The organism is Flagellimonas algicola (genome assembly GCF_005937185.1).
Taxonomy (GTDB): Bacteria; Bacteroidota; Bacteroidia; order Flavobacteriales; family Flavobacteriaceae; genus Flagellimonas; species Flagellimonas algicola.
In genome coordinates this window covers 1,095,389-1,326,074 of sequence record NZ_VCNI01000001.1, presented here as the reverse complement: position 1 = coordinate 1,326,074, position 230,686 = coordinate 1,095,389, and the positions used below count along the sequence as shown (strand labels likewise).

Below are 230,686 nucleotides of genomic sequence, written 5' to 3'. Positions count from 1 at the left end.
TGGTTTATGCTATATGGACGCTGGTACTTATAAAACAGCATCGCAAAAAAATCCAGGATAATTTTTCCAATACAGATAAAAAGGAACTGCAATGGTTGAAATATCTTTCCATTGGTTTTGTAATTATCTGGTTACTGACCATTTTCTTTGATAACATTATCATCTTTTCTGCCGTAGTAGTGTTAGTATTGTTCATTGGGTTTTTTGGCATCAATCAATTGAATATTTTCTATCGTCATGCGGTTACTGGGCCCAAGTTGGGTTCAAACGAAAATACCGATAAGGGGTCCAAAAAGAGAAAGGTTAAGGATACCCCGGTTTCCAAGCGGTATGCCAAGTCCGGTCTAACGGAAGAAATAGCAGTTCATATTAGCCAAAAACTTCATGATTTAATGGCCAAGGATGATGTTTACAAAAACGAGGAACTCACATTAACAGAACTGGCAAGACTTGTAGATGCACATCCCAATCATTTGTCACAAGTTATAAATGAACAAGAAGGAAAGAATTTCTACAATTATATTAATTCACTTCGCATAAAAGAATTCATAAAGCTTGCGTCCCTGCCTGAAAACGAGAAATACACCAAAATTTCTTTGGCTTACGACTGTGGTTTTAGCTCTAAATCCACATTTAACAAACACTTTAAAACTTGCACAGGTAAAACACCTACTGAATTCTTCCACAAATAAGTGTAAGGAAACCATATTTCTCCTTTTGCCTGAGTACTCGTACGTTTTTTCGAAATTTTTAGAAATATTGTAAATTATTGATAATCAAATAATTGACTGTACTTCCCTATAAGCTCGAACGTTCCGTTTGATTGTGCCTATAAGCTAAGTCTTTGCGATGGAAATAGCTCCCCATCTTTGTCCAAGAATTCAGTGATACAACCATCATGGTTAATCACAAAGACAAAGTAAAAATGAAAACAGAAGACGATAAAGTGGCCATTTCACATCCTCAATTTGTACTAGGATTCGGTTGGAGCTGTGGAGGGCGACCATCAATTTACAGAAACAAAAGGTATAAAACCAAATTGAATCAATGCCCTACAAAACTTAAATAGTACCGGGGCACGCAATAACACGAGTTTATTTATCAATCATAACAATCATAATTACAAAAATTAAAATCATGAGAAAAATGCAATTAAGAATTTCGGAAATGTTCACTGTGGTAAGCGTTTTACTGTTATCCATCAGTATGAGCGGCCAAGTAAACGGTTGGAACCCAAAATTGGAAAGTGATTCCGAGAAAGCCATGCGCTTTGTTTTGAAGAAGGCACCCAAATTGGAAACTTTTAAAGATGAGGCCTATGGCTATGTCGTCTTTCCAAAGGTAACCAAAGCCGCAATTGGAGTAGGCGGTGCAGCTGGGAATGGAATCGTCTATAAGCTGAATAAGGTTGTTGGCAAGGCCCATTTAAAGCAGGCAACTGTTGGAATTCAGTTCGGAGGCCAACAATATGTTGAGGTAATCTTTTTTGAGGATAGAGCAACATTTGTGAAGTTCACCAATGGAAAATTGAAGTTTGATGCACAGGCATCAGCGGTAGCGCTTAAATCTGGAACCTCTATTGATGCTGCCTATCAAAATGGAGTAGCGGTGTTCACTTTGACCAAGGGAGGGGTAATGTATGAAGCGTCTCTTGGCGGACAACACTTCAAATACACACCCAAAACAGATGAAATCCCATTCTAAATAAATAATTATTCCCAAAACTTAAGTAAACAGCATGAACAATATCCAGTTCCATACGGCCACGGAAATAACCCAGCTCATCAAAACGGGAAAAATTTCCAGCGAAACAGTTGTACGTCATTTTTTGAAACAGATAAAAGAGCATAATCCAAAAATTAATGCCATATCTGACCTAAGAGATTTTGACGCACTAATTAAGGAGGCAAAGGAAAAGGATAAACTTCGTGATAAGGGAAAGATATTGGGGCCTTTGCATGGACTGCCTGTGACCGTAAAGGATAGTTTTCAGGTATTGGGACTTATATCATCCAATGGGAACCCCAAACTTTGTAATAATGTGGCCGATGAGGATGCAGAACTGGTAAAGCGCTTAAAAAACGCTGGCGCCATAGTTCTTGGCAAGACCAATATGGCACTATATGCCATGGATTGGCAATCCAGTAACCCATGCTTTGGACAAACAAACAATCCCTATGAACTTAACCATGTAGCCGGGGGTAGCTCGGGAGGTTCTGCAGCAGCATTAGCTTCCGGGTTTACTGCCTTAGAGTTGGGAACGGATGCAGGTGGTTCCGTTCGCGTACCATCCCATTTCTGTGGAGTATGTGGTATTCGCACTACTGAAATGGCATTGTCCAATAATGGGAATATGGCCACACCCGGCTTACCTAGACTTGGACGCCATATAATTAGTAACGGTCCTATGGCACGATCTGTTGAAGATTTAATACTTGCGATGGAGGTGTTATGGCAACCTCAAACGGGACATTTTATAAATCCCCCTGTTCCCTTAAAGCAGTTTAAATATATTGGAAACAAGTTGCGGATAGCTTATAGTCTTACCCTTGATGGAATTACGTTGGATGATGAATACAAAAGACTATATCAAACTTTTTTGAATAGAGTTGCCGACTGTGATCATGAAATGATTCAATCCAAACCTCGTTACAGTACCAATGCCTTGGTGCGGCTGTGGGGAAAAATCGCTGGTTTTGACTTTGGCGCTGCAATGAAACGAATACCTTTTAAAAGGTGTATCGCATATGTATTCATCAAACTGCGATATAAGGACTCACAATGGGCTCGAGGCATGGGGTATGGCGCAGCAAGCTCGCCCTATCAATATGCTAGGTCATTGCATCTCAAGGATGAGGTTTCGCAAACGTTTAGTAACTTTTTTGAAACATATGACATTTGGATAACACCTGTTTCAGCAACACCTGCATTTACACATCAAAAACCAGGAGTGCCATTGGAGGTGAACGGATGGCAAATACCCTATACAAAAGCCTTTATCCCATTCAATTTTCCATCGAGTATTCCAGGTCACCCCATTGTGGTTATTCCTATCGGTTTGACTAAAAAAGGCCTTCCAGTTGGGATACAGATCCATGGTCCCAAATGGCAGGACTACAAATTACTCCAAATTGCTAGGGAGTTGGAAAAGCTAACTCCTGGATTTCAAATTCCGAAAATGTTGGATCAAAACACATACGCATCAAGGGAATAAACAACTAATACTCTATACCAGTGCATCCCGCATTGGTTCGAGAGATGGTATATCACCCAAAATTATTTCCAGGAACTGGGGTTTTTATTCTCAAAATCATTTATTGAAGTACTATCGAGGACATTACGAGTAGGGGGCGTCTTGGTTTCCGCTCCCAATTCCTTTAAAGGTATCCCCATAGATTGCATGCCATGGAATAAATATTTTCCTGGTTTTCCTAGAGTTAAAACATTAAACAAAATTGTTATACTGCTAACCGTATCTTCTGTTTTAGACCATGATTTTCTGTATAAATAACAGATTGAGGTTTAAAAGCAAATACAACTGCCTAGATTGTTTTTTGTTTAAGTGTTTGATAATATGGGTATTGGTTCATATAGTAATGAAACAACTCTTAAAATCATGTTAAAATATTTATCCATAATTTATTACCTTAAACCAAATGCATTTTTGTGGAAATCTGTTCAACCTTTGATTTACTGGTTTTTACACGATCAGCATCTTAAGTTTTTGAACAAAACGACATTCGGAAATCATGGCTCGCTATGATTGATTTAAATTTCACAAAAAAACCTTTGGGAAGCTTCTTAAAGAAAAGACGGGAATTAACCTCAACAAATATGAAACAAAGATTGTCCATCGTAATGCTCTTCTTGTCTTTGGCCGCATTTGCCCAAACCGGCCAGACTTACCAGATAGGTATTCTTATTGACCAGCTGAATCCTGAAATGTCTCCCTTGCTGGAAAAATTAAAATCTGAAGTCGTGGCCGTGGTGGGAGAGGACGCGAACATTCAGTTTCCTGAAGAAAACATTCTTGTCAACGGTTTCGATATAGCCAAGGCCCGGCAGAACTACAATCAGCTCTTAAACAACAGCACAGATATTATCCTGGCCTTTGGGATAGTCAATAATCAAATCATAAGCCCCTTGGAGTCACATCAAAAACCTACGATTCTCTTCGGGGCGGTGAATCGTGACCTCCATGAACTCGACTTGACCAATGCATCTTCAGGAATAGAGAATTTCACCTATTTAGTAGAATCTGAGTCCTATGAAGAGGATTTTAAGAAATTCATCGAGCTTACCAATTTCGAGAATGTTGGGATTTTGGTTGATGCTCCATTTGTGGACATTTTGCCCCTCAAGGAAACTTTTGATAGGGAAATTACGGCGCTTGGTGCTTCGTATACATTGATTCCTTTTACTACTGTTCAAGACATTACCTCTAATCTGGATGGAATTGATGCTGTTTATATGGCCGGTGGATTTTTTCTGAGCAGGGAAGAGAAGAAACAATTGGTGGATGCCTTCTTGCAGGCCAAACTTCCTTCGTTTACGGTTAATGGTACCGAAGATGTAAAAGGTGGTATAATGGCGACCTACCAGTCCGATGATAACCTTGATCAGTTTTTTAGACGCATTGCTTTGACTATCGAGGCCTATGTTTCTGGCACCCCATTGTCAGAACTTCCCGTTTATATTGATTATACACCTAGATTGACCATTAATTATAATACTGCTGAAGCCATAGGTGTACCCATTAAATATAGTTTGGTGGGTCAAACCGATTTTGTAGGGGAGTTTAAAAATGTTATTTCCGAGAAGGATTATGATCTCTTGACAGCAATTAATGATGCCCTTGAGAATAACCTATCCCTTGGTTCCAACCAAAAGGATGTTCAATTGGCTCAGCAAGATGTAAAATCGGCCAACAGCAACTATCTGCCTAGTTTGACTGCCGCTGGAACGGCCACCTATATTGATCCAGACGCCGCTGAGGCCAGTGCAGGACAAAATCCAGAATTCTCTACGGGCGGAAACATTACCTTAAGCCAGACTTTGTTCTCAGAAGCAGCCAATGCCAATATTTCCATACAAAAAAGTCTTCAGAAAGCCCAAGAGGCAAATTTCAATGCTGCGGAATTGGATTTGATTTTTGATGTATCCAATGCGTACTTCAATGCCCTTATCTTAAAAGTGAATGCACAGATTCAGGCTAGAAACGTTGACTTAACTAAGCGAAATCTGGAGATTGCCGAGCTAAATTTTGAAGCAGGCCAATCCGGCAAGTCCGATATGCTACGTTTTCGAAGTGAAATGGCGCAAAACACCCAATCCATGGTGGAGGCTGTAAATCAAAGGGAACAAGGGTTTTTGGTGCTCAACCAATTACTGAACAATCCAGTGAACCTGGAAATTGACGTGGAGGATGTGCAGTTCAACGAGGGTATTTTTGAACAGTACAATTATGAAGAGTTCTTCGAACTCTTGGACAATCCCACACTACGGGAACCCTTTATTGATTTTCTAATAGATGAGGCCTACAAAAATGCCCCGGAACTAAAATCATTGGACTACAATCTTCTTGCCACGGAACGGAATATAAGGCTGAATGGATATGGTAGACTCCTGCCCACTTTGGCATTGCAGGGCCAGTACAGTTCCACTTTCAGTCGATCAGGTGCGGGCAGTACAGCTCCGCTTGGCGTGTCATTGCTTGATAATACCTACAATGCAGGGCTCAATTTGTCCATTCCCATCGTAAACCAGAATTTATCAAATATCAATCGTCAAACCGCCATCATTCAAAAGGAACAGTTGGAAATTAATAAAAGCAATGTTGAATTGGGAATTGCGGTGAATATTCGAACTTCAATACTGAACCTTGTCAATCAGGTCTCCAATATTCAGCTTTCCAAGATATCGGAAGAAACCGCTCAAGAAGCCTTGGAGCTTACACAGGCCTCATATTCCAGTGGCGCGGTTAATATTGTACAATTGTTGGATGCCCAGAACAACTATTTGAATGCTCAATTGGCCCGTGCCAATGCCACCTATAATTATCTAATTAATTCACTACAGGTAGAACGCTTTTTGGGCTATTATTTTCTATTGAATTCTGAAGATAAGAACAACGAGTTTAGACAAAGGTTCTTTGAGCATCTAAACACCAGAAACTAACGAACAAAAAAACGAAGGGATGAAATTCATATTAAAATTAAGTTTGTTCAGTATCCTGTCAGGGTTGCTGTTATCCTGTGGAGGCGAACAAAAAAAGGAAGAAAAGTTCTTGCGGCCTGTCAAGTTTCAGGAAGTGGGATTCCTGGGTGGGGAGCGGGTAAGAACCTTTAGCGGAACCGCCCGCACGGACAAAATCATCAATTTAAGCTTTAGAAGCGCTGGGATCATAACCCAATTTGATATGAAGCTTGGGCAAAAAGTGAAGAAAGGGCAATTGTTGGGTAAGCTGGACAATGTGCAATCAAGATTGGCTTATGAGCAATCCATCACCCAACTGAACAGCGCTGCATCCCAAATGAACACTAGTAAGCTGAACCTAAACAGAATCCGTTCGCTATACGAAAAAGGAAGCACTTCCTTAAGTGATTTTGAAGCTGCAAAGAACTCCTTTAAAAATGCGGAAGAAAGCTATAAGTCCGCCAAACGGGGAGTGGAAATTCAGCAAGACCAAATAAACTATGGATATATCTATGCACCTGAAGATGGGATTATAGCCTCTATTTCGGCGGAAGTTGATGAAAATATTCAGGCAGGGTCATCTGTTGCTATTCTCAATTCAGGAACCGATATGGAAATTTCCTTGGGTTTGCCTGAAAGTGTTATTAATGGAGTTCAGGAAGGAATGGAGGTTGCCGTGGATTTTACCTCAATACCCGATCAAACCTTTAAAGCCAAAGTTACCGAAGTAGCTCCAGCAGTGGATGCCAATACGGCTACCTATCCGGTTAGGGTAACGGTGGTTAACCCAAGTGATGCCATTAAAAGTGGCATGGCGGCCAATGTGGCTTTTGATTTTGGCAACCATGAAATTGATGAAAACCGTTTAGTGGTTCCAGCCCACGCAGTAGGAGAAGATAGCAATGGAAGATTCGTGTTTTTGATAGAAGAAGACGGAGCAACCACCAAAGTGCGAAAACAAGAAGTTGTAATCGGCAGTCTTGCTTCGGATGGTTTCGAAATAACATCTGGTTTGTCCAAAGGACAAAAAATTGCCACAGCTGGACTTCAGACCCTTTTGGACGGGCAAGAAGTAAGATTACAATGAATTGAATTGGCTGCATTAAAACCAACCTATGAATTTAGCTAAGTTTTCCATTGAAAAGAACAGGATAACCTTTATGGTTCTGGCAACCGTTATTTTGCTGGGTATCTCCATGTATTTTGGACTTTCAAGGGACAGTATGCCGCCATACACGGTTCGTGTGGCCACCGTTGTCTCTTCTTTTCCAGGGGCCAGCCCCGAACGTGTTGAACAACTCGTAACGGATAAAATTGAAAAAGTTGCTCAAGAACTTCCCGAGCTTGATGAGGTAAACAGTACCTCAAGAACAGGACTTTCCATTGTTAGCGTAACCCTTAAAGACGAAGTATCCAAGGAAAAAATGCAGTCTGTTTGGGATAGATTACGAAGAAAACTCAATGCCATTCAAGGACTCCCAAGTGGTGTGAATCCCAATTTGAATGATGATGGAGTGGGGGATGTTTACGGTATTGTTGTAGGCTTGACTTCGGATGGGTATTCGTACGCTGAAATGAAGGAGTACGCCGATGATATCAAAGATGAATTGATCAAGCTCCCCGATGCTGCAAAAGTAGAATTGGGAGGGGTACAGGAAGAACGGGTTTTTGTTGAATTTGACAATACTCGACTAAAGGAATATGGACTTTCGGCATCTAAACTGCAACAGAGTATTTCCGCTACCAACATACTTAATTCCGGGGGACAGGTCAATGTAGGTGATGAGCGGATTATTTTGGAACCCACCGGAAACTTTGATTCCGTTGAAGCCATTCGAGATATGCTGATAGCTGTAGGAGATGGTACACAACTGGTTAAATTGGGAGATATAACCACAGTTTCCAAAGGTTATATTGATCCACCCAATCAAATTGTGAGCATCAATGGTAGGGAAGCCATCTCCTTACACGTCAACCTAAAGGAAAACAAGAATATTGTGGCGCTGGGGGAGGCCGTAAACCAAGTAGTAAACACCTGGAAAAAGAAACTGCCAATTGGCTTGGAACTGACCAGGGTTTCATCTCTGGACACTTACATTGATGTAAAAGTAGGCGACTTTATCATTAATCTATTGCAATCCATTAGCATTGTTTTGTTGGTTATGCTTGTTTTTCTAGGATTCCGAACAGGATTCGTTATTGCAAGCCTTATCCCCATTGTAACCATCATGACATTAATGATTATGGGGCTTATTAATGTGGGGTTAAATCAAGTGACCCTTGCCGCTTTGATCATGGCATTGGGCATGCTGGTGGATAACGCCATCGTGGTCGCAGAGACCATTATGGTAAAATTGGAACAGGGTGTTGCAAAGAAGCAAGCAACCGAAGAAGCTTTTTCCGAACTCTGGATGCCACTATTGATTTCGACCTTGACCACATCCGCTGCCTTTTTGGCCTTCTTTTTATCCCCTACCACCATGGGGGATATTGTTGGACCAATTTTCGTGGTGATTACCATTGCTTTGATGTCTTCATGGATCATAGCACTTACGGTAATAACCATGTTCTGTTATCTTTTCCTAAAGGTAGCTCCCAAGGGAGAGAAGAAACCAAGTTTGGTCGATAGGATTATTAACGCCTGCAAGAGCTATTATAAAAATTTGATTCTGATGGCATTGGCGAACAAATACAAGGTGATTATCGCAATATTCCTTGCCTTTTTTGTTTCGCTATATGGCTTCACCAAAATTCCTTTTATTTTCTTTCCTGATAGTGACCGAAATATGATTACTATCGACATCAACTTACCTGAAGGGAATAAGATTGAGCGAACCACCGAAGTGGTTCAAAAGATTGAACAATTTATGACCGATTCGCTCAAGACCAATCCAAATAGAAGTTTGGGCATTGTGGATTGGTCTTCCTATGTTGGCGAGGGGCCAGAATCCTATGATCTTGGGTATTCTCCCGATGAAGCCAATTCCAACTACGCACATATTTTGGTGAACACCACCTCCTTCAATGAAAATGTGGCGATGATTACCAAATTGGACAGGTTTACGTTTAATAATTTCCCAAATGCAGATATTAAGGTGGGTGCCTTGGGTTCAGGTGGCGCCGGAACCCCAATTGAAATAAAAGTTTCGGGAAATAATCCTGACGAGCTGTCCCAGATTTCGGAGCGAATCAAGTTGAGGCTTGCCAGTATTGTGGGAACCAAAAATGTGAAAGATGATTGGGGCCCTAAGAGTAAAAAATTTTTGATTGAAATAGACCAGAATAGGGCCCAAACGGCTGGGGTGACCAGTCAGGATATCGCCACTTCTTTACAAACCGTACTGGATGGATTTCAGACCGGGGAATATCGAGAGGATGATAAATCCATACCCATTATCATGCGAAGTGATGCTTCCCAACAACAATCATTGGCATCCTTGGAAACCTTAAATGTCTACTCACAAAACTCAGGAAAAACAGTCCCCTTATTGCAGGTCGCTGCCATTGTTCCCGCTTGGCAATATTCTAAAATTAAGCGCTTGGATTTGCGGCGTACCATAAACATAAGTAGCGAGCTACGTGAAGGAGCCAATGCCTCGGCCATAACGGCTGAGATTACGCCTTGGTTGGAACAAGAATCACAAAACTGGTCGGATAGCTATAGCTATAAGTTTGGTGGGGATGCGGAGAGTACAGCTGAAAGTATGGGGTCGGTGATTGGGTTCTTGCCCATTTCTGCATTTATCATTGTTTTGCTTTTGATCATTCAATTTAATTCGTTCAGAAAGATGACCATGGTGGTGCTAACCATTCCTTTGGCGGTAATAGGTGTGGTAATTGGTTTACTGGTATTTAGGGAGGCATTTGGTTTCATGCCGTTTTTAGGGGTTATATCCTTGGCGGGGATTGTGATCAACAACGCCATTGTGCTCATAGACAGAATGGAAATTGAACAGAAAGATTTGGGTCGCTCGGTACAGGACGCTGTAATTGGTGCCTGTTTGCAGCGTTTCAGACCTATTTTGTTGGCTACTTTCACTACGGTTTTGGGATTGATTCCGCTGTATTTGAGCGGAGGTGAGATGTGGGAAGGTATGGCTGTGAGCATTATGGTTGGACTACTGTTCGGAACCATTATTACCCTTTTGTTCATCCCCGCGCTATACAGTGCGCTGTTCCGGGTAAACTATAAAAATTACCAATTCAATGAAGAACTGCTGGATGCGTAGGAGGAATTCAGTAGAAATCATTTACGATGGCATTGGACTGCTTATTTTAAAGTAAAGCAGCTTGGCGGCATGCTATAAATTGATTTTGTGTATTTTAAACCTACGGATAAAAGGATATCCCAAGCGTATTGGAAATTGAGAATGACTAATCATTTGATTCCCAGCTATTGACGATTTATCACTAACGCTTAATAAAAATTTGTGATCCAACTTAGGTATTTTGTTTTGCTTGCGATGCTAACCTTACCCGGTTGGGGCATATCGCAAGAACTCCCCCCAATTCAGAACTTTACCCCAGCTGACTATAGCTCTGAAAGTCAAAATTGGGCCATTTCACAATCTACGGATAAAATCATATACGTTGCCAATAACAATGGCCTTCTCGAATTTGATGGAGCAAGATGGACTTTGTACCCATCTCCCAATGAATCCATCATTAGAGCTGTGAAAGTGGTGGGAAACAGAATCTACACGGGAAATTATATGGATTTTGGCTATTGGGAAAAAGATCGCTTTGGCATTTTAAGGTACACTAGTTTAGCTGCCCAGATGAATGATGCACTTGTTGAGGATGAAGAATTTTGGGGAATTCTGAATCTTGGGGAATTCATGGTATTTCAATCTCACAGCCGAATATACAGTTACAATTTGGGAAACAATTCAGTCAGCATCATCAATTCTGATTCCTTTTTGCCTAAGATATTTAAGGTTGGGCAAACTGTTTATTTCCAGAAAATGAACCACGGACTTTTCCGGATTGAAAACGGGCAGGAAGTTCTTGTGTATGACCAAGAACCACTGAAGTCGGATGAGGTAATCAGCATTGTTCCGGATGATCGGGAATTGCTCATTCTTACACGCAATAGTGGTTTTTATAAAAGTCAAGCCAATGCATTGGAAAAATGGAACGTGGCTATTGATTCCCTTCTAAACGATATCAGTCTTTATAGTGGATTGCAGATGCAAGAAGGAAGTTTCGCCTTGGGAACCATTTCCCATGGCCTGATCCTAATGGATAAGGACGGGCAATTGATTAGGCATATTGACCAGATCAGTGGATTACAGAATAATACGGTCTTGTCCCTCTACGAAGATGAGGACGCAAATGTCTGGTTGGGACTTGATGTTGGGATTAGCTATATCAATTTTGGGTCGCCCTTTCAGGTATATCCTGATAGTAGGGGATTGGTTGGGAGTGTTTATGCTTCGGCAGTTCAAGACGATTACCTGTATTTGGGAACCAATCAAGGCCTTTTTTATAAAAATGGGAATCAATCCGATTTCCAATTTGTAGAAGGTACCCATGGGCAGGTGTGGTCTCTTGACGTGGTGGATGGCACCCTGTTTTGTGGGCATCACTCGGGTACTTATGTTATTTCAGAAGGGAAAGCCCAAAAAATCTCAAATATTCAGGGAACCTGGAAAGTTGGAGATTTATCCGGTAAGCCCAATTTTGCATTGCAAGGTAACTATGATGGGCTATATGTTTTGGAAAAGACGGATGGTAACTGGCAGCTTCGGAATAAAGTGGAGGGGTTTGACAATTCCGCACGCTACTTTGAGATTTTCGGAGATCAAATATTTGTCAATCACGAATACAAGGGAGTATTTAAAGTAAAAGTGGATGAGGATTTTTCACATTCCACCCATGTGCGGATTGATACGGTAATAAGGGGTTCCAATTCGGGCTTGATTAAATACAAGGGTAAATTGCTCTATGCCTTTAAAAATGGAATTTTCTCCTATGAAAAGCAGCAAGATAAATTTGTCAAGGATACCGTTCTAAGCCAGTTGTACTCTCCTAGCGAATATACTTCGGGGAAAATGGTAGTGGATCCCAAGAATGGTTATCTGTGGACCTTTTCCAATGCAAGCATTGGCTATGTATCTGAAAGTAGTTTGGCAAGTACCCTTAGTATAAGCAAGGTTCCGCTAACAGAAAATATCAGAAATGGAATTATTGGCTATGAGAGTGCCACCGCCATCGAAAAGGAAGGGGTTTATCTTTTTGGTGCCCGTTCTGGCTATTTTACTTTGGATGTCAAAAATTTTCAGGAGAATCCAATCGACATTAATATCGGCACCGTGCAAATAGGCGGGAAGAATAGGGTGACCACTGAGAAAAATCTTTGGGACCCTAACATTACCGGGGATTTTGAAAGTGAGGAAAATAGTCTTCAAATTTCTTATTATGTTCCCCACTATAACAAATATCTCAAGCCACAATATCAATACCAGTTGCGCGATATTTATCCAACTTGGAGCAACTGGTCAAGTGAAGCCTCTGTCCTATTTGAAAATTTACCCCCAGGAAACTACACTTTTAATGTACGGGCCAAAATCGGGGAAAAAGTTTCAGAAAGCATGGAATCCTTCACCTTTAAAATAGCTCGACCTTGGTATCTGTCCAATTTAATGTGGATGGTTTACATTGTTGGCGCCATCCTAGGTTCCATTCTAATACATTCCTTGTACCGAAGGTACTATAACAGGCGTCAGCAAAAATTGATAGAAGAGAATAAGCGGGAAATGGAGTTGGCCAAGGCCCAAAATGAAAAGGAAATCATCAAACTTAAGAACAAGCAATTGCAGGAGGAATTTAGAAGTAAAAGCAATGAATTGGCGGCATCAACCATGAGCATCATCAAAAAGAATGAGCTATTGGCCAAAGTTAAGGAGCAATTGGCAGCAAATGCGGATGACAAGGATACTATCAAGCCGATAATTCATGTAATCGATAAAAGCCTAAATCGAAATGATGATTGGGAATTGTTCAAAGAAGCATTTAACAATGCTGATCGCAAGTTTTTAAAGAAACTTAAAAAGGCACACGCCAATCTATCACCAAATGATATTCGATTGTGTGCCTATTTGCGCCTCAATTTGTCCTCCAAGGAAATCGCCCCCATGTTCAATATTTCACCCAGAAGCGTGGAAATAAAAAGGTACAGACTGCGCAAAAAAATGAATCTGGAGCACGATGATAACCTAGTTGATTACATCTTAAAACTTTAACCACGCTACAGATCGGGTTTTCTACCTCAACATTACCTATACAAGTCTTGATTAACCATCCTTCCCGAACATAGGGAATCATCCCTGAGCTCCTATAAAAACTGATGTTTTGCCATATTCATAAAAAACACACATTTTTTTTGTGATGTATATTTTTTGTTGAGGTAAACTTTAAGGACTTGCTATTTTTTTAAGATAAGTTTAACCGTCCGCAAAAATGAAGGATGGTTCGGTTTCGGCTCCGGTCAACATTCGACTTCACCTTCTTTTCTGCGCAGACTTCAAACTAAAACTAAACATTACTATGAAAAACAATTTAATGAGATTACTCCTCATATTGTTTGCTTCGGGATTGTATGCCCAGGTCGATCAGGTATCGGTGGTAAGCAATGAGGAAGGAATGAAATTGGTTGTCAACGGTGAAGATTTTATGATCAATGGTATGAATTGGGATTATATTCCCATTGGAACCAACACCGTAAATGCCAATTTCTGGAAAAAGTCTGATGATGTGATCAAGGCAGGACTTGATCATGAAATGGCCCTGCTCAAAAACATGGGTGTGAATGTCATTCGCCAGTACACCGGAGTCCCTGCAAAATGGATTAAGTACATCTACGAAAACTACGGCATTTACACCATGCTCAACCATTCGTTTGGGCGCTATGGTTTAACGCTGAATGGCGTATGGACTCCTGTTACCATCTACGACGATGAGACCACCGTAAACTTTTTGATGTCCGAAATGGAGGAGTTGGTCAATGGGTACAAGGATACCCCTGGCTTATTACTTTATCTATTAGGTAACGAAAACAACTACGGCCTGTTCTGGGCAGGAGCGGAAACTGAAGATTTCCCGGATGATGAAGGAAGAATCCAATTCATTGGTGAGAGTAGGGGCAGACCCATGTATCGCTTGATGAATGAGGCCGCCAAAAAAATGAAGGCCATGGACCCTTCCCACCCAGTGGCCATCTGTAATGGAGATGTATTGTTCATTGATATTGTTGCTGAGGAGTGCAAAGATGTTGATATCTACGGTACCAACACCTACAGAGGTGTTTCTTTCGGGGACATGTTTCAAGTGGTGAAAGACAAGCTCAACAAACCTGTAATGTTCACAGAGTTTGGAGCCGATGCCTTCAACGCAGTTGAGAATAAAGAAGACCAGTATTCCCAAGCCTATTACATGGTCGGAAACTGGAAAGAGATTTATGAAAATGCTGCAGGATTAGGTAAGGTTGAAAATTCCATAGGTGGATTCACCTTTCAATTCAGTGATGGGTGGTGGAAGTTTGGTTTTGATGATAGAAAAAATGCCGACGTTCATGATAACAACGCTTCATGGTCCAATGGAGGGTATGCGAGAGATTTAGCGGCCCCCGGAGCCAATAACATGAATGAAGAGTGGTTTGGGATATGCGCCAAAGGGGCAACAAACCCGCGCGGGCTTTATGAGCTTTATCCAAGAGCCGCATATTATGCATTAAAAGAGGCACATCAACTAAACCCATATGAGGAAGGCATGGACCTGGCCTTTCTAGAAAATTATTTTGACAATATTGAGCTAATGGAGGCTGTGCTTAAAGCACGTGGCGATAAAGCCGCACTACGAGGAGAACAAAGTAATTTGCTACGAATTAGCAATCTTCAGGCAAAGTTCTCCACCTTCAGCACAGGAGGGAGTTTAATCACTACACCTGATAATGCCGATCCAGATGACCCCAATACCTTTCCCAACCAACTAGGATTTGATCATATGCAGTCCTATTTTGTCGGGATTGAAGGTAACCCTGCTCCCAATATGCGGGCAGAGGTGAACTTCAACATTCTTGGAAATGTCGCCCAAAATCCAATCAACGAAATTTTTTATGAAAATCGGGCAAGGCCTATCACCGTAAGTTCGCCCGAAGGCGATGTTGTGCTTAATGACAACAATAGATTGGCCGTATACCAAGCCGAATTTGAGTGGAAGGCAAAGGAATTTGACCTTCGAGGGTTTTATAGGACCGGTCACTACCAATGGGGTTACGAAGGTGACTTCTTCGGATTGTATCCAGAAGCCAACTATGGACCCAACCTTGATATCTATAACGGTGAGATTCTTGGAGTCGAAGTCGACGGCAAAGGCCCTTTAAAAGGATTAAAGGCAGCCATTGGGCCACAATTGTGGTGGGGAGCCAACCCTACAATGCTCTTTAAATACAAAAAGCACATTGGAAAGTTCGACATTACAGGTATTTACCATAGGGATTTTAAAACAGAAATCGTCTTTGACGAAAGCGGACGACGGGTCTTGGATGCAAACCAGGTACGAAGTGGTGTAATCCCCTTTTGGCCAACCGAAAGAGCTACATTGGCTATTGAAAGGGAGTTCGGCAAGTTTGGAGTTCATCTTGGTGGCATTTGGGCTGGAAACCCCTTGAATGGAAGTACGTTCCAAGACGTAAGAGGTACTCCTGGCAACTACATTGTTTATGAAGATGTTATTAATTCAGATGACAATTGGGGTGGTAAAGTAAAGCTGACGTATGAAGGTGGTAAATTCAATTGGTACGGTCAAGGGGCAGTTATGGGACTTGTCGCCAATGGCGGCGCAGACCAGACCTTGACATTTACAGGGTGGAAATTAAAGGATACTGGAAGCGGAAATCAAGCCAATTTCTTGACTGGATTTACAGTTGCAGCTGGAAATTTTCAGATTGCACCCAACTTTCTGTATCAAAAACCATTGGTGGATCCTATGCCCGGCGATGTAAATGCACCTGGACGCCTAAGGAATAATCTTGATGATCCCTTTTCTGTTCGAAGCAACAGAGAGACCACTGCAGGTGAGATACTCTTGACTTTCGACCCTACCCCGGGTACTTGGATGTACGAGTGGGATAACGATAGATCGGAGGATGCCAAATTCGCTATGAATCTTGGATTTGTATATCGTCACCTTCCTACAACACTTGATTCACATATTGGCTTCAACGCCGACAGGACTTTCTTTGCTTTCCCAAATTCAGCTCCAGCTGAAGACTTATGGGAAGTCCATTCCAGAATGGTGTCCAAGATTAATTCCGACATAGGAATTATTGGAAACTTCTACTATGGCAACGGACAGGCCAACGGTGATAGTGATAGGTTGATCAAACGTTTCGGTGGAGATGTTCGAATGATCTACAACAAATTGAAAATCCAGTATACCCAAAAGATTAATGATTGGGGACCTTTTGATTATCATCGTGATTTTAACTTAACGTACCCAGTGCAATTAATGCTGGATATATCTACCACACTTGGAAAACCGGATTGGTTTATTCTGCCGAGCACGCAAGTGGGAATAAGGGGCACATGGCGTTCCTTGGATGAATTTTCGCCTAGATACCTTCCCAACCAAGCACTTGAATTTGCTGACTCCCCAATTATAAGCCCAGTAGGATTCGGCGATGGTAGCGAGTGGGAAATCATGACTTATATACATATCAACATCGGCAAATAAAAAGACTTAAAAATGAAAAATAAGAATTATATCAGCTTACAATCTATACTTTTTCTCTGCCTGGGTATTGTAGTTTTTTCCAGTTGTGAAAGAGAGTTTTCGGATGAGGTGCAATTCGCCACCTTCCCTCCGAACGGAGATGTATTTATTGATGCCTTTTCCGCAGGCTTGGATTATTTTCCCTTTGTGGATGCAGGTGCAGACCCCGAAGCATTTTCTGTAGAAACAAATGATGTTTTTGATGGTGATGCCGCAATGAGGTTTGATGTTCCTGCATTTGGAAACGGCTTCGTGGGCGCTGCGTTCAACACTACGGTTACGAGAGACCTTTCTGGTTTCGATGCGCTTACCTTTTATGCCAAAGCGTCCCAAGCAGCATCCATCAATGCTATTGGATTTGGTATTTCAGCGGAGACCGCCAATAAGTTTCAGGTAACGGCCAATAATTTGGGTGTAAGCACTCGATGGGAAAAATATGTGATTCCTATTCCAGATGCTTCCAAACTGACCGAGGAAACCGGACTGTTCTGGTTGGCGGAAGGTGCATCCTTTGAGGGTGATGAAGGCGGCTATGTTTTATGGTTTGATGAAATCAAGTTTGAAAAATTGGGTACAGTTGCCCAACCTAGACCAACCATTTTTGATGGACAGGAATTGGTAGAACAGGCCTTTACAGGTTCCAGCATTCCAATTACAGGGCTTACCCAGACCTTCAATTTGGATAATGGGGTAAACCAAACAGTTATTGCTGCACCTTCCTATTACGATTTTTCATCTTCAGATGTTGGCGTGGCCGTGGTGAGCGAGTTGGGTGAAATCTCCATAGTGGGAGCAGGAACATCCACCATTTCGGCCCTGTTGGCCAATGTTAGGGCGGCAGGTTCCTTGGAAGTAACATCAAGTGGTAGCCTACAGGCTTCCCCGGATCCCATTCATCCGGCTGCCAATGTAAAGTCCATCTTCAGTGATGCCTATGCCGATGATACCAGCAGTAATTTTTCACCAGGATTTGGTGGCTCTACCACCGAAACCAAGGTTACATCCACGGATAATGGAGATGTATTGGTGTACAACAATAACAACTTCACGGGAATAATATTTGATAATACCGTGGACGCCTCAGGCCTCACTTTCTTGCATATTGATGTCTATGTGCAAGCCCCAGGTTTAGAGGTGGGAGTCCAAATTAGGGACAGTGGTGCCAATCAAATGATAGAGACGGATGTCAACACTGGACTACCCATTGGAGACGATCGGGACCGTAGGTTTGATCTGACCGGATTGACCGTAGGTCAATGGACATCGTTTAACATTGCGCTTGACGGTGACATTGCCAATCAGAAGAACAATTTGGCAGCGCTCATACTTACTGGAGGACCAAATTTCATATTTGATAATGTATACTTCTTCACCGAATAAAAAGGTGTTCAATCAATAGAAAAAATAGGGTTATGAATATAAAGTTTAGAAACATAAAAACCATAAAATCAAGTTTTCCAAAATTTTTGGTGGTACTTCTGGCGTGCTGCTTATCAGGATGTACAACAGATGATACCCAAACGGTGGTAACATTTACCAACTTGGTGATGGAGGACAATTTTGATACAGAAGGAGCTCCCAATCCGCAAATTTGGGGCTATGATATAGGAACGGGGGTCAATGGCTGGGGAAATCAAGAGCTTCAGTACTACACCAACCGTTCTGAAAACGTGAAAGTAGACAACGGGCTCCTGCTTATAACAGCACGTCAAGAGTCTTTTGAAAACTCACAATATACGTCTGCCAGATTGTTGACCAAGGACCTTTTTGAACAACAATATGGTCGATTTGAAGCGCGGATTCGCCTGCCTTATGGCCAAGGAATTTGGCCAGCTTTCTGGATGCTTGGAGCGGATATTGATGATAATCCTTGGCCCGCGGCCGGAGAGATTGACATCATGGAATATCGTGGCCAAAATCCATCTGTACTTATTGGTAGTGTTCATGGGCCTGGTTATTCGGCCGGGGAGGCCATTTCCAAGGAATATATTTTGGAAAATGACCGATTTGACACTGGCTTCCATGTCTTTGGAATAGAGTGGGGGCCAGGGTACATCAACTTTTATGTGGACGACGTACTCTACAATCAAATTACTCCGGAGGATGTTACCGGGACTTGGGTGTTCAACAAGCCTTTTTACATCCTAATGAATCTTGCCGTGGGAGGAACCTTTGTGGGCAGCCCCAATGCAGAAACTGTATTCCCTCAAACCATGTTGGTGGATTATGTAAGGGTATACGAAGGAATAGAAGCTAACTAAACTAATTTATACTAAAATGAAACAATTGCTAAACAAGGCTAAAGTTTTATGCTTGATGATTTTGGCCGTATCCTATTTAGGGTGTGAAGAAGACGATGAAGGAAATGTACTGCCGGAAGTTTTGGCTGGCTTTACCCAATTGACGACGGAAGGAACGGGGACAGTTTCCTTTATCAATACCTCTGAAAATGCAGATAATTACGAATGGGATTTTGGAGATGGAACAACCTCTACGGAAATAGACCCAATCAAAACATACGGAACGGGTACGTATACGGTAAGCCTAACGGCGTCGAACGCTGCTGGAGGTTCAGATATCTTTGAAGATGAACTGGTCATTGTAGTACCGGAAGCTGTGGCTTTGCCCATAACCTTTGATGGGGCTAATGTGGTTTATGATGCTTCTACGTTCAACGGGGCTGCATTTGAAGTGCTGGATAATCCTGCGCCAGGGGGCAGCAACAATACCGCATCCAAAGTTGGGGCCATAACCAACAGCGGAGCAGCGTTTGAAGGGTTCTTCTTTGATTTGGGAGCACCTATCGACTTAAGTGCAGATAAGACCATCCAAATGAACTTTTGGGCTGAAGCGGCCATCGACGTTCTTCTTAAACTTGAGGAAGGAACAGGGGCGGCCACAGAGGTGACTGCCAGTCATGGAGGCAGTGGTTGGGAAATGTTGTCTTTCGACTTTACATCCGAAGATAGTTTCTCAAGATTTACAATGTTTGTGGACGGTCCTGGAACGACCGCAGGTACTTTTTACATTGACGACATAATACAAGTTGAAACCATGTCTGGAGGTGGTGGCAATGCGCCAACTACCTCTGCGCCAGCACCACCTGCTCGTGATGCCGCGGATGTCATCTCAATATACGGCGGCACCTACACGAACATTGACGGAATCAACTACAATCCAGATTGGGGACAATCAGGTTTGGCGTTCGTGAATACCGAGTATGATCCTGGTGATGGGAATTTTGCCTTGGCCTATCCAACGTTCAATTTCCAAGGAACGGATTTCTCCGGGAACGCGCAAGACGCTTCGGCGATGGAATTCCTTCATGTTGATATTTGGGTGCCGGAAGGTACAGATAGACAAGTGAAGATAAGCCCAATTAATGGAGGCGGAGGAACTGGTGTGGGTGAATTTTTGGTAGAAGTACCTTTGACTCCTGGGTCATGGAACAGCGTGGATCTTCCTATTGGCGATTTCACGGGAATGATCTGGGACGATGTGATCCAAATGAAGTTTGATGGCCAGTTCAACGGTGATGGTAGTGCCAATACGGACCCACACGATATTTACCTGGATAACATTTATTTCTATAGGGAAGCCAGTGGAGGAAGCAGTGCACCAACTACTTCCGCACCTGTTCCCCCAGCTAGAGATGCCGCAGATGTAATCTCCATTTATGGAGGAACATATACTAATGTTACCGGCATTGATTACGACCCAAACTGGGGCCAGTCCGGATTTGGTTTGGTGAACCCTGCCTATGATCCTGGTGACGGGAATTTGGCCTTGGCTTACCCAACCTTCAACTATCAAGGAACCGACTTTTCTGGGAATGCACAGGATGCCTCCGCGATGGAATTCATTCACGTGGATATCTGGGTTCCCAGTGGAACTGACAGGCAGGTGAAGATAAGCCCCATCAACAGTGGTACTGGGGCTGGCGAAGTACTTGTTGTGGTGCCAGTGACACCAGGCTCATGGAACAGCGTGGACCTGCCTATTGGGGATTTCACGGGAATGACCTGGGATAGCGTGATCCAAATGAAGTTTGATGGTCAGTTCAATGGCGATGGCAGTGCCAATACCGATCCGCACGATATCTATCTGGATAACATCTATTTTTATAGGGAAGCCAGTGGTGGAAGCAGTGTGCCGATCACTTCGGCCCCCGTTCCCCCAGCCAGAGATGCAGCCGATGTCATTTCCATTTATGGAGGAACATACACCAACATAACGGGAATCGATTATGATCCCAACTGGGGGCAATCCGGATTTGGATTGGTGAACCCTGCCTATGATCCAGGGGACGGAAATTTGGCCTTGGCCTATCCAACCTTCAACTTTCAGGGAACCGACTTTTCAGGGAATGCACAGGATGCTTCAGCCATGGAGTTTGTTCATGTGGATATCTGGGTGCCCAGTGGAACTGACAGGCAGGTGAAGATAAGCCCCATCAACAGTGGTACTGGGGCTGGCGAAGTACTTGTTGTGGTGCCAGTGACACCGGGCTCATGGAACAGCGTGGACCTGCCTATTGGGGATTTCACGGGAATGACCTGGGCTAGCGTGATCCAAATGAAGTTTGATGGTCAGTTCAATGGCGATGGCAGTGCCAATACCGATCCACACGATATCTATTTGGACAATATCTATTTCTATAGATCCGCTGGCGGTGGTGGAGGCGGATGCCCGGCACCTCCAAGTGGTGAATTGTTGTCAAATGGTGGATTTGAGGCCAATTCGGGTGATGCAGCATGCTGGCAATTGAATGACGGTGGCGGTGCAGTGGCGGTTATCGATACCGACGCAAATACGGGTACTTACTCAGCTAGACTAACTTCAGGCCCAGCCCAAGTGCCAAACATCAAACAAGAGCGATTTGCTTCTAGCATAGCTGGGAATCAAGGTGTTCAAGTAGAATTTAGATATAAGATTACCACCAGTTTTGTGGATGGTGCCATACTACAAGTACTGGCGTTCTCTGAATTTACGACTGATCCTGCGGTAGCGCATGATTTAGGTAACGCCATGGATGTAACTACGGTTGATGTTTGGCAAACCTACACTGGAACGTTCACAACGGATTCCAATATCGAAGAAGGCATCTCACTGCTTATCCAAGCTACCTGCGGTGGAGCCGGTACTTGCGCTGGTGAAGTTATTATAGATGATGTGGTAGTAACCGAAATCTAGTAGTTGAAAGAAATTGTTCTTGATTTCAGGAATGATCGTGTGAATTAGAGAATTGATTGTTAATGAATGGGTCGGACTGGCTGTTCGGCCTATTCAATTCTTAAAATTAAGCACCCAATAAGCAACCTATAACCAAAAGGATATATGTCACAGCATGAACAAGTAGTTAAAATGAACAAATCCTATACGGTGCTCATTAGTCTGATAGTGGCTCTTGGAGGATTTCTATTAGGCTTTGATAGCGCGGTAATATCTGGTGCGATTAAAGGCATTACCACCTATTTTGAAATGACAGATGCCATGCTTGGATTTGCCGTGGGCTGTGTCATTTTTGGTGCCATGGCCGGAAATTTGATGGCTGGACCCCTCGCGGATAGATTTGGGAGAAAAAAGGTGCTTATTGTAGTTGCTGCGCTGTTTGCAGTTTCAGCTACATGGTCGGCATTGGCTACTGGCTATACCGAGTTCATTATTGCTCGAATTATTGGAGGAGTTGGTATTGGTGGAGCTATTTTGATAGCACCCATCTACATTGCGGAAATTGCACCTCCCAGGCTAAGGGGCAGTTTGGTTTCTTTTAACCAACTAAACATAGTCATTGGTATATCGGTGGCCTACTTTTCCAATTACTTTTTAGTGAATTATGGGGATGAAAGTTGGAGATGGATGCTAGGAGTAGAGGCTATTCCAGCAACTATATACTTCCTATCCTTGTTTACTGTACCGCAAAGTCCTCGATGGTTGATCTTAAAATTGAACAAAGTCAAGTTGGCCCGCAAAATTCTACAAAAAATAGGAGGGGAGGAATATGCGGAAGTAACCGTGCTGGAAATTCAAAGAGGACTGGAGAAAAAGGAGAAAAAAGGACGTTTGGCAGATTTGTTCAAAAGCAAATATGCTACCATCATGATCATTGCTCTTGGTGTAGCATTCTTCCAGCAAATTACGGGAATCAATGCCATTTTTTACTATGCCCCCACCATTTTTGAACAAGCGGGTGGCAGTACAGATTCCTCCTTTTTACAGGCTATCGTGGTAGGTCTCACCAACTTGGTTTTTACACTAGTGGCCATTTGGCTAATTGACAAGTTGGGAAGAAAACCACTACTTTTAATAGGTTCTGGGGTGATGACCATAGCATTACTAATGGCTACTATGGCCTTTAACAATGCCAGCTATGAGTTTAAAGAGTCCTCTTTGAGGAAGGTGGATGACTACCAGATTTACGTTGCATTGACAGAATTGGAGGGCAAGAGTTATGATAGTCAAAAAGCCTTGTTTGAAGAAATACGGGAAAAACTCACCTCTCAACAATTTTTGGATTTTAAGCGGAACCAAGTCACCAATTTCATCGACATCAATGCCACATGGGTTCTAATAGCCATTTTACTGTATGTGGCAGCATTTGCTATTTCATTAGGGCCGGTGATGTGGACCTTGATATCGGAGATTTTTCCAAATAAAATTAAGGGCATTGCCATTTCTGTGGTGGGCTTTTTCAATTCCTTGGTTAGCTTTTCGGTGACCCAAATTTTTCCTTGGGAGCTGACCAACCTTGGCCCTACATGGACATTTGCCATTTACGCAATATTTTCTGCCATAGCATTCCTTTTTGTTCACCGTTTTGTGATAGAAACAAAAGGTAAAACATTGGAGGAGGTGGAAGATTTGCTGATAAGGACATAACATATTGAATTCGAAAATGATAAGTGAACTACCACCAATAACAAAAACCAAAGCAGTTAATACCAAGAAAATGGAACAGGTTCAAATAGGTAATGAAGGCTTTTTTAAGATTTCAGATAGCGATAAATTAAGACCGTTCTTTATGAGCATCGTTAGTGATTCAGATCATTGGATGTTTATCTCAAGCAATGGGGGACTTTCTGCAGGACGAAAGAATACCGAATATTCGCTGTTTCCGTATTACACGGACGATAAGATTACTGAATCCGCTGAGATTACCGGAAGCAAAACCATTATTGTTGTGCATGCACCCGATGCTCCTGAAATTTGGGAACCTTTTTCAAATCGGAATAGAGAGAAATTTCATGTTACCAGGAACTTATACAAGAGTGTTTATGGTAACAAGATTCTGTTTGAAGAGATTAACCACGACTTGGAATTGAAATTTAGTTATCAATGGAATTCCAGTGACACCTATGGGTTTGTTCGGAAATCATCCTTGGTCAGTATGAGCGATAGAGAAATTAAGGTTTCTGTGCTGGATGGAGTCCAGAACCTAATTCCTTATGGGGTGAGTAGCGATCTTCAGAACAGACAAAGCAATTTGGTGGATGCGTACAAACGCAGTGAATTAATTGAAAAACAAGGAATTGGGATTTATGCCTTAAGCGCAATTATAGTGGATAGGGCTGAACCTAGTGAAGCTTTAAAGGCGAATATCGCTTGGTCTATAGGTTTGGATGACCCAAAGTATCTGCTATCATCCCTTCAACTTAATGACTTTAGAACAAAACATACAGTATATCAAGAAACGGATGTTAAAGCGGAAAAGGGAGCGTATTTTCTAAATTTCAATCTGTTGTTGACGCCAAAATCCAATAAAGACTGGATGATTGTTTTGAATGTAAACCAAAACCATGCATCCATTGCCAACATTATGGCTTCACTTGGGAATCCGGCTTCCCTTGTCAATAAAGTAAATGCAGATATTGAGAACGGTACAAAACAACTTATTGGGTTAACAGCAGCTTCAGACGGGCTACAACACACTTCTGATAGCTTACGGGATACCCGTCATTTTTCCAATACCCTCTTTAACATTATGAGAGGCGGTATTTTCGATGATGGCTATCAGATTGAGAAATGGGATTTCATGGATTACCTATCCAAGGCCAATAAAGAAGTCTACAAAAATGCTGCAAATACGCTTGCGGAATTGCCTGAAACATTTACCCTAAGCTCGCTTAAGAAAATAACCGAGCAAAGTGCAGATAATGATTTTGTACGTCTTTGTTTGGAATATATGCCCCTGAAGTTTAGTAGAAGGCATGGAGACCCCAGTAGGCCTTGGAACAGATTCTCCATTAATACAAGAAATGAAGTGGACGGTTCCAAAATTCTGGATTACGAAGGAAACTGGCGTGACATTTTCCAAAATTGGGAGGCTCTGGCCCATTCGTATCCTGAATTTATTGAGAACATGATCCATAAATTCCTGAACGCTACCACTTTTGACGGATACAATCCATACCGAATAACCAAAGGAGGCTTTGATTGGGAAATAGTGGAGCCGGATGATCCATGGTCATATATTGGGTATTGGGGGGATCATCAAATCATTTATTTGCTGAAATTCTTGGAGTTTGTTCAAGATCATTATCCGGGTAAATTAGAGCGTTATTTTGATAAGGATCTCTTTGTATATGCCAATGTGCCTTACAAAATCAAGAGTTTTGAAGATATTGTAAAGAATCCAAAGGATACTATTGAGTTTGATGACGAGCTGGATAAGAGCATTCGCAACAGAAGAGCCAAACTGGGGGCGGATGGAGCTTTGCTGACGACCGGCAACCTTACCATACATCGAGCCAATTTCTTGGAAAAAATATTGGCAACGGTACTGTCCAAATTGTCCAACCTAGTACCAGAAGGTGGGATATGGATGAATACCCAACGCCCTGAATGGAATGATGCGAACAACGCCCTTGTCGGCAACGGGGTGTCCATGGTTACCTTGTATTATTTGAGGAGGTTTCTAAAGTTCTTCGAAGAATTGCTTGACGGGTCTGAAGTCAAGGAAATCCTTATTTCGAATGAGGTAGGCGAGTTTTTTGTAAATATTGCCAAATGCCTGGATGATTTTCGCCATTTACTTTCAGAAAGTATAGAAGACAAGGAGCGATACCTAATTGTAGCACAATTGGGTCAGGCTGGAAGCTTGTTCCGATCAAACATTTACGAAAATTCATTTTCGGGACAAAAATCCGTGCTCTCGTTGAATGACCTAAAACATACTGTATCGGTTGCCTTGGAATTTTTGGAACATTCCATCATTGCCAATAAACGACAGGATGGCATGTACCATGCCTATAACTTGATGACAATAAATGAAAATGATACCGCTTCCATTTCCTATTTGAGCGAAATGCTGGAAGGACAGGTTGCAGTGTTAAGTTCTGGTTACCTAACACCAGAACAATACTTGGAGGTATTGGATGGACTAAAAAAGAGCAAACTGTTCAGACCGGACCAGTATAGTTATTTACTGTATCCGAACAAAGATTTGCCTTCATTCATGGATAAAAACACCATTCCAGATGGGCAGGTCAAAACCTCAGAATTGCTGTCAGCATTGGTACATGACGACAATCTAAAAATTATTGAAAAAGATATCAATGGGGCCTATCATTTTAATGGAGATTTTAAAAATGCTGCAGACTTGGAAGAAGCGTTACAGACTTTGTCGGATACGACTTATGCCAAACTCGCGGAAAAAGATTCTGAACTACTGCACCAAATTTTTGAAGAGGTATTTAACCACAAGGCATTCACCGGAAGATCTGGTACATTTTACGGATACGAGGGCCTAGGCTCCATTTATTGGCATATGGTGTCCAAATTACTGTTGGCCGTCATGGAATGTTCAGTGGAAGCCATAAAACAAAGTGCCAACGATATTGTTGTTGGTAAATTACTGGAACATTTTTATGAAATCAATGAAGGAATCGGGGTACACAAATCCCCAGAGCTGTATGGTGCATTTCCCACCGATCCGTATTCCCATACTCCTGCGGGCAAAGGAGCTCAGCAACCAGGAATGACAGGGCAGGTAAAGGAGGATATTTTGAGCAGGTTTGGCGAATTGGGAGTTTTTGTAGATGGAGGGAAACTCAAATTTGACCCGGTATTGCTTAGAAAGAGCGAGTTTTTGGAATCACCCGCTAGCTTCCGTTTTGTGGATGTGAATGCCCAGCTAAGGGAAATACAGATAGAAAAGGATGCCCTATGCTTTACGTATTGCCAGGTTCCTATCATTTATAATATTTCGGATGAAGAAACCGTGGTTGTACTGGATAAAAACAACAGCAAAACTAGTTTTGATTCACTAAGTCTTGACTTAAAGCATAGTAAGGAGCTGTTTAACAGATGCGATGAGATCAGGTGCATCATTGTTAACCTTAAACAGGATCGATTAAGATGAATGAAAAAATCGTATTATGAAGTCAGCAATAAAATTGTTTCTTGTATTTCTGGTCATCTTGGTGACCCACGCTTGCAAGGAGAAAAAAAATAGTACAGAAGATCATCAATCCCAAACACCTCAAGAAGTGACAGCGAAAGATATTTTAGGCAATCCAGAATTTACGGCCATATCCTACGGCGGATACAGGGCAATTTCCAGAGATGTTCAACCAACCTTGGAGGAACTTAAGGAAGACATGCGATTGTTATCGGCCATGGGCATTAAAATTGTGCGTACCTATAACGTGCAGTTACAACAGGCTTCCAACTTATTGAAGGCCATTCGGGAAATGAAGGAGGAGGATTCCAGCTTTGAAATGTATGTGATGCTGGGAGCATGGATAGACTGTAAAAATGCATGGACGGACAAGGAGCCGGATCACCTTGTGGAAAGTGAGCAGAACGAAGCAGAAATTGGCAGGGCGGTGGCATTGGCCAATGCATACCCGGACATTGTAAAAATAGTTGCAGTGGGCAATGAGGCCATGGTGAAATGGGCCACAAGTTATTATGTGCAGCCGAGTGTTATACTAAAATGGGTGAACCATTTGCAAGCGCTTAAGAAAGAAGGAAAGCTTCCTAAAAATTTATGGATTACCAGCTCGGATGATTTTGCTTCTTGGGGTGGGGGAGACCCGGAGTACCATACCAAGGATTTGGAAGAACTGATCAAGGCGGTGGACTATATTTCCATGCACACATATGCGTATCACAATACGCACTATAATCCGGCATTCTGGGGCGTTCCTGAAGATGAGGAAAAGCTAGTTGATATAGCCAAAATTGAAGGCGCGATGCTAAGGGCAAAATCATTTGCAATGTCTCAGTACGAAGCTGTGACCAAGCACATGAAAAGTTTGGGTGTTGATAAACCGGTTCACATTGGTGAAACAGGATGGGCCACAGTTTCCAACGGACAATATGGACCCAAGGGTTCCAAGGCCACTGATGAGTTTAAAGAGGCTTTGTATCATAAACATATGCGCGAATGGACCAATAAGGCTGGAATTTCCTGTTTCTATTTTGAAGCATTCAATGAAAAATGGAAAGATGCCCATAACAAACAAGGCTCAGAAAACCATTTTGGTCTCTTTACCCTGGAAGGTCAAGCCAAATATGCCCTTTGGGATTTAGTGGATCAAGGGGTATTTGATGGGTTGACCCGCAACGGAAATCCAATAACCAAGACGTATAATGGAAATTTGGAAGCCCTTATGACGGATGTACTTGTTCCCCCGCTGAAACGAGAACAGACGGTAGCCCAATAGACTTGAACAAAGAAACTTGACGCAATGAGGCTATTTGGTAAAATTTTAATGTTAACCATAGTATTGGTAATGGCAATATCATGTAATACAAAACACTTGGAGGTGGAGATTTATGAGACTTCTGAAGAAGGTCATAAATTGTCTCCAGTCCTACCAATTAATAAAGTTGGGGATGGTACCAAAATCATACTTTTACCAGATAATCAATACCAAACAATTACCGGTTTTGGGGGTTCATTTACTGAATCTTCAGCTTCTTTGCTTAATCAAATGGGTGAGGAAAATCGAAGAAAAATCATTGACGCTTACTTTGGACCCGATGGAGCGCAATATTCGCTGACCCGGACTCATATGAATTCCTGCGATTTTTCTTTGAGTAACTATTCCTACGCACCGGTGGAAGGAGATGTGCAACTCGAACATTTTACCATCGAAGCGGACAAGGACGATATTATCCCCATGATCAAAAAAGCCATGATGGCGTCTAAGGATGGATTTAAAATATTGTCCTCCCCTTGGACTGCTCCGCCATGGATGAAAGACAATAAAGATTGGCGGGGAGGCAAGCTTTTGCCAGATTATTACGATACCTGGGCGCTCTTTTTTTCCAAATATGTGGATGCATACAAAGCTGAAGGTATCGATATCTGGGGTTTTACCGTGGAGAATGAACCTTTGGGCAACGATAATAATTGGGAAAGTATGCACTTTTCGCCTGCTGAAATGACTCATTTTGTACAGCACTTTTTAGGCCCAAAATTAGAGGCAGAGGGCAAGAGCCACATCAAAATACTGGGATACGACCAAAACCGGGAACATTTGAAGGATTGGGTGGATGAAATGTTCCAATCTGAGGAAAGTTCCAAGTACTATGACGGTACTGCCATTCATTGGTACGCCAGTACTTTTGAAGTATTCCCAGATGCCTTGCGGTATGCCCATAACAAAGCTCCAAACAAGCACCTAATTCAATCGGAGGCCTGCGTGGATGCTCAGATACCCAAGTGGAAGGATGATACCTGGTATTGGTCCAAAGAAGCAACGGATTGGGGATGGGACTGGGCACCGGAGAAAGACAAGCACATGCATCCCAAATATGTGCCGGTCTTCAGATATGCCCGGGATATTATTGGATGTTTGAACAACTGGGTGGACGGCTGGATTGATTGGAACATGGTTTTGGACAGGCAGGGCGGCCCCAATTGGTTCAAAAATTGGTGTGTAGCGCCAGTTATAGTTGATCCAACCAAGGACGAGGTTTATTTTACCCCCTTGTATTATACAATGATCCACTTCAGTAGGTATATACGCCCCGGCGCCATACGGATTGGATTTGAAAATTCAAATCGTGATTTACAGGTCACTGCGGTAAAGAATCCTGATGGCAACATTGCAGTCATTATTTTAAACGAACATTCGGAAGCTAAAATTTTTTCATTGGTTTTGGATGAAAATACAATACCAATCAAGATACATGGTAAATCCTTGCAAACTATCGTTATTCCTAACGAATCTGATAAAGGTTAAACCAGCTAATACTAACTAAAACAACAATTATGTCAAACGTAAAGACCATCAAAACAGATAGGGTCCCCTTGGGACAAAAAGCCGCTTTTGGAGCAGGGCATTTGGTTTTGAACTTATATCCCGGTGCTTTGGGATTCTTTATGTTCTTTCTATTGACTGCATTTGGCATGGATCCATTTTTGGCAGGACTTTTAGGGGGATTACCTCGATTTTTTGATGCCATCACCGATCCAATTATGGGGTTTATTTCAGACAACACAAGCTCAAAATGGGGTAGAAGGAGACCTTATATCTTTGTTGGGGGGATTCTAAGTGCCATTACATTTGTGTTGCTTTGGCAACTTGATGAAGGCAATTCCTCAGACTATAATTTTTGGTACTTCCTTATCATGTCGATGGTTTTTCTAATTGGAAATACCATGTTTGCCACCCCATTGGTAGGTTTGGGTTACGAAATGACTTCTGATTATAACGAGCGGACACGTTTAATGGCATTTTCGCAAACCGTGGGGTTATTGGCCTGGGTTATTGTTCCTTGGTTTTGGGTAATCATTGCAGACCCTGATGTTTTTAGTAATCAAGCTGAAGGGGTACGAACAATGGCCATATATGTAGGGGCGGCATGTTTGCTACTTGGACTATTGCCGGCCATTTTTTGTAGGGGTATGGATGCATCCCATATGGGAAACAGGAAAAAGCTAACCTTTACCTCCATATTTAGTAATTTAAAAGACTTGTTTGTCAGCATAAAAGAAGCTGTAAAGAATAGGCCCTTTATGAAATTGTGTGGCGCTACTTTTTTAGTATTCAATGGGTATCAAATTGTGGCATCCTTTAGTTTTTTCATCTTCGTTTTTTACATTTTTAATGGAAGCTACGAAGCCACTGCCACATGGCCAGCTTGGTTTAGCTCCATCGGTGCATTGGTATCGGCATTTTTAGTGATTCCGATTGTATCTGCAATGGCAACCAAATGGGGTAAAAAGAAGGCTTTTATTATTTCAACGGCCTTGTCCATTGTTGGATATCTCATGAAATGGTGGGCATTCACCCCAGATAACATTTGGCTATCTTTCATTCCTATTCCATTGATGTCATTTGGTTTGGGAAGTTTGTTTACATTAATGATGAGTATGACGGCTGACGTGTGTGATTTGGACGAACTTAGAAATGGCATGCCTCGAAAAGAAGGGACGTTTGGCGCATTGTATTGGTGGGTTGTGAAACTCGGTCAGGGCTTGGCGCTGGTTTTGGGAGGTTTGGTTTTAAAGGTTATTGGGTTTGATGGGAACGCGGCCACCCAAACGGTAGAAACCTTGACCAAATTAAGAATAGCAGATATTATTATTCCTGTAGTTACCGCCGGTTTGGCTATCTGGGTGATGTGGAAATACAGCTTGTCTGAAGAAAGAGCAAAAGATATTAAAGCACAATTGGAAGAAAGAAGAGGAGTTTTATAAGGTTTTGGAAGATTGATTAATAGAAAAAAACAATAAGATGTCAACGAAATTAATAATTATATCAGTAGGGATTTTGCTTGTGGTCATTGCCATTCTTGGCAATAGAACAGGAAGCTCGGATAAGGGATTTCTCGGGAGCAAGCTGGTAATGTTCTTCGGAATCATTGGAGTTTTGATGGTTATGTACGGTAGTTATTCGTCGGAACTTGTAAACTTTAATACGCAAATGGAGCAAGTTTCCATTGGTAATAAATTAAAGGTAAGCGGTCCCGTTGATGTGGTAAAGGTGGTGTCGCCAATCGCGCAAGATTCTGTGGATTGTCGCATTTTGACCATGGGTGTCTACCCCAAGGGTCATACCAAAGATATTTGGGTCGTCATCAGACCCACCGATGACCGGTATTATCCACAATCCGATCACACCAATACATCATACAAAAGAGATGGGGAATGGCAGGTTGTTACCCGATTTGGAGGGGACAAGGGAGAAGCGTATGATTTGATCATATATGAAGCAAATGCTGCGGCTTCCTCATTTTTCAGTACCACCATAGCCAATTGGAAGGAAAAGGATGAATACCCCGGCTTACAATTGGAAGAAATGCCGGCTGGAGCGAAAGAACTGGAGCGTCTTGTGATTTACACCAGTAAAAACTGTAGAGGTGTTTTTTAATTACTGTTTAATTACGGTTAGAATGGGATCCGAAGGAAAAAGGATGAGCCCATCAGTTAAAAGGAAGCAAAACTAACTAAGGAATACGAAACAAAATCGAAGACCACTATGTCGTATAAAGCAGAACGATTTCTTAATCTAGCTTCATTGGATTATGCTGGGAAAAGTGAAAAGGAACTAAAGCTACTGTGTAGGGAAATTTTAAAAGAAGGTATGCATGGTCTTTGTTTTAGTCCGTATTTGGAAAATCAGCAACCTGGAGATCAGATTTCTGAAGAGCAGATCCATCGTCGCATGAAAATTATTAAGCCGTATACCAAGTGGATTAGGTCTTTCTCTTGTACAGACGGCAATGAGGCAATACCAAGAATTGCAAAAGAATATGGTATAAAGACTATGGTAGGTGCATGGTTGGGCGATAACCCAGAAATCAACGAAAAGGAAATCGCAGGGCTCATCAAATTGGCCAACGAAGGTTATGTTGATATTGCTGCGGTTGGAAATGAAGTGATGTACCGGGGAGACTTAACGGAAGAGCAATTATTAGATTTTATTTATCTGGTTAAAGATGCCATTCCAAATGTGACCGTTGGCTATGTGGATGCCTATTATGAATTTACAGATCACCCTAGAATTACAGATGCGTGTGACGTGATATTGGCCAATTGTTACCCATTTTGGGAAGGGTGCGATCTGGATTATTCCCTGTTGTACATGAAGGATATGTATCAGCGAGCACTAAGGGCAGGAAATGGTAAAAAAGTGATTATATCAGAAACAGGTTGGCCTAGTCAGGGCACCAATCTGGAAGGAGCTTTTCCGTCCTACGAGAATGCCCTAAAGTACTTTATGAACACTCAAAAATGGTCCATGGAAGAAGATATTGAAATATTCTATTTTTCGTCTTTTGACGAGTCATGGAAGGTAGGGGCCGAGGGAGATGTTGGCGCCTATTGGGGCTTGTGGGACAAAGATGAAAAATTAAAATTCTAGTCGCTGCAGGTATGGACAAAGTAAGTTAAGTTTCATTTACAATTGTAGGACGTATAGCCAACGGTCCTGAATATTGGATTTTTCTTACTTTTTCTATCAGCCCCAAAATTCCTTTTTTGGAACTGAAGCTAGTTGAATTAGGGTCTTGAAGCCACTTTACCTAGGACTCTGATACTGTTTAACATGTAATTTGTGTTAACGTACACATTTTTTCTTATATTGCATACAAACCTTGACTTTTGGGCATGAATTTTTGCACTAAATCAACCAAGAAAAGAAACGTATTCCAGAAGTTAATTGATGGAAATTGGGAACAACAATAGCTCCACAGTTGTTATTGATGTCCCCATTAGTGCCTTCGGTCTAATTATTTCCGTCTTCTTTTATCAATTATTTAAATTTTAAATGGAAATAGGAAATATGGGTTATAGAATCCTCTTGTTTATAGCGGCAATTTCGGTAACCTTACCGCTTTCTGCACAAACCAAGACCAATGCTTCAAAAACTGTCAAAGTGCTTTCGTTCAACGTCTTTGGCGGGAGAACCACAAAAGGGGATTTGAATTTTGAAGTTGTGGCCAAGGTAATTCGGGACGTGAATCCAGATTTGGTGGCCTTACAGGAGGTGGATTATAATGTTAACCGATCTAGAAAAGTGGATTTGGCTACCGAGTTGGGCTGGCGAACCAAGCTTATACCCATCTTTGCTCGGGCCATGTATTATGATGGAGGAGAGTATGGAGAGGGCGTATTGTCAAGATATTCGTTTTTGACAACTCGAAGCGTTCCGCTTCCAAATATTGAAGGACAGGAGCCTCGCACAGCATTGGAAGTGGTTGTTGAGCTGCCATCAAGGGATACCATAGCCTTTGTGGGCACTCATTTTGCACATGAAGGACCGGCCGGAAGGGAGCTTCAGGCCAAGGCGTTAAATGAAATTTTTACTAAAAATAAATACCCGACCATTTTGGCCGGTGATCTAAATGCAAGACCAGGAAGCAAAACCATTACAACTTTGGAGGAGTTTTGGGAACCGACCTATAACAGGGAGAATCCAGAACCTACGTCCCCTTCACATGATCCCAAATCAAAAATTGATTATATCATGTTTTACCCTAAAAATAAATGGAGGGTAGTGGACAAAGAAATTATTGTGGACACCTATGCTTCCGACCACTGTGCATATTTAGTGACCTTGGAGCTTTTAGATTGATTTGACCAAGACTGTAGGTTGGTATTGGTAGAAATAGACTAAAGAGAACAAAACGAGAAAATGATAATAAAATCCATCAAAATAACAATATGTCTTACGGCATTGTTGGTCGGGTGCAAATCGGACCAAAAAACAATGGCCAAAAGGACGAATGTTGTGTTTATTTTGGTGGATGATTTAGGGTGGAAAGATTTGGGCTGTTATGGCAGCACATTTTACGAGACTCCCAACATTGACAAACTAGCCCAAAAAAGTGCCGTTTTTACAAACGCCTATGCCGCAAGTCCGGTTTGTTCCCCAACTCGGGCCGCAATTTTGACAGGTAAACATCCTACGCGAGTTGGAATAACGGATTGGATTCCAGGATTTGACCCTAAAGACCGGACGCTTTTGGGACCCAATGATTTGCATCAATTACCCTTGGAAGAAACAACTTGGGCCGAGGCCCTGAAGCAAAAAGGATACCAGACCTTTTTTGCCGGGAAGTGGCATTTGGGGGATGAAGGGTTTTTTCCGGAAGACCAGGGATTTGATATAAACAAAGGAGGGCACCATATGGGGCAACCTCCGGGAGGCTATTACTCACCCTATAAAAATCCAAGACTTTCAGATGGTCCGGAAGGGGAGTACTTAACGGATAGATTGGTGGGCGAATCCTTAGAATTCATGGAAGCCAATCAAGAGAACCCGTTTCTATTGTACTTATCCTTTTATACCGTCCACACTCCAATTCAAGCCAGTAAAAGGCATTTGGAAAAGTTCAGGATAAAACGACAAACGCTTGCCGATTCCATTCCACACATTGCCAGTGAAGGACAGGGCTACACCACACAAGGTCAAACCAATGCGGAATATGCTTCCATGGTTTATGCCATGGACGAAAATGTTGGAAGGATATTGGACCGATTGCAAGAACTGGATTTGATGGACAACACGCTACTGGTTTTTACCTCGGACAACGGAGGCTTGTCAACCGTGGCCAATGCAAATAGGGTAGCACCCACGGATGTTCTGCCCTTGCGTGCCGGTAAAGGATGGGCCTATGAAGGAGGCATTCGAATCCCGTTGATCATCAAAAAGCCTGGTGCCGACAAGGGATTGGTTATAGAAGCTCCGGTAAATAGTATGGATCTGTACCCCACAGTCCTTAATACATTGAAGTTGGAGGCAAGACCGGAACAGCATCAGGACGGAGTGGACCTTAGTGGGTTATGGGAGAATGGGGTAGAAGAGGTTCATGATGTGCTTTTTTGGGATTTCCCACACTATCATGGTAGTGCATGGACTCCTGGATGTGCCCTTAGAAAAGGAGATTGGAAAGTGATTCAATTCTATGAGGGGAATAAAGCAGAACTGTACAACCTAAAAGAGGATATCGGGGAGCAGAACGACTTGGCAGAAGCACATCCTGAAAAGCTTGGAGAGCTAATGAAAGAAATGGAAAAAGTGAAAGCAAAATTGGGTGCAAAAGCCCCAACAGAAAACATAAATAATAAAACTAATAGCAAAATTGATCTTTGATGACCTTTTTTTTGAGTACCTTATATGTGTACAATTCAGGTCGTCAATAAAGTATCCCATAAAAAATAGAGGAAGACTTTAGGCAACAAACTGAACAACTACAACTAACTAACTAACTTAACATGGCTTCACCTAACTTTAGTGCAGCTGCAAAAATTCATCGGATAACCGGCAATTCGAAAGTAAAATCGGATACCTGTAACTTTGATGCGACCAAGGAATGGAAATTGTTTTGTGACGGTAGCGAAGCTGCATTCGTAAAAATCTACAATCACTATTTCCATATGCTCTACAATCTAGGTAGACAATTCTCTGGAGATACTGAATTATTGAAGGATGTACTGCAGGAAACGTTTATCACGATCAGGGAAAAAAGGAGCAAACTTCATAAAGTGGTTTCTGCAAAGGCATTTCTGATCAAATGCTATAGGAACAACATTCTATCCGAACAGAAGAAGCGGAAAAAGAATATGACCTTGAATTTTTCAGCAACACCCTACGCGTTCCATTTGACCCCGTCACATGAAAGTGTCCTGATCAATAGGCGCTTTGAGGCAGATCAAATCAAATTGATTCAAGATTCCCTGAACAAACTAACCCGACGGCAAAGAGAGGCGATATATTACCTTTATTATAATGGGCTCACATATTCCCAAATAAAGGATGTAATGGGTTTTTCCAGTGTAAGGGCGGCCCGAAACTTAATTTATAGATCCTTGACAGAGTTAAAAAAACAGGTTGAAATTTTGGGGGAACCTAAAAAAATAGGGTAAAGCGCTGTTCAGTGCTGTTTAATTCAAATTTCTAGCAACTTTTTTTATTTCCCATAAAAAATCGTAGTTGCTTAATAATCAATAGTTAACATTAAGGAAACATATAAAATGACAACATAAATCTTAAATTTTTGCAAAAAAGGCAATTTTTTTTGATGTCATTTAACCTTTTCTTAAGTCTTTATAATACAGGAGAACACCAAATGGACTATCACGAGTATGAACTTGAGGATTTTTTAGCTAATTCCGAATTTAGGGATTGGGTAATTAAACCAAATAGATCTTCGCATTTTTTCTGGAAAAACTGGTTGGCTGCAAACCCTTCAAAAAGGGAAATAGTTTTGGCAGCCAAGGAGATTCTTCTTTCCCTTAGCTTTCATCTGGACAATGATTTGGATGACAAGGCAAGGGAAGAACTTTTGACGTCCATTTTGGGCAAAAGAAATCTCATTCCAAAAAACAATGGGAATAACCTAATGGCCTTCATACTTCCTTTGGTAGCATGTGGATTGTTGTTCTTCGGCTTAGTCATAGGAATGCGGATGTCCGCAACAACTGAGCTGATGCCGACCACCCAGTCCATTTCCTATTTGGAAAAGGAAAACCTAAGGGGAAAAAAGTCCAGAATTACTCTGCCCGATGGTACAACCGTATACCTTAATAATAATAGTAGGATTAAATATGCCTCCAGATTTGTCAATGAAAGACAAGTTTATTTGGAGGGCGAGGCCTACTTTGAGGTGGAAAAGGATCCTGCCAAACCTTTTTTGGTTAAATCCAACGGATTGGTGACCAGGGCTTTGGGTACAGCTTTTAATGTTAAAGCGCATAAGGGAAAGAAAGTGGAAGTTGGATTGGTGGAAGGTAAAATCTCAGTAGCCCCTGTACTTGAAGACAAGAAAGTTGGAATCATTGACAGCCCAGGAGGGAAGGCCACTTTTACCTCAGATGATGGGGAATTGAATTTTTCGGCCTATGCCGACATGGACTTTTATAAATGGACCAAGCGAACTCTGGTCTTTAAAGCTGCTGGTTTTGATGAAATTGAGGAGACCTTGGAAAACTGGTACGACGTTGACATTACAGTACGCAATCTGAACAGACGTGTCACCTATACTGGTGAATTTCCCAGCGAAAGTTTGGAAAACGTGTTGGAGAGAATCGCTTTCGTTGAAAAATTTTCATTTAGGATAAATGAGGAAAATGAAAGAGAGATAACGATCTATTTTAAATAGTGAAAATTAGAACTTAAACAATTTGAAATAATAACCACTAAAACTTAAACGTATGAAAATGAAATGCTACCCGTAAAAAATAAGTTTGCTCCAAAGAAAATGGCACTTTCGATGGAGACAAACTTATCATCAAAAGTTCAATTAAAGTATATCAACTAAACCGATGTAAAAGTATGAAATTTAAACTATCTAAAACAGTCGCTATGCTCTCTAGGATATTTATTTTGCAAATGGTGTTCTGCTATTTTGCAATGGCCAATGAGGGGTATACGCAAAGTATGAAAGACACCTACCTTGAGTGGAACTCAGACCGACAGGTGAAGGTATTGGATGTCTTTGAGGAAATCGAGAACCAATCTGCTTTCAAATTCAATTATGATGAGAATGACGTGAACAGGAGGACCAAGTTCCAAATTGCCCTGGGAACACATTCAGTTTATGATTTATTGGAGCAGATAAGTAAAGAAGCATCTTTGAATTTTAGAAGGATGAACAGCACCATTGCTGTGACGCCAAGACTCGAAGAAGCAACTCCCGAAATTATTGAAAAAGTTGTTCAACAAACCGTGACAGGAAATGTTACGGATGACGCGGGATCACCTTTACCCGGGGTAAACGTTGTAGAAAAGGGAACTTCAAACGGTACATCTACCGATTTTGATGGAAACTATACCATTTCGGTTTCAAGTGGTGCAGTACTAGTGTTTACTTCTTTAGGTTTCACAGCTCAAGAAGTTGCTGTAGGCGGGCAATCAACCATTAATGTATCAATGGGTGAGGACGCAGAGCAATTAGGAGAAGTGGTGGTAACCGCTTTGGGTATCAAAAGGGAAGAAAAAACCCTGACCTATGCCCAACAAACTGTAAGCGCCGATGAAATTACAAAAACAAGAGACGTTAACTTCCTTAATAGTATCAACGGTAAAACCGCTGGTGTGGAAATCAAGAAAAGTAGCTCAGGTGCAGGTGGATCCACCAAAATTGTACTGAGAGGTAACAAATCACTTGAAGGTGATAGTACTCCTTTATTCGTAATCGATGGTATTCCATTGGCCAACAACCGGGGCAATCAGCCAGGAATGTGGGGTGGAACTGATTCCGGGGACGGGATATCAGCTTTAAACCCAGATGATATTGCAAGTATCAGTATCCTAAGAGGTGCCAACGCGGCCCTACTTTACGGAAGTGCTGGTGCTAATGGGGTTGTATTGATTACCACTAAAGAAGGACAGGCTGGAAAAACTACGGTATCCCTTAACTCTGGTGTTACTTTTGAAAGTGTTATTGAGACACCAGATTTACAATTTAAGTATGGAGCAGTTGATGGAGCCAAAGAAAGCTGGAGCACCACGCCCGGTAATTATGCCAGTAACTATGTGGATGATTTCTTTTCCACCGGTGCCAACTTTATTAATTCACTTTCCATAAGTGGTGGAAACGACAAGACTACGGCTTATTTCTCGTATTCCAACACCACGGCCACTGGAATTACTCCTGATAATACGTATTCTAGAAACAACATGTCCTTTAAGCAGTCTACCAAACTATTGGATGATAAATTGACTGTAAGTTCAAATATCATCTTGTCCATAGAGAATTCGGAGAATAGATTGCCTTCAGGATATTACCTAAATCCGTTGACTGGACTTTATTTCTTTCCTCGTGAACGTGATTTTGAGGATACCCGAGTTAATTATCAAATATTTGATGTTGGACGAAATCTTTACACAATGAATTGGTTTGTTGAAGATCACCACCAATCCAATCCCTATTGGATTATTAACAACCAACCCAGGGAACAGAACAATAGAAGGGTAATTGCTAATTTGACATTGAACTATCAAATTATGGATGCACTTAATCTTCAGGTTAGGGGTAATTACGATTATGCCAATGTTAGACGTGAGCAACGCCATGCAGCTACTTCCAACACTACTAATGTAAATAGAAATGGTACTTGGGATTACCATAAATACGAAGATCGTTTGATCTATACCGATGCTATTTTAACCTATGATTCCGACCTGTCGGAAGACTTTAGTCTAACGGCACTTGTGGGAGGTAGTTACACGGAAACGGATTATGGCGATGGAGTACGAGTTACCCCAAGTAGTGGTAATGGTCTCATTTATCCAAATGAGTTCAATTTTCAGAATTTAGAGTTGACACAAAGACCAGTTGAATCCGTTACCAATGGGGTCATTAAAAAGCAGGGATTGTTTGCCAATGCTACTTTGGGTTATAAAGAAATGCTGTTCTTGGATTTGGGTGGAAGAAACGATTGGGCCTCTACCTTGGCCCTTACAGGAAATGATTCCTACTTCTATCCATCCGTAGGTTTAACTGCTATTGTTAGTGAAATGTTTGAAATGCCAGAGGCTATTAGTTTTGCCAAGTTTAGAGTTTCCAGAACCCAGGTAGCCAATGAGGTACCTTTCAACCGAATCAGTCCACGCAGCAGCATTGTAGATGCTAATGGAACTTTACAACGAAATACGGACAAGCCTTTTCTCGATGCCAAACCTGAAATCATTACCAGTACTGAAATTGGAGCTGACTGGCGCTTTTTTAGCAACAGATTGGGAATTGACTTTACCTATTACCATATCAAGAGTACAGATCAATTTGTTCCTGTTCCATTGGATGCTTCAGACCCAGAATCAGAAGGTAGATATACAAGAAAGTTCATTAATGCTGGTGAAATTGTAAACAAAGGTGTTGAGATTTCCCTGAATGGGTCGCCCATACGCAATGACAACTTGGAGTGGAATACGGCATTTAACTTTACAAGAAATAGAAGTGAGATTGTGGATATTGGACCAGATGATTCAAGGGTGGTGAATCTTGGATCATCTGAAGGCTATAGTTCTCGATTAGTTGAGGGAGGGCGATTCAATGATATTTATGTCTTGAAATTCCGTAGGGACGATCAAGGAAGAATACTTTTTGATGATGATGTAACAGACCCCGAACCTTTAAGAACCCAGGATCAGGAACTTATTGGTAATTTGGATCCAGACTTTACCTTGGGTTGGAACAATACGGTATCCTTTGGAAGATGGAATGCCAGCGCCTTGATTAACGGAGTGTTTGGAGGCAAAGTATTTAGCCAGACCGAATCCATGCTGGACGGAGCAGGGGTTTCCCAGCGTACAGCAGACGCCCGTGATGCAGGAAGTGTGGCGGTAAATGGAGTACGTGAATCTTCAGGAGAACCAGTCACCAGTGTGAATCCAGAGTCCTGGTTCCGTTTCCTTGGTGATCGTAATGGTGTTGGTGAAGCATATGTGTACGACAGGACCAATATTAGATTGGCACAGATGTCTTTGGGGTATGATATTGATTTGAAAAAACTGAATATGCCCTTCATACAATCAGCCTCCATATCCTTTATTGGCAATAACTTGTTCTTCTTGAAGAAGGAAGCACCCTTTGATCCAGAATTGGCCATGAGTACCAATAGAAATTCTGTAGGCCTCGATAACTTCAATCTACCTTCCACAAGGAATTATGGACTGAACCTTAAAGTAACTTTTTAAAAAATGGATATGAAGAAGTATATATATATATTATCAATGGTAGTGGCACTAGGTGCCTGTACCAGTGACTTTGAAGAGACCAATACCAATCCATACCAAATTTCCGACGAGTCATTGACGCAGGATTTTAACAGTATTGGTGCCTTCTTCCCGAGCTTGCTGTCAAATCTTTATGGTATTCAGATAGACCATAATTTGACCAATGATTCCTATGCCAGGCATTTGGCAACGCCTACCCCTTTCGTTGGTGGAGTAAACAATACCACCTATTATTTACGTTGGAATAGGTACTGGACCGTACAATACAACAACGTAATGGCCCCTGCCAACCAGGTAATCGATATTGCCAATCAAGGGGAAGGCAATGAAGTGTTTGTTGAATTGGCCAATTTGATCAAAATTCTTTCTATGCACCGTTTGACAGTATATCAAGGACCAATTATCTATACGGAATTTGGTTTGGGAAAAACTGGGGAGTATGACAGCGAGCAGGTACTTTATAATGCCTTCTTTTCGGATTTGGATCGCATCATAGGGGTGCTGAAAGCCAATCCCGAGTTTGGAGGTTTTGCTTCCTTTGATGCCAGTTATGGCGGTAGTACTGAACTGTGGGCCAAATTGGCAAACTCTTTAAGACTTCGCCTGGCCATCAGGATTTCCAAAGTAGATCCAGCCAAGGCACAAGCTGAGGGAGAAAAAGCTTTGGCAGATTCTGCAGGGCTTATTATGACCAATGCGGAAAACTTTAATATCTCCAACTATGGAAGAAAGTACCACCCAGCGGTTATCTGCTTCGAGTGGAACGATACCCGTATGAGTGCAAGTATGGAATCCATTTTAGGTGGATACGCAGACCCGAGGGTTTCTGCCTTCTTTGATGAGGCAACCGATCCCGCTGTTGTGGCGGATCACCCAGATTTCCCATACAAGGGAATCCGCAATGGAGCTAGCCTGGTGGCCAAGGATGACCGCTTGAGTTATTCCACCATTGATCTTTCATTTAATGATCCCGGAGATGTAACTGAACGTAAAATGTTTAGCGCTGATGAAGTATATTTCCTAATGGCAGAAGCTGCATTACGTGGTTGGGCTGGGGCTGGAGATGCCGGGACAAATTATGAAATGGGAGTCCGTACCTCATTTGATCTTTGGGGCGTTGGTGGAGTTGATGACTATCTGGCTGATAATACCAACATTCCATGGGACTATACGGACCCCAAAGCAGATGCAGGTGTTAATGCCTTTACGAATAGAATAACCAATACGATAGCTTGGGATGAAGCTGCTGATAATGAAACTAAATTGGAGAAAATCATTACTCAAAAGTGGATTGCTGCTTATACAGACTCCATGGAACCTTGGGTAGATCATCGTAGAACCGATTATCCTAAACTTCCGTTTAACTATCAGAACGATAGTAACTCGGATTGGGGGGTTATCGCAGACGATGATTTCTTAAGAAGAATGACATTTATCAACAGCGAGCGGGAAAACAATCCCGAAGGTGTTGCTGATGCAACTGCTAAGTTAGGTGGCCCCGATGAAATAGGAACGCGACTCTGGTGGGATACCGGAGGACCTAATTTCTAAAAAGGGGAGAAAAAAAACCTGTGGCGACCCCACAGGTTTTTTATTGTACTATCTTAAAAGACGCAAACCAATCCAAAATCTATGAGTTCCTATTACAAAGCGTTACTGCTGCTATTCTCTATTCTTGTTTCATGCAAAAAAATAGATTCCAGCAAGTTGTTTTCAAAAATGCCTTCCAGCCATACAGGCATTAAATTTAAAAATCTGGTCAACGAAACTGATGAGTTCAACATTCTTACCTACGGCAATATTTACAATGGGGGAGGAGTGGCCGTTGGCGATATCAACAATGATGGGTTACAAGACCTATACTTTACAGGAAGTATGGTTGGCAGCCGTCTTTATCTGAACAAAGGAGATTTTAAGTTTGAGGAAATTGCCCAAAAAGCAGGCGTATTTGCAGAAGGGCTTTGGAATACCGGAACTTCAATGGCAGATGTGAATGGGGATGGTCTTTTGGATATTTATGTCTGTCGATCGGCAGCTAAAGACAAGGAAAAAAGGCGAAACCTGCTCTTTATTAACAATGGGGATTTAACCTTTACAGAAAAGTCAGCAGAATATGGCTTGGATGACTTTGGATATTCCACACAGGGAAATTTTTTCGATTATGACAGGGACGGAGACATGGATGTTTTTGTACTTAATCATTCGGTTCAACCGTATTCAAGTCTTAAAAATGCCTCCAAGAACCTAAGAAAAAAATCGTTCCCGGATTATGCGGATCGTTTGTACCGAAATGACAATGGAAAATTTGTGGATGTCAGCCAAGAAGCCGGAATCATGTCCAGTGTATTGGGATTTGGATTAAGTGTTTCCATCAGTGATATCAATGATGATGCTTGGCCGGATATTTATATCTCCAATGATTTTCACGAACACGACTTTTTGTACCTGAACAATGGTGATGGCACTTTCACCGAAAGTCTAAAGGATTTTATTGGGCACACCTCCCATTTTTCCATGGGATCGGACATTTCAGATATCAACAATGATGGCAGGCCGGATATTGTAACCTTGGATATGCTCCCGGAAGGGAACTTTAGACAAAAAATGATCTCTGGCCCGGATAACTATGACAAGCACCAATTTCTTGTGGATTCTGATTTTCATCATCAGTACATGCGAAACATGCTGCATTTGAATCAAGGGAATTCCTTTGCGGAAATTGGACAATTGGCAGGAATACATGCTACCGATTGGAGCTGGGCACCGCTCTTTGCCGATTTTGACAACGACGGTTACAAGGATTTATTTGTGACCAACGGTGTTAAGCGGGACTATACCAATATGGATTTCATGAATTTTGCGGTTCAAAAGCGCTTGGAAGAAATGGATTCCGGAGTGGAAACCGCGATCAAGGATTTATTGGAAAATATTCCTTCCACCATTGAAGAAAATTACGCGTATCGGAACAAAGGGGATCTAACTTTTGGAAAAGTAACTGCAGATTGGGGCCTTGATGGGAAATCCCTTTCCAATGGCGCTGCCTACGTGGATCTAGACAATGATGGGGATTATGATTTGGTGGTCAACAATACGGACGACGAGGCTTTTATTTACCGCAACAACAGTGAGTTACTGGGGAACAACAACTATTTAAAGATACAGCTACAAGGCAAGGAAGGGAATACCTTGGCGGTGGGAGCCAAAGTGATTCTTAAATCAGATACCTTGCTGCTGCACCAGGAGTTGTATCCTGCAAGGGGATTTCAATCGTCCGTTGACCCTTCTCTTATTTTTGGTTTGGGGACCTTACAGAGTGTCGATAACCTAGAGGTGATATGGCCTGATGGGACGGTCTCTACAAAGAATAACATTGAGGCCAACCAAACATTAAGGTTCACACAGGCCGAAGCGACAATAGCGGATGTAGCTGAAAGTATACCACAGCAGCAATACTTTTCGGATATTACTTCCGATAGTTTATTGGTTTACAACCATATTGAAAATATGTTTGTGGACTTCAAGAGGGAATCGCTAATTCCTCACCAACTTTCCACCCAGGGGCCAAAAATGGCCAAATCGGACGTCAACAATGATGGCTTAGAGGATATTTTTATTGGTGGGGCAAAAGGTACTGCTGGAAAAATTTTGGTACAGCGAAGAACTGGGAATTTTGCTGAAGCTAACATCGTTTCATTCAAAGAGGATGAACAATCCGAAGATGTTGGCGCATTGTTTTTTGATGCGGACAACGATCAGGATATGGATCTCTATATAGTTAGTGGAAGCCACGAATTTGAAGAGGAAGCTCCTGAACTTCAGGACAGACTGTACATAAACAACAACGGAAACTTTACCAAAAAAGCATCTGCCTTACCCAAGATGCTGACCAATGGATCCTGTGTAAGAGCATACGATTACGACCAAGACGGTGATCAAGATTTGTTTGTGGGTGGCAGATCAGTGCCTGGCCAATATCCCAGGGCTGCCAGAAGTTATATTTTGAAGAACGATGGGAATGGTAACTTTAAGGATAGTACCAATGAGCTTAACAAGGATATATCCCAGATCGGTATGGTAACCGATGCCTTATGGACTGATTTTAATGGAGATGGGCTTAAAGATTTGATTTTGGTGGGCGAATTTATGTCCATTCGCTTTTTTAGGAATGAGAAAAGCAAATTAATAGAGGAAAACAATGCCGTCGATACTCAAAAATCCAAAGGCTGGTGGAACCGGATTGTTGAAGGCGATTTTGATAATGATGGAGATCAAGATTACGTGATTGGCAATTTTGGTTGGAATTCACAATTAAAGGCTTCCTCCGATGAACCAGTTCAATTGTATGCCAAGGATTTTGATGATAATGGAGCAATTGACCCTATTTTATGTTCCTACCTCATGGGTGAGAGCTATCCGGTATTCTCAAAAGACGATTTGGTGGAACAATTGAACGGGCTTAAAGCCAGATACGTCAACTATTCAGACTATGCCACCCAAAAAATAACAGATATTTTTTCACCAGAAGAGTTGGAGGGAGCCTATCTTTTGGAAGCCAATAATTTTTCTACGAGCTATATGGAAAACCTTGGTGATGGCACGTTCAACCTGACCCCCCTTCCTATCCAAACACAATTTTCACCCGTCTATGCAATTCTAGCAAAGGACATTAACAAAGATGGAAATCTGGATTTGGTTTTGGCCGGGAATTTCTACGGAACTAGGGTTAAATATGGCCGTTATGATGCCAACAATGGACTTTTGTTGTTGGGTAATGGCCAAGGAGACTTTCAAACTGTTGCAGATTTGGAAAGCGGTCTTAATGTAGATGGTGAAGTCCGTGATTTGGTAATAATCAATGGCAATTCAGAAGCTCCTCTACTACTATTTGCAAGAAACAATCAACCTGTGCAGGTGTACAGTTTAACCGCTGAAGACTAGCACTAAAACTAGAGTTTTGAAAAAAATAACTGCACTTTTATGGATTGTCTCTCTGAGCACAATGGCACAAAACGCCAAGATAAGTGAAGAGGTAAGACAATTGGATACCTACGGATTTGGAGCACCAAACCCAGTGCCCATTTTGACCGAAAACCCTAAAATATTCCCCTATTTTAAGTTTGAGGAGTATGATCATACATCGCAAAAAAAGGGATGGAAAGTGGTCAAACTCGAAAACGAATATATAGAGGTCTATGTGTTACCGGAAATAGGGGGCAAAGTATGGGGAGCTATTGAAAAGAGTACGGGCAATGAGTTTTTATATCGGAACGAGGTGGTCAAGTTCCGGAACATTGCCATGAGGGGCCCTTGGACCTCTGGCGGAATTGAGTTTAATTTTGGGATTATAGGACATCATCCTGGTACAGCAACTGCTGTGGATTATAAAACAGCAACCAACGAAGACGGAAGTGTAAGTTGTTTTGTTGGAAATATGGACTTGCCATCAGGAACGTATTGGCAGGTGGAAATTAAACTGGACAAAGACAAAGCTTATTTTGAGACCAATGCCTCTTGGTACAATGGAACCCCATTAAATCAATCCTATTATAACTGGATGACTGGGGCGGCGCCTGCGACCAATGATTTGGAATTCTTTATTCCAGGCAATGGATATCTGGAGCATGATGGCACCTGGAGAAAATGGCCTATTGATGATAAGGACAGGAATCTGGCCATGTACAAAAACAACAATTTTGGTCCATCCAAGTCCTATCATATTGTAGGGGATTATAAAAATTATTTTGGAGGCTATTATCATGATCGAAATGTTGGTTTTGGTCACTTATCTCCCTATGAGGAAATGCCCGGACAAAAACTATGGTTATGGGCACTATCAAGATCAGGCGGTATTTGGGAAGACCTTTTGACGGATACTGATGGCCAGTATATTGAATTTCAGGCAGGTAGATTGTTCAATCAGTACTTTCCAGGAGCTGAAAACCCGGTTTCCCAAGCCAACTTTGACCCCTATGTCATGGATTCTTGGCAGGAACTCTGGTTTCCAATCAAGGAGATAGGAGGGATGGAGGCCGCTTCAGAATATGGCGTATTAAACGTGGAACGGAGTGGAGAGACAGCTACTTTAGGAATTAATGCGCTTCAAGGATTTAAGGAACCTCTTCAAATTTTTGTCAACAAGAAGGAGGTTTTTAGAGAGTCTCTAGAGATGCAACCCATGCAGATTTTTACCAAAACCTTCCCATGCAAGGATACAGATACCCTGGACATTTCTGTTGGGGCCGATAAATTGGAATACACATCGGTCAGCAAAACTTTGCTTAAAAGAGATTTTGTTTACAAGCCAGAAATAAAGCCTTCCAGGGTAGAGCAGTTATATCATGAAGCTTCAGAAGCGATGAAGTACCGGGAATACGCATTGGCGGACGAAAAATTGACCGAATTGTTTGCGCTGGATGCAACCCACCACAATGCTCTGATTTTGGCAGCAGAGGCAGAATATAGAAAAACCAGATATGACAAAGCCTTGGAACTTGCCAATACAGCCTTACAGTTGGACACCTACAATCCTGAAGCCAATTACCTGGCAGGAATTGCCTATTGGGCCCAAAAAGATGCACTTAACGCTTTGGAATCTTTTGGTTGGGCGGCAAGATCCATACAATTTCGCTCGGTATCCTTTGCCCTAATGGCAGAAATACATCTGTACAGGAACGAATTGGATAAAGCGGAACGTTATGCTAAAAAAGCCTTGGCATTCAACGCCTATAACCTAAATGCTAGACAGGTTTTATTGGTGGTGTATCGAAAGTACATCAATGCCGACGCGTTTAAAAAACAGCTCAAAAAAGTATTTAAAATCAGCCCAATAAACCATTTTGCGGCTTTTGAAGAAATTCTTTTCCAAAAGGAGGCTTCAGCTTCTATCATAGAGAGTATACAGAATGAATTCCGCAACGAGACCTTATTGGAACTTGCGTTGGAATACCTGAATTTGGGACAGGGTAAGATGGCAGAACATTTATTGAACTTAAATTCCAAAGATTTAAAGTCCAACCTTTATTTGGCCTATGCTTCCAAAAATTCAGAAAAGGGGAAGGAGTTGCTTTCGGGATTGGCTAGCAGTTCTCCTGATTTTGTCTTTCCATATAGACGGGAGATGATTCCGGTACTGGAATGGGCAGTTTCCACCCATGATCATTGGAAGTTTAAATATTATTTGGCACAAAACTATTTGGCAGTAGGACTAAATGATAAGGCCATTGATTTATTGAAGCAATGCAAGGATGTACCAGACAACGATACCTTTTACAGCTTCAGGGCCAAGATTATGGACGACGATGCTCCTTACGGAGATACCCATAAAGATTTTGAAACTTCCCTTGCCTTGAACAAAAGCAATTGGAAACGGTGGGATGATTTCATTCTGTTTTACTTGGATCATGATAAAAATGATGAAGCTGTAGCGCTTGCCAAAAAGGGTTTCAAAAAATTCCCAAACAATTATAATGTTGGATTGAGCTACGCAAAGGCCTTGGTGTCCACTGGAAATTATGCCAAAGCAATAGGTGTTTTGGGAAGCCTGAATATATTGCCCTTTGAACATGCTTCCGAGAGCAAAAAAATCTATGATCAGGCACATATCTATCGAGCCAAAAAGTTTATGGACAAAGGACAGTTTAGCAAGGCCACCGCGCTTTTGGAAGCCTCAAAAAAGTGGCCTGAAAACTTGGGCGTGGGTACTCCTTTTAATCCAGATACCCGTATGGCTGACTATCTTTTGGGCCTTTGTCATGAAAAGCTTCAAAATGCTGATAAAGCAGGTGGCTTTTTTGAACAGGTTGCCAAATACAGAAGGCATTCCGACTCGAATGTGGTTAGAAACAGCTTGTTCAAGCTAATGTCCCATGGAAAACTGGGTAATGATGCCGCTAGGGAAAAGCTACTTTCGCAAATCCAAAAGGAATCTGAAGACAACCAAACCGCTGCCATGTTGTTGGCATTGCATGTTCAAGATGGGGAGAAGATAAAAGATTTAAATGAATCTTTGAATTGGGACAATAGATTCTTGGACATACTGAAATATGTGGCGAAACAGCAGTAAATGCTAAATCCTGAGCCTGCAGTTTATGAATTTTTCCTAAATTTTGGAGAACTGTTCTGGTGCGTTGGTTTTCCAGTCAATTCGTTCTATTAATGCCTTGCCAAGTTTCCTGCCAATACCCCGTTGCTTTTTTGTATCGCAATTAGGAGCTATGGGTTTAGTGTGTTTAATTAATACCAAACCTTCCTTCGCATGCTGCTCGAACATGTTTTCGGTGGCTGGATCCGTCCGTTCTAGAAGAAATACCAATCCGTCCACGGTTCTTTGGGGTTCCAATTGCTTAAGTGCTTGGGGTAATGTTTTAAGATCAAATTGATGGATCAGGGTTTGATAACCAAGGCTTTGTGATTTATCAATAATTCCTTCAATAACAGCCGAATACTTGCACAACTGTTGCTTGGGCAGGCATATCATAAGGATGTCCGTTTTTTGCTTTCTTAAGGCGCAAGCTGTTTTGTTTGGAATATAATTGTGATCGGTTGCAAGTTTCCGCAATTTCTTCTTGGTAAGTGAACTGATTTCATCACTGTTGTTTAGTGCCTTGGATACGGTAGAAATGGAAAATCCGGATATTCTGGCCAAATCTTTTAGATTGGCCATGGGAGCAGTAAGCTGCTTGTTGTCAAATGTCTTTTTGTTGGTTAAACCGTGCATTTTGTGTTCTTTTTTTCAATTCCTTTTGGAAAATTTATATTCGTATCTCTATGCTGACTCCCAATCCAACTTTGGATAGTTCTTTCTTAAATACTCCTTGACCTCGAGAATATCTTCCTTGGCGGTAAGGTCAGGGACATGTTCCGAAAAAGGAATCCCGATGGCCGAACCGGGATGATCCTTCAGCATATTCAATAGGGCAGTGGGAAGTTCCTTTTCGTTTCTTTCCGGATGAACGGGGCAATTCTTGATATAAGGATACATCATTGCACCGTCAAACGTAAAGGCATTCATGCTCACCCGAAGTTTACCCGAAGCATCCCGATATCGTTCTACCTCATTTTCGGAGGGCTTCTCAATGATATCCAATAGATGGCCGTCGGTATCCAGTTTGGCCAGGGCAAAACGTGAAATGCGTTCCATGGGAAATAGCATGGCATCCCTATCGTAGCCAATAAAAGCATTGGGACTGTGCGTCTTTCTAAGCGCGGTCAATGCTTCCACAGAATAGAGATTATCACTATTACAAACCGTATAGGAGGCGCTGTTCAACTCTGGAAATTGCTCTAAAGCCTGAAAAACTGCATCTGCAGTACCAAAGGGTTTCACCCTTCCTTCTGGGATATATTGAATTGCAAACGAAATTTTGAGCCCATGGAATTCATTGTCTCTATCCTTGTTGCCATAAAATTTCCTAAAGAGATCGCCCTGCTCCCCAATTACAATATAGATATGGGTGTATCCTGACAATTTAGCGTTGTATAGGACATAATCCATCATGGGTCTACCTTCATTGCCCACAGCAATAAGGCCTTTGCTACGTTCGTTGGCCTGTTTAATGTCTTCGGCACTAAGTCCTTTTTCCGGAGAGACCTGTTTCTTCATTCTGGAAGATGCCCCGCCCGCCAATACAATAAGATTTGAGTGTTCTTTCATCAATTACAATGTTTTGGTTTGAGGTTCTAAAATTCTTGCCCCTTCATCTACCGCTACAGCATATGCGTCTTTGGCCCCTGATTCCATTAGGGCTTTGATGACCTTGTCTTGTTCCCCATCTTTGGCCAAAACCACAATACTGCCTCCTCTGCCCGAACCTACAATCTTGGCTCCAAGTGCACCTACACCCAAAGCCCCCTCGATCATGGCATCGATGCGGGGAACAGTGATATTCAAATAATCCCTTAAAATATTATGGTGCTGGCTCATGAGCTTCCCAATTTTAACTGGATCCAACTCCTGAAGTTGAAATTCTATCAAGGCCTGCTGAGTAACATCATGGTTTAATATGGCGGCGTCCAAGTATATTTTAAGGTCATCGGGGACGTAGTTTCGGTATTTGGGAAGATTGTCCTTAGAAATTTTGCTAACGTCAAACGAAGGTAATTTTTCCTTCACTTTGTTAATGGCAAGCAAAGCTTTTTCCTTTAGTTCCCCTAGGACGCCGGTCGTGTCTTTAGGAATTCCGGACTCGGCCACAATTAAACCTGACAGTGGTTTGTGAAACACCTCATATTCCAAGGTATCACCGGTTTCCAAATAAATAATTCCTCCCAAGCCAATGCTAAACTGGTCCATTTTACCTCCTGGAGCGCCATGGAATGTCACCTCTGCCTCATAAGCAACTTGCGAGATAAATTCTTTGGTTATTGGGACATTGCAACCATAGGCATTCACCAAAAATAGGGCCCATGTAAGGATAAGGGCACTGGAACTGGAAGTGCCCGCATTGATGGCAACGTTTCCGGAAATGGTTAGATCATAGCCAGAGTTTGGAACACAGCCATAATTTTTTAGGATTTTTAAGGTGGCCAATAGATGGTCTCCTTTGGAAACAACCTTGTCTTGAACATCCAATTCAAGGATACGCTGTTTTCCAATATCAGGCATGTTGAGGACTAATTTATCCGTACTATTCTTACAGGCTTCCAATCTAATATGCCGGTCAAAAGCACAGGCTATTACAGGGAGTCCCAAATAATCTTGATGGTCTCCAAACAAACATGTTCTTCCGGGTGCTATAGCAATGATTTTTTCCTTCATTCGCAATGGTTCAAATACTGATTCTTTATGGTGCTACTTTTTGGCAAAAAATGGGACTTACACGCTCAATTTGGAGGCAAGATAGAAAAAATGTGTACGTTAACATAATTTTACTGTTAAGGTACACATTACATCGGTTTCTTTTTTGGATATATTTGTGATACGGATGAAAAAAAACACGACAATCAAGGATATTGCCAAGCTGGCTGGGGTCTCTATTGGCACCGTGGATCGTGTGTTGCACAATAGGGGTAGGGTTTCAAAAAAAGCTTTGGACAAGGTTAACCAGGCACTTAAGGAATTGGAATATACCCCTAACCCCATTGCCCGATCTTTAAGGAACAATGTGGTGTATACCATCCATATACTCATCCCCGATGCCAAACAGGATCCTTATTGGGAACCATGCATGAAAGGGGTTTCCGAACTCATGGATGAATTTGCGGCTTTTGACCTGAATTTTTCCCTCCACACTTTTGATCCTTCCAAACCAAAATCTTTTTTAGGCGCAGGAAACAAAATCCTCGGAGAAGATCCTGATGCGCTGCTGTTTGTTCCCCTGTTTGGCAAGGAAAGTACCCAGCTTCAGAAAGAGCTAAACGATAGAAACATTTTGTCTACGACCTTCAACAGCCCCGTATGGGAGCACGTTCACCATCATGTAGGTCAGGACTTGTTTTTGAGTGGACGGGTAGGCGCTAAATTGGTATCCAATCTTATTGACAAACCTTGTGAAATAGCCATTATTCATGTGGAGGAAGCCTACAACAACGCGGCCCATATGCAGGAAAAGGAAAATGGGTTTAGATCATATTTCGAAGAGCAACATACGGATTTCAAGATTTTGACCCTTATTTTAGGTTCCAAGGAAATTAGAAACAACTTTGATGCAACTGTCAAGAAGCACCCGCATATTGAAGCTTATTTTATTACCACGTCAAGGACATACGAGGTGGCCAACGCCATACATAAACTAGGAATAAAAAAGCCGGTCATCGGGTATGACCTTCTGCCTGAAAATGTGGTTTGTTTGCACAATGATAAGGTTCAGTTTTTAATTCATCAAGCTCCAAGACAACAGGCTTACTTGGGCCTTCGTAGTCTTGTGGAGAAACTTTTATTCAATAAGGAACTGGCCAAGGTTGAGCTTTTACCCATTGACATCATAAATTCCGAGAACGTAAAAAGTTACTTGTAAGGCGGGATTCCGTTAAGCGAGTTTCAAGGTTCCAAAGGTTGGGGGCACATGAAAATCTGGATTTTCCAACAATGGGTCGATCCAGCTAAGCCAATTTAATCTTGCATTTTGCTTTCCTTCTTCTGGAAGGGCTGCACAATGACCTAGATAGATACCTGCACATAGCGTATTGTTATTGATCAAACCGAGTTGGTTGAGGGATTGTTTGCTGATGCGGATGTCCACCTGATAATCGGTTGAACCAATATCTGTAATAACAAAAATATGTCCATCCGGCCAAGTCCATTGGTAATTAAATATCCTATGGTATGAGGCCGAATAATCCAGAATTCTTCCCGAAGGATCAATTTCCAGACAATAATAAGTCCGTAATTGTGGGTCTGTGCTAAGGAAAATCTCAACGCGATCGGATTGGGTAACATCCATTTTTCCGTTACCCCCCTCAAATAGGAGTGGGTTGGCATCTTGAACTTTATATCTTAAATACAGGAATCTATCGTCATGCAGCGCTTTGAACAAGATTTCTGGACATTCTTCTTGTCCCCAGGGTTGATGAAAGTTTTGTAATCTTTCCGCAGATTCCCATACGTAGTTGTTAGGGAATGCTGTTGACGGTTCACCAACATTGATTTTTCTTACGGAATAAACTCCTGTTTGCTGCATGCTGCAAAGGTTACAAAATTAAATAGCAACCTTCCAAATTTAAATACCTGGGTTCAGAACTAGGAAAAAAGTGCCCTTAATCACTCATTTTTTTCATCCGAAAATTGCAGAAGTAATGGTAATTTACCATCTTTGGTGGTAACGTTAACACAAATTATAATTATCTCATAATGAGGATTTTAATATTTTCAGTTTTTTCAATTTTTCTAATTGGTTTTACTGCCTGTGAACAGCAGACGAAAATTGTGGTGGCTTCCACTTATGAGGAGCCAGTAGATCCATCACCCGATACTGCTTCGGATTGGTCTAGGGCACCTGAAGGATTAAATGCAAGTTTTGCATCCAATGGAATTCGTTTCGTGAAAAGTAAAATGCCCAATGTAACCCCCAAGAATACCTGGGAGGCCACAGCTTGGAGGGGAGAAAGAGTGTCTGCCCAGTTGGTGTTGTGGTCCAACGATTCTATTTCCAAGGTAAGGGCAAAGGTGTCCGGATTTGAATCTGGGTCAGGTGATAATCTAGGTGTTGAATCCACCAAAGCTCGTTTTGTGAAATACGTGATTACCGATGAATTTGCCGATGGATGTGGCTACAGAAAACCAGAAGATTTTGATGCTTCGTTGGCGGCGGATGCCCTTGATAGGGTTGCTTCATATGCAGTAAAGGCTAGCGAAACACGACCGCTCTGGTTGACCATTGACGTACCATCCGATGCGAAACCTGGACTTTATAAAAGTACCTTGGCGTTGGAAGTAGAAGGAGAGAAGGATAAAAACTTTACACTAGAGTTGAATGTTCAAGATCGGGTTTTACCCAAACCTGAAGAGTGGAAGTTTCATTTGGATTTATGGCAAAACCCATACGCAGTGGCTAGATACTTCGGCGTTGAGGCATGGTCCAATGAACACTGGGAATTGGTGAAACCGGGGATGGAACGATTGGCAAATGCGGGGCAAAAGGTAATTACGGTTTCTTTGAACAAAAGACCTTGGGGCGGACAAACATTTGATCCTTTTGGAGCGATGATCGATTGGCAAAAAAAAGCTGACGGTACTTGGCATTATGATTATACGGTATTTGATAACTGGGTGCAGTTTATGATGGATTTAGGTATCAAACAACAGATCAACTGCTATTCCATGGTGCCTTGGGGCAATGAGATTTACTACTTTGATGAAAAGGAAAACAAAGAAATCAAGGTTAAGGCAGCTCCTGGCACAAAGATTTACGAAGATCTCTGGGTTCCATTTTTAAAACAGTTCAAATTGCATCTGGAAGAAAAAGGATGGTATGGTATTACTCGAATGGCCATGGATGAACGAGGGCCTGAAGAAATGAAAGCCATGTTGGGGATTTTGGAGGACCATGCACCAGAACTTGGTTTCTCGCTAGCGGACAATCACAAAAGCTATAAGCTCTATCCAGATCAGATGAAAGATCTTTCCGTGGCTTTTGGCGCCACTGTGGACGCAGAAGATTTATCGCTCCGTAAGCAAAGAGGATATATAAGCACACATTATGTTTGCTGTGCAGACAAATTCCCCAATGTGTTTACCTTTTCCGACCCATCGGAAGGAGTGTTCATAGGTTGGTACAGCATAGCTGCCGAATTTGATGGTTTCTTGCACTGGTCATACAACAGCTGGGTGGAAAACCCACTTCAGGATTCGCGCTTCAGGACTTGGCCAGCAGGTGATACGTACCTGGTTTATCCGGGCAATAGAAGCTCCATTCGTTTTGAGACACTACGGGAGGGCATTCAAGATGCTGAGAAAGTTCGGGTTTTAAGAGAGGATTTCAGCAGTAGAAATATGCAGGAAGAGTTGGCGGCCCTGAATACGCTTGTCAATCAATTCAATATAACGGAGAAACCAGAGAACTTGGAGCAAATGCTTCGCGACGCTAAGCATCAAATTAATACTTTGTCTGAGAAGTAACGGGCGGTTCTGTTTGTATCCTGTGGTGACTAATCCATAAATAATCTAGGGAGATATAAGGATAGATCCGGGAAAAGGGTTACCAAAGTCAAGATCAATAGACTTACCAGCAAGAAGGGAAAACCAGCTTTACTCACTTTTCCAATGGAAACCTTGCCAATACTTGAAGATACAAAAAGACACACCCCTAAAGGAGGAGTGGTTAGACCGATCATAAGGTTGAGCAGAGCTATCACGGCAAAATGAATAGGATCCACATCCACAGCTGTGGCAACTTTCAGTAGAATGGGAAACAGGATTAAAAGCGCAGCAATAGTTTCCATAAATGTACCCACAAAAATAAGTAAGAGATTGATCAGCAGTAGGACCACATATTTATTTTCCGAAAAATTGATGATTTCCGAAGAGATCAATTGAGGTAATTGTTCCGTAATCAAAATCCAACCAAACAGATTGGCAAAACCTATGAGCACCATCAACGAAGCGGAAGTTTTCATGGAATCCAAGATCACGACCATGGTCGTTTTAAAGGTGAGCTTTTTGTACACCAAACTACCCACCAAAAATGCGTAGATCACAGCAATTATTGAAGCTTCTGTTGGGGTAAATACCCCGCCAATAATTCCAAAAAGAATAATGAAGGTCATTAACAGCGACCAAAAAGTTTCAACAAATCCTTTCAATATTTGCTTGGCCGTACTCCGTTCCAATTTGGGATAATTTCTTTTTTTGGCGATGAAATAGGTGAGCACCATTAAGCTAAATCCCAATAAGAAACCTGGCAAGGCACCTGCCAAAAACAATTTTCCAACGGAAAGTCCGCTTAAGGTTGCGGCGATGATCATGGGAACACTGGGAGGTATAATCGGTCCTACAGTAGAGGAAGATGCAGTGACGGCGGCAGAAAAGGCAGCGTCATAACCTTCCTTTTTCATGGCAGGTATCATAACCGAACCGATACTGGCCGTATCAGAAATTGCTGTTCCTGAAATTCCGGCAAAAAGCATCGACGCTCCAATATTTCCCAACGCAAGACCGCCGCGAACATGTCCAATCAGATGGTTACAAAAACCTATGATTTTTTCCGTCAACCCTCCATGGTTCATCAAATTTCCCGCTATGATAAAACCTGGAATACTCAAAAGCACAAAAACGTCAATACCTGAGTACATTTTCATGGGCATTACAATAAGAGGGATACCTTTTAGTACCAGAAATACCAAGCAAGAGAGTCCTAGACAAAATGCAATGGGAAATCGCAATAAAAGACAAATAATAAAAACAGCGAGAAGAATCCAGATCATTTTTTATTTTTTGAAGAGGGAAATCAATTTAGTTATGGCATAATAGGAGATGGCCAGCCCCATGATGGTAACCCCAATAAAAGCAACGGCCATAGGAAATCTTAGACTTGGCGATTTCTCAATCCAACCATCCATTACAAATTGAAGACTGTGATAGGTGAAAATCACGAAGAGAAGCACAATCAATACATAAATGGCCTTCATGATCAACGATTTTAGTTTTGATGGGAGCTTTTCGTACAAGAAATCAAAATGGACATAATAACTGCCCCGCATAGCCAAACCTGAAGCACAACCAATGGCAAAAATGAAGAAGAGGCGAGCGGCTTCCTCTGTCCAGGAAGGGGCTTTGGCCATAAAAAAGCGGGCATAGATTTGTATAAGCGTAGAGGCCACAAAGCCAAGCGTGCTCAGAAGCGTACCCCACTTCAACAATTTTCCAAGCTGTCGTTGCAATGTTTTCATTGTTTTAAATCGTTTCTTAGTTTGGTGTAGATTTCCTGCATTTCAGGTGACAGGGTATCGAAAATAGCATCTCCACATTTGTCTATAAAGGCCTTGTTGTCTACCTCCACAAAGGTCATCCCCAGCGCTTCAAGTTCTTGCCTGGCGTTTTCCTCATATTCCATAAAGATCTTTTTTTCATAGGCCTGCATATCCTCAGCTGCCTGAAGAAAAATCTCTTTGAGGTCATCTGGAAATTTTTGAAACTGTTTTTCTCCGATCAGTGGATAGACCCAACTGACCACATGCCCAGTTAGGTTCAAATAATCCTGTACTTCATAAAAACCCGAAACCTTGATTTGGGCGAAGGGATTTTCCTGGGCTTCAATGGTCCCTTGCTGTAAGGAGGTGAACACTTCTGAAAATGCCATAGGGGTGGCCTTTGCCCCTAAAGCCTCCCATGCCTTTACAAAAGCTGGAACATTCGGCACTCTTATGATCAGACCCTTGAGGTCATCTGGATGCTTTATGGGTCTATTGGATGTTAAGTGGCGCGTACCCATACGAAAATACCCTACGGGTCGCAGTCCTGCCTTGGCAATCATTTCTTGTTCAATACGTTCCCCTAGCGGGCCGTTGACCAATTTGTCAACATCTTCAGGATTCTGGAGCATGAAAGGCATTTCACAAAAAACCATAACCTCCACCCAGCTGCTCAACATGGCGCTGGTAATGGTCATGTCTATGACCTCAGCCTGAATCATTCGAATGGCCTCCACCTCTTTGGCCAACTGTTCCGAATGGTAGTTTTGCAAAACAATCCGCCCGTTGGAACGTTCTTCCAGGATTTCCCCAAAATATTGGAAAGCTTTGTACCAGGTATGGTCTTCGCCTACCAAGTGACTGGCTCTTAGCAAGAATTCAGGTTGATTTTGTTTGGGCTTGCATCCAACCAGCAATAAAAGGAATGCCAATCCTAAAATTAGGTTGAGGTTTTTTTTCATTCGAAGAATGGGTTGTTTGTTTGGTTGGAATCCAATTTACAAAAAACAATGCGCTAATTTCCCATTCTTGACAATTATAAAAGTTGTTTGGGAAGATGTTCCGATTATAACATGCTCTTAGTTTTGTGTTCCATTTAGGTTGGATACATGGGATTCGTCCAATGTGAAATTTTTAAATGCTGAAAATCAGCTTATTTTCGAGCTTCGGACTATCATGAGCTATGGAATGAGACCATAAATTTTCTGCAGATGGACTTTTTTGGGTTTCTTTGGTAGGAATTAAGACGAATCGGATTCAATCTTGAATTTCAAAACAGTGTATGGGTGTATTGGATAAGTTTAGCTTAGAAGGCAAAGTAGCATTGGTAACGGGGTGTAAACGAGGTATTGGAAAGGCTATGGCCTTAGGTTTGGCCGAAGCAGGAGCTGACATTATTGGGGTCAGCGCTACACTGGAAGCCTCGGGAAGTGGCGTTGAGCAAGAAGTACAGGCTCTTGGAAGAAAATTTAAAGCCTACAGTTGTGATTTTGGCCAGCGGGATTCCCTCTACAACTTTATAAATAAAGTAAAATCGGATTTTCCCGTTATCGACATTCTAATAAACAATGCAGGAACGATAAAACGGGCTCCTGTTGCGGAGCACTCGGATGCCCTTTGGGATGAAGTGATTGAAGTCAATCAGAATGCCCAATTTATTTTAACTCGCGAAATAGGAAAGGAGATGGTAACAAGGGGAGCTGGTAAAATTGTGTTTACGGCTTCGCTCTTGACTTTTCAAGGGGGCATTACCGTTCCTGGGTACGCGGCCAGTAAGGGAGCCATTGGTCAGCTTACCATGGCTTTTGCCAATGAATGGGCCAAACATGGAGTAAATGTAAATGCCATAGCACCAGGATATATCAGTACTGATATTACCGAGGATCTACGGGAAAACTCGGAGAGGTCAAAGGCCATTATGGCAAGAATTCCTGCGGAACGATGGGGAAAACCCGAGGATTTTGCAGGCCCTGTATTATTTCTTTCATCTGAAGCAGCAGCTTACATGAATGGGAGCATTATTGTGGTAGACGGTGGCTGGATGGGCAGATAAGCGGAGTACACGATCCCAATTAGTTCAAACCTGCCCTTGAACCCTAACTTTGGGTTTATGTCCAATTGGGAAATTGCAGGAGTTGGCAATAAAACACATTTCGTTGGCCTTTTTATGCAGTTGTTCCACAAGTTCCAATTCCACGGATGCTGCAACAACAATTTCTGGATGTAGGGTCACTTCCTTAAACCTACCACTACCGTCTTTTTCCTCGGTCATGGTACCAATTGCCTGATCTTGGTATTCCAATACCACAATTTTTTTTGTGCTGCATAAATGCAGGAACCAGAGCATATGACAAGATGCAATGGACGATAGAAAAACTTCCTCTGGATTATACCTGGTTCTATCACCCTTAAAACTTGGATCCGAAGATCCTTGGATCAGATGGTTTTTAAAAGGGGCGATCACTTCAAAGTCGCGACTATACGAACTGTAGTTTTTGGTTCCCACTCCTTCACTCCCAGTCCATTTTAAGTCAATTTGGTAGTTATGTTCCTTCATGAATTATGATACGATCTGTTTTTTCCACATTTATTTTGAAATCACTCAGGTGGATTTTCCCAATTTTAAGATAAAGATACCACTATCAATTTTGTAAATATTGATCCAGAACGGTCATCCGTGAACGCAGAAGGGGCATTCGTCCATTGGGAGCCCTTTTTCATGAACGGGCGTATTATGTTTGCTCAAGAATTAATGAACGGTCATAAACATTTTGATTCAAACCTCCGAACAGTCAGATACAAAGTATTTTGAGAACACTTTTCAAGCGTTCCTTACCTAATTCTGGCTACTACGAGGTTTCCGTTGTGCTGAGGGGTTTTGAGGTTGAGCCCCTTGGCCGACGGTTTTGAATCAGCATACAATATATCTTCATTCACTTAACCTGCATGTTTGGACAAAGAGTCGAGACCCGGACTCTTTTCCTTTTTTGTATCCATTATCCGACATCAACATTTTTCCAACAAATTTGTGTACAACTATTCCAATTCAATCTATAGTGAAATGTAAGTTTCTGCACAAAAAACCTACTTTTGTAGAACAAATTTTAGGAGAATTTTTGTTATGTCAGAACAAACAGAAAGATTAAAAACATTGATTATAGGCTCTGGTCCTGCTGGTTATACTGCAGCCATTTACGCTTCAAGAGCGGATTTGAAACCGGTTATGTATACGGGGATGGAGCCAGGGGGTCAGCTAACCACAACCACGGAGGTAGATAACTTTCCAGGATATCCAGAAGGAGTTGATGGTCCTACAATGATGGTTCAATTGCAGCAGCAGGCTGAGCGATTTGGAACTGAGGTGCGCATTGGGATGGTAACTGCGGTTGAGTTTAGCGACGAACCAGGAGGTATTCATAAAGTTACCGTGGATGACAGTAAGCAAATTGAGGCTGAAACCGTTATCATTTCAACCGGGGCAACAGCGAAATACTTGAATATTCCAAGCGAACAACGTCTAAGAGGCGGAGGTGTATCGGCCTGTGCTGTTTGTGACGGATTCTTTTATAAGGACCAGGAAGTAGCCATTGTTGGGGCAGGTGATACTGCTGCAGAAGAAGCTTCTTACTTGGCCAATATCTGTAAAAAGGTGACCATGTTGGTGCGCAAGGACTATATGAGAGCGTCCAAGGCCATGCAACATAGGGTAAATAGCCTGGACAATATCGAAATCAAATACAGTACGGAAGTTGATGAGGTTTTGGGCGATCAAGTGGTTGAAGGACTTCGTATGGTGAATAACCAAACCGGGGAGAAAGAGGAAATCGCGATTACTGGACTGTTCATTGCCATTGGTCACAAACCGAACACCGATATTTTCAAAGGTCAGTTGGATATGGATGAAACCGGATACATTATAACTGAAGGTAAGTCTACTAAGACCAATAAGCCAGGTGTTTTTGCCAGTGGAGATGTTCAGGATAAGGAATATCGTCAGGCAGTAACCGCGGCCGGCACTGGTTGTATGGCTGCCTTGGACGCTGAACGTTATTTAGCAGCTGTGGAGAGCAAAGAGGCCGTAGTGTCTTAAGGATCGATATCCAAATTGATTTTTCATAATAAAAAAGGCACCACAAACAAGCGGTGCCTTTTTTAGTGGAGCGCTAATTCAATTAATCAATGCGCTTATAGTTTTCTGAAAACGTACGGTGACCTTCTTCATCAAAACTGATTTGACTATAGGTGTCATCGGTCATTTCCAGTTCAAATCTGAAAACGCGAAGTGTGTCCAGTGCTGACATCATGGGAGCCGAACCAAATTCCAATTTTTCTATAAGCGAATCTGCGGTTATTTTGTAGGTGCCATACCCAAACCACTCCCTTGGGTCCTGGGGTGCATGCCTGCTCCACATTACTTTTCCGTTGTAGTACATTTTAACCTGACGGTACCCCTCAGCTGTAGGGACTGTATCTGAAATATTGATGCCATCATCGTAATTATAAAAGCTCTGTAGCTCCCAAGTCCCTTCAATTGAGTGCATAGCTTCTGGCTGCGGGGAAGCAAATTCTGTGGCAGATACCAGAAAAAACATCAACAGGGCCAATCCGAATATTTTTTTCATGGCATTGTGTTTAGTGTTAGAATTCCATTTTCACATATAAGATATAATATTTTTAACAAATAGTCAATAAATGCGCTCTAAAATTGATAATATGAAAATACAGCTATGGAGCGGATGGACAGAAAAAAGACTAAGCTCTTTTTAGATGTTGGCCAATGCCAAAAATCAGAACACCTCGTGCTCTTTTAAATAAAGAATGCCTTTGTCTTTTTGATTTAAGAGACGCTTGCTTCGTAGATATCTGTTGCGGTTGAATTCATCAAAGTTTTCAGCATTCGGTGCCATACTACTGATGTGCACATCCCCGGCCGAGTGTATAAATTCGTTATTTCCTATCCACATGCCCACGTGGGTGGCTTTTTCTTGGGTTGAATCTGTAGCCTTTCTCCCAAAAAAGAGTAAATCCCCAGGAACCAGTTTGCTGAAATCTCCATCAACATCAACCAAAACCCCTTCATGGACTTGTTGGGAGGCATCTCTGGGAATAATCATCCCGTTCATAAAATATACGGTTTTAGTAAAGCCACTGCAATCTACCCCCTTGGCAGAAGTTCCTCCCCAGAGGTAAGGTACCCCGAGCATTTTTTTGGAGGTAGCTACCAAGGCTTCTTTGCTATACGGGAGTTGTGTTTTCCATGCCTGGTAAGGCGCTGCTTCGGATTTGGAGACGTAAGCTTTTTTCCCATCAGCATAGTTAACTTCAAAAAAATCATTTTTCTCCGAGGTTAATCGCAAAATGTTTCCAAAAACCAAATCGGATACCATTTGGGAAGCCCTATCCGCTTCCTCAAAGGAATTTCCAAAGGTTTTGGTATAGATCAATTTATTAGAATCTTGCCACTCATCAAATTGAATTTGGTTCATTAAAGCAAGACCTCCACTGTCCACCCAACCCAAGTATTGGTCGGGTGTTTGTATGCGGTACCAACTTCCTTGTTTTTGGAAGATTTTTATAGGGGTTCCCATAATCGCCTGAGTAACCATTTCAGCAGAATGGGCAGGACGCCCCCTCAGGTTGGCGACTGAAACTTTGATGACTCCATGTACCTTACCTTCAAGTGCTTGGGACGGAAGAACTTCAGTACTATCTATATATTTAATTTGTTGTTTTTTTAACTCCGATTGTAAGGCTTCCAGTGCTTCAGGAATATTCGTGACGCCTTTTACTATGTAGCCATCATTAGTCGGTTCAGCATCTATTTCAAAGATGGCGATGCGCTTATCGGGTACATGCGCCCCTTTTACCGAGTCTATAACCATCTCAACCGCATTGTGTTTTGAAGACGAATCGGTCTCACAAGAGACGCCAAATAAGGTTAGGACAACTAAAAGAGATAATCTTATTTTCCTGACGAAATGATACTTCATAAGTTCAGTTTAAATTTTGGTTCAGCGGATATGTACAAGGTACACAATTGGCACAACTCATTTTTCATGGGATAAAATTATGTAAGCAATCCGCTAGTTTATGAATATCCTCTTTTTTATGATAGGCGCTAAGGACAATTCTGCTAACGATAGGCCCATTGTCATCAGGATAGTTAAAATTGGTGAAAATAAACCCATTTTGCTCTAAGAATTTAGCTAATTCTGGGTTACAGAACTCAAATGTGGGATGTCCAGTGATATGTGTGAAGAGTTGTTTAAAATGGGGTATGCCCTCCATGAATTCAAGATGTTTCATTAATATGCCCCTCCTTTTATTGTAGATATCCCCAGCATTTAAAAGTGTGCTTAAGAAAGCAGGCGATGCAGGACTTGCTCCACCAAAAAAAGAGGTGTCCCTAAGCATAGCCACAGCGGCTTTGTCACCAAATACGGCTCCGGCCTGAATACCCAACCCTTTTCCGAGCGAGGAACAAACAATCAATTGCACGGGCTCTAATTGCTTTAACATACTGTAGCAACCATTCCCTTGTGTTCCAACAATACCAATTCCGTGCGAATCGTCTCCCACCAGAATAATTTTGTCCAAGGGTAATTGCCGCAAAAGCTCAAAGTCTGGATATTGTCCTTTGGAAAAATCTATAGTGTCGAAAAGGATAACCGGGACAATGTTTTTGTCCAAATTCAAGATTTCGCTAAGCTTTGTATGAAATTCTTTAGGGCTGGCCGTCTGGATCACGTTATCGGTTGAAAGGGCTATGTGGGCATTGGGAACCGCTATGGCAGGGTGTCCTTGCTTCACAAGGGCTTGAACTACCAATTGTGCGGCCAAATATCCAGATGAAAGAGTGATACAAGATTCGCTGCCTGCCAATTTGGCCAAATGGGTCTCTGCTTCTTCAAAGATTTTAAGTTGAATGTTGGATTTTCGGGAAGCTCCATAATTGGTGCCATACTTCCTTAGGTTTTTGATATACAGGTCTTGAAACTCCTTATCCAATTGAAGCCCTAAATAGCTCGTGCCCCCAAAATAGAGATATTCCTTCCAGTTTTTGTAAATCGTTCGCCCAGGGTAAGAATCAATGATCATTGCCACTACTTTAGGGTTACGCCACTACCTGCTAAGATTGGGAACACAATTTCTCCATTGCTTTTAATTGTTACTCCTTTGGCAATGTCCTCCTTGAGCAACATGGACCCATCCATATCTACATAATCCAATTGGGGAAGTAGTTGGGCAATAGCGGAAATCCCCACTGTGGATTCTGTCATACAACCCACCATGACTTTCAAGCCCAGTTCTTTAGCTTTCTTGATCATACGAAGGGCAGGGGTAAGTCCCCCGCACTTGGTCAATTTAATGTTGATGCCGTTAAAGTAGCCACTACATTTTTCAACATCACCTTCTTCGATACAACTTTCATCTGCTATTACCGGAAGCACACTTTCCATTTTTACCCTTTCCATTCCTTCCCAATCATCAGCTTTAAGCGGTTGTTCCAAAAATTCCACCCCCAATTCTTTTAGCTGTGGGGCATTGGCTACGGTCTGCTCAGCGGTCCAGGCGCAATTTGCATCAATACGGAAAACACTATTGGTGTGTTTACGGAGTTCCCGCACAATGACTACATCATCCGTTGTTCCCAACTTTATTTTGTAAACTGGCCATGGCTTTTCCTTCAATTTTTCAACCATTTTTTCAATCGTATCAATTCCAATAGTGTAGTTGGTGATAGGGTATTTTGAAGAGTCTGTTTCCCAAATTTTATAAAGCGGTTTGTCCAATAACTTACCATAAAGGTCATGGGCCGCCAGATCTAATGCGCAAAGCGTAAAGTTCTGCAGTCCCAAATTTTCCAGATGACTGTGGAAGCGTTCTGGGGTGTCAAATTCATAGGCTTCAATTTGGTTTTGCACTGCCGCTATCTCAGCCTTCATGCTTTCCACGGTAATGTGGTAATATGGATTGGAAGTGGATTCACCATATCCTGTTTTTCCCTTGTGTGAAAGACTAACAATCATGGTATCCTGGGTTACGTGGGTTTCCCTTGATATGCCAAAAGGGTGTTGCAGCTGTAACTCGTACTTCCTAATTTCAATGCGCATACATTCCTCTGTTTTGAACGTACTAAGATAGCCACAAGGGAGATTGGAAAAGTAAAAACCCGTTGAAATTTCAACGGGTTTTTCAAGTTTTGGATGGTTTGGTTCAATTAGTATTTATGGACGCTACCGGAGACTGATTTTTTTGTGTGCACTTTGGCATCACCGGTATAGGAAATGTCAGCTCCACTGCTGGCATCCGCCGTTAGGGATTCCGAAACGTTTATAGAGATTCCTGCGCCACTGCTCGCATCTGCGTTGCAGGTTTTGGCCAATAAATCCCGTCCTCTTATATCTGCGCCACTGCTGGCATCAGCATATAATACATCCACTTTGCCAGATACTTTAATGTCTGCACCGCTGCTAGCATCTGCAGAAACTTCTACGGCCACAAGCTCTATATGAAGGTCGGACCCACTGCTTGCATCCAAATCCAATTTCTCAGATTCGATGACATTCTGTGCAATGAGATCTGCACCACTCGAACTTTTTAGTCCTGTGATCTCTGGAAGCGAAACATAAACTTTCTTTGTGGCTCTCCCTATGTTCTCAATGGCATGGATCCTAAGTTTTCCATCCCTGATATCTGTACCGATAAGGTCGATGATGTTTTCATCTGCCTCAACCTCAATTTTGAAGTCTTGGTCTTGGGTAACAAATACATCCAGACCTTCGGAGGCGGATACAACGGTAAATTCCTCGGTCACCTTTCTGGTTTCTTCAACTACTTGTCCGTTACCTTTCTTGCCATTCCCAAAGTTGATGTCCATCACACAGGAGGAGGCAAAAAGGGCCAATAATACTGCGATTGCGATTCTAGCTAGTGTTGTCATGATTGTTCTTTTTATGCTCAGCTTGGCTGGGCATTTGTTATTAATTGATTGATTTTATGAAGTGTTCAAATGATACTGAATTTAATTCAGTATGAAATTCGTGTTTATGATTGTTATTTTCTATTAAAGGTTTCCCAACTGTTGAAAATGTATGTTCAATTGTTTGATTGATCTCCTGTTTTGATTTCTATACCGTCTTCATCAATCTTCATTTTAAATTGATCGTTACGGTCTTTTACATTGATATCGATTCCGTTTTCGTCCAAAATGATCCGACCACCTTCTTCTTCTTCTTCAGATTCCAATTCTTCAGGGCAATCTTGGCACTTAAGCTCTCCATCTTCTCCCATGGCCCATATGTGGCCGATCATATTGCTCCTATAGTAATCCCTGTCATTTTTAATACCTCGCCCTACATGCCCCCTGGTAGATTCCTCAAACCGTACAAACTTACCTTCAGGAATAAATATGGTTGAGGTTACTTCTTGATTTCTGGCTTTATTGGATGTTGCAGTGGTCAAATAATCATCAAGGATTATTTCGTTTTCCTGTACCTCATAGCCATAATTAATTTGCTTGGCCCTTTCCCTTGCCGCGGGTGTGGAACTTCCATGGGAATCCTTTCTCACATTGATTGAAATTTGGTCATCCTTGGATTTTCTTAACTTGAAGTTCACATCGTCCGAGATCAAAATCCGCTTGTCATTCTCATCATAAGTAAAACGCATACGTCCAAAGTGAACATCATCCATATTGAATTCCAATTCCGAATCCCTCATTTTAATGACTAGAGTATCCTCCGGATTTTCCACATACATCTGATCTTTGATGTTCACGCTACCCACATTGGCAAATTCCGCTGCTTGACGAACACCTAGGGCAAAAATGGTTCCTATGGATATCAACCAAAGTCCAAGTAAGGAGAATTTGGCTATGTTACCTATGGATTTCAAATTGTTCACCAAAATCTTTAATCCCAAATAGAGCAAGAAGAAAAAGGGAATGCCAATAGCGAAAAATATCAGAATGGACATGAGCCATACGGGTGCTCCAGTGGTATTCACGATTTCATAGAAATCCACTCCTGGAATATGCACGGCATTGGACATACCCACGGTAAACATGGCGATGAACAATCCTACTAGGCTGGACGCCCCTATGATGATCAGCAATATTCCAATGAACTTACCAAAGATTTTGAACAGGAACATGATAATATCGCCGATAGTATCAAAAAAGGTCTTGGAGCCGCTCTTGACCTTGTTGCCTACTTGTTCGTAGTCAACACTTTTTACCTTGTCTGCAACATCATCAAACCCCTCTTTTACTTTGCGTTCTATATTGCTGATGTTGATGGGCTCTCCCGACATATCCAGTTTTTGGGAGGTGGTGGCCGCTTCTGGTACCAAAATCCAAAGAAGGATATAGGCTACCAGTCCAAAACCACTGAAAACCGTCAAAATGATAAAGAGTAAGCGCACCCAAAGGGCATCTATGCCTAAATAATGTTCTAGACCGGAACATACACCACCAATGTATTTTTGGTCAATGTCCCTGTACAGTTTTTTGGTTCTTCGTGTGCTTTGGGTATGGCTTTTTCTTGGTTCGTCCTCAAAAATGTCCTCATCCACCATATAATCTTCGGGTTGTCCCATTATATTGATGACCTCGTCCACTTCCTTTTGGGTAATGACCTGCCTTTCGTTTTCCATTTTTTCCAAGAAGAGTTCAGCGACCCTTGCCTCAATATCCGCAATGATCTCATCGCTTCCAGCCGTTCCGGAGAAGGAACGTTTTATGGATTCCAAATACCGCCTAAGTTTGTTAAACGCCTCATCATCTATGTGGAAGAGGGTATTGGCTAGATTTATATTTACTGTCTTGTTCATTTTAGATTCTTATTTTGTGTTGGTTACCAGATTAACTGCATTTCTTAGTTCATCCCAGGTACCGTTTAATTCGTTGAGAAACAACCTTCCTGTTTCGGTAAGGGCGTAGTATTTTCGCGGTGGGCCAGAGGTGGATTCTTCCCAACGATAGTTGAGCAATCCAGCGTTTTTCAGCCTCGTTAACAGAGGATATATAGTGCCTTCCACCACCAGCATCTTAGCGTCTTTTAAAGCTCCGAGTATTTCTGATGCATACTTGTCCTTATCATTTAGGATGGACAGAATGCAATACTCCAGAACCCCTTTGCGCATTTGTGCTTTTGTGTTTTCTATGTTCATAACTTCATGGTTCTAATTTTGCCGAACTAGGTTCGGGATCTGTTTAACTGTTCGTTTTTTGCTTCCGCCCAGTCCCTCTTTGATGAGAAGAGGGAGCGGAAACGTTTTTTGATTGATTGACCCTTCGACTTCGCTCAGGGCAGGTGTTTGATTGATGTTTTTCGTTTTTTGATTGATGATTAAACTCCTAATATTTTGATTGATGTGATTTTACTTGATAAATTTTATGGTTATGGGGTATTTAAAAGTTTCCCCGTCGTTTGTCCTGATGGTGGCCAAAATGGTGTAAACCACATTGATCACAACTAGGGCCGCTTGAAGCAGCCCCGTGATACCCACCGGCCAAAAGAAGCGACCGAACCGAAAATCGTCGCTATCAAAATGGATGTTCAAATTGTTCAGGTCGCTTAACCGGTGAAAGCCTAAAAAGTTCCAGTCAAATAGATCAGGTAAAAACCCGATAAAAAATGGAATGCTTACCAATCCTGCTACAATGGAATACAATAACATACTTATTTGAAAATTAAGAGCTTGTTTACCATTGTAATCCACAAATGCATATTCTTTTTTGTTGGCCGTCCACAAAATAAGTGGCAGAATAAAATTCCCGAAAGGAATAAAATACTTCGAAAAAGTGGACGCATGTATGATTGCGGATAAATTTCGTTCGTGTTTGGTCAATGTTGTCGCCATTTTTAATTGATGATTTTTGATAGCAATAATAGTTTACCTATTAGCTTACAATGCAAATATATGTCTAAAAGATGGTACTATGCAAAACAAAGTACTATAAATTAACATATATTTAACAAATAGGACTAACGATTAATTTGGTTATTTTTAACCAACCAAAACAGAAGTCATGGCTCTTAGTCCCAGTAAATTCAATACATTCACTTTTTTTAAACTGCCAGCTGCTTGGTGGTGCGGTGTACGCCTTACCTATATTGATGATCAAAAAGCAGTAACCAGTGTAAAGCATCGATGGTTCAATCAGAATCCTTTTAAATCCATGTTTTGGGCAGTTCAGGGCATGGCCGCAGAGTTAAGTACCGGTGCTATGGTCATCCGTCAAATTCAGAAAAGTGGTAAGAATGTTTCCATGTTGGTAGCCAATAACAAAGCCACTTTTACCAAAAAGGCCACAGGAAGAATAACCTTTACCTGCGAGGATGGTCATTTAATAGAAGCTGCCCTTCAAAAAACAATCGAGACAGGAGAAGGGCAGACCTTTTGGATGAAATCAGTGGGAGTTAACCAAGATGGGGTAGAGGTCTCCACTTTCCATTTTGAGTGGACTGTAAAAATCAAAGGTTAGTCCCCCTTACATAGTTTTTCTGTTTGTTGACCTTATAAGATTGGAATGGACCATAGTTGTTCCAAATATGCTGGTTTAGTGGGATAAAACGTTATTCGTCTAAACTATTTTCCTCGCACGGCTTTAAAGGTTACATTAGGGTAATCGAAAAACGGTCATGATTTTCACCTCATCTTCCTGTCTTGCCAAAGGCTTGCATTTGGCTATTGTAGCTGTTTTATCAAAAAAATGTCATGAAGAAAACTAGGTCAATTCCACTAACATGCATAGTGTTCCTTTTCTATTTTGGATGGGCTTTGGGGCAAACATCCGTTCAGGAAAAAGACCACTATAATTGGTTTGACAAAACTACAGGGATTGAGAATACCAACCTTCTGGAAGGCACATTGACTGTTGAAAAATATGGGTCCGTTGATGGTACCCATAAATTTTATACATCCAATGATTATCTAAATGGGCATATCGTTTTTGATGGGGAGACCTATTTTGATGTTGATATGAAATATGACCTTTATGAAGATGAATTGTTGCTCCCTCTGCGAAGCGATACCCAGGTAAGGTTAGTAAAGTTAATCAAGGAGAGAATTTCTGAATTTGTTATCGATGGACACAGATTTATTCCAGTTGTTCATCAGGGAGATGGACAAGCCAAGGTGACTTCCTTTTATGAGGTGTTGTCTGAAACGGCTTTGTTTACACTCCTGAAGAAACATAAAAAGGTCGGCTTTTCCAATTACAAAAAGAATCTTGTCCGGTATAAATTCGTGAGCAAGGATACCTATTATATAAATCATGGAGGCGACTTTACCGAAATCAAAAACAAAAAAGATATACTTCGAATTTTCCCAGAAGCTAAGAGCTCGTTTAACAAACGATCTTTTGACCATCTGAAAAAAACTAATAGGGACGAGTATTTCCTTAATATGATGGAAGTGATTCATCAACATTGGGTATCCAACAAAAGAGCAGTAGTGGAATGAAATATATACTAAGTTCTTTATTGGTATTGGGTTTTTACAGCGGACTTGCCCAGGAAATGGACGAGCAGGTAAGTTTGTCATTTGAAAATCTGTCCATGAAGGAGGCGATAGTTCTACTCCATGAAAGCTCGGACTATACTTTTTATTATGTGGATGATTGGTTGGACTCCCGTTCAATTTCCAAAAATTATGATGGCATGTCCATCAATGAAATTCTAAACGACCTTTTTGCTGACACCAACCTTAACTATCATATTATGGATGGTAAAAGGGTAGTGCTTACCAAGGGGAGTGTTATTTATAACGAACTTCCTGAAAATTTCTTTCCAAGCTCGCAGGAACAAACTATGGATTCCGTGGTCGTGGAAAGCATAGATGCCAGGGATATGATACCCATCCTGCAAGGAGCGAGCCAAGGAGCGATTCGGAATACAGGGGAAATCGTCAAAATTGGGAAGGAAGATAGAAACAGCCCAAATCGATTTGCCACCCTTAGCGGGTATGCCATTAATTCGGTGACCCAGCAACCTATTCCTGGTTTGGCCCTTGTGGTCAAGGGAAGCGGACAAGGTACAACCACAAATGCCCAAGGGTTTTATAGCATCCGTTTACCTGTGGGCAGACAACAGATTGAGGTAAGCGCATTGGGTTATAGGGGAGAGCAAAGAGCCTTGATTGTCTACGGCGATGGACAATTGAATTTTGACCTTACCGAGAGTTTTGAAGTACTGGATGAAGTGGTAGTGGAAGGAGATAGGAACAGGAATATTGAAGAAACTATTGGAGGGGTTCTGCAAATTGAAATCAAAGAAATCAAAAATATACCTTTGGTACTGGGAGAACGGGATATCTTCAAAGTAGCTACAACCTTACCTGGGGTCACCACTGCCGGGGAAGGAGCAGCTGGATTCAATGTACGAGGGGGAAAAACGGATCAGAATCTGATCCTGTTAGATCATGCTGTCATTTATAACCCTTCCCATTTCTTTGGTCTTTTTTCTGCAATCAATCCATTTACCTCCAACAATGTGGACATCTACAAAGGGAATATTCCGGCCGAACACGGGGGCCGATTGTCTTCTGTGTTCGACATTCATACCAAGGATGGCAACGACCAAAAATTCTCTGGAGAGGCCTCAATTGGACCGGTGACTGGTAACTTGACCTTGGAAACACCGCTAATCAAGGACAAATCATCGCTTTTGGTGGGAGGTAGGGCTACCTATTCCAATTGGATTTTACGTTCTCTGAAAGACGAGACCCTAAAAAACAGTGAAGCCTCTTTTTTTGATGTTATTGCCAAGTACAACTATAAGATCAACAAGAACAACGATGTGAAAGTGATGGGATATTATAGCAGGGATGCCTTTAATGTGACCAGGGATTCCTTGCAAACCTATAGCAATCGTTCAGTATCACTCCAGTGGAACCATAAGTTTAGTGAAAAGAGCAAGGGAGATCTCATTTTTACAAATAGCCAATACAAGTTTGATATAAATTTTGACGCCAATTCGGTGAGCGACTTTGATTTGAAGTACGATATAGAAGAAACCTTGTTAAAGCTTAAAATGAAGTATTTATATAATACTTCCCATAATTTTGACTATGGAATTTCTGGGAAACTTTATAATGTAAACCCCGGAAGTATAGAACCTTTGCAAGGAGAATCCATTGTAGACCCTGTTTTTCTTCCAAAGGAAAAAGGATTGGAGGCCGCTGCTTTTATATCCGATGATTTTAAGATAAATGAGAAATTATCCATTCATGCCGGATTAAGGTATTCCTGGTATGCTGCATTGGGAGAATCTGAACAACGAATCTATGAAGCAGGTCAACCCAAAAGTGAAGAAACACTTATTGAGACCCAATCGTTTGATAACAACGAAGTCATTGAGACCTATGGTGGACTTGAAGCCCGTTTGTCTGCCCGTTATTTTTTAACCCCAAGTCTTTCGGCCAAGGCAAGCTATAACAATACTTTCCAATATGTGCATACCTTGTCCAATAGCACAACCGCTTCTCCCACGGATACTTGGAAACTTTCCGATATCAACATTGAACCCCAAAGGGCCGATCAATTTGCCTTGGGACTTCATAAAAACATCAATGACAACGAGTACGAATTAAGTATTGAAAGCTATTATAAAAAGTTCTCCAACATATTGGACTATAAGACAGGCGCCAATCTTTTGTTGAATGAGGCGGTGGAAACCAATGTGCTTCAAGGGGATGGAAAGTCCTATGGAGTTGAATTGTTGATAAAAAAGAACCAAGGCAAAATCAATGGATGGCTAGGTTACACCTACGCACGTTCCTTGATTAAATTTGATGGAAACTTGGAAGAAGAACGGATTAATGGAGGAGAGTACTTTTCTTCCAACTTTGATAAACCCCATGATCTTAGTTTGGTGACCAACTATAAATTTAACCGACGTTTTAGCCTCTCTGCCAATTTTGTATTTCAGACAGGTAGACCTGTGACCTATCCGGTAGGGAATTATGTGTATGAAGGTAGAGAGTACACATTTTACAGTGATCGCAACAAATTCCGGATTCCGGATTACTATAGATTGGATGTTAGTTTCAATATTGAAGGGAACCACAAAATCAAGAAATTTGCCCATAGTTTTTGGAATATTTCAGTGTATAATGTGTTGGGAAGAAACAATCCTTTTTCTGTATTCTTTGTAACGGAAGAAGGACAGATAAAGGCCTATAAAAGCTCCATTTTTTCCATTCCAATACCAACCATCACCTATAATTTTAAGTTTTGAAGCAAATAAGGATGATATTTAAGGCACAAATTGGCATACTTCGCATCGCATTTTTAATGTTGTTGGGAGTAATGGTCTATGGCTGCATTGAGTCCTTTGAACCAGAAACAGAGACTTTTGAGGATGCCTTGGTCATTGAAACAACCATAACCAATGAAGTGCAGCAACAAGAAGTAATACTGAGTAGGGCTTTTCCATTGGAAGAATTGGTCTCAACCCCGGAGGTAAATGCCAGCGTGACCGTTGTGGATGACCTAGATAACCAATACAACTTTCAAGAAATAAACCCAGGAAGATATGGATCCGTAACCCAATTTGGAATTGTGCCTGGTAGAACCTATCAACTTTTTGTGACCACCAATGATGGGCGAACCTATGAATCCGACCCTGTTCTAGGATTGGAACCCACCCCCATGAACAATTTAACGGCCTCCAGAATAACCAATGATGGTACGGAGGGCATGGAAATATCAGTGGAATACGATAACTCCCAACTCTCAAAGTACTTGCGATATAAATACGAAGAAACATACAAGATTGTTGCTCCGTCTTGGAGCGGACAAACATTAAGGCTCCTAGGAGGCGAGCTAGTGCCATGGCCAATATACGGCAGTGTTGGGCGTACTTGCTACAATACCGATATATCCAATGATATCATCTTGAACAGGCCTCAGGAGTCCAACTCCGGTGAGGTGCAAAGATTTTCAGTGCGATTTATCGATAGAAATAATTTTATATTATCCCATCGCTATAGCATTCTTGTCAAACAGTTGGTCATCTCACAGGAATCATACCGCTACTTGGAGACTTTGGAGGAATCGACAGCTGAAGACGACTTGTTTTCTCCAAGTCAGCCTGGCTTTTTTAGCGGGAACGTCCGCTCAACTAGTAATGATGATGAAAAAGTGCTTGGCTTCTTTCATGTGGCAACCGTAACATCCCAAAGGATCTTTTTCAATTACAACGATTATTTTCCGGATGAGGAGTTACCGCCCTACGTAGATGCCTGTTTGCCTTTTGTTGCTCCTTTGGTAACCCATGACGGATCCCCGGACATTTTTGATCTTTTGGGTGATGATGTTGTACGATATCACAGCACCACCCCAACCGGAGATATTGCCGTGGTTTCAACAGTTTGTGCGGATTGTTCTGTGATGTGGGATACAACTATACCTGATTTTTGGGAAGAATAACAAGTATGAATGGAATGTATGTCATAAGGGAAATTTTTAAAAGCTATATCGCAGGCTTTATACTAATGATTCCCATCATCACCAGTGGTCAAGCCACTACATCCAATGAAGCCGGCAATAATTTGGTGTCTCAGTACAAGCACCAAGAAATGGTGTATCTGCACCACAACAAATCCTTATTATTTGCAGGGGAACAACTGTACTATAAAGTATATGCCCTAAAATCTGAATCCAAAACGCTTAGTTCTTTTAGCAAAATGGCTTATGTGGAGTTGATTGGGGAAGAGAGAGATGTAATTTTTCGGCATAAAATTAGATTAAACAATGGTGTGGGTCAGGGAGAGTTTTTTATTCCGGTTACGGTTCCATCTGGTAATTATAAACTTGTTGGATACACACAATGGATGAAAAATTTTGGATTGAACCACTTCTATAAAAGTGACATTGGTCTGATCAATCCATTCCAAAGCAATCAGCAGGCCATTGTGCAAAAAGCCGAGGATTCCATTCCACCATCCATAAAGGTAATTGAACAGACGGGTTTAAAGGAGACTGTAGATTCCAACCCATTCTTCTCATTTGAATTAAGCAAAAAAGAGTTCACTACTCGGGAGCGAGGACATTTGACTGTGAGGTCCCTCCAAAAAGGAATTCCCAGGGGGAGTTACTCGGTTTCCATCCGCAAAATAGATTCCTTGGGAGGTCCACCTCTGTTTTCAGCCCAATCCTATGTAAAAAAGCATCATTCGCAGTCCGAAGGGAATGCAAGTTTGGAAAGCCCGAGTTATTTGCCGGAACTGAGGGGAGAATTGATTTCTGGAACAATCACACCCAAGGATCTCGATTTTGTGTTGGAAGAAGAGGAGGTAGCATTATCCATTCCAGGTAAGCAGTTTGTACTTAAACTAACGAGGACCAATTGGGCTGGGGAATTCTATTTTAATCTAAACCAAGAGTATTTGAACAGCAAGGCCAATGTCCAAATATTAGGTAAGAACTGGAATAAATACCAACTTCAAATCAATGAACAACCTTCTTTGGATTATGGAGCTCTACAATTCAACAAGCTTCATATTTCACCTGAAATGACGGATTTGATATTGAAACGAAGTGTTCATAATCAAGTGGAAAATGCTTTTATCGAATTAAAGCAAGACACTGTCATGCCCATAGCTCAGACATTGCCCATCTATAGAAACTTCTCCATAAAATATGATCTGGACGACTATACACGATTTTCAACGGTTAGGGAGACAGCATCTGAAGTCTTGGAGCATGTGTGGGTGTTAAAACGAAAAGATGGAGAAGAAGTCCTCAAAGTTAGACAGGAGGAAGAAGGTGTAGCCTCAAATCTTTTGCCATTGGTCCTGATGGATGGGCTGCTGATACAAAAGCATTCTGATATTATTGATTATGATGCCAAAAAGCTTAAGCGAATCAATATCTCAAGGGAAAAATGTGTGATAAATTCCATTATTTACAATGGAATCATAGCCATGGAAACCATAGAAGGCAATTTTCAGGAGGAATTCAGCAGAGATTATATCAACCGAGTGGATTTATTTTCCCCGCTACCAATGCAAAAGTATTTCAATCAGAAATACCATCAAGCTACAAAACCGAATACAGACCAAATCCCCGATTTTAGGGAACAGTTGCTATGGCAGCCCCAAGTGGTTTTGGACTCGGATACCTCCCAACTAGAATTCTACACCTCTGATGTGTTGGGTGCATATGAAGTTTCTTTTGAAGGGTTTACTGCACAAGGGAACCCGGTCTCCTGGAAAGAAACCTTCGTGGTCAACTAAAAAATCCTCAATGACTTGTTGCATGATCAAAACCATAACCATAACCATAACCCTTGCATTTTCCTTAGTATGCGAAGTGACTTTGCAGGCCCAAAAAAACAATAATTGGCCGCAACCAGCAGGGCCTAACGGTAACTGGGCAGTAAAAACAGATGGCAAAGTGCCTACAGAATTCAGTGTAACCACCGGTAAAAATATTCTTTGGATTGCAGAATTACCGGAAGGTGGCCAAAGCGGTATTACCATTTGGGACGATACCATTTTCTTGTCGGTCATGAGCCCCATTTATGAGGTAAAAGAGGGACAACCCATAAAAGGAGCGAATATCTTGGCCTTATGCCTAGATGCCAAAAATGGACAGATCATTTGGGAAAGGGAGCTAAAAGGGAGTGCCCAAAGTGAATATATGTATGGTTTTAGCGATTCCTCTACTCCCGGACCGGTTACGGACGGGAAACATGTTTGGTTCTACAACGCAAGTGGCAACTTAAGCTGTTTTGATTTTAAGGGCAATCGAATTTGGGAAAGAACTTGGAATCCGGTAGAGGAGTTGGATGGGGTGCATTTTCCATTTAATAAGCAGTTTGAACCCTTTTTAACGGGGGACCTGGTGATAAACATGGAGACCCATTGGAAAAAGAATGGGAAGCGGGTTTATGGTTGGAACTACCTGTACGGTATAGACAAAGAAACTGGTGAACAGCGATGGATATCGGAAGATGGGCTGACGCATTACAATACACCAGTTATGTCCAAAACCGTTAAAGGAAGGTCAGCAGCTTTGATTGGTAGGGGCGGGCACCATGATGTTCCAGAAACCCCTGTTGGGTATTCCCTAATTGACCTGGAAAATGGAAATCGGATATGGAAATATGATACAGATGAAGGGCTGGCCTTGTACAATGCCACTTGGAATGAAGATTACGCGGTCTGGTATACTGAAAAGGAATGTGTGGCCCATTTGGTGGACTCCAAAACCGGGAAACTTCAACGAAAAGTATCACTGACGGCTAATGCCGATGTTAGAATCTATGATGCCGCTCAAGGCTCTTATTCACTTCAGAAAAATGTGGATCTCCAAAAAGATTTGGGAATCAATGTGTTCCCGGCATGGTTTACAAACATCATAGTGGACGACAGACTTTATTTTCTTTGTTTCAAATCGGGAAATTACCGCAACAACATTGGTCCGGATTATACAATTGCCAGGGCAGATTTAAAGTCTGGGAAGGTTGAATATTTACAGGTCCCAGTGCAAGTAACGTATAAAGATGGAACTAAATCCTATATATGGAACCAGGAACTTACCACGGAAACCATAAATAGCAGAGGCTTGGACGTTTCCAATGACAAAAGATCCCGAAGGGATGGTTGGCATTGGAATTTTAATGGCAACCCTATCGTGGTGAACGGGAAGGTTTACTTCACAACGATGTTGGGGGTAGTGTATTGCATAGATACAACAACAGATATCTTTGATGAGAGTGCCTTGATCAGCCTAAACGATTTGGGTCCAAGGGGAAAGACATGGTCCGTTAATACACCTTCATATGCAAACGGGAAATTGTATCATAGAACCCTCAAACACTTGATTTGCATAGGTGAGGAATGATATAAACAGATGTGATTTAACTCCTTATAGAGCATTCAAATTGGGTATGATGAATTGTTTACTTCCTTTGTAACAAATTCAGTAAATCAGCAACTAACTAATGTCAACCTAAAACGATAAAAATGAACGCACACGAAATAGATTATGACATTTACGGGGAGGAAATGCAATATGTAGAGATAGAGCTTGACCCCCAAGAGGCAGTAGTAGCAGAGGCTGGCAGCTTTATGATGATGGATACTGACATTAAAATGGATACCATTTTTGGAGATGGCTCAGGTCAGGATTCTGGAGTATTGGGGAAACTTTTCTCCGCAGGGAAAAGGTTATTGACAGGCGAAAGTTTGTTTATGACGGCATTTTTGAACATTGGACAAGGCAAGAAGAAGGTAAGCTTTGCTTCTCCCTATCCAGGAAAAATTTTGCCCATAGACTTATCTGAAAAAGGAGGCAAGTTTATTTGTCAGAAAGACGCCCTTTTATGTGCTGCCAAGGGGGTGTCCGTAGGAATAGAGTTTTCCAAACGTCTGGGACGAGGTTTATTTGGCGGTGAAGGTTTTATCATGCAAAAATTGGAAGGTGATGGATTGGCCTTTGTACATGCAGGTGGAACCATGGCCAAAAAAGAACTAGCTCCCGGGGAGGTACTAAAAGTGGATACTGGATGTATTGTGGGCTTCTCCCACACCGTTGATTACAATATTGAGTTTGTAGGTGGGATTAAGAATACCGTATTTGGGGGAGAGGGACTTTTCTTTGCCACCTTGCGGGGTCCTGGAACCGTCTATGTCCAATCCCTACCCTTTAGCAGATTGGCCGGACGAGTGTTGGCTTCAATTCCTCGTGGAGGAAAAGACAAAGGAGAAGGAAGCATTTTGGGTGGTCTCGGTGATATTGTGATGGGGGATAATCGGTTCTAGACAGTAGACGCAAGACAAAAGACATTAGACAAGCGTAAAATAGTTTTATTTTAGTCCTTCAAAAACCGTGGATGGACTTTTCAGAACTATTCGACTTCCTGACTCAACTTCAAAAAAACAACTCCAAAGAATGGATGGATGCCAACCGAAAGTGGTACCGTGCTTTGCGGACCAACTTTGTGGCATGGTTGGATGATTTGGATTTGACCATGTCACACTTACATGATGATTATTACCCCACCCCAGGTAAAAAAGGCATTAACCGAATCAACAACAACTTAATGTTCCACCCGCATAAACCCATTTATAAAGATCACTTTGGGGCAGGTTTGGACAAAGCACCCAACACTGCGGATTTTTATATTGAGATTGGGGTAAAACAATGTTTGTTGGCCGGGGGATTTTGGCGTCCAGACCCCAAGACCCTTCGCAGCATCCGGGATGGGATCGATTACAACGGAGAGGAGCTACAAAAGATTTTGGACGGATCAATGTTTAAGGAGCTATTTGGGAGTTTATACAAGGATGAAAAATTGACTAATGCCCCCAAAGGATTTTCAAATGATCATCCGCATATCCAACTACTACGAAACAAAACCTTTGCTGTGGTGCATGACATGAAGAGGGAAGAGGTTTTACGGAACGATTTTAAGGAGAAAATTAAACTAGTTTATTTGGAGATGCTCCCCTTTCGCCGATATTTGAACAATGCCGCATCCGTTTAGTATGATATTTTACTTCCGCGAAACCCGAAACCCGAAACCCGAAACCCGAAACCCGCAACCCGCAACTCCTAACCCATAACCCATGCCCATGAAAAATGGAACCGTCAGAAACATAAGCAAAGAGTTGCTCTCGGACAATTGGTATACCCTTAACAAGGTCACTTTTGAATACCATAGGGAAGATGGCGAATGGGAAACCCAGATTAGGGAGGCCTATGATCGTGGCAATGGGGCCGTAATATTATTATATAATAAGGAAAAGAAATCGGTGGTATTGACGCGCCAATTCCGAATGCCTACCTATTTGAATGGTAATACCGATGGGATGATGATTGAAGCCTGTGCCGGTATTTTGGAAAAGGGCAATGCAGAACAGACCATCCGAATGGAAGTGGAGGAAGAAACAGGCTACAAGATTGATACAATTGAAAAGGTATTTGAGTCTTATATGTCCCCAGGTTCGGTCACGGAAATCCTATACTTTTTTATTGGGCAATACCATGAGGAAATGAAAGTAGGTCAGGGTGGCGGCGCTGAAGATGAGACCGAGAACATCGAAGTATTGGAAATGCCATTTAAGCAGGCACTTAATATGATGGGCACGGGAGAAATTAGGGATGCCAAGACCATTATGCTCCTGCAATATGCCCAAATAAATAAGTTATTCGATTAGCAGTTTTACGACCAATAAGGCATGGACAATAAGAAAATTGCCTTGGGAGGAGGATGTCACTGGTGCACGGAAGCCGTTTTTCAATCCTTGTTGGGTGTGGAAAAGGTGGAGCAAGGTTTTGTATCCCCACAACTCGAATTAAATGCTTTCTCTGAAGCGGTGATTGTCCACTTCAATCCAGGTTTGATTCCGTTGAAAGCTTTGATAGCAATCCACCTACATACGCATAAGAGTACAAGCGATCATTCCTTTCGGAAAAAGTACCGATCTGCCATTTATGCTTTTACGGAAGAAGAAATAATCGAATCCAAAACCTTCTTGGAAGAGCTGCAGAAGGATTTTGAAGAAGCACTAATTACCAAGGTATTTCACTTCGGAGATTTTAAACCCTCGGAAGCTCAGTTTCATGATTATTATTTCAACAACCCCAACAAACCTTTCTGCGAAACCTATATTTCTCCAAAACTGAGGTTATTAATACAAAAATTTGGTGGATGGGTCAATCATGAAAAGGTCAATACCTCTCATGAATGGACTTAAGGGTCGCAAAGATATACGTTCGGATTTCATGCGATGGCACCCTAAAATGGTTGTTCATAAAACTGAAAATGAACACTTTTCCCGATCTGGTTATGAGATACCCACTAAGGTTGTAATGATTCCCGAATGACCCAGACTTTGCAAAAATGAAAGGTTGAAATCCTGGATGATTCCAAGTGTCCACAGTACCCGTTGCATCCCACATTGGAAAGAGTTGGAACAAACGCTCTTGGGAGATTTCGTTATGTAATTTTTTAAGAATATGCACCAAAGAATTGGGAGTAAAAAGGTTATAGCGGGATAGTCCGGAACCATCAACCCACCGTGGCTGTTGGGGCAAGTCACTGAGGTGTTTGTCCAACATTGTATTTATGGCAGTTTTGGTACTTAAGGTATCTGAAAGGGTAGAAGAGGCCAGCATCAGGATTTGTTCCGCTAAAAAATTGTCGCTTTTGTGCATCATCCGTTTATAAATGGAATCCATGGGAATGCCGTGAAAGGTTTCCTTGGGTCCCTGTGGAAATTCATCCACCACAGCAATTTCCTTCCCCAGAACATCCCGCAACAATCGCTGGCTGATGGCCATGTCGGTGACAAATGGAACTTCTATGGTGTCCTTTATCTTCGGATTCAGATAAAATTGATTCTGGAATTCCTCTCTTCGGAATTTTGCCTCTTTAACTTGAACACTATCCGAAAACAATTCAGGAGACGCCTTTAACTCTGGAACATTAAATAGGGTTACCACATTGCCATATAGTGGAAGCGCACTTTTTTCCGGAGAAAAATAAGTATCAAAGTCTTCCCAGGCCCAACCTGGTCCATATCTATCTTCAGAAGAATTGTAGGGATGCCAAAAAACGGTATTGTACTTTTGAATGAACCTGATGGCTGTACTGTCCTTAAAATAGGGATGGAGTAAGCTGGGGTCTCCGGTTCCTTCAAAATAAATGGTATCGTTTTGGGAGATGTACTTCAATGCAGGGACTTGTTGCGGTAAAAATTTGGTGCCGGTATAAAGGGTTACAATTTTGGTGTTGCTGGCTGGAGTAAAATACCTACCCCCATTGTGGTTGTAAATTTCCTTTTGTTTGTCAATGTTAAAAACAACCAAGCTGTGGAAAGAGCGGTTGAGTGGTGCAGATTCCAATTTGGATTCAAAACTGGCAAAACGGGAAGAAGAGCAGCTTGCAAGCAAGAAAAAGACTACGAATCTTGTGATTGCCAGATATTTAACTCCTTGATTGTATGAATGATACATTTTACGTTTAATCGATTTTAACACGAAATTATTTAATTTTTAACTCAGAGCTTATGCTTTGCTTTGTGTTTTTTCATAATTTAGGAGGACAACCTTTTAATCCAAATCATAGTTATATGCCAAGAGCAATGTTAGATTACACCAAAACCGTCCTGCAAAAGGTTAGTTTTGATGCTAAACTATTCGCTAAAGAACTCAAGAAAGCTGTTTCAAGGTTATTACCTAGTGAAATTGAAGAACTTAAAATCTGGTTACAATATTTTATATTGGATAAACCAGAATTGCAACCCACGCTACTTTTGATTAAAGCGTAGGAAGAAAGAGCCGATTTTTTAAAAAATCGGCTCTTTTTTTTCTGATTTCTTTCAACTTGGCCGATGGGTTTATTACTTCGCCAACGGACTTATGATTTTTACATCCTGAAAAGCGATTGCTCCTTTTACAATACTGGAGATTACCTCTTTCAGAGCCTCCGTTATTTGAATCTTCAATTCACTTTTGTGGTAAATTAAACTAATTTCCCTAGCTGGCGAAGGATTTTTGAACGGTCGTAGCTGCTGTACCTTTTTTGTATCAAGTTCCAACGTATTCAGGTAAGGCAGCAAGGTCATCCCCATACCTTCATCCGAAAGACTTACCAGTGTTTCAAAACTTCCACTTTCAATTTTAAAATGTTCGTCCTCTAGGTTTTTAGGTGTTTTACATAAATTGATGACTCCATCCCTAAAACAGTGTCCATCCTGGAGGAGTAGTATATCGTTGACATCCAAATCCTCCGTGCCCAATTCTTTGTGACCTGCCAAACGGTGATTACTGGGGACGTAACCTACAAAAGGTTCATAATACAATGGACGTTCTTTGATAAATTCAATTTCAAGGGGTGTTGCCGCAATTCCCGCATCCAAATGGCCATCCAATATATTCCGAATCAAGGCCTCTGTGGGTTGCTCCTTTATGATCAAGTTGACTTTGGGGTATTTTTTAATAAAAGTATTCAGGAACATGGGAAGCAAAGTGGGCATTACCGTTGGTATGATCCCTATGGTATAATCCCCGCCTATAAAACCCTTATCCTGATCTACAATATCCTTGATGCGCTCGGCTTCAGCGACAATGTTTTTGGCTTGGGCCACAATTTTTTGCCCCACTTCGGTGATGGTTATAGGCTTTTTACCTCGGTCAAAAATCAAAATATCCAACTCATCCTCCAATTTCTGGACCTGCATGCTCAAAGTAGGTTGGGTAACATAACTCTTTTCGGCGGCCAGGGTGAAATTTTTGTGCTCTGCAACTGCTAGGACATATTGCAATTGGGTAATGGTCATCAGTATAAATTTTAGATATAAATGTATAAAAAACCATCAGTAATACTTATAATATAAAACTAGAAAATCGGGGTTCGGTCAAATTCAGTTGTGAACCATGGGCATTGTCTGTCTTTAGATTCAAAACCGTATATTTAATTGATGCCTAACCAGCTATTTGCAACATGACCGATTCAAATCTAAATCAACAGCAATGGGTAGATTTCCTGAAAAAGGTGACTTTCTTTTCAGAAGTTGGTAAATCTTCATTGCTGCAGCTCTGTAAAAATCTCACAAAGGAACATTATGAAAAAAATGACTGCATTATCCAGAAAGGGGATGTTGGGGATGCCATGTATGTCATTTGTGAAGGGAAGGTAAAAGTGCACGACAAAGACCATCTTTATATTACCCTGTCACAATCGGATTGTTTTGGTGAGTATGCGCTAATAGATGATGAGCCCCGCTCCGCTTCGGTTACAGCAATGGAAGAAACCACCTTGCTGAAGATTGGGACCACCCATTTTGTGGAATTGATAACAGCAGATAGAGGATTTGCCCAAGGGATTTTGTCCGTTTTGATCAAAAGGCATAGAGAACTTGATATTATTCAGGAACGGTTGACGGTGTCCAAAAGGGATTTGGAATTGGCTAATTCCAAAATGCTGGGCCTGATCAATGGTGCCATGGACGCCATAATCATGTTCGATAGTAATTTCAGGATACTACTGGCTAATGCCTCCGCCAAGGAAATATTGGAAAATGAAGATGTCATCCAGCGGAACATCCTGTTTTTTATGGATGAAGAAAGCGCACATCTGTTGGAACGATTGGTAACTGAGGATTTGGATGGTGAAGGGAAAAGTATGAACACCTATCTGCCCAAGGTGGTCAAGGTGATTGGTTCTAAGGAAACCGCAACCCTTAACGAAGGCACCATAAGTAGATACGGCAACGAAAAAAAATCGTTCTACACCCTTATCCTTAGAAATATAGATGAGCGATTACAAGCGGAAAGCAAAATTAATTCCCTGACGACCCAGACGCAGTATTTACAGGAAGAGATAAAAGAACTGACCAGTGGTTATGGCATTATAGCCAAGCACAGGTCCATGAAAAAAGTGTTGGACTTGATAGAACAAGTGGCGCATACGGGAGCCACTGTTTTGATCCAAGGTGAGACTGGAACAGGTAAAGAGTTGGTGGCTCGGGCCATTCATATGGCCAGTGACCGTAATGAAAAACCGTTGATTCGGATCAATTGCGGAGCCATTCCTGAAAATCTCATAGAAAGTGAACTTTTTGGTCACGAAAAAGGCGCATTTACTGGAGCCACCGCAACTAGGAAAGGTCGATTCTTATTGGCGGACAAAGGCACAATCTTTTTGGATGAGATTGGGGAGTTGCCACTTGCGCTTCAGCCCAAATTGCTAAGAGTAATTCAAGAAGGTGAATTTGATCCAGTAGGGAGTTCGGATACGGTAAAGGTGGATGTACGAATTATAGCCGCGACACACAGGGACTTACTGAAATTCTCCATGGAAGGGAAATTTAGGGAGGATTTGTTCTATCGGCTCAATGTATTTCCTATCCAAGTCCCGGCCTTACGGGATCGGGGATCGGATGTGTGTTTGATAGCTAACCAGATTATGGGGCAATACAGTGCGAAATTGAACAAGGAAATTGACCTACTTACCAAAGAGCAAGAAAAGCTCTTTCTTGATTATGTTTGGCCTGGAAATGTCCGCGAATTACAGAACTTGGTGGAGCGCGCCATAATTGTGTCACAAAATGGTCAGGTTGACTGGGAGAGTATCATTCCAAATCCAACGAAGGAACAATCCATAAACTCAGAGACGGAGGTGGATTACATATTTACTTCTCAAGAGTGGGTTGCTATGGAAAAGGAAAATATTTTAAGGGCTTTGCGAAAAACCAATTGGAAAATATCCGGAGAAAAAGGTGCCGCTATGTTGTTGGGATTGCGCCCTACAACCCTTACTTCCAAAATTAAGGCACTAGGAATAACTAGGCCCGTCTAAATTCACGAGATTTCATAATTATCTTAACGATATTTCGTAAATAAGCGAAATATCGTGATAGGTGTATTCTTTATAAATTGTTGTAATCAATTGATAATAAGGTAGTTATATTTTTTGGCACGCCAAATGCATCTCTAATGGCAAAACAATTAGAAATCTTTAAAATTTAAAAAAATGATTACAACAGCAAACATGAAAAACGGAGTAAACGTAGATCAATTGGTAGACACTATCAATGCAGTTCAAGGAAATCCTGAATTGGCCAAGTTCGAGTTTCGGGCCAAGAACAATTGGATCACAGGAGGACATTGTGTAACCAGTGCAAAAGGATTTTACGGTGTTGGACAAGAAGACACTACAAGACAAGAGACTTTTACTATGGAATGCGACCATCCAAGTGTTCTTTTAGGTGAAGACAAAGCTGCAACCCCTGTGGAAGTGGTACTTCATGCGCTAGGTTCTTGTTTAACAGCTGCAATGACTTATCACGCCGCTGCAAACGACATTGACATTGAGGGAATGGAATCTACCTTGGAAGGTGGAATTGATTTGCAAGGATTTCTAGGATTAGATCCAGAAATTAGAAAAGGATATGACGGTATTACCGTTAAGTTCAAAGTGAAATCTGATGCTTCCGAAGAGCAATTGAGAGCCTTGGCCCAATTCTCTCCAGTGTTTGACATCATCAGCAATCCAACTCCAGTTTCCATCGAGTTCGTAAAGTAAGACTGAAACAAGCCGCCCCTGTGGCGGCTTGTTCAATTTTTATCACCGCCAAAAATCTTCAAACAGGTATTCTCCATCATGAAAGAACAGCAACACATCATCGTAAATGGTAATCAAGCTACAGCACATGTGGCTTATCGGCTTAATGAGGTTTGTGCCATTTATCCCATTACTCCGGCTTCGGAAATGTCCGAATTGTTAGAAGCTTGGAGTGCAGATGGTCAGGAGAATATTTTTGGAGGTGTTCCTTCCATCATTGAAATGCAAAGTGAGGGTGGAGTTGCTGGAGCCATGCACGGAGCATTACAAACTGGTTCGCTATCCACGACTTTCACGGCATCACAGGGTCTTCTACTCATGATGCCCAATATGTATAAAATTGCGGGTGAATTGACACCCAATGTCATCCATGTGGCTACGAGATCGGTGGCTACTCATGCTTTATCGGTTTTTGGAGACCACAGTGATATCATGGCGGCACGTAATACGGGCTATGCCTTTTTAGGATCTGCATCCGTGCAGGAGGCCATGGACTTTGCGCTGATTGCACAAGCCGCAACCTTGGCTTCAAGAATTCCTTTTGTTCACTTTTTTGACGGGTTTAGAACCTCGCATGAAACCTCCAGAATTGAAAAGATCAATGATCATGTGATTCATAACATGATTAATAAAAAACTTATTGGTGCCCATAAGAAAAGGGCGCTCAACCCCAACAATCCATTTGTGCGGGGAACTTCACAAGGGCCTGATGTTTTCTTTCAAAGTAGGGAAGCCGTTAACCCTTATTACGACGCTTGCCCCCAAATTGTTCAGGATCAAATGGACGAATTTGCAAAACTAACAGGAAGGCATTATCGCTTATTTGATTATGTAAGCCATCCAGAAGCAGAACAAGTGGTTGTTGCCATGGCTTCAGCCGCGGAAACCCTGGAGGAAACCATTAACCAATTAAATGCCCAAGGGGAAAAAATAGGATTGGTAAAAGTGCGCCTTTTTAGGCCTTTTAGCACCAAACATTTGATCCAGAGCCTTCCTGATAGTTGCAAAGCTATCGCTGTTCTGGATCGCACCAAGGAATCAGGTGCAACGGGGGAACCCCTGTATTTGGATGTGCTTCAATCTGTGGTCCAATCCTTGGGAACCAAATTTAATACAATCCCAAAAGTGGTAGGTGGACGTTATGGTCTTAGTTCCAAGGAATTTACACCCTCCATGGTCAAAGCCATAGTGAATAACTTAAAATGCGGGAAACCAAAAAACAATTTTACCGTCGGAATAACCGATGATGTTACCCATACAAGTCTTGTGATCAATGAAGAAATGCAAATCCGGGGAAAATATGATCAAGCCTTGTTTTACGAAACTAAGAGTGCAGATACCCCCGTGTATTTTAATTCAACTATGAGGCTGCTGGGCAGTTGCACAGATGCTTATATTCAGGGATACACCGAATGTGATTATAAAAAATCAAGTTCTAGGAGTGTTTCCAATTTACGTATGTCAGAACATAGGATTAAAGCTCCCTACCTGATTCAGGATGCCGACTTCGCTGCCTGCGATTCAATACAATTTTTAAAGTCAGATAATGTACTTCAGCGGATTGCCCGGGGAGGAACCTTGCTTGTGAATTCAGAGCTTTCACCAGAGTCCTTTTGGGCGGACCTTCCTTCAAAATTACGACATCGAATCCAAGAGAAGAATGTAGCAGTATACTTGATTGATTTAAAAGTACTACCTACCAACTTTATGGTAAATGGATATACAATCTCCGCGCTACATGCGTGTCATCTTGCCATTAAAAAAGATTTTCCCAGCAGCTTGTTTTCAATGGAACTGAAGGATAGTCTTGTACAAGTGGATACCACTGAAGACACGACTGAAGCGTATGCATTTATCCAGGAAGACGAAGAATTTGCCAAAACACTTTTAGGTAGCCTTTTAGCGGGACGCGGGAACGAGCTTCCTACAAGCATGCTGCCAGTGGATGGGACTTATGAAAGTGGATCATCAAACTATATTGTTAGAAATCCCAAAGAGGGAATCCCCATATGGGATACCGACCTTTGCACGCAATGTGGTGCGTGTAGCATGGCCTGTCCGCAAGGAGCAATGCGGATAAAGGCTTATGAGGTTGACCATTTAAAAGACGCACCTCAAAGATTTAGGCCCATTCCATTTTTAGAGGAACTGGAAGGAATGGATTTGCTCAATTACACGGTTCAAGTAAATCCTGAACAATGCACATCCTGCAATAATTGTGTGGACGCTTGTCCAGTAAAGGCTTTGGTTATGAATGCCAACCCGTCCAAAATGGAAAAAGAGAGAGAAAATTGGGAATTTTTCAGCACGCTTCCCGAAATGGACCGCACGAAAATTGATGCGACCAAAGTATCACAACAACAGTTGCAAGAACCCTTGTTCAAATATCCCATGGGAGTGGACGGATGTGGAGAAGCTCCTTACCTTAGATTACTTTCCCAGTTGTTTGGTGATCGCATGTTGGTAGCCAATGCAACCGGAGCCAGTTCCATTTTTGGCGGAGCCTTACCAACCACTCCCTGGTCCAAAAATGCAGCGGGTAGGGGACCTGCCTGGTCCAACTCCTTGTTTGAGGACAATGCAGAATTTGGTCTGGGCTATCACTTGTCCTTGGACTATCAGGAAAAACAGGCTAAAAATTTACTGCTTAAGTTGGTGGATGTCCTTGATTCCGATTTGGTGGAATCGATATTGAATGCATCGCAGAATACAGAGGCTGAAATCTTTCTGCAAAGACAACGTGTAGAGAGATTGAGAGCAGCTTTATCTCCATTGGAACGACCCGAAGCAGGAGCGCTTTTGGAATTGCTGGACAGTTTGGTTAAACAAACCGTATGGATAGTTGGTGGGGACGGATGGGCGTATGATATTGGCTACGGGGGATTAGATCATGTGTTGGCTTCGGGCAAAAACGTAAACATTTTGGTCTTGGACAATGAGGTGTATTCCAATACGGGAGGGCAAATGTCCAAGGCAACTCCTTTTGGAGCTTCCGCCAAGTTTGCCGCTAAAGGTAAACTCAAACAAAAGAAAGACTTGGGTATGTTGGCCATGGGATACGAAGATGTATATGTGGCTTCCGTGGCCATTGGCGCTGATCAAGAACAGACGTTAAAGGCATTTTTGGAAGCAGAGCAACATGATGGTCCGTCCATAATTCTGGCATATTGCCACAGTCCTGCGCATGGAATTGATATGCGTCATCCATCACAATACCATAAAGCGGCGGTAGCTTCTGGTCAATGGTTGCTGTATAGAAACAATCCCAACAGAACAACAGTTGGATTAAATACCTTGGAATTGGATTCTGGGAAACCTACCATTTCAATACAGGACTATTTACGCATGGAGAAAAGATTTGGTTTGCAATTTGAAATGCATCAGGATCTTTTGGAAGGTTTTGTGCAAACAGCGCAAAAGAACATTGATGATCGCTATTTTCGCTATAAGAGTCTTGAATGCCGAGAACATAGCGAGCTTGTACTGCAACCGTTAGGATAGTTACAACTTGGTTCTTTTCAATAACTACCGCATGTCGTTATTTTTGGTATCTTCTAGGGCAGATAACCATCCAACTCTTTTAATCGTGCTGAATTCCTTGTTTAATCGGATAGGGCAAATTGGTTCAGATGCCAATGACAGCCAAGAAGTACGTTTGCAGAAAACTTTGTTAATTGCATTTGCAGGGACCATGGCTATTTTGGCCATTCTTTGGGGAGCTATTTATTTTTACTTTGATGAACCCTTGGCCGGTAGTATTCCTTTGCTATATGCACTGACTTCCCTTGTTAGTATCTCCATATTTGCCAAGACCAAAAGCTTTTCTTTTTTACGGATAAGCCAATTAACATTCAGTCTCGTTTTGCCGTTTCTTTTGATGATAGCCCTTGGCGGCTATGCGGCGTCCAGTGCTGTAGTGATGTGGTCCCTTACTTCTCCGTTGGGAGCTTTGGTTTTCAAGGGTAGAAAGGAGGCAGTTAGATGGTTTGTGGTTTATCTGTTTTTGTTGGTTTCAGGAGTTTTCTTGGAAGGAAATATTCCATTTTCAAGTGCGTTGCCCAATCAAGTTGTCTTGGTGTTCTTTGCCATGAACATTGCCGGTATGTCGCTAACAACCTTTATAGTGTTGCGTTATTTTGTAGGAGAGAAAAATTTGGCACTCACTTTGTTGGAAAGCAAAAATCAATGGATCAAAGATGCTTTTTCGGCCTATGTTTCTCCGAATTTGGTGGACCACTTAATCAGCAATCCCGAAGATTTGAAGTTGGGCGGGGAGCGAAGGGAGTGCACTTTTATTTTTACGGATTTGGTCGGATTTACCACCCTAGTTGAGCAATCCGATCCATCAACATTAGTGGCCTATCTCAACGAATATTTTGAAGGTATGATTGCCATAGTTTTTAAACACGAGGGTACAGTTTCCAAAATAGTGGGCGATGCCCTAGCTGTTATGTTTTCGGCCCCTGTGGTACAAAAAGATCATGCCACAAGGGCAGTGGCCTGTGCCTTGGAAATGGACCAATATGCACAAGCATTTGCCCAAGAGAAAAAACAACAAGGACTGGATTTGGGACGTACACGTATTGGGGTGAATACAGGAACTGTAATCATTGGAAATATTGGTGGGAAAAACCAATTGGATTATAGGGCCCTGGGTGATGCAATAAATGTGGCGGCACGTCTAGAAAGCGCAAACAAGCAATTGGGGACACGTGTATGTGTTAGTGAAACCACCGTGGAACAATGCCCCAATTTTGTAGGGAGGCCAATTGGATCTCTGCTTCTCAAGGGAAAATCCAAACCGGTGGCTACCTTTGAACCCTTATCAAAAGAAGATATGGACTCCTCCAACGTACAGGCCTATCTTAAAGCTTTTGGGGTGATGCAAAAGAATGACCTAAAAGCTATGGAACTTTTTCAGCAAATTAGGGAGGAGTTCCCAGAGGACTCTTTGGTTGTCTATCATCTGGGAAGACTTAAGTCTGGCAAATCTGGGACCACTATTGTATTGCCATGGAAATAGGGGATTCCAAAATCATTTTTCATGCATCTGTGTCACGGACTGCCAATTACCTGGCGCCCCGGAAATGGCATAGATGCTAGCTTTGTTCTGAAAATATTGAACTACGGAGTCATTCGGATTTTTGGATAGCACTTCCTCAAAAGCTTCGGTGGCTTCTTCAAATTTTTGGTCAAAAAACAGTTTAATCCCTTTTTTGTAGTCTTTAAGGGTCTCCAGTTTTAGGGAGATACTGGAAATACTATCACCATCTATGCACTCGTAAATTCCCATGGCTTTTTGCTTGCCCTTTACCTTTACCTTGCCAAGATATCTAAAATTAAAACCACTGGAGTCCTTCATAGACTTCAGGCAACTTTCACTAATGATTATGTTGGCACCATAGTGCTTGGTAACCCCCTCCACCCGGGCACCACTGTTTACCGTGTCGGCAATTACGGCGGGGTCGTTTCTTTTAGAATCTCCTATGATTCCCATAACTAGCGGGCCTGAATGCAATCCCATACCCACAGTTAAGGGTTGATATCCCTTTTCTTCCACTCTTCGCTTGTTGTACAGCGCCAGGGTGCGCTGCATTTCTATTGCCGCATCAAGGGCGTTCTCTGCATTTTCTGGGAAGAGGGCCATAATACCATCGCCCAAATATTGGTTTACAAAGCCCAGGTTTTCCTTGATTATTGGCCCCATCCTACCAACGTATGCATTGACGAATTTGAAATTTTGTGCCGGGGTCATGGTTTCCGCCAAAGGAGTATAATCCCGGATATCGCTAAACAGCACGGTAACCTTTTTTTCTATATGATCGCCAAGTTTTACATCTGTAATAGAATCTTTTCCTACGGAATGTACAAATTCCATCGGGACAAATTTGGAGGTAGCACGATGGATAGTATTCAGATTGATATGCGTTTTGATGCGACTTAGCAGCTCATTTTTGGAAAAAGGTTTGGTCAAGTAATCGTTAGCTCCTGCATCAAATCCTGTCACCAACTCATTGACCCTATTTTTAGCGGTTAAAAGAATGATGGGCAATTCACTTGCTGGAAAGTCCTCCCTGATTTTTTTACAGACCTCATATCCGGATAAACCGGGCATCATTACATCCAGGAGAATTAGGTTGAATGGGGTTTCTGATTCCATGACCTTCAAAGCCTCTTTGCCCGAACTTACCTCCACTACGGTATATCCGGCCATGGTTAAATGGTTTTCCAAAACACGTCGGTTCACGGGCTCGTCATCCACTACCAGAATCTTTATGGATTCTCGATTGGGATCAAGCTGTGTTGTTTTGATATTTTCCACTTCCTTGTAACTGTTCAAATTTTGAACAAAATCCAAGGTGGATTTGTTTTTCTTATTTAGCTCCTTTCGTTTGGTTTTGCTCAATGGCAGGGCAAACGTAAAAATGGAACCCTTGCCTTGTTCAGAAGTTGCTTCAATAGTGCCTCCATGAAGTTCTACCAATTGTTTGGTGACCGAGAGACCAAGGCCTGTGCCCCCATATTCCCTTTGGGTGGAACCGTCCCCTTGTTCAAAGGAATTAAAAATGGTTTCAAGTTTGTCCTCTGGAATTCCAATTCCCGTATCGGAAACAATAATGGACAGCATCTCCTTTTTAGTTTCTGCGAGAAGGGTGATATATCCCTTTGGAGTAAATTTGATGGCATTACCGATGAGATTGTGCAAAATCTGCTGTAGGCGGTTTTCATCGGCATCAACCAAAGGAATCTCTTTGGGGATAGAATTGATGAGCTTTATTTTTTTGTCTTGTAGCAACGGTTGGGAAAGTTGCAAAACAATATTGGATATTCCATGAACATCCACGGGGCGTAAGGCAAGCTCCAAATCCTGGTTCTTTAGTTTGGAAAAATCCAAAATATCGTTTACCAAATGGGACAATCTTCTACCACTATTGGCAATCATATCCAGGTTATCCATGGCGGTTTTTGGAAGCTTTCCTGCAATCCCATCCTTTAAGGATTCCGTAAGCCCAATGATACCAACTAATGGGGTTCGCAGCTCGTGGGAAGTATTGGCGAGGAACTCGTCCTTGAGGATATCAATTTTCTGGAGTTCCGCAACGCGCTGTTTTTCTATTTCGGTTCTTTTCCGTTCTGCTTCAATGACCCTTTTCTTTTCCTGATCGGCCTGTTTTACACGCTGTGCATGTTTGTAGCGGTTAAAAACAAAAAGAAGCACCAGGAAGCCCGCTACGGAAACACCAATGATGATGTTTCTTAATGTGGTTTGCTGTTTGAGTTTGAGGTCGTTGATTTCAGCATCCTTTTCCAAAGCTGCAATGGCATCTTGCTTCTTCTCCGTATCAAATCGTACTTGTAGTTCCTCTATTTGCTTGGATTTTTCGGTATTGAAGAGGCTGTCCTTTACAGTGACAAACTTATTTTTAAAGATCAGGGCTTGCTGGTAATCCCCTGTATTTTCATAAAGTTGGGAAAGCAAATCATAGTTGGTTTGCAACTCGGATTTGGCTCCAATTTCTTCGGCAATAGTTATGGCCGTGATTAGATTCGTTTCTGCTTTGGCATAGTTCTTCATTTCCAGATTTACGGCTCCAATTTGAGTGTAACTCAAGGATAATTCTTTCTGAAGCCCCAATTTTTTTCTTAACCTAATGGCTTTGTCATGAAATTCTAAAGATTGGGTATGTTTTTTCTGGAAAGCATAGACCTTGCCCAAGGCCTCATAATCATAGGCTTGTCCCCACTCACTATTGGTCTCTATATCTAAGTCCAATGCCTTTTCAAAGTAATTAAGAGCTTGGTCGTAATCTTTTAATTGCATGTGGGTATCTCCAATATTGAAAAGGCAGTTCGCCATTTCCGTTTTGTCCCCTAAGTTGGTATAAATGGATAACGCCTTGTTATAGGAATCCATGGCTTCGGACTTTTTCCCAGAGTTTTTAAGGACCTCGCCAATAGCATTTAAGGTGGTTGCCACACTAAAGGAATCATCATGGGTCTCGTAGATTTTGAGAATGTCGTAATAAATTTCAAGACTTTTTTCAGAACTCCCAAGGTCATCAAGGATGACGGCTTTCTGGTACATTCCATTAGCAAGGGAAAAAGGTTTATCTATAGTTCGGGTATAATCTAGAAATTTTTCAATATAGGTAAGGGCGGTATTGTAATTCCCTTTTTGTCTTTCCAATACGGCATATTGGTAATTGGCAAGGGAAACTCCCCAATCTATACGGGCTCTTTTACTAATATGATAAAAACTATCGATGTGCTTTTTGGCCAGATCAGGGTTACCACGATTATTGATGTATTCCCAAGAAATGTTTTTTAAGATACCGATGCGGGCAGAGTCTGAGACTGCATTAGGATAGATCCGCTGCAGGCTATCAATGGCAATTTCTTGTCCCCGTAGCCCAAGTGCCAGAAGGAACAATACCAAGGTTATGGAACAGTACTTTTTGATGATTGTGGTTTAAAGGTTGATTAACAGCTACTTAAATTTAACGCTAAAACCAATACGGTCAAAATAAAGCGGTTAATCCCGGGAATTAGCATTCCAACATTCTCCTAAATGGGCATACAGCAGTTCGTCCCTAAAATTCTACAATTGGGTATTGCCGATTGGTTTATAAAAAGGCACAGTGACAATTTTGTGGCATCAAATAACGAACAGTCATGAAAAATCAACTGCTAACTTTTCTTTTTTTGTTTAACCTGGCCACCATTTTCGGTCAGACCACTTTATCAGGTTTGGTTACCGATTCCAGAAATGAACCTATCGTTGGAGCCAATGTGTATTTGGAGGGTACGTACGATGGTGCATCTACCGGAGAAGATGGTTCCTTTAGTTTTGAAACCACAGAAACTGGAACCCAAACCTTGGTAATTTCCATGTTGACTTATGATCCCCACTATGAAGTTGGGGATGTGAGCTACTTTACGAATTTGAAAATCAGTTTGGCCGAATCCATAAATGCGTTGACAGGGGTAACATTGACCGCAGGGACTTTTGAAGCTGGGGATAATTCCAAAGTATCTGTATTGAAACCGTTGGATATCGTCACCACGGCAGGTGCCGCCGGGGATTTTGTAGCCGCTTTACAGACTTTACCAGGTACTACAACCGTCAATGAAGATGGTCGATTATTTGTACGGGGGGGCGAAGCTGGGGAGACCCAAGTTTTTATAGACGGTCTTCGGGTGTTTCAACCCTTTAACGCCACGGCGAACAACATTCCTACCCGCGGTAGATTTTCGCCTTTTCTCTTTAAGGGAATCACTTTTAGTACGGGAGGATACTCCGCTGAATATGGTCAGGCATTGTCCAGTGTGTTGTTATTAAATACCACCGATGTTCCGGTTCAGGATAAAACGGATATATCCGTAATGTCTGTTGGAGGAGGAGTGGGGCATACCAAAATCTGGGGAGATGAGTCCTTGAGCATCAACACGTCTTATATTAATCTTTCTCCTTATGAGGCCTTGATCCCTTCCGATCAGGGCGTTCAATGGAATAGTCCTTATGAATCCATTTCCGGAGAGGCTGTCTTTAGAAGCAAAGGGAATAAGAGTATGTTCAAGCTGTATACTGGATTTAACCATGCCGATTTGGACATAGAACAAGAAGATATTAATTATGAAGATTTTGTACAATTTGGGCTTAAGAACAACAATCTATATTTCAATTCTTCCTATAAGCATTACTTTGAAAACGATTGGAGCCTGTCCACCGGGGCAGCTATTTCTTGGGATACCAATTCCATTGGACTGCAGGAAAATGTCGTCGAAACCAAAGAAACGGCTTCACATGTAAAGGTAAAAGCCCACAAGAACTTTAGCAGTAGGTTCAATCTCAATATAGGATCGGAGTTCTTCGCTATGAATTATGATGAAACTTTCAGTACTCCAGAGAACACCACGTTCAACAATGAATATCAAGATCGGTTGTGGGCAGGTTTCACCGAAGCGGATATTTTTCTTAGCAATCAGTTTGCCATGAAATTGGGAGCTAGGGTAGAGTATAGTTCTTTACTAAATGCCTTTGAATTGATGCCAAGAGTGTCCCTAGCCTATAAACCTGGAGATAAGGGTCAATTTTCACTGGCTTACGGGGATTTTTATCAAAACCCACTTACCGAAGTGGTTAAATACGGTCAGCTACTTGGTTCTGAAAAAACCTCACATTACATTTTAAATTACCAAAGGGTCGGGGATGGAAAGACATTTAGGGCAGAAGCTTATTACAAGGACTATGATAACCTGATAAAATATGACACGAATATGCCACAATTCAACTCAAGTTTTAGCAATAGCGGAAGTGGTTACGCTACTGGGCTGGATGTTTTTTGGCGCGACAACAAGAGTATAAGCCAGTTGGATTATTGGATTTCCTATTCGTATTTGGACACCCAACGAGATTATCGAAATTTTGAGGAGCTGGCCACTCCTAATTTTGCCCCAAAGCATAGCTTGTCTGTTGTAACCAAATATTTTATCACCAAACTTCGCTCTCAAGTGGGGTTGTCCTATTCCTACGGATCAGGTAGACCCTATGACAATCCTAACACAGCAGAATTTTTGGCTGAAAAGACAAAGTCTTTCAACAATCTAAGCTTTAATTGGGCCTATTTGATCGATCAGCAGAAGATCCTGTACTTTTCGGTCAATAATGTATTGGGATTCAAGAACATTAGTGACTATCAGTACGCCAATGCTCCCAATATGAATGGCATTTTTGATAGGCGTGCCATTACTCCGGCAGCAGACCAATTTTTCTTTGTCGGTTTCTTTTGGACCATCAGCAACGATGGTAAAAGCAACCAGTTGGACAACCTCTAATTAGGTCCTAGTTATTTCTGCATCTTGAGATAATAATCTGCCGAATGTTTACCTGAACCATAGAACAAAAAGAAAATACAGACCAGCAACGTAATGGTGGCCAATACCAGATTGTTCGTGTTCATAACCCCCATAAAGTTGGTCAATACTGCGCCCATGAGGATGGGTATTTGTGCCAAGGCGGCCCATCGGGTCAGTAAACCAACTACAATTAAAAAACCTCCAACAAAATGGGCAGGAGCAATATAGTGTAGTAAGATCATGCCACCGGGCATTTCCTGAAAGGGTCTTACCACCTCTGCCATTTGTTCATGATTGGTCATAAATTCAACGCCTTTAATAAAAAGAAAAACGCCTAAGGCTACTCGAATAAGATCTAAGGGGTAATAGGTATGGGCGTTGGCCCATTTGTTCAATCTTTTAATGGTTCCCATGACTCCAATATTTATGATGACATCTATAAGTTACTCATTTTTAATGGGATGAGAAAATTAAAATAGGCGATAAGCGAGCTGTTTTCCGTTAGCAATGGAGTTTGTTACTGGCCTCCTTTGGAATGCATTATCTTTAGGGAACTATGCTGCATCCGAGATACCTTAGATATGCCAAGCAGGCCTTGTTTTTTGCTTTTATTTGGCTTTTGTTCGGAATTGTGTACAGCCTTTTGGAACAGGGAATTTTAGGAAGGTCATCATTTTACCCGTCTACCCAAAACAGATACGATTTTAAGAGCTCCTTGTTGTACGCCACCACTGGCAGTTTTCTTATTGGGTTGATACATGGATGGTTAGAGGTATCCTGGTTGTCCCAAAAGTTCTATAACAAGGCGTTGTGGGTCAAAGTGGTATTAAAAAGTGGATTCTATCTTATTTTTATGTTCCTGTTCCTTACTTTTTTCACCTTGGCGATAAATTCCTATCGTTTCGATGCAAGTCCGATGAGCAAGGAGGTCATGTACGGATTTGAAAGCTTTTTTACTACTTTCTCATTTTGGAGTGTCTTTATTTATATTGCCTTTGGATTGGTGACTGCCATGTTGTTTGCCGAACTGGCCTCTTATTTGGGTCCCAATGTATTTTTGAATTTTTTGTTTGGAAAATATCACACACCCAAACAAGAAACCAGAATCTTCATGTTTATGGATATGAGGTCATCCACCACAATTGCTGAAAAAATTGGGCACACCAAATACTTTGAACTTTTAAAGGATTGTTATGCGGATATGGGCAATGCCATTTTGGAAACTTCCGGTGAAATTTATCAATATGTGGGCGATGAAATAGTGGTTACTTGGCCAGAAAAAGTGGGGCTGTATAGGAACAACTGGGCAGAGTGTTTTTTTAGAATTACCAGGCTATTTGAAACAAGAAATGGTTATTACAGCAACAAATATGGAAGCGTACCATTTTTCAAGGCCGGATTTCATCTTGGATTGGTCACCACGGGTGAGATAGGAACCCTAAAAAAGGAAATTATTTATACCGGTGATGTCTTAAATACTACTGCCAGGATTCAAGCCGAATGCAATACTTATGGAAAATCGAATTTGGTTTCTGAACAATTAATTCAAAAGATGAATTCTAAAGATTCCCTTCAGTTCACCAAAATTGCCAAGTTGCATTTGCGTGGCAAAAAGGAGCTTGTACAACTGTATACCCTGGATCAATCTTCCAAGACTAATTCCATTTGAATGTCGCTTCGCTCGTAAGGGGATGAGGCACCAATCATTTCGGTAAACCCAAGCTTTTGGTACAACTGTAAGGCAGGTTTAAGGATTCGATTGCTTTCAAGATAAAGTTTTTTGCATCCAAGGGCTTTGGCCTTTGCAATAATATGTAAACCCAATAATTTCCCAATGCCTTTGCCCTGTGCGTTTGGTGAGACTCCCATTTTGGCTAGCTCAAAATCAAAGTCCTCACGCTCGCTAGGAATAAGTGCGCACACACCAACGGCTTCTCCATTCAATAGTGCCACTCCAATGTAGCCACCTTTATCCAGAATATAGGTTTGGGGATTGTTCAGGGAAATACGGTCCATTTCCTCCATTTTGAAATACTTATTGATCCACGCTTCATTTAGTGTCTTAAATGCGAAAGCATATTCCTCTCTGAAGTCTACAATTTCAATGATTTCTTCCATAAAAGTTTGAAGGTGTAAGCATTGTTTGGATAAAATTACAGCGAAATAATAAAATCGATCCTATTTGGAAATGGGTATCACCGCAGAATATTTTGTTAATTCCCTCGTTATTAATCTGTTGAACGTTTAATTATCGCGTAAACCATGTATTTGAACGAGTAAATTGGTTTTTTATCGAGTTAATACGTAATATTACAATTAAGTTAATAGTAAAACTCTTACAAGTATCCCAAATCTTGCTATGAGACCAAACAAAAAACACGCACCTGGGCTCCCCAGGATCTTTAACCTACTAACACCATTTGGCTATGGATGTAAAATTACCCCTATTCTCCAAAGGCAACTATTCATTTCCCGTTAATTGGATATTTCATTTGCTCATTCCTTGCTTGCTTTGCAGTACACTTAGCGCTCAGGATGGCAACCCTTATGTGAGTTACGATGTGCCGTTTCAGAACTTGTTGAAGTTCAATCGCTTTTTGATCAACCCAACATTTTCTGCTGTTCGTGAAGACAAATCGTATGTGAATCTGTTTCATAGAAGCCAAGGAGCCGAGTTTAATGATAACAACCAAAACTATTTTTTAAGCTATAGCGGCCGGCTCAATGATCGTGTTGGTCTGGGTGTTAGTCTGTACAACCAACAGGAAGGCGTGATTTCCAATTTGGGGATTATGGCCAATTATTCCCATGGTATCCAGCTGGGCCAAAAGAGTAATTTGAGTTTTGGGGTCAACGTCCCATACTATGTTAGTAGTTTTGATCCAGATAGAGCGGTTGCTTTAGATGATGATCCCATTCTGAATGATGCCACGCAAAATTCGATCATCTCATTTCAACCCGGACTAAATCTTTCCGTAGGCAAATTTGACTTTGGGGTATTTGCACAAAATTTGGTGGATTACAACATCAAAACTGGAAAATCCCTAAGCGAATTCAACGAGAAAACCTTTTCGAGTCATATACAATTTGCCCATAACTTCAGGAATGGAGCTGGAATTTTTGAGGACGGTCGTCTGCTGCCTTTGGCAAGAGCTAGATTTGAGGCTAACCAAGACCCAATTTTTGGAGGAGGGTTGATTTTGGATCTCCCCAAATTGGGATGGATCCAAGGCGGATATGATCAATTATACGGGGCTTCGGCCGGCACAGGTTTTAACTTAAATCGCAGACTTTCCTTCGGATATAATTTTGAAAAGAACCTCAATAGAAATCTTACGCATTTGGGTATTACCCATGAAGTTTCCATTGCTTTCTCCTTCGTTCCAACTATGTCAAGAAATGTGTTGTTGGCCGATTCGCAACCAGAGCAAAAACCCATAGAGGGAACTTTTGTAGCGGACATCAAGGAAAGCAAAAAGAAACGTAAGGACAAATTGGACGCCAAAACTACCTTGCGCCCAACCAATAGGGAAGATTTGGCTTTCTGGGAAGCCCAAGTCAAAGAATTAAAAGAGCAACAAGCGGATAATTACGCCATCATCAATGAATTGATTTTCAAGATGGATTCCCTTGAAAACAACCGGCAACGTGATTTGGAAATGCGTTTTGAAATGGTCATGCGCATGGTAAAACGACAGACAGACCACAAGAGGCCTGATATTGAGGCAATGGCTGAGACACTATACCTTGCCAAAAACACAGCATTGGATTCTTTGGCCAATACTATGGAAAGTACCACTCTTGCCGTAAATATTGAAAAACCCAAGAAAGTCGCAAAACCCAAAAGAACTTTTACTGGAGGCGCCGCATACAAACCCATAGAGAAATTTATAAGTCTGGATGGGGTAGGCAAGGGTCATTATATCGTTGCCAATGTGTTCAAGAACAAGGCCTATTTAAAAAACTTTATGGCCGACCTTAAAAAACGGGGGTTAGATGCTAATTACTTCAAAAACCCAGATAATGGGCTTAATTATGTTTACTTGGCCAAGTATGAACAAAACGAAAAGGCCTTCGCTGCTTATCAATCCCAGATGAAGGGGAAATATAAAGAAGAGTTGTGGATCATGCATGTGGACAACCCACGTTATTCCAATTGGGCCGACACCAAATTCATGGACAACGAATAGGTCAGTTTTTTTTCATTTGGTCCGCTATGGCTTTGCTTCCATAATCAACGCGTTCCCCAAGTTCTTCAATGATCTTTGGGTGATCTTGCGGACGTGACTGCGAAAGCTTGTACGCAGCTTGAATCTCGGTGATTTCAATCTGAAAGGCTACAATACCTTTAACTTGGCGAAGTGTTTTTGGAGACAGGTCGCTCAAGGACAGTGGGTTTTTTGAACCTTTCTCGTATTTGTCCACCAATTTGTGCAGGGAGGCCATGGTTTCGTCCTCATTCAAAATTTTGACTTTTCCGTATACGTGAACTGCTATATAGTTCCAGGTCGGAACCTCCTCCTCCTGATACCAAGAAGAGGATACATAGGCATGTGGCCCGTTGAAAATACAAAGCACCTCGGTATTGGATTCAAAGGACTTCCATTGGGGATTGGCCTTGGATATATGACTCACCAAAACATCCTTACCCTCTTCCGTTCTATCCAATTCCAAGGGAATGTGGGTGGCCCATGGCCTTCCGTCCAATTGGTTGACTAGGATTCCAAAGCTATTATGATTCAAAAACTCCTTGATTTCGGCAAGGTTTTCGTTTTTGTAGTAGTGGGGTATGTACATGAATTTGATTTAATAAGGTAAGTGCAATCCGAATATAAAGGTACCCATTAAATCAGCATGCGGAAGAGCAATTATGGTATAAAAAAGTAGGAGCATTTACATGCTCCTACTCAATCATTCAAATTGATTACTGGCGATCGACGGCTTGCACTGAACCATCGGTACCACTAAGATCGGGTCTAAAGGCCCAAAGCTCTTGTATATCACCATGTGTTGTGTCTCCAAAAGCTTTTAAAAACTCCATAAAACTGCCTTCACCATGCACTTCTTCATACCATTGTGGAAATTTGTCCTCTTCGGACATCCATGAGGTACTGTCAAAGAAGTTGACCCACGCCATATCCTGACCGTCGGCATTGTTGAGTTCGTTAAAATAAACACCCCATTGGGAATCAGCATCTTTGGTTTTGAACACTTTGGTAACCTTATCCAAAAGACCCATAAATTCCTGCCCTTTAAAACGTTTGATGTCCAACATGAACACTGCCAGGTTTTTAAGTTTAAAATCTTTGGTGAAATTGGATCTATCCGTATCAAACTTCCAATAGGTGACTGAAGCATCAGCTAAGGCATGAGCAGCCACATTGGCGTTCCAGTCGTCATTGTGACCATTTTCGTCTCCTGGAGCATTATCCATGGAACTCCAAGGGTTGGGTCCCATGCTCCAAATGTATTTGCCAAAGTTCTTACCACTCATCACGAAAAATACATTCGCTGTATAGGCTCCTTCAGAATGGAACTTTTTGTTGTGTGCTGTCAAACCAGCTTCAAATTCGGATATTTTTTCCGGGTTGGCCGTGAGCATAAGATTGGTGAACATACCATACTCTTGGACTTCCTGTGCGGATACCATAAAAGGTACCAGCAGGGCAATTAAGATTAATCTTTTCATTGTGTGTTGGTTTATGTTAGTATAATTATTCTGTTTCTTCTGCCATTTCCTCGGCTGCTTTAGCTGCTGCTGCAACTTCTTGTAACGTAAGGACAATTTCTGTGGGATCCCAATAACCGTATTCCCTAACAATTTTTCCATCAACAAAGCGAAAGGTGAGGTGAATTGGTACACTTATTTCCTTGTCATTGGCAGCCATAGTGCCCTGCCATTCCAACCAGCAATTGACCCAGGTTTCACCGTCATCGGTAATGACCATTTCATATTCTTGCCCTTCCGCTTTAAAGCCTCTTTTGGAATAATTGGCATCAGCCTGCTTATGGTAATCCATAGCTTCCGAGGCAGACATGGTTTTCATGCTATTGTAATTGGTTTTTGATGTATCGGCATACATACTGGTGTCATAACTTTTGCTGTCATAATTGGATAGTAGATGTTTTACAGTGTCAATCTCCGCCGAGGCTTGTGTATACCTTGCCGGTCCTTGATTGCAGGATACAAATAGGGCAATAACACAGCCCAATGCAAATAGTTTTTTCATTGTTGTTGATTTTAGTTAACTAAAAACCCTAGTGATTTTCACTAGGGTGTATTGGATTTTTACTTTGGGGAATAGGCGAGGTCTGGCCTCATTTTTCCAGTAACTTCTTCCATTTTGGTCACATGTTGCATGACTTTCCCATAGATGGCTTGGGCTTCTGGCCCCAACAATTTTTCGTTGGCATCACCCATCATTTCATAGCTGACCCCATCTTTGGCAGCAATGGCCACCATATAAAAGCTTCCCATGGTTCCAAAACCGCTTCGGTATACCCTGTAATGTCTCTTGGAACCTTTGTCCTCGTACATCTTTTTTACGGCTTGCATTCCTTCTTTCATGCCTTTCATGCCTGCAGGTGTGGTGTGTAAATAGTAGAAACGGCGGTAATCTTGACCCTCTGGGGTTTGTGTGATTCCTTCAGGCATATAGGAAAGACTCTTATCCAAGACGATGACGTAGTCTCCATGGGCATCATAGCATTTACCCATATCATCAAAAAGGGTGTCAAAGGCTTCTTCTCCCATTTTATCCCGAAGGGTGCCAAACCCTTTATTGGCCTTAGATATGTCCGATAAGGAGTCGATGGGAGATACAAAGAGATATCGGAAATCATCGGACTGAGTGGATATCCATGCCAAGGTTTGAATGTTGTGCTCCTTGCACTGGTCTGTAAGTTCCTTACTTACTTTTTCATACTCCATGACCATGGAGGGCTTTACCCGGTCCTCATGGACCCAATAGGCTTGGGTGGTTTTTTCCTGGGCTAGAGCCGTACCGGAAATTGCGAATGCGGCCAATGCCACAAACAGCTTACTGTGTAGTGTTTTCATAAGGTTGAAATTAAATGTTGCTATTATGTTGAATTAGTCTCGAAAACGAAAAGCTACAACTTGCTTAATTTCAACCAACATGTATCCACCTAAACATTTGCAAGTAAAGGATCTGCGTATAAAGGGGAACGGAGGGAAAAGGGGGCAGGTAAATGTTAAATTCCCAACTCTTGAATATAGTAAAAAACTGGTAATGAAGGGCTTAAATGGATGAATAAATAGGAATTATTCATCTAAAAAACCAAAACAGGGTGTTTTTCTTACGGTCGGAATACTAAATTATCCCGAATGCATTAAAGATTAGTTTGAAATTAAGGCCGGATAGATGAAGTCGACCAATAATGCTTCGGAATCTTTTTTTAATGTCCAATTGTTGTAGTTACCAGCTGTAATTACGATGATCATATTGTTTTTGGAATCTATATAAATTCGCTGACCCCCATTACCAACGGCAGAGGGAATTAGATGAGCATGATTTGGATTTATGGTTTCGGATTTAAAAATCCAGAACTGATAACCATAACCCACATTGTTGTTTCTCCCAAACCAAATGTGGGGCTGCAAAGCGTTGTTAACCCAGGATTTAGATAGGAGCTGTTTCCCATTCCACTGACCATGATTAGTATATAGCATTCCAAACTTCATTAAATCCCTTGACTTTAGTCTTAACCCAGAAGCTGCAGCTGGAATATCAAGACCAGGAAATTTAGTCCACTCGGAACCGGTTATTCCGAGAGGTGCGAACAAATTCTCCTCGGCATATTCATGAATATTTTTGCCAGTAGCCCTTTCAATGATAGAAGCTAAAAGCTGGGTGGTTCCCCCGTTGTATTCCCATTTTTCTCCTGGGATGTTTTGTAAAGGTCTACTGAGTACAAATTCAATGGGATCATCGCTTGACGTCATCTGGATTTCGCTATTTCTGGAATCCGTATAGGGAACATTTTCATTCCATTCCATACCAGTGGTCATGGTAAGAAGGTGCTCTATCGTTATTTGGGAACGCAATCCAACCTTATAGTTCCCATATTCTGGATAAAAATCAAATATACTTTGGGAGATGCTGTCAATCTTACCGCGTTTAAGTGCAATACCTAAACAAGTGGCGACAATACTCTTCGAAATGCTGCGGACATCATGCAGGCTATCCCTGTGGTGCTGGATAATGCCCAAACTATCTCCCCATAGTTCGTCATGTCCTTTGAAATATGCTTCATAGACCAATTTTTGATTCTTTAAAATCAGTACGCTGTGAATGTTGGGATAACTACCGGATTGGATGGAATCCTCCATTTTCTTTATTAAGATGGAGTCAAGACCATTTTTGGATGGTGAAGCGGTTTCAAACTTGAAATCCTTTCCCGCAGTGATATTGCTTTCTTTCTGTGGTGCCTTGTTTTGACAGGCAATAAGAAGTAAAAAAAATAACAAGGAGGTCGTAATAACAGAAAACTTGGACAGCTTCATAGGAGAGGGTCTTTGAGTTAGTTCTTCAAAGACAATACTTTTTGGCAAGTGTTACATTTGGCACTTTTCTAAATAAAAAATCCCAAGGTCAAGAAAGATGCTTGAACCTTGGGATTTGCACCAACCAAAAAACTACTCAAACGTAAAAGTGTCTTGCACCATCTGGGTGACCCTAAAGTACCCATAAGGGGCATTGCTGGAGTCATCCAGGTTTATGCAGTTTCCTACAAGCGCAACTGGAGTTGCACTAAATGGATCACCTGCGCTGTCAAATTGTTCTATAAGCAATTGCATATAATTGTAATAGTCCTCGGATACACCCAAAAGCTTAATGTCCACAATGTCTCCGGGTTCAAATTCCCTAATATTGTTACTCTCATCCTCAGTCTTTTCGTAATAGAAAGTGGCTTCATTACCATCTATAAATTCGTCCTTGATATCGAAAAGCTCCGGGAGCATATCATTTCTGCTTTGAAAGCGTAGGTAATAATAGTTCTCTATGCCCTCTGGATCTTGAAAAGAAACATTGACCTCCAATGCTTCATCGTCCTCACCATCCTCTTTGGATTGAAACACCTCGGAGATATCGGATACCGGGAACAAAGTTTCCGTTCCCGTATAGCGTTCACCGTTGTGGGTAACATTCAAGGTATATGAATTTTCAAGTACTGGGATGAAGTTGGCAGTAGTGTATCTACCATCATTTTGGTCTTCAAAATTGAAGATTGTCCCAGTATCATTATTTGTAACGGTTACCAGCGCTCCAGTTACTGGGGATGGCATTTGATTGTCATAAAAGGTGGTTGAACTACTCAACAAAATGGTCTGCTCGTTACCGGCAGTTCCTTTTTCCCAATCCAGAGAGGCTTCAATTGTCAATCGGATGGGGCCTTCCGGTACATCTACTTCTATGACATCTGTGCATGATGCCATTAACGACACCAAAGCAATCAATACAATTATATAATAGGATTTCATTTTGTTAGAATTTAAAATTATAGGTTACGGAAGGCACTATGCCAAAGATGGCTGTTCGGGTTGCTTCGTTTGCACCGGTCTCTACATTTTGACCAAAGGAAATGGAAGCCGCGTTCTTTCGGTTAAAAACATTGTAGATGCCAAAGACCCATTCACCCTTCCAACGTTTATGGGGCTTCTTATTGGGTCTGTAAGTTGCCGAAACGTCCAGTCGGTAATAATCCGGAAGCCTGTCTGCATTTCGCTGTGAATAATTGGCAATGGAAATACCTTCATAGATGTATTGTCCATTGGGATAGGTCACGGGTCTACCGGTTTGGTAAATGGCATTGGCCCCAAAACTCCATTTATCATTGAATCTATAAGCTCCAGTGACCGAAATGTCATGGGTTCTGTCAAATGGGGTATTGTACCAGTCTCCATTGTTTATACCAGGCCCACCTGCATTTCCGCCAAACGTTCTTTGTTCCGATTTGGAAAGCGTGTAGGAAATCCATCCGGTTAAATCCCCTTCATTTTTTCGCATTAACAATTCCAAACCATAGGCGCGGGATTCTCCGTTTAAAATTTCTGTTTCGATGGTGTTGTTCCCAATCAAATCGGATCCATCTATGTAGTCTATTCTGTTGTCCACGGTTTTGTAATACACCTCGGCTTCCAAGGAATATTTCTTGTCCATAAAGTTTCTGAAATACCCCAAAGCATACTGGTCGGATAATTGTGGTTTGATGTACTTGCCACTTGGTGTCCATACGTCCAACGGAGTTACCGATGAGGTGTTGGACAGCAAGTGGATATACTGCGCTGCTCGGGAATATCCAAACTTCACAGAGGAGTAATCATTTAACTGGTACGCCAATGAAGCTCGGGGTTCCAAATTGGAAAATGTTTTGATGCTTTCCCCTTTTTTAAAGGAAACCTCATCAATGGGGTCGTTTCGCTGATAAAACTGTAGAGTGTTGTTATAGACCAGCGGCTGGTCATTGGCATAAAGAGACAGCTTTTGCCCGCCCATTCTATTGAAATGGCTAAACCTAACACCATATTGAGCGGTTAACCTATCCGTAAGTTTATGTTCGGCATTGACGTAAGCAGCGCTCTCCAATGCACTTTTTTGCTCCAATTGCAATTCATTAATGGCTGAATCTGGTCCTTTAGGTTTGATTTGCCCTGGATCAAATTCATATTTAAGGGTACTTACCCCAAAATCCAATTTAAAGGCATCGCTGAAATAATACTTGAAATCATACTTGGCATTGTAATTTTTGATGGAGGATATCCAATCAAAGGAAAAATCGTCAATGGACAATTCATAGTCGTACTTGCTATAAATAAGGGATAGGTTGGAGAACAAACGATCATTGAAAATGTGGTTCCATCTTAAATTTCCTGAAGCATTCCCATAACTACTGCTGAATGATCCACCGAATTCAAAAACATCCCGACCGAAATACCCGGAAAGGAACAATTTGTCATTGTCGCTGAGGTTGTAATTGGTCTTTAGGTTAAGGTCATAAAAACTGACGCTGTTTTGTTCTCCTGCCATTTTGAGGAATAAATGGGCATAAGAACCACGACCGGCTACCAGAAAAGATCCCCGATCATTAAAAATGGGACCTTCCGCTGCCAATCTGCTGGAAATGACTCCAATTCCTCCGGTTAGGGCAAAGTTCTTACTATTTCCATCTTTTTGGCGAACATCAAGTACAGACGATACTCTTCCGCCAAACTTTGCTGGGATCCCTCCTTTGTAGAGTTTAAGGTCTTTCACAGCATCGGCATTGAAAACAGAGAAAAAGCCTAGCATGTGTGACGTATTGTAGATAATGGCCTCGTCCAACAATACTAGATTTTGGTCCACTGCACCACCCCTAACATGAAACCCACTGGAACCTTCTCCGTTGTTGGTGACTCCAGGTAAAATTTGCAAGGATTTGATAATATCCACCTCGCCCAAAACCACGGGCATCTGTTTTACCGTTTTAATATTGAGCTTGGACACGCTCATTTCCGGTTTTCTTAGGATAGCGCGTTCCGGTTCCTCAGCTGTCACTTCAACCTCGTCCAATTGGGTTGAGAATTCCTCAATCTCCATGTCCATTTTTAAATTCTGGTTCAATTGGATGGGCATTGAAATTTCTTTGTATCCCATATGGGAGAAGACCAAGATGTATTCCCCACTTGGTGCGGTTAAGGAATAAAAGCCATATTCGTTGGTAATGGCACCGATGGTGGTTCCTTCCAGAAAAATGGAAGTTCCAAAAAGGGTCTCCCCATTGATTTTGTCGGTAACATTCCCGCTAATGGTAAAATTTTGCTGTGCTTGGATGGTGAGACCGCCCAATAAGAGACATAGTCCGGTCCATAACCAGGGAAGCCTAAGCCTTCCGGTTTTTTGTTTCATGTTTTTTGATTTAATGAATTATGTAAATCCCTTTTTAGGATTTGTTTGCCTTAAGGACAGGGGTGGATAGGAAAGGGTTGCATGGAGGTAACTTTTTTTTTTGATTTTTTTTGATTTCCAAATGGGATTATTGCGGGATTTCAGGTGTTCATATGGATGACAATGTCGTTCAGCTAAGAATCAAATGAATACCCAAAAAGATTGGTTAAATTCAACCTCAATAACACAAATACTTAACAATGAAGCGACTTTTGCCGATACTGATTATGACCATTCTGCTTGCATCATGCGCTGAGAAACCTAAGATTCCCGTGTATGCTTGGCTGGGGGGACCTGGAAATGCAACTGATGCGGAAATTACCACCGAATTCAAAGACCTAAAAGCAAAAGGTATTGATGGACTCATGTACAATGGGGGCCATGATCCGGCCACCTATAAAAGAGTGGGAAAACTGGCCAAGGAGGCCGGATTGGAATTCCATACTTGGATTCCTACCATGGTACAGGGTAAAAATCCAAAGTTGAAAAAGGAATGGTATGCCATAAACGGAAATGGAGAATCAGCTTTTGACAAACCGGCCTATGTGTCACATTATACCTTTTTATGTCCCAACAAAGAAGGGGTCTATAACTTTTTGGCCGATTTATACGGAAGTGTGGCCGAGGTGGAAGAGGTAGATGGAATTCATTTGGATTATATCCGATTTCCCGATGTGATTTTGGCCCGCGGCCTTTGGGATAAATATGGCTTGGTCATGGACAGGGAGTTCCCGCAATTTGACTACTGCTATTGTGATCAGTGCACTTCTGATTTCCATTCTAAAACCGGTATTGACATTAAAGAAGTGGAAGATCCATCCCAAGTATCCGAATGGCTGCAATACCGGTACGATTTAATCACTAGCATGGTCAATAGACTTACCGAAGTAGTTCACTCCAAAAACAAGAAGATCAATGCTGCGGTATTTCCAGGACCGTCCATTTCCAAAAAGCTAGTAAGGCAGGAGTGGAACAATTGGAATCTGGACGCCATTTATCCCATGAATTACAATGATTTTTATTTGGAAGGTCCCGAATGGGTCGGAGAAATGACCAAGGAAGAAGTTGCAGCCGCAAAAAATGGAGCTCCGGTGTACAGCGGTCTCTTTATTTGTCCCAAGCCTGAAAAGAAGGGAAGTGAAAAAGATCCGGAAAATCATGGACTGCTTCCCGAAGAAATTGGGACTGCCATTGCTACTTCCATGCAAAATGGCGCAGCTGGCATATGCCTTTTTACCCCACGTAGAATGACCGACGCTCACTGGGTTGCTTTTGACGAAGCCATCCACAAAGATTATAGCCAACGTTAGTTTTCATATTTTCAATTGGTATGCCCGATAGTTTGCTGAGCTATCGGGTTTTTTTATTCCAACTAACAATCCATCCACTGATTCATACAATTCAGTCATTCTTTTTGTGCTTCAAAAGGACTTAGATCCAATTTTGGGGTGTAAATCATAAAAACGAAAAGTAATGAAATCAGCAATCTTAAGCTTCGGAATGATACTCTGTATGGTTTCCATTGCCTCTGCACAGACCACAGCCACATTAAAAGTGCAGATACAAGACATTGAAAGTGATGAGGGAATGCTTCGGGTTGGGTTATACGACTCGGCCCAAAATTGGTTGGAAAAAACCTTCAAAAGCAAAAGCAGCACTATTGTGGATGGTAAATGTGAGGTTGTTTTCGATAATGTTCCGTATGGATTCTACGGCATTTCCGTGTATCATGATGAAAACAACAACGGAAAAATGGACAAATACCTTGGTTTTTATCCGAAGGAAAATTATGCCTGTAGCAATCAGGCTCCGGCTAAATATGGCCCTCCGGAGTGGAAAGATGCCAAATTCATCATCAATCAAAAAACGAATCAGCAACTTATAAAACTTTAAAACCATGAAGAAGATTTTAGTAGTACTAGTTATTTGTGTAACCAGTGTGGCAACCGCCCAAGATCAGTATGCCAAAGGAATGCAAAAAGCATTTCAACTTTGGGGCGAACAAAAGCCCACGGAGGCTTCCAACCTTTTTGAACGGATTGCCATGGCGGAACAGGATAATTGGATTCCCCATTATTATGTGGCTCACGTCAATACCATTCATTCATTTGGTGAGAAAGATTTTGAAAAACTATCCAATCAATTGGAAAAAGCAAAAGAATTTTTGGATTTGGCAAAGGCCATTTCTCCAGACAATCCGGAGTTGATAGTTTTGGAGGCGTTGATCAATACGGCTTGGATTGCCTATGATGGAGCTACGTATGGGATGACACTTTCTGGTAAGAATTTTCAATTGTACGAGCAGGCCCTGGCCATGGCACCACAAAATCCTCGTGTTATACTGTCCAAAGCGGAATGGGATATGGGCAGCGCCAAATATTTCGGTAAGGATATAACACCCTATTGTAAGGACGTAGAAAGGTCCTTGGAACTTTTTGCTAATTTTAGCAATGATACACCCTTCTATCCTTCTTGGGGAAAAGATCGGGCGGAGGTTGTCCTTAATCAATGTGGCGAATGAAAATATCACTAAAATATATCGGCAAGTTATTGGCCACAGCCATACTGATAGGGCTAATTATTGCCGGAATATTTATTGGCCTTAGGGCGCTTTCGGGAAGGTCGGTATCTTTTGATATGGACCTTTTCCGTGAGATAGGGTATTACATATTCTACTCCATTGTGTTAAGCATGATCAATGGGATTTATTACGATTATCTGAATCACAAAGTGGTATGGAAACGCTATGCAAAGTACCGCTTGATCATTGGAGCACTTGGCAGTGTGATTCTCACCATGCTTGGAATTTTCTGGATAAGAATCGTGATCAATATTGGTTTTGAAGGCGAAAATTGGGAGGATTTCATCGCAGGTGAAAGGGCCATTTATTATGTGGTGGCCCTATTGATTACCATTGTTATTTCGGTTTTTTTCCATGCCTTTTATTTCTACAGGAATTGGCAGGAAAAAAGGGTCAAGGAGCAGAAAATCATTGCAGGTTCCGCTTCCGCTCGCTTTGATGCCTTAAAGAATCAATTGGATCCCCATTTTCTGTTCAATAGTTTGAATGTCTTGACCAGCTTGATTGAGGAAGACCCTTCCCAAGCCCAAAAGTTTACCACATCGCTTTCCAAAGTATATCGATATGTTTTGGAGCAAAAAAACAAGGACCTGGTAACGGTGGACGAAGAGCTCAACTTTGCACGTACCTATGTCAGGTTGCTTAAGATGCGGTTTGAAGACAGTATTGTTTTTGATATTCCGGAGAAGAGCAGCATACCTGAAGCCAAAATTGTCCCTTTGTCCTTACAATTACTATTGGAAAATGCGGTGAAGCATAATGTGGTCACAGCCGCCAAACCCTTGCACATCAAAGTAGAAGAAAAAGCAGGAACCCTAATGGTCAGCAATAATCTTCAGGAAAAACAGGTCGTCAAAAAAGGTAGCGGGGTGGGACTTCAGAATATCAAGCAACGTTATAGTATTTTAACGGATAGAGCAGTGGAAATTGGTAAAACCAAATTAAAATTCAGTGTGGCGTTGCCTATGCTTACCCAAAATTTGAGCGTGGTGGAGACCCAGCAGAGTTACATTGCCGAAAAACGCTATATAAAGGCCAAAGAACGGGTGAAGGCCATAAAGGACTTCTATTCCAACCTTACGGCCTATTGCATTGTTATACCCTTCCTCTGGTGGCTCAATTTCAGGACAACAGACTTTTTATGGGCCTTTTTTCCAACACTGGGCTGGGGTTTTGGACTCTTAATGCACGGGATGGAAGCTTTCGGGACAAACCCGCTTTGGGGCAAACGCTGGGAAGAACGGAAGATTAAAGAGCTTATGGAGAAAGAGGATTTTTAGTCTCTAGTCTTTGGTCTTACGTCTCATATCTCATATCTCATCCCAGTAACAACTCATCCCAAGAAAATAACAATTGGCTCCTTCTCTTTTTTTATCCTAACTGTTTGTTCCGAATTTTGAAGTGTAATTCAAACCAAAGTTGAACATCAATATAAAACAAATGGAAAATTATAGAGACTTTAAATACGAGAGAGCTAAAGAACGAGTCAAAGAACTTAAAGGTTTTTACAGCAGCTTAATCAGCTATTGTATTGTTATTCCAATATTGGCGTATGTCAATTACCAAACAACAAGTTTTCCCTGGGTACTTTTTCCGGCCATAGGTTGGGGGATAGGCCTAATCGCTCAGTGGATGAATGCCACCGGACATCATCCCATTTTAGGAAAAAACTGGGAAGAGCGAAAAATTAAGGAGTACATGAACAGCAACGAATTCTAACGAATCCTTATCTTTAATAACCTTGCTAAACACCAACCAACATGGACAATTTCAATAAAGAGAACAAGTATATCAGGGCAAAGGAACGCGTAGATGAACTAAAAAAATTCTACGCCAACTTGGGGTCTTATATTGTAGTTATCTCAATACTGGCTCTCATTAATTACCTGACCATCGGATTTGGTTATATGTGGTTTTTATGGGCCGCGTTCGGATGGGGGATTGGAATTTTCTTTCATGCCCTCAAAACCTTTGACCTTAATCCCTTTTTTGGAAGAAAATGGGAAGAACGTAAAATAAAACAGTTGATGGAAGAGGGGGAGGATAAAAATAAATGGAGATAATCATGGAACATTTTGATCAAGAAAAATACAAAAGAGCTAAAAAGAAGATTGAGGAACTCAAAGGATTTTACATCCATTTGGCCGTTTACACAATCATCAACACCTTTATTTTGGTGAATATCTATATGCATACGGACGACTTTTGGCAATGGCCCCACTTTGTAACTTTATTGGCTTGGGGAATCGGTCTGGCGTTCCATGCTTCCAAAGTTTTTGGTTTCAACCTTTTGTTTGGAAAGGATTGGGAGGAAAAACAGATTCAAAAGTATATTGAGGAGGACGAAAAAGAAATGGACAAGTACCGCTAATGGAACCGGAAGTTGCAAAATATGAGAAGGCCCAGAAAAAGACCAGGAAAATCAGGGGTTTTTACACCCATGTCTTTGTATTCCTGTTGGTCAATACCATATTATGGCTGGTAAAGGCGGATACCAGTCGCATGATCATAGAGGCAACCGGTATTCAGGAAGTGGGCTTTGCCAACTATCTGCACTGGCAATTTTGGACCATTACCTTGAGTTGGGCCGCAATTATACTTATTCAAGGTCTTACCTTGTTTGGTAGACCGTTGATCGCGAAATGGGAGCACCGGAAAATGCAAGAGTTTATGAACAAAGAAAATAACGGCTTCCACGAACACTAATTTACAATGGCTATAATGAACGTAATTATTATTGAGGATGAAAAACCGGCAGCTAGAAGATTAAGCCGTTTACTTTCTGATTTGGGCGTGCATGTCTCCATGATGCTCCATTCGGTGGAAGAATCCATTGAATGGTTTCAAAACAATCCCCACCCTGATCTGATTTTTTTGGATATCCAACTTTCGGATGGTTTGTCCTTTGAAATTTTTGAAATTGTAGAGGTAAAAAGTGCTATCATTTTCACTACTGCCTATGACGAATATGCACTCCAAGCTTTCAAGTTGAACAGCATAGATTATTTGTTAAAACCAATAGATGATGAAGAGCTGGAAAGTGCCATAAAAAAATATCAAAATTTTAAGCCTGGAAACCAGAAAATTTCGGTCGATTTTAACGATATAAAAAAGCTCTTGGTAAACCCTTTGGAAAGAGAGTACAAAAAAAGGTTCACGGTAAAAGTTGGACAACATCTGAAGATTATCAATGCAGACGAGGTGGAATGCTTTTACAGTGAAAACAAAGGAACCTATGCGGCCACTTCCGAAGGAAGAAATTATTTATTGGATACCACTTTGGAAAATTTGGAAGAAGAGCTTTCGCCCAAAATGTTTTTTAGGGTAAGCCGAAAGTTTTATGTGAACGTAAATCACGTCAAAGACATCATTTCTTACACCAATTCCAGGCTCCAAATCAAGCTAAATCGGTATAATGAGCAGGAAATTATAGTAAGTAGGGAGCGCGTAAAAGATTTTAAGTTATGGTTAGAGTGAAGGTAAATAAAAACCTGACTATCAAAATTATAACGCTATTATAAAACAACTATAAATTTTCTTTATACTGTGTTTTTTTCCTTCAAACGGCTTAATTCTCCTCAATTCTGTTGTCATCAAAGGCAGAGGGGAGTAATTTGGGTATCAATTTAATAAAAATCGGTAAAAGAACCGCTCCTCCAGGTAACATAAAAATGGCCAAAGAAGGAACACTTTTGAAAACATCCAACAGCTGATTTTGAACTTTTTTCTTTTCGTCAGAACTTAATTCCTTAACCGCAGATTTAGATAATAAGGTTACCAATTCTTTACTTTCAGCAAGTTCTTTTTTTAATCTTTTGCTATTTCGGAGAATTAATTTGCTAACGTTTTTAGACATTCCATCATAGAATTGTGAGGCCAAATTCTTGTTATTTAAATAGGATACTTTATCCCTGTTTTTTTCAAAGAAATCCTTCACGTTTTCCAAGGCCAATTTTACCTCATTTTCGGTCTTTTCCAAGTCCGTTCCGAGACCAAAAATATAATCCGATTCTGTGTAGTTCAATGTCTGGTCTTCCCAGATGGTCAAGCAGGCCATATCCAAAAAATATTGGCGCTCTTCAGGAGTGAAATTGGAGCACAATAAATCCCGATAGGTACCATCAAAATTTGCATTGTTCAGATCCACATAAGTCAGTGAAGAGGCCAAAAGTTGCATCAGTTTGGCATCCTTTTCATCCGTTTCTTTCGAATTTAAGGTCTGGTACGCAATGTTCATGATCACATATTCCAACTTTTGGGCATGCTCCATGATGGGGGAATATCCTTTGAGGTAAACCCTGAAAATGAGAATGTCGACATAAAGAAGTGAATTGGTCAAACTGTTCCCAAGAGCCCTGTTAAATGCATTTCCCCCTAAATAGATTCTTGAATCCAGTAATTTTTCAAGCTGGTTTTCTGTGTGACCACCCGCCAAAATCTTGTTTAGAAATGAAATTTTTCCAACTTCAAGTGATTGGTAATAAGCAAAAACTGTGTTCACAAAGAGGTCAAACTCCACCTCTCCTTTTTCAAACCTGAACGTATAATAAAGCGCGGTCAACAGGTTTATTTTGGCTATTTCATCTTCCGTGAGCTCGTGCTGTACGGGAATAAAATCAGAAATCCCAAGGTGGATGCCATAGATAAACCCGTTGTTCTTCAGTTCCTGGTATAGACTTTCAAAGTCGGGGAAGTGTAGGCGCTCTTTTTGGACTAGATGTCCAAACTTATTGATCCATCCGGAAGCAGAAGGGTTCATTGGGCAAAGATTTACCATTCAAAATAAAGGAAATTATGGCACTTAGGATAGACCAATTTTTGTTTTGCAACAAATTTGATGCGTGAGGTAAAATCTTTTAGGGGCGCATGCTCTGGTTTTACTGGGGGTTCAGTGTCCAATGATAATGGTCATATTCCTTGAAGTATTCCAACCCTAGTTTTGACAAAAATTAAAATCAAAGAACATGGGAAAAAAAGGAATTTTTGTTTTGGCAATACTTATGGCCATGATAACGAATGTATGGGCACAAGATGTACCTGGCAATGACGATACCAGCAAGTGGCAGTTTCGCTTAAGGGGAATTGTTGTGACTCCGGATGAGAGTGCTGATATTGAGACTATTGGGGGGGATGCATCCATATCCACGGCCGTCGTTCCAGAATTTGATATCTCTTATTTTTTTGATGAAAACTGGTCCCTCGAATTAATTTTGGCCACAACCAAGCACGATGTGGAAGCTGTTGGAACAGCTGCTGGCGATTTGGATTTGGGGCATGTTTGGCTGCTTCCTCCAACCTTGACCGGTCAATATCACTTTACAGGAGGGGATTTTGTTCCTTATGTCGGAGCAGGATTAAACCTTACTTTGTTCTATGGTGTTGATGAAGGCCCTGTTGCTGACGATGTGGATTATGACACTAGCATTGGATATGCTTTGCAAGGCGGATTTGACTATATGCTCAACGATAAATGGTTTTTGAACCTTGATGTGAAGAAGCTCTTCCTAAATACCGATGCAACCGTGAATGCTACCACCGCTCTGGGTGCCACTGTAGGTGCCGATGTGGATATCAACCCTTGGATTATTGGATTTGGAGTAGGGGTAAAATTATAAGAACCAGTATTGGTTTTTAGGTTTATTTTGATGGTGGGAACGGCTTGTTTGGCAAGCCGTTCCTTTTTTTGTTTAATTAATACCTTCCACACGTTTTATGGGTCTGACTTCCACCCGCCAAATCCCCTCTTCAAACCTGGGGTCTTGTTTGGCAATGGCTACAGCTTCTTCCATATCGTTGGCCAATAGGTGATAATACCCGGAAATAATTTCTTTGGTTTCGTTATAAGGGCCATCTATAATCTTCCCATTTTGGTAGGATAGCATGGTACCTTCCATTTCCAAAGGTTGAGCCGATTTCATTTTACCTTCCTCCGTGAGCCGTTGGAGATATCCTCCAACTTTTTCAATGTGCTGTTGCATTTGTTCAGGGGATAAATTGGCCTTGGGCGATTCTTCACTTCGGATAAGCAATAAAAATTCTCTCATGATTTTCTTGTTTTTGGATTAAAATTCAACCCTAGGACAATTGGGAAGGTAAGTTAGGGACAAGGTCCTGAATTTTTTTTGACAAAAGTTCCTTATCTCTTGGGTTTGCCGTCAGACGCTGGGCATTTTGATAGGCCTCCAGCGCTTTGTCCCATTCCTGATTTCGCTTATAAAGTTCACCCAACGTAAAGGGGTACATATAGTACTGCCCTATATCAGATTGGGAGGCTAGCACTTCTAATGCTTCAATGGCTTTGGTAGCTCCCTCAACTTCGGAAAGAACAACAGCCCGGTTTAGTGCTACAATAGGAGATTGTTCCAAGGAGAGCAGTTGGTCATATAAACCCAAAATGTCATTCCATTTGGTTTGCTCATAGGTAGGAGCTGCACAATGATGGGCAGAAATGGTAGCCAAAAGAGCATATTTTGAAATCTTGTGGCTTTGGGTCACCTCTTCCAAATATTGCATACCAGTTTGAATGGAGTTCTCATCCCACAAGCTCCTGTCCTGTTCCTTAAGGTCTAATACTTTGCCGTCTTTGGAGACCCTGGAGTTAAACCTCGAAACATTGAAATACATAAGCGCCAATAGCGAATGGAGGTCTGTTTTTAGCTGGACGCTTTTACTTTCCTGAAGCAATTGGGCCAAGCGAATTGCCTCAAGACAAAGGTCAAATCGGATAATTTCATTTTTACTGGAAGGAAAATACCCTTCATTGAACAACAGATAAATGGTTTTTAAAACTGCATCCAGTCGTTGGTTGATTACTTTCTCATTAACAAGCTCCAAACTTACCTGGCGCAATTGTTTTCTACCCCTTACCAAACGCTTGTTGATGGTTTCGGTGTTGGAGAAGAAAGCATGGGCAATTTCTTGAATACTAAAACCAGAGAGAATCTTTAAAACAAGGGCTATTTGGGAATTTTCGGAAACGGAAGGGTGGCAACAGCAGAACATCATCCGTAGTTGGCTGTCCGCAATAAGTTCTTCCGAAAAGGGAACCGCACTCTCCAAATTCGGTTTTAAACTGTTCTTTGCTGCATAATCCCTTTGGTACTTGCCGCGTTTGATGGTATTGAGTGATAGGTTTTTTGCGGTAGTATATAGCCAGGCTTTGGGGTTGTCGGGAACGCCGTTCATTTCCCAGTGAGATGTGGCCCTTAACATGGTTTCCTGTACAATATCTTCTGCCGTTTCTACATGATGGTTTCCTAAATATCTGGAAATTACGGCAACAAGCTTCCCATATTCGGTTCTAAAAAAATGGGAGGTGAGAGTGTTACCGGAATTTTCCAAAGACTCATCCATGGCTCGAATAATTTTTAACCTAAGTTACTTCAGAATAAGCCGAAATCCATGAACCTCTAATCCTTCTTGCTCAAAATCCAATTTGGGATAGCGAAGAAAACCCAATTTTCGATACATCTTTCGAGCAGGTTTCATGTAGGCGGTGGAATGAATCAATACTTGCATATTTCCATGTTCTTTGGCCTTGTCAATACAAACCATACTTAGGGCTTTACCCACACCCAGACCCCTGGCAGAGGAACTAACTGCCAACAATCGAAAACCTGAGGCATTTTTCATCTGTGGGGCCATTCCTCCGGAACCGTAGTACTTCATATCCCCAAAATAAAGGACACCGCCTAGAATTTTCTGGGAAGGGGATACGGCCACCAGCAGTTCTGTATTCGGTTTTTTGGTAAAGTCACCTATGTTGGCAAGGGTATGGTAATATCCAGGCTGGTCTTCTTGCTTGGGAAATCCATCTAGACCCGAATAGACCTCCACCATAAGTTGCCCAATTTGTTGAAATTCGGAAGGAAGGGCATTGCGTATGGTAAAGGAGTCGTCTTTTTTGAGGCTTTCAAAGTGGATTGCATAGCGTTCCGAAAAACTACTTTCCTTAAGATTTTGTTCCAAAGTATCCAGTTTTTTTAAAAGGGCATCGTCCACAACTTCCTGAAGCACTTCTTGAATTCTATTCCATTCCTTTTCAAACTTAGGGAGCAGTCTTTTTCCTTTTTTTGAAAGTCGTATCAAAGTCTTTCGTTGGTCCAATGCATCTTTTTGATGCTCCAAATAACCCTGCTCTTTCATTTTTCGGGTGGTTTTGATCATGGCAGGGTGGGAGAATCCTAAAGTTTGGGCCATTTCCGTTACCGTAAGGGTGTTCCGCTGTTTCAGCAATAAAAAAATAACATGCCAGTTGGGTTCCAATGCCAGATTCATGTTGGAATAGTGGTTCACTGTACTGGCCACTATACTTTCATTCAGTCTCTTTATACGGGCAGTGAAGCCCAAATGTTTGAGTTCTTGTAAAAAATCACGTTCCATAGAAATTATGTAACTGGTTACACAAATATATTGAATTATGTAATTTGTCAAAGAAATTGTTCAGATATGCTGGTCTAGCAAGATAACATTCCCGTCTGGGTCAGATATCATGGCACTTCCCGGTCCTGTGCCATTCTCATCAGTTTCGGAGAGTAATGAAATGCCATTGGCTTTCAAACTTTTTTGAATATCCCGAATATCATCGTAAGCCTCCATCGTTTGGGCATTTTCATCCCATCCAGGATTGAAGGTAAGAATATTGTTTTCGAACATTCCTTGGAAAAGCCCAATCAGGGCATTTTCATTTTTAAGTATGAGATAGTTTTGTTCCGCACTTCCAGCAAAAACTTTAAATCCCAACTTTTCATAAAAGTCCTTGGACGCACCAAGATCTTTAACAGCTAGACTTACGGAGAAGGCCCCTAATTTCATACTGAATGATTTTAAATGAAAAGAGCCACTGGAAAGTGGCTCTTGAATTTTCTATTGAATGATTCCCGTACAGGCCACTCGAGCTCCGGCAGCACCGCTGGGTTGTGATGTATAATCATCTATTCCTTGATGCACGATAACCGCCTTCCCCACAATGTTCTTGGTCTCGTCATCGCACCCTATACACCATTCGGAAGTTCCAAAATCCACAGAAGCATTGCCTTCAGCGTCAGCTACAAAGTTTCCAATATCGCCTTTATGGTAACCTCCATCAGCACCCCATTTAGCATGTGGCTGAAAGGTAGGGTTCCAGTGCCCTCCCGTCGATTTTCCATCGGCCGACGAGCAATCTGCCTTTTCATGAATATGGATGGCATGCTCGCCTTCGGTAAGCCCTGAAAGTTTAGCTTTCATAATCACAGTCCCGTTTTCCTCGGTAAAAGTGACCTCACCGCCCACATTGCTGTCGCTTTTGGCTTCCATGGAAAAAGAGATGGTCTTAACCTCTACAATTTCTTCTTTCACCTCCTCCACAACTTCATCCGTGGTTGTTTCCGCCTCTTTTTTAGCTTGTTTACAACTGAATGCCAATAAAACCAGTAGGCTCATGGCTGTGATTTGTATTTTTTTCATCGTAAGGATTTTTAGGTTTGGTCTAAGGTACCAATAATTTAATGTGAATTCAACCTAAAAAACTTCCAAAAGCGCTTTGTTATCTTTAACGCCTCTTTTTAGGTTTTCACAAAGTAGGAGAGATTTGTCAATTCGAGTTTGGGAATTCTTATAGCCAGATATCATATAAATGATACTTCTTTTTTTGCCATCGGTGAAGCTTTCAAAAATGGTTTCTGCATCCATGTCCGTAGAAAGTACCGCTTCCAGTTCTTCGGGCATCTCCACGCCATATTTGGAAGTGTCTTCAAAAAACTGCATTTGGAAAAAATCAGTTGGATAAACCCCCAAGTTTTTTTGATTGCCCCTGTTGAACATCACAAAACAAGCAGCTTGACGTTTCTAGAGGGCGGCGTAGTAGGTTACTTCCTTATTTTCAAAAAAAGCCTTTACCTTGACTCTTTTGTGGCCGGCCTCCAAAAAAGGAGTGACAATTTCCTTCGGAACCCTTACACTATGGGTGCCTTCCAGGCTTACCTCAAATACGGGACTTTCCATAAATTCCTGGGTTTAAGGGATAAATAGACAGTTAAACATAGGAGATGTCCTAGCTATAATTATTCCTAATATGAACCTTTAATGGAAGTAAAAATACTGATCTTTTAATTACAGCGTTATTTTGATAAAGCCTGATTGTTCCCTAAGGAGCTAAAAAAATTAATTTATGCTGGTTCAACAGCCGTCACATTATATTGATTTTCTAATGTATTGCAAAAAGAGAAAATCTTTCTGCAAGGGATACCACCGTTTAAAAAAACTGTGGTACGATGGGAAAATTGGTTATAACGAATATGTGCGCTCTTTGGGTAAAATCCGAAGGTCGGCCATAGAACTTGAGCTGGATTATTTTGACATCCTGTACATGCGCGGCTAAACCGCATTTACCCCACCAATGTACTGATGACCTGCGTTTCACTATGTAAGGTTTTGTGCACGGGACACTTGTCCGCAATTTGCATGATTCGCGCTTTTTGTTTCTCATCCAAATCTCCCGTGAGCCTGATTTCCCTATGAAAAGTATCTATTTTGGCACTATCCTGTTCGCAATTCTCACAGTCCTGTGCATGGGTTTTGCTATAAGAAGTGTGGACTTCCACATTATCAACGGGCCAGCCTTTTCTTTTGGAGTACATCTGAATGGTCATGACCGTACAGGCAGATAAACCAGCCGAAACCAATTCATAGGGCGAAGGTCCAAAATCGTTGCCCCCAAAACTTTCCGGTTCGTCTGCAACCATATAATGGTTGCCCAATTTCATTTGAGTGGTAAATCCATCTTCCGCATCCAAACTAGCCACCACTTGATGCTTGGTTTTCAATTTTGGTTCTTGGTTTTCCGTTGGACCCACATATCGCATCGCCCAACCAGCAATTACATTTCCGGCATAAATGGAATCCTCTTTTTTGGAGAGTAAGTGATCCGCCCCGTCCAAGGAAACAAAACTCTTTGGATGATGGGCAGCAATATAGATTTCTTCCGCGTTTTTGATTCCCACGGTATTGTCCTGCGGGGAATGCATGATTAAAAGTGGTTTACGAAGGGCTTTGGCGGTTTCAGGTAGGGATTTGGTTTCCAAATCGTCCAAAAATTGCTTTTTAATGGTAAAATCCCTTCCACTTAAATTGATTACCGCTTTTCCAGTAACCAGGATTTCATCCACCCCACTCCTCAGTAGGTGTTTTACGTGAACTGGATTGGATGGGGCACCAATAGTGGCAACCGCTTTGATGGATGGAATTTCCGATGCGGCAAAAATAGATGCAGCACCACCCAGAGAATGCCCAATGATAAGGGTAGGGGCTTCATAATTATCCCGCAAAAATTCAGCAGCAGCTACAAGATCACCTACATTACCTGAGAAGTTGGTATCGGCAAAATCCCCATCACTTTCCCCAAGTCCTGTGAAATCAAAACGCAAGACACCAAATCCGTGGGAGGTGAGTGCTTTTCCGATGTTTTTTACCGCCAACAAGTTTTTGTTACACGTAAAGCAATGCGCAAAAATGGCGTAACTATGGGGATGTTGGTCAGCGGGTAGCTCTAGTCGACCTACCAAAGTTTGACCATCTGAATTTTTAAAGGTGATTTTTTGAAGACCCATTTGTTCCTAATAAAAGTTAAACTTCTGGTTCAGAACAAATGGGCAATCAATAGGGATTAATTGGTGGCCCCTTTCTTCTTGAACACTCCCCTTAAGTCGGGATTATAAAAGATTCCTATCTGCACGCGATCAAAGACCGCATTGGCAAACTGATTTCGTAGGTAACCCACTTGAACACTGCTATTACTGGTCACATGAATTCCCAGAGCTCCATACAAACGGTTCTGTCCAAAAAGGTCATCCTGTAAATTGATGAACAGTTCATCATAGAAATTCAGGAAGAAGGTATCCGTCAGGGGCAAGGTCATTTGAATCCTGTACCGTCCCCGATGCTGGGTATCTGTCCTATTCCCAAAATCCAGGAATCGCTGCTCCAGACGATATCGGTGCTCAAATAGAAACTCCCAAACCTTGTTTTTCAAAATGAATTGTTGGAAAATACGATGTTCCTTGCTGTTGGTTTCGTTGGGAAACTCCTCAAAAGTGCCATCGGTGGTAATATAACCATAACCCATTGTGGCAATGGCGTTCTTATCTATGTGATAATTGAGTCCGGTTCTCAGTAGCATTTGGTTAAAGTTGGAGGCCGTTTCGTAGAACCTGAACTGAGCCTCCGTATGAATGCTGAACCGTTCCGCTATTTTGTTGGTTCCGAAATACATATACCAAGCACCCCATTCATCCTCGCCAGTTTGTTGGGCACTCAGTTGGGCTGTATACCCGATTGCCAATAAGCTAAATACTATTTTCTTGACCATATTACATTAATCTAGTTCAAAAATTTGAGTCTCCTTAAAAGGGGACAAATTTAAGGCTTCTATTGATTCTTGGTAGGGCTTCCAATCATTTGTGAAAAATGAATTGGTCTCATCCAAAGCATTCTTAAGTTCCTCCTGGGCAAACTGCACCAATTTCTTTTCGGTTTCGGTGATACCAGATTTTCTTGTATCCACATAAAAACTGGCTGTATTTAAGCGTTGCATAACAGTAATTTCTGGATTTCTGGTAATCCCTTGCCTTTTGTCCTCTTTACCTAAATAAATGGCCATCACGGAATCTATTTTTTTGACCATGTCCCCAGAAGCTTTGATCTGGTCCTTGTATTTTTCCTTATCCAGGTCCTTCATTTCTTTTTCGAACTTTTGGGCCAGATTTTTGTTCTGCACCAACTGCTTTACTGCATCGGCCGCCGTTTGGGTGTAGCCTTCCAATTTTTTGCCCATGTCATAAACTTCCTGGATTCCTGCTAGGGAAGTTTTGATTCGAGGATCTGTTTTGACGATAACACTAGTGGAATCCGCATGACCTCCATACTGGATTTTCACCTTGTAGGTACCGGGTTTAACAGAGATACCTCCGTTTTCCTTCTTGCTTTTGCTGATTTTCCTTGCAGGGGTATCTGGTCCTTTTTCATCCAATCCCCAATATACCCTGTGGAATCCGGCTTTTTTGGGTGTTTTGTGGGAGAGGGTCCGAATCAATCGGTCACCATCATAAATTTTGATAAAAATGGAATCCTTTTTTGGTTTTTCTTCTTTTTTGGTTTCACCTACCTTCGCCTCTTTATCCTCTTTTTTATCTGATTTGGACTCCTGTTTCTTTCCTTCTTTTAGATAGTAGGTCAACATGGCTCCTTGTTTTCTGTTTTCGCCATTATAGATGGCATCCCCGCCAAATCTGCTACCTGTCGCTTGTTGATAGGCCGCCAAATAAGCGTCAGGAGATTCAAATAGACTCACTTCCTTTTGAAGAATGGAAGGATTTTGGGCCAAGGCCCTTAATGGACGAATATCATCCAAGACCCAAGCTGCCCGTCCAAAAGTCCCAATGACCAAATCCTGCTCCCTGGGATGAATAACCAAATCTTTGGTAGATACCGTTGGGAATCCTGCTGTCCATTTTTGCCATTTCCTACCAGCATTAAAGGATATGTAAAGTCCGTCATCAGTGCCTAAAAAGAGTAGGTTGGGATTTTCCTTGTCCTCCACAATAGATAGCACATAACTCTCTACATCATTGCCGTCCGCGATTCGAGTCCAGGTTTTTCCATAATCTTTGGTACGATACGCATAAGGCGTATAATTGAACCTTCTGTAGTCATTGGCCACCAACAAAGCTTCGCCTCTATGGGTTTTCGACGCCTTAATCTGTGGAATCCAGCTGCCCGTGGGCAATCCTTTGATGTTTTGGGTTACCTCTGTCCAGCTTTCCCCTCCATTTTGGGTGATGTGCACGCGTCCGTCATCGGTACCCACCCAAAGCATGTTTTGCTCCACTGATGAAGGTTCTATAACGAGAATGGTACAATAATTTTCCGCCCCTGTAGCATCCATAGTCAAACCACCACTTTCACTTTGCTTTTGCTTTTCCTTGTCATTCGTGGTCAAGTCGGGCGATATGACTTCCCAGGTTAGTCCTTTGTTTATGGATTTATGGACAAACTGACTTCCAAAATAAACGGTGCTGTTGTCAAATGGGTCCTGCCCAATGCCTGCGTTCCAGTTGAACCGAAGTTTTGTGGTGGCATCAGGTGGGGTGGGGCGAACAATATAATTGTTTCCTGTTTTCCAATCGTATCGGGAAACAAACCCTTGCTGACTCATGGCATAACCAAATTGGTTGTCATCCAAATCGGGAACCACATCAAAACCATCCCCGAAAGCAATTTCTTGCCAATAGTCGTTTCGTATTCCTTGATGACGCCAAGCATAGGCAGGTCCTCTCCACGAACCATTGTCCTGCATGCCCCCATATACATTGTAGGGATACTCATTGTCCACACTGATGTGATAGAATTGGGCCAGGGGCAGATTTCCCACAAAGCGCCAAGTTTTGCCACCATCCTTGGTGATGTTCATACCCCCATCATTCCCATCAATCATGAATTGACCATTTTGGGGATGAATCCACCATGCATGGTGATCGGGATGCACCCCATTATCCACCTGATAGGCGGGCATCAGCTGCTTGAAATTTTTTCCACCATCTTCCGAAACGTTCACGTAGGTAAATATGGAATACACTCGATTTTCATTTTCTGGGTCTACATAGATTTCAGAATAGTAGAACGGACGATTGCCAATATCATTCTTGTCATTGACTTTCTTCCATTTGGCACCCCCGTCTTCGGACTTATAGAGTGCATTTTTCTTGGCTTCCACCAAGGCATATACCACATTGGGTTTATTTTGCGCAATGGCAATTCCAATTCTTCCCAATTCCCCTTTGGGCAGCCCATCTTCTTCCGTCACCTTTGTCCAATTCACACCACCATCGTGGGTTATATATAGACCACTTCCTTCTCCACCGGATTTGAAGAACCATGGATCGCGCTTGTGTTCCCATAGGGCAACAATTAGCTTGTTGGGATTGGAAGGGTCCATGACCATATCCGCTATCCCTGTTTTGTTGTTTGCAAATAGGATTTTACTCCAAGTTTCCCCCCCATCCGTGGTTTTAAAGACGCCTCGTTCCGGATGCTCGCCCCATGGAGATCCAATTGCGCCTACGTAAACTACATCTGGATTGGTAGGGTCTATAATGATTCTATGAATGTGTCTTGTTTTTTCCAATCCCATGGAAGTCCAGGTTTTACCGCCATCCAATGATTTGAAGATGCCGTAGCCTCCGTTAAGACTATTACGTGGATTTCCTTCCCCGGTTCCTGTCCAAATTACCGAAGGATTGGACTGTTGTATGGCCACAGCTCCAATAGAACCTGTAACCTCTTTTTCAAAAATGGGCTTCCACCTAATTCCTCCTGAAGTAGATTTCCAAAGTCCGCCAGAAGCGGTACCTACATACATGATATCAGGATTGGAGTGTACCACATCAATGGCGGTAACCCGACCACTCATCCCAGCTGGGCCAATGTTTCTGGGTTTCATGTCCTGTACCAAATCCATATCGAATTCTTGACCAAAAATCAAGGTGGACGCGAAAAGCGTCATCAGAAAAAGTAACTTTTTTATCATTTTAGGTAATTTGTCGTTTTTAGATTAATGATTAAGGAGAACTTTTAGTTTTTAGAGGCGTTCTCGGCAATTTTCTCAAGTTTAAGTGCAATCATTTCTTGGGATAGCCAATTGCCTTGACGAATAACTCCTGAGATATCTTTCAGGGCTGACAAGTTATCCATCGGATTGGATTCCAGAACAACGAGATCCGCGGCCAATCCTTCCTTAACTTCCCCAAATTCATGTTCCAGCCCAAAAAACTGAGCTGGGTTAATGGTTCCGGATTGAATGATTTCCAAAGGAGTCATCCCTGCTTTTACCATGCCCTCAATTTCGTGGTGGATGGAAAATCCTGGAACGTTGAACAATTGCGGGGCATCTGAACCCAATAAAATACCTTGACCGTTATCTTGTAACGCCTTTAGTAGCTGTCTTCGGATAGCAATAAAATCTTCCCATTGCTCCTCATCAAACCCGGAATCTGGCCCTGTCGAGTTCAATTTGATTCTTTTCCAGTTCTCCAAAGTGGAGGCAGGCATATATTTCATTTCCGGTTGTGCCAGAAGTGTTTCCGCAGAAATAGGGGCAAACCAGCGTTCAAACAGACTTTGGGTAGGCACAATCCAGACCTTATGTTCTTTGGAAAGTGTGACCAGTTCATCAATTAATGAAACATCTGCCAGCGGTGTAAAATTATATCCGAAGAATCCATTAGCTGATGGGTCAATAGCTTCCGAAGCGGGAACCAGTCCCTCCAAATAACCATCAATATGGTCGATGGAGGCAAAATTGCTTTCCAGGGCATGTCTGATGCCCACATCCACAGGAACATGGCCCGCAAAGGGAATACCCACATCATTGGCGGTTTTGACCAGCGCATCAAAAACGTTGCGTTGAATACCGGGATGGATTTTTAAAAAATCGTACCCATCTTTTTGATAGGCCGTTACTTTGGTAATAGCCTCTTCTTCCGAAGTAACCGAATTACCATTAAAGGAAGGGCTGGATGTAAAAATCCGAGGCCCCAGAATCTCTCCTTTTTTAACTTGTTCCCGCAATTCCAGATGACTTGATGCTCCCAGCATGCCACGTATCGTGGTGATACCATTGGATAAGTATAGGAACAGCGTTTCTTCCAATCGTTCTTGTGAAGTTGAAGGAGGGGGAATGTGCGCGTGCATTTCAGCAAGACCAGGAAGCACGAACTTTCCTGTTCCATCAATGTGCTTATTAAAATTTTCTGGTTGCTGTTCTTCTGATAGAATGTGTTTAATTATCCCAGAATCTATCACAATGTGTTGATGGGCCAATAGGGTTCCTTCGCGGACATCAATTACATTGACATCGCTAAGTAAAAGCTCGCCGGTAATTGCTTTTTCCTGGGCTTGATTGCATGCCGTTAGGGCAATCATGACCAAGAGTAGTGCTGTTTTCTTCATCGCAGTGTTGTTTAGGCCCCTAGAACGAGGCGGTTAGTTGTGTCCAATATGGCAGCCACAGCCAGGGCGTGTGAAGCTTTGGGCTTCTTCATGCCAAGGGAAAGCTGCATTGTATTTGTTGTTTTCCCACCAAAACTGGCTTCGGTTTTGCTCCGTATTTCCAATTTCATCCATGGTTTCGGTATCAAAGAGACGACCATTGACCATGGTGTATTTCACTGATTCCGTATTTCGGATGTCCTCTAAAGGATTTTTGTCCAAGACAATCAAATCCGCAAGTTTCCCCACTTTTAAGGAACCTATGTCGTTACCAGCGCCAATGTATTTGGCCCCATTGATGGTAGCTGCCTGTAGCGCTTGCATATGGGTCATTCCACCTTGGTGCAACAACCAAAGTTCCCAATGCGCACCAAGACCCTGCAATTGACCATGGGCTCCCAAGTTTACCTTAACACCTTCATTGGTTAGGGCCGTTGCCGTTTTGGAAACCAGTATGTGCCCATTTTCATATTCCTCATCCGGAATCATGGTTCGGTACCTGGATCGGGAATCCACCAAACCCCTTGGGGTGTATTTCAAGAGCTTTTCATTCTCCCATATCTTGTCTTTCTGATAGAAATAGTACTCTCCGTTCATCCCTCCGTAGTTGACCACAAGAGTCGGGGTATACCCTGAACCGCTTGTTTTCCAGAGTTCAACCACGTCTTTATAAACCGGGGCAACCGGAATATTGTGTTCTATTCCCGTATGGCCATCCATGATCATGGTCATGTTGTGGTAGAAAGTAGAACCACCTTCAGGGACCACATTGATGCCCAACTCTCGGGCAGCTTGCATCACTTGTTGGCGCTGGTCTCTTCGTGGTTGGTTGTAACTCTTCACAGATTTAGCACCAAAGGCCTTGGTTCTTCGGATTGACGAACGGGCATCGTCCAGATTGTTGATGACGGCCTTGAAATCGCCATCTGCACCATATAGGATGATACCCGTAGAATAGAGACGTGGCCCCACCATATCTCCATTTTTTATCAATTCAGACATAGCAAAAATAGATTCGGTGTTTGCTGAAGGGTCATGCGAAGTGGTTACTCCAAAGGCCAAATTAGCATACAATTGCCAATGCTTTTGTGTGGTTAATCCATATCGGAAACCCCCAATATGGGCATGGGCATCCACAATTCCAGGCATGATCGTCTTTCCAGTAGCATCAAATACCTTGGCATTTGCAGGCACATTAATTTCGTCTGACTTACCCAAATATTCAATTTTATTTTGGTTGACAACGATGGTGCCATTTTCAATGATTTCGTCCCCTTCCATGGTCAAGATTCGAGCATTGGTGAATGCGATTCTACCCGAAGGTTTATGGGTTTTGGATACCAAGCCAATTTTGATTCCGATGCTATCCATTTTAGCGGCCTTTTCAGGAGATCCGGGTAAGAAAGTATAACGGTCTTTAACATCGTTTGCGAAATACTCATCACCCAAAGTCCAAAAAATCTTCTTACTATCACTTGACCAATGCAGATTGATTCCTGCATCCTTAGATATTTGAGAAACAGGTACAGACTTGGAATTGTTGTCCAAATCAATTTCCTTTCCATTGAGCACCAAAGGAGCTATATAGGCTTTATGTAGGTTGGTGAAGGCAATCCATTTGTTGTCCGGACTGGGTACCAGACGGTTTGCGTATTTGGATTTGACATGTGTTTTCTTATCCTTACCATTAAGATTAACCGATTTAAGTTCCTTGGTCAGGCTTCCAAAAAACATTCCTCCAGTTTGGTAGAAAATACGTTTTCCATCTTTGCTGAAAGTTGGATATTCGCCCTCATTGATCACCCAATTTGGGTTGGAACCATCTGCCTTGATAGTATAAATTCCTGTTTTCTTGGCAAAACTTCGTCCTTGATCGTTGTTGCCAGGCTCTTTTCGGTATGTGACTTTGCTTCCATCCAAGCTAAACGAAGGGGTACGGTAAATGCCTTTTTCCGAGCTGAGCTTTATGGGCGTTCCTCCGGAGGTGGATATCTTATATATCGCCCCTAGATTTTCATCATTCCAAGTGACATAGGCCACGGTCTTCCCATCGGGTGAAAAGGTGGGTTCAAACTCAAAATCGGTTCCTTTGGTTAAGCGTCTCGGCTTTCCATTGGGCAGTTTCTTGGCCCATAGGTGCCCAAGGGCGTTAAAAACCAATGTTTTTTGGTCGGGGGAGGTTACCGCATGACGAATCACCTTGGCTGTGAACTGATCAGGAGCAACCGGTGAATCCACCCTAAGGGTTTCGGCAATCTTTATGTTGGCATCCACACTAAACGGGATGTTGACTACTTCTTGGGTCTGAATATTGATTTTATGGATTTTTCCCTTGTTCCAAAAAACCAGCTCTTGGTTATTGGGCATCCAGCTAAAGTTGGGGTATACCCCAAATATCGCCCAAGCTTCCTGCTGGTCCTTGTTCAGGGAATCCAAAATAGGCCATTCTTCACCAGTTTGAAGATCATGCAGATATAGTACCGTTTTTGTTCTAACTCTTTTTACAAAAGCCAGCAATTTTCCGTCTGGTGACACTTGTGGTCTGGCTGCCCCTCCAGGGCCTCCGGTCACCATAACGGTTTTTCCAGTTTCAAAATCATATCGCTTTATCACATAGATCTGTTTGTTGGGATCTTTGTTGTATTGAAAGAATCCTCCGGGATAAACATCTTCGCTGTAGTATAGGTATTTACCATCCGCAGAAACACAAGGTTCATTGACATCTTGCTGATCGTTTTTACGTTTAGTAAGTTGTAGCCCGGTTCCTCCCGTGATGTGATATTGCCAAATTTCACCCGCACCGAGGGAACGTTGTGAAGTAAAGTGCTTACGTGCCACCAGATAATGACCATTGGGCATCCAACAGGAATTATTCAGCAGCCTAAACTTCTCCTTGGTGACCTGCTTGGCATCTGAGCCATCGGCATTCATTACCCAAATATTGTCTCCGCCACCGGCATCACTCGTAAAGGAAATTCTGGAACCATCAGGACTGAATCTCGGCTGCACTTCAAAAGGGATACCACCTCGTAAAAGTTTAGCCTTCCCTCCAGAAATTGGCATAGAATAGATATCACCCAATAAATCAAAGACAATCTGGGAACCATCCGGGCTTACATCCAAATTCATCCAGGTACCTTGGTCCGTAGTAAATTGGTGATCTTGGAAATTAAAATCCCCTTTTGGAGTTGAGACATCCCATTTGGAGTCTTCTTTTTTATCTTTTTCTTGGGCAGCAAGCGTCACCGATGCAAGAAACATCAGGGCGAGGTAGAAGTATTTCATTATAGGTTCAATTAGTCAGCTAAAGATACCAAAAAGGGATAGGGCATTTCTTAAAAAGGTGTTAAGGGATTCTGGCGATTTTATTTTGTTTATTTTTAGCGAGCATGGATAAAAAAGCCCCTTGGTATTATCTTATTTTACTGATTCTGGCTGGAGAAGCGGTTTTTATCCTTCCCTTTGTGCTCCCTCGAATTTTTAGAAGTACCGTTTTAGATGTTTTTCAATTGGACAACACCCAATTAGGTCTATGCTTTTCAGTTTATGGGATTGTAGCCTTGATTTCTTACCTGTTTGGTGGTCCCTTGGCCGATAAATACCCACCTCGAAAATTAATTGCCATTGCTTTATGGATGACCGCCTTGGGAGGTCTTTTTTTTGTGACTTATCCCAGTTTTAAGCAACTGCAAGTCTTGTATGGTTATTGGGGTTTTACCACCATTTTTTTGTTTTGGGCACCCATGATCAAGGCAACCCGGGTGTGGGGTGGTGATACTTCACAAGGCAAGGCTTTTGGACTCCTGGACGGGGGCCGTGGACTTACGGGAGCTCTTTTTGGTTTGTTGGGTGTACTTATCTTCTCTTTTTTTCTAGGGGAAGAAGTGGATACCAGTTCACTTGGGGAGCGGAGAATGGCTTTTCAATACGTTGTGTATACCTCCTGTGTAATTATCGCTATTATAGGAGTCTTGGTTTGGGTTTTTATGAAATCTGGAATGGACGAGCGGGAAATATTGGTTGACCGTATCTCCAAAAAAGAAATTGGAGAGGTACTGCGAATTCCTTCGGTTTGGCTGCTGATGATTATTATTCTTTGTGCCTATGTGGGGTACAAGATTACGGATATTATATCGCAATATGCCAATGAGGTTATGTTGTATAACGAGGTGAAAGCAGCACAAACGGGGACGTTTTTCCAGTTTTTAAGACCCGCAACCGGAATTTTGGTGGGACTCTTGGTAGACCGTTTTCGAATTACATTGTGGTTGGTGTATAGTTTTGGAGCCTGTATTGTGGGGGGAATCCTGTTTGGTTCAGGAATTATTGGACCTTCAGCCACAGCCTTATTTTTTATGTCCGTAGTGATTGTGGCTGCAGGAATCTACGCGGCAAGGGCGCTCTATTTTGGTGTTATGCAGAAAGGCAAAATACCATTGATGTTGACAGGGACCGCAGTAGGACTCATTTCCTTGATAGGGTATACCCCCGATATCTTTGCTGGACCAGCTTATGGAATCTTACTTGATGCGCATAAAGGAGAAGAACTTGGGCATCAAAATGTATTCTGGATGCTTACTGGATTTTCCCTAATGGGCGGTGCAGCGGCTATTGTCTATCACAGACTGTATGGAAAAGAGGGCTAGGCTTTTTTATGTATACCTTAATGCTGTTCAAAGTTAAATGGGGATGGCAATCCCGATACCTGTTCTTAAGCCTGACCAACCTGTTTTAACTGCACTTCCACCATTATCTTCAATAAAAAAGTCCTTGTTGTCATTCAAGGTTAGTTTGTTTCCAAGGACGGCATCAAAACCTATTGAAGCTCTCAAACGGACTACGGAGATGGGATATTCATAGATTAGACCAACTCCAACCCCATAATCAATGGAATGTACACCTATTTCTTCCTCCGTGACCACACCCAAAGTTTCGTTATAGCTTTTAATATCCAAGGTTGAATAGGTGCCAAATCCTTTCAAACTTAAAGACAACGCGTTATTCCTATCGTTTCGTAACAGGCTTAAATGGTATATACCGCCGAGGGTATAGCCGTTTAATGGCTGGGTTAGACGAATCACTCCCGAAAAATCGGAGTACGAGATTTTGCCACCTGTACTATTGTAACTGGCAAAAATGGAAGTGTTTATAGCATTTATTTTATAACCCACGGTAAAGCCCACATGAGCTGGAAAATTGTCGTTCACCCTTAAATCAACCTGTGGAATGTCCTGAACGAATTCCTGCTGGAAACTCTGAAGATTCTTATGGGAAAAGGTATTGTAATTGATTTCGGCAAAAATACTTCCGCTTTGGGCTATAGCACTATGTGATAAAAGTAATAGAGCTAGAAATTTGAATATTGATTTCATGGCAATGGGTTAGTTAAAGTAATCTTGTAGGTAAAGCCCCTGATTGGAGATTAGTTTCTCATTTAAATAGTGATAATACCGTGTTGAAAAATCCACAAAAACCTTAAGCTGCTTCTCAACTCCGTTGGTCAGTGAATACAAATGGGCAATATCATTGCTGGAATCATCCGGATCACGTTTAAACATGCATAGTTTATCTGAAACAGGGTCATATTTGATGTCATCAATCCCGGTAAGCTGGGGAATAGTCTGTGAGGTATCCGCTACATAATCGTAAATAACGGGATTGCCATTAATGTTACTGTAAACCACAATGCCCTGATTGGGAACAAAGAAAGCCTCATGTAACGAAACATTTCCAATTTTGCTTATAGCAAGTACTTCATTGAAGGTGCTTCCATCCCAGCGATAAACTGCATTGTTGTTAATAAAGGTTTCTCCATCATCTGCAATAAAAAATTGATACTCAATATTGGATTGATATAGCAAGTTTTGCGTGTTGGCATCATAAATGGACAAAGATTCCCGACTGAGCTTTTCCAAAATAATGAAACCATTCCTATAGTAGGTGTGGATGTTGTGGGTGTCTGCCGAATAGTCCGCCGCATTCCAAGAACTTAAAATTTCAAGGGTATTCACATCAATCAAATAGGTGGAATCGCTTAGGTCCAGTATCAAGTTGTTCGAAATTGGATCTACCGTTAAATTGGCAAAGCTGTCGGTAATGGTAAAATAGTTTCTGGAGGCAACAATCTCCAAAGTTTCGGGATCCAATTCATGAATTATCACATCTCTTGGGGCGTTATGGGTTGTGCCACCATCAAGCACAACCGTGAAAATCGAATTCCGTGTGGTGCTCATGACATAATTTTCGCCGCTTTTGGCCTCAAAAGTCTCCCCAAAGTGCATTTCTCCTGAAACAAAATGGAGGTAGGTAAAGTCATTTTCTCGTTGTAAATTCAAGGAATGAACTTCAGTCTGTCCAAAGACTGGGGCATCATCCACGATGAGTTCCCCTCCTCGGTTGCTCAAATCAACAAAGGTATTATTGGGCCTCATGTTATAGGTGTATAAATCAAAATTGCCGTACAAGGGATGTTCTGTCCATAGAACTCTATATTGCGAATCATTGATAACTTGTCCTCTTAAACTTGGGTAGTCCAAGGAAATACCCATACGATTGCCCGTGGATTCGGCGTATCTGTTACTTAGCATTATCTCATATTCCAATTCGAGATTTGTGCTCAGGGCATCATTGAATTCTCCGGCCAAAATATCTTCTGGGGTAAGCTCAATTTGACGAAGTATCCGGTTGTCCTCTGGATCATAGACCAAAAGAAGAGCCTCGTCAAAATTTTGCTGCCCAACATCCTCCCATCGTATCCAAATGGTACCCTCGCTGACATCGACATTAGTAAGCGTTATAGGATCTGGACTTGACTTGTCTACCGTAAACGTATAGGCAATGGAACCCTCCATTCTTTCCAGGTCATTTAAATCGGCCAAACTTCCGGTTCCAGACGAGTATTGATAGCGAACTCTCAGCGTATGCTCTCCTTCGGAGAGGGCGTCCGTGTTGACAACGAACGAACCTGTACGATCTTGAGTTCCCAATATACCTTGGCCATCAATGTCAACATTGATGCTATACAGCCTATGCCTAGGGTCGCTGTTGAAACTATAGGAAACCGTTCTTGGTGCATTCAGACTAACGCCATCTTCAAAAGGTTCAACCGTGATGAGGGCGTTGGAGCCTTGATCCTCCAAATCGGCAAAAAAGTCCTCCGAAAATTGAAAAGAACAGCTATTAAAAAATAAAACGAAAAGAGATAAAGGGATGAGGTTGATTTTTGATTTGGTCATCTATAGCAATAAAGGTTGATGGTTGGCAAGATATAGCGTTGGGATCTTGTACCTAATTTTATGCGATTAAATATCAGGGATATTGGATAAACGAACAAATTTTGGAACAGAATTCTCTGACAAAACTTAAAGAACTATCTAGCGCTTCTGGATTTAATGTTCTTTTTACATCCATCGATGATTTCCACAATCCGCTTTTGCCGGGTTTCTTCCCTTTTGGCTTGGTTTAACCAATAGAGGTAACTCTTTTTTTGCGACCGGGTAAAACTTTGAAAGTTGGAAAATGCCTTTTTATTTCGATTGAAAGCCTTTTGTAGATCGGGAGGAACTACGCAGTTTTCCACATCGTCCAATGCAATCCAAGAACCATTATCCTTGGCTATTTTAATGGATTCCAAACCACTTTGGTGCATTTGGTCACTAGCCATCAATTCTTCAATGTGGTCCTTGTTGACCTTGCTCCATACACTTTTGGGTTTTCTAGGACAAAAGTATTGCCTACGTTTGCCCTCTCCCAGACTTTTTACCGTACTGTCAATCCATCCATAGCATAAGGCAACCCTTACGGCTTCCTCCCATCGCATACTTTCCATGGGATGATCCACTTTATATAGAATCAGATAAATCCCTGCAGAGGAATCGTGATGATTATGCAGCCATTTGCGCCACTCAGCATCATTTTTAAAATAATGTTCCGGAATTTCCTTCATTTAGATTTGTTCAGTCTCAATATAAAAGTTCTCATCAAAGACCAAGGTAGTGCCACTCAACTTTTCCGTTTTCCATTCCGAATTGGGATAAATCCACTGCTCCTTACTATCAACAAAGAGGCGAATGGGCATGTCAAAATCTTCTACAACATCCACATATCTAAAACGTAACGCATCCCCCTCTTGTTTGTATTCCAATTTGGGGATCATTGCAGTTCTCAGATATTGATTGAAGAAAGCGGACAAGTCTTTTTTGGTTTTCTTGCTGATATAGTTTTCAATTTGCTTCGTAGTAACGGTTTGATGGTAAAACTCCTCATTCAATCCCCTTAAAATAGCTCTCCAAAGCTTATCGTCTTCCAGCAGTTGTCGCAAGGTGTGCAACATGTTTGCTCCCTTATAGTACATGTCTCCAGAACCAGACTTATTTACGTTGTATGGGCCAATGATGGGTCTATCGTTTCTGATGTTTTTTCGGGTTCCAATAACATACGCTGCAGAGGCTTTTTTGCCATAATGGTAGTCCAGATAAAGATTTTCAGAATAGGCTGTAAAAGACTCATGGATCCACATATCGGCAATATCCTTGTAGGTGATATTGTTGGCAAACCACTCATGTCCACCTTCATGGATAATGATAAAATCGAACTTCAATCCCCATCCGGAACCGGAAAGGTCACGACCCAGATACCCATTCTGATATTTATTTCCATAGGTTACAGAACTTTGGTGTTCCATTCCCAAGTAGGGTACCTCTACCAGTTTAAAACTATCTTCATAAAAAGGGTAGGGGCCAAACCAATGTTCAAAGGCTTCCAACATCATGGAAGTTTGTTTGAATTGCTCTTTAGCCTTGTCCAAATTATCCCGAAGCACATAATAATCCACATCCAAAGCACCCTTCTCACCTTCGTATTTTTCCCCAAAATGGACGTAATCCCCAATATTCACATTTACGCAGTAGTTGTTAATGGGATTGGAAACAAACCACGTAAAATTTTTGGTGGTATCACCTTCACTGGTTTCAATCAGTCTGCCATTGGAAACGTTCATCAAGTTCTTGGGAACATCCACACTAATGCGCATGCTGTCCACCTCGTCGTACATATGATCCTTGTTGGGCCACCAAACACTGGCGCCCAAGCCCTGGCATGAGGTAGCGGCAAAAGGCAGGTTGTTATCGTCCCTGCTCCATGAAAACCCTCCATCCCAAGGTGCGCGGACAGCTTTTCTTGGTTCTCCGGAATAGACGACCTTAAGTTCGTTGTAATCCCCTTTGCGTTGTTTCTTTTTTAGTTTGACAAAGTGGGCAGGGCCTATTGAGGTAAACTCCAAGGGTTGATTGTCCTGGGTTACCTCATCAATTTGTAAGGGTCGCTGTAGGTCAATTTGGATGACATCTGCTTCTTTGAGAACCTTATATCTAATACGATTGAAGCCTGAAATATATTCTGCTTCAGGGTCTACCTTGAGGTTCAGGTCGTAATAACTCACATCCCACCATTCCCTTTCTGGGGTAATACTGCCCCTTAGCGTGTCCAGTTGGGTAAACATTTGAGCGGATACGCCTGTCATTATTCCCAAAAGCATTACACTTAAAACAATTTTATTTTTCATTCCAACACGTTTAGTATGATTTTTAAAGGTCTCAACCTATCTGAACACTTTATTGGGAAACACTACTGGGCTCTCATGCCCATCTGCTCCGACCGCAGCTATCCCAAAAAAGAAATTATCAACAACAATGCCGTCTAGGACAAATTCAGTGACATTCCCAACAGATTTGTGGTTGTCCCAGGTAGGGGAGGTAGTGTCCCTCCAATAGATTTTGTACCCCACAGCGCCATCTACCTTGCTCCATTTGAGCTTGGCCGAAGGCTCCACAATTCCTCCAATTTCAACGGTTGTTGGGGCTGGGGGAGCCCAAGCTATTGACGCCAAATTAATGGCATTAACCGCAGTAAGCTTTTTGGCATAATCAAAGTTGACATGTTCCAATACATCGCCATAGGAAATGCCGTCCTCCACCCTTATATCTTGATGTTGCTGAGTGTAATTCTCATGGGCTTCCATTATTCTAATCCCAGCAAAACCGACGTCGTTGAAAGGTCTGTGGTGACCCCCTCTACCAAATCGATCTAGCCGATATACCATGATTGGGTTCATTTCTGGCATATAGGTTTGAGTGGTTTTATGGACGTAACGGGCCAGTTGTCTTGAAATGCCGTCTACTTCGCCACCATAAAATCGTCTTGCTCTTCGTTGTTGTTCTGTCTCATTGGGCGGAACCGGTTCTGAGAAGATGCGGAAATCTCGATTGCTTACTACACCATCAACCCCGGTTATGTTTCCAATCATGTCGTTGTTCATGATACCAATGATCTCCCATCCTTTTTCCTTGGCATGGTTTGCCAAACCCTTGCCCCCAAAGAGACCTTGTTCTTCCCCAGATAGTCCCACATACATAATGCTGTTCTCAAATTGGTAGTTGGAGAGTACCCTGGCTGCTTCCAAAGTTCCGGCCATTCCACTGGCATTATCGTTGGCGCCGGGTGAGTCCGAAGTGTAATTGTTAGGGTCACTTACGCGAGAATCAATATCCCCACTCATAATAATATATCGGTTAGGGTATTTGGTGCCACGCTGAACCGCCACCACATTGACTACCCAGACATCTTTGACAATACGCTGACCTTCCTCTTTTTTAACCAAGTTTTTTTGATAGAAAACTTCCAGACACCCATTACAGGAGGCAGATGTGTTTTCAAATTCAGATTTGATCCATCGACGAGCTGCTCCAATGCCTCGGGTTTGCGAAACCGTATCGCTCAAAGTATGCCGTGTGCCGAAGTTGGCTAATGTGGTCACGTCATTTTTAATCCTTTCAGCAGATACTGAATTGATGATATCATAAAGTCTGGGATCAGTCTGCGAAAAGACAAAAGAAGCACTAAAAAGCGCAATGAGAAGGATGTAATTTCTTTTCATTTTAATTTCCTATCAGTTCAATGAAGGTTCCGTCTGGATCCTGTACCAATATAAATTTCCTCCCATCAGGAATGAGGGTTGGTTTCTGGCTAAGTATTGCAATGTTGTGGTCTTCCAATCTTTGGGTTACGGCATCCAAGGATTTATAAAAGATGGTAATGTACCGCATTCCATTGCGGTCTTGAATGTGCTTTTCCTCCTCATTTTTTTCGTTGCCAAAGGACATCAATTTATACTCTGTTGCATTGGGATCATCATAAAGCTTTAAAACTGTGACATCGAAAGCTTTTCCCCCGGTCAAACCTGTTTTTTTTGCCATTTCGTCGGTCACGGAGAATTCTCCCAATTCTTTCATTCCAATGATATTGGTATAGAAGTCTAAGGAGGTTTCTAAATCTGTTACTGCCACTCCAATGGATATATAAGGTTTATCGAATTCAGTTTGGGCCATGGTGGGATTTAGATAAATGAAGGACAGTAGTCCTAGGAAAAAGGATAATTTCATGGGTTGGGATTTTAAAAATGAGTTGTGAATGTAACAAAAGCTAAGGAATTTTCTAAATGTTGGTCTGGCTAATACGACGACCCTTACCGGATAAAGGTAACCTTAGTGATTTTTCCATCTTCTACCTCATAAATCGCTGCTGCACTAAAACTGGATTTGGTGCCCGTTATATACTCCTCATCAATCACTTTGTTGCCAATAACCATGCGGTTTTTGATTTCGCAGTGGAGATTTGGCGTGGATTTGAAAAACTCTTCGTATCTGGCTTTCATTTTCGTTTTCCCTTTCATAAAGGACTCGTTTGGAAAGTTGAAAAGTTCAATATCATCTGCATAGGTCGCCATAAAGGCATCTATATCCCTTGCGTTATACGCATCCAACTGGGATTGCACCACGGCCTCGGTATCATTGGTTTCCCGATCTGGAAATATAAACCGCATGGAAGCGATGAACCCGTTCTTTACCTCATAAAGAGCCACTTGATGCCCTTTTCTCCCGTCTACCAGGGTGATTTCCTCATCTATGACAGTATTTCCAATTCTGATGCGCTTAACTACTTCAACTTTGGCCTCTTTGGTGTTTTGGTAGAAGCGATCGTAACTATCGGTCATTTTCTGTCGACCCACATACATAGGGTTATTTGGAAATCGCTCCACCACCACATCCTCACTATAATTGGAGACAAATCCAAACAGATCCCGATCATTGAAGGTCTGGACCTGCCGGTCAATAACGCTTATCGGAGATACCTCTGCAACAAAGGCCAAACGATTACCACTTGGATTGATGGCCATTCGGGTAATGTTATTGATCTCATCCAAATCAAATTCCATAACCATCTGCCATTCTTTATCCGTTGAGATATCAAATTTGAGAATGGATTTACCCATCCCGGCAAGTAGTATTTGTCCATTTAACCAGCAAACATCCTCACTTTGGTTAGGGATATCGGCAATTTTCTTAGTAAGTCCACTGATGGGATCCAATGAGCGAATTTCCCAAGGTTGACTTGCCTTACTCACGTAACTGACCAAGTTGGTGTCGGGAATTTTATGAAAGGATCGACCAGCATTTCGGGCTATGGTTTTTTGCGTGCCTTCCTTTATGTTACTGACCACTAAGTCCATGCGATTGTCAACAAGAACAGAATTGACCAAAACATCTTCATTGAACCAGACGTGATAACCCACTTTTTGATTGGGTAAGATGGGCTTGGATTCCCCTGTTTTCAAATCGTATTCGTACAGCAATTGCAAACCATCCAGATCCAGTCGAATGGAAGATATCGCATTTTTATTCGGAATTTTTAAAGGAGAATATTCACTTCCCGTTGGCGTATTGCTCACCCATTCCGACGTGCTTCCCCTTTCAATGTTGAATTTTTTGATATCGGTTTGATCAGCTCGGGTTGCCGAAAACAGGATGGTATGATCATCCATGAAAGAGGGTTGGTTGTCATAGCCGTGATTGTTTGAAATGTTTTTGGGATTGGATAGCACTGGATTTCCGTTTTCCAAGCTTAAATCAAAAAGGTACACTTCCGTATTGGCCTGCGAAAACAGACTTTGAAAGGAGGTAAGGAGTAAAATTATGGGGATAATTCTTAAAGTCATGCGTCTACAAGTTGATGGAGCAAATCACGGACACGTTTGGTGTTTTCCACATAGTACCTGGCCTGTGTCTTTTTGAGCCCCACTTTAACGGTCACAGCAGAATCCGGTAATTCTTGAAACATAAATTCGTCCGTCCAATCATCTCCAATGGCAAAAACAAAGTCGTAATCATCTTCTCCCAGCATGCGCACAGAAGCTCGACCTTTGTTTACGTTACTACTCTTTACTTCCATGACCTTATTGCCGTTTAGCACGCTGATATCGTCGTTCCCAATAAGGCTGGTTAGCACCGTGTTAAGTTCTGTGGCCCTTTTTTGGCCAAAATCAGGATCGGTGTTTCTGTAATGCCAAGCCATGGAGTAATTCTTTTCTTCAATAAAAGATCCCGGTGTTCGATCCACAAAGGACTCCAATACCGGTTTTATTTTTTCCATCCATTCACCCTTAACGTTTTCCAACATTCTGAAGGGTTCACCTTCGGTGGAAATCCACACCCCATGTTCTACGATCATGTTGTATTTTTTGTCCAGGAACCACTTGGTAAACGTTTGTTTGTCCCTTCCACTGATTAAAAACAGCGTCGTATTCTTGTCGTTATGCAATTGATCCAGCAGCTTGTATAACTCAGCATCAGGGGTCGCTTTTTGGGGATCCTTATGGAATCCAGTTAGCGTACCGTCATAGTCCAGGAATAACAGGCGTTTCTTTGAGCCGGCATATTGCTTGCTGATTTGATTTAGAATGGAATTGGACAGTTTTTGGGAAACAAAGGTGTCGTCCCCCTCACTTTTTTGGTTGAGGGCATTCATAAATTCATTGGCCCATACCTCTACATTGTATCGTTCCAATCTGTTTTGAAGGAACATGTTCCTCGCCATTTGTTCCTCTTTGGGCATGGTAATGGCTTGTTTTAGGGTATCTGCCTGTTGTTCGAAATTATTGGGGTTGATGAGGAGAGCCTCGTTCATTTCGTAAGCGGAACCGGCCATCTCACTTAAGATCAAGACCCCAGTTTTGTCTATTCGGGTGGCGATGTACTCTTTGGCCACCAGATTCATCCCATCCCTCAAAGGCGTTAACCAGGCAATGTCACTACTGGTATATAGGTCGATAAGGTTTTCAAAGGGCATGGAACGGTAGAAGTACCAAATTGGAGTCCAGTTGACCGTGGAGAGCTCCCCATTGATACGGCCAACCAGTTCATCAATTTCCTTTTTTAAGAGTTGATACTGCGGTACGTTGGATCGTGATGGCACGGCCAAAATAATCAATCTAACTTTTTCCTTGTATTGCGGATACTTGTTTAAGAAGTACTCAAAAGCATTGATGCGCTTGGCAATTCCTTTACTATAATCCAATCGATCTATGGATATAATCAGTTTGGTATCCGGTGCCGACGCTTTGTGGTCATCCAACTTAATCTGAAAATCGGAGCGGTTTTCCGGTGCATTCTTTCCATGGGCAATGGCCGCATCCCTAAATTTTTTGTAGTCGATTCCCATAGGAAAGGAATCTACTTTGATTACCCTGTGATCTTGATAAACATCATTAAAACTCACTTCAAGTCCTAATAGTCTGCGAACCGAACTCAAAAAATGACGTTCGTAATCGTAGGTGTGGAATCCTATTAGATCTGAACCTAATAGTCCTTCCAGGACTTCTTCCCGCCAAGGCATGGTCCTGAAAATCTCGTAAGAAGGAAACGGAATGTGCAAAAAGAATCCAATGGAGGTATTTGGCCTTTTCTCACGTACCATTTGGGGCACCAACATCAGTTGGTAATCATGCACCCAGATGGTGTCATCCTCATTGGATTGTTCTATGATAGCGTCCGCAAATTTTTGATTCACGGATTTATATACATTCCAGAAATCAAGCTCAAATTCCGTGTATTCCAAAAAGTAATGGAACAAGGGCCATATGGTCCTATTGCTAAATCCAAAGTAAAACCCATCAATTTCGTTTGCAGTAAGGTTTACCTTGGCACAGCCATGCTTGGCTAGTGCTTTGTCAATTTCCGATTCAAGGTCCGCAGGTGTATCCTCTTCAGTAAGTCCAGACCATCCAATCCATAAACTTTCGCCCCCACTGTGTACCGATTTCATTCCGGTGGCCAAGCCTCCAACACTTGGGGTAGCGGTGAGTCCACCATCACTTATTTGCAATTGTACTGGTAGTCTATTGGAAATAATTATAGTTTTACTCATGAATCGTGATTTTAGGATCAAAATGTAATAAAATTCCTATTTTTTCGATTTAATAGAAGGTAAAAAAACCATTATTTAACCAACAGAAATTTAAATCCTGACTATGGATAACCTAAATTACGGAATAATTGGTAACTGTAGAAGTGCCGCGTTGATTTCCGATACTGGCTCCCTGGATTGGTGCTGCCTACCCCAATTTGATTCCACTTCAGTTTTTGCCAAACTCCTGGATAACAAGAATGGTGGGAGTTTTGAAATCAAAACCAAATACAATTACGAAATACATCAAGAGTACTATAGAAATACTGCTATTTTGGTAACTCGCTATTCCGATGGTGAAAACACTTTTGAGGTTCATGACTTTATGCCGAGGTACCATAAGTTGACCGGAAAATACAATGCCCCACCGGAAATTGTGCGATATGTAAAACACATCTCTGGGACTCCAAGGTTTAGCGTTCATTACGATCCCAGATTGGAATATGCGCAAGGGAATACCGCCAACCATGTAAAGGCCAACTTCATTGTGAGCCTGACCAACAAGCAAAAATTTGACACCCTTTTTCTCTACACCTCGTTCAACAAGAATAGGGTAATGGACGGGGAGGAAATTGTGCTTAAAGAGGATGGGTATTTTTTGATTTGCTACAATGAAAAAATCCTGAAACCGACCACAGAGAAAATGTCATTGGAATTGGAACGTACCAAGATTTATTGGCTGGATTGGGTGGATAGAACTCCGACTTATAAACAGTTCAATGATGAAATCATGCGTAGTGCCATTACCCTAAAAATGCTGACCTATGATAAAACGGGGGCGGTATTGGCCGCAGCCACAACCTCCTTACCGGAAACCATTGGGGAGGTACGGAACTGGGATTATAGGTTTTGCTGGATCAGGGATGCCTCTATGGTGATCAAGGTGGTGTCTGAGTTGGGGCATAAGAACTCCGCCAAAAGATATTTGCAGTTTATTATTGATTTGATGCCAGACAAGGATGAAAAACTCCAGATCATGTATGGGATCAACAAGCAAAAAACGCTTACTGAAAAAACCTTGGAACACCTAGAAGGTTATAAGGGTTCCAAACCCGTGCGTATTGGAAATGCAGCTTATAAGCAAAAGCAGAATGACATTTATGGCATTCTTATGGATGTAATCTATGAGCAATTGGTCAAGTTCAGCAACGATATGGAGAATGGGGAGGAGCTTTGGAGCATTACCAAAGGAATTGTTTGGATTGTAAGTAAACACTGGCGGGAACCGGATAAAGGAATCTGGGAATTCCGCGGGGAAGATAGGCACTTTACCTTCTCCAAGGTGCTCTGTTGGGTAGCTTTGGATAGAGCGATCAAGGTGGCACGAATTTTTGGAAAATCAAGGAAGATCGAAAAGTGGACCGCGCTTGAACAAGAAATCAAGGAGGATATACACGAACACGCTTGGAATCCAGATAGAAATGCCTTTGTGCAATCCTATGGTTCAAGTGATTTGGATGCCTCTGTACTGCTCATGGAGTCTTACGGATTCATTCATGCCAGAGACCCAAAATTTGTGAGCACAGTGCGAGCCATTGAGGAGGATTTGAGCAATGACGGTCTGCTGTACCGCTATAAAAATGAAGATGATTTCGGATTACCATCCTCATCCTTTACCATTTGTACGTTTTGGTTCATCAATAGCTTGTTCAAAATAGGGGAGGAGGAAAAAGCTTTGGCCCATTTTGAGCGTTTGCTAAGTTACAGTAACCACCTCGGTTTGTTTAGTGAGGATATTGACTTCAAGACCAAGCGGTTGCTAGGGAACTTCCCGCAAGCTTATTCCCATTTGGCCTTGATAGAATGTGCTATCAATTTTTCACGCAAAAAGAGCGAGGAGAAAATCCTGGAATCTATTGGCTGAGCTGTTTGGCCAATAGTTTTTCAGCTACTGATTTTATCTTTTCCAACAGTTGGGACAGATGCTTGGTGGTGGTGAACGGATTCATCAAGGTTGTTCGTAAATAATGGACACCACGCAACTTGGTTTGCACCAAATAGAATTCACCATCTTCCAGTAATTCCTGGCGTATGGCTTGATTTATGGAATTTAGCTCTTCTAGATTCAAACCAGCGTCTAGATATCGAAAACATAGAATATTGGATTGGGGTTCAAAAGCGAGTTCGAAGTGGTTATCTTTCTTCAACAACTGTTCAAATTCCATGGCTAAATCATAGAGTGTGGTCACGTTTTGGTCAAAAACTTCTTCCCCATACAGTTTTAGCATAATGTACCAATGCAAGCTCATCATGGATTTGGTGCATTCAAACGTTCGTTTGCCCCCATTGTACCAATCTTCCTCGTCCGTATGTGTCAGCAAATAATCCGCCTTTTGGGTAAATGTGGTGTGCGAATGCTTGCCTTCCTTATAAATCAAGGCGGTGGTAATGGTGGGCATCATCATCATTTTATGTCCGTCGATAACCACAGAATCAGAACTTTCGATCCCATTGAGCAAATGTTCGTATTTCTTGGAGAATATGGCAGCTCCGCCATGGGCACCGTCCACATGAAACCATAAATTGTGTTTTTCGGCAAATTGCCCAATGGCTTCCAAATCGTCATAGATTCCAGTTGCAGTGGAGGGAGCACTTCCTACTATGGCAAACACCTCGATACCATTTTTTTTGGCTTCTTGGTAATAGGGTTCCAATTTTTCCACATCTATGGTGTAGGTACCCGTCACCGGAACCTTGATAATGCCAACTTCACCCAGCCCCATGATTTTGGCTGCCCTGTCCACACAATAATGAGCCTCCTCGCTAACCATGATGCCCAACTTATGAGTGAGTCCGTTGTTCCAAACATCGCTGTCAACCATAGCCTTTCTTGCCGATAACAGAGCTGTTAGATTGGCCAACGTTCCGCCGGAAGTCAGTATGCCCCGGGAATTTTTGTCATAGCCGATTCGTTCACCCAATAAATCACACACTATACGTTCCATGGCGGTTGGAGCCATTCCCATTTCGTACACCGCCATTCCGTTGTTCAATATGGAACCAATCATTCCTGTAAGTGCTCCGATGGGAGCGGGGGCAGCTACTTGATGCCCCACATATTTAGGATTGTGGGTATGGATGGTACGTTCCAGGATTTGGGGAAAGAAATCGGAAAGATTTCCTTGTTCCAAAAAAACCTTCCAAAGGCCTAGTTCGTCTTCAGGATTTTTCCAATTCATGGTCTTCTGGGATGAACCAGATAATGACTTTTCCAGGTGATTGGCCAAAAGGTCGATAAGGGTATGTCCTTGATTTCTAAAACTCTCCGAATTGTAGACGGTATTCAGCAATTTTTCATCCATGGAATAAAGGTATGCGGATTGCCAAAAGTGTCAAAATAAACCATAAAAAAACCGCCCCTTTCGAGGCGGTTCCAAATTGAGCTTTGTTTCAGCATCATTTGAATTAGTCAAAGGTATACCCATTATCCGCTGCAACCTTGTCCGCAACTAGGGTGCGGAGTGCCACGACATTGGGTTGATTTGTATATTTCGTAAAACGTTTGAGTCCCATGAGCATCATACGTTGTTCGTCGCCTTCAGCAAAAGAAACTATCGCTTCTTTTCCTTTTTGATTTATAATATCCACCGCGCGGTACAAATATAACTTGCTCATTGCAATTTGTGCTGCTTGGGAATCTTCTCCAAATCTTTTGGCGTTTTTCTCCGTGCGTAAGATAGTGGATTCTGCCAAATAAATCTGAATCAAAATATCCGCAGCCGACATCAATAACATCTGATGTTCCTCTAATGCTGGCCCATACTTTTGTACTGCGCTTCCTGCAATCATTAGAAACACTTTTTTCAAGCGGGTCACCAAATCTTTTTCTTCAGAAAAAAGTTCTGAGAAATCGGGAGTATCAAAGGACGGGATGCCCATCAATTCTTCGCCAACTGCCGTGGCAGGCCCCAATAGGTCCACATGACCTTTCATAGCCTTTTTAACCAACATGCCTACAGCCAACATTCTATTAATCTCGTTGGTACCCTCGTAAATTCTGGAAATTCTGGCATCTCTCCATGCAGATTCCATAGGCGTGTCTGCACTAAAGCCCATCCCACCAAATATTTGAATGCCTTCATCAGTGGTGTGCTGCACGTGTTCCGAAACTGCCACTTTCAAAATGGAGCACTCAATGGCATATTCCTCAACACCTTTGAGCTCTGCTTCTTGGTGACTGTTTCCGTCTGCTTCACGCAAAGCGATTCTATCCTCAATATTTTTGGCCGCTCTATAGCAAGCTGATTCATCCGCATAAACGTTGGTGGCCATATCGGCCACCTTGGCCTTTATAGCTCCAAAGTTCATAATTGGAGTTTTAAACTGAATACGCTCGTTGGCATATTTTACCGCTTCTGTGGTCACTCGGCGTTGAGCTTCTAAACAAGCAGCAGCCAACTTGATTCGACCTACATTTAGGGCATTCATGGCTATTTTGAACCCATTTCCTCTTTCAGAAAGCATATTTTCAACCGGAACCTTGGTTTCGTTGAAAAATACCTGACGGGTAGAGGAGGAGTGAATCCCCAGCTTCTTTTCCTCATCTCCTAGTGTGATTCCATTTTCTGGGTCGTTTTCAACGATGAATCCAGTAATATTTTTATCATCCTCAATTCTGGCAAACACAATAAACAGGTTACAGAATCCCGCATTGGAAATCCACATTTTTTGACCAGTGATATTGTAGAACTTACCATCTTTAGACAACACAGCTTTGGTCTTACCTGAATTGGCGTCCGAACCTGCTCCGGGTTCTGTCAAACAGTACGCGCCAAACCATTCGCCCGTTGCCAATTTGGGCACGTATTTCTGCTTTTGTTCCTTGGTGCCATATAGGGTTATGGGCATGGTGCCAATACCGGTATGTGCTCCAAAGGCCGTACTGAAGGAACCAGTAGCCCCAGAAATATAATCGCATACCAACATGGTAGAGACAAATCCCATTCCCATACCGCCGTAAGCTTCTGGAACAGCAATGCTCAACAAGCCCAATTCGCCAGCTTTGCGCATGGTTTCTTCGGTATAAGCATAATCTTTCTGCTCAAAACGTTCCCAATGGCCCCAAAGGTCACGATCCACGAACTCTTTGGTGCTTTCCCGCATCATTTTTTGCTCCTCGTTGAGGTCTTCAAGGGTAAATACGTCTTCGCATTTGGTTTCCTTGACCAAGAATTGCCCGCCTCGTAGGATGTCTTTATTTAGGGTTTCCATTCTAATTAATTTTTAATGCTCAATTTTTAATTTTAAATGCTTCTCAGATTCTCCTGTGAGGTCTTCACAATTTTGGTAAGAATCTTTATTATTTCATCAATACCTTTTAAATGCTCATTACAGTTTACTTGCCCAAGTTTGGAACGATCCAAAAGTTTTAACCAATATTGTGTTTCCCTAGCTTCTTTAGAAGCAATTGCCATTTTATGGATAAAATCCTTTTTAGATTCCGCAGCAGTCGCCTCATTCACATTTGCTCCAATACTAGTGCCGCTTCTCAACAGTTGTTTTGAAAGAACGAATTCTTTATTTTTTTTAAATCCTTAAACAATTCAATTATCGAAAGCGAAAACTCAAATGTCTTTCTTAAAATAACATTGTCCTCCTTCACCTCATTCAACATTCATACTTCAAAATCTAAAATTGCTTTAGTTCAGAAACTCGTATATCCCCGCGGCTCCTTGTCCAGTTCCAACACACATAGTCACCATGCCGTATTTTCCTTTCATATTGCGTTTGCGCATCTCATCAAAAAGTTGAACCGACAGCTTGGCCCCTGTACAACCCAGAGGATGTCCCAAGGCGATTGCGCCACCATTCACGTTCACTATTTCCTGGTTTAAATCCAGCTCGCGCATAACAGCAAGAGATTGTGAAGCAAAGGCTTCATTCAACTCAATCAATTCTACATCATTCTGTTTTAATCCGGCTTGTTTCAAAGCCTTTGGAATGGCTTTTACGGGTCCAATTCCCATAATTCTGGGTTCCACTCCGGCTGCGGCATAATTGACCAAGCGGGCAATAGGTTCCAGATTCAATTCCTTTACCATTTCCTCGCTCATCACCATCACAAAGGCTGCTCCATCACTCATTTGGGATGAATTTCCTGCGGTAACACTTCCTCCAGCTGCAAAAACTGGGCGTAATTTGTTCAGGGTAGGAATATTGGTCCCTTTCCGCGGTCCTTCATCCTTACTTACGGTATAGGACTTGGTTTCTTTTTTTCCCTCTGCATTGACAAAGGTGTGTTCCACCTCTATCGGAACAATTTGGTCCTGAAAACGATTTTCTTCTTGGGCCTTAAGCGCTTTCATGTGGGAGCTATAGGCAAATACATCCTGGTCTTCCCTTGATATTTTGAATTGATTGGCCACTGCTTCGGCCGTTAATCCCATACCCCAGTAATAATCTTCATTTCCTTCCTTTGCTGTAGCGTAGTCAGGAGTAGGTTTGTATCCGCCCATGGGAATGTAACTCATACTTTCAGAACCCCCGGCAATAATACAGTCTGCCATTCCAGACTGGATTTTAGCGGTGGCAATTCCAATGGTTTCCAAACCGGATGCACAATATCTGTTGACCGTAACCCCGGGCACATCGTCAATTTCTAATCCCATTAAGGAAATCAAACGAGCCATGTTCAAGCCTTGTTCTGCTTCTGGCATGGCATTTCCGACAATGACATCATCAATGCGTTTTTTATCCAGATTGGGCAGCTCCTTCATCATGTGCTCAATGGTTTCCGCTGCCAGTTCATCAGGTCTTTTAAACCTAAACAAACCTCTGGGAGCCTTTCCTACTGCCGTTCTATATGCTTTAACTATGTATGCTGTTTTCACGTACGTGATTTTAAATGTTTAATGTTTAATGTTGAATGGGTCAATTCAAAATTTAAAATTCAACATTATTAATTTCTTAAAGGCTTGCCTGTTTTCAACATATGCTGTATACGTTCCAAAGTCTTTCTTTCGGTACAAAGGGATAGGAATGCTTCTCGTTCCAAATCCAAAAGATATTGCTCGGTGACATAGCTGGCCTCGGACAAATCCCCACCAGCCATTACATAGGCCAACTTATCTGCAATTTTCTTGTCGTGTTCAGAAATATAGTGTCCGGCTTCCATGGAATCCGTTCCAACCAAGAACATACCCAAAGCCTGTTTTCCAAGAACCTTAACATCCTTGCGTTTCACCGGTTTAGTATATCCAGCCTCTGCCATGAGCTTGGCATAAGCCTTAGCTGTAGCTATTTGTCGGTCTTTATTGACAACCACTACATCTTTTCCTTTTTGCATGATTCCCAAATCGTAAGCCTCATAGGCCGAAGTGGACACTTTGGCCATTCCAATGGTGAGGAAATACTCTTGCAACACGTTCAATTCTACATCGTTTTTACGGAAGGTATCCGATGCCCGTAGCGCCATTTCCTTGGAACCACCTCCACCTGGGATGACCCCAACACCAAATTCCACCAATCCAATATAGGTCTCCGCAGCGGCAACAATTTTATCCGCGTGCAACGAAAGCTCACATCCACCACCTAAACACATACCGTGTGGTGCAGAAATAGTCGGAATTGAGGAATAGCGCATCCGCATCATGGTGTCCTGGAAGTATTTGATGGCCATATTCAGTTCATCATACTCTTGCTCCACGGCCATCATAAAGATCATTCCAATATTGGCCCCAACCGAGAAATTGGCAGCTTGGTTACCTACCACCAATCCCTGGAAATCCTTTTCTGCCAAATCAACAGCTTTGTTGAGTCCGGCCAGAACATCACCGCCAATGGTATTCATCTTGGATTGGAATTCGATATTCAAAATACCATCTCCCAAATCTTCGATGACTACCCCACTGTTCTTGAACACCTCATTGGATTTCCGGATGTTATCCAGAATAATAAAGGCATCCTGACCGGGTACTTTGGCCATTGATTTTTTAGGAATATTATAGAAATAGGTCGCACCATCTTTTACAGAGTAAAATGAGGTAACACCAGCTTCTTTCATTTCGGAAACCCAAGCTGCAGCCTCCAGGCCTTCGGTTTTAATGAATTCCAGACCTTTTTCCAGACCTACAGCGTCCCAAATCTGGAAGGGACCGTGTTCCCAACCAAATCCAGCCTTCATGGCATCGTCTATTTTATAAAGCTCATCTGAAATTTCAGGAATTCTATGCGAAACATAGGCGAACAATGCGCCAAAGCTTTTTCTGTAAAATTCCCCAGCCTTATCTTTTCCAGCAGTTAGTACTGAAAAACGGTCCACCACCTTATCAATGGTCTTGGTCAATTCCAGGGTAGCGAACTTGGCACTTTTTTTGGCACGATAGTCCATCGTGTCCAAATCCAAAGTTAAAATCTCGCTTTTACCTTTATCGTCCTTTACTTTTTTGTAGAAACCTTGTCCGGTTTTGCTCCCCAACCATTTATTTTCCACCATTGTGTTGATGAAATCAGGAAGCTGAAACAACTCAAGACGTTCGTCCTCTTTGCAATTTTCATGGATGCCATTGGCTACGTGTACCAAGGTGTCCAATCCCACAACGTCAACTGTGCGAAAGGTTGCAGATTTAGGTCGACCTATAACAGGTCCCGTAAGTTTATCCACTTCTTCCACGGTCATGCCCAAATCCTTTACGGCATGGAAGAGACTTTGAATGCTGAAAATTCCAATCCGATTACCAATAAAAGCTGGTGTGTCTTTGGCTACTACCGATGTTTTTCCCAGGAATTGCTCTCCGTATCCATTGAGGAAATTCAGTACTTCTTTAGAGGTCTTGGGTCCAGGAATGATCTCAAATAGTTTCAGGTACCTGGCCGGATTGAAAAAGTGGGTTCCACAAAAATGTTTTTGGAAATCCTCACTTCTTCCCTCACTCATAAACTTGATGGGAATACCCGAGGTATTGGAAGTGATCAAGGTGCCGGGTGTTCTATGCTTTTCCAGGTTTTCGAATACCTGTTTTTTAATATCGAGGCGTTCCACCACCACTTCAATGATCCAATCTACGTCTGCAACCTTGGCAATATCATCTTCCAAATTTCCAGTAGCGATCCTGCTGGCAAATTTTTGATGGTAAATGGGGGAGGGTTTAGATTTTAGTGCAGCTGCCAAGGAATCGTTCACGAGTCTGTTTCGCACTACCTTGTCTTCCAAGCCGAGACCCTTGGCTTTTTCCTTCTCGTTAAGTTCTCGGGGAACAATATCCAATAATAGTACTTCGACCCCGATGTTGGCAAAGTGACAGGCTATGCCACTGCCCATAATGCCGGAACCGATTACGGCAACTTTATTGATATGCCTTTTCATGTAAGCGTTGGAATTAATTTGTTGATTTTATATATATTTTTTTATCTACGATAAGCTTGTTGATCACTGCCGCTGTCTTAAAAAAGCTGGCCAAATCCTCTTCGGAAACATGTTCTTTGACCACCTCGTTGAACCGAAGCACCACATCTTTGGAATCTTTTCGTTTGTCCAGCCCCAAAGCTGTCAAATGGATTAAAACACCCCTCCCGTCCTTTGGATTGGGCTTCCGTTGAATGTATCCCCGTTCCTCTATGTTTTTCAGAATTCTGGACAAGCTTGTTGCCTCCATGCCCATTTTGGGTCCCAAAGCGGTACTTGGGGTACCTTTTTTGGGGTCTATGCTCAGCAGGGTAAAACCTATGGCCATGGTAAGCCCGTAGTTCTTGGCCTCTTCATTATACATCTTGCTAACCGCTTGCCAGGTGGCCCTTAAAGCATAATCAATGGTCAAATCTTTCATGGAACAGGATTGGTGTGACCAAATATACAAAAATTTATTATGCATGCATAATAAATTTCAGAAATCGAAATTAAAAAAGCCCGATGTAAGTCGGGCCAATTATTTTGGTTGGTCTGGCACTCTAATTAATACCCGTAAATACTATTGTACAGGTCTAGATATTTTTCCTTTACAATTTTACGGCGGAGTTTCATCGTTGGGGTTAGGTGACCATCATCCACACTCCAAACATCCGGGGTAAGCCTAAATTGTTTTACTTTTTCCCATTTGGCAAAGTCCTCGTTGGCCATGTCCACTTCTTCTTGGAATCGGGAAATGACTTTGTCATTTATTGTAATATCCGAGTTGGCGCCCACAGTTATCTCATGGCGTTTGGCCCATTCGTGCAAAAACTCAAAATTTGGTTGGATTAGGGCGGCCGGCATTTTCTCACCTTCGCCCACTACCATGATCTGCTCTATAAATCGGGATTGCTTAAAGCGATTTTCCAACAATTGCGGAGCCACATACTTTCCACCAGACGTCTTGAACATTTCCTTCTTACGATCGGTGATCCGTAAGAAACCTTCAGCATCCACCTCACCTATATCCCCAGTGTGGAAGTAGCCATCTTTAAGAACTTCGGCGGTTTTTTCAGGGTCTTTGTAATACCCTTGCATAACCTGTGGGCCTTTAATACAGATTTCGCCATCATCGGCAATTTTCACTTCTGTTCTGGCAATAGGTCTTCCCACCGTTCCAATTTTAAAACCGCTTTCCCGCATATCATTAACGGAAACTACGGGAGAAGTCTCAGTTAAACCATATCCTTCCATTACGCCCATTTCAGCAGCGTTGAAAATTCGTGCCAAGCGGGGTTGTAAGGCAGCACTACCTGAGGCTATTAATTTCAAGTTGCCGCCAAGTCCTTCTTTCCACTTGCTAAAAATAAGTTTACGGGCCAAGGCCAGTTTCTTTTCGTACCACCAACCATTTTGTCTATACGGTTCATATTTTAAACCCACTTCAACGGCCCAAAAGAAAAGCTTTCTTTTAATACCAGTAAGTGCTGCTCCTTTGGATATGATTTTGTCATATACCTTTTCCAACAAACGAGGAACCGCTGTCATCACATGTGGTTGGGTTTCCTTGAGGTTGTCACTTATGGTTTCCAAGGACTCGGCATAATGTATGGCCACACCTCTATACTGGTACAGATAAATTAGCATTCGCTCATATACATGGCATAGGGGCAAAAAGCTCAAGGAACGGGTTTCACCATCCACAATGGGAAAACGCTTGGAACTTTCAATGGCGTTGCTAACCAAATTATCATGGGACAGCATTACGCCTTTGGGCCTTCCCGTGGTTCCCGAAGTATAAATCAAGGTGGCCAGGTCATTGGGTGTTACCTGCGCTTTCAACTTTTCCACTTCTTCCTGATTGGATGTGTCCGCACCCATATCCAACACTTCTTTCCAGTTTTTGCAATTGCCCAATTCGTCAAAGGAGTAGACATCCTTTAAATTCTTGATTTTGGATGACACCTCGAGCACCTTTTCCAAAACCTCGTTACAGGAAACAAAACAATATTTTGCCTCGGAGTGATTCAGAACATATTCATAATCCGCCGCTGAGATGGTAGGGTAAATAGGTACATTTTGTGCACCTATTTGCAATATCCCTATATCCATAATATTCCATTCCGTTCTGTTGGTCATGGAAATCACGGCAATTTTGTCGTTTGGTTGAACCCCCAATCTCAACAAAGCTCGGCTAACGGCATTGGCCTGATCAATATAGGCCTGCGTGGAGGTAGGCACCCACTTTCCGTTGTATTTGGTAACCAGCGAATTTTCAAGGGGGAATTTTTCCAACTGGTAATATGGAAAATCAAATAATCTGGTAACTGTTTGCATAGTAAGTTTCTGTAAAGTAATTGCAAAATAGGAAATAGGACCCAGATTAAGAAATGGTATTCTTACTATAGCGCAGGAAAAATTTAAAATTTGACAATGAGGTTTCGGCTAGGCCGATGGAATTTCATCGATGGAATAATACACCTTAAGCCCATTTTTTTTGGCCACCTCCACGTCCTGGTCTGCACCCTTGGATTCCCCTGGGATTCGGAGGATGGCATCACATTTAAGCAGCATACGATGCGCTGCTGGATACTGGATTTCCTGCCAGACTTTATCTCCTGGTTCTTTTGCTCCGGCCAATTTAAGAAGGGGCAAGGCCAACCATTCCCCAATGATGGGCATATGCCCCATTCGGAACAGCGGCAAGGCCATAGCCTCTAAGCGCTCCAAGTTCTTTTTCATAAGCTCAGGGTCGTTGTTGGTGCCACTTCTATAGGGGCCTGCTATCAATATCATCATAATAAGGCATTTTTGATATTGATAAAGTAAGCTGGAAATGTTTTGATGGCAAATAAAGTAGTTTAAGAAATAGGATTACTAAGAGTTGTTGCGAATCATGCTCAGAAACTCAGGGGTAATCCCCAAATAGGATGCAATCTGTTTTTGGTTGAGCTGTTTTGATATTTCCGGGTATCTGTTCTTGAAAATTTCATACTTTTCCTTGGCCGGGAGAGCAAGGTTTTCCATACTTCTTCGTTGTTCCCGTATGTACGCATTTTGCATTAGGATTCTAAAGAAGCGCTCCAACTTTGGAATCTGAAAAAGAAGTTCCTCATAATCCAATTTGGACAGGCGCAACACAGACGAAGGAACAAGTGCCTCAATGCTAACCACACTCTTTTGCTCTTTGACAAACGCAAACATATCCGTGATCCACCAATCCGAGGTGGCAAACATAACCGTGTGTTCCTTGCCATCCTCGGCTAATGAAAAGGCCCGCAACATACCTTCGTTAACAAAGTAAATGGCATCGCAAAAAGCAGCTTGCTCCAGTAGGGTCTCTTGTTTTTGAAGCTTCGCATGATGAAGATGGGATATAAATAGGTTAACCTCTTCAGGTGTCAGCTGAATATGCTTTTCCAAGTTGGTGAGAACACACCTAAACTCCTTCATTGGGTTGGATTAAGGTGTAGTTTCATGCCTTCATGCGAATCAGTGAATCCCAAGGTTTTATAGAATTCCAAAGCATCTGGGCGTTTTTTGTCTGTGGTGAGCTGTACCACATGTGCTCCTTTTTCCTTAGCTCGCTCAATGGCCCACCTGAACAATTTTTTACCGATTCCCTTACCGCGATAATTATGGTGCACCCGTACAGCCTCTATTTGGGCTCGAATCCCGCCTTGATAGGTTAAATATTGAATAAAACTGAGCTGTAAAGTACCGATAACCTTTCCGGATTCATGTTCAAATACCATAAGTTCCTGATTTGGATACTTGTTGATGTTTTTGAAAGCCTTGAGGTATTTTTTTGGAAAGGGTTCCTGAAAATCTTCCCGTAGCTTGCCCAATTTATCATTGGCCAGCATTTCAACTATTGCAGGAACATCTTCTATAGTAGCTTGACGTATGATATTTGGCACAATTATGCTTTTAACTTGTTTAACTGCTTGACACGAACCTGCCTTCCGGTGGGCAGGTGCCACCAATTTAAAGAATTACATTTTGCAATGTCAGTGGTTCAATTGTTGGACACGAATGTGACAAATTTACACGAAACTTGAAGTTTAAGAATCAAGATAAAGAAACAGAGCTGTTACTTTGAACATCAACTCCTCTAACAATCCAATAATCAAAAAATCTAACTTAATCCAGTGCTAGCTATTTTCCTCCACCCATTCCCTGGCATTGATAAACGCTTGTAGCCAAGGCGAGACCTCATCATTCTTATCCTTCGGATAGTGCGCCCAGTTCCATGGAAAAGTAGAACGCTCTATATGTGGCATAGTCACCAAGTGTCTGCCGGTTTTGTCACATAACATGGCGGTGTTGAAATCACTCCCATTGGGGTTGGCCGGATAGCTTTCATAACCATATTTGGCCACAATATCGTATTGGTCTTCAGAATGTGGGAGGCTGAACTTTCCTTCACCATGGGAAATCCATACCCCTAATGTAGATTCCGCCAGGGAGCCCAACATCACCGAATTGTTCTCTTGAATTTTGACCGAGGTAAAATTACTTTCGTGCTTGCCGGAGTCGTTGTACGTCAATCTTCCATGTGTTTCGTGATCTGGATTTATTAAATCCAACTCCATGAACAATTGACAACCATTGCAAATCCCAATGGATAGGGTATCCGGTCTGGCAAAGAAATCGTTGATGACCTTATTGGCTTTTTCGTTGTATTTGATGGCACCGGCCCAACCTTTGGCGCTACCGAGCACATCAGAATTTGAAAAGCCACCCACTGCACCTAGAAACTGAATATCCTCCAAGGATTCTCGCCCAGAAATCAGGTCGGTCATATGCACATCCTTTACATCAAATCCAGCCAAGTACATGGCATTGGCCATTTCACGTTCGGAGTTGCTTCCTTTTTCCCTTAGGATAGCGGCTTTAGGCTTCTCGATACTTCCCGATTTCATCGGGACACTCGAAGCGACGCCTTCTGGAAACTTGTAAACCAAGGGCTGGTTTTTGTAGTTTTCATAGCGGTCTTGGGCCAGATTTTGGGCGGTCTGTTTAGCGTCAAGTAGGTATGAAGTCTTGAACCAAGTGTCCCTTAGTGATGGAATGTTCAGGCCTATTTCTATACCATGGTTTTTGATGGTCAATTCCTCTTTTGAGGAAACTGAACCAATTCGGATTGCGGCAATCCCTGCATCCCTAAGCACTTCTTCCGCTGAATTGTCTTTCGCTTGGAAAACAATTCCCGCATTTTCAGCAAAAAGCAATTTGATGGTATCTTCTTCACCAACATCGGTGAGATCCAGTTGTGCTCCAAGGGCTAAGTCGGCAAAACACATTTCCAACAGCGTAGTGATCAATCCACCGGACGCTACATCATGACCCGCAAGAATTTTACCGTCTTTTATCAAGGACTGCAGGGTGTTGAAAACCAACTTTACATATGCGGCATCGTTTACCGAAGGTGCTTCGTCACCTATTTCATTCAGGATTTGGGCGAATGAGGAACCTCCCAATTTATATCCATCTTTGGATAAGTTGATGTAATAGATATCTCCTCCATCTTTTTGCAAGATAGGTTCAACTATTTTGTTGATGTCATTACAATTTGCAGCCGCAGAAATTATTACCGTGCCGGGTGAAAGCACATCACCATCCTTATACTTTTGTTTCATGGATAGGGAATCCTTGCCGGTAGGAACATTGATTCCGAGGGCAATGGAAAAATCCGATACTGCCTCGACCGCATCATAAAGGCGGGCATCTTCACCTTCGTTTTTACAGGGCCACATCCAATTGGCGGATAATGAAACCGATTTAAGCCCATCCTTAAGAGGTGCCCAAACAATATTGGTCAAGGCTTCAGTAATGCTATTTTTACTTCCAGCAACAGGGTCAACCAAACCTGAAATTGGTGAGTGTCCTATACTGGTGGCAATTCCCTCCTTACTTTTGAAATCCAACGCCATAACACCACAATTGTTCAAGGGCAACTGCAGTGGCCCCGCACATTGTTGTTTGGCTACGCGTCCTCCAACGCAGCGATCTACTTTGTTGGTCAGCCAATCCTTGCAAGCCACAGCCTCCAACTGAAGTAGCTGTTCCAGATAATCGTGAAAATGTTCAAGGGAGTAATTGAGTTTGGCATATTCGCGAAGCACTGTGCGGTCCTCCATTATGGTTTTTGGGGAACTTCCAAACATGTCGGAAAGCTCTAAATCCATGGGTTTATCTCCGGATGTATCCGAAACAAATGTAAATCGATGATCTCCTGTAACCTCACCGACATCGTACATGGGAGAGCGCTCACGAGCCGCGATACGATCCAATAAATCCAAGTCTTTTTTACCTATGACCAAGCCCATTCTCTCCTGGGATTCATTCCCAATAAGTTCTTTGGCCGATAGGGTTGGGTCTCCTAAGGGAAGTTTATCTGTATTGATGGTACCTCCGGTTTCCTCAACCAATTCGGACAAACAGTTAAGATGTCCGCCAGCACCGTGATCATGTATGGAAACGATAGGGTTATCATGACTCTCCACCATCCCTCGAATGGCGTTGGATGCTCTTTTTTGCATTTCGGGATTGGAGCGTTGCACTGCATTGAGTTCAATGGCCGAACTAAATTCCCCGGTATCTGCACTGGATACTGCTGCACCCCCCATTCCGATACGATAATTGTCTCCACCTAGAATGACTATTCTGTCTTCTTTTTGGGGTTGATCTTTGAGGGCTTGCTCTTTTTTTCCATATCCAATTCCCCCGGCTAGCATAATGACCTTATCAAAACCTAATTTTCGAGCGTCCTCCTGATGTTCGAAGGTTAGCACGGAACCTGCAATTAGGGGTTGACCAAATTTGTTCCCAAAATCGGAGGCGCCGTTGGAAGCCTTGATCAAAATATCCATTGGGGTTTGATACAACCAGTCGCGTTCCACCATGCCCTTTTCCCAAGGACGATTTTCTTCCAATCGGGAGTAGGAGGTCATGTACACCGCTGTACCTGCTAAAGGAAGCGAGCCTTTCCCGCCTGCCAAACGATCTCTAATTTCCCCTCCAGAACCTGTGGCCGCCCCATTAAAAGGTTCTACCGTGGTTGGAAAGTTGTGGGTTTCGGCTTTTAAGGACAGAACTGAGTTGAACTCTGTTTCCTCATAATAGTCGGGCTTGTCGGCTGTTTTGGGAGCAAATTGCACCGCTTTGGGTCCATCGATAAAAGCCACATTATCCTTGTAGGCAGAAACAATTTCATTCGGATTTTCCTCCGAAGTCTTCTTGATCATTTTGAATAAGGATGATGGTTTTTCTTCTCCATCAATAACAAATGTCCCATTGAAAATTTTATGTCGGCAATGTTCAGAATTCACCTGACTGAAGCCAAAAACTTCCGAATCCGTCAACTTTCTGCCAATCTTCTGCGCCAATTCTTCCAAATAGATCACTTCATCATCGTTCAATGCAAGACCCTCCTGCTGATTGTAAGCTGCGATATCATCTATCTCCAAAATGGGTTCTGGAACAATATCGATAATAAAAATCTCTTGATTTAATCCCTTGTATTTTTGGAAAAGCATGGGGTCATAATCCTGATGATCTTCACTTGCCGTATGAAACTCCTCAATCCTGAGGATTCCTTCAATTCCCATATTCTGGGTAATCTCTGTGGCATTGGTACTCCATGGTGTGATCATGGCGGCTCGGGGTCCAATAAAAAAGGCGTCAAGAGACGCCAGAGGTTTTTTTGATGCTCCCGAAACCAGTTCGGGACAGGCGAACAACCACGTAAGTTTCTGAATGTCTTTTGGTGCAATTTCTTGAGCAGTCTGGACGGCAAAAACCTTTGTTGCCTTGTCCCCAAAGAAATGAATCATATCAGCCTAATTGTTGAACAGATTAAGAAAGTGCAAATTTACGCTTTTCTATGTGATTCTATGTTCGGGGACAAAACAGTTTTCAACCTGAATTGTTAATAGCTGCTTTGAAGAATTTAGGAGCCTAAACAAACATACCTCCAGACGCCTCAATCCGTTGACCATTGATCCATTTGGCCTCATCTGTACATAAAAAAGCGACCAAACCACCAATGTCATGACTTTCACCAACTCTGCCAAGGGCGGTTAAGTTGGCAATGTGGTCCATTACCTCTGGCATTTCCTCGAAGCGCTCCTTGTTGAAATCGGTGTTGATTGCTCCAGGAGCCACGGTATTGGCTTTAATTTGGCGAGGTCCCAACTCTTTGGCCAGATATCTGGTAAAGACTTCCACAGCTCCTTTCATTGCCGCGTAGGCCGAATATCCAGGAAAAGAAAAACGAGCCAACCCACTCGATATGTTGATGATTCCACCTCCATCTTTTAGAATGGGCAAAAGCGTCTGGGTTAAGAAATACACCCCTTTAAAGTGGACATCAAACAACTGATCGAAGTTTTCCTCAGTGGTTTCGGCAACAGATGCGTTATACCCGAATCCGGCATTGTTGATTAGAAAATCGATGGTATCCGAATCAAATTCCTTTTTTAGTGTTTGTTGCAGTTGGCTTTTGAAAGATTGAAATGCAACTTTGGTGGTGTCCAACTGCAAGGCCACACCTTTTCTGCCAATGGCCTCTATCTCATTTATAGTAGAATTGGCTGCTGTTTCATTTGAATGGTATGTGATGACCACATCCAAGCCTTTTTTGGCAAGTTCAATGGCCATGTCCCTACCTAACCCTCGACTTCCGCCAGTAATCAATGCAATTTTTGTACTCATGTTTTTTGTTTTTAATTATTAATACTGCAAAGTTCTAAAGGGTCGGCTTGACTGTCTTGTGACGGTCAATCCAATAATTGCAAAAATCAAATAATTTCGATTTTTCGAAACTTTAAGGGAGAGAGGTCGGTGTGTTTTTTAAAGAAGTTGGAAAAATGGGCAGTTTCCTCAAATCCAAGCGCATATGCAATTTCAGCTATATTCCAATTGCTGTGTCTTACCAGTATTTTGGCTTCTTTGATAACTCGTTCTGCAATTAAGTGGGAGGTGCTTTTCTGTTCAACTTCCTGTAATGCCCTGTTTAAATGGTTTGTATGGACACTGAGTTGATTGGCAAAATCAGATGGGGAACGGAGCCTCATGCGCTGCCCCATACTCTCTATGGGGAACTGTCTTTCCAATAATTCGGTAAACAGGGATGTAATTCTTTCCGAAGCATTGGAATGGACATTGGTAATGGTATGTGCGGGCTGAAGTTTCAGGGCCTCATGGATGAGCTCAAAAACAAGGTTTCTTAAGATATCATACTTGAAGGCATAATCTGAATCCAGCTCTTTGAACATGCGTTGAAACAGGGGAGTGAATCTACCAATATCCTGATGGGTCAACTGCACTACCGGAATTCCTCCGGGTTGAAAAACAGGGTAGTTTAAGAGTGTACCAAATTGATGAAAAAAGGTTTCGGTAAATACGCAAAAATACCCAGTAAGTTGCTCATCTATTTGTTCCCAATTGTACGGTATTTGCGGGTTGGAGAATACCAGCACATGTTCATCAACCGGCACAACCTTATCAGCGTAGTGCACCTTGCTCCTTCCGGACACCAAGCTTATTTTGAAGTAATCCCTACGGTTAAAGGGCATGGGTTTGGGTTTTGGCCCTGCAAATTCGTCCAGCCTAAATACATTGAAATGACCTATCCCTGTTTTGAGATCTTCTGGAATGCGATTTTGACTGGAGCTATAAAACTCCTCGATGGAAACACGTTTGGCCATGCTTCAAAGTTACATAAATCAAATAAATGGGATTATTGGATTGTTGGATTGCTTCGAGCTGGGAATTTGGGATTTCAAGTTTGGAATTTGAAAATCGGATAGATTGTTTTCATAGATTACTGCTCATTGTTTTTTGAGCAACGCCATATAGAAACCATCAAACCCATGTTCCGAGACATAGATGTTTTGCTCCTTGACCAAGGTAAAATCTTGACCAGATTCAGAACCCAAGAACTTTTGCACTTGCTCTGTATTTTCTTGGGGCAGAATGGAACAAGTGGCATAGACCATTTGCCCGCCTATTTTGACCATTTTGCTGTAATTCTGAAGAATATCCTGTTGAACACCCATAATCCGTTCTATGAACTCTGGTTCCAACTTCCATTTTGAATCAGGATTACGACGAATCACGCCCAATCCCGAACAAGGAGCATCCAGTAAAAGTCGGTCTGCACTATTGTGCAGTTTTTTGATGACTTTGGTGGAATCAATAACCCTTGTTTCCACATTGTGGACCCCATTGCGACGCGCCCGAATCTTCAATTTTTTGAGCTTACTCTCATAGATATCCAGGGCGATCAGTTGTCCCTTGTTCTCCATCTGTGAAGCTAAATGAAGGGTTTTACCACCTGCACCGGCGCAGGCATCCACCACCCGCTGTCCAGGCTTCACTTCCAAAAAAGGAGCCACCAGCTGGGACGAGGCATCCTGCACTTCAAATAGTCCATCTTTAAAGGATTCCGTGGTAAATACGTTCTTGCGCTCCTTGAGTTTTAAGGCATCGGGATATCCCTTAATAGGTTCGGCTTCAATTTCATGTTGAGCCAAGGCAATTTGAAGCTGCTCCTTTTTTATTTTCAAGGTATTGGTTCTAAGAATGACCTCGGCCTGCTTGTTCAATGCGGCAATTTCCTTTGTCCAAAGTTCATTTCCCAAAGACTTTTCACCAAGCTCATCCATCCAATCTGGCACGGATTCCTTTATTTTTCTGATTTTGGACAGCTCATCAAACCTACCCTTGATTCGACGCTCGGGAGTACCTTCCAACTGCTTCCAATCTGGGATTCTGATGCCACGTAATACACACCAAACGGCAAACAACCGGAACAAATGTTCCCTAGAGTAGGGTTCGTGCACCTCTGCGATTTCAGCATAAAGACGTTTCCAACGCACAATGTCGTAAGTGGTTTCGGCAATAAAGCCTCTATCCCGGGCACCCCAGCGTTTATCATACCGCAGTACTTTCTCAATTACCTTATCGGCATATTCATTTTCGTTGAAGATCATGTTCAACGCATCAATCACGGCAAAGACCAGGTTTCGGTGTAATCGCATCCCAAAAATTAAGAAATGCAAAGGTATGGTTTCTAATAAGATTCCAATTACATTTGGGCAAACACATCTGCATGAAATACTTCCCATTACTTGCCTTACTGATTTTAATCGTTGCCTGTTCCGATAAGGAAAAACCAAAGCAGTTTTCCGCTGTTGAGATGAAGACTGTTTTTAAAGATTCGGTAAGCATACGTGCTATTGAGTTTTTGGATCGCAAAACATTGGCATTTGCAGGGAGTGGCGGTGTGTACGGAACCCTGGATGTTATCAGCCATACTGTACGTTCCAATATTCAATCCTATGACAGCCTTTATCCCGGATTTAGAGCTGTGGGAAAAACGGCCTCTGACTTTTTTATGCTTTCAGCTGGTAATCCGGCTTTGCTCTACAAAACAGGGAATTCTGGAACTATGGAATTGGTATATAAGGAAGAAGGCGAAGGTGTTTTCTATGATTCCATGAAATTTTGGAATGCTAGTGAAGGTATGGCTGTGGGCGATAGCATGTTTGGGTGCTTGTCCATCATAATTACCCGGGATGGAGGAAACACGTGGACTAAATTACCTTGCTCGCAGTTGCCCGCTGCCGAAAAAGGGGAAGGGGCATTTGCAGCCAGCAATACCAATATTGCCATTGTTGGCAACAGTGCTTGGATTGCTACAACGACTGGTGCGGTCTATAAATCTATGGACAAGGGTAAAACATGGTCAAAAACCGCAACTCCCATTGTTAAAGAAAAACCTGCCGAAGGTATTTATTCCATTGACTTTTATGATAAATATATCGGGTTTGCCATTGGAGGGGACTATACCCAGCCCCAATCCAACAAAGCCAATAAGGTTGTTACCCAAGATGGGGGTGCCACTTGGCAATTGATTGCCGATGGGGAGGAACCCAACTATAAAAGTTGTGTGCAGTATATGCCCAATTCAGATGGTGAGGGATTGGTAGCGGTTGGGTTTACAGGGATTTCCTATTCCCAAGATTCAGGACGGCATTGGAAACAGCTCAGCGATGAAGGTTTTTACGCCCTTCGTTTTTTGAATGATACAGTTGCCTATGCCTCTGGAAAAAACCGGATTGCCAGATTGGTGTTTCAATAAAAAAGCGACGAGAATATCGCCGCTCTTTTCTAACTACTAACCAAACCAACTTAAACGTTGACCACCACATAATGGCGACCTGATTTCTTATACCAGATACCTCTGGACTTATATAGTTTTCTTCCGTTTACCACAACCACGGTTCGGGTTCTGGGGAGTCTTCTAACTTTGATGCCTACCGGGGCAGCACACACCACGTACCTTTTTCCGCGGGCTTTGTACCAAACTCCATCGGCAAAATAGAAATTGGCCTTTTTGTGCACGACTACTCGTGGCTTTTTAATAGTGGTTACCACGGTTCCGTGTTTGGGATATACGCGAACCACTGTTCTTTGGGCACTAACGACCATTGTTCCCAAAAGGGCCATTGCAACTAGGATTGTTTTTAAAGCTTTCATAATGTAGATTTTTATGGTTTCTGGTTCTTTGACGACTGTTTTATGAGAAGGTTTAATTAAAAAAGGAGCCAATTGGCTCCTTTTTTGTGTCGTTCAACGAAATAGGGGATTACCCACCACCTCTACGTTTTCGCATTTGCTGTAACAGTCGCTTTTTAAAATCTTCTTCGGCCTTCAGCAACAACAAGGTTTTTTTTGGCGAAATCACATTTTTTATCTTGGAGATGAACTCCAGTTGGGCGTCATGTTTTTCTTTTTGTACGTCCAAAAACTTGGACAATAGGGTAGCGGATTCTGCATTGGATAAATCCTGGATGAAGGATATTTGGGAACGAAGTTCCAAACGTTCGGTTCTTCGAATGCGCTCCAAAGTTTCCTCGTGTTCATTATAGATAGGCCAGAAGGATTGTGCTTCTTGGCTAGTAAGGCTCAAACGTTCTGTGATGAATGCCACTTTTAGGGTTTTGATGCGTTCCCGGGCAGGACCCTGGGCATAAAACCATGAGGTTCCCATGGCAAAACTGAAAATTAGTATGAGTATTTTTTTAGTCATAATCATTGTAGTCTAGGTTTAAATCCTCAATATCCTCCACATTTTCATCCAGATATTCCAAAATTTGTTCCTCGCCCAAATTCTGGTCCAGCATATCGGATAATTCAATCTGATCCAATGAAACCACCTCTGCAATTTCATAAGAAGAAAGATTGAAGTCGTTAGTATCAAAATAGGCTTCCAACTCAGAATTTGCCAAGTCGTCAAAAGTTACGGTATCAACCTTGTTCCGATTGAGTCCAAAGAATAACAGCAATACTGCGGCAACTCCAGCTATGCTGTAGTATATTTTCTTATAAGATTTAAGTTGAACGACTTTAACCTCTTTAGGTTCCAGTTGGGCTATTACTTTTGGGGCAAGGTCTTCAAAGTAGGTCTCGGGCACTGCAAAACCGTCCGACTTAGGAATCATGGATTTTTCCGCTTGGGAATCCTCCTGTTGGATCCTGTCCATAAGTCGGTCATGAAAGTTATCGAAATAACCTTCCGGAGTTTTGAATTTATTTTTTTTATCCTTTCCCATCTTTTTTGTTTGACCCCCGAACCTTAAAAAGGTTTAATCGGCTTTAAGATACGCTTCAATTTTCTTTACCGCCAAATGGTAAGAGGTTTTTAAGGCTCCAACCGAGGTTTCAAGTACTTCCGATATCTCTTCGTATTTCATTTCCTGAAAATACTTCATAGTGAAAACCAACTTTTGTTTGTCCGGAAGTGTTGCCAAAGCTTTCTGAAGCTTTAATTGGATTTCGTCCCCTTCAAAATACACATCGGACTGTAGGTTTTCTACCAAGGACATTTTTAATTCCTCATCACTGATACCTGCTTTTTTGGATTTTTGCTTTAAAAAAGTCAGGGATTCGTTTGTTGCTATGCGATACATCCAGGAATACAGCTTACTATCCCCTTTAAAGCCGTCTATGTTCCTGTACACTTTGATAAAGGTATTCTGCAATACATCATCAGCATCATCATGATTCAGGACAATCCTTCGGATATGCCAATACAAGCGTTCCTTATAGGTGTTTACCAACACTTCAAAGGCTCTGGCTTGACTATCCTTATGTTTTAGCTCAGCGACTAAGGTTTCCTCAGCGATCAATTTTTTGTTGATTTGATGCTATGACTAAGGTAAAGGTAAAAGGTTTAATTTTTTCTGTGGGTCTTTAGTCTTTAGTCTTGGGTGAGAACGTTGGATTCTTGGATTTTTGGATTGTTGGAGTTTGAGCTTGAACTTGAATTTTGGATTGTTGGAGATTGGAATTTGAAGATTGATTGCTGGGTGCTGGGTGCTGGGTGCTGGGTGCTGGATGTCAGATGTTCGATTTTGGATTTTTGGATTCTTAGATTTTTGGAATTTGGAGCTTGGATTTTTGGATTATTGAAATTTGAGCTTGTGCTTGAACTTGAACTTGAACTTATCCAAGAGTCTGCATTTCCACTAGTTTTTTGTAACCTTTTTGTGACTTCATCAACTCTTCATGGGTGCCTTGCTCCACAATTTTTCCTTTGCTGAGGACTACTATGGAATCTGCATTTTGGATGGTGGACAAACGGTGTGCGATGACGATGGAGGTCCGGTTTTGCATCATTTTCTCCAATGCATCCTGCACAAGCTTCTCGCTTTCTGTATCCAAGGCGGAAGTGGCCTCGTCCAAAATCATGATGGGAGGGTTTTTCAACACCGCCCTGGCGATGGACAAGCGTTGCTTTTGGCCTCCACTTAGTTTATTTCCGCTATCCCCGATATTGGTATCATAGCCATTGGGAAGTTCCATGATAAAGTCATGGGCATTGGCCACTTTCGCAGCTTCCATAATTTCTTCATCGGTAGCGCCCTCTTTGCCCAGACCAATATTGTTTTTAACGGTATCGTTGAACAAGATGGAATCCTGGGTCACCAATCCCATAAGTCCACGAAGGGATTTTTTGGAAATGTCTTTGATGTTGGTTCCGTCAATGTTGATTTCGCCTTCGTTCACATCGTAAAAACGGGTGACTAAATTGGCGATGGTACTTTTTCCACTTCCAGATTGGCCCACCAAGGCCACGGTTTGCCCTTTTTTGACGTCCAGATTGAAGTTTTCCAACACATAATCATCTTCATACTTAAAGGAAACCTCCTTGAGAGATATGCTCTCAGCAAAGTCAGTTTTTTCCACAGCGTTTTGATGGTCTGCAATGGGGTTTTCAGATTCCAACACCTCCAATACCCGCTCGGCGGCAGCATTTCCCTTTCTAACACCGTAGGACGCCTTGCTAATAGCCTTTGCAGGGGTTAGAATATTATAAGCCAGTCCCATGTAAGCTATAAAAGAGGAAGGGTCAAGCGTTTTATCCACCAAGACCATCTTACCTCCAAACCATAGCAATACCCCTATAACCAATATGCCTAAAAACTCCCCCGTGGGCGAGGCTAGGTTTTGCCTGTTCAACAGGGAGTTGGAAAACCTAAAAAAGCGGTTTGTGGACTTTTGGAAGGTTTTATAAAATCGAGATTCGGAATTAAAGGCCTTGATGACCCGTAAACCACCCAAAGTTTCCTCAACAATGGACAAAAACTCGCCTTGTTCCCTCTGTACTTTATCTGATTTTCGCTTTAGCGATTTTCCAATTCGGGAAATGATCATCCCTGCAATGGGAATAAAAACAAAAACAAAAATGGTGAGTTTGGCACTGATGCCGAACATGATCAAAATGGTAAATAGGATGGTCAACGGTTCGCGAACGATCAACTCTAATATGGACAGAAAAGAGTGCTGTATCTCCAAAACATCCGAAGTGATTCTGGCAATAACATCCCCTTTGCGTTTTTCCGAAAAATAGGAAATGGGCAAATCCACAATTTTCTGGTACATTTTGTTCCGAATGTCCTTTAGCACCCCATTTCTTAGAAATGTGATAAAGAACATGGCCAGATAATTGAAGGCGTTCTTCAAGAGAAAAAGTGCCAGAACCAGTCCAATGACCAAAACGAGTCCTTTCATATCGTCATCCCCGGAATAAGCAGTGACGCGATAGTTGATATAATCCTGTAGATAGTCCTTTAAACCGCCCACTCCAGTATAAACTGGCTCTACAAGCACCTTGTCATCCGGCTGGAAAAGTACATCCAACATGGGAATCAAGGCCGCAAAGGAAAGCGCGCTAAAAAGCGCATAAAGGATATTAAAGAAAATATTGAGAAAACCGTATTTGCGATAGGGAACCGCAAAACGGAGAATCTTTTTAAAATAGTTCATTCACTATAAGTTCAATTCGGAAACGATGCCCTCTAATTTGGCATCCAACTGCGAATTTACGGATTTATAATCCGCGGCATTCTCCAATTTGGCGTTGGTGCTCATGTAAAATTTCACCTTGGGTTCAGTTCCGCTTGGTCTTGCGGCAATCCGTGTGCCATCTTCGGTTTCGTAGATCAAAACATTCGATTTTGGCAGGTCAATGGCCTTTTCCTCACCGGTTTGTACATTTTTGGCAGTTGAAGTATTGTAATCCTCTATCCAAACCACTTTAGAACCTTGAACGGAATCCACAGGGTTTTCCTTGAAGTCAATGAGCATCTGTTTGATTTCTTCCGCCCCGCTGATTCCTTTTTTGGTCAGGGAAATCAGTTTTTCTTTATAAAAACCAAAACTTACGTAGCAATTGATCAGTTCTTCATAAAAAGAGCTACCCCTTGCTTTGGCATCTGATGCAATTTCACAAGCCAAAAGCGTAGAGGTTACGGCATCCTTATCGCGAACAAAATCACCCACCATGTAGCCAAAACTTTCTTCTCCTCCACCTATAAATTGGGACTCAGGGAAGTCCTTGATCATTTTCCCAATCCATTTAAACCCGGTCAGGGAAGTCTTGCATTCCAGCCCATAGGCTTTTGCCATTTGTTGCATCATGGGTGTGGATACAATGGTGGAAGCGACAAACTCATTGCCCTGCAATCCTTTTTCCTTGAATTTGTCCAATAGAAACTTGGTCATCATGATCATGGTCTGGTTACCGTTGAGCAATTCAATTTCGCCTTCCAAGTTTCTAACGGCTATCCCAAGGCGATCACTATCTGGGTCGGTGCCTACCACCATATCGGCTCCAATTTCCTCCGCCTTTTTTATGGCCATGGCCAAAGCAGCTGGTTCCTCCGGATTTGGGGATTCAACCGTCGGGAAATTTCCATCAGGTTTGGCTTGTTCTTCTATGATTGTGACGTTGTTATAGCAAGCTCTTTTCAAAACTTCAGGAATCGCTGTTATGGAAGTACCATGGAGAGAGGTGAACACAATCTTGAAATCATCTTTTCCTTTGGCATCAAAATTCCCATTGCTTACCGAAGCTTCGAAGAAGGCTTCATCCACTTCTTTATCTATGTGTTGGATGAGTCCCACATTGGCCTCAAATTTTATGTCTTCAAAAGAAAGAGAGTCTATTTCAGCAATGATTTCCCCATCCTGTGGTGGTACGATTTGCCCTCCATCTGCCCAATACACTTTGTACCCATTGTATTCGGGTGGATTGTGGGACGCCGTTAAAACGATTCCTGCTTGACAGCCCAAATGCCTTACCGCAAAAGAAAGTTCTGGAGTGGTTCGCAATTCGGAGAACAAATAAACTTTGATTCCATTGGCAGCGAATACGTCAGATACCGTTTTTGCCAAGGTGTCCGAATTGTGGCGGCAATCATAGGCAATAACAACTTTGATCTCGCTATCGCCGTGAATCTTTTTTAAATAGTTACTTAGTCCCTGGGTGTTTTTACCCAAAGTGTATTTGTTGATTCTGTTGGTTCCAACCCCCATAATCCCGCGCATTCCGCCAGTACCAAATTCCAAATCCTTGTAAAAACGTTCCTTTAGTTCTTCAGTGTCGTTTTCAATAAGATGTTGAACTTCCTTTTTGGTGTCTGTGTCAAAAAAATCGGTAAGCCAAGTCTTGGCGTTTGCGGTGATGGAATCCATGTAATACGTGTAATTTTCTTCGTGTTAAAAGTACAAAGAATATGAAATTGGCCTCGGTTAAATGTTAATTTTCTTGGAGATGGTATATCGGGTATCATTTTTTCTTGAACGAACCATGATTTCACCCAAAAAACCGGCCAAGAACATCTGGGTTCCTATGACCATGGCCACGAGTGCAATGTAAAATTGGGGTCGTTCAGTTATCAAACGGCCAGTAGGGTTTAGAAAGAGTTTATCAATTCCCAAGTAGATGGAAAACCCAAAGCCAACCATAAACATGATTACCCCCATGGCACCAAAAAGATGCATGGGTTGCCGGCCAAATTTGGAGACGAACCAAATGGTGATCAAATCCAAAAAACCGTTTACAAAACGTTCCGCGCCAAATTTGGTACTCCCATATTTTCTGGCCTGATGCTGAACCACCTTTTCAGTAATATTGGAAAAACCGGCATTTTTGGCAAGGACAGGAATGTACCGATGCATTTCTCCAGAAACTTCTATGTTTTTGACTACATCTCTGTTGAAGGCCTTGAGTCCACAGTTAAAATCATGAAGTTTGACCCCAGAAGTTCTTCTTGCGGCCCAATTGAACAGTTTGGAAGGGATGTTTTTGGTGATTACGGAATCGTAGCGTTTCTTTTTCCATCCGGATACAACATGGTAATTGTCCTGCTTGATGAGGATGTACAGTTCCGGGATTTCTTCTGGATTGTCTTGCAAATCCGCATCCATGGTAATGACAACCTCTCCTTTCGCGGCTTCAAAACCGGCATGCAGCGCCTGGGACTTTCCGTAATTCTTTAAAAATCGAATCCCTTTGACGTTTTCATTTTTTTCCGATAGGGCACGAATGGTATTCCAAGAATCATCCTCACTTCCGTCATCAATAAAAACAATCTCATACATAAAATGATTGGATTGCATAACCTGTACAATCCAATCATGGAGTTCTGTAAGTGAATCTTGCTCGTTAAGTAAAGGGATTACAATGGAAATCTGCATTGTTTCTTTCTGGATTTCCCTTCAAAAGTAGCATTTTTTGTGTTAGTAGGCCGGTTTGTCCTTTTTCACGATAAGACCTGTTATAAGGCTCACGATAAATCCAAAAATGACGGAAAGGAGCATGAACACAGCCATAATGACCCAGAAGAACTTTTTCTGGATTTCAATGCTTTGGTCAATTTGTTCGGTGGTCAAATTCGGATTTTGCTCTAGGGCTTGTTGTCGCCCTAATTCATAGGCTTGCTCCATGAAATTGGGTTCAATGACATTGGAAAAAATAAGAAAATAGATAATGCCCAAAATGAAGCTGACCACGGCAACCCCAGGCCCTATCTTCATGGCTTGAATCAAACTTATGAAACCTCCATTAGCCTTTTTAAACTGTAAAATTGCCAATACAACAAAAACCGCAAGGATAAGGTACTGGACGGCCTGAATGGCAAAACTTCTTTCGTGGTGCATATCAGCTAGATAAAGCATGAGGGAAAAGATAATTCCTGTCGCTCCGGCAAGGACACCATAATTTCGTGAGAACGTTCCCACTTTAGGTTGATTTTCTTCCATTTTAAAAGATTATTTTAGATTGATAGCTGACTGTTAGTGACCTTTGTTAAGGTTTTGTTACAGTTAAAGGTAGATTTTTTCTTTTTTAATGTTTTTGGGTTGGGATTCTAAAAGAAATCATTAAATTTGCAGCTCGAAAATTCGGAGAATAAGTTTTTAAGGCGATGAGAAAAGGTATACACCCAGAAAATTATAGATTGGTAGCTTTTAAGGATATGTCCAATGATGACGTATTTATTACAAAGTCTACTGCTGAAGCCAAGGAGAAGATTACCGTGGACGGTGTTGAGTATCCTTTGGTTAAATTGGAAATCTCTAGAACTTCTCACCCATATTATACTGGTAAGACCAAGTTAGTGGATACGGCTGGTAGAATTGACAAGTTCAAAAACAAATACAAGAAATTCAGCAAAGAAGAGAAGGCTGAGTAGCCAACTTCTTAATAAATAGATAGGGCGCCCTTGATTTTTAATCAAGGGCGTTTTTTATTTTTACACCTAGAAACCACCAATATGAATTACATCCTTACCGATGGCCCAAGGAGGGAGGCCTTACTTCCTTTTACATTTACAAGACCCGTTGCAGAAATACGAATAGGAATATTGACCATTAGAGAAAAATGGGAAAGAAGGCTGAAAACCACCCTAAGTTTTAAGACAGAGGAATATTTATCCGAGAAATATCCCATGATTTCCGAAAAGGAAAACGTGATTATAGATGGAGCCATTGTACCAGACCAAGGTTTAGCAGAAATGGTAAGTACGCTTTCAGCAAATGAAGCGATTCAATATGGAGACAAGGTTGTGGCCTATCACACCGGGGACCCCAACTTGGAGCCTGATTTTTCACAGTATAAAATCAAAACGCATAACGGTGAACTTATAACTGTGGATTTTACTTGGGATATTTTTTCCAAAAATGGGGAGGCTCTCCAAGCCGATTATGATTTCATAACCCAAGGCAGGAAAAGTGCCCCAATTTCGGAAACCAATAAACTCATAAATCCTGAAGATATCTTTTTGGAAGAAGGAGCAAGTGTGGAATACAGTATGCTAAATGCTTCGAATGGGCCCATTTATATTGGGGCCAATGCCGAAGTGTGGGAAGGTGCCCTGATTCGGGGAGGTTTGGCACTTTGCGAAAAAGCAGTGGTAAAAATGGGAGCCAAGATTTATGGCCCTACTACTGTTGGACCGCACGGAAAGGTATGTGGCGAGATCAGCAACTCCGTAATTTTTGGCTATTCCAGTAAAGGACATGAAGGGTATTTGGGGAATGCAGTTTTAGGGGAATGGTGCAATATTGGTGCCGATTCAAACAACTCCAACCTCAAGAACAACTATGCCAAAGTCCGGATGTGGAATTATGAGACGCAAAAATTTGATCATACAGGACTTCAGTTTTGTGGATTGATGATGGGAGACCACAGCAAGACCGCAATCAATACCATGTTCAATACGGGAACCGTGATAGGCGTTAATTCCAATATCTATGTTCCTGGATTTCCTAGAAATTTCATTCCAAGCTTCAGCTGGGGAGGAGCTTCAGGTTTCTCCACATACATGCCCAAAAGGGCATTTGAAGCTGCCAAGGTCATGATGGCCAGAAGAGGGAAGGAATTTGATGATGTAGAAGCCCGAATTTTGGAACATGTCTTTGAACTGACCAAAAAATGGAGGAATTACTGATTCAATCCAATTTTATCCCTGATATTTTAGGTTTGTTATTTTGAGGTGCTACCAGATTGAGGAATGAGCTGGGCCTTTAGATTGGGGTCTTCCATCTCCTTATCCAACGGAAACATGGGTCTATTGATTCGTTGGTAGCCCAACCGCTCCAAATCTTGATCTACTCCTCCAGGAGTAAGAGCCATAATCCAATCCCCTCTCATATTGTAAAGTTCAGGTACCAAATACCCAATTTTCACGACTAGGATGTCTATGTTTCTTGGGTCCAATCCCAAATTGGTAAAATCACTTTCCTTGTGGTAGGGCTTCCGTTTTTTGGTAACGATTACCGAAATACTGCCCACTTTGACTACCACTTCCGTTTCGGCATGTCTATCTCCATGCTTAATGGCCTCTATTGTTCCCGAGAGTTCAATGGGAGGCGAAAAGCGACTGTCCACCTGGGCTCCTGCCAATGCCGTTATTTTTTCTCCCACACCCAATTCCACTGCTTTTTGCACCAAATCTGGGCCAGGAATGGATGCATAAATCAAACTCGGGCCATTGGTGGAAGCAAATTCCGGTCTTGACAATAACTCTCTCAGGGTCCAGGTAACATCACCAGCGCCGCCGGCAGTTGGGTTATCTCCCATATCGCTGATGATAAATGGCTTTTCCTTGCTGGACAACGCTTTTTTCAAGCTCTCCTCCAACGTTGTGGTTGGCGCTACAAATTCAAAGGCATTTCTAGCCTCCCAAAAACTGCTGGCCAGTTGTTCTGCACCTTGGGTTACTTTGTCCCTGTCGTCCCCAGTTACCATGACCACGGCGTGATTTCTAGGTTCGTCCGCCCAGGCATATCCTACCCAAATGGCAGCATCTACAACGCCTTCCTGATTAGCAGCTGGCGCTACCTTGGCATAAAGACTTTTTCCAGGTTCAACACGGGTACTCGTCATCTCCCCCGGTAAAAGTATGGGAACTGGAATCCAAGCTTTATAGGCAGGCTTTCCTTGATTACTTTCCAATCTATCCAGAAGATTCACTACCGCCCTTTTTTTGGATTCCATGGCATCTTCGTGTGGTGCCATACGGTAGCAGGTTATTAAATCGGTTTGTTCTGCAAGCCTTTGTGAAACATTGCCATGCAGATCCATGCAGGTGGATATAAGCGTTTCGTATCCAACCACTTCCCGAATACGGGAAATTAGGTCCCCTTCGGGGTCATCCAGACCCTCAACACTCATAGCTCCATGTATGTCAAAAAAGAGTCCGTCATAAGGTGAATTTTCCTTGAGCATTTCCAAAGTTTTGCCCACCAAGGATTCGTAGGTTTCCTTAGTTACAATACCGCCTGGCAATGCATGACCTTTTAGGGTTGGAAACCAATGGGCGCGTTTTCTCGAGAGTGAATCTTTGGACATAAATGGATACAGAGAAAAGACATCATCTCCGGTTTTGGCATGGAAAGCCTCCTCCAATGTAACCGCAGGGGAGAAGGTACTGGATTCAATAGCAATTCCTGCGATGGCTATTTTGGGGAGCGTATCTTTTGCTGTCTTCTTATCAGGGGATTTGGTGTTGCAACCCATAAGTAAAAGAAGCAGGGACAAAGAAAGGACAATCTTGTTCATGTTCAATAATTATCTGTTGATTAGAATTTCGCAGCTAGGTTCACGAAGTTAATGGAAAATGAATGAAATTTTACAAGGGACCAGAACGGATAAAGGGATTAACTTTTGCTTACTTTGTTGAAATGCCTTAAACCGAATTAAAAATGAAACCATTTACAAAACTTATCATTGCTAGTTTTCTCTTGATAAGCTGCATTCCAGAGAAAAATCATGATGAAGATATTATAGCAACAGTTGAAGAAGAGAAGCAAGCGATCAAATCCACATTGGTATCCATGTGGGATGCCATTGAAAAAGGCGATGTTGAACGCTATGCAACCTATGTCCATCCTGATTTTACCCAATTTGGCGAGACCGATTCAATCCTCAGAGTGGGGAAGGAGGCAGAAGTGCGTGGAGTAGCAGCTTGGGTAAAAAATTCTGAAGGTATTCACACCGAAATGGATGAACCTCAAGTGACTGTTAAGGGCAATGTGGCTTGGATTACTTATTATTGGAGGGATAAGGGTATTACCAATGGCGAACCGTTTGCTTCGCGAGGCAAGTCCACCCGGATTTTTGTCAAGGAAAATGGGAAGTGGCTATGCATTCATGGGCACTATACCCTGCTATGATTATTTTGAGGTGTTTTGAAGCTGGGTGACCAGCTGTTTGGCAAGAAGGGTATATCCCTCCGCGTTTGGATGTAGGCCATCGGTAAAAAGGGACTCGTTTAAAGTTCCATTCTCCAGTAACAAGGGGTTGCCAATATCCGCGTATGGGATGTTTTCCAACTGGGCCAATTCGGCAATTTTCAGGTTAATTTCCTTAACCCGGGCCTCTTTTCCCGTTCTTGGCAAGATCCCTATAAGATGTAGTTGACTTTTGGGTTGCCGAATTTTTATCGCTTGAATCAGATTTTGTAGTCCGGAAATAATTTCTGAATCCGTATTGAGATGGAGATTGTTGGTTCCAATCATAAGAATAATGCTTTCCGATTCGAACCCGTCCAACTCACCATGCTGCACTCGCCATAGCACATTTTCAATACGATCCCAGCCATAACCAAAATTGCGAACACCAAGTGGCACCATGACCTCATCCCAGGAATCCGCTCCGTTGGCAATACTTGATTTCGGTTCTCCGCCCCAAAAATTGATAATGGAATCCCCGAACAGACAGATTTTGGGAGGATTTTCCCGGTTGCGTTCAAGTATGGCTTGGTGCCTATTTTCCCATTGATACACTGCAATATCCCTACTTTGATTTTTGGGGATTGTGGTGGAAATTTCCCCTTTGGGTTCATTCAGAACTACACGGATCAGTTGTTCATAGGCATCAGCATATTGTAGCATGCCATAATCATTGGGATGAATGATATCCACAAAAGAATCAAAACCTAGACCGATAGTGTCCTTCGCCAACAAGAAAACATCCGTATACCCTTCAGATTTTAATTGGTTGTATGCATTCTGTAGGTCTTCATTTAGAGGCACGTATCGGTTTTTGTTTTCTTGGTTGGTAAAATCATCGGCATAGCCTACATGTGCCGTCAAAATTATTGGGGTATTGGGTCTTTTCTCCTTTAATCGTTTTACAGCATTCAATACGAGTAGTTGGGTGTTCTCTCGATTCGGACTCAGATTGGGAAGGCAATCAAGAATATAGAGTTTGGCATCAATTTCGGTCATTAACTTAATGAGTTCAGGTTCTAATCTACCATTCCCCGAAAAGCCAAGATTGATGATGGTTCTGTCCAGTCTACGTTCCAATATATTGGTCCAAGCCATTCCGGGTCGAGAGGCACATGCTCCTTGACAAATGGAGGTACCATAGGCTACAATGGGCTTCTCTTTTCTTATGGGAAGGGGATTTAAAAAGGAACCTTCTGCTATACCGATTTCCAAGCTTTCAATTTCATTGTAAAGCGGTAAAAAAAGCTGGTACTCCCGCCCGTATTGGTAGTACGCCTTGGTATCCGAGTCAATGGTGAAGGTATAGTTACTTTCCTTATCCAAGGAATAGAAACCCCAATGTCGAATCCAATCACCATGAGGGGTTTTGCCGTACAAATCCAATCCACTGACCCCTGTGGCCGGCATGTGAGGTAAAGAGAGCCCTCCTTTAAGGGTGTATTTTACGCGAATGCTTTTGGCGTTACTCCAGAATCTAATGGACAGGCCTGCTGCTTGTTTTGATAAGTTCCAAACCGCTTTTCTTATGTTTTTTTCTGCACGGGCAGGAAGTCTGTGGAACTGGGATTCCACCTCCTTGGGCCAAGCTTGGCCTGAAATCACTGGGAACTCATGCTCGGCAGGATTCCACCATTTAATGTCTGTCTTTTCTTGAGCTGAAGCTTGTGAAAGAAATATGAGAAATGTAAAGAGCATAACGCTTTTCATGAGTGCAATTTTGGAGGGTTTGTGTGCAGTCCACTAAAATAGTCCAAGTTTTGGGTAGTATGCAATACCGACCTACCTGGATTTTGTGATATGTACCACTCAATGATGTCCAAGGACCTTCAAAAATTTGAAATACAACTCGAACCTGCTAAGTCCCAACGAATCACTATCTTTGCAGCCCAAAATTTAGGACGGGTCAATGCGCAAAAAAGTTGCTTTTTATACCTTGGGATGCAAGCTTAATTTCTCCGAAACTTCTACCATAGCTAGAAGTTTTGAAAAAGAGGACTTTGACCGTGTGGGCTTTGCCGAGAGGGCCGACATTTATGTGATAAATACATGTTCTGTTACGGAAAATGCAGACAAACGTTTTAAGACCATTGTAAAACAAGCCCAAAAAAATAACCCGGAAGCCTTTGTGGCTGCTGTGGGATGCTATGCACAGTTGAAACCGGAGCAATTGGCCGAGGTTGACGGAGTGGATTTGGTTTTGGGTGCAACGGAAAAGTTTAAGATTACCGATTACCTTAACGACCTTACCAAAAATGAGCATGGAGAAGTGCATTCCTGTGAGATTGAAGATGCTGATTTTTATGTTGGTAGTTATGGCATTGGGGATAGAACCAGAGCATTTTTAAAGGTCCAGGACGGTTGTGACTACAAGTGCACCTATTGTACCATTCCGCTGGCTAGGGGAATATCACGAAGTGATACTTTGGAAAATGTTCTGGTCAATGCATCTGAAATTGCTTCCAAGGGCATTAAGGAAATTGTGCTTACCGGGGTGAATATTGGCGATTATGGAAAAGGGGAGTTTGGCAACAAAAAGCATGAACATACCTTCTTCGAATTGGTCCAGGCGTTGGATCAAGTTGATGGGATTCACCGCCTCCGGATTTCCTCCATTGAACCCAATCTTTTAAAGAACGAAACCATCGACTTTGTCTCAAAGAGCGATTCCTTTGTTCCGCATTTCCATATCCCATTGCAAAGTGGAAGTGATGAGATTCTGAAAAAGATGCGTCGTCGATACTTGTCCAATCTTTATGTCGATAGGGTGCACAGAATAAAACGAGTAATGCCTCACGCCTGCATTGGCGTGGATGTCATTGTTGGTTTTCCCGGAGAAACAGATGAACAATTTTTGGAGACCTATCACTTCTTAAACGAATTGGATATTTCTTATTTGCATGTTTTTACCTATTCCGAACGGGATAATACCCTGGCAGCTGAAATGGGGAACCCTGTTCCCAAAAATGTTCGGGCCAAGCGAAGCAAAATGCTTCGGGGACTTTCTGCCAAAAAACGCCGGGCGTTTTATGAAAGTCAGTTGGGAAGCACCCGAACGGTCTTGTTTGAGGGTGAAAACAAATCGGGGTACATACATGGATTCACGGAAAACTACGTAAAGGTGAAAGCGCCTTGGAATCCAGAATTGATAAACACCCTGCATCTTGTGGAACTTACCCAGATTGATGAAGATGGTTTGGTGCGGTTCGAGTTTGTTCCTGAAAAGATTATGGCATAAAAAAACCTCTCTAAATGAGAGGTCTTCAACTCGTTTTGTGTTTCTTGGTTAGATGCGAATTCCTACCGGAAGCATCTCTTTGTACTGTCTGTTCTTTCTTAAAAAACCTGCTATATGTGGACTTGTGGGTACCACTCTGAGGTTCTTTTCTTGAATTTCATGCAAAACGGCCTTAATGAACGTTTCTTTAAAACCTTCTTGAGTAATTTCCTCTGGAATGACCAATTTGGTCAAAAACACCTTGCGTTCTTGTGAGGAGTACTCAATTTTAGCCAAATGGCCATCAACCCTAGTTTCAAATTGGCGTAAGAAACTATTGTCATTAATTTCCATTTCTGTCATATAGTATTGTTTTAAAAATTGACACAGCACATTACCAAAGCGGTAATTTTAATATCGTCCCTTTTGGTTATTTGTTCAAAAATGAGCGGGGCCTGTTGCAAAAGGGACACAAAATTAGTCAAAAAATTGTTAATTTCCTAGCCCAATTGATATTAGGAAGAAATGCCCCATTCCAAAATCCATTTGTATTTGATGCCTGGCATGGCAGCCAATCCTTCTATTTTTGATGGGATTAAATTACCTCCAGAAACCTTTGTACTCCATAGGTTGGAATGGTTTGTTCCAGACAAGGGAATGTACCTAGTGGATTATGCAAAAAAAATGGTAGCTCAAATTCAACATAAAAACCCTGTTTTGCTGGGTGTTTCCTTCGGAGGACTTTTGGTTCAGGAAATGGCACATCTCATCAAAGTAAAGAAGACTATAGTGGTTTCTGCGGTGAAACATCAGCATGAATTACCCAAGAAAATGCTGTTTGCAAAATATACCAAGGCACATAAACTTTTACCAACTGGACTGGTGAACAACGTAGAACTTTTAGCTCGATATGCGTTTGGCGAACGCGCTACCAAGCGACTAGATCTTTATGAAACCTATTTGTCGGTTAGGGATAAACGTTATATAGATTGGGCAATTGACAACATTGTCAATTGGACTCCCCCGGCACCTATAACCAATCTTGTTCATATTCATGGAGATAAGGATGCCGTATTTCCTATTGAAAAGATAAAGGATTGCATCACGATTAAAAATGGGACACACACCATGATTATTCATCGTGCAAGATGGTTTAATGAGCATCTTCCCGCAATTATTTTAGAAGAAGGAAGTTCTATATAGTATATTTAACCAAACAAATGAGGTAATTTATGAAACATGTTAAAAACATACTGGCCGTAATTGGACTAGTGGTTGTGGTAGGAAGTTTGATTTTTGCAGTACAGTCCAAACCGGAGGATTTTGTTCAAGCCAAATCGGGAGAACAAGGTGTTGAAAATGATAAAAATGTAGCTGATGGATACCGAATCAGTGCTATTGAAATTCCAGAAGATTTAAACTTTGCAGGGGAGCCAGTACCTGTAGATGACCCGGAGGTTATGGAGCGAGTGGACCGGGAGTTCTTGGTAAACACCTACTGGCAGTCCAATGCATTATTATTAATGAAAAGAGCCAACAAATACTTCCCCATAATAGAACCCATACTTGCCAAAAATGGAATTCCGGACGATTTCAAATATTTGGCGGTTGCGGAAAGTGCACTGATTGATGTAGCCTCGCCGAAAGGAGCAGCAGGCATGTGGCACTTTATGCGAGCCACAGGTAGGGAATATGGGTTGGAGGTAAACTCCAATGTGGATGAACGCTACCATATTGAGAAATCTACCCAAGCAGCTTGCGAGTACATCAACAAATGGAAAAAACGCTTTGGCACCTGGACCTTGACTGCGGCCTCATATAATGCTGGCCCTGGTGGCATACAGAAGTATATGAATATCCAAAAGGTGGACAATTACTATGATCTTCTATTGGGCCAGGAAACAGGACGTTATGTATTTCGAATTTTGGCCCTCAAGGAAATTCTTTCCAACCCCGATAAATATGGATTTGATGTAGAGCAGGAGGATTTTTACAAAACTGTACCCACCTTTTCGGTGCAAGTGGATACCGCAGTAACCAGCTGGGCAGATTTTGCCAAGCTTTACGAAATCAACTATAAGATTCTAAAAAGGCATAACCCTTGGTTGCGCGAACCTCATTTGAACAATGCTTCCCGTAAAAAATACGTGGTTGAGATTCCCAACAAAGGATATTACCGTAATATTAGTGCCGGAGAATAAACACTTGAAAACTCAAGTTTCAAATGCCCAATTCCAACAACGTATGGATTGGAATTTTCACATTTGGGAATTGAAACATTTCCGTATTAAATACGCTTCATCTGCTGCTGCATCATCTTGATCTGCTCCGTCAGCATATTGTTCTTGTCCAATTTCTTGGCTTCTTGCAATAACTGGGTGGCTTCCCGCTTTCTGCGCTTTTGCATGGAAATTCCTGCAAGGCTTAACTTTGCCATGGCCACATCATAGTCCATGGTCAAACCAAGTTTAAGGGCTTTTTTGAAGTACTTTTCTGCTTGGGTCAAGTTCTTTTGAGAATAAATAATGCCGTGCAAGTAGTTGTAGTAACCTTGCTGTTTCTTGATCAATGCAGATTCCGGATTCTTGATCTTTCCCAGCCATTTTTGGGTGCCTTCCATGTCTTGCTTCCGCATCCGAAGAAATGCCATGAGGATGAATTCATTTCGGAAATACAGAAAAATAAAAACCAAGGAAAGTAGAATCAAGGAAATACCGTTGCCAATGTAGCCCTCGGCAAACTGATACCCTGAGTAGCCTACTATTAAGGCCGCAATGACTAATTTTATATTTTTATGGAACATATTTTGTTCGGATTTTAAGTCGGTTTCAAGAGGAGGCAAAAGTACTAAAAACTAAATTAAAAATTTTCTTTTTGCACTTGCCAAAGTAAAAACTCTTCGTATATTTGCGCCCAGAATTTTTCGGGTAGTTTTATCTCCCAGCAACAAAATCCATTAAAAGAGTTCCGAAATGAAAAGAACGTATCAGCCGTCAAAGAGGAAGAGAAGAAACAAGCATGGTTTTAGAGAACGCATGGCGACTGCCAATGGTAGAAAAGTTCTTGCTAGAAGAAGAGCGAAGGGAAGAAAGAAATTATCTGTTTCATCAGAACCACGTCATAAGAAATAATGACTGTAAATAACTTTTTAATAAAGGTGCTACTTTTTCAAGATTAGCACCTTTTTTTTGACCTAATTTTGAAAAATTTGATAACGAGTAACCCTAATTAGAATGCCCAAAAGAAAAGACCTTAAATCGATTTTGATTATTGGTTCTGGCCCTATCATCATTGGTCAGGCATGTGAGTTTGATTATTCCGGTTCCCAATCCTTAAGATCTCTTCGCGAAGATGGTATAGAAACCATCTTGATCAATAGCAACCCTGCTACGATTATGACGGATCCTGCCATGGCGGATCATGTATACCTGAAACCCTTGAACACCAAATCAATTATTGAGATTTTAAAAAACCACCCCAACATTGATGCGGTACTTCCCACAATGGGTGGACAAACGGCTCTGAATCTGTGTATTGAGGCTGATGAAAAAGGTATTTGGGAGGATTTTGGAGTGGAAATCATCGGTGTTGATATCGACGCAATCAATATCACCGAAGATCGTGAGAAGTTCAGGGAATTGATGCTCAAGATAGGGATTGGTATGCCTCCGCAAGCATCAGCCACCTCTTTTCTTAAAGGAAAGGAAATTGCCCAAGAATTTGGATTTCCATTGGTAATTCGTGCTTCTTTTACCCTTGGTGGGGCAGGGGCATCCATTGTATATGATCCTGAAGATTTTGACACCCAATTAAGTCATGGGTTGGAAGTTTCACCTATTCATGAGGTGATGATAGACAAGGCCTTGATGGGCTGGAAAGAATACGAATTGGAATTGCTTCGGGATAAAAATGACAATGTGGTCATTATTTGTACCATTGAAAATATGGATCCCATGGGAATTCACACAGGAGACTCCATTACTGTGGCTCCCGCAATGACTTTATCCGATAGGACATTCCAACGAATGCGTGATATGGCCATCCATATGATGCGCAGCATTGGGGATTTTGCAGGGGGATGTAACGTTCAATTTGCAGTGAGCCCTGATGAAAAGGAAGATATTATTGCCATTGAGATTAACCCTAGGGTGTCCCGTTCTTCGGCCTTGGCATCTAAGGCGACAGGATACCCTATTGCGAAAATTGCCACCAAACTGGCCATTGGTTACAGTTTGGATGAATTGGATAACCAAATTACCAAATCCACCTCGGCCTTGTTTGAGCCCACTTTGGACTACGTTATCGTAAAAATCCCAAGATGGAACTTTGACAAGTTTGAAGGTTCTGATCGGACTCTGGGGCTTCAGATGAAGTCTGTGGGAGAGGTCATGGGTATTGGTAGATCGTTTCAAGAAGCGTTGCACAAGGCCACACAGTCGTTGGAAATCAAACGAAATGGTCTTGGCGCAGATGGCAAGGGTTACAAGGACTACGATAAAATTATTCAAAAACTAAAAGTGCCCAGTTGGGACAGGGTGTTTGTACTCTATGATGCCATCCAGTTGGGTATTCCATTGAAGACCATCCATGATATCACCAAGATAGATATGTGGTTCCTTAAGCAATACGAGGAACTTCATTATCTGGAAATGGAGATTTCGAAATACACGGTGGAGAGCCTTTCCAAATCCCTGTTGTTGGAGGCTAAACAAAAAGGTTTTGCGGACCGTCAAATAGCCCATATGTTGGATTGTTACGAAAGTGAAGTCCATAAAAAGAGAATGGCCCTGAAAATCAATAGGGTCTATAAACTGGTGGATACCTGTGCTGCTGAATTTAAGGCGATGACCCCTTATTATTACTCCACCTTTGAGGAAGAAATTGAAACGGCTGATGGTACCCGTTTTGTGGCCAACGATAGTGAAGTCACCGATAGAAAAAAGATTGTGGTCTTGGGTTCAGGACCCAATAGAATAGGGCAGGGGATTGAATTTGATTACTGCTGTGTGCATGGGGTTTTGGCGGCAGCCGAATGTGATTATGAAACCATCATGATCAACTGTAATCCTGAAACCGTATCAACGGATTTTGACACCGCAGATAAGCTCTATTTTGAACCTGTTTTCTGGGAGCATATTTATGATATCATTCTTCATGAAAAGCCAGAAGGAGTCATTGTGCAATTGGGTGGACAAACAGCCTTGAAGCTGGCCGAAAAGTTGGATCGTTATGGCATTAACATCATCGGAACCAGTTTCAAATCCTTGGATTTAGCAGAAGACAGGGGTAGTTTTTCTACTTTGCTGAAGGAAAATGACATCCCTTACCCACGATTTGGAGTGGCCGAAACTGCGGATGAAGCCTTGCAACTTGCAGATGAGCTTAATTTTCCACTTTTGGTGCGTCCGTCTTATGTTTTGGGTGGACAGGGAATGAAGATTGTGATCAATAAGGAAGAGTTGGAAGCGCATGTAGTGGATTTGCTCCGCAGCATCCCCAACAATAAACTTTTGTTGGATCATTATTTGGATGGTGCCATTGAAGCAGAAGCAGATGCCATTTGTGATGGAGAAGAGATCTACATCATCGGTATCATGGAGCATATAGAGCCCTGTGGTATCCATTCTGGGGATTCCAATGCAACCTTGCCTCCTTTTAATCTAGGAGAATTTGTGATGCAACAAATAAAGGACCACACCAAGAAGATAGCTTTGGCTCTTAAAACGGTTGGACTGATCAATATCCAATTTGCCATCAAGGACGACATTGTATATATCATTGAAGCAAATCCGAGGGCATCGCGTACAGTTCCATTTATAGCGAAGGCTTACGGAGAACCCTATGTGAATTATGCGACCAAGGTAATGTTGGGGGAAAAGAAGGTCAAAGACTTTGATTTCAAGCCTCATTTGGACGGGTATGCGATAAAACAACCGGTGTTCTCGTTCAACAAGTTCCCTAACGTGAATAAGAATCTGGGCCCGGAAATGAAAAGTACAGGAGAGAGCATCCTCTTTATAGATAGTCTAAAAGACGATGATTTCTACAACCTGTACTCCCGAAGGAAGATGTACCTCAGCAAATAGAGCTTCAGCTAATTCGCGGTATCCACATACCCATGGTGGCTGCAAAAGTCCCCAAAGCTGTTATAAGAGTCAGGATTATCATGCCCATGGACATGGCAATCTTGGCTCCTCCTGACTTGTTTTTCTGTGCTAAAAAGTAAAGTTCCAACACCGCCAAAGGAAGAAGGTATTGGGCAAAACCCAAGAAGACTAGGAACGGACCCCGGAAGGTCTCCGGGTCAAATCCCACAGGTCTTCCGTGAACGAATAGCCAAAACATCAAGCCTATTCTAAAGAACCATACCCCCGCCATGGTTAGGAACAGTCTTAGAGCCCACTTTCGGTGTACCACAAAATCTCGCTTCATGGCTGTTCTTATGGCCATTAGGGCAAAGACCAAAATAAGTGCGCCATTTAGACTCACACTAATATCTCCAACCAAGCCGCTGATGGTGCCCTTGGTTATAACCATGTAGATTCCACTTAAACTGATCAAAAAGGCAGCTCCAATGTAAAATCGTCCATTCCAGCGATGTAAGCGAGGGAAATAATTCCTAAGTTTTGGAATGAATTGCATGGGCCCACCGACCATTACAATGACTGCAAAAAGCAAGTGTATGGCCACTGCCGTATTGCCCATGGTCTCACCTTCCACGTAACCGTGTGGTAAAACCCTGTTCCATCGCATAAAATCACCATCCATGGCGGCTCCTCCGTAGAATAACGCAACGTAAAGGGCAAATATCCACTGACCTAAAACGGCGACGGTAAACCAAACTTCAATGGATCTGTCCAATATTTTTTTAGGCCATATTTTAGTTGGCCTACCTGCGGTAAGCGTATTCGTTTTGATTGACATGATTGTTCGTTTTGTTGATTAATACATTGATGAAACTAGCTGTTCTGAATGGCAGAATCAGAAAACCCCTTGGCAATTAGCCATCCCATAAAGGCTATCATAAAAATGCCGTTCTGGGAATAGAAATGAAAGCTGATATCCAAATCAAAGATGTTGACCCAGGAGGCCGTAAATACCAGCGTAATGGCTGCCATTCCCCATAACGCCAATAATTTGGGCACCAATTTGGTTCTAAAAAGAAAATAGTAGAACACAAAGGCGGCCATGGCATAGGTAATTAATGCCATAAAATGCGACCAGAAGTAGTCCTCAATTTTTAACAAGCCTAGGGTGCGTAGGATGTCCAGATTAGTGGCACCAGGCTTCACAAATTCTCCGCTCAATGAAATCAATGACAAATGACTGATGTTGCCGTAGATGATGATGCCAAAATTAACCACCCAAAGCCCAAAAAAAGCGAGAGCGAACCCCAAGTTGTACGCTTTGATTTTGGGAAAAAGATAAATGGAAATAAAGAGCCATAAGGCGCTGGCAGTGATGTCCAGTACCATTCCTATGCGCATTCCCAGTGCGTTTTGATGGATATATTCCAGAAAATTTAGGTCTTCGGCCATTGATGTGGAAAGGCCTCTAAGATTTAATGAAGGTATACCCACCGCCATGATCAGGAGCATCAAGGCTCCCACAATTCTACCTGTTTTTTGATTTGTTTTCATGATTGTTCGTTTTTTACTGTCTTCCAACAGTAGATTGATGAATAAACTTTAGTACTTGTAAATTTTTCGTTTGGTTCGTTCAAATTGGTTCAAATGCCCCATTTTGCTAAACCCTTTGTTCAAGTTTTCGGATAATAGCCCAAGTGCATATGCCGTTTGCTGGTAGGCGAGCTCCACTTTCTTTTGGGTATGATACCTATGTAGCGCATAGCCGCAAAGAATCAAAACGGTGAGCCCTATACCTAGGAACCGGAAATGACGCTTGGTTCTTACTTTTTGTAATTTCATAATTGTTCGTTTTTTGACCTGTCTGCGTGTCTGCGAAATGTAAACCTACAGGCAGATTGATGAATGGTCTCAGGGATTCGCGGTGTTTACACCGGATAATCCCTGAATTTTAAAAAAGGCTTGATGAAAGCCTTAAGCAAATACCCCCATGGAATAACCAGGGTATCAATGATTACCGCAGTCACGCATACCCAAAAGAAGGATTCTGCGTTGGGAGTGATTGTCCCAGCATGTTTCATGGGAAGGTAAACCGTTAATGCCCAGATGGATTTGTAAGCCAATTGCAGTAGGATCAATGGCAGCATTTTTAACGGGTATCTTATGCCAATTCCCATGAGGGTAGCATAAGCCGCCCAAAAACTAAAAGTCACTCCGGTGATATAGTCCAGGGGCTCCGGAGGGAAGAGCAAATATTCCCAAGCTTCAAATACCAGTCCTATAAATGTGAGAAAATAGAGGCCGCGCATAAGCCAAATGCGCCATTTCGGGGGATATGGAATACCCTCTTGGTCATGTGTAGTTGTAAGTGATTTCATAACTGTTCGTTTTTTGATTGATTGACCCTTTGACTTCCTGCCTGTCGGCAGGCAGGCGCTCAGGGCAGATTGATGATTGATGAATAATGAAAGCTGATTGTTCGTTTTTTGATGGTATTTAGTTATTCTTTTCCTCCATAAAATAAAGTTGGTTAATTTTTCCATTTAAATTCACGCTGCCTGTTGAGGTGTTGGTGTAATTCAATCGCTCATAGGAAAGTTCAAGATTTCCAGAGCTTTTATCGCTGAACTTCAAGTCCAGATTTGTTCCTGATAGGGTCCCGACGGACTCAACTGATGTTTCAGAACTAAACTGGAGCCCATGATATTCTGGATTTGAAATACGTAGGATAATGCTGTCTTTCTTCTTCAAGGAAGAAACCACACTGATGTCCAAAGTATCGTCAATTATTAGGGTGCGAATGGAATCGATAATATAATCCGGGGCATTTACCTCAATACCTACTGCGTCTTGTTGTTCCATAAGAATTTTCAATCTTCCACTTGCTTTGATAACTGTAAAATGGGAAAGCTGCCTATTTTGCTTTAGCATTTGCACAGGTTTGATATTGGCTTTCCCTTCCTTCACATAGCTATGCACGAATAACTGAAAAATGAACGAAAATAGCAGGATAGCAATCAGCGCTCCCCATAAAATAAGACTACTCTTCTTCATTTTTGTGTTGGTTGTAAGCGTTGTTCAATTCTTCAATGCCAATGTCCAATAGACTCATTTGCTTGAATAGGTTAGGAAGGTTTTGTTCCAAAAACTCCTTACGTTTAATATCCAATACAGTGGTATATCCATTATTGGATACGAAGTATCCAATACCTCTTTTATTATAGATCACCTCCAAATCCTGTAGGTGGTTAAAGGCCCTTATGGCGGTATTGGGGTTGACCTCCACCATCATGGCTACCTCTCTAACGGAAGGGATTCTGCTTCCTTCTTGCCATTGTTTGCTCAATATGTTTTCATAAAAGAAATCCACTATTTGTAAATAAATGGGTTTACTGTTGTCAAAATCCATCCTACACCTCCTTTTCCCTCATTTTAAAATAAGCCACCACAAGCATTAGCGGACCAAATATGAAGCCATAGAACCATCGTCCAACAATGGAATAATCCATACCGGCCTTGTTGAATGCCATTGAACCTAGCCCGTCTTCGTCAAAAACACCAAGTTTATGGTTGAACATGGCGTACAATAGAAAATTGAAAAGAAAGAAGCCAAGTACTACGATTCCAACAGCCAATAAGGTTTTCCCGATCTTGTTTCTGGAAAAACTAAGCGCGCCCACCATGGCTACAGGTTGAACAAAAATATAGGTGCCAACAATAGTTAAATACGATTCTGAGAATAGCGTTAGCAGGTTAAAATTGGCTCCAAAAAGAATGATTCCCGCCGCCATGGCAACTGTCCCGACCAGCAGCGCCAAAACAGACAATACCAAGGTGTAGATCAGGCTAACCGTTAGCCATTTGCCCACTAGTCGTTCTATGGTAGAAATGGGAAGGGCCAGATATAATGCGTTGGTTTTTGGGTTGCCGAACTCGCGAAACAATGCAAAGGTGAACAGTATTCCCATAGGGATATAGATGATTCCGAAAATTCCATAAAACTCTTCCAAACTTAATTTTTGATCCCAGACCATGTTTAACAAACAAAAGAGAAAAACCAAGATGATGGCTACCAAAAATCCAGTCAGAAATGTACCTCGTAGCAGCACCAAGTCCCGCTTGATGAACTGTATTACCCGCTGAAAACTAAACCCTTGTCCCATGATCATTGTTTTGCATGATTTGATTTATTCTCGCAGGCTCGTTCAAGACCCCATTAAATAGAAGTTCCAAGTCCACCTCAGTTTCTTCCTTATCCATTCTGGCATGTACGGATCGTCCACCAAATGCCCCCTCAGAATAAATAAGTCCGGTTTGCTCCGTGCTGGATGCCCTACCAAACCAGAGCATTTTGGTCACCTGATCTAGGGATTCATCAAAAATGAGCTGAGCATTGTCCAAAATGATTACATGGTTGATAAGGCTATGAAGGTCTCGAACTTGATGGGTCGAAATCACTATACATTTCCCAGAATCAACACTGGCCGCCATGACCTTTCTAAATTGACTTTTGGACGGAATGTCCAAGCCATTGGTGGGTTCATCCATGAGTAACAGCTGTGTATTTACTGCAATACCAAAAGCTATTAGCACTTTCTTTTTTTGCCCAAAAGAAAGGTTGGAGATGATTTGTTGCGGTTTTAAATGGAATTCTTCCAAAAGATTGTAAAACTGTTCTTTGGAAAAATTGGGATAGAAAACCGAGTTGATATGTTCAAAAGCCTTTATGGAGATGGAAGGCAATTCAAATTCCTCGGGGATTAAAAAAATGTCCTGTAAGGTCTCTGGCTCTCTTTGCTGTATGGACCGCCCATTAAAAGTGCAATTACCGGATTTTGGAAACAACAACCCACTCATTATCTTGATCAAGGTGCTTTTCCCTTCCCCATTCTTACCAAACAAGCCATAGATATTGCCTGGCTTAAGTTCCAGATTAATGGACTTAAGTACCGAAGGACTGGTTGGATAGTTGAAATAAAGCTTGTTTGTCGTTAACATTTATAGCGTATTAGATAACTAGAACACTACAAATGTAAAATATTTTTTTGATTCTCCAAATTTTATGGAAAGAAGTAGTGGCGGATAAAAAATGTCCGCCACTACCAAAGAATATTATTTAATTTAAACTTACAAAGACAATTACCTCACAGTTATAGCTTAGGAACCATTCACTAATCTTGTCTGGTTAAGACGATATCTAAATCAACAGATTCATCAGAACCTTCTTGGTCAAAACTATAATAAACACCTGTCATGGTGGTTTCGCTAGGGAATTCCAAATCCTGTATGTCCAAAACGGAAATTGGAAAGCCTGTTCCAGCCGGCAAGGTAATGGTAACTTGAGTTTTGTTGCTGTTGAATAACCAAGTTCCCCCTTGAACAATGTCAGAATTCTTGGCAGGATCATAACAATTTAGATCTCCGATATCTACACTGGTACTTCCAGTTAAATCGGAGACGCTTCCTTCGGCCAAAATAAACTGGTCATCTGCAGCGCAAGTGCTGGATACATATAGTGTGCCTAAAATTGATGAACCGTTCACTGAAGCGCCTGTAAGCTTCCAAGTACCCACAATGGGATCTATGGGCGTAGGACTGTCATCTTTTTTACAAGCGTTAAGAAAGACAAGCATGGTTAAAATAAATGGAAGAAAGTTGCTCAATAATACATTGTGTTTTTTCATGGAATCTAATTTTTCGTTTAAATAAGCAATCTTCACTTTTTGGTTGAGATTCTTTGATTCCAATTGACGGATACCCAGTTTGAATTGACGAATGGGTTTATTATTGCTCAGTTTGAAAGATCATTAATAATAAAAGGCAAGCTTTAAGCTCACCTTTTCAATGATTTTAGACCTGAATTTTGTCATCTCTTTCTCATGGTTTGGACTTTACAAATTCAGACAAGCGGTCAAAGAAAGAGCCCCAGCCATTATAAAAGCCCATTTCTTCCTGTTGTTTGCAATACTCCTCAGTTTCGTGTACACAATTGAAGGTCAATTGGGTTTTGTCACCATCCGCCTTAAAAATGGTTTGGATTTCCACGCCTTCGGTCATAGGTTTAAAGTTGGCTGAGGTAATGATTCTTTCCTTCGGTACAATTTCTATGTACACTCCGTCGGCGGTAAATTCGCGGCCATCTGGCATGGTCATGGCATATTTCCATTGGCCTCCAACGGTAAAATCATGTTCTACTATTTTGGTTTCCATTCCGTTTGCTCCCCACCATTGTGCAATATGTTCTGGCTTTGTCCAGGCATCCCAAACTAGGTCTAGAGGGGCATCTAATGTTCGCTCAATGGTAAGGGTTCTGTTTTTTGGATTATTCATGCTTGTTGTTTTTGTTTTGTAATTGATTCAAATAGTTTTCAAAAGAGTCCAGTTTCTCTTCCCAGAGATTTCGGTATTGGTCAATCCATAAAAATGCAGGGATTAGGTTTTTTGGTTGAATAAGGCAGTGCCGTTCACGTCCTTTTTGACTATAGCTGATAATTCCGCATTCTTCCAAAATCTTTAGGTGTTTGGAAATGGCAGGTCTGCTCACCTGAAATTGCTCGGCCACCTCATTTACGGTCAAAGCCTGTTCCGACAGCAGCTTGATGATATCGCGCCGAACGGGATCTGCAATGGCTTGGAATACATCTCTTCTCATTTATAAGTAACCGTTTGGTTACAAATATATATGTAATCATTCGGTTACACAAATTTACAAATGAATTTTTTGGACTATTCGTTCTTTTCCTGTTGGTGAAGCGTTAAGTTTTTAGACAGTTTGTGCATCATCAATGCTATTCTGTCCGCTTGGGTATCTTCCTTTTTAGCAGCATAGATCCAATCCAAATATGCTTTTTGCTGCCCTTCAGTGAAAGATTGAAACGTTAATAGGAGGGATGCCGGCTCTTGACGAAAACATTCCATGATATCTTCGGGAATTTGAATGGGGTCTTCATCCAAATACAAAACAACTTTGACATAGTCCCCTGGCCATTTCCCAATTATCTTTCGGATGGCTGCCTTTACCGGCAAAAACATATGACCATTATTGAGCGGCATAATGTTGTACTGTTGAATGGGAAATCCATCTATACTCCCCTTTACCTTGACCCACCCAAAGGCATTGGATTTACCTTTGATTTTTCCTGGGATGCTTGCATAGGTCCATCCGCCCTTTCCCGGGCTTTTTTGAAGAAGGAATTCGCCTTTTATTATGGGTTCTTTCATTTTAATTTGTTAGCCTAATCCTTTGCATTTTGAAAAATAAACTGATCCAACCCGTCAGTTCGAGTGATTTTTTCGGCTTTCTGCCGCAAAAATAGTATCGAGAACAAGGGGTTTTTAATCAATTCCCTAATTCTCGATACTTTCCGTTGGAAATCTCGAACTGACGAATTTTTAATCAAAATGCCCAAAGGTCTGCATTAATAACTGGCATACATTTGATAGTGCAAAACACCTTGTTCCGGTTGGGAAGTATCAGCTTCTTCCATCAGGTTAAAGTATTTGGAAAAGGCAGGACTTTCCTGAACCTTGACCATAACTTCCCGAGCCGCATCCATACTTTCCCATAGAATGGTGTCGATAAAGCTCCGATCAGATTGAACCAAAAGTTCCCTTCGGATGAACCCGTTTTGCTTTTCCAAGAAATCTGTTTGCAAAGCTTTGGAGGCTTCCAACAGTTGTTGCTCCGTGATGCCCTCTTTGATGGTAAATGGGGCCCACTCCAAAATTTGATGATTGTTCATTTTTTGTGTTGTTTTTCATTTAACAACAAAGCTAATTCTGGAGAGTGTCAAGGGTATGTCAGTAGGGGTCAAGAATATTTTTCGCCCCGTTTCTTAAAGTGATCCTGTAGGTTGAACGTAATGGCTTTCCCGGATGTTATATCTGTAGGTTTTAAATCCAAAATCCTGTCCAAACGAAAGTCCCGGTAATCTTCCCTAAATCTACAATAGGCCACCATAACCCATCTGTTTTCCGTAAAATACAGTCCTAGAGGGTCTACCTTGCGTTGGGTAGTGATACCTTGCGGGTCACGGTAGGTAATGTCTATGACCTCAAAGGAGGTAATGGCTTTTTGGACCTCTGCCAAATAGGATGAGCTTTCTTCTTTGTTGAATTGACGGGCAGGGCTTATCCTGCTTTCCAGTAGCGCTACTTTATCCTTTTCGGAAGTACGCAGTACTGCCTTGATTTTGGTTAGGGCAGAGCGGTAATTCTTGACCAAGGAAGTTTCCATGTTCTGCAACACAAACTTTTCGGCGGTTACCAGTGCATTGGCTTCGTCCTCTGCAAAAGACACAGGGGGCAGCCGGTATCCATCCACCATAAAATAACCAATACCCGCTTCGGAACCGATGGGTACTCCGGCTTCCTGTAGGGTTTTTACATCCCGGTATACGGTTCTTAGACTAATGTCAAATTCGTCTGCAATCTCCTGCGCCGTTAGTGTGCTTTTGGATTGCAGCTTGATCAATATAGAGGTAATGCGGGTAAGTCTGTTCATGAGTGTGCACAAAGAAATCTACGGCAATTTACATGAAAGTGTACCAAGCCCCAATTTTTAAACCATAGGAAAAGAAAAAGAGCCGCTTTAGCGGCTCTTCCCCATTATTGGTTGGTACCCTTATTGCAATTGGGAATATAATGTTGCCCGCTCATACCAAAGACTTCAATACGCCCTTCTTTCCTATGCAACAACGAATTTATCTCCCCAAAACTATATCTGCCATCTGCCAAAGGGTATTTTGCGCGGAAGGTGGCCGAACATTTGTAATGAGTGATTACACCAAATACGTTCCGTACCGGAGTCCATTTAGTAACGTTGCGTACATCATTAATAAAAGTCTCTGTCCACCCTTGCGCTTTGGCATGTTTCCGTAGTACTGATAACAAGGTTTTGGCCTTGGCGCTTTGGTCCTTTGGCGCTTTGGATGGCCCGTACTCCGAATTGCACAGTCTTCGGTACCCCGCTTCGGTTACCTTCAAGGTCAATGGGCCGCTGGTGGCCAAGAGTATTTTATAGTCTTCTTGGTTATCTTCAACGCTGAACACGTATTTTTTGATTTCCAAAGGATAGTCCCCTACGGGTAGGTTCTCTTTAAGAACATGTTCTTCAATAAAAGGTATCCCATAACCCTCCCTTTCATTTTTCCATAAAGGATGCCTAATGGAAGTCCATGTATGTGCCTTTAATCTAGCGTCGTCGTATAACGGACCATCCTCTACTTTGGCCACAAGTTTTCCATTTAAGTGGTATTCTGTCAAAATCCGAATGCCATACCCTTCTTGGGTAATATGGATGCCTGCCCTTTGCAGGGTCTCCATGGGTGGTTCAATATTTTGATGAAATGAACGCATGTGCGCAGGCTTGCCAATTTCCAGTTCTTTTAAGCTAAAGGGCCCGTGGTTATCGTGGCCCAAGTTATCGCTATTGGATACTACTATTCTGCCAGCCTCTCGCTTTTGCATGTCTCCCATGGCGGCATATTCCCCCTCGCTCTTGGAATCTGGAATCCTAAATTCCTGCACCTTCTTTTTAAGGGTTTCTGCATCTTGTTCCCCAAACAGGATTACGGAGGCAAAGTCATTACTTTGGTAGATCTCCAACACATGGTGATCCTCCTTTTCATAAATGTTGAACTTTAGTTCTGTATTGAATTGAATTCTACCTTCAAATTTTTCAGGCTTTGTCTCGCTACTGGAATAGGACACAGTAACTACTTCCGGCTCGGTTGCACCTTTTTTAAAGAGGTTAACGTCCATATAGTATTTACCCATTTGGGCTTTAAAATTCCCTACTTCTATCTTTGGATAAACAAACGATGAAGTGCTATAGGTTCCCTCGTTAAATGGCACAAATTCTTTTTCGTATTCGTTGAGAATCTGCTTTGCATCGGAAACAGCCTTTTCCATATCAGATGTATCGCAATCAGGCGCCTTTTGCTTTGCTTGCTCCAAGTAGTATTCAGCTTTCGAGAGGTAACCTCGCATTTTTTCAGAACCACATTCTTCTTCAATACATCTTTGTACGTCTGTCATTTCTGTTTCAAACCTACTTCTAGCACCTAATGCTCTCTTACAATTTTCATCTGCTTGTGCCATAGTTGTCTTGGTTTTAGTTGTGTTTGGTTCTTGGTTAGGGGTTGCTGTTGTCTCCTGTGTGGATGTGGGGGTAGAGCCAGCGGAGGAGACCGTTGGGGTGCCTGGTTTTATATTATTACTTTTCCTTTTAGTGGTTCCGGGTTTGCCATCAATAACGTCGTTGGCTTTCCGTTCCACTTTTTTTTCCACCTTGCTTTTTAGTTTTTTAAAACGCTGGGCCTTGGTCGTCTGAACGCCTCCCAGCCCTAAGGCCAAGACCATCCATACTACTAGTATTTTGTTCATGCTTCCGTATTTTATTGGTTACCCTTGTAAGTTGCCCCATTTTAGGAGTTTCAACAGATGCCAATTGACGGATGCCCTGTTTGGGTTTACGGATGGGGGTTTTCAGTGAACGGATATGAAAAAGGAAGGGACTTTCCAAAAGGTATGTTTTTGTAAGATTTCTGGGATTCTGAAATAAATCCAGAATGACGTATTGCTTTTCTTTTAAAATGGTTCCATGCCATTTTTAGTCAGCAAAGCTTTTGTTCTAAACCGCTACTGGCATATGTGTACTTATGGCAATCCGGTTCCAGACATTGATGGTAGCAATGGCCATAATGATTTGTGAAAAGTAATGCGAATCAAAGAACTTCATGGCCTTTTGATAAGTTTCAGGCGTTAGTCCTTTGTCATGAATCTTGGTCACTTCTTCTGTCATTTGCAAGATTACTTTTTCCTCTTCGGAGAAAACATCAATATCTTGCCAAGCATCCAAAAGGAACAAGCGTTCTTGTGTTTCCCCAAGTTTTAATGCTTCCTTGGTATGCATATCAATACAAAAAGCACATCCGTTGATTTGGGATGCCCTAATTTTGATTAGTTTATAATGCGATTTTTTTAGGCCGGATTGCGCCAAGTATCCTTCCAATCCAAAGACGGCTTGATACGCTTTGGGTTCTGTTTCCCCAATTTGAATTCTCGTTTCCATGTTCGTTGTATTTTTAATTTGGAACGAAGGTAAATCAGGTAAAACCCAAAAAACTTAAACGGGTTTAAGAACGTCTTTTGGCTCGGATTTCACTTACGTATTCTGGAGTGAGCCCTAAAAAAGAAGCAATTAAGTATTGGGGGACCCGCTGCGCAAAATCAGGAAACTGTTCTGTAAAATGGAAGTAAATGTCTTCCTTGGAATAGTCCTGTAGGTACCTCATTTTATTCAAGGAAGCCCCATAGCCAATTTGGTAGATTGCCCGGAAGTATTTTTCCATTTGAGGAAATCGCTCCAGCAAAGTGTCGTATTGGCCGCGGCTTATCGACAGAAACCTTGTCTTTTCCACCGCTTGGATGGCATAATTGGAACTGGACTTGTTGCCAAATGAAAGAAAATCCGTTAACCACCAATTTTCTATTCCAAACTGGATGGTACGTTCCACTCCTTTCTCCGTTGGAAAAAACATGTTTAGGCAACCTTGTAGCACAAAATACGTATGGGTGCATGGGGTATTGGCTTCCATAAGCATTTCCTTTTTACGGGCGGTACGGAGCTCAAAAAAACGCATAATTTCCTCAAACTCTACAGGGGAAACAGTTGCATATTGATTGATATGGTCAAAAAGTTGTTTGGACATTTGTCGCAGGCTACACTGTTTAATCCTCCCATTCTGTATGGAAAATGCCCTCTTTATCTAGACGTTCATAGGTGTGGGAACCAAAGTAATCCCGTTGCGCCTGAATCAGGTTCAAAGGTAATCTGCCACTGGTATATGCATCAAAATAAGTCAAGGCATTGGACAGGCCAGGTAATGGAATTCCATTGGACGCTCCATAGGCCACAAGTTCCCTTGCAGCGCCAACCGTTTCCTTTACTTTATCTACAAATGAAGGGGACAGGAGCAGGTTTTGAAGATTATTGTCCGCTTGAAATGCACTGGTAATATCGGCCAACAATTCGGCGCGGATGATGCATCCGGCCCGCCAGATTTTGGCAATTTCTCCTAATTGCAATTCATAGCCGTACTCCTTGGATGCATCTGCCAGTTGGTGCATACCTTGGGCATAGGTCATGATGAAGGAAAAATAAAGAGCCTGTTCAGCCTTGCTGATCAAAGAGTCTTTTACAACCGATGTCAATTCTGGCTTGTCATAAAGATCATCTGCCTTTACACGTTCATCTTTCAAGGCGGATATTTCCCGCATGCTTACAGCAATATCAATAGTGGGGACAGGGATTCCCAAATCCATGGCATTTTGGGAGGTCCACTTCCCGGTACCTTTTTGTTTGGCTTTATCCAGGATTTTATCCACCAAGTCGCCATCGGCCAAGTCATCTTTTTGCGCAAAAATCTCGGAAGTGATTTCAACCAAAAAAGACTGTAATCTTCCGGCATTCCAATCCCCAAAGGTTTGATGGAGCTCCTGATTGGTTAGGCCGCCTGCTTTTTTCAAAAGGTCATAGATTTCCGAAGTGAGCTGCATTAGGCCATATTCAATACCATTATGCACCATTTTCACATAGTTTCCTGCGGATTTGGGTCCTAAATAGGCCACACAAGGTTCACCTTTGTACTTGGCTGAGACCGCTTCAAAAATGGGTTTTACGTATTGATAGGCCTCCCTTGAACCTCCAGGCATAATACTTGGGCCTTTTCTGGCACCCTTAGCACCGCCCGAAACCCCGGCTCCAAAGAAATTGATTCCTTTTTGTTGTAAGTAGGCCTCGCGACGGTCCGTATCGGTAAAAAAGGAGTTCCCGCCGTCAATAATGATATCCCCCTTGTCCAAATGGGGTAAGAGTCCGTCAATTACAAGGTCCACAACTTTCCCCGCAGGTACCAAAAGCATAATTTTTCTAGGGGTACTTAAAGCACCAACAAACGTGGCGACATCAGAGGTGGCATTGACCTTGGAGGTGTCTCCACCCTCGGCTATAAGCGCATTGACCTTTTCCTCATCCAAATCGTTCCCAAAGGCAGTAAATCCATTGTCCGCAACATTGAGGATAAAATTCCTTCCCATCACCCCTAGGCCAACGAGGCCAAAATCATAAGTATCTGCCATTTTTCTTTCTTTTTGTTAGTGTTTTGTTAGGAGAGCGATACGTAAGCTATCCGTTGAATCGCGAACCTAAAATAAACGTTATATTCGTCATGCTCAAAAATAAAACGGGAACGTAAAACATTTTTATGGATTCGTGATTTCCGTGTCATTTTTTTTGAGGTTTAAACGATTAACTTTCAGATGTAATTATGAAAAAGACGGACAACCAAATTCTTGTCATTTTTGGTGCCTCAGGGGACTTGACGGCCAGAAAGTTGATGCCTGCACTTTTTAATTTATATGTAGCGCGACAGTTGCCCGAAAATTTTGTGGTTTTGGGAGCTAGCCGGAGTGATCTTACGGATGAAGCATTTCGGGATAAGGTGGTTTATAACAGCCCTTATTTAAAGGAAAAAATTGAGGACTTGAAGGAAAACTACATCAGGGGTTTTGCGGATAAACTGTTTTATGAAGATTTAGGGGGTGCCTATGACACGGATTATCAAGGTCTAAGGACAAGGATTGAGACCCTAAAAAAGGAATATAAAACCTCGGGCAACATAATCTACTACCTGTCCACGCCACCTACTTTGTACGAAACCATAGCGCAGCGTTTGGCAGATGCTGGTATGAGCACCCAAAATAATGGTTGGAAAAGATTGATAGTGGAGAAGCCATTTGGCTATAGTTTGGAGACGGCCAGAAAACTGAATGCTGGACTCCATAAGTTTTTTACTGAACCGCAGATATACCGAATAGACCATTATTTAGGGAAGGAGACTGTACAAAACTTGCTGGTTACCCGGTTTTCCAACAGTATTTTTGAACCGCTATGGAACAGAAACTATATTCACCATGTTGAAATTACCAATGCGGAAAGTGTTGGTGTAGAGAAAAGGGGTGGATATTACGATAAGTCAGGGGCGCTTCGGGACATGTTTCAAAATCACTTGTTACAGATTGTGTCCTTGGTGGTCATGGAACCTCCCATTGGTGATCAACCAGAGGAAATTCGGAATGAAAAAGTGAAAGCCCTAAAGTCATTGCGCATTATGAGCGATGAAAAAACCCTATGGGACAATACCATTAGGGCACAGTATGTGGCATCAGAGGTAAAAGGGGAGAAGGTTAAAGGGTATCGTGAAGAAGATGGTGTGGATGCCAATTCCACTACGGAAACGTATGCTGCAATCAAATTTTTTGTGGACAATTGGCGCTGGGAAGGTGTTCCCTTTTATGTGCGAACAGCCAAACGAATGCCAACCAAGGTTACCGAAGTGGTGATTCACTTCAAGACCCCGCACCACCAGATTTTTAAGGATTCTGGGGTCAATAGTAAAGACAATAAATTGATTATTCGTATTCAACCCGATGAAGGTATTTTGATGAAGTTTGGTGTAAAAGTACCGGGGCAAGGGTTTAAGGTTGAGCGTGCCAATTTGGACTTTTACTACTCAAGTTTGGCGCAGACCTATGTCATGGAGGCTTATGAACGTCTTCTTTTGGATGCTATGCAAGGAGATGCGACCTTGTATGCCAGGGCGGATGAGGTGGAAGCGGCTTGGGAGTTCGTAGATCCTATTTTAAATTACTGGAAAAATGGAAAGGATGTCCGTATGTACGGTTATGCAGCGGGAGTTTGGGGACCTGAAAATGCAGATGAGCTTATAGACGATTTGGGCTCCTGGCGGAATCCGGGGGAAAGCTTGGCGGAGGATCCCGGGTATTGTGTGATTTGTTAGGTTCAGTAATCAGTAATCAGTAATCAGCAATCAGTAAAGAGTAATCGGTAATCAGTTGTCAGTTCTAGCAATTCGTGTCAGACCAACTAGACAAAACAAGTTTGGAATTTGGAGTTTGAAATTTGGGTATTGAAGTAGATTTATGGAATTAAAAATATTTAACGACAAACAGGAAGTAGCTGAACAGTTCTCAGCTTATTTTGAGAATTTGGTCAAGGATAAAGTTGAGTTTCATGTGGCGCTTTCTGGCGGGAGTACACCCAAAATTGTTTTTGATATTCTTGCTGAAAATTTTGCAGATAAAATTGATTGGAGCAAGATCCATTTTTATTGGGGAGATGAGCGTTGTGTACCGCCAACAGATGATCAAAGCAATTACAAAATGACTGTGGAACATCTGTTTTCAAAGATTGATGTGCCCCAAGAAAATATACATCGCGTTTTTGGGGAAAACGACCCCAATCCCGAAGCTATGCGGTATGCCAACCTCCTTGAAATCAATTTGAATAGGGTTGAAGGGATTCCCCAATTCGATTTGGTCATACTTGGGATGGGAGATGATGGACATACGGCCTCCATTTTTCCTCATGAGATTGATCTCTGGGAAGCAGCCGACCATTGCGTGGTGGCAACCCATCCCGAATCAGGTCAAAAAAGGGTTTCTATTACTGGGAAAGTGATTAATACCGCTAAGGAGGTAGCATTTTTGGTCACTGGAAAGTCAAAAGCCGAAAAGGTGCAAACCATCATTGGACAATCCGAAGGATTTAAATATTACCCAGCGGCACTGGTAAATCCAGTTTCAGGAAATTTGAGCTGGTTTATGGACCGGGAAGCAGCTTCCTTGCTTAGTTAATGAGACGCAGATTTTGGAATCTTATCTGTGGTTGATATCAAAGAAATTTGGCGCTAAATGTCAGGTCGAGCGCAGTCGAGACCGGTAAAGAATCGATTTTTTAGACTTTTCGACTGGGCTCGAAGTGACTATTTCTTAGGTTTGTGAATAGGCGCTGTCTAAAATCTAACCTCCCTTAGTTGAACTTAGATTAATCCACTTCCAGTTTTACATTTTCGGCATCCATCAAGTGAAGGTATTCTTTAGCCACAAACTTTTTTGAGCTGTACTTGGTATCCCTATCATAGGCCGAGGTCTTTCGTTCCATACTTCGTGCAAAACGTCGTAATCCTTGATTGTCCTCAACAATTAATCCAGGAACTGGAATGTTCTTGCCTTCCCCATTTTTGGCCACCATGGTAAAATAGGAAGAATTGCAGTGTTTGGTTTCCCCAGTTTGTACATTTTCCGACTCCACCCGAACACCTACAACCATAGAGGTACGCCCGGTATAATTGATGGCCGCTTTCAAGGTTACCAACTCCCCAACCTCTATCGGATTCAAAAAATTAACGCGATTCACCGAAGCCGTCACACAATAAGCTTGCGAGTGTTTGGAAGCACAAGCAAACGCAATTTGGTCCATTAGATTTAAAATGTGTCCCCCATGCACTTTCCCGCCAAAATTGGAGTGGGAGGGTAGCATGAGTTCGGTAATGGAGACTTTGGATTCCTTAGCGGTCTTGAATTTTTTCATGGTAATTACTAAAATGTGGAAAAAGGCTTAGAGTTCCAATTGTGGTTCTTCATAATCGTCTTCCTGAGCTCTTTTTAATATGGGTTCAGGGATGGATTTTTTGGCTTTGGCTCCCATTTTTTTCAATCTTTCAATGCTGGTCACAATATTGCCTCTGCCTTCCACCAATTTGTTCATAGCTCCCCTATATTCTGTTTTGGCCTCATCCATTTTTTTGCCCACCTTGGTCAAGTCAGTTACAAAACCTTCAAATTTATCGTAAAGTGCCCCAGCCTGTCTTGCAATTTCAATGGCATTTTTTTGTTGCTTCTCATTGCTCCACATGGTATCTATGGTTCTTAGAGTAGCCAAGAGGGTAGAAGGGGTTACGATGACAATATTTTGTTCAAACGCCTTGACATATAGCGAACTATCCTGATTGATGGCCACTGCAAATGCAGGCTCAATGGGAACAAACAGCAAAACAAAATCCGGGCTTTCCATTTCATAGAGATCCTCATATTTTTTGGAGGAAAGCTGTTCCACGTGTTTCCGTAGTGAATTGATATGATCCTTTAAATGCTTCTCTTTGACTTCTACGTCGGCATTGGTGTAGCGTTCATAATCTGTGAGGGAAACCTTGGAATCCACAATCATTTTTTTACCATCCGGTAGGTTGATGATAACATCGGGCAACACCCGGGAACCGTCTTCACGTGTAAAACTTTGTTGCACACTGTATTCCCGATCCTTCTCCAATCCCGATTTTTCCAAAACCCGTTCCAGCACCAATTCGCCCCAGTTCCCCTGCATTTTGCTATCACCTTTTAAGGCTTTGGTCAGATTCTCTGCTTCCTGGGTAATTTTTAAGTTCTGGTTTTGAAGGTTGAGCAATTGTTCCTTCAAAGCGGAATGTATGCTTATGTTTTCCTTTTGCGTAGCCTCTACTTTTTTCTCAAACAGTTGGATTTTTTCTTGGAGAGGACTTAAAATCTGTTTGATGTTCTTTTGGTTCTGCTCCGTGAATTTGGTGCTCTTTTCATCTAGGATTTTATTGGCCAAGTTTTCAAATTCCTTGGTAAACTTTTCCTGAAGCTTTTCTACTTCTTCCTTTTGTTCTGTATTGATGCGTTGCAAGTTTTCCAAATCGGCTTGGTAACGAACTATTTGGTTGCTTTGCTGCTCTTTTTCATTTTGCAATTGCTTTTTTTCCTCGTCGGTCGTCAATAATTTATCATTCAAAGCGCGAATGGATGAATTCAACTGCTGTTCCCGTTCTCCCCATACATCTTCGTTGGATTTGGTCTTCAATTTTTGGATATAGATGCCCAAAAACAGTCCAAGCCCTGCCATTAATAGCCCAACGATTATATAAATCAATGCTTCGCTCATAAAATGTAAATCTTATGATAAAGATACAGGATTCCCCCATGCTGAAGAATGGGAAAGTGCATTACTTTTTCACCTTAAATGAACCGCTGCTAGAATCAAACTGAACCATATCTGAAGGGAAAAGTTGTTCAAAATGTTTTTGCTTGATCAAATCAGATGGGGTGCCAAATGGGTTGGTCTTGCCATCCAAAATCAGGATTTTATCGCATAATTGAATGGCCAAATCTATTTCATGCGTTGTAAATACGATGGTCTTTTTGCTTTGATGAGCCAATTGCTGCAACATTTTTAGAATTTGAACCTTATGATATAGATCCAGATGGGTGGTGGGCTCATCCAGTAATACCACGGGAGTGTCCTGGGCGGCGGCCCTTGCTATTAACACCCGTTGCAGTTGACCATCACTGAGTTCATGGCATTTGCGTTGCTTCAAATCCTCAAGCAGAAAAGCTTTCAGATTGGTTTGAATGTATCTTTTATCCTCCTGGGTCAAAGTTCCTATCCAATTGGTGTAGGGTTGTCTTCCTAAAGCAATTAATTCCTGTACCCTTAGATTTTTGGATGCTGGTTGCTCGGTCAGCACAACACTCAAGATCTTCGCAAGCTGGTCCATGTTAAATGCTCCAAGGTTTTCCCCAGCAATTTGGATTTCACCATTCATTTTGGGCTGCAAATTCCCCAGTGTTCTAACAAGGGTAGATTTTCCAACACCATTCACTCCCACAATGGCGCAAAGTTCACCAGATGCCAATTTCAAATCAATGTTTTGACAGATCACCCGATCTTTGTAGCCTATGGCCAAATTCTCAACGTTGATATTTAAACGATTGGGATGCGACATCAAAACAACATTTTACGTTTTCTAACCAATAACCAGATAACCACCGGCGCCCCCACTAGGGAAGTTATAGCATTAATGGGCAGAATATTGGCCGAATTGGGGAGCTGGGCAATCACATCGCATAGTAGCATAAGGATAGCACCATATAGAAACACGGCGGGAATAAGAATTCGGTGCTCCATGGTGTCAAAAATCTGACGGGTCAAATGGGGCACAGCAAGTCCTACAAAAGCGATGGGGCCTGCAAATGCGGTTACCCCACCGGCCAAAATTCCGGTAGCGATGATTATGGTCAACCTGGACCGTTTTAGCGATATGCCCAAACTCTGCGCATAGTTTTCCCCTAGGAGAAAGGCATTCAATCTTTTAATTGATACAATGGACAAAAGTACACCCAAACCTACTATGGCTCCCATTAGGGCCACTTGCCTCGAAGATAAATTTCCAACACTTCCAAAGGACCAGAAAACAAAGCGTTGTAAATTTTCTGCTGTGGTAAAATAGGCCAAAACACTTACAATGGCCGAGGTAATGCTCCCAAACATGAGTCCAATGATCAATAGCGCCATGGTATCCTTGATTCGGTTAGCGACCAATAGCACCACCAAAAGCACCAAAAAACTGCCCAGACTGGCCGCGATGACCAAGGAAACATCGTTTAAAAATGGCATTACGGTAAAACCGGTAATCATTGAGGTTCCCATCAAGAGCAAAGCTGCGCCCAAACTGGCGCCAGAACTAATTCCTAAAACAAAAGGGCCCGCCAAAGGATTTCTGAAAAGGGTTTGCATCAGTAATCCACTAAGTGAAAGTCCACCGCCCACCAAAATGGAAGAGAAGGCTTTGGGCATCCTATAATTCCAAAGGATGTAATTCCACGATTCTACCTCCATATGTCCCCCAAACATGCCACTTAATACGGCTGTAAAAGGGATGTTCACGGAACCTGAGCTAACATTGAGCAAAAACGCCAAAAGAAGTGCCAAAACGATTATGGCAAAAACAAAGGAATATGAACGCTGCGAACCCATCTAATTTAAAGGCCTAAAAAAGTGAGGTTCATAATCGGGAAGAAGTCCGGGGTGCAAAATGGAGATGAGATCCTTGAGCACCAAGTCGGGTCTTTGGGGAGCCAGCTCATAAAATAATAAGCCCCCTGTGTCCCCCTTCTTAATGGCATTGGAGAACACCTTATTTTGTGTAAATGCTTCAAATTGTTGATAATGGGTATTGACCTGCAGCAACTCTTCGTATGAAGTATGCAAAGAGGGGTTAAACCAATAATCCGCTTGCGATCCCTTGGCCAGAACCACTTCCAGACTCAAACCAATGCTACCGCTTTCTGGGGATTCTGCCCAGAGATAATTGGCATTGGCATCTTGGAGAAACTGAGCCATCCAACTGTTCCCTCCAGCCACATACCACACGTCTTTGTACAGACCGCCGGTTAGTACAGTGGGTTTTTCTTTGGCTTCCAAGGCCAGTAGTTTGGCTTTCTTATAATCCGTTTCAATGGCATTAAAAATGCTATCTGCCTCCATTTCTTTGTGAAAGAAAGGGGCGAAAAATTTAATCCATTCCGCTTTTCCTAGCGGAGTGGCTTCCGTCCAATCTCCATTATATACTAATGGAACCCCAGATTTCTTAATAGTTTCGTAGGCCTTGTTAGTATCATTGATTCCAAAGCCAACGACTACCTCTGGATTTAGTTCAAGCGTAATTTCGGTATTGATGTTTTCATTGCTCCCCAGTTCCTTAATCTGGCCCTGCTCAATTCGTTCTCTTGTGCGTTTTGAGGAGATTAAATCCGTGTTGGGAAAACCAACAATGCTTTCGAGTTCCCCCAAAGCTTCCAAGGAGGGAATATGCGTAGTGGATGTAATGACCATTCGCTCTACTGGAGTACCAATAATGGCATCATATGTATCTGCAGGGAGTGAGATAGACGCCCATTTTTCTTTGGGTACAAGCGCATAGGTAAAAGTGGTGTTGGAACCCGGCCAAGCAGAGGAGACTTCAATTACCGTAATATCCCCTTGTTTTTCAAAGGAAAACCCCCATGCATGGGACAAGGAATTTACTTCGGCATGTGCCGCGGGTAAGGGCAGGTTCTCCTTTTTCGGTTTGCACGATACCAGCACAAAAAATGAAAGTAAAAGAAGGTATATTGGGAATATGCTTTTCATGATTGTATCTTTTCTAGGGTTAATCCCTCTAAAATTTTAAAGGCATGATCTTTATATTGCAGCTTAATCACCTGCCCATACTTTAATTTAATTTGGAAAGAATCCTTCAGTGCAATGCCCAATAGATGCGCAAGTAATGCTCTTATAGTTCCTGCATGCGTTATTAGAATTGATGACTGAGCTATTTCGGCCATTATCATATTGAAACAGGAAATGGCCCTTTGTTGTAGGGTTTGATACGATTCTCCATTTGGAGGAGCTATATGCACAAAGTTTTCCATCCAAGGATTTAACTCTGATGGTGGGATTTCATTCCACGGTTTAAGTTCCCAATCCCCAAAATCCAGTTCTTTTAAATGATCCATATAATGAACAGGGGAACCAAAGGTCTTGGCTAATTTCATGCACCTTTGTAAAGGACTGCTGTATATTTTGGATGCATCGGTTTTACCAATTATCGAATGAATTTGTTTTACCTCAGTTTCAAAAGTGGTTGTCACATCAATATCTGATTGCCCATAACAAATTCCTTTTTCAATATCAGGGGTTGTATGTCTAATTAGATAAATCTCCACAATACAATCAAGCTTAAGTAAAAAATAACTTCGGTTAATTGTTGGACAGCTCCTGCACAATCACCGGTTTGCCCACCGATCCATTTATTAAATTTTTGACCTAAAAACAGTTTTCCCATATACATGGGCAATAGGACCAATAAAAGTAATGGCTGCTGAAAAAAAAGCATGGGTGCAAGGCCAAACAGTCCACCAATACAGAGCATACCAAAACTCATGGTCTTTGCAGCTGGCTTCGCCTTACTGTTATCAGTGTCCCTGACATATTGATGGGTATAAATTAGCGTTGTGGCAATAAATCTACTGGCGGCATGGCCAGATATCAGTACCAATGGAATAAGGGATGATGGTACTTGAAGTAGGACGCTAAATTTCAATCCCAATAAAAGGATAAGGCCAATAACTCCGTAGGTCCCTAATCTTGAATCCTTCATGATCAGCAATATCTTTTCCTTGGTCCAACCACCACCAAAACCGTCACAGACATCTGCAAATCCATCTTCATGAAAGGCTCCAGTAGTGTAAATTGTGGCCGCCATACTCAATAAAATGGAAATGTCTTTGGAAAAAACAAATAGACTCAAATAAAAAATCAATGCCCCAATGGCTCCAACTACAATCCCGACCAAGGGAAAGTATTTAGAGCTTTGCCTTAAATATTCCGGGTCATGGCCGATCCACTTGGGACATGGTATCCTGGTAAAGAACATGAGAGCAGTAAAAAATATGTCAATTTCCTTTTTCATGTTACATGGGATTATCGATTTGGGCCGTTTCAAAGCTGGCCATGTCGTTGAGAAATCCTATGGCCGATTGTAGGATGGGAAATGCGACGGCTGCGCCTGTACCTTCACCCAAGCGCATCCCTAGGTCTAGAATGGCATTTTGCCGGAAGTATTCCAAAATTTTGTGATGACCCTGTTCCCCAGAATTATGCATGAAAATGCAATAGTCCAAGACATTTTTGTGAAGTGCATGGGCAACCAATAATGCCGATGACGCAATAAACCCGTCGACCAGCACAGTCATTTTTAGTTCAGCTGCCCTTAAGAAAGCCCCGGTCATCATAGCTATCTCGAAACCACCAAAATATGCCAATTTTTCTATGGGCGATGTAGCGGTACAACCCTTAAAGACCCTAGCAAGAATTTCCTTTTTTTGTGCTATACCAGAACTTGACAATCCAGTTCCGGCACCAACGCAATCTTTAATTGGGATGCCCGTGAAAGCCGCCATAAGGAGTGCCGCAGAAGATGTGTTACCTATACCCATCTCACCAAAACCAATACAATTGCAACCTGTTTTATAAATAGTGGAAACGATAGTGGCCCCTTTTGCAATTGCTGCATAACCTTGGTCTAACTGCATAGCAGGTCCTTGCTGGTAATTTCGGGTGCCATATTCAATTTTGGCATCAATTAAGCCAGGAGCGTTTTTAAAATTATGATTGACACCAGCGTCCACAATTTTCAAATCGATGCTATTTTGTTTGCAAAAGGAATTGATTGCTGCGCCCCCTTCTAAAAAATTATAGACCATTTGGGCTGTGACGGACTGGGGGTAAGGATTTACCTGACCCTCTTTGGCTATTCCATGATCGCCAGCGAAGACAACCAAGGTTGGATTTTTAAGACTTGGGCTATCGGTTTCTTGAATTCTGGCGACTTTTAGGGCAATGGTTTCCAACATACCCAGAGCACCCAGAGGTTTTGTTTTTGAATCTATTTTATGTTTAATAGATTGGACAATGGAGTCGCTTAAAGGGGTAATATTGAATTGTATTCTGTTCAAGGTTTGATTTTTACGGGGATTCCGGAAACCATTAAAATGGCAATGTCAGCATTATGGGCTATGTGTTGGTTCATAAAACCTTGAAGCTCAGTAAACTTTCTACCTACTTCTGTTGAGGCATGGACGCCCATCCCTATCTCATTGGATATAATTATAATGTTGGCACTGATATCAATAAGCTTATTAAACTCGTCCTTAGCCAATTTCAGCGATTTTTCAAGGTCATTTTTGGTATCCACAAAAAAATTGGTCAGCCATAAGGTTACGCAATCAATTACAACAGTATCCGATTCTTTAACAACAGCACTTAATTCTTTTTCTTCCTCGATTGACGTCCAACGCTCATCCCTATCATTTTTATGTCTATCCACACGTTTTTGGAAGTCTTTATCCCAAATTCGGGATGTTGCGAGATACTTTGGGGTGTTGGACAATTGTAACGCCAATTGTTGGGCATGGCCACTTTTTCCGGAACGTTCACCGCCCGTTATGTAATAAATCATGCCTTTGGAGTTTTGGAGATGACGTGTGCAAATATTAGTTATTTTCAGCAATTGTAGAAAATTTATATAAAAAGATTAAACAAAATGTATACTTTCGCCAAGAATTTTGGTTCATATAAGTTTTGATTTATATGATTAAAAGGGAATTCGGTGCAAATCCGAAACTGTTCCCGCAACTGTAAGTCTGTGTCAATTTTGTTTTGGCACCTTATGTAAATGAGATGCTGTTTTCTTCAAAAACCACTGCCCAACGGGTGGGAAGGTTGAGCAGCATAAGACAAGTCAGGAGACCTGCCAGATTCAAACAAACAATGTTAAACTTTCGGGATAAAAGTTTACGTATGGGTACAGACATACTATACTCCCGTTTATTCACTTAAACGAAATGAACAAAAATTATTTAAGATTATGTGCCACCTTTTTGGTAGGTAATGTGCTGGCCGCGCAAGAAGTGCAACAAGACTCTACCGAAGTAAATCAGTTGCAAGAAGTAGTGGTCACGGATTCGCGTTTTGCATTGAAACGTGAGAATTCTGGTAAAACGGTAATCAAGATTACCTCAGAAGAATTAGAGCGGAATCAAGGGAAGACCATTTCCCAGATTATCAACACCAAAAGTGGTATTGAAATTAATGGAAGTAGAGGTAGGAATGGGGTTATCCTCGGCAATTATGTCCGGGGTGGTAGAGGACGTCAGGTTTTGGTCATAATTGATGGGGTTCAAGTATCTGACCCCTCCTCATTTTCTTCGGAATATGACCTCAGGCTGCTTTCCACGGCCAATATCGAATCCATAGAGATCATAAAAGGTGCAGCAAGTACTTTATATGGGACCAACGCGGCCACAGCTGTCATCAATATTACCTCCAAAAAGCCCTCAAAGGCCGGAATAGCTGCAAATTTCCAATCGAGTATGGGGACCAACCAGACTTCGGAAGAGCAAAGAAATACAATAGCTGACTTTTCCAACAATGCTGCTATAAACGGAACACTGAAGAAATTTACCTATTCGGCCAATTTTTCCAATACCTATACCAATGGAATTTCGGCGGTCATCACCCCCGAAAATGAGGAAGACAGTTTTTCTAGGATAAATACCAATGTACGTTTGGGTTATCAAATTACAAACGCTTTGGACATAAGTGTTTTTGGAAATCACAGCAAGACCGAATTTGAATTTGACGAATCTTTTGGGTTTTTGGATGCTGATTATGTTTTCAACACAGAACAAAATAGATTCGGTTTTTCCACCAATTTTAAATATGGGCCGGGATCCATACACGCAAACGGGGCCTATTCTACCTACGACTCAGAAAGTATAAGCGCTTTTGGTGGCACCTTCGAATCGCATAACTACGTGGCTGATATTTACAACAAAATCAATTTCAACAATGCTTTTTATACCATAGTTGGTCTGAACTATATCAAAAATGAAATTGTATTGGATGAAGAGAAAAACTTTACCATTACCGATCCATACGCCAACGTAGTTTATGTTTCTGATTTTGGGTTGAACGTGAATGCTGGAGCTCGTTTAAATAACCATTCCGAATATGGTAGTAACTTCATTTACAACATAAACCCTTCTTACACGATCAAAACAGATTCTGGATATGCAAAAATTCTTGGCTCTTATGCTACATCCTACATTACCCCCTCATTGAACCAACTTTTTGGCAATTTTGGCCCAAACCCCGATTTATTGCCTGAAGATGACCGAACTATTGAGGGCGGTTTGGAATATAGCATTACCAATAAGTTCCGTACAAGTGTCTTATACTTCAATAGGAAAGAAGAGAATTTTGTGTTTTTTGACAATACCACTTTCGGATTTTTAAATGCGGAGAACACCATAGATGCCAAGGGAGTGGAAGTTGAATTGCAATGGATTCCGGTGGATGACCTAAGATTTGATGCTAACTATACGTTTACAGAAAGACAAGGTGATAACGCAATTCGAATTCCAAAACATAAGCTTAATGTTTTGGCAGCCTATAGTTTTTCAAAACGTACTAATGCAAGCGTGGCATATGCATATACAGGTGAGCGCTCGGATACCGATTTTAGCGTATTTCCTTCTGTAGATGTTCCTTTAGAAGCTTTTTCTTTAGTAGATTTATACGTTGGTCATGAGTTGTTACCGAAAAAATTGAAATTGTTTTTTAATGTGGACAACCTTCTCAATGAGGATTTCCAAGAGACCTTGGGTTTTAGCACCAGAGGAAGAAATTATAGGATTGGGATGAATCTAAATTTTTAAATCCATTAATTCCAACAGCATGTTGAAAGTCTGTTCCTTTATGCCTGCAGTGACCCAAATGCTCTACGATATGGGACTGGATGGACATTTGCATGGTATCACTTTTGAATGCCCTGAACAAGCTTTGAAAGAGAAAAAACCAGTGGTACGCTGTGTACTTGAAGGAAAAAATCTGTCCAGTATAGAAATAGATGCGCTTTTTTCGGCAAGCAAGCATCAAGGAAAGGATTTATATTATGTGGATGAGCCGTTGTTGGAACAGATTGCACCAGATATCATCTTTACCCAAGATATGTGTGACATCTGCCAAATAGATACGGCATGCACCGCGGCTGCCGTTGCCAAATTGGATAAACAACCTGAGCTGATTTCCATCAGCCCAGAATCCTTGGAAGATGTTTTTGAATCGGCAGTTACCATTGCAAAAGCCCTAGGTAAGGAAGAAGTTGCTTATGCTTATTTAGAAAGCTTACGCAAGCGGATTGATGATGTAGTAGATCAATTAAGAGCATCCAGGGCATTACCCAAACGAATTATGTTGATGGAATGGTTGGACCCTATTTTTAATTGCGGACATTGGATTCCGCATCAAATTGGATATGCAGGTGGCATTGATATGCTTTCCAATCCATCAGGCGACAGTGTCGTTACCCCATGGGAAAAGATTTTGAAGTACAATCCTGAGATTTTGGTCATAGCACCCTGCGGATTTAGCGTGAAACGAACCCAGGAGGAGATGCACATTTTAACCAACAAAAGAGGATGGAACGATTTAAAAGCGGTGAAAGAAAACAAAGTCTTTATAGCTGACTTTGACATGTTCACCCAATCCTCGGCCAACACTTTGGTCGATGGGATCGAATTGTTGGCTGGTTTGTTTCATCCAGATGCAGTTCAAATACCTGAACGTCTGACCAAGAAATTTATGCATCTTGATCTGCAACATGTTTGAGTTGTAGAATTCAATGTAAAATAAAAAAGCGGCTTATAGCCGCTTTTCTTTTATCTATTAAGGTGTAAAGGTTTGTCCAAGTACATGTTGTCCCGTAAAGGAGTCTCTATTCGCGACCCGGTAAAGGCTTTGGCGGGCATCTGCACGGAGTGGGATTTTTTGCTGCTAATTCCGGTTATTTCTGCAATGGCCCTAGCAAGCAAGGGCTCGGTAGGGTCGCCAAGTACGCCCAAATTTTCCAAATCTTCCTCTAACAGAATATTAGGGGCCAATCCATCGGTATAATCGAAAAACCCATCCGCATTTTCGTTTCTACCTACCAAAGGTTGAATTCCCCAGCTATTGTCAGGATTAATTTGGCTCTCACGATCGCTGTTATAAATATAGGAGTTGTCCACATCATCCACCAAGGTAATTGAAAACTCGTTTTTGCCTCTTGTTGTTTCTCCAATATGTACTACATCCACATAGGGCGCCAATCCGTTCATAACCAGTTCACTGGCAGATGCGGAGCTGTTGGTGGCAAGTACATAAACGGTGCTAAGATTCAAGGTGTTTATCGCGGTGGATCCCGTACTGCTGGCAAAATAATCTTCGAGTTGTTCGTTGCTCAATTGCCCTTGTATTTTGCTGTTCCAGCGCTGTCTTATATACAAATCGTTGGTGTGAGTCCCGTAAATCATACTGGCCAAAAGGCGGGAGGTGTTCACAGAGCCCCCGGGATTATATCGCATATCCAAAACCAATTCTGTGGCTCCATCGGCAACAAACTGCCCAAAAGCCGCATTAAGTTCCTCATTGAAGTTGCTTAAAAACCGATTGTACATCAAATACGCAATTTTGGTTCCGTTGATATCCAGGGTTTCGGCCACCAAAATGGGGTCCTCCACCTGGTTGGCAATCTTGGTGAGTTCAATTTCTGTACCGTTGTCCGTGATTTCTGTTCCGTTGATGTCAGCCAGGGTCAGGGTATAGGTATCGTTATCACCAAACAGGAGGTCTACATAGTTATCCAAAGTTATGGCTGTGCCATCTACCCGAGTGAAAATGTCTCCTCTTTTAATATCGGTTGTTGACGCATCGGAATTGGGGACAATGTATTGCACATATCCAAAGAGACCGTTGCCTTCGGAAAAACGGACAAGCCCAAATTCCAATCCGTTGCTTTTGGAAACGCCGGAAAGATTATTGACCAATTCCTCATAATTCTCATTCAAGAAACTGAATCTATCTTCCGAGAACAGCAAGGTGTTGAAATATAAATCTGAAGGATTTGGATGTTCTTCCAGAAATTCTGTGAATTCCTGATCATTGGCAAACCTATCATCTGCCAATACATCTACATCTGCTTGCCAAAAATACCAAAGGTTCAAGGCATTCCACATAAAGGCCTGGGCGTCTAAATTATCATTGGTGGGATTGTTTGGGTCGTTTGGATTGTCGATGCCGTTGTCATCACTTTTGCAACTGCCAAGTAACAAACCAAGCCCAATAAATAAATACAGGAGTTTTTTCATAGCTAATTTTGGTAAAATTCATCAATTATCATTCCACAATAATCTTTGAGGCATATTGAATTTGTAGAATTAATTCCTAATTTCTTACAGCAAAATATGCTACAAAATAGCCACTTAGGAGGAGACTGCAAATTTTTTGTAACAATTTTCGATATGTGTCGTCGTGATAATGTAGGCAATTTAGAAAGCTTGCAACAACTATAAAAACCGAATGAAACAAGCTGAATTTTTAAACGTGGTTATGCCCTTTAAAGACAAGCTATACCGATTGGCTAAGCGCCTATTGGTCTCCAAGGAAGAAGCGGAGGATGCCACACAGGAAATTTTGCTAAAACTCTGGTCAAAGAACGAGTCCATGGGAGAGTACAAAAATGTAGAGGCCTTTGCCATGACCATGACCAAGAATTTTTGTTTGGACCGATTAAAATCCAAACAAGCCAGCAATTTAAAGTTGGTGCACAGTAACTATCAGGACGAAAAGACCTCTCTGCAAACGCAATTGGAAGCAGAGGATAGTGTTCGCTGGATGGAGCGCATCATGGAAGAATTGCCGGAACAGCAAAAAATGGTATTGCAGCTACGTGACGTGGAGCAATACGAATTTGAGGAAATATGCGAACTCTTGGATATGAAACCCACGGCAGTCCGCGTGACCCTCTCAAGAGCAAGAAAAGCAGTACGACAAGAATTGATTAAAAAACATAGCTATGGAATTGGATAACATAGAAAAATTATTGGAAAAGTACTTTGAGGCCACCACTACGGTAGCTGAGGAGCAAACATTACAGGCTTATTTTTCCCAAAAGGAGATTGCTTCCCATTTGGAGCAGTATAGGCCTATGTTCAACTATTTTTCCATCGCCAAGGAAGAACGGTACACCAAGCAGGTTCCACTAAAACCTAGAAGAAATTACTACAAGTGGCTATCCGTTGCGGCAGTGGTTGTTTTAACCTTTGGTATCTATTTTGGTAATCTATACCAAATTGAGCGCGAGAAAGAAGAGCGCGAACGGGCTGCATATGCCTATCAAGAAACAAAAAAGGCTTTTGAACTCCTAGCGGAGAATTTTGGAAAAGGCACAGAGAAAGTGGCCTATTTACAAGAGTTTGAAGTCGCAAAACAAAAAATTTACAACAACGATTAAAACAGAAACGATGAAGCGCAATATTTTAATTTTATTAATGGCGGTAGTTCCCCTAACAAGCTTTTCCCAATCCCTATTTGACCGATTTGAGGATTTGGATGAAGTCACTTCGGTGGTGGTCAATAAGAGCATGTTCAATTTGCTGGCCAAGATAGATGTAGAGGTGGATGACCCAGAAGCTCAAGATTTTATGGACATCGCCAGTAGTTTAAAGAGTTTGAAGGTATTTACTACCGATAACAAAGAGATTGGAGCCGACATGAAATCTTCGGTACAGAAATACCTAAAATCTGCTACCATGGAAGAGTTGATGCGGGTAAAGGATAAGGATGCCAATGTAAAATTCTACATCAAGCAAGGAAAGGATGATGATCATGTAAGCGAACTTTTAATGTTCGTGACCGGATTGAAGGAAATTGAGGCGGATGGCAGAAAGTTTGAAACAGTGCTACTTTCCTTAACTGGAGATATTGATTTGAATAAAATCAACTCATTGACCAACAAGATGAACTTGCCCAAAGAGTTGAACAAAGCAGGAAAACAAGAATAGTACTCGGTTAACAGTCTACAGCCTTAAGCTTCAAATGGATAACATCAAATCAGTTGGCTTATAGCTGTAAGCTGTCAACCAAAAAACATCAATCATAAAAAAACAAAACAACAGTCATGAAAAAACTAAGTATATTATTAATGGCATTTGCATTGCCATACCTGGGCGTTTCCCAATCCATATTTGATAAATTTGAAGACTCGGACCACATTGGTACGGTAACCATCAATAAAGGCATGTTGAATCTTGTAGCCACAATGATGGCACATGATGAGGATGAGGACACACAAGAGCTTATAGAGGTGGCCAATAGTGTTAACCGTATCAAAGTTTTTATGTCTGAGGACGAGGGTGCTTCGGCAGATATGTCAGCAACAATGAAAAAGTATGTGAGGTCATCTAAATTGGAAGAGCTTATGAAGGTGAAAGATGGGGACACCCATGTAAATTTCTATATTAGAAATGGAAAGGATGACGATCATGTAGCGGAACTGCTTATGTTCGTTACGGGAATTGAGGACAAACACGGCCGTAAACATGGACGTAATTTTGAAACTGTCCTATTGACCATGACCGGGGATATTGATTTGACCAAAGTTGGTTCTTTGAGCAAGAGAATGAAATTGCATAAAGGGCTACGTAAATTGGATGAGCATTAGTATTCGCGGATTGGTTTTTAAATCATTCAAAAAAGAACAAATGAAAAATATAATTAAAAGTTTGGCGGTGGCAGGAGCAGTTTTACTGACGTCTTGTTCCTCCCAACAAAGTTTACAGGAATACTATGTGGACAATTCAGAAAACCCCAATTTTATCGCTATTGATGTGCCAGCGAGCATCTTGAAAATGGATGGGGTGGATTTGACGGAAACCCAAAGTGAGGCCGTTGAATCCCTGCGTAAGTTCAATCTACTGGCATTTAAAAAGACTTCAGACAATGTGGCTGAGTACAAGGCCGAAAAAACCAAAGTCAAGGAGATTTTGAAAGGGGACCACTTTGTGGAGTTGATGAAAATCAATTCGCAGTATGGCAAAGGAGTCATTAAATACATTGGTGAAGAGGATGCCATTGATGAGGTTATTATCTATGGTGACAGTAAGGACAAAGGATTTGCATTGGTTCGTGTTTTGGGCAAGGACATGAACCCGGCCCATATCGTTCAATTGATGCAGGCCATCCAAAAATCAGATTACAAAGGAGAAGGACTTGGCGAAATAGGGGAGTTCTTAAAAGGATAACACAAACGTCAATCAAAAAACTTGGTCCCGACAGCAAAGCTATCGGGATTTTTTATGCAATAGGATTTGATAAGATGAATTTAGTGACCTTCTTCCTATCTTAGTGTCTCACACATGGAACACTAACAAAATCAATTGGAACTTATGGAAAAAGCACAAGAATGGATGAACTATGGCCTAGAATTGGCCAAAGAGTTTGGTCCCAAGTTGATTACCGCGATCCTCATTTATATTGTTGGTTCGTGGGTTATCAAAAAAATAATTTCGGCAACAAGGAAAGTCATGGCCAAAAGCAAGTACGAGGAATCCCTCCAAAAGTTTTTGTTGAATCTTATTTCGTGGTCCCTTAAGGTATTTTTGATTATCATCGTTATTTCACGACTTGGAGTTGATGTAACCACCTTTGCCGCCGTAATTGCAGCAGCTGGTTTGGCCGTTGGTCTGGCGCTTCAGGGTTCCCTCTCCAATTTTGCTGGCGGGGTTTTGTTAATGATTTTTAAGCCGTATCGCATAGGCGATTTAATTGAAGCCCAGGGTGAACTGGGAGTGGTAAAGGAAGTTGAGATTTTTACCACTAAACTCATAACACCCGAAAATAAGCTTGCCATAGTACCCAATGGAGCAATGGCCAATGGTAATATTGTCAATTATACCGCCGAGGGGAAAATACGGGTAGATACCGTGGTAGGAGTAGGCTACGGAGAGGATATTAAAAGAACTAAAGACGTGTTGCTGAACGTGCTTACGTCCAATCCCCAGGTGCTTCAAGACCCCGCACCCTATGTTAATGTGATGGAATTAGCGGATAGCTCAGTCAATTTTGCGGTACGCCCTTACTGCAGGCCTGAAGATTATTGGGACGTCTATTTCTCTACGTAAGAGAATTGCAAATTGGCCTTGGATGAGGCTGGAATAGAAATTCCATACCCGCATCAAGTGGAAATACATAAACAGGCATAACCGCTTAACGTCTTAAACCCCAGTATAATTTGCTGGGGTTATTTTTTTGAGCTCACTTTTGATTTCAGCTGAAACCTTCAAGGTATCTATAAAATCTGCAATGGATTTTTGGGTAATTTTCTCATTGGTTCGGGTAAGTCCCTTTAAGGCTTCATAGGGATTGGGATAGCCTTCGCGCCTTAAAATGGTCTGGATGGCCTCTGCAACTACCGCCCAATTATCCTCCAAATCTTGTTCAAACTTGGCCGCATTCAAGACCAACTTGTTCAAACCTTTTAGTGTGGATTGCAAGGCCACATGGGTATGTGCAAAAGGCACCCCCACATTTCGTAGTACGGTACTATCTGTAAGGTCCCGTTGGAGTCGCGAAACCGGTAATTTGGCAGATAAATGCTCAAAAATCGCATTGGCAATGCCCAAATTCCCTTCAGAATTTTCAAAATCTATCGGGTTTACCTTATGGGGCATGGCCGAAGAGCCAACTTCTCCCTTTTTGATTTTTTGTTTGAAGTAATCCATAGAGATATATGTCCAAACATCTCGATTGAAATCAATATAAATGGTATTAATTCGCTTTAGGCAATCGAACAAAGCGGCCATATGATCGTAGTGCTCAATTTGTGTGGTGGGAAAGGAGTGGTAAAGGCCCAATTTTTCTTGCACAAACTGTTGTCCAAAAGCCTTCCAATCTGTATTGGGATAGGCTACTTTGTGAGCATTATAATTCCCTGTGGCACCGCCAAATTTGGCGGCACTTGGGATATCGTTCAATAAATTGAACTGTTCCTTCAATCGCTCTACAAAAACATCGATTTCCTTGCCCAATCGGGTTGGGGAAGCTGGTTGTCCGTGGGTTCTGGCCAACATGGGAATTTCTGCCCATTCGGCTGCCAAAGCCTTTAATTTTTCAAATACTTCAAAATACAGCGGTACATATACCTCATTCATGGCCTCCTTTATGGAAAGTGGAATAGCCGTATTGTTGATGTCTTGGGAAGTCAATCCAAAATGGATAAACTCTTTGTATTTTTCCAAGCCCAAGGCGTCAAATTTTTGTTTGATGAAATACTCAACCGCCTTTACATCATGGTTGGTGGTTTTCTCAATTTCCTTGATGGACAAGGCATCTTCGGCAGAAAAATTTTGATAAATTTTCTGTAAATCGGAAAACTTGGAAGAGTCAAAATCCCCTAATTGTGGCAAAGGAATTTCACAAAGGGCGATAAAATATCCAATTTCAACCTGAACCCGATACTTGATCAAGGCTTCCTCAGAGAAATAAGCCCCAAAGGCTTCGGTTTTATTGCGGTATCTACCATCTATAGGTGAAATGGCGTTGAGTGGATTCAATGACATGGCTTGGATTTAGAAAGGAGCAAAGATACTTAAACTCTTAGAGTTTAGTGGCCTAAAACGGTGAGCTTGTCCAAGGTTTTTTTCGCTCTGTTCTTGTACCCCGCGGTACCTTGAGCAATGGTATCTTCCAATATCATTCTAAGTTCAGGGTGAACCCAATCAAATTTGTTACCCAGATAAAAAAGACTGCTCATGGCAAACACCTTGGCGGCAACTTTGTGTTCCCCAATAAACCAGTCAAAACAAGCGGTCATTATTTTCTCCAAATGTTCCACGGTTATGTTTTTGACAAAAGTTGCATCCTTCCTTTTAAAATACGCTTCGCACAGGAGTTCACACACATGGGCCATAGGGCGAATTCCCGATTCATTGGAAAGCTTGGACAATCCACCAGTGAATTCATCCAGGTATGGTAAAAGATACACCAGTTTTTTTCGCATTAAATGGTCAAAAACCCAACTGGCGTTGAAAGAATCCGTAGGATCTTGTTCAAAAACTTCTTGCAATAGGTCTCCAGTGCGCTCTGGAAGAACAGATAACTCGGCAACCAAACCATCAATATTTGTTTTGGACAATCTTCCGGAATTCAGTGCTATATGTAATTCTCTTGCGGTCAACGAACAGGTTTTTAGCTTGTTAACTCAGCAACCAAAGCTGGAACCCCTTCAGTAGCTGTCATGGACATCACCGTTAAATTCTCAAATTCCCTAGGATTCACACTGGGTTTTGGGTCTATAAAATAAATGGGAGTGTCCCTGGCTACATAGTTGATCAAACTGGCAGCTGGATATACCTGCATTGACGTTCCAATGACAATCAAGATATCTGCCTGAACCGTAATTTCCACTGCTGTTTGCAGCATCGGAACCATTTCGCCAAACCAAACTATATGGGGACGTAATTGATTTCCATTGTTGTCCAAATCTCCCAATACCAGGTCTTTCTTCCATTCCAGCACGTAGCTTTCATCTGCTGTACTTCGAACCTTTAAAAGCTCCCCATGCAAATGCACCACATGGCAACTTCCGGCTTGCTCATGGAGATTATCAACATTTTGGGTTACGATACTCACATCAAATTCCTTCTCTAATGCTGCCAAGGCGATATGACCCGCATTGGGGGATACTTCCAAAAGCTGTCTTCGCCGCTGGTTATAAAATTCGAGAACCAATTCCGGATTACGATAAAAACCTTGGGGAGAAGCAACTTCCATAACGTCATGCCCTTCCCACAAACCATTGGAATCCCTAAAGGTCCTTAGTCCACTTTCGGCGCTCATTCCGGCCCCGGTCAATACTACAATTTTTCGTTTTTTGCCCATATCGCCCTAAAAATATGAAATTCATTTTTCGCTATCTTGTCCTGCATGTTTGACAACGATTTGTTGACATATTTGGAAACCTATCTGACCGAGGGCAGAAAGCAACGGTTTTTAGACGTGTTGAAGCACCGAACCAAATATTTAACCGTAGCCATTGAAGATGTATTCCAACTGCACAATACCAGCGCTGTAATTAGAAGTTGTGATGCCTTTGGAATCCAAGAAGTACATGTAGTAGAAGACCGGTTTAGCCAACGATTGGACAAGAACATTGCTATGGGTGCGGAACAGTGGGTAGATGTTTATCGATATCAAACAACTTCGGATTGTATTTCGGAACTCAAGAGTCAAGGATATCAAATCATTGCCACAACTCCCCATCACGGCTCAAGTTTCATGCACGATTTCAAATTGAATGTCAAAACCGCTCTTTTTTTTGGAACCGAAAAAGAAGGTTTGAGTGAGGAAGTCATGCAAAAAGCAGATGGTTTCCTGAAAATTCCCATGGTTGGCTTTTCCGAAAGTTTGAACATTTCGGTTTCTGCTGCTATCATTATCCAAGAACTGACGCAGCAGCTCAGAAATTCTACCCATGATTGGCAACTTTCAGACATTGAAATTTTGGATAAACGACTGGATTGGGCCAAAAAATCCATTAAGAATGTGGAAGGAATCATCGGGAGGTATCAAGGCAAATAAAGTTTTTTGTATTTTGTAGGGTAACCAAATTAAAAACAACATGACCACACTACTCTACATTCTAGGAGGAATCGTCCTTCTCATCATTATTTTGGCCTTAATTGCGCCAAAGAGCTACAACGTTTCAAGATCTATTGAAATTGACCAACCCAGAGCCGTTGTCTTTGATAATTTAAGGTATTTGAAAAATCACGACGAATGGTCGCCATGGGGTAAAAAGGACCCCAACATGGAAAAGAAATTTACCGGCACTGATGGGCAAGTAGGGGCTACCAGTTATTGGAACGGAAACAAGGATGTTGGTGAAGGAGAGCAAGAAATCAAGAAAATTGTGGATGGGGAACGCATTGAGTCCGAGCTACGATTTTTGAAACCTTGGAAATCCACATCAGATGCGTATTTGGTAACAGAGGATGCGCCGAACGGCGGCACCAAGGTTACTTGGGGATTTTCAGGAAAAAATAAATTCCCTGTTAGTATTATGATGTTGTTCATGAATATGGACAAGGCTGTAGGCGGCGATTTTGAGGATGGCTTGTCCAGCTTAAAAGGTCTTCTAGAGAAATAGGACTATGGAACAAAATATAGTTGGTTGGTTTGAGGTCCCGGTGACCAACATGGATCGGGCCAAGGCTTTTTACGACCAAGTTTTCCAAATTGATATTCAAGTGCAGGATTTTGGAGGAACCCTTATGGGTTGGTTTCCCTGGGCTGAAGGAAAGCCAGGCGCCAACGGTTCCCTTATTCAGCATGAAAGTTATAAACCGAGCAGTACCGACGGCGTGTTAATTTACTTTTCAAGTGTAGATGTACAGCATGAATTGGATAGGGTAGAAGCTGCTGGAGGTAAAATACAACGAGGCAAAACCCAAATTAGCCCTGAAGTGGGTTATATGGGGGTGTTTGTAGATTCCGAGGGCAACAGGGTTGCCTTGCATTCCAGAAACTGACTACTCGGCCAGTTCCAGTAAAGCAATGTCGAATTCATTGTCCAAGAGTACCTTCCCCTTGGCCACGGTGACCTCGGTTTCAGAGTAGGTATCGTACAAAATAGTACCATCGCCAAAAAAACCTTTGACCCATAGGGATTTTTTTCCTTTGGGTAAATCTAGACCAACGACTACTTTGTCCTTGTAATCCCCGTCCATATATGTTCTTGAGAATACGTAAGGCTTCTTTGCCAACCTTTTGTGTTTTCCGGCACCAATAGAAGGGTGATTTCTTCTAAACTGACCCAACTTTTGCCAATGCTTGTGAATTTTTTGAATTTCTGGTATACTGTCCAGTTCTTGCCAATTCATAAAGGAGCGGAGGGTGGCGTCCCCTTCAGTCCCGTCTACAATTAAGTTACGAGAGGTTTCGTCCCCGTAGTAAACTTGGGAAGCTCCAGGGGTCAATAAGAGCACGTTGGCCGAATAGATAGGTTTCTTTCGCTCTTTGTCAAATGGACTACCATCATCATGGGATGTAAGATAGTTGAGCACACTTTTCCCCTTCAATTTGGTATTCAGTAGCTTGCTGTATTTTTTGAAAGTTGATTCATAATCCTTGTGTGCATCGGTCTTTAAATCAAAATTGATGAGGCTTTTGAATCCATAGTCAAAAAAGTCTACTTTTTTATCTCCAAAATCAAACTCCCGACCTCCAGAAATCCCATAATTGTAGACCTCACCAACCATGTAAAATGGATTGTCATCCAATACTTGGTCAGGATGTTTTTTCTTCCAGGTTTCAAAGGCGTAGGAGGCCTCTTTATACAAATCGGTCCAAGCATCTTCATTGACGTGTTTTACCGTGTCTACACGAAAGCCATCCACCCCAAAATCGTTGATGTAATCTGTCAACCATTTAATAATATAAAATCGGGGAGCCCGTGGATATCCTGTACGTTCAAAAAAGAGTTGAAGTTCATCCAATTCTTGGCTTAGACGTCCTTCATCCTTCCATTTGGCCAAAAGGGCATCTGGGAGTTCTACCGCTTCATCAGACTCAGTCAAGATATCCGGTAGGTTTTCTACTAATGTACAGGCCGTGGTATTTTCATAGGTGGTGAATTCGCATTTTGGACCTGTTCTTACCCATTCCTCGGGCCAAACGGGGTCTATGTCCGTTACCGGACCTGTATGGTTCAAAACTACATCCAACAACACACGAATGCCTTTAGAATGTGCTGTTTTTACCAATTTCTCCAAATCCTTTCGGGTACCAAAGTTGGGATCTATGGCGGTCCAGTCCTTGGCCCAGTATCCATGGTAGCCATAGGTATTGCCCGTTCCTTCGTTGGTTGAGCCATGAATTTGTTCCACTATCGGGGTGAACCAAATGGCGTTGATGCCCAAGTCCGTAAAATATCCTTCCTTAATTTTCTGGGTAATACCTTGGATGTCACCTCCTTCAAATCCCCTCAGAACCGCGCTTTCCTTGGTTTGATCAAATTGCACTCCTTTTTTGGGATTGCCAATATTGAATCGATCCGTTAAAAGAAAGTATACATTGGCACCTTCCCAAATAAAGGGTACATCCTTTTTTTCAACCACCTCGAGGGTCACTTGATCATCTTTTTTCTCTGGTTTTTTTATTTGCTTACAACCAAGCAAAAAAGACAGGACTGTCATGATAGCAAGTAGTTTTTTCATCTTTTGGGATTTTAGCTAAAGCTATAAAATGCATGCGGAAATATAAAATTTATTTAATCCGTATAAACATGAAATGAAAAGGTTGTCCCGATGTAAATTACCTCCTGTTAAGCACCCTGTACTCCTCATAGCAGCTAGAAATGGCGTCAAGGATTTGAAGGTCGTTGGCGGTATTGATGAATGATCTTGAGTAGTTGCAATTATTAAGAATATCCTCTATATCCACCTTTTCCAATTGTAGGAGTTCTGTCAAGGTTTCGCGATCAAACTTGGAAGCCAAAAGATCTCGGATGTCATCATCCTGTTTCATCTGTTGCAGCTTGCGCATTTGTTTGGGTTTTTTTCCAAATAGATTTCGAAGTAAATCTGCGGGATTTAAAATGGCGCCCAACACCTTCGTGACCGCACTTGGACTCTTGTTACCACCCTCATAACTAGTTTGCAATCCAGAAATACTGTACTGGTATGCATTGTTAATGGGGAGATTCTTTACATCAATCTCAAGATAACCTGTAAGTTGATAGGGCCTAACAATGACCTCTTCCAAAGCATAGGCCAACTCAGTAAGCGCAACTTCCGTACCCTCAAACTTGAACATATCGCCAGTTACCCTGACCTTTTCCGATTTAAACCCCAGAAACGTAAAATAGAGGGTGTCATTTACCGCAGCAGGAATGGTAAACGTTCCATCCTGGTCCGTTATGGTACCCACCACCTTGTTCAGATTGATTACGTGCACGCTCACCATGGGAAATCCATTCTGGGCATTGATCACGGTAGCATTCAACTCGCCTTCCACAGCAGAATCTTCAGTATCCTGGGAAAAACCAATAAAAGAAACTAGAAAGAAAAATGTAAGTAGAACTCTTTTCATGCAATTTGTGTAGCCATAAAAGTACTAAACAATGAAAAATAAATAGGAGTCCACCACGATTTAATATAGAATTAACTAATAAAAACCAGGTCTTCTTTTACCACCTCTTTTCCCGGAACCGCTTCTTCGGCCGCCTCTAAAGGATTTGTTGTCTCCTCCCTTGCGATGACCTCGTTTTCTGTCCCGTTTTCTTCCGCCCTTGCCAGAACTCGGGGGGCTTTTGGAAATTTCTACGTTTATGAAGCGTCCATTAACCTTAAATTCGGTGAAAGTCTGCAAAACCAATTCTGAAAGTTGAGCCTCCGTATTGAAGAAGGAAAAACTGTCCTTGGTGTCAACATTGAAAATGTCATCTTTCTCCAGATTCAAGGTATCCCGTAAAAAGTCCTTGAGGGACATCCAGTCATAGCCATCGCGTTCACCCACATTAATAAAGTAGCGCACGGAACCATCGCTGGGCTTATTGCCCTTGGATTCTCTTTTTTCACCTCTGTCCAATCGACCCTCATCGGAATTTAAGTCTCGGGTTTTACTATAATAGTTATAAAAACGGGTAAATTCAACGGAAACAATCTTCTTGACCAATTCCTCCCGGTCCAAGCCATCCAAAACATCATTTATGGCGGGCAGGTAATTATCAATTTCCGAGTTGACTTCAGTCTCTTTGATCCTATTGGCTAGGTGATATAATTGTATTTCACAGATTTCAATCCCCGTTGGTATCTTTTTGGCGATGAACTCCTGTTGGATTTTCTTTTCAATAGCCTTAATCTTGCGCAATTCAGAACGGGTAACAATGACCATTGAAATACCAGATTTACCTGCTCTACCCGTACGTCCACTTCTGTGGGTATAGGTCTCAATTTCATCTGGTAGTTGGTAATTGATTACGTGGGTTATATCGTCCACATCAATACCTCTGGCCGCCACATCTGTGGCCACTAACATTTGTACCTGCTTCTTACGAAACGAGTTCATGACTAAATCGCGCTGGTTTTGGCTCAGATCCCCATGTAGAGCTCCTGCATTATAACCATCCTCAATAAGTTTTTCAGCCACACGTTGCGTGTCCCTTTTTGTACGGCAGAAGACTACCGAGAAAATACCAGGATTTGCATCTGCCAAACGTTTTAAGGCAGCATAGCGATCGCGTCCCCCAACCGTGTAATATTCGTGCTGCACGGTGGATGCTCCGGCATTTTTGGTTCCCACCGTAATTTCATGTGGCTTATGCATGAATTTTTTAGCAATGGAAGCAACTTCTTTGGGCATAGTCGCTGAAAAAAGCCAGGTGAATTTTTCCTCTGGCGTGTTGGAAAGAATATCCTTGATATCCTCGTAAAAGCCCATGTTTAGCATCTCATCGGCCTCATCAAGAACACAATAATCAATTTTGGAGATATTGACCATTCCTCGACCGATCATATCTTTCATACGGCCAGGAGTTGCAACTACGATTTGTGCACCTCTTTTGATCTGTCTAGCCTGTTCAGTAATGCTTGCACCACCATAAATAGCTACCGTATTGAGACCTTTAATGTATTTGGAGTATAGTTTAAGTTCGTTGGTAATTTGCAAACAGAGTTCGCGAGTTGGTGAAAGGATAAGACCTTGGGTGGTTCTGCTATCAGCCTGAATTTTTTGGATCATAGGAAAACCAAAGGCGGCCGTTTTTCCTGTTCCTGTCTGGGCCAAGGCGACCAAGTCGGTTTCTTCTTGTAATAAAACTGGGATTGATTTTTCCTGAACTTCGGAGGGAGTCTCAAATCCAAGATCGGAAATAGCATCCAATAGGGGTTTGTCCAACCCCAAGGCTTCAAATTTTGTCATAGTGGTGTAAACCTTAAATCGCAAATATGTTATGTTGCATAGAGCGATTTTCTATTACGCAGTTTAAGCCCCTCGCAACACCATGCCCATACCGGCGGCGTTAATAAAGGCGCAAAGGTACATCAATTAAATAAGGTGGAAACTATAATTCCCTGTTTTTGAAAAAGGTGGCCAATTTTCGGACAGCTATTCCTCGATGGCTTATGGAGTTTTTGGTGGCGTCAGATAGTTCTCCAAAAGTGGTATTAAAACCGTCTGGTTTAAATATGGGGTCGTAACCAAAACCTTGTGTTCCTTGCGCTGTCGGTACGATTCTACCGTTTACAATCCCATCAAAAACAAAGCTCTCCCCGTTTAAGTTTAGATGAACTACGGTTTTGAAATGTGCGGTTCTTTGTTTACTCCCTTTTAGCTCCCTCAACACTTTGGCCATATTATCCTTGGCATTTTTCTGTGGCCCGGCATAACGTGCAGAGTATACCCCAGGCGCACCGTCCAAAGCATCAATAAGAAGTCCTGTATCATCTGAAAAACAGTCCAGACCATATTTTTTGGTGACAAAGTCCGCTTTCAATTTGGCATTGGTCTCAAGGGTTTCACCGGTTTCGGGAATTTCATCGATACAGCCAATATCATCCAAGGAAAGCAATTCAATTTCAGATGGCAACAACTGCTGGACTTCTTTGAGCTTATGGGCGTTATGGGTGGCAAAAACTAATTTCAAGGAGGGTATTGATTTAAATTCAAGACCAAAAGTAGTAATTTAGGCCCATTGACAATGTCCTATGAAATTGAAGATTCTTCCACCTTTGGTCATGGTAATTTTTGGATTTTTGATGTACTTGCTGAATCGGTTCTTGCCAGTGGGCCAATTTGACTTTTTTGGTAGGAGGGAGTTGTCCATTGCCCTATTTGGACTGGCATTGTTGGTCATTTTTATTTCGATTGCGCAGTTTGTTTTTGCCCAGACCACTACCAACCCTATTAATTTGAACAAAACAAGTAGGTTGGTTACCAACGGAATTTTTAAGTATTCCAGAAATCCCATGTATTTGGGGATGCTTCTCATGCTCTTGGGTTATGGGCTTAAGCTTGGAAATGCCTTCAACACCCTTTTGGCTGCTGGTTTTGTATACTATATGAATCATTTTCAGATTGCAAAAGAAGAAAAGGCCCTTACCCAACTTTTTGGCAAGGAATATCGAAATTATTGCAAGGCAACCCGACGCTGGTTCTAGCTCATATGTTGGAATATTTAGTCATTTTGAAACATTTTACGGGTGTTTTTTGAAATATCCGCAAATGTGGAGCGTTTTTGGGAGCTTGGAATTTCACCGATGGAATTAATGATTAATTTTATGCCTTAATTTTTTGAAGAAATTCATGGTAGAAGTGGGACGCAAGTATGTTTTTGATTTTGACAGCACCTTGACCAGGGTAGAAGCTTTGGATGTTTTGGCCGAAATGACGCTGCAAGGCAAGTCGAACAGAGATGAGATTATTAAGGAAATCCAGGATATCACCAATTTGGGAATAGACGGGGATATCTCCTTTACGGAATCCTTGGAGCGACGTATTAAGTTATTGAATGCCCACAAAAATGATTTGGATGGTTTGGTAGAGGAGCTTCGCCAGAAAATTTCAAAATCCATTGCATCCAATAAAGATTTCTTTGAAAAATACTCGGACGATATTTATGTGATTTCCTGCGGATTCAAGGAATTTATTGATCCCATTGTTGAGGAATATAATATTCCTTCGGAACGTGTATACGCGAATACCTTTACCTTTGATGCAGAAGGACATATTGTCGGATTTGATGAGGAAAATGTATTGGCCTCGCACAATGGAAAGATAGAATGCCTAAAAAATTTGGACTTGGAAGGAGAGGTGCAGGTCATTGGCGATGGTTACAGCGATTATGTCATGCGTGAAGCTGGAATTGCCGATAAGTTTTTTGCCTATACCGAAAATGTGCATCGTGAGAAAGCGGCCAGCAATGCCGATCATGTTGCTCCCAACCTAGATGAATTCCTGTTTGTGAACGATTTACCGCGAAACATATCCTATCCCAAAAACAGAATTAAGATTCTGCTGTTGGAAAATGTCCATCCTGATGCCTTTGAGAACCTTTCGGAAGACGGTTTTTCCGTAGAACTGGTAAAGCACAGCTTAACGGAAGACGAGCTGATTGAACGAATCAAAGGGGTCCACGTATTGGGAATTCGTTCCAAAACACAGGTTACCCAAAAGGTGTTGGATGCCGCCAATAAGCTATTGGTGGTGGGGGCATTCTGCATTGGAACCACCCAAATTGACTTGAAACATGCCAAACAGAAAGGGGTAGTGGTTTTCAACGCGCCCTATAGCAATACCCGGTCTGTGGTTGAATTGGCCATAGGTCAGATTGTAATGCTCAAACGGAATATTTTTACCCGCAGCACCGAAATCCATAAAGGGGAATGGAATAAAACCGCCATCAACTCTAGGGAGGTACGTGGTAAAAACCTTGGGATAGTTGGTTACGGGAATATTGGAAAGCAATTGTCCGTATTGGCTGAAGCCATGGGGATGCGGGTTTACTATTATGATGTTGCGGATAGATTGGCATTAGGGAATGCCATTAAATGCAGTACCCTTGAAGATTTACTTGGGGTCT

The 230,686-nt window shown here is 41.9% G+C and carries 194 protein-coding genes, 1 pseudogene and 1 riboswitch (2 of these 196 cut by a window edge); of the genes and pseudogenes, 85 read left to right on the top strand and 110 right to left on the bottom strand.

From position 1 onward, the window contains the following. The 26 genes from FGG15_RS05780 to FGG15_RS05655 form a co-directional block, all read left to right on the top strand. Window positions 1–692, top strand: the 3' portion of a protein-coding gene (locus FGG15_RS05780) for a helix-turn-helix domain-containing protein (protein ID WP_138834135.1). The gene continues 427 nt to the left of window position 1, outside the view; only the last 692 of its 1,119 coding nucleotides appear in the window; the start codon falls outside the window, past its left edge; its stop codon occupies window positions 690–692. Window positions 693–1,146: 454 nt separating this feature from the next. Beyond that, window positions 1,147–1,704 carry a lipid-binding SYLF domain-containing protein gene (locus FGG15_RS05775; RefSeq protein WP_237561753.1) on the top strand — a complete coding sequence of 186 codons (558 nt, stop codon included), beginning with the start codon at window positions 1,147–1,149 and terminating at the stop codon, window positions 1,702–1,704. Between the two features lie 34 nt (window positions 1,705–1,738). Next, the gene (locus tag FGG15_RS05770; protein ID WP_138834131.1) at window positions 1,739–3,214 is read left to right on the top strand and encodes an amidase; all 1,476 of its coding nucleotides are present in this window, start codon (window positions 1,739–1,741) and stop codon (window positions 3,212–3,214) included. A 620-nt stretch (window positions 3,215–3,834) separates the two neighbouring features. Then, window positions 3,835–6,177 (top strand): TolC family protein, encoded by a 2,343-nt coding sequence (locus tag FGG15_RS05765; protein WP_161991926.1) that lies wholly within the window; start codon window positions 3,835–3,837, stop codon window positions 6,175–6,177. Between the two features lie 19 nt (window positions 6,178–6,196). Then, complete coding sequence (locus FGG15_RS05760) at window positions 6,197–7,282, top strand: efflux RND transporter periplasmic adaptor subunit (protein ID WP_138834127.1); 1,086 nt, start codon at window positions 6,197–6,199, stop codon at window positions 7,280–7,282. Between the two features lie 28 nt (window positions 7,283–7,310). After that, window positions 7,311–10,424, top strand: coding sequence for an efflux RND transporter permease subunit (locus FGG15_RS05755; RefSeq protein ID WP_138834125.1), 3,114 nt, complete (start codon window positions 7,311–7,313; stop codon window positions 10,422–10,424). A 201-nt stretch (window positions 10,425–10,625) separates the two neighbouring features. Continuing rightward, window positions 10,626–13,439 (top strand): triple tyrosine motif-containing protein, encoded by a 2,814-nt coding sequence (locus FGG15_RS05750; RefSeq protein WP_138834124.1) that lies wholly within the window; start codon window positions 10,626–10,628, stop codon window positions 13,437–13,439. Between the two features lie 304 nt (window positions 13,440–13,743). Further along, window positions 13,744–16,929 carry a glycoside hydrolase family 2 TIM barrel-domain containing protein gene (locus FGG15_RS05745; protein ID WP_138834122.1) on the top strand — a complete coding sequence of 1,062 codons (3,186 nt, stop codon included), beginning with the start codon at window positions 13,744–13,746 and terminating at the stop codon, window positions 16,927–16,929. 12 nt (window positions 16,930–16,941) lie between these two features. After that, window positions 16,942–18,348, top strand: coding sequence for a glycosyl hydrolase family 16 (locus tag FGG15_RS05740; RefSeq protein ID WP_138834120.1), 1,407 nt, complete (start codon window positions 16,942–16,944; stop codon window positions 18,346–18,348). A 32-nt stretch (window positions 18,349–18,380) separates the two neighbouring features. Beyond that, entirely contained in the window at window positions 18,381–19,229 is an 849-nt protein-coding gene (locus tag FGG15_RS05735) for a glycoside hydrolase family 16 protein (protein ID WP_138834118.1), read from the top strand. Between the two features lie 16 nt (window positions 19,230–19,245). Further along, window positions 19,246–22,161, top strand: a complete 2,916-nt coding sequence (locus FGG15_RS20275) for a PKD domain-containing protein (protein WP_237561752.1) — start codon at window positions 19,246–19,248, stop codon at window positions 22,159–22,161. 144 nt (window positions 22,162–22,305) lie between these two features. Continuing rightward, window positions 22,306–23,847, top strand: a complete 1,542-nt coding sequence (locus FGG15_RS05725; protein ID WP_138834116.1) for a sugar porter family MFS transporter — start codon at window positions 22,306–22,308, stop codon at window positions 23,845–23,847. A 70-nt stretch (window positions 23,848–23,917) separates the two neighbouring features. Next, window positions 23,918–27,328, top strand: coding sequence for a hypothetical protein (locus FGG15_RS05720; protein WP_237561751.1), 3,411 nt, complete (start codon window positions 23,918–23,920; stop codon window positions 27,326–27,328). 16 nt (window positions 27,329–27,344) lie between these two features. Further along, the gene (locus FGG15_RS05715) at window positions 27,345–28,637 is read left to right on the top strand and encodes a glycosyl hydrolase family 17 protein (protein WP_138834112.1); all 1,293 of its coding nucleotides are present in this window, start codon (window positions 27,345–27,347) and stop codon (window positions 28,635–28,637) included. Window positions 28,638–28,706: 69 nt separating this feature from the next. After that, window positions 28,707–30,164: a glycoside hydrolase family 30 protein gene (locus FGG15_RS05710; RefSeq protein ID WP_237561750.1), complete on the top strand. Its 1,458-nt coding sequence runs from the start codon at window positions 28,707–28,709 to the stop codon at window positions 30,162–30,164. Between the two features lie 29 nt (window positions 30,165–30,193). Continuing rightward, window positions 30,194–31,624 (top strand): MFS transporter, encoded by a 1,431-nt coding sequence (locus FGG15_RS05705; protein WP_138834108.1) that lies wholly within the window; start codon window positions 30,194–30,196, stop codon window positions 31,622–31,624. Between the two features lie 37 nt (window positions 31,625–31,661). Next, window positions 31,662–32,297 (top strand): hypothetical protein, encoded by a 636-nt coding sequence (locus FGG15_RS05700; protein WP_138834106.1) that lies wholly within the window; start codon window positions 31,662–31,664, stop codon window positions 32,295–32,297. A 108-nt stretch (window positions 32,298–32,405) separates the two neighbouring features. Further along, a complete protein-coding gene (locus FGG15_RS05695) occupies window positions 32,406–33,290 on the top strand; it encodes a glycoside hydrolase family 17 protein (RefSeq protein WP_138834104.1) in 885 nt (294 codons plus the stop codon). Window positions 33,291–33,695: 405 nt separating this feature from the next. Continuing rightward, entirely contained in the window at window positions 33,696–34,502 is an 807-nt protein-coding gene (locus FGG15_RS05690) for an endonuclease/exonuclease/phosphatase family protein (RefSeq protein WP_237561749.1), read from the top strand. Window positions 34,503–34,637: 135 nt separating this feature from the next. Next, window positions 34,638–36,023 carry a sulfatase gene (locus FGG15_RS05685; RefSeq protein ID WP_138834102.1) on the top strand — a complete coding sequence of 462 codons (1,386 nt, stop codon included), beginning with the start codon at window positions 34,638–34,640 and terminating at the stop codon, window positions 36,021–36,023. A 122-nt stretch (window positions 36,024–36,145) separates the two neighbouring features. After that, complete coding sequence (locus FGG15_RS05680) at window positions 36,146–36,796, top strand: RNA polymerase sigma factor (protein ID WP_138834100.1); 651 nt, start codon at window positions 36,146–36,148, stop codon at window positions 36,794–36,796. Between the two features lie 155 nt (window positions 36,797–36,951). Beyond that, the gene (locus FGG15_RS05675) at window positions 36,952–38,031 is read left to right on the top strand and encodes a FecR family protein (protein WP_138834097.1); all 1,080 of its coding nucleotides are present in this window, start codon (window positions 36,952–36,954) and stop codon (window positions 38,029–38,031) included. Between the two features lie 173 nt (window positions 38,032–38,204). After that, window positions 38,205–41,570, top strand: a complete 3,366-nt coding sequence (locus FGG15_RS05670; RefSeq protein ID WP_138834095.1) for a SusC/RagA family TonB-linked outer membrane protein — start codon at window positions 38,205–38,207, stop codon at window positions 41,568–41,570. A 9-nt stretch (window positions 41,571–41,579) separates the two neighbouring features. Beyond that, window positions 41,580–43,160 (top strand): SusD/RagB family nutrient-binding outer membrane lipoprotein, encoded by a 1,581-nt coding sequence (locus tag FGG15_RS05665; protein ID WP_138834093.1) that lies wholly within the window; start codon window positions 41,580–41,582, stop codon window positions 43,158–43,160. A gap of 81 nt (window positions 43,161–43,241) precedes the next feature. Beyond that, window positions 43,242–46,547 (top strand): VCBS repeat-containing protein, encoded by a 3,306-nt coding sequence (locus FGG15_RS05660; protein ID WP_202619525.1) that lies wholly within the window; start codon window positions 43,242–43,244, stop codon window positions 46,545–46,547. A gap of 16 nt (window positions 46,548–46,563) precedes the next feature. Then, window positions 46,564–49,671, top strand: coding sequence for a DUF5107 domain-containing protein (locus FGG15_RS05655; protein ID WP_138834090.1), 3,108 nt, complete (start codon window positions 46,564–46,566; stop codon window positions 49,669–49,671). Window positions 49,672–49,707: 36 nt separating this feature from the next. Here the strand turns inward: FGG15_RS05655 and FGG15_RS05650 are convergent, their stop codons facing one another. From FGG15_RS05650 to FGG15_RS05640, 3 genes are read right to left on the bottom strand one after another with little or no spacing between them, the layout of a single operon-like run. Beyond that, complete coding sequence (locus tag FGG15_RS05650; RefSeq protein ID WP_138834088.1) at window positions 49,708–50,325, bottom strand: LacI family DNA-binding transcriptional regulator; 618 nt, start codon at window positions 50,323–50,325, stop codon at window positions 49,708–49,710. A 48-nt stretch (window positions 50,326–50,373) separates the two neighbouring features. Further along, window positions 50,374–51,261, bottom strand: a complete 888-nt coding sequence (locus tag FGG15_RS05645; RefSeq protein ID WP_138834086.1) for a sugar phosphate nucleotidyltransferase — start codon at window positions 51,259–51,261, stop codon at window positions 50,374–50,376. A 3-nt stretch (window positions 51,262–51,264) separates the two neighbouring features. Then, the gene (locus FGG15_RS05640) at window positions 51,265–52,365 is read right to left on the bottom strand and encodes a GHMP family kinase ATP-binding protein (RefSeq protein ID WP_138834084.1); all 1,101 of its coding nucleotides are present in this window, start codon (window positions 52,363–52,365) and stop codon (window positions 51,265–51,267) included. A 166-nt stretch (window positions 52,366–52,531) separates the two neighbouring features. Between FGG15_RS05640 and FGG15_RS05635 the strand changes: the two genes are divergently transcribed. Further along, the gene (locus FGG15_RS05635; protein WP_138834082.1) at window positions 52,532–53,563 is read left to right on the top strand and encodes a substrate-binding domain-containing protein; all 1,032 of its coding nucleotides are present in this window, start codon (window positions 52,532–52,534) and stop codon (window positions 53,561–53,563) included. A gap of 12 nt (window positions 53,564–53,575) precedes the next feature. Here FGG15_RS05635 and FGG15_RS05630 read toward each other — a convergent pair whose 3' ends face one another. Then, on the bottom strand, window positions 53,576–54,226 hold the full coding sequence (locus tag FGG15_RS05630) for a sugar-binding protein (RefSeq protein ID WP_138834080.1): 651 nt from the start codon (window positions 54,224–54,226) through the stop codon (window positions 53,576–53,578). Between the two features lie 170 nt (window positions 54,227–54,396). On the opposite strand from FGG15_RS05630, the gene FGG15_RS05625 reads away from it, so the two are divergent. Then, window positions 54,397–56,163, top strand: a complete 1,767-nt coding sequence (locus FGG15_RS05625; protein ID WP_138834078.1) for a DUF4091 domain-containing protein — start codon at window positions 54,397–54,399, stop codon at window positions 56,161–56,163. Window positions 56,164–56,192: 29 nt separating this feature from the next. Here FGG15_RS05625 and FGG15_RS05620 read toward each other — a convergent pair whose 3' ends face one another. Genes FGG15_RS05620 through FGG15_RS05610 form a run of 3 tightly spaced genes read right to left on the bottom strand, consistent with a single transcriptional unit; the run spans window position 56,193 to window position 58,915 of the window. After that, window positions 56,193–57,467, bottom strand: a complete 1,275-nt coding sequence (locus tag FGG15_RS05620; RefSeq protein ID WP_138834076.1) for a TRAP transporter large permease — start codon at window positions 57,465–57,467, stop codon at window positions 56,193–56,195. A 3-nt stretch (window positions 57,468–57,470) separates the two neighbouring features. Continuing rightward, window positions 57,471–57,932 (bottom strand): TRAP transporter small permease, encoded by a 462-nt coding sequence (locus FGG15_RS05615; protein ID WP_138834073.1) that lies wholly within the window; start codon window positions 57,930–57,932, stop codon window positions 57,471–57,473. Next, the gene (locus tag FGG15_RS05610) at window positions 57,929–58,915 is read right to left on the bottom strand and encodes a TRAP transporter substrate-binding protein (RefSeq protein WP_138834071.1); all 987 of its coding nucleotides are present in this window, start codon (window positions 58,913–58,915) and stop codon (window positions 57,929–57,931) included. The genes FGG15_RS05615 and FGG15_RS05610 overlap by 4 nt, the downstream gene beginning before the upstream one ends. Before the next feature lie 320 nt (window positions 58,916–59,235). On the opposite strand from FGG15_RS05610, the gene FGG15_RS05605 reads away from it, so the two are divergent. After that, entirely contained in the window at window positions 59,236–60,006 is a 771-nt protein-coding gene (locus tag FGG15_RS05605) for an SDR family NAD(P)-dependent oxidoreductase (RefSeq protein ID WP_138834069.1), read from the top strand. A gap of 24 nt (window positions 60,007–60,030) precedes the next feature. Here FGG15_RS05605 and FGG15_RS05600 read toward each other — a convergent pair whose 3' ends face one another. Continuing rightward, complete coding sequence (locus FGG15_RS05600) at window positions 60,031–60,510, bottom strand: OsmC family protein (protein ID WP_138834067.1); 480 nt, start codon at window positions 60,508–60,510, stop codon at window positions 60,031–60,033. Window positions 60,511–61,074: 564 nt separating this feature from the next. On the opposite strand from FGG15_RS05600, the gene trxB reads away from it, so the two are divergent. Then, window positions 61,075–62,043, top strand: a complete 969-nt coding sequence (gene trxB, locus FGG15_RS05595; RefSeq protein ID WP_138834065.1) for a thioredoxin-disulfide reductase — start codon at window positions 61,075–61,077, stop codon at window positions 62,041–62,043. An 82-nt stretch (window positions 62,044–62,125) separates the two neighbouring features. On the opposite strand, the gene FGG15_RS05590 is transcribed toward trxB, so the two are convergent. The 8 genes from FGG15_RS05590 to FGG15_RS05555 form a co-directional block, all read right to left on the bottom strand. Further along, window positions 62,126–62,575 carry a hypothetical protein gene (locus FGG15_RS05590; protein ID WP_138834063.1) on the bottom strand — a complete coding sequence of 150 codons (450 nt, stop codon included), beginning with the start codon at window positions 62,573–62,575 and terminating at the stop codon, window positions 62,126–62,128. 165 nt (window positions 62,576–62,740) lie between these two features. Continuing rightward, entirely contained in the window at window positions 62,741–63,943 is a 1,203-nt protein-coding gene (locus FGG15_RS05585) for a C40 family peptidase (protein ID WP_138834061.1), read from the bottom strand. A gap of 64 nt (window positions 63,944–64,007) precedes the next feature. Continuing rightward, window positions 64,008–65,051 carry an aminotransferase class I/II-fold pyridoxal phosphate-dependent enzyme gene (locus FGG15_RS05580; RefSeq protein ID WP_138834059.1) on the bottom strand — a complete coding sequence of 348 codons (1,044 nt, stop codon included), beginning with the start codon at window positions 65,049–65,051 and terminating at the stop codon, window positions 64,008–64,010. Window positions 65,052–65,056: 5 nt separating this feature from the next. Beyond that, a complete protein-coding gene (locus FGG15_RS05575; protein ID WP_138834057.1) occupies window positions 65,057–66,067 on the bottom strand; it encodes a dipeptide epimerase in 1,011 nt (336 codons plus the stop codon). A gap of 107 nt (window positions 66,068–66,174) precedes the next feature. Then, window positions 66,175–66,897: a head GIN domain-containing protein gene (locus FGG15_RS05570; RefSeq protein WP_138834055.1), complete on the bottom strand. Its 723-nt coding sequence runs from the start codon at window positions 66,895–66,897 to the stop codon at window positions 66,175–66,177. 155 nt (window positions 66,898–67,052) lie between these two features. Beyond that, the gene (locus FGG15_RS05565) at window positions 67,053–68,786 is read right to left on the bottom strand and encodes a PspC domain-containing protein (RefSeq protein WP_138834052.1); all 1,734 of its coding nucleotides are present in this window, start codon (window positions 68,784–68,786) and stop codon (window positions 67,053–67,055) included. A gap of 9 nt (window positions 68,787–68,795) precedes the next feature. Continuing rightward, window positions 68,796–69,125, bottom strand: a complete 330-nt coding sequence (locus FGG15_RS05560; protein WP_097045933.1) for a PadR family transcriptional regulator — start codon at window positions 69,123–69,125, stop codon at window positions 68,796–68,798. Window positions 69,126–69,335: 210 nt separating this feature from the next. Next, the gene (locus FGG15_RS05555) at window positions 69,336–69,818 is read right to left on the bottom strand and encodes a DUF4870 domain-containing protein (protein WP_138834050.1); all 483 of its coding nucleotides are present in this window, start codon (window positions 69,816–69,818) and stop codon (window positions 69,336–69,338) included. A gap of 169 nt (window positions 69,819–69,987) precedes the next feature. Between FGG15_RS05555 and FGG15_RS05550 the strand changes: the two genes are divergently transcribed. The 10 genes from FGG15_RS05550 (at window position 69,988) to FGG15_RS05505 (ending at window position 81,668) form a co-directional block, all read left to right on the top strand. Next, complete coding sequence (locus FGG15_RS05550) at window positions 69,988–70,443, top strand: DUF4442 domain-containing protein (protein WP_138834048.1); 456 nt, start codon at window positions 69,988–69,990, stop codon at window positions 70,441–70,443. Window positions 70,444–70,676: 233 nt separating this feature from the next. Continuing rightward, complete coding sequence (locus tag FGG15_RS05545) at window positions 70,677–71,423, top strand: hypothetical protein (protein ID WP_138834047.1); 747 nt, start codon at window positions 70,677–70,679, stop codon at window positions 71,421–71,423. Next, entirely contained in the window at window positions 71,420–74,197 is a 2,778-nt protein-coding gene (locus tag FGG15_RS05540) for a TonB-dependent receptor (RefSeq protein ID WP_138834045.1), read from the top strand. The genes FGG15_RS05545 and FGG15_RS05540 overlap by 4 nt, the downstream gene beginning before the upstream one ends. 11 nt (window positions 74,198–74,208) lie before the next feature. After that, entirely contained in the window at window positions 74,209–75,390 is a 1,182-nt protein-coding gene (locus tag FGG15_RS05535) for a DUF4249 domain-containing protein (protein WP_161991925.1), read from the top strand. Window positions 75,391–75,395: 5 nt separating this feature from the next. Beyond that, window positions 75,396–77,198: a hypothetical protein gene (locus tag FGG15_RS05530; RefSeq protein WP_161991924.1), complete on the top strand. Its 1,803-nt coding sequence runs from the start codon at window positions 75,396–75,398 to the stop codon at window positions 77,196–77,198. A 22-nt stretch (window positions 77,199–77,220) separates the two neighbouring features. Further along, window positions 77,221–78,810: an outer membrane protein assembly factor BamB family protein gene (locus FGG15_RS05525; protein WP_138834039.1), complete on the top strand. Its 1,590-nt coding sequence runs from the start codon at window positions 77,221–77,223 to the stop codon at window positions 78,808–78,810. A 122-nt stretch (window positions 78,811–78,932) separates the two neighbouring features. Beyond that, complete coding sequence (locus FGG15_RS05520; RefSeq protein WP_138834037.1) at window positions 78,933–79,730, top strand: TIGR00266 family protein; 798 nt, start codon at window positions 78,933–78,935, stop codon at window positions 79,728–79,730. 71 nt (window positions 79,731–79,801) lie between these two features. Next, window positions 79,802–80,455, top strand: coding sequence for a DUF2461 domain-containing protein (locus FGG15_RS05515; RefSeq protein WP_138834036.1), 654 nt, complete (start codon window positions 79,802–79,804; stop codon window positions 80,453–80,455). A gap of 88 nt (window positions 80,456–80,543) precedes the next feature. Next, window positions 80,544–81,128 (top strand): GDP-mannose pyrophosphatase NudK, encoded by a 585-nt coding sequence (gene nudK / locus FGG15_RS05510; protein WP_138834034.1) that lies wholly within the window; start codon window positions 80,544–80,546, stop codon window positions 81,126–81,128. Window positions 81,129–81,149: 21 nt separating this feature from the next. Next, entirely contained in the window at window positions 81,150–81,668 is a 519-nt protein-coding gene (locus tag FGG15_RS05505; protein WP_138834031.1) for a peptide-methionine (S)-S-oxide reductase, read from the top strand. On the opposite strand, the gene FGG15_RS05500 is transcribed toward FGG15_RS05505, so the two are convergent. After that, window positions 81,643–82,929, bottom strand: a complete 1,287-nt coding sequence (locus tag FGG15_RS05500) for a D-alanyl-D-alanine carboxypeptidase (protein WP_138834029.1) — start codon at window positions 82,927–82,929, stop codon at window positions 81,643–81,645. The two genes, FGG15_RS05505 and FGG15_RS05500, sit on opposite strands and share 26 nt — an antisense overlap. Window positions 82,930–83,045: 116 nt before the next feature. Here FGG15_RS05500 and FGG15_RS05495 point away from each other — a divergent pair, with 116 nt between their 5' ends. After that, entirely contained in the window at window positions 83,046–83,243 is a 198-nt protein-coding gene (locus FGG15_RS05495; RefSeq protein WP_138834027.1) for a hypothetical protein, read from the top strand. 72 nt (window positions 83,244–83,315) lie between these two features. Here the strand turns inward: FGG15_RS05495 and FGG15_RS05490 are convergent, their stop codons facing one another. Next, window positions 83,316–84,254, bottom strand: a complete 939-nt coding sequence (locus FGG15_RS05490; protein WP_138834024.1) for a LysR substrate-binding domain-containing protein — start codon at window positions 84,252–84,254, stop codon at window positions 83,316–83,318. A 164-nt stretch (window positions 84,255–84,418) separates the two neighbouring features. On the opposite strand from FGG15_RS05490, the gene FGG15_RS05485 reads away from it, so the two are divergent. From FGG15_RS05485 to FGG15_RS05470, 4 genes are all read left to right on the top strand, one after another. Next, on the top strand, window positions 84,419–86,275 hold the full coding sequence (locus FGG15_RS05485; RefSeq protein ID WP_138834022.1) for a sigma 54-interacting transcriptional regulator: 1,857 nt from the start codon (window positions 84,419–84,421) through the stop codon (window positions 86,273–86,275). 174 nt (window positions 86,276–86,449) lie between these two features. Beyond that, a complete protein-coding gene (locus FGG15_RS05480) occupies window positions 86,450–87,001 on the top strand; it encodes an OsmC family protein (protein ID WP_138834020.1) in 552 nt (183 codons plus the stop codon). 78 nt (window positions 87,002–87,079) lie between these two features. Next, window positions 87,080–90,541: a 4Fe-4S binding protein gene (locus tag FGG15_RS05475; protein ID WP_138834018.1), complete on the top strand. Its 3,462-nt coding sequence runs from the start codon at window positions 87,080–87,082 to the stop codon at window positions 90,539–90,541. Window positions 90,542–90,572: 31 nt separating this feature from the next. Continuing rightward, a complete protein-coding gene (locus FGG15_RS05470) occupies window positions 90,573–92,063 on the top strand; it encodes an adenylate/guanylate cyclase domain-containing protein (RefSeq protein WP_138834016.1) in 1,491 nt (496 codons plus the stop codon). Window positions 92,064–92,075: 12 nt separating this feature from the next. On the opposite strand, the gene FGG15_RS05465 is transcribed toward FGG15_RS05470, so the two are convergent. Beyond that, on the bottom strand, window positions 92,076–95,477 hold the full coding sequence (locus FGG15_RS05465) for an ATP-binding protein (RefSeq protein ID WP_138834014.1): 3,402 nt from the start codon (window positions 95,475–95,477) through the stop codon (window positions 92,076–92,078). A gap of 236 nt (window positions 95,478–95,713) precedes the next feature. On the opposite strand from FGG15_RS05465, the gene FGG15_RS05460 reads away from it, so the two are divergent. Then, window positions 95,714–97,876 (top strand): TonB-dependent receptor, encoded by a 2,163-nt coding sequence (locus FGG15_RS05460; RefSeq protein ID WP_138834012.1) that lies wholly within the window; start codon window positions 95,714–95,716, stop codon window positions 97,874–97,876. An 11-nt stretch (window positions 97,877–97,887) separates the two neighbouring features. Here the strand turns inward: FGG15_RS05460 and FGG15_RS05455 are convergent, their stop codons facing one another. Then, window positions 97,888–98,310: a DoxX family protein gene (locus FGG15_RS05455; RefSeq protein WP_138834009.1), complete on the bottom strand. Its 423-nt coding sequence runs from the start codon at window positions 98,308–98,310 to the stop codon at window positions 97,888–97,890. 143 nt (window positions 98,311–98,453) lie between these two features. Here FGG15_RS05455 and FGG15_RS05450 point away from each other — a divergent pair, with 143 nt between their 5' ends. Then, window positions 98,454–99,566, top strand: a complete 1,113-nt coding sequence (locus FGG15_RS05450; protein WP_138834007.1) for an adenylate/guanylate cyclase domain-containing protein — start codon at window positions 98,454–98,456, stop codon at window positions 99,564–99,566. Here FGG15_RS05450 and FGG15_RS05445 read toward each other — a convergent pair. Continuing rightward, entirely contained in the window at window positions 99,539–100,015 is a 477-nt protein-coding gene (locus FGG15_RS05445) for a GNAT family N-acetyltransferase (protein ID WP_138834005.1), read from the bottom strand. The two genes, FGG15_RS05450 and FGG15_RS05445, sit on opposite strands and share 28 nt — an antisense overlap. A gap of 308 nt (window positions 100,016–100,323) precedes the next feature. Between FGG15_RS05445 and FGG15_RS05440 the strand changes: the two genes are divergently transcribed. Beyond that, entirely contained in the window at window positions 100,324–102,087 is a 1,764-nt protein-coding gene (locus FGG15_RS05440; protein WP_138834003.1) for a PorP/SprF family type IX secretion system membrane protein, read from the top strand. A gap of 1 nt (window position 102,088) precedes the next feature. Here FGG15_RS05440 and FGG15_RS05435 read toward each other — a convergent pair whose 3' ends face one another. The 7 genes from FGG15_RS05435 to FGG15_RS05405 form a co-directional block, all read right to left on the bottom strand. Beyond that, window positions 102,089–102,694, bottom strand: a complete 606-nt coding sequence (locus FGG15_RS05435) for an FMN-binding negative transcriptional regulator (RefSeq protein ID WP_138834001.1) — start codon at window positions 102,692–102,694, stop codon at window positions 102,089–102,091. A 127-nt stretch (window positions 102,695–102,821) separates the two neighbouring features. Next, window positions 102,822–103,586: a hypothetical protein gene (locus FGG15_RS05430; protein ID WP_138833999.1), complete on the bottom strand. Its 765-nt coding sequence runs from the start codon at window positions 103,584–103,586 to the stop codon at window positions 102,822–102,824. Window positions 103,587–103,611: 25 nt separating this feature from the next. Next, complete coding sequence (locus tag FGG15_RS05425; protein WP_138833997.1) at window positions 103,612–104,127, bottom strand: nuclear transport factor 2 family protein; 516 nt, start codon at window positions 104,125–104,127, stop codon at window positions 103,612–103,614. Window positions 104,128–104,186: 59 nt separating this feature from the next. Then, window positions 104,187–104,957 carry a hypothetical protein gene (locus FGG15_RS05420; protein WP_138833995.1) on the bottom strand — a complete coding sequence of 257 codons (771 nt, stop codon included), beginning with the start codon at window positions 104,955–104,957 and terminating at the stop codon, window positions 104,187–104,189. Between the two features lie 300 nt (window positions 104,958–105,257). Continuing rightward, window positions 105,258–106,424: a serine hydrolase domain-containing protein gene (locus tag FGG15_RS05415; protein WP_138833993.1), complete on the bottom strand. Its 1,167-nt coding sequence runs from the start codon at window positions 106,422–106,424 to the stop codon at window positions 105,258–105,260. Window positions 106,425–106,556: 132 nt separating this feature from the next. After that, window positions 106,557–107,402 (bottom strand): DUF4249 domain-containing protein, encoded by an 846-nt coding sequence (locus FGG15_RS05410; RefSeq protein WP_138833991.1) that lies wholly within the window; start codon window positions 107,400–107,402, stop codon window positions 106,557–106,559. Window positions 107,403–107,406: 4 nt separating this feature from the next. Then, a complete protein-coding gene (locus FGG15_RS05405) occupies window positions 107,407–109,806 on the bottom strand; it encodes a TonB-dependent receptor (protein WP_138833989.1) in 2,400 nt (799 codons plus the stop codon). A 239-nt stretch (window positions 109,807–110,045) separates the two neighbouring features. Here FGG15_RS05405 and FGG15_RS05400 point away from each other — a divergent pair, with 239 nt between their 5' ends. The 9 genes from FGG15_RS05400 to FGG15_RS05360 all read left to right on the top strand — a co-directional run bounded on the left by FGG15_RS05400 (window position 110,046) and on the right by FGG15_RS05360 (window position 115,903). Beyond that, entirely contained in the window at window positions 110,046–111,155 is a 1,110-nt protein-coding gene (locus FGG15_RS05400) for a glycoside hydrolase family protein (protein ID WP_138833987.1), read from the top strand. A 163-nt stretch (window positions 111,156–111,318) separates the two neighbouring features. Then, window positions 111,319–111,738: a DUF2141 domain-containing protein gene (locus FGG15_RS05395; protein WP_138833985.1), complete on the top strand. Its 420-nt coding sequence runs from the start codon at window positions 111,319–111,321 to the stop codon at window positions 111,736–111,738. Between the two features lie 4 nt (window positions 111,739–111,742). Beyond that, window positions 111,743–112,366 carry a tetratricopeptide repeat protein gene (locus FGG15_RS05390; RefSeq protein WP_138833983.1) on the top strand — a complete coding sequence of 208 codons (624 nt, stop codon included), beginning with the start codon at window positions 111,743–111,745 and terminating at the stop codon, window positions 112,364–112,366. Then, the gene (locus FGG15_RS05385; protein WP_138833981.1) at window positions 112,363–113,706 is read left to right on the top strand and encodes a 2TM domain-containing protein; all 1,344 of its coding nucleotides are present in this window, start codon (window positions 112,363–112,365) and stop codon (window positions 113,704–113,706) included. The genes FGG15_RS05390 and FGG15_RS05385 overlap by 4 nt, the downstream gene beginning before the upstream one ends. Before the next feature lie 160 nt (window positions 113,707–113,866). Then, entirely contained in the window at window positions 113,867–114,145 is a 279-nt protein-coding gene (locus FGG15_RS05380) for a 2TM domain-containing protein (protein ID WP_138833979.1), read from the top strand. A 41-nt stretch (window positions 114,146–114,186) separates the two neighbouring features. Further along, a complete protein-coding gene (locus tag FGG15_RS05375) occupies window positions 114,187–114,489 on the top strand; it encodes a 2TM domain-containing protein (RefSeq protein WP_138833977.1) in 303 nt (100 codons plus the stop codon). Between the two features lie 2 nt (window positions 114,490–114,491). Then, window positions 114,492–114,797 carry a 2TM domain-containing protein gene (locus FGG15_RS05370; RefSeq protein WP_138833975.1) on the top strand — a complete coding sequence of 102 codons (306 nt, stop codon included), beginning with the start codon at window positions 114,492–114,494 and terminating at the stop codon, window positions 114,795–114,797. Further along, window positions 114,797–115,132 (top strand): 2TM domain-containing protein, encoded by a 336-nt coding sequence (locus tag FGG15_RS05365; RefSeq protein WP_138833973.1) that lies wholly within the window; start codon window positions 114,797–114,799, stop codon window positions 115,130–115,132. Before FGG15_RS05370 ends, FGG15_RS05365 begins: the two co-directional genes overlap by 1 nt. 15 nt (window positions 115,133–115,147) lie before the next feature. Further along, complete coding sequence (locus FGG15_RS05360) at window positions 115,148–115,903, top strand: LytR/AlgR family response regulator transcription factor (protein ID WP_138833971.1); 756 nt, start codon at window positions 115,148–115,150, stop codon at window positions 115,901–115,903. Between the two features lie 91 nt (window positions 115,904–115,994). Here the strand turns inward: FGG15_RS05360 and FGG15_RS05355 are convergent, their stop codons facing one another. Continuing rightward, window positions 115,995–117,185, bottom strand: coding sequence for an LETM1-related biofilm-associated protein (locus tag FGG15_RS05355; RefSeq protein WP_138833968.1), 1,191 nt, complete (start codon window positions 117,183–117,185; stop codon window positions 115,995–115,997). 205 nt (window positions 117,186–117,390) lie between these two features. Between FGG15_RS05355 and FGG15_RS05350 the strand changes: the two genes are divergently transcribed. Beyond that, a complete protein-coding gene (locus tag FGG15_RS05350; RefSeq protein ID WP_138833966.1) occupies window positions 117,391–118,041 on the top strand; it encodes an OmpW/AlkL family protein in 651 nt (216 codons plus the stop codon). Between the two features lie 72 nt (window positions 118,042–118,113). Here the strand turns inward: FGG15_RS05350 and FGG15_RS05345 are convergent, their stop codons facing one another. From FGG15_RS05345 to FGG15_RS20060, 7 genes are all read right to left on the bottom strand, one after another. After that, window positions 118,114–118,470, bottom strand: a complete 357-nt coding sequence (locus FGG15_RS05345; protein ID WP_138833963.1) for a YciI family protein — start codon at window positions 118,468–118,470, stop codon at window positions 118,114–118,116. Window positions 118,471–118,501: 31 nt separating this feature from the next. Further along, entirely contained in the window at window positions 118,502–119,779 is a 1,278-nt protein-coding gene (locus FGG15_RS05340; RefSeq protein WP_138833961.1) for an RNA polymerase sigma factor, read from the bottom strand. Window positions 119,780–119,803: 24 nt separating this feature from the next. Then, window positions 119,804–120,808, bottom strand: a complete 1,005-nt coding sequence (locus FGG15_RS05335; RefSeq protein WP_138833958.1) for a bifunctional helix-turn-helix transcriptional regulator/GNAT family N-acetyltransferase — start codon at window positions 120,806–120,808, stop codon at window positions 119,804–119,806. Between the two features lie 60 nt (window positions 120,809–120,868). Further along, window positions 120,869–121,240, bottom strand: coding sequence for a VOC family protein (locus tag FGG15_RS05330; protein WP_138833956.1), 372 nt, complete (start codon window positions 121,238–121,240; stop codon window positions 120,869–120,871). Window positions 121,241–121,291: 51 nt separating this feature from the next. Next, on the bottom strand, window positions 121,292–121,873 hold the full coding sequence (locus FGG15_RS05325) for a superoxide dismutase family protein (protein ID WP_138833954.1): 582 nt from the start codon (window positions 121,871–121,873) through the stop codon (window positions 121,292–121,294). 54 nt (window positions 121,874–121,927) lie between these two features. Next, window positions 121,928–122,173 (bottom strand): YdeI/OmpD-associated family protein, encoded by a 246-nt coding sequence (locus FGG15_RS05320; RefSeq protein WP_161991923.1) that lies wholly within the window; start codon window positions 122,171–122,173, stop codon window positions 121,928–121,930. Between the two features lie 81 nt (window positions 122,174–122,254). Continuing rightward, entirely contained in the window at window positions 122,255–122,410 is a 156-nt protein-coding gene (locus FGG15_RS20060; protein WP_161991922.1) for a hypothetical protein, read from the bottom strand. Window positions 122,411–122,576: 166 nt separating this feature from the next. On the opposite strand from FGG15_RS20060, the gene FGG15_RS05315 reads away from it, so the two are divergent. Next, entirely contained in the window at window positions 122,577–122,786 is a 210-nt protein-coding gene (locus FGG15_RS05315) for a hypothetical protein (protein WP_138833950.1), read from the top strand. 7 nt (window positions 122,787–122,793) lie between these two features. Here FGG15_RS05315 and FGG15_RS05310 read toward each other — a convergent pair whose 3' ends face one another. Genes FGG15_RS05310 through FGG15_RS05290 form a run of 5 tightly spaced genes read right to left on the bottom strand, consistent with a single transcriptional unit; the run spans window position 122,794 to window position 132,733 of the window. Beyond that, entirely contained in the window at window positions 122,794–124,014 is a 1,221-nt protein-coding gene (locus FGG15_RS05310; RefSeq protein ID WP_138833948.1) for a bifunctional alpha/beta hydrolase/OsmC family protein, read from the bottom strand. A 56-nt stretch (window positions 124,015–124,070) separates the two neighbouring features. After that, a complete protein-coding gene (locus tag FGG15_RS05305) occupies window positions 124,071–124,772 on the bottom strand; it encodes a DUF2490 domain-containing protein (protein WP_138833946.1) in 702 nt (233 codons plus the stop codon). A gap of 6 nt (window positions 124,773–124,778) precedes the next feature. Then, window positions 124,779–127,985, bottom strand: a complete 3,207-nt coding sequence (locus tag FGG15_RS05300; protein ID WP_237561788.1) for a WD40/YVTN/BNR-like repeat-containing protein — start codon at window positions 127,983–127,985, stop codon at window positions 124,779–124,781. Between the two features lie 47 nt (window positions 127,986–128,032). Beyond that, window positions 128,033–129,409: an amidohydrolase family protein gene (locus tag FGG15_RS05295; RefSeq protein ID WP_138833944.1), complete on the bottom strand. Its 1,377-nt coding sequence runs from the start codon at window positions 129,407–129,409 to the stop codon at window positions 128,033–128,035. 33 nt (window positions 129,410–129,442) lie between these two features. Continuing rightward, entirely contained in the window at window positions 129,443–132,733 is a 3,291-nt protein-coding gene (locus tag FGG15_RS05290) for an amidohydrolase family protein (RefSeq protein ID WP_138833942.1), read from the bottom strand. 77 nt (window positions 132,734–132,810) lie between these two features. On the opposite strand from FGG15_RS05290, the gene FGG15_RS05285 reads away from it, so the two are divergent. Continuing rightward, a complete protein-coding gene (locus FGG15_RS05285; protein ID WP_262710825.1) occupies window positions 132,811–134,094 on the top strand; it encodes an MFS transporter in 1,284 nt (427 codons plus the stop codon). Window positions 134,095–134,127: 33 nt separating this feature from the next. On the opposite strand, the gene FGG15_RS05280 is transcribed toward FGG15_RS05285, so the two are convergent. From FGG15_RS05280 to FGG15_RS05245, 8 genes are all read right to left on the bottom strand, one after another. Further along, complete coding sequence (locus tag FGG15_RS05280) at window positions 134,128–134,820, bottom strand: hypothetical protein (RefSeq protein WP_138833939.1); 693 nt, start codon at window positions 134,818–134,820, stop codon at window positions 134,128–134,130. Between the two features lie 9 nt (window positions 134,821–134,829). Continuing rightward, window positions 134,830–136,683: a hypothetical protein gene (locus FGG15_RS05275; protein ID WP_138833937.1), complete on the bottom strand. Its 1,854-nt coding sequence runs from the start codon at window positions 136,681–136,683 to the stop codon at window positions 134,830–134,832. 134 nt (window positions 136,684–136,817) lie between these two features. Further along, window positions 136,818–137,393 carry a YdeI/OmpD-associated family protein gene (locus FGG15_RS05270; protein WP_138833935.1) on the bottom strand — a complete coding sequence of 192 codons (576 nt, stop codon included), beginning with the start codon at window positions 137,391–137,393 and terminating at the stop codon, window positions 136,818–136,820. Continuing rightward, window positions 137,394–139,010, bottom strand: a complete 1,617-nt coding sequence (locus FGG15_RS05265; protein ID WP_138833933.1) for a M1 family metallopeptidase — start codon at window positions 139,008–139,010, stop codon at window positions 137,394–137,396. Between the two features lie 36 nt (window positions 139,011–139,046). Beyond that, complete coding sequence (locus FGG15_RS05260) at window positions 139,047–140,381, bottom strand: M28 family metallopeptidase (RefSeq protein ID WP_138833930.1); 1,335 nt, start codon at window positions 140,379–140,381, stop codon at window positions 139,047–139,049. A 1-nt stretch (window position 140,382) separates the two neighbouring features. After that, window positions 140,383–140,886 (bottom strand): VOC family protein, encoded by a 504-nt coding sequence (locus FGG15_RS05255; RefSeq protein ID WP_138833928.1) that lies wholly within the window; start codon window positions 140,884–140,886, stop codon window positions 140,383–140,385. A gap of 83 nt (window positions 140,887–140,969) precedes the next feature. Continuing rightward, a complete protein-coding gene (locus FGG15_RS05250; protein WP_138833926.1) occupies window positions 140,970–142,499 on the bottom strand; it encodes a nuclear transport factor 2 family protein in 1,530 nt (509 codons plus the stop codon). Further along, a complete protein-coding gene (locus FGG15_RS05245; RefSeq protein WP_138833924.1) occupies window positions 142,496–144,706 on the bottom strand; it encodes a bifunctional alpha,alpha-trehalose-phosphate synthase (UDP-forming)/trehalose-phosphatase in 2,211 nt (736 codons plus the stop codon). The genes FGG15_RS05250 and FGG15_RS05245 overlap by 4 nt, the downstream gene beginning before the upstream one ends. Window positions 144,707–144,809: 103 nt before the next feature. On the opposite strand from FGG15_RS05245, the gene FGG15_RS05240 reads away from it, so the two are divergent. Beyond that, a complete protein-coding gene (locus FGG15_RS05240) occupies window positions 144,810–146,609 on the top strand; it encodes a glycoside hydrolase family 15 protein (protein WP_138833922.1) in 1,800 nt (599 codons plus the stop codon). Here FGG15_RS05240 and FGG15_RS05235 read toward each other — a convergent pair. From FGG15_RS05235 to FGG15_RS05170, 14 genes are all read right to left on the bottom strand, one after another. Next, window positions 146,599–148,047 carry a pyridoxal phosphate-dependent decarboxylase family protein gene (locus tag FGG15_RS05235; protein ID WP_138833920.1) on the bottom strand — a complete coding sequence of 483 codons (1,449 nt, stop codon included), beginning with the start codon at window positions 148,045–148,047 and terminating at the stop codon, window positions 146,599–146,601. The genes FGG15_RS05240 and FGG15_RS05235 overlap by 11 nt on opposite strands. A 103-nt stretch (window positions 148,048–148,150) precedes the next feature. Next, the gene (locus FGG15_RS05230) at window positions 148,151–149,956 is read right to left on the bottom strand and encodes an acyl-CoA dehydrogenase family protein (RefSeq protein WP_138833918.1); all 1,806 of its coding nucleotides are present in this window, start codon (window positions 149,954–149,956) and stop codon (window positions 148,151–148,153) included. 32 nt (window positions 149,957–149,988) lie between these two features. Next, complete coding sequence (locus FGG15_RS05225; RefSeq protein ID WP_313790982.1) at window positions 149,989–150,237, bottom strand: four helix bundle protein; 249 nt, start codon at window positions 150,235–150,237, stop codon at window positions 149,989–149,991. 147 nt (window positions 150,238–150,384) lie between these two features. Next, complete coding sequence (locus FGG15_RS05220; protein ID WP_138833916.1) at window positions 150,385–151,575, bottom strand: acetyl-CoA C-acyltransferase; 1,191 nt, start codon at window positions 151,573–151,575, stop codon at window positions 150,385–150,387. Between the two features lie 68 nt (window positions 151,576–151,643). After that, window positions 151,644–154,049: a 3-hydroxyacyl-CoA dehydrogenase/enoyl-CoA hydratase family protein gene (locus FGG15_RS05215; protein WP_138833914.1), complete on the bottom strand. Its 2,406-nt coding sequence runs from the start codon at window positions 154,047–154,049 to the stop codon at window positions 151,644–151,646. Window positions 154,050–154,062: 13 nt separating this feature from the next. Further along, window positions 154,063–154,509 carry a MarR family winged helix-turn-helix transcriptional regulator gene (locus FGG15_RS05210; RefSeq protein WP_138833912.1) on the bottom strand — a complete coding sequence of 149 codons (447 nt, stop codon included), beginning with the start codon at window positions 154,507–154,509 and terminating at the stop codon, window positions 154,063–154,065. Between the two features lie 125 nt (window positions 154,510–154,634). Then, complete coding sequence (locus FGG15_RS05205) at window positions 154,635–156,407, bottom strand: AMP-dependent synthetase/ligase (protein ID WP_138833909.1); 1,773 nt, start codon at window positions 156,405–156,407, stop codon at window positions 154,635–154,637. A gap of 108 nt (window positions 156,408–156,515) precedes the next feature. Next, window positions 156,516–156,869, bottom strand: a complete 354-nt coding sequence (locus FGG15_RS05200; protein ID WP_138833907.1) for a TIR domain-containing protein — start codon at window positions 156,867–156,869, stop codon at window positions 156,516–156,518. Window positions 156,870–156,947: 78 nt separating this feature from the next. After that, a complete protein-coding gene (locus tag FGG15_RS05195; protein WP_138833905.1) occupies window positions 156,948–157,523 on the bottom strand; it encodes a Crp/Fnr family transcriptional regulator in 576 nt (191 codons plus the stop codon). Then, on the bottom strand, window positions 157,520–157,990 hold the full coding sequence (locus FGG15_RS05190; RefSeq protein ID WP_237561748.1) for a GNAT family N-acetyltransferase: 471 nt from the start codon (window positions 157,988–157,990) through the stop codon (window positions 157,520–157,522). The genes FGG15_RS05195 and FGG15_RS05190 overlap by 4 nt, the downstream gene beginning before the upstream one ends. Window positions 157,991–158,224: 234 nt before the next feature. Next, window positions 158,225–161,908 (bottom strand): phosphoribosylformylglycinamidine synthase, encoded by a 3,684-nt coding sequence (gene purL / locus FGG15_RS05185; RefSeq protein WP_138833903.1) that lies wholly within the window; start codon window positions 161,906–161,908, stop codon window positions 158,225–158,227. 124 nt (window positions 161,909–162,032) lie between these two features. Next, entirely contained in the window at window positions 162,033–162,788 is a 756-nt protein-coding gene (locus FGG15_RS05180; RefSeq protein ID WP_138833901.1) for an SDR family NAD(P)-dependent oxidoreductase, read from the bottom strand. An 86-nt stretch (window positions 162,789–162,874) separates the two neighbouring features. Then, window positions 162,875–163,783 carry a helix-turn-helix domain-containing protein gene (locus FGG15_RS05175; protein ID WP_138833899.1) on the bottom strand — a complete coding sequence of 303 codons (909 nt, stop codon included), beginning with the start codon at window positions 163,781–163,783 and terminating at the stop codon, window positions 162,875–162,877. Window positions 163,784–163,906: 123 nt separating this feature from the next. After that, a complete protein-coding gene (locus tag FGG15_RS05170; RefSeq protein ID WP_138833897.1) occupies window positions 163,907–165,118 on the bottom strand; it encodes an RsmB/NOP family class I SAM-dependent RNA methyltransferase in 1,212 nt (403 codons plus the stop codon). A gap of 71 nt (window positions 165,119–165,189) precedes the next feature. Between FGG15_RS05170 and FGG15_RS05165 the strand changes: the two genes are divergently transcribed. Further along, window positions 165,190–166,221, top strand: coding sequence for a beta propeller repeat protein (locus FGG15_RS05165; protein WP_138833895.1), 1,032 nt, complete (start codon window positions 165,190–165,192; stop codon window positions 166,219–166,221). Window positions 166,222–166,271: 50 nt separating this feature from the next. Here FGG15_RS05165 and FGG15_RS05160 read toward each other — a convergent pair whose 3' ends face one another. The 8 genes from FGG15_RS05160 to FGG15_RS05125 all read right to left on the bottom strand — a co-directional run bounded on the left by FGG15_RS05160 (window position 166,272) and on the right by FGG15_RS05125 (window position 173,690). Next, on the bottom strand, window positions 166,272–166,619 hold the full coding sequence (locus tag FGG15_RS05160) for a DUF6515 family protein (protein WP_138833893.1): 348 nt from the start codon (window positions 166,617–166,619) through the stop codon (window positions 166,272–166,274). Between the two features lie 109 nt (window positions 166,620–166,728). Continuing rightward, entirely contained in the window at window positions 166,729–167,172 is a 444-nt protein-coding gene (locus FGG15_RS05155; protein WP_138833891.1) for a hypothetical protein, read from the bottom strand. Further along, window positions 167,165–167,695: a hypothetical protein gene (locus FGG15_RS05150; protein WP_138833889.1), complete on the bottom strand. Its 531-nt coding sequence runs from the start codon at window positions 167,693–167,695 to the stop codon at window positions 167,165–167,167. The genes FGG15_RS05155 and FGG15_RS05150 overlap by 8 nt, the downstream gene beginning before the upstream one ends. Window positions 167,696–167,728: 33 nt before the next feature. Further along, the gene (locus FGG15_RS05145; RefSeq protein ID WP_138833887.1) at window positions 167,729–168,271 is read right to left on the bottom strand and encodes an RNA polymerase sigma factor; all 543 of its coding nucleotides are present in this window, start codon (window positions 168,269–168,271) and stop codon (window positions 167,729–167,731) included. A gap of 316 nt (window positions 168,272–168,587) precedes the next feature. Continuing rightward, window positions 168,588–170,411 (bottom strand): ABC transporter ATP-binding protein, encoded by a 1,824-nt coding sequence (locus FGG15_RS05140; protein ID WP_138833884.1) that lies wholly within the window; start codon window positions 170,409–170,411, stop codon window positions 168,588–168,590. Window positions 170,412–170,414: 3 nt separating this feature from the next. After that, window positions 170,415–172,121, bottom strand: a complete 1,707-nt coding sequence (locus FGG15_RS05135) for a phospho-sugar mutase (RefSeq protein WP_138833882.1) — start codon at window positions 172,119–172,121, stop codon at window positions 170,415–170,417. Window positions 172,122–172,178: 57 nt separating this feature from the next. Then, window positions 172,179–173,126 carry a glycosyltransferase family 2 protein gene (locus tag FGG15_RS05130; protein WP_138833880.1) on the bottom strand — a complete coding sequence of 316 codons (948 nt, stop codon included), beginning with the start codon at window positions 173,124–173,126 and terminating at the stop codon, window positions 172,179–172,181. 42 nt (window positions 173,127–173,168) lie between these two features. Further along, window positions 173,169–173,690, bottom strand: a complete 522-nt coding sequence (locus FGG15_RS05125) for a DUF4199 domain-containing protein (protein ID WP_138833878.1) — start codon at window positions 173,688–173,690, stop codon at window positions 173,169–173,171. A gap of 164 nt (window positions 173,691–173,854) precedes the next feature. Here FGG15_RS05125 and FGG15_RS05120 point away from each other — a divergent pair, with 164 nt between their 5' ends. After that, window positions 173,855–174,121: a type B 50S ribosomal protein L31 gene (locus FGG15_RS05120; protein ID WP_138833876.1), complete on the top strand. Its 267-nt coding sequence runs from the start codon at window positions 173,855–173,857 to the stop codon at window positions 174,119–174,121. A gap of 81 nt (window positions 174,122–174,202) precedes the next feature. Further along, the gene (locus FGG15_RS05115) at window positions 174,203–175,378 is read left to right on the top strand and encodes a GlmU family protein (protein ID WP_138833874.1); all 1,176 of its coding nucleotides are present in this window, start codon (window positions 174,203–174,205) and stop codon (window positions 175,376–175,378) included. A gap of 35 nt (window positions 175,379–175,413) precedes the next feature. Here FGG15_RS05115 and FGG15_RS05110 read toward each other — a convergent pair whose 3' ends face one another. Further along, complete coding sequence (locus FGG15_RS05110) at window positions 175,414–176,991, bottom strand: M81 family metallopeptidase (protein WP_138833872.1); 1,578 nt, start codon at window positions 176,989–176,991, stop codon at window positions 175,414–175,416. Between the two features lie 143 nt (window positions 176,992–177,134). Here FGG15_RS05110 and FGG15_RS05105 point away from each other — a divergent pair, with 143 nt between their 5' ends. Then, window positions 177,135–177,605 (top strand): YybH family protein, encoded by a 471-nt coding sequence (locus tag FGG15_RS05105; RefSeq protein ID WP_138833870.1) that lies wholly within the window; start codon window positions 177,135–177,137, stop codon window positions 177,603–177,605. Here the strand turns inward: FGG15_RS05105 and FGG15_RS05100 are convergent, their stop codons facing one another. Then, window positions 177,606–179,372 carry an SGNH/GDSL hydrolase family protein gene (locus tag FGG15_RS05100; protein ID WP_138833868.1) on the bottom strand — a complete coding sequence of 589 codons (1,767 nt, stop codon included), beginning with the start codon at window positions 179,370–179,372 and terminating at the stop codon, window positions 177,606–177,608. A gap of 199 nt (window positions 179,373–179,571) precedes the next feature. Between FGG15_RS05100 and mtaB the strand changes: the two genes are divergently transcribed. Continuing rightward, entirely contained in the window at window positions 179,572–180,900 is a 1,329-nt protein-coding gene (gene mtaB, locus FGG15_RS05095; protein ID WP_138833866.1) for a tRNA (N(6)-L-threonylcarbamoyladenosine(37)-C(2))-methylthiotransferase MtaB, read from the top strand. 48 nt (window positions 180,901–180,948) lie between these two features. Here mtaB and FGG15_RS05090 read toward each other — a convergent pair whose 3' ends face one another. Continuing rightward, window positions 180,949–181,242: a GNAT family N-acetyltransferase gene (locus FGG15_RS05090; RefSeq protein WP_073176257.1), complete on the bottom strand. Its 294-nt coding sequence runs from the start codon at window positions 181,240–181,242 to the stop codon at window positions 180,949–180,951. Between the two features lie 162 nt (window positions 181,243–181,404). Here FGG15_RS05090 and FGG15_RS05085 point away from each other — a divergent pair, with 162 nt between their 5' ends. Both FGG15_RS05085 and FGG15_RS05080 read left to right on the top strand, forming a co-directional pair. Further along, window positions 181,405–182,082 (top strand): YqiA/YcfP family alpha/beta fold hydrolase, encoded by a 678-nt coding sequence (locus tag FGG15_RS05085; protein WP_138833863.1) that lies wholly within the window; start codon window positions 181,405–181,407, stop codon window positions 182,080–182,082. 29 nt (window positions 182,083–182,111) lie between these two features. After that, window positions 182,112–183,080, top strand: coding sequence for a lytic transglycosylase domain-containing protein (locus tag FGG15_RS05080; RefSeq protein ID WP_138833861.1), 969 nt, complete (start codon window positions 182,112–182,114; stop codon window positions 183,078–183,080). Between the two features lie 86 nt (window positions 183,081–183,166). Here the strand turns inward: FGG15_RS05080 and FGG15_RS05075 are convergent, their stop codons facing one another. Then, entirely contained in the window at window positions 183,167–183,682 is a 516-nt protein-coding gene (locus tag FGG15_RS05075) for a DUF2892 domain-containing protein (RefSeq protein WP_138833860.1), read from the bottom strand. A gap of 169 nt (window positions 183,683–183,851) precedes the next feature. Between FGG15_RS05075 and rpmH the strand changes: the two genes are divergently transcribed. Both rpmH and carB read left to right on the top strand, forming a co-directional pair. Continuing rightward, window positions 183,852–184,010, top strand: coding sequence for a 50S ribosomal protein L34 (gene rpmH / locus FGG15_RS05070; RefSeq protein WP_084598129.1), 159 nt, complete (start codon window positions 183,852–183,854; stop codon window positions 184,008–184,010). Between the two features lie 102 nt (window positions 184,011–184,112). Further along, window positions 184,113–186,965: a carbamoyl-phosphate synthase large subunit gene (gene carB / locus FGG15_RS05065; protein ID WP_138833858.1), complete on the top strand. Its 2,853-nt coding sequence runs from the start codon at window positions 184,113–184,115 to the stop codon at window positions 186,963–186,965. 4 nt (window positions 186,966–186,969) lie between these two features. Here carB and FGG15_RS05060 read toward each other — a convergent pair whose 3' ends face one another. From FGG15_RS05060 to gndA, 18 genes are all read right to left on the bottom strand, one after another. Then, the gene (locus FGG15_RS05060) at window positions 186,970–187,803 is read right to left on the bottom strand and encodes a DUF2306 domain-containing protein (RefSeq protein WP_138833856.1); all 834 of its coding nucleotides are present in this window, start codon (window positions 187,801–187,803) and stop codon (window positions 186,970–186,972) included. Window positions 187,804–187,838: 35 nt separating this feature from the next. Continuing rightward, the gene (locus FGG15_RS05055; protein WP_138833854.1) at window positions 187,839–188,519 is read right to left on the bottom strand and encodes a DUF4386 domain-containing protein; all 681 of its coding nucleotides are present in this window, start codon (window positions 188,517–188,519) and stop codon (window positions 187,839–187,841) included. A 48-nt stretch (window positions 188,520–188,567) separates the two neighbouring features. Beyond that, window positions 188,568–188,807 carry a hypothetical protein gene (locus FGG15_RS05050; protein WP_138833852.1) on the bottom strand — a complete coding sequence of 80 codons (240 nt, stop codon included), beginning with the start codon at window positions 188,805–188,807 and terminating at the stop codon, window positions 188,568–188,570. Window positions 188,808–188,893: 86 nt separating this feature from the next. Then, entirely contained in the window at window positions 188,894–189,343 is a 450-nt protein-coding gene (locus FGG15_RS05045; protein WP_138833850.1) for a hypothetical protein, read from the bottom strand. A 118-nt stretch (window positions 189,344–189,461) separates the two neighbouring features. Next, on the bottom strand, window positions 189,462–190,019 hold the full coding sequence (locus FGG15_RS05040; protein WP_138833848.1) for a GIN domain-containing protein: 558 nt from the start codon (window positions 190,017–190,019) through the stop codon (window positions 189,462–189,464). Further along, on the bottom strand, window positions 190,006–190,374 hold the full coding sequence (locus FGG15_RS05035; RefSeq protein WP_138833846.1) for a GntR family transcriptional regulator: 369 nt from the start codon (window positions 190,372–190,374) through the stop codon (window positions 190,006–190,008). Before FGG15_RS05035 ends, FGG15_RS05040 begins: the two co-directional genes overlap by 14 nt. Window position 190,375: 1 nt before the next feature. Beyond that, a complete protein-coding gene (locus FGG15_RS05030) occupies window positions 190,376–191,128 on the bottom strand; it encodes a hypothetical protein (RefSeq protein WP_138833844.1) in 753 nt (250 codons plus the stop codon). Beyond that, on the bottom strand, window positions 191,112–191,963 hold the full coding sequence (locus tag FGG15_RS05025) for an ABC transporter ATP-binding protein (protein WP_138833842.1): 852 nt from the start codon (window positions 191,961–191,963) through the stop codon (window positions 191,112–191,114). The genes FGG15_RS05030 and FGG15_RS05025 overlap by 17 nt, the downstream gene beginning before the upstream one ends. Window positions 191,964–192,136: 173 nt before the next feature. Further along, on the bottom strand, window positions 192,137–192,649 hold the full coding sequence (locus FGG15_RS05020) for a hypothetical protein (protein ID WP_138833840.1): 513 nt from the start codon (window positions 192,647–192,649) through the stop codon (window positions 192,137–192,139). 193 nt (window positions 192,650–192,842) lie between these two features. After that, the gene (locus tag FGG15_RS05015) at window positions 192,843–193,295 is read right to left on the bottom strand and encodes an SRPBCC family protein (protein ID WP_138833838.1); all 453 of its coding nucleotides are present in this window, start codon (window positions 193,293–193,295) and stop codon (window positions 192,843–192,845) included. Then, entirely contained in the window at window positions 193,288–193,617 is a 330-nt protein-coding gene (locus tag FGG15_RS05010) for an ArsR/SmtB family transcription factor (RefSeq protein WP_138833835.1), read from the bottom strand. The genes FGG15_RS05015 and FGG15_RS05010 overlap by 8 nt, the downstream gene beginning before the upstream one ends. Window positions 193,618–193,691: 74 nt before the next feature. Then, window positions 193,692–194,186, bottom strand: coding sequence for a YdeI/OmpD-associated family protein (locus tag FGG15_RS05005; protein ID WP_202619524.1), 495 nt, complete (start codon window positions 194,184–194,186; stop codon window positions 193,692–193,694). Window positions 194,187–194,383: 197 nt separating this feature from the next. Further along, on the bottom strand, window positions 194,384–194,707 hold the full coding sequence (locus tag FGG15_RS05000; RefSeq protein WP_138833831.1) for a hypothetical protein: 324 nt from the start codon (window positions 194,705–194,707) through the stop codon (window positions 194,384–194,386). Between the two features lie 68 nt (window positions 194,708–194,775). Further along, complete coding sequence (locus FGG15_RS04995) at window positions 194,776–195,468, bottom strand: helix-turn-helix transcriptional regulator (protein WP_138833829.1); 693 nt, start codon at window positions 195,466–195,468, stop codon at window positions 194,776–194,778. Between the two features lie 104 nt (window positions 195,469–195,572). Further along, on the bottom strand, window positions 195,573–197,351 hold the full coding sequence (locus tag FGG15_RS04990; RefSeq protein WP_138833827.1) for a hypothetical protein: 1,779 nt from the start codon (window positions 197,349–197,351) through the stop codon (window positions 195,573–195,575). Between the two features lie 247 nt (window positions 197,352–197,598). Further along, window positions 197,599–198,039 carry a carboxymuconolactone decarboxylase family protein gene (locus tag FGG15_RS04985; RefSeq protein ID WP_138833825.1) on the bottom strand — a complete coding sequence of 147 codons (441 nt, stop codon included), beginning with the start codon at window positions 198,037–198,039 and terminating at the stop codon, window positions 197,599–197,601. Between the two features lie 64 nt (window positions 198,040–198,103). Next, window positions 198,104–198,679 carry a Crp/Fnr family transcriptional regulator gene (locus FGG15_RS04980; RefSeq protein ID WP_138833823.1) on the bottom strand — a complete coding sequence of 192 codons (576 nt, stop codon included), beginning with the start codon at window positions 198,677–198,679 and terminating at the stop codon, window positions 198,104–198,106. Between the two features lie 19 nt (window positions 198,680–198,698). After that, window positions 198,699–200,108, bottom strand: coding sequence for an NADP-dependent phosphogluconate dehydrogenase (gndA, locus tag FGG15_RS04975; RefSeq protein WP_138833821.1), 1,410 nt, complete (start codon window positions 200,106–200,108; stop codon window positions 198,699–198,701). A gap of 188 nt (window positions 200,109–200,296) precedes the next feature. Between gndA and zwf the strand changes: the two genes are divergently transcribed. Continuing rightward, the gene (zwf, locus tag FGG15_RS04970) at window positions 200,297–201,829 is read left to right on the top strand and encodes a glucose-6-phosphate dehydrogenase (protein ID WP_138833819.1); all 1,533 of its coding nucleotides are present in this window, start codon (window positions 200,297–200,299) and stop codon (window positions 201,827–201,829) included. A gap of 142 nt (window positions 201,830–201,971) precedes the next feature. Further along, window positions 201,972–202,685, top strand: coding sequence for a 6-phosphogluconolactonase (gene pgl, locus FGG15_RS04965; protein WP_138833816.1), 714 nt, complete (start codon window positions 201,972–201,974; stop codon window positions 202,683–202,685). Between the two features lie 190 nt (window positions 202,686–202,875). On the opposite strand, the gene FGG15_RS04960 is transcribed toward pgl, so the two are convergent. From FGG15_RS04960 to FGG15_RS04920, 9 genes are all read right to left on the bottom strand, one after another. After that, window positions 202,876–203,421 carry an acyl-CoA thioesterase gene (locus FGG15_RS04960; RefSeq protein ID WP_138833814.1) on the bottom strand — a complete coding sequence of 182 codons (546 nt, stop codon included), beginning with the start codon at window positions 203,419–203,421 and terminating at the stop codon, window positions 202,876–202,878. Window positions 203,422–203,448: 27 nt separating this feature from the next. Further along, window positions 203,449–204,792 carry a DNA recombination protein RmuC gene (locus FGG15_RS04955; RefSeq protein WP_138833812.1) on the bottom strand — a complete coding sequence of 448 codons (1,344 nt, stop codon included), beginning with the start codon at window positions 204,790–204,792 and terminating at the stop codon, window positions 203,449–203,451. A 61-nt stretch (window positions 204,793–204,853) separates the two neighbouring features. Further along, the gene (locus FGG15_RS04950) at window positions 204,854–205,633 is read right to left on the bottom strand and encodes an ABC transporter ATP-binding protein (protein WP_138833810.1); all 780 of its coding nucleotides are present in this window, start codon (window positions 205,631–205,633) and stop codon (window positions 204,854–204,856) included. Then, a complete protein-coding gene (locus FGG15_RS04945) occupies window positions 205,633–206,664 on the bottom strand; it encodes a FecCD family ABC transporter permease (protein ID WP_138833808.1) in 1,032 nt (343 codons plus the stop codon). The genes FGG15_RS04950 and FGG15_RS04945 overlap by 1 nt, the downstream gene beginning before the upstream one ends. Beyond that, entirely contained in the window at window positions 206,665–207,819 is a 1,155-nt protein-coding gene (locus FGG15_RS04940; protein WP_138833806.1) for an ABC transporter substrate-binding protein, read from the bottom strand. It lies immediately after the preceding gene. After that, entirely contained in the window at window positions 207,816–208,394 is a 579-nt protein-coding gene (gene cobC / locus FGG15_RS04935) for an alpha-ribazole phosphatase (RefSeq protein WP_138833804.1), read from the bottom strand. The genes FGG15_RS04940 and cobC overlap by 4 nt, the downstream gene beginning before the upstream one ends. Beyond that, window positions 208,379–209,140 (bottom strand): adenosylcobinamide-GDP ribazoletransferase, encoded by a 762-nt coding sequence (locus FGG15_RS04930; RefSeq protein WP_138833802.1) that lies wholly within the window; start codon window positions 209,138–209,140, stop codon window positions 208,379–208,381. The genes cobC and FGG15_RS04930 overlap by 16 nt, the downstream gene beginning before the upstream one ends. Before the next feature lies 1 nt (window position 209,141). Continuing rightward, window positions 209,142–210,185: a nicotinate-nucleotide--dimethylbenzimidazole phosphoribosyltransferase gene (cobT, locus tag FGG15_RS04925; protein ID WP_237561747.1), complete on the bottom strand. Its 1,044-nt coding sequence runs from the start codon at window positions 210,183–210,185 to the stop codon at window positions 209,142–209,144. Continuing rightward, window positions 210,182–210,688 (bottom strand): bifunctional adenosylcobinamide kinase/adenosylcobinamide-phosphate guanylyltransferase, encoded by a 507-nt coding sequence (locus tag FGG15_RS04920; protein ID WP_138833800.1) that lies wholly within the window; start codon window positions 210,686–210,688, stop codon window positions 210,182–210,184. The genes cobT and FGG15_RS04920 overlap by 4 nt, the downstream gene beginning before the upstream one ends. Window positions 210,689–210,778: 90 nt before the next feature. Next, window positions 210,779–211,001, top strand: a riboswitch (cobalamin riboswitch). Window positions 211,002–211,073: 72 nt separating this feature from the next. Here FGG15_RS04920 and FGG15_RS04915 point away from each other — a divergent pair. Both FGG15_RS04915 and FGG15_RS04910 read left to right on the top strand, forming a co-directional pair. Continuing rightward, the gene (locus FGG15_RS04915; RefSeq protein ID WP_138833798.1) at window positions 211,074–212,948 is read left to right on the top strand and encodes a TonB-dependent receptor plug domain-containing protein; all 1,875 of its coding nucleotides are present in this window, start codon (window positions 211,074–211,076) and stop codon (window positions 212,946–212,948) included. Between the two features lie 19 nt (window positions 212,949–212,967). Further along, the gene (locus FGG15_RS04910) at window positions 212,968–213,900 is read left to right on the top strand and encodes an ABC transporter substrate-binding protein (RefSeq protein ID WP_138833796.1); all 933 of its coding nucleotides are present in this window, start codon (window positions 212,968–212,970) and stop codon (window positions 213,898–213,900) included. Between the two features lie 50 nt (window positions 213,901–213,950). Here FGG15_RS04910 and FGG15_RS04905 read toward each other — a convergent pair whose 3' ends face one another. Then, complete coding sequence (locus FGG15_RS04905; protein ID WP_138833794.1) at window positions 213,951–215,417, bottom strand: S41 family peptidase; 1,467 nt, start codon at window positions 215,415–215,417, stop codon at window positions 213,951–213,953. Window positions 215,418–215,628: 211 nt separating this feature from the next. Here FGG15_RS04905 and FGG15_RS04900 point away from each other — a divergent pair, with 211 nt between their 5' ends. The 6 genes and pseudogenes from FGG15_RS04900 to FGG15_RS04875 all read left to right on the top strand — a co-directional run bounded on the left by FGG15_RS04900 (window position 215,629) and on the right by FGG15_RS04875 (window position 219,311). Beyond that, window positions 215,629–216,138 carry an RNA polymerase sigma factor gene (locus FGG15_RS04900; protein WP_138833792.1) on the top strand — a complete coding sequence of 170 codons (510 nt, stop codon included), beginning with the start codon at window positions 215,629–215,631 and terminating at the stop codon, window positions 216,136–216,138. Further along, on the top strand, window positions 216,125–216,562 hold the full coding sequence (locus FGG15_RS04895; protein WP_138833790.1) for a hypothetical protein: 438 nt from the start codon (window positions 216,125–216,127) through the stop codon (window positions 216,560–216,562). The genes FGG15_RS04900 and FGG15_RS04895 overlap by 14 nt, the downstream gene beginning before the upstream one ends. Before the next feature lie 10 nt (window positions 216,563–216,572). Continuing rightward, complete coding sequence (locus tag FGG15_RS04890; protein WP_138833788.1) at window positions 216,573–217,112, top strand: DUF4252 domain-containing protein; 540 nt, start codon at window positions 216,573–216,575, stop codon at window positions 217,110–217,112. 116 nt (window positions 217,113–217,228) lie between these two features. After that, the gene (locus tag FGG15_RS04885; protein ID WP_138833787.1) at window positions 217,229–217,771 is read left to right on the top strand and encodes a DUF4252 domain-containing protein; all 543 of its coding nucleotides are present in this window, start codon (window positions 217,229–217,231) and stop codon (window positions 217,769–217,771) included. A gap of 40 nt (window positions 217,772–217,811) precedes the next feature. Beyond that, window positions 217,812–218,351: a DUF4252 domain-containing protein gene (locus FGG15_RS04880; RefSeq protein ID WP_138833785.1), complete on the top strand. Its 540-nt coding sequence runs from the start codon at window positions 217,812–217,814 to the stop codon at window positions 218,349–218,351. A 144-nt stretch (window positions 218,352–218,495) separates the two neighbouring features. Then, window positions 218,496–219,311: pseudogene (locus FGG15_RS04875) on the top strand (mechanosensitive ion channel family protein). A gap of 12 nt (window positions 219,312–219,323) precedes the next feature. On the opposite strand, the gene purB reads toward FGG15_RS04875, so the two are convergent. The 3 genes from purB to FGG15_RS04860 are packed head-to-tail and all read right to left on the bottom strand — an operon-like array spanning window position 219,324 to window position 221,988. After that, complete coding sequence (gene purB / locus FGG15_RS04870; protein ID WP_138833783.1) at window positions 219,324–220,667, bottom strand: adenylosuccinate lyase; 1,344 nt, start codon at window positions 220,665–220,667, stop codon at window positions 219,324–219,326. 44 nt (window positions 220,668–220,711) lie between these two features. Further along, the gene (locus tag FGG15_RS04865) at window positions 220,712–221,284 is read right to left on the bottom strand and encodes an adenylosuccinate lyase (RefSeq protein WP_138833781.1); all 573 of its coding nucleotides are present in this window, start codon (window positions 221,282–221,284) and stop codon (window positions 220,712–220,714) included. A gap of 11 nt (window positions 221,285–221,295) precedes the next feature. After that, window positions 221,296–221,988: an SIR2 family NAD-dependent protein deacylase gene (locus FGG15_RS04860; protein ID WP_138833779.1), complete on the bottom strand. Its 693-nt coding sequence runs from the start codon at window positions 221,986–221,988 to the stop codon at window positions 221,296–221,298. A gap of 45 nt (window positions 221,989–222,033) precedes the next feature. Between FGG15_RS04860 and FGG15_RS04855 the strand changes: the two genes are divergently transcribed. The 3 genes from FGG15_RS04855 to FGG15_RS04845 are packed head-to-tail and all read left to right on the top strand — an operon-like array spanning window position 222,034 to window position 223,637. After that, window positions 222,034–222,687 carry a TrmH family RNA methyltransferase gene (locus tag FGG15_RS04855; RefSeq protein WP_138833777.1) on the top strand — a complete coding sequence of 218 codons (654 nt, stop codon included), beginning with the start codon at window positions 222,034–222,036 and terminating at the stop codon, window positions 222,685–222,687. Between the two features lie 40 nt (window positions 222,688–222,727). Continuing rightward, window positions 222,728–223,255 carry an SRPBCC family protein gene (locus FGG15_RS04850; protein WP_138833775.1) on the top strand — a complete coding sequence of 176 codons (528 nt, stop codon included), beginning with the start codon at window positions 222,728–222,730 and terminating at the stop codon, window positions 223,253–223,255. 4 nt (window positions 223,256–223,259) lie between these two features. Beyond that, window positions 223,260–223,637 (top strand): VOC family protein, encoded by a 378-nt coding sequence (locus tag FGG15_RS04845; protein ID WP_138833773.1) that lies wholly within the window; start codon window positions 223,260–223,262, stop codon window positions 223,635–223,637. Here FGG15_RS04845 and FGG15_RS04840 read toward each other — a convergent pair whose 3' ends face one another. The 4 genes from FGG15_RS04840 to FGG15_RS04825 all read right to left on the bottom strand — a co-directional run bounded on the left by FGG15_RS04840 (window position 223,638) and on the right by FGG15_RS04825 (window position 228,751). Continuing rightward, window positions 223,638–225,323, bottom strand: coding sequence for an alpha-amylase family glycosyl hydrolase (locus tag FGG15_RS04840; RefSeq protein WP_138833771.1), 1,686 nt, complete (start codon window positions 225,321–225,323; stop codon window positions 223,638–223,640). A gap of 97 nt (window positions 225,324–225,420) precedes the next feature. After that, window positions 225,421–226,197: a carboxypeptidase-like regulatory domain-containing protein gene (locus tag FGG15_RS04835; protein WP_138833768.1), complete on the bottom strand. Its 777-nt coding sequence runs from the start codon at window positions 226,195–226,197 to the stop codon at window positions 225,421–225,423. Between the two features lie 75 nt (window positions 226,198–226,272). Continuing rightward, the gene (locus tag FGG15_RS04830) at window positions 226,273–228,027 is read right to left on the bottom strand and encodes a DEAD/DEAH box helicase (RefSeq protein ID WP_138833766.1); all 1,755 of its coding nucleotides are present in this window, start codon (window positions 228,025–228,027) and stop codon (window positions 226,273–226,275) included. Window positions 228,028–228,169: 142 nt separating this feature from the next. Further along, a complete protein-coding gene (locus tag FGG15_RS04825) occupies window positions 228,170–228,751 on the bottom strand; it encodes a non-canonical purine NTP diphosphatase (protein WP_138833764.1) in 582 nt (193 codons plus the stop codon). Between the two features lie 61 nt (window positions 228,752–228,812). Between FGG15_RS04825 and FGG15_RS04820 the strand changes: the two genes are divergently transcribed. Both FGG15_RS04820 and serA read left to right on the top strand, forming a co-directional pair. Beyond that, complete coding sequence (locus FGG15_RS04820; RefSeq protein WP_138833762.1) at window positions 228,813–229,265, top strand: methyltransferase family protein; 453 nt, start codon at window positions 228,813–228,815, stop codon at window positions 229,263–229,265. 145 nt (window positions 229,266–229,410) lie between these two features. Next, on the top strand, window positions 229,411–230,686 hold the 5' portion of the coding sequence (gene serA / locus FGG15_RS04815; RefSeq protein ID WP_138833760.1) for a phosphoglycerate dehydrogenase. Its footprint extends 617 nt past the window's final position; 1,276 of the gene's 1,893 nt are visible here — the first part of the coding sequence; its start codon is at window positions 229,411–229,413; its stop codon lies beyond the right edge, outside the window.

Bases quoted from the DNA above. Each gene is read 5' to 3' on its own strand.
- FGG15_RS05455 (WP_138834009.1), bottom strand. From the start codon at position 98,310: ATGGGAACCATTAAAAGATTGAACAAATGGGCCAACGCCCATACCTAT.
- FGG15_RS04840 (WP_138833771.1), bottom strand. From the start codon at position 225,323: ATGAAAAAACTACTTGCTATCATGACAGTCCTGTCTTTTTTGCTTGGT.
- FGG15_RS05275 (WP_138833937.1), bottom strand. From the start codon at position 136,683: ATGACCAAATCAAAAATCAACCTCATCCCTTTATCTCTTTTCGTTTTA.
- FGG15_RS05535 (WP_161991925.1), top strand. From the start codon at position 74,209: ATGATATTTAAGGCACAAATTGGCATACTTCGCATCGCATTTTTAATG.
- FGG15_RS05180 (WP_138833901.1), bottom strand. From the start codon at position 162,788: ATGAGTACAAAAATTGCATTGATTACTGGCGGAAGTCGAGGGTTAGGT.
- FGG15_RS05200 (WP_138833907.1), bottom strand. From the start codon at position 156,869: ATGATGATATTGATAGCAGGCCCCTATAGAAGTGGCACCAACAACGAC.
- FGG15_RS05350 (WP_138833966.1), top strand. From the start codon at position 117,391: ATGGGAAAAAAAGGAATTTTTGTTTTGGCAATACTTATGGCCATGATA.
- FGG15_RS05585 (WP_138834061.1), bottom strand. From the start codon at position 63,943: ATGAAGTATCATTTCGTCAGGAAAATAAGATTATCTCTTTTAGTTGTC.
- FGG15_RS05460 (WP_138834012.1), top strand. From the start codon at position 95,714: ATGAAAAATCAACTGCTAACTTTTCTTTTTTTGTTTAACCTGGCCACC.
- FGG15_RS05175 (WP_138833899.1), bottom strand. From the start codon at position 163,783: ATGGCCAAACGTGTTTCCATCGAGGAGTTTTATAGCTCCAGTCAAAAT.
- FGG15_RS05445 (WP_138834005.1), bottom strand. From the start codon at position 100,015: ATGGAAGAAATCATTGAAATTGTAGACTTCAGAGAGGAATATGCTTTC.
- FGG15_RS05710 (WP_237561750.1), top strand. From the start codon at position 28,707: ATGGCAATATCATGTAATACAAAACACTTGGAGGTGGAGATTTATGAG.
- FGG15_RS05615 (WP_138834073.1), bottom strand. From the start codon at position 57,932: ATGAAAACATTGCAACGACAGCTTGGAAAATTGTTGAAGTGGGGTACG.
- FGG15_RS05255 (WP_138833928.1), bottom strand. From the start codon at position 140,886: ATGAAATTATCCTTTTTCCTAGGACTACTGTCCTTCATTTATCTAAAT.
- FGG15_RS05035 (WP_138833846.1), bottom strand. From the start codon at position 190,374: ATGGATTTTGACAACAGTAAACCCATTTATTTACAAATAGTGGATTTC.
- FGG15_RS05215 (WP_138833914.1), bottom strand. From the start codon at position 154,049: ATGAAAAGGCATATCAATAAAGTTGCCGTAATCGGTTCCGGCATTATG.
- FGG15_RS05550 (WP_138834048.1), top strand. From the start codon at position 69,988: ATGGCTCTTAGTCCCAGTAAATTCAATACATTCACTTTTTTTAAACTG.
- FGG15_RS04960 (WP_138833814.1), bottom strand. From the start codon at position 203,421: ATGAAAAAATTCAAGACCGCTAAGGAATCCAAAGTCTCCATTACCGAA.
- FGG15_RS04955 (WP_138833812.1), bottom strand. From the start codon at position 204,792: ATGAGCGAAGCATTGATTTATATAATCGTTGGGCTATTAATGGCAGGG.
- FGG15_RS05250 (WP_138833926.1), bottom strand. From the start codon at position 142,499: ATGACTTTAAGAATTATCCCCATAATTTTACTCCTTACCTCCTTTCAA.
- FGG15_RS05320 (WP_161991923.1), bottom strand. From the start codon at position 122,173: ATGCAGTTTTTTGAAGACACTTCCAAATATGGCGTGGAGATGCCCGAA.
- FGG15_RS05235 (WP_138833920.1), bottom strand. From the start codon at position 148,047: ATGGATGAAAAATTGCTGAATACCGTCTACAATTCGGAGAGTTTTAGA.
- FGG15_RS05015 (WP_138833838.1), bottom strand. From the start codon at position 193,295: ATGAATAATCCAAAAAACAGAACCCTTACCATTGAGCGAACATTAGAT.
- FGG15_RS04880 (WP_138833785.1), top strand. From the start codon at position 217,812: ATGAAAAATATAATTAAAAGTTTGGCGGTGGCAGGAGCAGTTTTACTG.
- FGG15_RS05060 (WP_138833856.1), bottom strand. From the start codon at position 187,803: ATGTCAATCAAAACGAATACGCTTACCGCAGGTAGGCCAACTAAAATA.
- FGG15_RS04845 (WP_138833773.1), top strand. From the start codon at position 223,260: ATGGAACAAAATATAGTTGGTTGGTTTGAGGTCCCGGTGACCAACATG.
- carB (WP_138833858.1), top strand. From the start codon at position 184,113: ATGCCCAAAAGAAAAGACCTTAAATCGATTTTGATTATTGGTTCTGGC.
- FGG15_RS05130 (WP_138833880.1), bottom strand. From the start codon at position 173,126: ATGCAGATTTCCATTGTAATCCCTTTACTTAACGAGCAAGATTCACTT.
- FGG15_RS05365 (WP_138833973.1), top strand. From the start codon at position 114,797: ATGGAACCGGAAGTTGCAAAATATGAGAAGGCCCAGAAAAAGACCAGG.
- FGG15_RS05515 (WP_138834036.1), top strand. From the start codon at position 79,802: ATGGACTTTTCAGAACTATTCGACTTCCTGACTCAACTTCAAAAAAAC.
- FGG15_RS05760 (WP_138834127.1), top strand. From the start codon at position 6,197: ATGAAATTCATATTAAAATTAAGTTTGTTCAGTATCCTGTCAGGGTTG.
- FGG15_RS05625 (WP_138834078.1), top strand. From the start codon at position 54,397: ATGAGGATTTTAATATTTTCAGTTTTTTCAATTTTTCTAATTGGTTTT.
- FGG15_RS05485 (WP_138834022.1), top strand. From the start codon at position 84,419: ATGACCGATTCAAATCTAAATCAACAGCAATGGGTAGATTTCCTGAAA.
- FGG15_RS05280 (WP_138833939.1), bottom strand. From the start codon at position 134,820: ATGAAATCAATATTCAAATTTCTAGCTCTATTACTTTTATCACATAGT.
- FGG15_RS05680 (WP_138834100.1), top strand. From the start codon at position 36,146: ATGGCTTCACCTAACTTTAGTGCAGCTGCAAAAATTCATCGGATAACC.
- FGG15_RS05570 (WP_138834055.1), bottom strand. From the start codon at position 66,897: ATGACAACACTAGCTAGAATCGCAATCGCAGTATTATTGGCCCTTTTT.
- FGG15_RS05520 (WP_138834037.1), top strand. From the start codon at position 78,933: ATGAACGCACACGAAATAGATTATGACATTTACGGGGAGGAAATGCAA.
- FGG15_RS04990 (WP_138833827.1), bottom strand. From the start codon at position 197,351: ATGAACAAAATACTAGTAGTATGGATGGTCTTGGCCTTAGGGCTGGGA.
- FGG15_RS05390 (WP_138833983.1), top strand. From the start codon at position 111,743: ATGAAGAAGATTTTAGTAGTACTAGTTATTTGTGTAACCAGTGTGGCA.
- FGG15_RS05340 (WP_138833961.1), bottom strand. From the start codon at position 119,779: ATGGATGAGTCTTTGGAAAATTCCGGTAACACTCTCACCTCCCATTTT.
- FGG15_RS05660 (WP_202619525.1), top strand. From the start codon at position 43,242: ATGAGTTCCTATTACAAAGCGTTACTGCTGCTATTCTCTATTCTTGTT.
- FGG15_RS04890 (WP_138833788.1), top strand. From the start codon at position 216,573: ATGAAGCGCAATATTTTAATTTTATTAATGGCGGTAGTTCCCCTAACA.
- FGG15_RS05635 (WP_138834082.1), top strand. From the start codon at position 52,532: ATGAAAAAAAACACGACAATCAAGGATATTGCCAAGCTGGCTGGGGTC.
- FGG15_RS05325 (WP_138833954.1), bottom strand. From the start codon at position 121,873: ATGAAAAAAATACAAATCACAGCCATGAGCCTACTGGTTTTATTGGCA.
- FGG15_RS05590 (WP_138834063.1), bottom strand. From the start codon at position 62,575: ATGAAAAAAATATTCGGATTGGCCCTGTTGATGTTTTTTCTGGTATCT.
- FGG15_RS05105 (WP_138833870.1), top strand. From the start codon at position 177,135: ATGAAACCATTTACAAAACTTATCATTGCTAGTTTTCTCTTGATAAGC.
- FGG15_RS04995 (WP_138833829.1), bottom strand. From the start codon at position 195,468: ATGAACAGACTTACCCGCATTACCTCTATATTGATCAAGCTGCAATCC.
- FGG15_RS05675 (WP_138834097.1), top strand. From the start codon at position 36,952: ATGTCATTTAACCTTTTCTTAAGTCTTTATAATACAGGAGAACACCAA.
- FGG15_RS05600 (WP_138834067.1), bottom strand. From the start codon at position 60,510: ATGAAGGAACATAACTACCAAATTGACTTAAAATGGACTGGGAGTGAA.
- FGG15_RS04820 (WP_138833762.1), top strand. From the start codon at position 228,813: ATGAAATTGAAGATTCTTCCACCTTTGGTCATGGTAATTTTTGGATTT.
- FGG15_RS05470 (WP_138834016.1), top strand. From the start codon at position 90,573: ATGTCGTTATTTTTGGTATCTTCTAGGGCAGATAACCATCCAACTCTT.
- FGG15_RS05705 (WP_138834108.1), top strand. From the start codon at position 30,194: ATGTCAAACGTAAAGACCATCAAAACAGATAGGGTCCCCTTGGGACAA.
- FGG15_RS05150 (WP_138833889.1), bottom strand. From the start codon at position 167,695: ATGGGAAAGGATAAAAAAAATAAATTCAAAACTCCGGAAGGTTATTTC.
- FGG15_RS05505 (WP_138834031.1), top strand. From the start codon at position 81,150: ATGGACAATAAGAAAATTGCCTTGGGAGGAGGATGTCACTGGTGCACG.
- FGG15_RS05775 (WP_237561753.1), top strand. From the start codon at position 1,147: ATGCAATTAAGAATTTCGGAAATGTTCACTGTGGTAAGCGTTTTACTG.
- FGG15_RS04895 (WP_138833790.1), top strand. From the start codon at position 216,125: ATGGAATTGGATAACATAGAAAAATTATTGGAAAAGTACTTTGAGGCC.
- FGG15_RS05055 (WP_138833854.1), bottom strand. From the start codon at position 188,519: ATGAAAACAAATCAAAAAACAGGTAGAATTGTGGGAGCCTTGATGCTC.
- FGG15_RS04920 (WP_138833800.1), bottom strand. From the start codon at position 210,688: ATGATTTATTACATAACGGGCGGTGAACGTTCCGGAAAAAGTGGCCAT.
- FGG15_RS05670 (WP_138834095.1), top strand. From the start codon at position 38,205: ATGAAATTTAAACTATCTAAAACAGTCGCTATGCTCTCTAGGATATTT.
- FGG15_RS05440 (WP_138834003.1), top strand. From the start codon at position 100,324: ATGGATGTAAAATTACCCCTATTCTCCAAAGGCAACTATTCATTTCCC.
- FGG15_RS04915 (WP_138833798.1), top strand. From the start codon at position 211,074: ATGAACAAAAATTATTTAAGATTATGTGCCACCTTTTTGGTAGGTAAT.
- FGG15_RS05380 (WP_138833979.1), top strand. From the start codon at position 113,867: ATGGAAAATTATAGAGACTTTAAATACGAGAGAGCTAAAGAACGAGTC.
- FGG15_RS05020 (WP_138833840.1), bottom strand. From the start codon at position 192,649: ATGAAAAAACACAATGTATTATTGAGCAACTTTCTTCCATTTATTTTA.
- FGG15_RS04910 (WP_138833796.1), top strand. From the start codon at position 212,968: ATGTTGAAAGTCTGTTCCTTTATGCCTGCAGTGACCCAAATGCTCTAC.
- FGG15_RS05290 (WP_138833942.1), bottom strand. From the start codon at position 132,733: ATGAAATACTTCTACCTCGCCCTGATGTTTCTTGCATCGGTGACGCTT.
- FGG15_RS05335 (WP_138833958.1), bottom strand. From the start codon at position 120,808: ATGGAACGTGATTTTTTACAAGAACTCAAACATTTGGGCTTCACTGCC.
- FGG15_RS20275 (WP_237561752.1), top strand. From the start codon at position 19,246: ATGAAACAATTGCTAAACAAGGCTAAAGTTTTATGCTTGATGATTTTG.
- FGG15_RS05755 (WP_138834125.1), top strand. From the start codon at position 7,311: ATGAATTTAGCTAAGTTTTCCATTGAAAAGAACAGGATAACCTTTATG.
- FGG15_RS04905 (WP_138833794.1), bottom strand. From the start codon at position 215,417: ATGAAAAAACTCCTGTATTTATTTATTGGGCTTGGTTTGTTACTTGGC.
- FGG15_RS05345 (WP_138833963.1), bottom strand. From the start codon at position 118,470: ATGAGAGAATTTTTATTGCTTATCCGAAGTGAAGAATCGCCCAAGGCC.
- FGG15_RS05745 (WP_138834122.1), top strand. From the start codon at position 13,744: ATGAAAAACAATTTAATGAGATTACTCCTCATATTGTTTGCTTCGGGA.
- FGG15_RS04885 (WP_138833787.1), top strand. From the start codon at position 217,229: ATGAAAAAACTAAGTATATTATTAATGGCATTTGCATTGCCATACCTG.
- FGG15_RS05695 (WP_138834104.1), top strand. From the start codon at position 32,406: ATGTCGTATAAAGCAGAACGATTTCTTAATCTAGCTTCATTGGATTAT.
- FGG15_RS05355 (WP_138833968.1), bottom strand. From the start codon at position 117,185: ATGAACCCTTCTGCTTCCGGATGGATCAATAAGTTTGGACATCTAGTC.
- FGG15_RS05240 (WP_138833922.1), top strand. From the start codon at position 144,810: ATGGATAACCTAAATTACGGAATAATTGGTAACTGTAGAAGTGCCGCG.
- FGG15_RS04860 (WP_138833779.1), bottom strand. From the start codon at position 221,988: ATGGGCAAAAAACGAAAAATTGTAGTATTGACCGGGGCCGGAATGAGC.
- FGG15_RS05360 (WP_138833971.1), top strand. From the start codon at position 115,148: ATGAACGTAATTATTATTGAGGATGAAAAACCGGCAGCTAGAAGATTA.
- FGG15_RS05645 (WP_138834086.1), bottom strand. From the start codon at position 51,261: ATGAAAGAACACTCAAATCTTATTGTATTGGCGGGCGGGGCATCTTCC.
- FGG15_RS05690 (WP_237561749.1), top strand. From the start codon at position 33,696: ATGGAAATAGGAAATATGGGTTATAGAATCCTCTTGTTTATAGCGGCA.
- FGG15_RS05410 (WP_138833991.1), bottom strand. From the start codon at position 107,402: ATGAAATCCTATTATATAATTGTATTGATTGCTTTGGTGTCGTTAATG.
- FGG15_RS04900 (WP_138833792.1), top strand. From the start codon at position 215,629: ATGAAACAAGCTGAATTTTTAAACGTGGTTATGCCCTTTAAAGACAAG.
- FGG15_RS05735 (WP_138834118.1), top strand. From the start codon at position 18,381: ATGAATATAAAGTTTAGAAACATAAAAACCATAAAATCAAGTTTTCCA.
- FGG15_RS04940 (WP_138833806.1), bottom strand. From the start codon at position 207,819: ATGAAAAGCATATTCCCAATATACCTTCTTTTACTTTCATTTTTTGTG.
- FGG15_RS05540 (WP_138834045.1), top strand. From the start codon at position 71,420: ATGAAATATATACTAAGTTCTTTATTGGTATTGGGTTTTTACAGCGGA.
- FGG15_RS05605 (WP_138834069.1), top strand. From the start codon at position 59,236: ATGGGTGTATTGGATAAGTTTAGCTTAGAAGGCAAAGTAGCATTGGTA.
- FGG15_RS05085 (WP_138833863.1), top strand. From the start codon at position 181,405: ATGCCCCATTCCAAAATCCATTTGTATTTGATGCCTGGCATGGCAGCC.
- FGG15_RS05115 (WP_138833874.1), top strand. From the start codon at position 174,203: ATGAATTACATCCTTACCGATGGCCCAAGGAGGGAGGCCTTACTTCCT.
- FGG15_RS05260 (WP_138833930.1), bottom strand. From the start codon at position 140,381: ATGAAAAGAAATTACATCCTTCTCATTGCGCTTTTTAGTGCTTCTTTT.
- FGG15_RS04855 (WP_138833777.1), top strand. From the start codon at position 222,034: ATGTTTGACAACGATTTGTTGACATATTTGGAAACCTATCTGACCGAG.
- FGG15_RS05430 (WP_138833999.1), bottom strand. From the start codon at position 103,586: ATGAAAAGATTAATCTTAATTGCCCTGCTGGTACCTTTTATGGTATCC.
- FGG15_RS05650 (WP_138834088.1), bottom strand. From the start codon at position 50,325: ATGCACGGTTTAACCAACAAAAAGACATTTGACAACAAGCAGCTTACT.
- FGG15_RS05160 (WP_138833893.1), bottom strand. From the start codon at position 166,619: ATGAAAGCTTTAAAAACAATCCTAGTTGCAATGGCCCTTTTGGGAACA.
- FGG15_RS05580 (WP_138834059.1), bottom strand. From the start codon at position 65,051: ATGATCATTGATTCTTACCCTGGGCGAACGATTTACAAAAACTGGAAG.
- FGG15_RS05720 (WP_237561751.1), top strand. From the start codon at position 23,918: ATGGAACAGGTTCAAATAGGTAATGAAGGCTTTTTTAAGATTTCAGAT.
- FGG15_RS05315 (WP_138833950.1), top strand. From the start codon at position 122,577: ATGCTGGTTCAACAGCCGTCACATTATATTGATTTTCTAATGTATTGC.
- FGG15_RS05715 (WP_138834112.1), top strand. From the start codon at position 27,345: ATGAAGTCAGCAATAAAATTGTTTCTTGTATTTCTGGTCATCTTGGTG.
- FGG15_RS05400 (WP_138833987.1), top strand. From the start codon at position 110,046: ATGAAGCGACTTTTGCCGATACTGATTATGACCATTCTGCTTGCATCA.
- FGG15_RS05495 (WP_138834027.1), top strand. From the start codon at position 83,046: ATGCCAAGAGCAATGTTAGATTACACCAAAACCGTCCTGCAAAAGGTT.
- trxB (WP_138834065.1), top strand. From the start codon at position 61,075: ATGTCAGAACAAACAGAAAGATTAAAAACATTGATTATAGGCTCTGGT.
- FGG15_RS05110 (WP_138833872.1), bottom strand. From the start codon at position 176,991: ATGAACAAGATTGTCCTTTCTTTGTCCCTGCTTCTTTTACTTATGGGT.
- FGG15_RS05230 (WP_138833918.1), bottom strand. From the start codon at position 149,956: ATGGAAACCCTAAATAAAGACATCCTACGAGGCGGGCAATTCTTGGTC.
- gndA (WP_138833821.1), bottom strand. From the start codon at position 200,108: ATGGCAGATACTTATGATTTTGGCCTCGTTGGCCTAGGGGTGATGGGA.
- FGG15_RS05555 (WP_138834050.1), bottom strand. From the start codon at position 69,818: ATGGCGACAACATTGACCAAACACGAACGAAATTTATCCGCAATCATA.
- FGG15_RS05025 (WP_138833842.1), bottom strand. From the start codon at position 191,963: ATGTTAACGACAAACAAGCTTTATTTCAACTATCCAACCAGTCCTTCG.
- FGG15_RS05245 (WP_138833924.1), bottom strand. From the start codon at position 144,706: ATGAGTAAAACTATAATTATTTCCAATAGACTACCAGTACAATTGCAA.
- FGG15_RS05525 (WP_138834039.1), top strand. From the start codon at position 77,221: ATGATCAAAACCATAACCATAACCATAACCCTTGCATTTTCCTTAGTA.
- FGG15_RS05500 (WP_138834029.1), bottom strand. From the start codon at position 82,929: ATGTATCATTCATACAATCAAGGAGTTAAATATCTGGCAATCACAAGA.
- FGG15_RS05080 (WP_138833861.1), top strand. From the start codon at position 182,112: ATGAAACATGTTAAAAACATACTGGCCGTAATTGGACTAGTGGTTGTG.
- FGG15_RS05620 (WP_138834076.1), bottom strand. From the start codon at position 57,467: ATGATCTGGATTCTTCTCGCTGTTTTTATTATTTGTCTTTTATTGCGA.
- FGG15_RS05765 (WP_161991926.1), top strand. From the start codon at position 3,835: ATGAAACAAAGATTGTCCATCGTAATGCTCTTCTTGTCTTTGGCCGCA.
- FGG15_RS05545 (WP_138834047.1), top strand. From the start codon at position 70,677: ATGAAGAAAACTAGGTCAATTCCACTAACATGCATAGTGTTCCTTTTC.
- FGG15_RS05770 (WP_138834131.1), top strand. From the start codon at position 1,739: ATGAACAATATCCAGTTCCATACGGCCACGGAAATAACCCAGCTCATC.
- FGG15_RS05565 (WP_138834052.1), bottom strand. From the start codon at position 68,786: ATGAACAAGACAGTAAATATAAATCTAGCCAATACCCTCTTCCACATA.
- nudK (WP_138834034.1), top strand. From the start codon at position 80,544: ATGAAAAATGGAACCGTCAGAAACATAAGCAAAGAGTTGCTCTCGGAC.
- FGG15_RS05165 (WP_138833895.1), top strand. From the start codon at position 165,190: ATGAAATACTTCCCATTACTTGCCTTACTGATTTTAATCGTTGCCTGT.
- FGG15_RS05630 (WP_138834080.1), bottom strand. From the start codon at position 54,226: ATGCAGCAAACAGGAGTTTATTCCGTAAGAAAAATCAATGTTGGTGAA.
- FGG15_RS05100 (WP_138833868.1), bottom strand. From the start codon at position 179,372: ATGAAAAGCGTTATGCTCTTTACATTTCTCATATTTCTTTCACAAGCT.
- FGG15_RS04950 (WP_138833810.1), bottom strand. From the start codon at position 205,633: ATGTCGCATCCCAATCGTTTAAATATCAACGTTGAGAATTTGGCCATA.
- FGG15_RS05560 (WP_097045933.1), bottom strand. From the start codon at position 69,125: ATGAACATAGAAAACACAAAAGCACAAATGCGCAAAGGGGTTCTGGAG.
- rpmH (WP_084598129.1), top strand. From the start codon at position 183,852: ATGAAAAGAACGTATCAGCCGTCAAAGAGGAAGAGAAGAAACAAGCAT.
- FGG15_RS05420 (WP_138833995.1), bottom strand. From the start codon at position 104,957: ATGAAAACACTACACAGTAAGCTGTTTGTGGCATTGGCCGCATTCGCA.
- FGG15_RS05665 (WP_138834093.1), top strand. From the start codon at position 41,580: ATGAAGAAGTATATATATATATTATCAATGGTAGTGGCACTAGGTGCC.
- FGG15_RS05050 (WP_138833852.1), bottom strand. From the start codon at position 188,807: ATGAAATTACAAAAAGTAAGAACCAAGCGTCATTTCCGGTTCCTAGGT.
- FGG15_RS20060 (WP_161991922.1), bottom strand. From the start codon at position 122,410: ATGGAAAGTCCCGTATTTGAGGTAAGCCTGGAAGGCACCCATAGTGTA.
- FGG15_RS05135 (WP_138833882.1), bottom strand. From the start codon at position 172,121: ATGGATTCCATCACCGCAAACGCCAAGACTTGGCTTACCGATTTTTTT.
- FGG15_RS05305 (WP_138833946.1), bottom strand. From the start codon at position 124,772: ATGGTCAAGAAAATAGTATTTAGCTTATTGGCAATCGGGTATACAGCC.
- FGG15_RS05120 (WP_138833876.1), top strand. From the start codon at position 173,855: ATGAGAAAAGGTATACACCCAGAAAATTATAGATTGGTAGCTTTTAAG.
- FGG15_RS05450 (WP_138834007.1), top strand. From the start codon at position 98,454: ATGCTGCATCCGAGATACCTTAGATATGCCAAGCAGGCCTTGTTTTTT.
- FGG15_RS05330 (WP_138833956.1), bottom strand. From the start codon at position 121,240: ATGAAATTAGGGGCCTTCTCCGTAAGTCTAGCTGTTAAAGATCTTGGT.
- FGG15_RS05090 (WP_073176257.1), bottom strand. From the start codon at position 181,242: ATGACAGAAATGGAAATTAATGACAATAGTTTCTTACGCCAATTTGAA.
- FGG15_RS05395 (WP_138833985.1), top strand. From the start codon at position 111,319: ATGAAATCAGCAATCTTAAGCTTCGGAATGATACTCTGTATGGTTTCC.
- FGG15_RS05210 (WP_138833912.1), bottom strand. From the start codon at position 154,509: ATGAAAGATTTGACCATTGATTATGCTTTAAGGGCCACCTGGCAAGCG.
- FGG15_RS04835 (WP_138833768.1), bottom strand. From the start codon at position 226,197: ATGAAAAGAGTTCTACTTACATTTTTCTTTCTAGTTTCTTTTATTGGT.
- pgl (WP_138833816.1), top strand. From the start codon at position 201,972: ATGGAATTAAAAATATTTAACGACAAACAGGAAGTAGCTGAACAGTTC.
- FGG15_RS04930 (WP_138833802.1), bottom strand. From the start codon at position 209,140: ATGAAAAAGGAAATTGACATATTTTTTACTGCTCTCATGTTCTTTACC.
- FGG15_RS05140 (WP_138833884.1), bottom strand. From the start codon at position 170,411: ATGAACTATTTTAAAAAGATTCTCCGTTTTGCGGTTCCCTATCGCAAA.
- FGG15_RS04980 (WP_138833823.1), bottom strand. From the start codon at position 198,679: ATGTCCAAACAACTTTTTGACCATATCAATCAATATGCAACTGTTTCC.
- FGG15_RS05075 (WP_138833860.1), bottom strand. From the start codon at position 183,682: ATGTTCCATAAAAATATAAAATTAGTCATTGCGGCCTTAATAGTAGGC.
- FGG15_RS05490 (WP_138834024.1), bottom strand. From the start codon at position 84,254: ATGACCATTACCCAATTGCAATATGTCCTAGCAGTTGCAGAGCACAAA.
- FGG15_RS05295 (WP_138833944.1), bottom strand. From the start codon at position 129,409: ATGAAGAAAACAGCACTACTCTTGGTCATGATTGCCCTAACGGCATGC.
- FGG15_RS05045 (WP_138833850.1), bottom strand. From the start codon at position 189,343: ATGAAATCACTTACAACTACACATGACCAAGAGGGTATTCCATATCCC.
- FGG15_RS05685 (WP_138834102.1), top strand. From the start codon at position 34,638: ATGGCCAAAAGGACGAATGTTGTGTTTATTTTGGTGGATGATTTAGGG.
- FGG15_RS05040 (WP_138833848.1), bottom strand. From the start codon at position 190,019: ATGAAGAAGAGTAGTCTTATTTTATGGGGAGCGCTGATTGCTATCCTG.
- FGG15_RS05010 (WP_138833835.1), bottom strand. From the start codon at position 193,617: ATGAGAAGAGATGTATTCCAAGCCATTGCAGATCCCGTTCGGCGCGAT.
- FGG15_RS05700 (WP_138834106.1), top strand. From the start codon at position 31,662: ATGTCAACGAAATTAATAATTATATCAGTAGGGATTTTGCTTGTGGTC.
- FGG15_RS05480 (WP_138834020.1), top strand. From the start codon at position 86,450: ATGATTACAACAGCAAACATGAAAAACGGAGTAAACGTAGATCAATTG.
- FGG15_RS05530 (WP_161991924.1), top strand. From the start codon at position 75,396: ATGAATGGAATGTATGTCATAAGGGAAATTTTTAAAAGCTATATCGCA.
- FGG15_RS05610 (WP_138834071.1), bottom strand. From the start codon at position 58,915: ATGAAAAAAAACCTCAACCTAATTTTAGGATTGGCATTCCTTTTATTG.
- zwf (WP_138833819.1), top strand. From the start codon at position 200,297: ATGAAAAAGACGGACAACCAAATTCTTGTCATTTTTGGTGCCTCAGGG.
- FGG15_RS04850 (WP_138833775.1), top strand. From the start codon at position 222,728: ATGACCACACTACTCTACATTCTAGGAGGAATCGTCCTTCTCATCATT.
- FGG15_RS05640 (WP_138834084.1), bottom strand. From the start codon at position 52,365: ATGAAGGAAAAAATCATTGCTATAGCACCCGGAAGAACATGTTTGTTT.
- FGG15_RS05155 (WP_138833891.1), bottom strand. From the start codon at position 167,172: ATGACTAAAAAAATACTCATACTAATTTTCAGTTTTGCCATGGGAACC.
- FGG15_RS04830 (WP_138833766.1), bottom strand. From the start codon at position 228,027: ATGACAAAATTTGAAGCCTTGGGGTTGGACAAACCCCTATTGGATGCT.
- FGG15_RS04985 (WP_138833825.1), bottom strand. From the start codon at position 198,039: ATGGAAACGAGAATTCAAATTGGGGAAACAGAACCCAAAGCGTATCAA.
- purB (WP_138833783.1), bottom strand. From the start codon at position 220,667: ATGTCATTGAATCCACTCAACGCCATTTCACCTATAGATGGTAGATAC.
- FGG15_RS05435 (WP_138834001.1), bottom strand. From the start codon at position 102,694: ATGTACATACCCCACTACTACAAAAACGAAAACCTTGCCGAAATCAAG.
- FGG15_RS05195 (WP_138833905.1), bottom strand. From the start codon at position 157,523: ATGAAGGAGTTTAGGTGTGTTCTCACCAACTTGGAAAAGCATATTCAG.
- FGG15_RS05000 (WP_138833831.1), bottom strand. From the start codon at position 194,707: ATGAACAATCATCAAATTTTGGAGTGGGCCCCATTTACCATCAAAGAG.
- mtaB (WP_138833866.1), top strand. From the start codon at position 179,572: ATGCGCAAAAAAGTTGCTTTTTATACCTTGGGATGCAAGCTTAATTTC.
- FGG15_RS05005 (WP_202619524.1), bottom strand. From the start codon at position 194,186: ATGAAAGAACCCATAATAAAAGGCGAATTCCTTCTTCAAAAAAGCCCG.
- FGG15_RS05725 (WP_138834116.1), top strand. From the start codon at position 22,306: ATGTCACAGCATGAACAAGTAGTTAAAATGAACAAATCCTATACGGTG.
- FGG15_RS05270 (WP_138833935.1), bottom strand. From the start codon at position 137,393: ATGAAGGAAATTCCGGAACATTATTTTAAAAATGATGCTGAGTGGCGC.
- FGG15_RS05425 (WP_138833997.1), bottom strand. From the start codon at position 104,127: ATGAAAAAACTATTTGCATTGGGCTGTGTTATTGCCCTATTTGTATCC.
- FGG15_RS05405 (WP_138833989.1), bottom strand. From the start codon at position 109,806: ATGAAACAAAAAACCGGAAGGCTTAGGCTTCCCTGGTTATGGACCGGA.
- FGG15_RS05125 (WP_138833878.1), bottom strand. From the start codon at position 173,690: ATGGAAGAAAATCAACCTAAAGTGGGAACGTTCTCACGAAATTATGGT.
- FGG15_RS05740 (WP_138834120.1), top strand. From the start codon at position 16,942: ATGAAAAATAAGAATTATATCAGCTTACAATCTATACTTTTTCTCTGC.
- FGG15_RS05475 (WP_138834018.1), top strand. From the start codon at position 87,080: ATGAAAGAACAGCAACACATCATCGTAAATGGTAATCAAGCTACAGCA.
- FGG15_RS05415 (WP_138833993.1), bottom strand. From the start codon at position 106,424: ATGAAGCTGTCCAAGTTTTCTGTTATTACGACCTCCTTGTTATTTTTT.
- FGG15_RS05385 (WP_138833981.1), top strand. From the start codon at position 112,363: ATGAAAATATCACTAAAATATATCGGCAAGTTATTGGCCACAGCCATA.
- FGG15_RS05265 (WP_138833933.1), bottom strand. From the start codon at position 139,010: ATGAAAAATAAAATTGTTTTAAGTGTAATGCTTTTGGGAATAATGACA.
- FGG15_RS05170 (WP_138833897.1), bottom strand. From the start codon at position 165,118: ATGCGATTACACCGAAACCTGGTCTTTGCCGTGATTGATGCGTTGAAC.
- purL (WP_138833903.1), bottom strand. From the start codon at position 161,908: ATGATTCATTTCTTTGGGGACAAGGCAACAAAGGTTTTTGCCGTCCAG.
- FGG15_RS04945 (WP_138833808.1), bottom strand. From the start codon at position 206,664: ATGGGTTCGCAGCGTTCATATTCCTTTGTTTTTGCCATAATCGTTTTG.
- FGG15_RS05205 (WP_138833909.1), bottom strand. From the start codon at position 156,407: ATGCAAACAGTTACCAGATTATTTGATTTTCCATATTACCAGTTGGAA.
- FGG15_RS05375 (WP_138833977.1), top strand. From the start codon at position 114,187: ATGGACAATTTCAATAAAGAGAACAAGTATATCAGGGCAAAGGAACGC.
- FGG15_RS05310 (WP_138833948.1), bottom strand. From the start codon at position 124,014: ATGGGTCTTCAAAAAATCACCTTTAAAAATTCAGATGGTCAAACTTTG.
- FGG15_RS05370 (WP_138833975.1), top strand. From the start codon at position 114,492: ATGGAACATTTTGATCAAGAAAAATACAAAAGAGCTAAAAAGAAGATT.
- FGG15_RS05575 (WP_138834057.1), bottom strand. From the start codon at position 66,067: ATGCGCATTGAAATTAGGAAGTACGAGTTACAGCTGCAACACCCTTTT.
- FGG15_RS05030 (WP_138833844.1), bottom strand. From the start codon at position 191,128: ATGGGACAAGGGTTTAGTTTTCAGCGGGTAATACAGTTCATCAAGCGG.